At 65.7% G+C, this 228,030-nt stretch carries 210 protein-coding genes, 7 tRNA genes and 5 pseudogenes (2 of these 222 only partly in view); 72 read left to right on the top strand and 150 right to left on the bottom strand.

The window, feature by feature from the left end; all coding sequences use genetic code 11:
- The 4 genes from alaS to aspS all read right to left on the bottom strand — a co-directional run.
- A protein-coding gene (alaS, locus tag RIU96_RS08855) for an alanine--tRNA ligase (RefSeq protein WP_144318204.1) crosses the window boundary here: on the bottom strand, positions 1–391 show its start. Its footprint begins 2,276 nt before the window's first position; only the first 391 of its 2,667 coding nucleotides appear in the window; its start codon is at positions 389–391; the stop codon falls past the left edge of the window.
- 95 nt (positions 392–486) lie between these two features.
- Positions 487–1,836: a replication-associated recombination protein A gene (locus tag RIU96_RS08860; protein WP_144318203.1), complete on the bottom strand. Its 1,350-nt coding sequence runs from the start codon at positions 1,834–1,836 to the stop codon at positions 487–489.
- 10 nt (positions 1,837–1,846) lie between these two features.
- Entirely contained in the window at positions 1,847–3,079 is a 1,233-nt protein-coding gene (locus RIU96_RS08865) for a phosphotransferase (protein WP_136651187.1), read from the bottom strand.
- Positions 3,080–3,090: 11 nt separating this feature from the next.
- Positions 3,091–4,899 carry an aspartate--tRNA ligase gene (gene aspS / locus RIU96_RS08870; RefSeq protein ID WP_259809739.1) on the bottom strand — a complete coding sequence of 603 codons (1,809 nt, stop codon included), beginning with the start codon at positions 4,897–4,899 and terminating at the stop codon, positions 3,091–3,093.
- 255 nt (positions 4,900–5,154) lie between these two features.
- Here aspS and RIU96_RS08875 point away from each other — a divergent pair.
- The 5 genes and pseudogenes from RIU96_RS08875 to RIU96_RS08895 all read left to right on the top strand — a co-directional run.
- Positions 5,155–6,024 (top strand): annotated as a pseudogene (locus RIU96_RS08875) (neutral zinc metallopeptidase); the annotation flags it as partial.
- A gap of 3 nt (positions 6,025–6,027) precedes the next feature.
- Positions 6,028–6,741 carry a CBS domain-containing protein gene (locus RIU96_RS08880; RefSeq protein ID WP_259792505.1) on the top strand — a complete coding sequence of 238 codons (714 nt, stop codon included), beginning with the start codon at positions 6,028–6,030 and terminating at the stop codon, positions 6,739–6,741.
- Between the two features lie 81 nt (positions 6,742–6,822).
- Positions 6,823–7,956, top strand: coding sequence for a CE1758 family FMN-dependent luciferase-like monooxygenase (locus tag RIU96_RS08885; RefSeq protein ID WP_259792503.1), 1,134 nt, complete (start codon positions 6,823–6,825; stop codon positions 7,954–7,956).
- Positions 7,956–8,633, top strand: a complete 678-nt coding sequence (locus tag RIU96_RS08890) for an FMN reductase (protein ID WP_259792501.1) — start codon at positions 7,956–7,958, stop codon at positions 8,631–8,633. Before RIU96_RS08885 ends, RIU96_RS08890 begins: the two co-directional genes overlap by 1 nt.
- A gap of 23 nt (positions 8,634–8,656) precedes the next feature.
- The gene (locus RIU96_RS08895) at positions 8,657–10,051 is read left to right on the top strand and encodes an L-serine ammonia-lyase (RefSeq protein ID WP_136651182.1); all 1,395 of its coding nucleotides are present in this window, start codon (positions 8,657–8,659) and stop codon (positions 10,049–10,051) included.
- On the opposite strand, the gene hisS is transcribed toward RIU96_RS08895, so the two are convergent.
- The 3 genes from hisS to tpx are packed head-to-tail and all read right to left on the bottom strand — an operon-like array spanning position 10,038 to position 12,492.
- The gene (hisS, locus tag RIU96_RS08900; protein ID WP_136651181.1) at positions 10,038–11,321 is read right to left on the bottom strand and encodes a histidine--tRNA ligase; all 1,284 of its coding nucleotides are present in this window, start codon (positions 11,319–11,321) and stop codon (positions 10,038–10,040) included. The two genes, RIU96_RS08895 and hisS, sit on opposite strands and share 14 nt — an antisense overlap.
- Before the next feature lie 15 nt (positions 11,322–11,336).
- Positions 11,337–11,975: an MBL fold metallo-hydrolase gene (locus tag RIU96_RS08905; protein ID WP_136651180.1), complete on the bottom strand. Its 639-nt coding sequence runs from the start codon at positions 11,973–11,975 to the stop codon at positions 11,337–11,339.
- 7 nt (positions 11,976–11,982) lie between these two features.
- On the bottom strand, positions 11,983–12,492 hold the full coding sequence (gene tpx, locus RIU96_RS08910; protein ID WP_136651179.1) for a thiol peroxidase: 510 nt from the start codon (positions 12,490–12,492) through the stop codon (positions 11,983–11,985).
- 85 nt (positions 12,493–12,577) lie between these two features.
- Between tpx and RIU96_RS08915 the strand changes: the two genes are divergently transcribed.
- Both RIU96_RS08915 and RIU96_RS08920 read left to right on the top strand, forming a co-directional pair.
- Positions 12,578–13,552 (top strand): peptidylprolyl isomerase, encoded by a 975-nt coding sequence (locus RIU96_RS08915; protein ID WP_136651178.1) that lies wholly within the window; start codon positions 12,578–12,580, stop codon positions 13,550–13,552.
- 165 nt (positions 13,553–13,717) lie between these two features.
- Positions 13,718–14,035: a hypothetical protein gene (locus RIU96_RS08920; RefSeq protein ID WP_136651177.1), complete on the top strand. Its 318-nt coding sequence runs from the start codon at positions 13,718–13,720 to the stop codon at positions 14,033–14,035.
- Between the two features lie 63 nt (positions 14,036–14,098).
- Here RIU96_RS08920 and RIU96_RS08925 read toward each other — a convergent pair whose 3' ends face one another.
- From RIU96_RS08925 to RIU96_RS09020, 20 genes and pseudogenes are all read right to left on the bottom strand, one after another.
- Entirely contained in the window at positions 14,099–16,375 is a 2,277-nt protein-coding gene (locus tag RIU96_RS08925; RefSeq protein WP_311204884.1) for a RelA/SpoT family protein, read from the bottom strand.
- A 40-nt stretch (positions 16,376–16,415) separates the two neighbouring features.
- Complete coding sequence (locus RIU96_RS08930) at positions 16,416–17,021, bottom strand: adenine phosphoribosyltransferase (protein WP_181729395.1); 606 nt, start codon at positions 17,019–17,021, stop codon at positions 16,416–16,418.
- Entirely contained in the window at positions 16,999–18,651 is a 1,653-nt protein-coding gene (locus RIU96_RS08935) for an ABC transporter substrate-binding protein (RefSeq protein ID WP_246062671.1), read from the bottom strand. Before RIU96_RS08935 ends, RIU96_RS08930 begins: the two co-directional genes overlap by 23 nt.
- A 30-nt stretch (positions 18,652–18,681) precedes the next feature.
- Positions 18,682–19,866 (bottom strand): protein translocase subunit SecF, encoded by a 1,185-nt coding sequence (gene secF / locus RIU96_RS08940; RefSeq protein ID WP_136651175.1) that lies wholly within the window; start codon positions 19,864–19,866, stop codon positions 18,682–18,684.
- A gap of 3 nt (positions 19,867–19,869) precedes the next feature.
- On the bottom strand, positions 19,870–21,669 hold the full coding sequence (gene secD / locus RIU96_RS08945; protein ID WP_170228661.1) for a protein translocase subunit SecD: 1,800 nt from the start codon (positions 21,667–21,669) through the stop codon (positions 19,870–19,872).
- A gap of 190 nt (positions 21,670–21,859) precedes the next feature.
- The gene (gene yajC, locus RIU96_RS08950) at positions 21,860–22,165 is read right to left on the bottom strand and encodes a preprotein translocase subunit YajC (protein WP_246062670.1); all 306 of its coding nucleotides are present in this window, start codon (positions 22,163–22,165) and stop codon (positions 21,860–21,862) included.
- Between the two features lie 44 nt (positions 22,166–22,209).
- Entirely contained in the window at positions 22,210–23,286 is a 1,077-nt protein-coding gene (gene ruvB, locus RIU96_RS08955) for a Holliday junction branch migration DNA helicase RuvB (RefSeq protein ID WP_136651173.1), read from the bottom strand.
- 21 nt (positions 23,287–23,307) lie between these two features.
- Positions 23,308–23,928: a Holliday junction branch migration protein RuvA gene (gene ruvA / locus RIU96_RS08960; protein ID WP_136651172.1), complete on the bottom strand. Its 621-nt coding sequence runs from the start codon at positions 23,926–23,928 to the stop codon at positions 23,308–23,310.
- Between the two features lie 36 nt (positions 23,929–23,964).
- Positions 23,965–24,462, bottom strand: a complete 498-nt coding sequence (ruvC, locus tag RIU96_RS08965; RefSeq protein WP_136651171.1) for a crossover junction endodeoxyribonuclease RuvC — start codon at positions 24,460–24,462, stop codon at positions 23,965–23,967.
- A 541-nt stretch (positions 24,463–25,003) separates the two neighbouring features.
- The gene (locus tag RIU96_RS08970; protein ID WP_006840192.1) at positions 25,004–25,756 is read right to left on the bottom strand and encodes a YebC/PmpR family DNA-binding transcriptional regulator; all 753 of its coding nucleotides are present in this window, start codon (positions 25,754–25,756) and stop codon (positions 25,004–25,006) included.
- A gap of 109 nt (positions 25,757–25,865) precedes the next feature.
- Entirely contained in the window at positions 25,866–26,738 is an 873-nt protein-coding gene (locus RIU96_RS08975) for an acyl-CoA thioesterase (RefSeq protein WP_136651170.1), read from the bottom strand.
- Between the two features lie 44 nt (positions 26,739–26,782).
- Complete coding sequence (locus RIU96_RS08980) at positions 26,783–27,244, bottom strand: hypothetical protein (RefSeq protein ID WP_136651261.1); 462 nt, start codon at positions 27,242–27,244, stop codon at positions 26,783–26,785.
- An 8-nt stretch (positions 27,245–27,252) separates the two neighbouring features.
- Positions 27,253–28,359, bottom strand: coding sequence for a glycosyltransferase family 4 protein (locus RIU96_RS08985; protein WP_136651169.1), 1,107 nt, complete (start codon positions 28,357–28,359; stop codon positions 27,253–27,255).
- 9 nt (positions 28,360–28,368) lie between these two features.
- The gene (locus RIU96_RS08990; RefSeq protein WP_006840187.1) at positions 28,369–29,295 is read right to left on the bottom strand and encodes a phosphatidylinositol mannoside acyltransferase; all 927 of its coding nucleotides are present in this window, start codon (positions 29,293–29,295) and stop codon (positions 28,369–28,371) included.
- Complete coding sequence (pgsA, locus tag RIU96_RS08995) at positions 29,296–29,934, bottom strand: phosphatidylinositol phosphate synthase (protein ID WP_136651260.1); 639 nt, start codon at positions 29,932–29,934, stop codon at positions 29,296–29,298.
- Positions 29,927–30,493 carry an ATP adenylyltransferase gene (locus tag RIU96_RS09000; RefSeq protein WP_281281346.1) on the bottom strand — a complete coding sequence of 189 codons (567 nt, stop codon included), beginning with the start codon at positions 30,491–30,493 and terminating at the stop codon, positions 29,927–29,929. Before RIU96_RS09000 ends, pgsA (RIU96_RS08995) begins: the two co-directional genes overlap by 8 nt.
- A 39-nt stretch (positions 30,494–30,532) precedes the next feature.
- A pseudogene (gene thrS / locus RIU96_RS09005) lies at positions 30,533–32,581 on the bottom strand (threonine--tRNA ligase); the annotation flags it as partial.
- Positions 32,582–32,679: 98 nt separating this feature from the next.
- Positions 32,680–33,909 (bottom strand): Dyp-type peroxidase, encoded by a 1,230-nt coding sequence (locus tag RIU96_RS09010; protein WP_136651168.1) that lies wholly within the window; start codon positions 33,907–33,909, stop codon positions 32,680–32,682.
- Between the two features lie 9 nt (positions 33,910–33,918).
- Complete coding sequence (locus RIU96_RS09015) at positions 33,919–34,542, bottom strand: copper chaperone PCu(A)C (protein WP_136651167.1); 624 nt, start codon at positions 34,540–34,542, stop codon at positions 33,919–33,921.
- A 26-nt stretch (positions 34,543–34,568) separates the two neighbouring features.
- A complete protein-coding gene (locus RIU96_RS09020; protein WP_136651166.1) occupies positions 34,569–35,198 on the bottom strand; it encodes a copper resistance CopC family protein in 630 nt (209 codons plus the stop codon).
- 222 nt (positions 35,199–35,420) lie between these two features.
- On the opposite strand from RIU96_RS09020, the gene RIU96_RS09025 reads away from it, so the two are divergent.
- Positions 35,421–35,924, top strand: a complete 504-nt coding sequence (locus RIU96_RS09025) for a hypothetical protein (protein ID WP_136651165.1) — start codon at positions 35,421–35,423, stop codon at positions 35,922–35,924.
- A 54-nt stretch (positions 35,925–35,978) separates the two neighbouring features.
- Here the strand turns inward: RIU96_RS09025 and RIU96_RS09030 are convergent.
- Positions 35,979–36,050 (bottom strand) — tRNA-Val (locus RIU96_RS09030).
- Between the two features lie 241 nt (positions 36,051–36,291).
- Here RIU96_RS09030 and RIU96_RS09035 point away from each other — a divergent pair.
- The 9 genes from RIU96_RS09035 (at position 36,292) to msrB (ending at position 39,230) form a co-directional block, all read left to right on the top strand.
- Positions 36,292–36,364: transfer RNA gene (locus tag RIU96_RS09035), tRNA-Gly, on the top strand.
- Between the two features lie 30 nt (positions 36,365–36,394).
- Positions 36,395–36,469 (top strand) — tRNA-Val (locus RIU96_RS09040).
- Between the two features lie 19 nt (positions 36,470–36,488).
- Positions 36,489–36,564 (top strand) — tRNA-Gly (locus RIU96_RS09045).
- 33 nt (positions 36,565–36,597) lie between these two features.
- Positions 36,598–36,668 (top strand) — tRNA-Cys (locus tag RIU96_RS09050).
- Positions 36,669–36,692: 24 nt separating this feature from the next.
- A tRNA-Val gene (locus RIU96_RS09055) sits at positions 36,693–36,767 on the top strand.
- Between the two features lie 20 nt (positions 36,768–36,787).
- Positions 36,788–36,863, top strand: a tRNA-Gly gene (locus RIU96_RS09060).
- 52 nt (positions 36,864–36,915) lie between these two features.
- Positions 36,916–37,578, top strand: a complete 663-nt coding sequence (locus RIU96_RS09065) for a dihydrofolate reductase family protein (protein WP_144689451.1) — start codon at positions 36,916–36,918, stop codon at positions 37,576–37,578.
- Positions 37,579–37,609: 31 nt separating this feature from the next.
- Entirely contained in the window at positions 37,610–38,866 is a 1,257-nt protein-coding gene (locus tag RIU96_RS09070; protein WP_259792493.1) for a glycosyltransferase family 87 protein, read from the top strand.
- Complete coding sequence (gene msrB / locus RIU96_RS09075; RefSeq protein WP_006840179.1) at positions 38,811–39,230, top strand: peptide-methionine (R)-S-oxide reductase MsrB; 420 nt, start codon at positions 38,811–38,813, stop codon at positions 39,228–39,230. Before RIU96_RS09070 ends, msrB begins: the two co-directional genes overlap by 56 nt.
- A 16-nt stretch (positions 39,231–39,246) precedes the next feature.
- Here msrB and hemQ read toward each other — a convergent pair whose 3' ends face one another.
- Positions 39,247–39,960 (bottom strand): hydrogen peroxide-dependent heme synthase, encoded by a 714-nt coding sequence (gene hemQ, locus RIU96_RS09080; RefSeq protein WP_040422565.1) that lies wholly within the window; start codon positions 39,958–39,960, stop codon positions 39,247–39,249.
- A gap of 133 nt (positions 39,961–40,093) precedes the next feature.
- Here hemQ and RIU96_RS09085 point away from each other — a divergent pair, with 133 nt between their 5' ends.
- Together RIU96_RS09085 and RIU96_RS09090 are read left to right on the top strand one after the other, a co-directional pair.
- Positions 40,094–40,729: a DUF3000 domain-containing protein gene (locus RIU96_RS09085; RefSeq protein WP_311204885.1), complete on the top strand. Its 636-nt coding sequence runs from the start codon at positions 40,094–40,096 to the stop codon at positions 40,727–40,729.
- Positions 40,726–41,895 (top strand): HRDC domain-containing protein, encoded by a 1,170-nt coding sequence (locus tag RIU96_RS09090; RefSeq protein ID WP_144689459.1) that lies wholly within the window; start codon positions 40,726–40,728, stop codon positions 41,893–41,895. Before RIU96_RS09085 ends, RIU96_RS09090 begins: the two co-directional genes overlap by 4 nt.
- On the opposite strand, the gene dxs is transcribed toward RIU96_RS09090, so the two are convergent.
- The 4 genes from dxs to dut all read right to left on the bottom strand — a co-directional run bounded on the left by dxs (position 41,892) and on the right by dut (position 46,560).
- A complete protein-coding gene (dxs, locus tag RIU96_RS09095; RefSeq protein ID WP_144689461.1) occupies positions 41,892–43,808 on the bottom strand; it encodes a 1-deoxy-D-xylulose-5-phosphate synthase in 1,917 nt (638 codons plus the stop codon). The two genes, RIU96_RS09090 and dxs, sit on opposite strands and share 4 nt — an antisense overlap.
- A gap of 94 nt (positions 43,809–43,902) precedes the next feature.
- A complete protein-coding gene (locus RIU96_RS09100; RefSeq protein WP_220184584.1) occupies positions 43,903–45,081 on the bottom strand; it encodes a class I SAM-dependent RNA methyltransferase in 1,179 nt (392 codons plus the stop codon).
- 31 nt (positions 45,082–45,112) lie between these two features.
- Positions 45,113–46,048 (bottom strand): DUF3710 domain-containing protein, encoded by a 936-nt coding sequence (locus RIU96_RS09105; protein WP_144318188.1) that lies wholly within the window; start codon positions 46,046–46,048, stop codon positions 45,113–45,115.
- Positions 46,049–46,095: 47 nt separating this feature from the next.
- The gene (dut, locus tag RIU96_RS09110) at positions 46,096–46,560 is read right to left on the bottom strand and encodes a dUTP diphosphatase (protein WP_136651155.1); all 465 of its coding nucleotides are present in this window, start codon (positions 46,558–46,560) and stop codon (positions 46,096–46,098) included.
- A gap of 61 nt (positions 46,561–46,621) precedes the next feature.
- Between dut and RIU96_RS09115 the strand changes: the two genes are divergently transcribed.
- Positions 46,622–47,131 (top strand): DUF3093 domain-containing protein, encoded by a 510-nt coding sequence (locus RIU96_RS09115; RefSeq protein ID WP_136651154.1) that lies wholly within the window; start codon positions 46,622–46,624, stop codon positions 47,129–47,131.
- A gap of 6 nt (positions 47,132–47,137) precedes the next feature.
- On the opposite strand, the gene RIU96_RS09120 is transcribed toward RIU96_RS09115, so the two are convergent.
- Both RIU96_RS09120 and RIU96_RS09125 read right to left on the bottom strand, forming a co-directional pair.
- Positions 47,138–47,428, bottom strand: coding sequence for a DUF4193 domain-containing protein (locus tag RIU96_RS09120; RefSeq protein WP_136651153.1), 291 nt, complete (start codon positions 47,426–47,428; stop codon positions 47,138–47,140).
- A 94-nt stretch (positions 47,429–47,522) separates the two neighbouring features.
- Positions 47,523–48,365 (bottom strand): inositol monophosphatase family protein, encoded by an 843-nt coding sequence (locus tag RIU96_RS09125; RefSeq protein WP_246062667.1) that lies wholly within the window; start codon positions 48,363–48,365, stop codon positions 47,523–47,525.
- Between the two features lie 56 nt (positions 48,366–48,421).
- Here RIU96_RS09125 and ppgK point away from each other — a divergent pair, with 56 nt between their 5' ends.
- Both ppgK and RIU96_RS09135 read left to right on the top strand, forming a co-directional pair.
- Positions 48,422–49,186 (top strand): polyphosphate--glucose phosphotransferase, encoded by a 765-nt coding sequence (ppgK, locus tag RIU96_RS09130; RefSeq protein ID WP_136651151.1) that lies wholly within the window; start codon positions 48,422–48,424, stop codon positions 49,184–49,186.
- Between the two features lie 164 nt (positions 49,187–49,350).
- Complete coding sequence (locus RIU96_RS09135) at positions 49,351–50,874, top strand: RNA polymerase sigma factor (RefSeq protein ID WP_181729403.1); 1,524 nt, start codon at positions 49,351–49,353, stop codon at positions 50,872–50,874.
- Between the two features lie 71 nt (positions 50,875–50,945).
- On the opposite strand, the gene RIU96_RS09140 is transcribed toward RIU96_RS09135, so the two are convergent.
- Genes RIU96_RS09140 through RIU96_RS09150 form a run of 3 tightly spaced genes read right to left on the bottom strand, consistent with a single transcriptional unit; the run spans position 50,946 to position 53,595 of the window.
- A complete protein-coding gene (locus tag RIU96_RS09140) occupies positions 50,946–51,575 on the bottom strand; it encodes a DUF4190 domain-containing protein (protein WP_136651149.1) in 630 nt (209 codons plus the stop codon).
- Between the two features lie 20 nt (positions 51,576–51,595).
- The gene (locus RIU96_RS09145; protein ID WP_375545392.1) at positions 51,596–53,281 is read right to left on the bottom strand and encodes a DEAD/DEAH box helicase; all 1,686 of its coding nucleotides are present in this window, start codon (positions 53,279–53,281) and stop codon (positions 51,596–51,598) included.
- A gap of 59 nt (positions 53,282–53,340) precedes the next feature.
- Positions 53,341–53,595: a DUF3039 domain-containing protein gene (locus RIU96_RS09150; RefSeq protein WP_040422731.1), complete on the bottom strand. Its 255-nt coding sequence runs from the start codon at positions 53,593–53,595 to the stop codon at positions 53,341–53,343.
- 72 nt (positions 53,596–53,667) lie between these two features.
- Here RIU96_RS09150 and RIU96_RS09155 point away from each other — a divergent pair, with 72 nt between their 5' ends.
- From RIU96_RS09155 to galE, 6 genes are all read left to right on the top strand, one after another.
- A complete protein-coding gene (locus RIU96_RS09155; protein ID WP_259810129.1) occupies positions 53,668–54,147 on the top strand; it encodes a DUF3099 domain-containing protein in 480 nt (159 codons plus the stop codon).
- Complete coding sequence (locus RIU96_RS09160; protein ID WP_259810128.1) at positions 54,131–55,687, top strand: DUF7782 domain-containing protein; 1,557 nt, start codon at positions 54,131–54,133, stop codon at positions 55,685–55,687. Before RIU96_RS09155 ends, RIU96_RS09160 begins: the two co-directional genes overlap by 17 nt.
- Positions 55,688–56,122 (top strand): D-aminoacyl-tRNA deacylase, encoded by a 435-nt coding sequence (gene dtd, locus RIU96_RS09165; protein WP_259790808.1) that lies wholly within the window; start codon positions 55,688–55,690, stop codon positions 56,120–56,122.
- A 125-nt stretch (positions 56,123–56,247) separates the two neighbouring features.
- On the top strand, positions 56,248–57,243 hold the full coding sequence (locus tag RIU96_RS09170; RefSeq protein WP_136651144.1) for a sigma-70 family RNA polymerase sigma factor: 996 nt from the start codon (positions 56,248–56,250) through the stop codon (positions 57,241–57,243).
- A gap of 144 nt (positions 57,244–57,387) precedes the next feature.
- A complete protein-coding gene (locus tag RIU96_RS09175) occupies positions 57,388–58,077 on the top strand; it encodes a metal-dependent transcriptional regulator (RefSeq protein ID WP_144318183.1) in 690 nt (229 codons plus the stop codon).
- 31 nt (positions 58,078–58,108) lie between these two features.
- Positions 58,109–59,095, top strand: coding sequence for a UDP-glucose 4-epimerase GalE (gene galE / locus RIU96_RS09180; protein ID WP_144318182.1), 987 nt, complete (start codon positions 58,109–58,111; stop codon positions 59,093–59,095).
- Between the two features lie 3 nt (positions 59,096–59,098).
- Here the strand turns inward: galE and RIU96_RS09185 are convergent, their stop codons facing one another.
- On the bottom strand, positions 59,099–60,217 hold the full coding sequence (locus RIU96_RS09185) for a DUF4192 domain-containing protein (RefSeq protein ID WP_144690746.1): 1,119 nt from the start codon (positions 60,215–60,217) through the stop codon (positions 59,099–59,101).
- Positions 60,218–60,447: 230 nt separating this feature from the next.
- Between RIU96_RS09185 and RIU96_RS09190 the strand changes: the two genes are divergently transcribed.
- The 4 genes from RIU96_RS09190 to hrpA are packed head-to-tail and all read left to right on the top strand — an operon-like array spanning position 60,448 to position 69,058.
- Positions 60,448–61,527, top strand: a complete 1,080-nt coding sequence (locus tag RIU96_RS09190; protein WP_144690748.1) for a PAC2 family protein — start codon at positions 60,448–60,450, stop codon at positions 61,525–61,527.
- A 59-nt stretch (positions 61,528–61,586) separates the two neighbouring features.
- Complete coding sequence (locus tag RIU96_RS09195) at positions 61,587–64,151, top strand: DEAD/DEAH box helicase (RefSeq protein WP_144690760.1); 2,565 nt, start codon at positions 61,587–61,589, stop codon at positions 64,149–64,151.
- Positions 64,152–64,186: 35 nt separating this feature from the next.
- Positions 64,187–65,143, top strand: coding sequence for a hydrogen peroxide-inducible genes activator (locus RIU96_RS09200; RefSeq protein ID WP_144741968.1), 957 nt, complete (start codon positions 64,187–64,189; stop codon positions 65,141–65,143).
- A gap of 15 nt (positions 65,144–65,158) precedes the next feature.
- Positions 65,159–69,058 carry an ATP-dependent RNA helicase HrpA gene (hrpA, locus tag RIU96_RS09205; protein WP_259810127.1) on the top strand — a complete coding sequence of 1,300 codons (3,900 nt, stop codon included), beginning with the start codon at positions 65,159–65,161 and terminating at the stop codon, positions 69,056–69,058.
- 149 nt (positions 69,059–69,207) lie between these two features.
- Here hrpA and nrdR read toward each other — a convergent pair whose 3' ends face one another.
- Both nrdR and RIU96_RS09215 read right to left on the bottom strand, forming a co-directional pair.
- On the bottom strand, positions 69,208–69,666 hold the full coding sequence (gene nrdR / locus RIU96_RS09210; RefSeq protein ID WP_136651137.1) for a transcriptional regulator NrdR: 459 nt from the start codon (positions 69,664–69,666) through the stop codon (positions 69,208–69,210).
- Between the two features lie 55 nt (positions 69,667–69,721).
- Positions 69,722–70,090, bottom strand: a complete 369-nt coding sequence (locus RIU96_RS09215) for a hypothetical protein (RefSeq protein WP_144779590.1) — start codon at positions 70,088–70,090, stop codon at positions 69,722–69,724.
- Positions 70,091–70,313: 223 nt separating this feature from the next.
- On the opposite strand from RIU96_RS09215, the gene lexA reads away from it, so the two are divergent.
- The 5 genes from lexA (at position 70,314) to RIU96_RS09240 (ending at position 75,167) form a co-directional block, all read left to right on the top strand.
- Positions 70,314–71,003: a transcriptional repressor LexA gene (gene lexA, locus RIU96_RS09220; RefSeq protein ID WP_136651135.1), complete on the top strand. Its 690-nt coding sequence runs from the start codon at positions 70,314–70,316 to the stop codon at positions 71,001–71,003.
- Positions 71,004–71,137: 134 nt separating this feature from the next.
- Positions 71,138–71,923, top strand: a complete 786-nt coding sequence (locus RIU96_RS09225) for a transcriptional regulator SugR (protein WP_136651134.1) — start codon at positions 71,138–71,140, stop codon at positions 71,921–71,923.
- Positions 71,924–72,009: 86 nt separating this feature from the next.
- Positions 72,010–72,990: a 1-phosphofructokinase family hexose kinase gene (locus RIU96_RS09230; RefSeq protein ID WP_144779588.1), complete on the top strand. Its 981-nt coding sequence runs from the start codon at positions 72,010–72,012 to the stop codon at positions 72,988–72,990.
- A 3-nt stretch (positions 72,991–72,993) separates the two neighbouring features.
- Positions 72,994–74,865, top strand: coding sequence for a PTS fructose transporter subunit IIABC (locus RIU96_RS09235; RefSeq protein WP_144779586.1), 1,872 nt, complete (start codon positions 72,994–72,996; stop codon positions 74,863–74,865).
- Between the two features lie 32 nt (positions 74,866–74,897).
- Entirely contained in the window at positions 74,898–75,167 is a 270-nt protein-coding gene (locus RIU96_RS09240; protein WP_136651131.1) for an HPr family phosphocarrier protein, read from the top strand.
- Positions 75,168–75,190: 23 nt separating this feature from the next.
- On the opposite strand, the gene RIU96_RS09245 is transcribed toward RIU96_RS09240, so the two are convergent.
- Positions 75,191–76,471 (bottom strand): uracil-xanthine permease family protein, encoded by a 1,281-nt coding sequence (locus RIU96_RS09245; protein ID WP_144741974.1) that lies wholly within the window; start codon positions 76,469–76,471, stop codon positions 75,191–75,193.
- A gap of 24 nt (positions 76,472–76,495) precedes the next feature.
- Positions 76,496–77,986: a GTPase HflX gene (hflX, locus tag RIU96_RS09250; protein WP_259790842.1), complete on the bottom strand. Its 1,491-nt coding sequence runs from the start codon at positions 77,984–77,986 to the stop codon at positions 76,496–76,498.
- Between the two features lie 173 nt (positions 77,987–78,159).
- Here hflX and RIU96_RS09255 point away from each other — a divergent pair, with 173 nt between their 5' ends.
- Complete coding sequence (locus RIU96_RS09255) at positions 78,160–78,912, top strand: hypothetical protein (protein ID WP_144779584.1); 753 nt, start codon at positions 78,160–78,162, stop codon at positions 78,910–78,912.
- Between the two features lie 21 nt (positions 78,913–78,933).
- Complete coding sequence (locus RIU96_RS09260) at positions 78,934–79,449, top strand: hypothetical protein (RefSeq protein WP_144779582.1); 516 nt, start codon at positions 78,934–78,936, stop codon at positions 79,447–79,449.
- 2 nt (positions 79,450–79,451) lie between these two features.
- On the opposite strand, the gene dapF is transcribed toward RIU96_RS09260, so the two are convergent.
- The 6 genes from dapF to RIU96_RS09290 form a co-directional block, all read right to left on the bottom strand.
- Positions 79,452–80,252 carry a diaminopimelate epimerase gene (gene dapF, locus RIU96_RS09265; protein ID WP_259792483.1) on the bottom strand — a complete coding sequence of 267 codons (801 nt, stop codon included), beginning with the start codon at positions 80,250–80,252 and terminating at the stop codon, positions 79,452–79,454.
- Complete coding sequence (gene miaA, locus RIU96_RS09270) at positions 80,249–81,148, bottom strand: tRNA (adenosine(37)-N6)-dimethylallyltransferase MiaA (RefSeq protein WP_259792541.1); 900 nt, start codon at positions 81,146–81,148, stop codon at positions 80,249–80,251. The genes dapF and miaA overlap by 4 nt, the downstream gene beginning before the upstream one ends.
- A 22-nt stretch (positions 81,149–81,170) precedes the next feature.
- Positions 81,171–81,941 (bottom strand): hypothetical protein, encoded by a 771-nt coding sequence (locus RIU96_RS09275; RefSeq protein WP_259792480.1) that lies wholly within the window; start codon positions 81,939–81,941, stop codon positions 81,171–81,173.
- 282 nt (positions 81,942–82,223) lie between these two features.
- Positions 82,224–82,796 carry a hypothetical protein gene (locus RIU96_RS09280; protein WP_259810126.1) on the bottom strand — a complete coding sequence of 191 codons (573 nt, stop codon included), beginning with the start codon at positions 82,794–82,796 and terminating at the stop codon, positions 82,224–82,226.
- 92 nt (positions 82,797–82,888) lie between these two features.
- Complete coding sequence (locus RIU96_RS09285; protein ID WP_311204886.1) at positions 82,889–83,467, bottom strand: VapC50 family PIN domain-containing toxin; 579 nt, start codon at positions 83,465–83,467, stop codon at positions 82,889–82,891.
- Between the two features lie 2 nt (positions 83,468–83,469).
- Entirely contained in the window at positions 83,470–84,009 is a 540-nt protein-coding gene (locus tag RIU96_RS09290; protein ID WP_311204887.1) for a helix-turn-helix domain-containing protein, read from the bottom strand.
- 257 nt (positions 84,010–84,266) lie between these two features.
- Here RIU96_RS09290 and RIU96_RS09295 point away from each other — a divergent pair, with 257 nt between their 5' ends.
- The 4 genes from RIU96_RS09295 to RIU96_RS09310 all read left to right on the top strand — a co-directional run bounded on the left by RIU96_RS09295 (position 84,267) and on the right by RIU96_RS09310 (position 92,779).
- Positions 84,267–85,595 (top strand): DUF349 domain-containing protein, encoded by a 1,329-nt coding sequence (locus RIU96_RS09295; RefSeq protein WP_311204888.1) that lies wholly within the window; start codon positions 84,267–84,269, stop codon positions 85,593–85,595.
- A complete protein-coding gene (locus RIU96_RS09300) occupies positions 85,595–86,641 on the top strand; it encodes a GNAT family N-acetyltransferase (RefSeq protein ID WP_311204889.1) in 1,047 nt (348 codons plus the stop codon). Before RIU96_RS09295 ends, RIU96_RS09300 begins: the two co-directional genes overlap by 1 nt.
- A gap of 158 nt (positions 86,642–86,799) precedes the next feature.
- On the top strand, positions 86,800–87,741 hold the full coding sequence (locus RIU96_RS09305) for an Abi family protein (RefSeq protein WP_311205182.1): 942 nt from the start codon (positions 86,800–86,802) through the stop codon (positions 87,739–87,741).
- A gap of 112 nt (positions 87,742–87,853) precedes the next feature.
- Entirely contained in the window at positions 87,854–92,779 is a 4,926-nt protein-coding gene (locus tag RIU96_RS09310) for a DEAD/DEAH box helicase (RefSeq protein WP_311204890.1), read from the top strand.
- Positions 92,780–92,940: 161 nt separating this feature from the next.
- On the opposite strand, the pseudogene RIU96_RS09315 reads toward RIU96_RS09310, so the two are convergent.
- The 9 genes and pseudogenes from RIU96_RS09315 to RIU96_RS09360 form a co-directional block, all read right to left on the bottom strand.
- A pseudogene (locus tag RIU96_RS09315) lies at positions 92,941–93,875 on the bottom strand (LLM class flavin-dependent oxidoreductase).
- Between the two features lie 57 nt (positions 93,876–93,932).
- Positions 93,933–94,535 (bottom strand): annotated as a pseudogene (locus RIU96_RS09325) (type II toxin-antitoxin system HipA family toxin).
- Positions 94,532–94,951, bottom strand: coding sequence for a HipA N-terminal domain-containing protein (locus tag RIU96_RS09330; RefSeq protein ID WP_311204892.1), 420 nt, complete (start codon positions 94,949–94,951; stop codon positions 94,532–94,534). The pseudogene RIU96_RS09325 and the gene RIU96_RS09330 overlap by 4 nt, the downstream one beginning before the upstream one ends.
- 149 nt (positions 94,952–95,100) lie before the next feature.
- Positions 95,101–95,316, bottom strand: a complete 216-nt coding sequence (locus RIU96_RS09335) for a type II toxin-antitoxin system RelB family anti-toxin (RefSeq protein WP_311204893.1) — start codon at positions 95,314–95,316, stop codon at positions 95,101–95,103.
- Between the two features lie 102 nt (positions 95,317–95,418).
- A complete protein-coding gene (locus RIU96_RS09340) occupies positions 95,419–96,051 on the bottom strand; it encodes an Rv2732c family membrane protein (protein WP_311204894.1) in 633 nt (210 codons plus the stop codon).
- 31 nt (positions 96,052–96,082) lie between these two features.
- Positions 96,083–97,636 carry a tRNA (N6-isopentenyl adenosine(37)-C2)-methylthiotransferase MiaB gene (gene miaB / locus RIU96_RS09345; protein WP_396136757.1) on the bottom strand — a complete coding sequence of 518 codons (1,554 nt, stop codon included), beginning with the start codon at positions 97,634–97,636 and terminating at the stop codon, positions 96,083–96,085.
- Positions 97,637–97,818: 182 nt separating this feature from the next.
- A complete protein-coding gene (gene recX / locus RIU96_RS09350) occupies positions 97,819–98,400 on the bottom strand; it encodes a recombination regulator RecX (protein WP_311204896.1) in 582 nt (193 codons plus the stop codon).
- A gap of 5 nt (positions 98,401–98,405) precedes the next feature.
- The gene (gene recA, locus RIU96_RS09355) at positions 98,406–99,557 is read right to left on the bottom strand and encodes a recombinase RecA (protein WP_136651646.1); all 1,152 of its coding nucleotides are present in this window, start codon (positions 99,555–99,557) and stop codon (positions 98,406–98,408) included.
- Positions 99,558–99,764: 207 nt separating this feature from the next.
- The gene (locus RIU96_RS09360) at positions 99,765–99,980 is read right to left on the bottom strand and encodes a DUF3046 domain-containing protein (protein ID WP_006840118.1); all 216 of its coding nucleotides are present in this window, start codon (positions 99,978–99,980) and stop codon (positions 99,765–99,767) included.
- Positions 99,981–100,057: 77 nt separating this feature from the next.
- On the opposite strand from RIU96_RS09360, the gene RIU96_RS09365 reads away from it, so the two are divergent.
- From RIU96_RS09365 to RIU96_RS09375, 3 genes are read left to right on the top strand one after another with little or no spacing between them, the layout of a single operon-like run.
- Positions 100,058–100,675, top strand: a complete 618-nt coding sequence (locus RIU96_RS09365) for a biotin transporter BioY (protein ID WP_136651645.1) — start codon at positions 100,058–100,060, stop codon at positions 100,673–100,675.
- 3 nt (positions 100,676–100,678) lie between these two features.
- Positions 100,679–101,362: an energy-coupling factor ABC transporter ATP-binding protein gene (locus RIU96_RS09370; protein ID WP_311204897.1), complete on the top strand. Its 684-nt coding sequence runs from the start codon at positions 100,679–100,681 to the stop codon at positions 101,360–101,362.
- Between the two features lie 3 nt (positions 101,363–101,365).
- Positions 101,366–101,980, top strand: a complete 615-nt coding sequence (locus RIU96_RS09375) for an energy-coupling factor transporter transmembrane component T family protein (protein ID WP_259821993.1) — start codon at positions 101,366–101,368, stop codon at positions 101,978–101,980.
- Between the two features lie 9 nt (positions 101,981–101,989).
- Here the strand turns inward: RIU96_RS09375 and RIU96_RS09380 are convergent, their stop codons facing one another.
- The 11 genes from RIU96_RS09380 to dapB form a co-directional block, all read right to left on the bottom strand.
- The gene (locus RIU96_RS09380) at positions 101,990–102,838 is read right to left on the bottom strand and encodes a PspA/IM30 family protein (protein WP_136651642.1); all 849 of its coding nucleotides are present in this window, start codon (positions 102,836–102,838) and stop codon (positions 101,990–101,992) included.
- Positions 102,839–102,942: 104 nt separating this feature from the next.
- Positions 102,943–103,314: a helix-turn-helix domain-containing protein gene (locus tag RIU96_RS09385; protein ID WP_136651641.1), complete on the bottom strand. Its 372-nt coding sequence runs from the start codon at positions 103,312–103,314 to the stop codon at positions 102,943–102,945.
- A gap of 23 nt (positions 103,315–103,337) precedes the next feature.
- Complete coding sequence (locus tag RIU96_RS09390; protein WP_311204898.1) at positions 103,338–103,889, bottom strand: CinA family protein; 552 nt, start codon at positions 103,887–103,889, stop codon at positions 103,338–103,340.
- Entirely contained in the window at positions 103,882–104,424 is a 543-nt protein-coding gene (gene pgsA / locus RIU96_RS09395) for a CDP-diacylglycerol--glycerol-3-phosphate 3-phosphatidyltransferase (RefSeq protein WP_311204899.1), read from the bottom strand. Before pgsA (RIU96_RS09395) ends, RIU96_RS09390 begins: the two co-directional genes overlap by 8 nt.
- A gap of 14 nt (positions 104,425–104,438) precedes the next feature.
- Positions 104,439–105,611 (bottom strand): TerC family protein, encoded by a 1,173-nt coding sequence (locus RIU96_RS09400; RefSeq protein ID WP_136651678.1) that lies wholly within the window; start codon positions 105,609–105,611, stop codon positions 104,439–104,441.
- Positions 105,612–105,795: 184 nt separating this feature from the next.
- On the bottom strand, positions 105,796–108,792 hold the full coding sequence (locus RIU96_RS09405; RefSeq protein ID WP_311204900.1) for a DNA translocase FtsK: 2,997 nt from the start codon (positions 108,790–108,792) through the stop codon (positions 105,796–105,798).
- An 87-nt stretch (positions 108,793–108,879) separates the two neighbouring features.
- Positions 108,880–109,506, bottom strand: a complete 627-nt coding sequence (locus tag RIU96_RS09410) for a TIGR03085 family metal-binding protein (RefSeq protein WP_246062664.1) — start codon at positions 109,504–109,506, stop codon at positions 108,880–108,882.
- A gap of 67 nt (positions 109,507–109,573) precedes the next feature.
- Entirely contained in the window at positions 109,574–111,718 is a 2,145-nt protein-coding gene (locus RIU96_RS09415) for a ribonuclease J (RefSeq protein WP_311204901.1), read from the bottom strand.
- 2 nt (positions 111,719–111,720) lie between these two features.
- Positions 111,721–112,629 carry a 4-hydroxy-tetrahydrodipicolinate synthase gene (gene dapA, locus RIU96_RS09420; protein ID WP_220184831.1) on the bottom strand — a complete coding sequence of 303 codons (909 nt, stop codon included), beginning with the start codon at positions 112,627–112,629 and terminating at the stop codon, positions 111,721–111,723.
- A gap of 86 nt (positions 112,630–112,715) precedes the next feature.
- Positions 112,716–113,468, bottom strand: coding sequence for an FAD-dependent thymidylate synthase (gene thyX, locus RIU96_RS09425; RefSeq protein WP_136651635.1), 753 nt, complete (start codon positions 113,466–113,468; stop codon positions 112,716–112,718).
- Between the two features lie 4 nt (positions 113,469–113,472).
- The gene (gene dapB, locus RIU96_RS09430; RefSeq protein WP_311204902.1) at positions 113,473–114,219 is read right to left on the bottom strand and encodes a 4-hydroxy-tetrahydrodipicolinate reductase; all 747 of its coding nucleotides are present in this window, start codon (positions 114,217–114,219) and stop codon (positions 113,473–113,475) included.
- A 172-nt stretch (positions 114,220–114,391) separates the two neighbouring features.
- Here dapB and RIU96_RS09435 point away from each other — a divergent pair, with 172 nt between their 5' ends.
- A complete protein-coding gene (locus tag RIU96_RS09435) occupies positions 114,392–115,057 on the top strand; it encodes an AMIN-like domain-containing (lipo)protein (protein ID WP_144689088.1) in 666 nt (221 codons plus the stop codon).
- Positions 115,058–115,147: 90 nt separating this feature from the next.
- Here RIU96_RS09435 and RIU96_RS09440 read toward each other — a convergent pair whose 3' ends face one another.
- From RIU96_RS09440 to RIU96_RS09455, 4 genes are all read right to left on the bottom strand, one after another.
- Complete coding sequence (locus RIU96_RS09440; protein ID WP_311204903.1) at positions 115,148–117,406, bottom strand: polyribonucleotide nucleotidyltransferase; 2,259 nt, start codon at positions 117,404–117,406, stop codon at positions 115,148–115,150.
- 219 nt (positions 117,407–117,625) lie between these two features.
- Positions 117,626–117,895, bottom strand: a complete 270-nt coding sequence (rpsO, locus tag RIU96_RS09445; RefSeq protein WP_136651631.1) for a 30S ribosomal protein S15 — start codon at positions 117,893–117,895, stop codon at positions 117,626–117,628.
- A 174-nt stretch (positions 117,896–118,069) separates the two neighbouring features.
- Positions 118,070–119,038: a nucleoside hydrolase gene (locus RIU96_RS09450; RefSeq protein ID WP_259787332.1), complete on the bottom strand. Its 969-nt coding sequence runs from the start codon at positions 119,036–119,038 to the stop codon at positions 118,070–118,072.
- A gap of 9 nt (positions 119,039–119,047) precedes the next feature.
- Positions 119,048–120,040 carry a bifunctional riboflavin kinase/FAD synthetase gene (locus tag RIU96_RS09455; RefSeq protein WP_311204904.1) on the bottom strand — a complete coding sequence of 331 codons (993 nt, stop codon included), beginning with the start codon at positions 120,038–120,040 and terminating at the stop codon, positions 119,048–119,050.
- Between the two features lie 30 nt (positions 120,041–120,070).
- On the opposite strand from RIU96_RS09455, the gene truB reads away from it, so the two are divergent.
- Complete coding sequence (gene truB / locus RIU96_RS09460) at positions 120,071–120,973, top strand: tRNA pseudouridine(55) synthase TruB (protein ID WP_311204905.1); 903 nt, start codon at positions 120,071–120,073, stop codon at positions 120,971–120,973.
- Positions 120,974–120,976: 3 nt separating this feature from the next.
- On the opposite strand, the gene RIU96_RS09465 is transcribed toward truB, so the two are convergent.
- Genes RIU96_RS09465 through rbfA form a run of 5 tightly spaced genes read right to left on the bottom strand, consistent with a single transcriptional unit; the run spans position 120,977 to position 125,183 of the window.
- Positions 120,977–121,633 (bottom strand): 4'-phosphopantetheinyl transferase family protein, encoded by a 657-nt coding sequence (locus RIU96_RS09465; RefSeq protein WP_136651627.1) that lies wholly within the window; start codon positions 121,631–121,633, stop codon positions 120,977–120,979.
- Entirely contained in the window at positions 121,633–122,451 is an 819-nt protein-coding gene (locus RIU96_RS09470; RefSeq protein ID WP_136651626.1) for a metallophosphoesterase family protein, read from the bottom strand. The genes RIU96_RS09465 and RIU96_RS09470 overlap by 1 nt, the downstream gene beginning before the upstream one ends.
- 14 nt (positions 122,452–122,465) lie before the next feature.
- Complete coding sequence (locus tag RIU96_RS09475) at positions 122,466–123,779, bottom strand: MATE family efflux transporter (RefSeq protein ID WP_136651625.1); 1,314 nt, start codon at positions 123,777–123,779, stop codon at positions 122,466–122,468.
- Complete coding sequence (locus tag RIU96_RS09480) at positions 123,776–124,744, bottom strand: DHH family phosphoesterase (protein WP_136651624.1); 969 nt, start codon at positions 124,742–124,744, stop codon at positions 123,776–123,778. The genes RIU96_RS09475 and RIU96_RS09480 overlap by 4 nt, the downstream gene beginning before the upstream one ends.
- 4 nt (positions 124,745–124,748) lie before the next feature.
- Positions 124,749–125,183 (bottom strand): 30S ribosome-binding factor RbfA, encoded by a 435-nt coding sequence (gene rbfA, locus RIU96_RS09485; RefSeq protein ID WP_136651623.1) that lies wholly within the window; start codon positions 125,181–125,183, stop codon positions 124,749–124,751.
- Positions 125,184–125,322: 139 nt separating this feature from the next.
- Between rbfA and RIU96_RS09490 the strand changes: the two genes are divergently transcribed.
- A protein-coding gene (locus RIU96_RS09490; protein WP_246062663.1) for an IS3 family transposase occupies positions 125,323–126,665 on the top strand; the annotation gives its coding sequence in 2 pieces (ribosomal slippage) (positions 125,323–125,764 and positions 125,764–126,665; 1,344 coding nt in all).
- Between the two features lie 106 nt (positions 126,666–126,771).
- On the opposite strand, the gene infB is transcribed toward RIU96_RS09490, so the two are convergent.
- From infB to rimP, 4 genes are all read right to left on the bottom strand, one after another.
- Positions 126,772–129,561: a translation initiation factor IF-2 gene (infB, locus tag RIU96_RS09495; protein WP_136651622.1), complete on the bottom strand. Its 2,790-nt coding sequence runs from the start codon at positions 129,559–129,561 to the stop codon at positions 126,772–126,774.
- Between the two features lie 120 nt (positions 129,562–129,681).
- The gene (locus tag RIU96_RS09500; RefSeq protein WP_170228659.1) at positions 129,682–130,005 is read right to left on the bottom strand and encodes a YlxR family protein; all 324 of its coding nucleotides are present in this window, start codon (positions 130,003–130,005) and stop codon (positions 129,682–129,684) included.
- A 128-nt stretch (positions 130,006–130,133) separates the two neighbouring features.
- On the bottom strand, positions 130,134–131,147 hold the full coding sequence (gene nusA / locus RIU96_RS09505; protein ID WP_136651621.1) for a transcription termination factor NusA: 1,014 nt from the start codon (positions 131,145–131,147) through the stop codon (positions 130,134–130,136).
- A 10-nt stretch (positions 131,148–131,157) separates the two neighbouring features.
- Positions 131,158–131,694 carry a ribosome maturation factor RimP gene (gene rimP / locus RIU96_RS09510; RefSeq protein ID WP_136651620.1) on the bottom strand — a complete coding sequence of 179 codons (537 nt, stop codon included), beginning with the start codon at positions 131,692–131,694 and terminating at the stop codon, positions 131,158–131,160.
- A gap of 31 nt (positions 131,695–131,725) precedes the next feature.
- On the opposite strand from rimP, the gene RIU96_RS09515 reads away from it, so the two are divergent.
- A complete protein-coding gene (locus tag RIU96_RS09515; RefSeq protein ID WP_246062662.1) occupies positions 131,726–132,535 on the top strand; it encodes a DUF4439 domain-containing protein in 810 nt (269 codons plus the stop codon).
- Positions 132,536–132,590: 55 nt separating this feature from the next.
- Entirely contained in the window at positions 132,591–134,489 is a 1,899-nt protein-coding gene (locus tag RIU96_RS09520) for an MMPL family transporter (RefSeq protein ID WP_136651619.1), read from the top strand.
- On the opposite strand, the gene RIU96_RS09525 is transcribed toward RIU96_RS09520, so the two are convergent.
- Entirely contained in the window at positions 134,486–136,267 is a 1,782-nt protein-coding gene (locus tag RIU96_RS09525) for a proline--tRNA ligase (protein ID WP_136651618.1), read from the bottom strand. The genes RIU96_RS09520 and RIU96_RS09525 overlap by 4 nt on opposite strands.
- Positions 136,268–136,298: 31 nt before the next feature.
- On the opposite strand from RIU96_RS09525, the gene RIU96_RS09530 reads away from it, so the two are divergent.
- The gene (locus tag RIU96_RS09530) at positions 136,299–137,012 is read left to right on the top strand and encodes a YaaA family protein (protein WP_136651617.1); all 714 of its coding nucleotides are present in this window, start codon (positions 136,299–136,301) and stop codon (positions 137,010–137,012) included.
- Here RIU96_RS09530 and RIU96_RS09535 read toward each other — a convergent pair.
- Positions 136,978–137,907: a putative endonuclease domain-containing protein gene (locus RIU96_RS09535; protein ID WP_136651616.1), complete on the bottom strand. Its 930-nt coding sequence runs from the start codon at positions 137,905–137,907 to the stop codon at positions 136,978–136,980. The genes RIU96_RS09530 and RIU96_RS09535 overlap by 35 nt on opposite strands.
- A 451-nt stretch (positions 137,908–138,358) precedes the next feature.
- Between RIU96_RS09535 and RIU96_RS09540 the strand changes: the two genes are divergently transcribed.
- Together RIU96_RS09540 and RIU96_RS09545 are read left to right on the top strand one after the other, a co-directional pair.
- Positions 138,359–139,477, top strand: a complete 1,119-nt coding sequence (locus RIU96_RS09540) for an ATP-binding protein (RefSeq protein ID WP_136651615.1) — start codon at positions 138,359–138,361, stop codon at positions 139,475–139,477.
- A gap of 110 nt (positions 139,478–139,587) precedes the next feature.
- Positions 139,588–140,232 carry a DedA family protein gene (locus RIU96_RS09545; protein ID WP_136651614.1) on the top strand — a complete coding sequence of 215 codons (645 nt, stop codon included), beginning with the start codon at positions 139,588–139,590 and terminating at the stop codon, positions 140,230–140,232.
- Here the strand turns inward: RIU96_RS09545 and RIU96_RS09550 are convergent.
- Entirely contained in the window at positions 140,229–141,185 is a 957-nt protein-coding gene (locus RIU96_RS09550) for a class I SAM-dependent methyltransferase (RefSeq protein WP_136651613.1), read from the bottom strand. The two genes, RIU96_RS09545 and RIU96_RS09550, sit on opposite strands and share 4 nt — an antisense overlap.
- Positions 141,172–141,909 (bottom strand): uroporphyrinogen-III C-methyltransferase, encoded by a 738-nt coding sequence (cobA, locus tag RIU96_RS09555; RefSeq protein ID WP_144318147.1) that lies wholly within the window; start codon positions 141,907–141,909, stop codon positions 141,172–141,174. Before cobA ends, RIU96_RS09550 begins: the two co-directional genes overlap by 14 nt.
- A gap of 24 nt (positions 141,910–141,933) precedes the next feature.
- Between cobA and RIU96_RS09560 the strand changes: the two genes are divergently transcribed.
- A complete protein-coding gene (locus RIU96_RS09560) occupies positions 141,934–143,139 on the top strand; it encodes a protein adenylyltransferase SelO family protein (protein WP_144689094.1) in 1,206 nt (401 codons plus the stop codon).
- On the opposite strand, the gene mqo is transcribed toward RIU96_RS09560, so the two are convergent.
- Entirely contained in the window at positions 143,136–144,644 is a 1,509-nt protein-coding gene (gene mqo, locus RIU96_RS09565; protein WP_144689095.1) for a malate dehydrogenase (quinone), read from the bottom strand. The genes RIU96_RS09560 and mqo overlap by 4 nt on opposite strands.
- A gap of 252 nt (positions 144,645–144,896) precedes the next feature.
- On the opposite strand from mqo, the gene RIU96_RS09570 reads away from it, so the two are divergent.
- Positions 144,897–145,922, top strand: a complete 1,026-nt coding sequence (locus RIU96_RS09570) for an alpha/beta hydrolase (RefSeq protein ID WP_259812461.1) — start codon at positions 144,897–144,899, stop codon at positions 145,920–145,922.
- Positions 145,922–147,322 carry a mycothione reductase gene (mtr, locus tag RIU96_RS09575; protein ID WP_144779386.1) on the top strand — a complete coding sequence of 467 codons (1,401 nt, stop codon included), beginning with the start codon at positions 145,922–145,924 and terminating at the stop codon, positions 147,320–147,322. The genes RIU96_RS09570 and mtr overlap by 1 nt, the downstream gene beginning before the upstream one ends.
- 8 nt (positions 147,323–147,330) lie before the next feature.
- Here mtr and map read toward each other — a convergent pair whose 3' ends face one another.
- The 5 genes from map to dxr all read right to left on the bottom strand — a co-directional run bounded on the left by map (position 147,331) and on the right by dxr (position 153,701).
- The gene (map, locus tag RIU96_RS09580; RefSeq protein ID WP_040422537.1) at positions 147,331–148,203 is read right to left on the bottom strand and encodes a type I methionyl aminopeptidase; all 873 of its coding nucleotides are present in this window, start codon (positions 148,201–148,203) and stop codon (positions 147,331–147,333) included.
- A 25-nt stretch (positions 148,204–148,228) separates the two neighbouring features.
- The gene (locus tag RIU96_RS09585) at positions 148,229–150,061 is read right to left on the bottom strand and encodes a penicillin-binding transpeptidase domain-containing protein (RefSeq protein WP_311204906.1); all 1,833 of its coding nucleotides are present in this window, start codon (positions 150,059–150,061) and stop codon (positions 148,229–148,231) included.
- A gap of 63 nt (positions 150,062–150,124) precedes the next feature.
- Entirely contained in the window at positions 150,125–151,288 is a 1,164-nt protein-coding gene (gene ispG / locus RIU96_RS09590) for a flavodoxin-dependent (E)-4-hydroxy-3-methylbut-2-enyl-diphosphate synthase (protein WP_186366479.1), read from the bottom strand.
- Between the two features lie 20 nt (positions 151,289–151,308).
- On the bottom strand, positions 151,309–152,517 hold the full coding sequence (locus tag RIU96_RS09595; protein ID WP_136651606.1) for a M50 family metallopeptidase: 1,209 nt from the start codon (positions 152,515–152,517) through the stop codon (positions 151,309–151,311).
- Positions 152,517–153,701 (bottom strand): 1-deoxy-D-xylulose-5-phosphate reductoisomerase, encoded by a 1,185-nt coding sequence (dxr, locus tag RIU96_RS09600; protein ID WP_144779390.1) that lies wholly within the window; start codon positions 153,699–153,701, stop codon positions 152,517–152,519. The genes RIU96_RS09595 and dxr overlap by 1 nt, the downstream gene beginning before the upstream one ends.
- 109 nt (positions 153,702–153,810) lie before the next feature.
- Between dxr and RIU96_RS09605 the strand changes: the two genes are divergently transcribed.
- Positions 153,811–154,302, top strand: a complete 492-nt coding sequence (locus tag RIU96_RS09605; RefSeq protein ID WP_311204907.1) for a DUF2631 domain-containing protein — start codon at positions 153,811–153,813, stop codon at positions 154,300–154,302.
- Between the two features lie 64 nt (positions 154,303–154,366).
- Here RIU96_RS09605 and rlmN read toward each other — a convergent pair whose 3' ends face one another.
- The 6 genes from rlmN to rpsB all read right to left on the bottom strand — a co-directional run bounded on the left by rlmN (position 154,367) and on the right by rpsB (position 160,034).
- A complete protein-coding gene (gene rlmN, locus RIU96_RS09610) occupies positions 154,367–155,470 on the bottom strand; it encodes a dual-specificity RNA methyltransferase RlmN (RefSeq protein WP_136651604.1) in 1,104 nt (367 codons plus the stop codon).
- Between the two features lie 50 nt (positions 155,471–155,520).
- A complete protein-coding gene (locus RIU96_RS09615; RefSeq protein ID WP_006840061.1) occupies positions 155,521–156,435 on the bottom strand; it encodes a phosphatidate cytidylyltransferase in 915 nt (304 codons plus the stop codon).
- A gap of 45 nt (positions 156,436–156,480) precedes the next feature.
- Positions 156,481–157,038 (bottom strand): ribosome recycling factor, encoded by a 558-nt coding sequence (gene frr / locus RIU96_RS09620; protein ID WP_311204908.1) that lies wholly within the window; start codon positions 157,036–157,038, stop codon positions 156,481–156,483.
- Between the two features lie 81 nt (positions 157,039–157,119).
- The gene (gene pyrH / locus RIU96_RS09625) at positions 157,120–157,803 is read right to left on the bottom strand and encodes a UMP kinase (protein WP_311205184.1); all 684 of its coding nucleotides are present in this window, start codon (positions 157,801–157,803) and stop codon (positions 157,120–157,122) included.
- Between the two features lie 224 nt (positions 157,804–158,027).
- On the bottom strand, positions 158,028–158,846 hold the full coding sequence (gene tsf / locus RIU96_RS09630) for a translation elongation factor Ts (protein ID WP_288725049.1): 819 nt from the start codon (positions 158,844–158,846) through the stop codon (positions 158,028–158,030).
- 234 nt (positions 158,847–159,080) lie between these two features.
- On the bottom strand, positions 159,081–160,034 hold the full coding sequence (gene rpsB, locus RIU96_RS09635) for a 30S ribosomal protein S2 (RefSeq protein WP_136651599.1): 954 nt from the start codon (positions 160,032–160,034) through the stop codon (positions 159,081–159,083).
- A gap of 880 nt (positions 160,035–160,914) precedes the next feature.
- On the opposite strand from rpsB, the gene RIU96_RS09640 reads away from it, so the two are divergent.
- The gene (locus RIU96_RS09640) at positions 160,915–161,412 is read left to right on the top strand and encodes a M23 family metallopeptidase (protein ID WP_144318136.1); all 498 of its coding nucleotides are present in this window, start codon (positions 160,915–160,917) and stop codon (positions 161,410–161,412) included.
- On the opposite strand, the gene RIU96_RS09645 is transcribed toward RIU96_RS09640, so the two are convergent.
- From RIU96_RS09645 to rpsP, 12 genes are all read right to left on the bottom strand, one after another.
- Positions 161,375–162,271, bottom strand: a complete 897-nt coding sequence (locus tag RIU96_RS09645) for a tyrosine recombinase XerC (RefSeq protein WP_144318135.1) — start codon at positions 162,269–162,271, stop codon at positions 161,375–161,377. The two genes, RIU96_RS09640 and RIU96_RS09645, sit on opposite strands and share 38 nt — an antisense overlap.
- A gap of 11 nt (positions 162,272–162,282) precedes the next feature.
- Positions 162,283–163,458, bottom strand: a complete 1,176-nt coding sequence (locus RIU96_RS09650) for a DNA-processing protein DprA (RefSeq protein ID WP_136651596.1) — start codon at positions 163,456–163,458, stop codon at positions 162,283–162,285.
- Complete coding sequence (locus tag RIU96_RS09655) at positions 163,455–164,957, bottom strand: YifB family Mg chelatase-like AAA ATPase (protein ID WP_136651595.1); 1,503 nt, start codon at positions 164,955–164,957, stop codon at positions 163,455–163,457. The genes RIU96_RS09650 and RIU96_RS09655 overlap by 4 nt, the downstream gene beginning before the upstream one ends.
- Positions 164,944–165,318 carry a YraN family protein gene (locus RIU96_RS09660; RefSeq protein WP_259810696.1) on the bottom strand — a complete coding sequence of 125 codons (375 nt, stop codon included), beginning with the start codon at positions 165,316–165,318 and terminating at the stop codon, positions 164,944–164,946. Before RIU96_RS09660 ends, RIU96_RS09655 begins: the two co-directional genes overlap by 14 nt.
- A 102-nt stretch (positions 165,319–165,420) precedes the next feature.
- Positions 165,421–165,729: a DUF2469 domain-containing protein gene (locus tag RIU96_RS09665; protein ID WP_136651593.1), complete on the bottom strand. Its 309-nt coding sequence runs from the start codon at positions 165,727–165,729 to the stop codon at positions 165,421–165,423.
- A complete protein-coding gene (locus RIU96_RS09670; RefSeq protein WP_144689104.1) occupies positions 165,726–166,367 on the bottom strand; it encodes a ribonuclease HII in 642 nt (213 codons plus the stop codon). The genes RIU96_RS09665 and RIU96_RS09670 overlap by 4 nt, the downstream gene beginning before the upstream one ends.
- Complete coding sequence (gene lepB, locus RIU96_RS09675) at positions 166,368–167,057, bottom strand: signal peptidase I (protein WP_246062919.1); 690 nt, start codon at positions 167,055–167,057, stop codon at positions 166,368–166,370. It abuts the gene before it with no gap.
- Between the two features lie 732 nt (positions 167,058–167,789).
- Positions 167,790–168,137, bottom strand: a complete 348-nt coding sequence (gene rplS / locus RIU96_RS09680; protein WP_144318131.1) for a 50S ribosomal protein L19 — start codon at positions 168,135–168,137, stop codon at positions 167,790–167,792.
- A 107-nt stretch (positions 168,138–168,244) separates the two neighbouring features.
- Positions 168,245–170,512 carry a Tex family protein gene (locus RIU96_RS09685; RefSeq protein ID WP_144689106.1) on the bottom strand — a complete coding sequence of 756 codons (2,268 nt, stop codon included), beginning with the start codon at positions 170,510–170,512 and terminating at the stop codon, positions 168,245–168,247.
- Between the two features lie 26 nt (positions 170,513–170,538).
- A complete protein-coding gene (gene trmD / locus RIU96_RS09690; protein WP_396136758.1) occupies positions 170,539–171,570 on the bottom strand; it encodes a tRNA (guanosine(37)-N1)-methyltransferase TrmD in 1,032 nt (343 codons plus the stop codon).
- Positions 171,563–172,063, bottom strand: coding sequence for a ribosome maturation factor RimM (gene rimM, locus RIU96_RS09695; protein WP_040422525.1), 501 nt, complete (start codon positions 172,061–172,063; stop codon positions 171,563–171,565). Before rimM ends, trmD begins: the two co-directional genes overlap by 8 nt.
- Before the next feature lie 110 nt (positions 172,064–172,173).
- Entirely contained in the window at positions 172,174–172,695 is a 522-nt protein-coding gene (gene rpsP, locus RIU96_RS09700) for a 30S ribosomal protein S16 (RefSeq protein WP_006840043.1), read from the bottom strand.
- 243 nt (positions 172,696–172,938) lie between these two features.
- Between rpsP and RIU96_RS09705 the strand changes: the two genes are divergently transcribed.
- Positions 172,939–175,038, top strand: a complete 2,100-nt coding sequence (locus RIU96_RS09705; RefSeq protein WP_136651587.1) for an acyltransferase family protein — start codon at positions 172,939–172,941, stop codon at positions 175,036–175,038.
- Between the two features lie 28 nt (positions 175,039–175,066).
- Here the strand turns inward: RIU96_RS09705 and ffh are convergent, their stop codons facing one another.
- The 4 genes from ffh to ftsY form a co-directional block, all read right to left on the bottom strand.
- Complete coding sequence (gene ffh, locus RIU96_RS09710) at positions 175,067–176,698, bottom strand: signal recognition particle protein (protein WP_136651586.1); 1,632 nt, start codon at positions 176,696–176,698, stop codon at positions 175,067–175,069.
- 93 nt (positions 176,699–176,791) lie between these two features.
- A complete protein-coding gene (locus RIU96_RS09715) occupies positions 176,792–177,130 on the bottom strand; it encodes a P-II family nitrogen regulator (protein ID WP_006840040.1) in 339 nt (112 codons plus the stop codon).
- A gap of 9 nt (positions 177,131–177,139) precedes the next feature.
- Positions 177,140–178,576 carry an ammonium transporter gene (locus tag RIU96_RS09720; protein ID WP_006840039.1) on the bottom strand — a complete coding sequence of 479 codons (1,437 nt, stop codon included), beginning with the start codon at positions 178,574–178,576 and terminating at the stop codon, positions 177,140–177,142.
- Between the two features lie 173 nt (positions 178,577–178,749).
- Entirely contained in the window at positions 178,750–180,315 is a 1,566-nt protein-coding gene (gene ftsY / locus RIU96_RS09725) for a signal recognition particle-docking protein FtsY (protein WP_144740730.1), read from the bottom strand.
- A gap of 66 nt (positions 180,316–180,381) precedes the next feature.
- Here ftsY and RIU96_RS09730 point away from each other — a divergent pair, with 66 nt between their 5' ends.
- Positions 180,382–180,906, top strand: coding sequence for an META domain-containing protein (locus RIU96_RS09730; protein ID WP_311204909.1), 525 nt, complete (start codon positions 180,382–180,384; stop codon positions 180,904–180,906).
- Here the strand turns inward: RIU96_RS09730 and smc are convergent.
- From smc to gdhA, 10 genes are all read right to left on the bottom strand, one after another.
- A complete protein-coding gene (smc, locus tag RIU96_RS09735) occupies positions 180,903–184,343 on the bottom strand; it encodes a chromosome segregation protein SMC (protein ID WP_311204910.1) in 3,441 nt (1,146 codons plus the stop codon). The two genes, RIU96_RS09730 and smc, sit on opposite strands and share 4 nt — an antisense overlap.
- 122 nt (positions 184,344–184,465) lie before the next feature.
- Complete coding sequence (locus RIU96_RS09740; protein WP_144689110.1) at positions 184,466–185,209, bottom strand: hypothetical protein; 744 nt, start codon at positions 185,207–185,209, stop codon at positions 184,466–184,468.
- Entirely contained in the window at positions 185,206–185,526 is a 321-nt protein-coding gene (locus tag RIU96_RS09745; protein ID WP_144689111.1) for a PadR family transcriptional regulator, read from the bottom strand. Before RIU96_RS09745 ends, RIU96_RS09740 begins: the two co-directional genes overlap by 4 nt.
- Positions 185,527–185,626: 100 nt before the next feature.
- Positions 185,627–185,911, bottom strand: a complete 285-nt coding sequence (locus tag RIU96_RS09750) for an acylphosphatase (RefSeq protein WP_144689112.1) — start codon at positions 185,909–185,911, stop codon at positions 185,627–185,629.
- Positions 185,904–187,403, bottom strand: coding sequence for an alanine/glycine:cation symporter family protein (locus tag RIU96_RS09755; RefSeq protein ID WP_144689113.1), 1,500 nt, complete (start codon positions 187,401–187,403; stop codon positions 185,904–185,906). The genes RIU96_RS09750 and RIU96_RS09755 overlap by 8 nt, the downstream gene beginning before the upstream one ends.
- A 53-nt stretch (positions 187,404–187,456) precedes the next feature.
- Positions 187,457–188,281 (bottom strand): bifunctional DNA-formamidopyrimidine glycosylase/DNA-(apurinic or apyrimidinic site) lyase, encoded by an 825-nt coding sequence (gene mutM / locus RIU96_RS09760; protein ID WP_311204911.1) that lies wholly within the window; start codon positions 188,279–188,281, stop codon positions 187,457–187,459.
- Positions 188,281–189,045 carry a ribonuclease III gene (gene rnc / locus RIU96_RS09765; protein ID WP_311204912.1) on the bottom strand — a complete coding sequence of 255 codons (765 nt, stop codon included), beginning with the start codon at positions 189,043–189,045 and terminating at the stop codon, positions 188,281–188,283. Before rnc ends, mutM begins: the two co-directional genes overlap by 1 nt.
- Entirely contained in the window at positions 189,042–189,572 is a 531-nt protein-coding gene (locus RIU96_RS09770) for a YceD family protein (RefSeq protein WP_311204913.1), read from the bottom strand. The genes rnc and RIU96_RS09770 overlap by 4 nt, the downstream gene beginning before the upstream one ends.
- Before the next feature lie 32 nt (positions 189,573–189,604).
- Positions 189,605–190,411 carry a F0F1 ATP synthase subunit B family protein gene (locus RIU96_RS09775; RefSeq protein WP_144689117.1) on the bottom strand — a complete coding sequence of 269 codons (807 nt, stop codon included), beginning with the start codon at positions 190,409–190,411 and terminating at the stop codon, positions 189,605–189,607.
- 816 nt (positions 190,412–191,227) lie between these two features.
- A complete protein-coding gene (gene gdhA / locus RIU96_RS09780; RefSeq protein ID WP_144689118.1) occupies positions 191,228–192,574 on the bottom strand; it encodes an NADP-specific glutamate dehydrogenase in 1,347 nt (448 codons plus the stop codon).
- A 253-nt stretch (positions 192,575–192,827) separates the two neighbouring features.
- Between gdhA and RIU96_RS09785 the strand changes: the two genes are divergently transcribed.
- Positions 192,828–193,958 carry a glycerate kinase gene (locus RIU96_RS09785; RefSeq protein WP_311204914.1) on the top strand — a complete coding sequence of 377 codons (1,131 nt, stop codon included), beginning with the start codon at positions 192,828–192,830 and terminating at the stop codon, positions 193,956–193,958.
- On the opposite strand, the gene RIU96_RS09790 is transcribed toward RIU96_RS09785, so the two are convergent.
- Positions 193,928–194,326: a hypothetical protein gene (locus RIU96_RS09790; protein ID WP_181730218.1), complete on the bottom strand. Its 399-nt coding sequence runs from the start codon at positions 194,324–194,326 to the stop codon at positions 193,928–193,930. The two genes, RIU96_RS09785 and RIU96_RS09790, sit on opposite strands and share 31 nt — an antisense overlap.
- 31 nt (positions 194,327–194,357) lie before the next feature.
- Between RIU96_RS09790 and RIU96_RS09795 the strand changes: the two genes are divergently transcribed.
- From RIU96_RS09795 to RIU96_RS09810, 4 genes are read left to right on the top strand one after another with little or no spacing between them, the layout of a single operon-like run.
- Positions 194,358–195,683 (top strand): DUF4921 family protein, encoded by a 1,326-nt coding sequence (locus tag RIU96_RS09795; protein ID WP_311204915.1) that lies wholly within the window; start codon positions 194,358–194,360, stop codon positions 195,681–195,683.
- Positions 195,684–195,727: 44 nt separating this feature from the next.
- On the top strand, positions 195,728–196,981 hold the full coding sequence (locus RIU96_RS09800; protein WP_181730216.1) for an amidohydrolase: 1,254 nt from the start codon (positions 195,728–195,730) through the stop codon (positions 196,979–196,981).
- Positions 196,982–197,041: 60 nt separating this feature from the next.
- Positions 197,042–199,432 (top strand): glycogen/starch/alpha-glucan phosphorylase, encoded by a 2,391-nt coding sequence (locus RIU96_RS09805; RefSeq protein WP_311204916.1) that lies wholly within the window; start codon positions 197,042–197,044, stop codon positions 199,430–199,432.
- A complete protein-coding gene (locus RIU96_RS09810) occupies positions 199,432–199,884 on the top strand; it encodes a nucleoside deaminase (RefSeq protein WP_311204917.1) in 453 nt (150 codons plus the stop codon). The genes RIU96_RS09805 and RIU96_RS09810 overlap by 1 nt, the downstream gene beginning before the upstream one ends.
- On the opposite strand, the gene RIU96_RS09815 is transcribed toward RIU96_RS09810, so the two are convergent.
- Genes RIU96_RS09815 through RIU96_RS09825 form a run of 3 tightly spaced genes read right to left on the bottom strand, consistent with a single transcriptional unit; the run spans position 199,881 to position 202,605 of the window.
- Positions 199,881–200,825: an ABC transporter substrate-binding protein gene (locus RIU96_RS09815; RefSeq protein WP_311204918.1), complete on the bottom strand. Its 945-nt coding sequence runs from the start codon at positions 200,823–200,825 to the stop codon at positions 199,881–199,883. The genes RIU96_RS09810 and RIU96_RS09815 overlap by 4 nt on opposite strands.
- Positions 200,822–201,550, bottom strand: a complete 729-nt coding sequence (locus RIU96_RS09820) for an ABC transporter ATP-binding protein (RefSeq protein ID WP_311204919.1) — start codon at positions 201,548–201,550, stop codon at positions 200,822–200,824. Before RIU96_RS09820 ends, RIU96_RS09815 begins: the two co-directional genes overlap by 4 nt.
- Complete coding sequence (locus RIU96_RS09825; protein ID WP_311204920.1) at positions 201,547–202,605, bottom strand: FecCD family ABC transporter permease; 1,059 nt, start codon at positions 202,603–202,605, stop codon at positions 201,547–201,549. Before RIU96_RS09825 ends, RIU96_RS09820 begins: the two co-directional genes overlap by 4 nt.
- Before the next feature lie 99 nt (positions 202,606–202,704).
- Here RIU96_RS09825 and RIU96_RS09830 point away from each other — a divergent pair, with 99 nt between their 5' ends.
- Positions 202,705–203,013, top strand: coding sequence for an ArsR/SmtB family transcription factor (locus RIU96_RS09830; RefSeq protein ID WP_144822537.1), 309 nt, complete (start codon positions 202,705–202,707; stop codon positions 203,011–203,013).
- A gap of 378 nt (positions 203,014–203,391) precedes the next feature.
- On the opposite strand, the pseudogene RIU96_RS09835 reads toward RIU96_RS09830, so the two are convergent.
- The 8 genes and pseudogenes from RIU96_RS09835 to RIU96_RS09875 all read right to left on the bottom strand — a co-directional run bounded on the left by RIU96_RS09835 (position 203,392) and on the right by RIU96_RS09875 (position 209,462).
- Positions 203,392–204,319 (bottom strand): annotated as a pseudogene (locus tag RIU96_RS09835) (urea transporter).
- 45 nt (positions 204,320–204,364) lie between these two features.
- Entirely contained in the window at positions 204,365–205,210 is an 846-nt protein-coding gene (locus tag RIU96_RS09845; RefSeq protein ID WP_136651565.1) for an urease accessory protein UreD, read from the bottom strand.
- Positions 205,207–205,821, bottom strand: coding sequence for an urease accessory protein UreG (gene ureG / locus RIU96_RS09850; protein ID WP_144318114.1), 615 nt, complete (start codon positions 205,819–205,821; stop codon positions 205,207–205,209). Before ureG ends, RIU96_RS09845 begins: the two co-directional genes overlap by 4 nt.
- 11 nt (positions 205,822–205,832) lie before the next feature.
- Complete coding sequence (locus RIU96_RS09855; protein WP_144689130.1) at positions 205,833–206,516, bottom strand: urease accessory protein UreF; 684 nt, start codon at positions 206,514–206,516, stop codon at positions 205,833–205,835.
- Complete coding sequence (gene ureE, locus RIU96_RS09860; RefSeq protein WP_259789471.1) at positions 206,516–207,007, bottom strand: urease accessory protein UreE; 492 nt, start codon at positions 207,005–207,007, stop codon at positions 206,516–206,518. The genes RIU96_RS09855 and ureE overlap by 1 nt, the downstream gene beginning before the upstream one ends.
- 11 nt (positions 207,008–207,018) lie before the next feature.
- Entirely contained in the window at positions 207,019–208,734 is a 1,716-nt protein-coding gene (gene ureC, locus RIU96_RS09865) for an urease subunit alpha (protein ID WP_311204921.1), read from the bottom strand.
- Between the two features lie 5 nt (positions 208,735–208,739).
- Positions 208,740–209,150, bottom strand: coding sequence for an urease subunit beta (locus RIU96_RS09870; protein WP_311204922.1), 411 nt, complete (start codon positions 209,148–209,150; stop codon positions 208,740–208,742).
- A 9-nt stretch (positions 209,151–209,159) separates the two neighbouring features.
- The gene (locus RIU96_RS09875; RefSeq protein ID WP_006840009.1) at positions 209,160–209,462 is read right to left on the bottom strand and encodes an urease subunit gamma; all 303 of its coding nucleotides are present in this window, start codon (positions 209,460–209,462) and stop codon (positions 209,160–209,162) included.
- A 218-nt stretch (positions 209,463–209,680) separates the two neighbouring features.
- On the opposite strand from RIU96_RS09875, the gene pabB reads away from it, so the two are divergent.
- From pabB to RIU96_RS09890, 3 genes are all read left to right on the top strand, one after another.
- Complete coding sequence (gene pabB, locus RIU96_RS09880) at positions 209,681–211,594, top strand: aminodeoxychorismate synthase component I (RefSeq protein WP_311204923.1); 1,914 nt, start codon at positions 209,681–209,683, stop codon at positions 211,592–211,594.
- The gene (locus RIU96_RS09885) at positions 211,591–212,298 is read left to right on the top strand and encodes an aminotransferase class IV (RefSeq protein ID WP_259810739.1); all 708 of its coding nucleotides are present in this window, start codon (positions 211,591–211,593) and stop codon (positions 212,296–212,298) included. Before pabB ends, RIU96_RS09885 begins: the two co-directional genes overlap by 4 nt.
- Before the next feature lie 195 nt (positions 212,299–212,493).
- Positions 212,494–213,675 carry a zinc-dependent alcohol dehydrogenase gene (locus RIU96_RS09890; RefSeq protein ID WP_144779068.1) on the top strand — a complete coding sequence of 394 codons (1,182 nt, stop codon included), beginning with the start codon at positions 212,494–212,496 and terminating at the stop codon, positions 213,673–213,675.
- A gap of 76 nt (positions 213,676–213,751) precedes the next feature.
- Here RIU96_RS09890 and pyk read toward each other — a convergent pair whose 3' ends face one another.
- From pyk to RIU96_RS09910, 4 genes are all read right to left on the bottom strand, one after another.
- Complete coding sequence (gene pyk / locus RIU96_RS09895; RefSeq protein ID WP_144740586.1) at positions 213,752–215,173, bottom strand: pyruvate kinase; 1,422 nt, start codon at positions 215,171–215,173, stop codon at positions 213,752–213,754.
- Positions 215,174–215,198: 25 nt separating this feature from the next.
- Positions 215,199–216,164 (bottom strand): prolipoprotein diacylglyceryl transferase, encoded by a 966-nt coding sequence (gene lgt, locus RIU96_RS09900; protein ID WP_259810741.1) that lies wholly within the window; start codon positions 216,162–216,164, stop codon positions 215,199–215,201.
- 49 nt (positions 216,165–216,213) lie between these two features.
- The gene (locus RIU96_RS09905) at positions 216,214–217,041 is read right to left on the bottom strand and encodes an indole-3-glycerol phosphate synthase TrpC (RefSeq protein ID WP_311204924.1); all 828 of its coding nucleotides are present in this window, start codon (positions 217,039–217,041) and stop codon (positions 216,214–216,216) included.
- Between the two features lie 67 nt (positions 217,042–217,108).
- The gene (locus RIU96_RS09910) at positions 217,109–217,789 is read right to left on the bottom strand and encodes a TIGR02234 family membrane protein (protein ID WP_144779071.1); all 681 of its coding nucleotides are present in this window, start codon (positions 217,787–217,789) and stop codon (positions 217,109–217,111) included.
- A gap of 139 nt (positions 217,790–217,928) precedes the next feature.
- Here RIU96_RS09910 and RIU96_RS09915 point away from each other — a divergent pair, with 139 nt between their 5' ends.
- Entirely contained in the window at positions 217,929–218,150 is a 222-nt protein-coding gene (locus RIU96_RS09915; protein WP_144318105.1) for a hypothetical protein, read from the top strand.
- A 295-nt stretch (positions 218,151–218,445) separates the two neighbouring features.
- Here the strand turns inward: RIU96_RS09915 and hisI are convergent, their stop codons facing one another.
- From hisI to hisD, 10 genes are read right to left on the bottom strand one after another with little or no spacing between them, the layout of a single operon-like run.
- Positions 218,446–218,799 carry a phosphoribosyl-AMP cyclohydrolase gene (gene hisI, locus RIU96_RS09920; protein WP_136651550.1) on the bottom strand — a complete coding sequence of 118 codons (354 nt, stop codon included), beginning with the start codon at positions 218,797–218,799 and terminating at the stop codon, positions 218,446–218,448.
- Positions 218,796–219,569, bottom strand: coding sequence for an imidazole glycerol phosphate synthase subunit HisF (gene hisF, locus RIU96_RS09925; RefSeq protein WP_311205185.1), 774 nt, complete (start codon positions 219,567–219,569; stop codon positions 218,796–218,798). The genes hisI and hisF overlap by 4 nt, the downstream gene beginning before the upstream one ends.
- 16 nt (positions 219,570–219,585) lie before the next feature.
- Entirely contained in the window at positions 219,586–220,377 is a 792-nt protein-coding gene (locus tag RIU96_RS09930) for an inositol monophosphatase family protein (protein ID WP_144318104.1), read from the bottom strand.
- Between the two features lie 44 nt (positions 220,378–220,421).
- Complete coding sequence (gene priA / locus RIU96_RS09935; RefSeq protein WP_144740583.1) at positions 220,422–221,165, bottom strand: bifunctional 1-(5-phosphoribosyl)-5-((5-phosphoribosylamino)methylideneamino)imidazole-4-carboxamide isomerase/phosphoribosylanthranilate isomerase PriA; 744 nt, start codon at positions 221,163–221,165, stop codon at positions 220,422–220,424.
- A gap of 11 nt (positions 221,166–221,176) precedes the next feature.
- Complete coding sequence (gene hisH, locus RIU96_RS09940) at positions 221,177–221,827, bottom strand: imidazole glycerol phosphate synthase subunit HisH (RefSeq protein WP_144318102.1); 651 nt, start codon at positions 221,825–221,827, stop codon at positions 221,177–221,179.
- A gap of 11 nt (positions 221,828–221,838) precedes the next feature.
- Entirely contained in the window at positions 221,839–223,152 is a 1,314-nt protein-coding gene (locus tag RIU96_RS09945; RefSeq protein ID WP_144689142.1) for an MFS transporter, read from the bottom strand.
- Between the two features lie 3 nt (positions 223,153–223,155).
- A complete protein-coding gene (locus tag RIU96_RS09950) occupies positions 223,156–223,344 on the bottom strand; it encodes a CG2302 family histidine operon protein (RefSeq protein ID WP_136651545.1) in 189 nt (62 codons plus the stop codon).
- A 2-nt stretch (positions 223,345–223,346) separates the two neighbouring features.
- Positions 223,347–223,949 carry an imidazoleglycerol-phosphate dehydratase HisB gene (hisB, locus tag RIU96_RS09955; protein WP_311204925.1) on the bottom strand — a complete coding sequence of 201 codons (603 nt, stop codon included), beginning with the start codon at positions 223,947–223,949 and terminating at the stop codon, positions 223,347–223,349.
- Complete coding sequence (locus tag RIU96_RS09960) at positions 223,930–225,039, bottom strand: histidinol-phosphate transaminase (protein WP_396136767.1); 1,110 nt, start codon at positions 225,037–225,039, stop codon at positions 223,930–223,932. The genes hisB and RIU96_RS09960 overlap by 20 nt, the downstream gene beginning before the upstream one ends.
- Before the next feature lie 35 nt (positions 225,040–225,074).
- Positions 225,075–226,379: a histidinol dehydrogenase gene (gene hisD / locus RIU96_RS09965; RefSeq protein WP_311204927.1), complete on the bottom strand. Its 1,305-nt coding sequence runs from the start codon at positions 226,377–226,379 to the stop codon at positions 225,075–225,077.
- Positions 226,380–227,613: 1,234 nt separating this feature from the next.
- Here hisD and RIU96_RS09970 point away from each other — a divergent pair.
- Positions 227,614–228,030, top strand: the start of a protein-coding gene (locus RIU96_RS09970) for a YbjN domain-containing protein (RefSeq protein ID WP_311204928.1). The gene runs 651 nt beyond the window's last position; the window shows 417 of its 1,068 coding nt (coding positions 1–417); the start codon lies at positions 227,614–227,616; its stop codon lies off the right edge, out of view.

Below are 228,030 nucleotides of genomic sequence, written 5' to 3' on the forward strand. Positions count from 1 at the left end.
AGACGGTGACCCACAACCGCTGCGGGTCAAGCCCGTAGCCGCCCTCGGAGACCGGGTTGGTCAGAAGCGCCCAGGCGTGCTTGATCGCGCCTTCCTTGAAGTACTGGCCGAAGGAGAAGTTGCCCGCCATCTGGAAGAACGTATTGTGGCGGGTGGTGATGCCGACTTCTTCGATGTCGAGGGTGCGCACGCACTTCTGAATGGATGTCGCAGTGCCCGAGGCAAACGGCGGGGTCTGCTGGCCCAGGAAGTAGGGCTTAAACGGCACCATGCCCGCGTTGACGAACAGCAGCGTCGGGTCATCCAAGATCAGCGAGGCACTCGGCACCGGCTCGTGTCCGGCGTCGACGAAGTGCTGGGTGAAACGCTCTCGGATCTCATGGGTCTGCACGGGCGATATCCTTTAACAAGTGGAAGGGGAGTAAAACCGCAAACCACTTTACCCGCGCGGGTGCCCTCGCCGGCGATCGACCGCGTGGCGGGGCGCTAGCTGCCGCGCACCATCCGCCGCAGCCGGCCCAAGTATTCCCTGATCCGCTTCTCCGCGCCATGGCCAGCCGGGTCGTAGTAGACGGCGTCGTCGAGACCCTCCGGAATGTAGCGCTGCTGAACCACCCCACGCTCATCGTCGTGCGGGTAGACGTAGCCCACGGCGTTTCCCATCGCCTCCGCATTCTTGTAGTGCCCGTCACGCAGGTGCGCGGGGACCGGGCCAGCTTTGCCCTTAGCGACGTCCGCCTGAGCGCGGTTGATCGCTTCGTAGACGGCATTGCTCTTCGGCGCCGTGGCGAGGTGGATCGTCGCCTGGGCGAGGGCGAGCCGCCCTTCCGGCATCCCGATGAACTGCACGGCCTGGGCCGCGGCCGACGCCGTCTGCAGCGCGGTCGGATCCGCCATCCCGATGTCCTCCGAGGCGTGGATGACCAGGCGGCGCGCGATGAACCGGGGGTCCTCCCCCGCCTCGATCATGCGCGCCAGGTAGTGCAGAGCCGCATCGACGTCCGAGCCGCGGATCGACTTGATAAACGCGGAGATGACGTCGTAGTGCTGGTCCCCGTCGCGGTCGTAACGCACGATCGCGCGGTTGACGTTGTCGTGCACCACCTCGACGGTGATCGCGCCGCCATCGTCGATCGCTTCGGCGGCGGCTTCGAGGTAGGTCAGGGCGCGGCGCGCGTCACCGCCGGCGAGCAACACGAGCTGCTCGCGGGCGGCCGGCTCGAGCGTCTTGTCCCCGCCCACGCCGCGTTCGTCTTCCATCGCGCGGTCGAGCACGCGGCCGATGTCATCGGGCTCAAGCGAGCGCAGCTGCAGCAGCAGCGAGCGCGACAGCAGCGGCGCCACGACACTAAACGACGGGTTCTCCGTCGTCGCCGCGACCAGCAGCACGGTGCGGTTCTCCACCGCGGCGAGGAGTGCATCCTGCTGTGTTTTGGAAAACCGGTGCACCTCGTCGATAAACAACACAGTTTTCTCGCCGCGCGCTATGTCGCGGCGGGCCTGCGCGATGACCTCGCGGACCTCTTTGACCCCGGACGACAGCGCCGACAGACCCACGAAGTTCTGCCCCATCGTTGACGCGATCAGCGAGGCGATGGTGGTCTTTCCCGTCCCGGGCGGGCCGTAGAGGATCACGGACGCCGCGCCGGAGCCCTCGACGAGCCGGCGCAGCGGCTTGCCCTCGCCCAGCACGTGGTCCTGGCCGACGACATCGCTTAGGCTCTGCGGGCGCATCCGCGCGGCGAGCGGGGCGGACTCCCCTACGGCGAACAGGCTGGAGCCGCGGTTGCCCGCCGCGCGGGCGGCCAGATCGTTGCCGAACAGTCCCTCCTCCATGGCCGGCCGCCTAACTCAGCCTGCGCGCCACCGCGTGCGCGAACTCGGAGATTTCCTTGTACGCGGGGTCGTCACCAGCGCCGGAGTAGCGCGCGAGTGCTTCGAACGTCTCGTACAGATCGCGGCGCACGAGCTTCTCGTCGGCTGTAAACGGCCCCTGGTGCGAGGGCCGCAACAAATCGCCGCTGACCTCGAACTCTTCCAGATGCACGCCCGCACCGACATCGACTCCCGCAGCCTGGAAATCAGCGGTGATTGTCTCGTCCTGCTCCCACACCTCGCTGTGGGCGTTGACGTTGAGCACGGAAACGCTGGACAGCGCCCAGGCGATAAGCGCGGCGGTGATCCGTGCATGCAGGGTCTCCGGTCGCTCCACTTCCGGCCACAGCCCGCTGACCTCGCGCACCCAGGCCTCGGTGAACACGTGGGCTTCCTCGTCGGTAATCGGGTCGGTGGAGATGTAGTTGGGAAAGCCCGCGATCACCGATGCGAGGTCGAAGGTGACGTCGCGAAATCCCGCCCACTCGTAGTCGAGGAATTGGATCGTCCCGGCGTAGATCACGTTGTCGGGCGCGAGGTCGAAGGGTGTGAACGCGCGGTTTCCGCCCTTGAGCAGGCGGTAGCTACCGTGTTCGGCGACGGTTTTGACCTCGTCGGGCACCTCGATGCCGGCCTGCTCCATCATTTCCAGCCCGAGCCGGATGCGGTGGAACAGCAGCCGGTCGCGAAGGTTCTGCACGCCCTCGGCACCGCTGTGGGCGCGGGTCAGGCGGCTAAAGAGCACATTGAACGCGTCTTCCTTGTCGGCTGTGCCGGCGTGCATCCTGCCCAGTGCCGAGCCGAAGGAACGCAGCACGTTGACCCGCTCTTCAGCGGTGGACTCCGCGAGCAGGCTGTCCAGGGTGTCGCCGTCGCCTGAGTCGGTGATGATAATGATGCGCTTGTCAACGTCGTAGCCCAGAAGCACGGGGCCCGGCCGCACCTCTTCGCTTAACGACGTCGTGAACTGGTACGCCACGACCTCCCGCAAGTAGGCGGCGTCCTCGAGGGGGTCACCGACTAGCGGAGAGTACTTCACTACCACGGAGCGGTGCTGCAGGAAGGGGTTCGTGGCCACCTTCGCGCGGTAGACGCCGGCGAGGCCCGAGCCGGGCAGGCGGGTGGCGTCGACAAGCTCCTGCGCCCCGCCAAAGCGGCGGGTCAGGATGCCCTCAGCAGCGGCGATGACGTCGCTTTGCTCCATGCGTCGGCTCCTTAGTTGGGGGCGCCCGAATCAGCCGGGGCGTCAACCTTCTTCGGTTTGAAATCGACACCGGTTTCCTTGCGCTGTGCCGTCGGAATCGGCGCGGGCGCGTCGGTCAGCGGGTCGACGCCGCCGCCGGACTTGGGGAAGGCGATGACGTCGCGAATGGAATCAAACCCGCCGAGCAGCGAGACGATGCGGTCCCAGCCAAACGCGATGCCGCCGTGCGGCGGGGCGCCGAAGGCGAAAGCCTCAAGCAGGAAGCCGAACTTCTCCTGGGCCTCTTCCCCGGTAATGCCCATGACCTTGAACACGCGCTCCTGGACGTCGCGCTGGTGGATACGGATCGAGCCGCCGCCGATCTCGTTGCCGTTGCAGACGATGTCGTAGGCGTACGCCAACGCCTCGCCGGGCTCGGAGTCAAAGGACTCCAGGTACTCCGGCTTGGGGGAGGTAAATGCGTGGTGCACGGCGGTCCACTTGGAGTGGCCCAGCGCGACGTCGCCCGACGCGGTGGCGTCTGCGGAGGACTCGAACATCGGCGCGTCGACGACCCAGGTAAACGCCCAGTCGCCTTCCTTGATCAGGTCGAGCTTACGCGCGATCTCACCGCGGGCGGCGCCGAGCAGAGCGCGGGAGCTCTTGGTGTCGCCGGCGGCGAAAAAGATGCAGTCGCCCGGCTTCGCGCCGACGTGCTGCGCAATCGACGCCTTCTCCGCGTCGGTGATGTTCTTGGCCACCGGTCCGGACAGCTCGCCGTCCTCCTGGACCAGGATGTATGCCAGGCCCTTTGCACCGCGCTGCTTTGCCCACTCCTGCCAGGCGTCGAGCTGGCGGCGTGGCTGAGACGCCCCGCCTTCCATGACCACGGCGCCGACGTACTCGTTTTGGAACACGCGGAAGGGGGTGTCCTTGAAGAACTCGGTGCAGTCCACCAGCTCGATACCGAAGCGCAGGTCGGGTTTGTCTGAGCCGTACTTCTCCATGGCCTCGGCGTACGTCATGCGCGGGATCGGGGTGGAGATGTCCACGCCGATGAGCTTCCACAGCTCGACGAGGATTTCCTCGGCCAGCTCGATGATGTCGTCCTGGTCGACAAAGCTCGCCTCGATGTCGAGCTGGGTGAATTCCGGCTGGCGGTCGGCGCGGAAGTCCTCGTCGCGGTAGCATCGCGCGATCTGGAAGTAGCGCTCCATGCCGGCGACCATGAGCAGCTGCTTGAACAGCTGCGGCGACTGCGGCAGCGCGTACCAGGAGCCGGGGCGCAGGCGCGCCGGCACGAGGAAGTCGCGCGCGCCCTCGGGCGTGGAGCGGGTCAGCGTCGGGGTTTCAATCTCGGTGAAGTCGTGGCGGGCAAGCACCTCGCGGGCGGCGCGGTTGGCGTCGGAACGCAGGCGCAGCGCGGCGGCCTGGCGCTCGCGGCGCAGGTCAAGGTAGCGGTACTTCAGGCGGGTTTCCTCGCCGACCTCGTTGGAGGAGAAGTCATCAACCTGGAACGGCAGCGCTGCGGACTTGTTCAGCACCTCGAGCTCGACCGCGTTGACCTCGATCTCGCCCGAGGCAAGGTTCGGGTTTGCCGAACCCTCCGGGCGCGGCTCGACCACGCCGGTGACCTTGATGCAGTACTCGCTGCGCAGGTCGTGCGCCGCCTCGGCGACCTCGGACTCGCGGAACACCACCTGCGCGAGACCGGAGCGGTCGCGCAGGTCGATGAAGATAACGCCTCCGTGGTCGCGGCGGCGCGAGACCCACCCGGTGAGCGTTACGGTCTGGCCATCGAGTTCTTTGCGGAGGTCTCCGGCGAGGTGGGTGCGCAGCACTGTCGTTTCCACGTCCTTCTAGTCACGGGGGTGTTGCCATATTTTTTCAAAGTGGGCCTGATGTGCCGGCCCTGTACGCGGCAACGCTTAGCGGGCTTCTACTCTACTCCTTCCCCGCGCGCGGCACCGGCGTTGGCCCTCCGAGCCACGTGACTGGCTGCCACACGCGCGAGTTGGGCCGGTAGATGTGCGCGTTCGCTGTCAGGGTTTGGCAAAATTGCTGCCATGACTTTCAAAGACAGCTAACGTCGCTCCGGAAACCGCGCGACCACAGCCTCCGGCGGCAGCCGTGGCGCCGCACCCATGGTGATCGGCGGTGGCGGCCTGGGCACCCTGCTGCTCATTGGCCTGTTCCTGCTCCTCGGCGGCGGAGGCGGTGGAGGCGGCGGTCAGATTCCGCTCCCGCTGGCCGAGCCGAACCAGGTCACCGATGGCGGGGGCTACAACCTCGACCACTGCAACGCCGCAGGTGCAGCGAACGAGTACGCCGATTGCCGCCTGGAGGCGACGGCCGTGTCCGTCGACAACGTGTGGCAGGACATCCTTCCCGCCGAAGCCGGCATCGAGTACACCCAGCCGGGCCTGACCTTGTTCCAAAACACCGTCAACTCCGGCTGCGGCATGGCCTCGGCGCAGACAGGCCCGTTCTACTGCCCCGCGGACACCACCGCGTACTTCGACGTGAGTTTCTTCAACCAGCTTGAGCAGCTCGGCGGCTCGGACGCGCCTCTCGCCCAGATGTACGTTGTCGCTCACGAGTTCGGCCACCACATCCAGCAGCTTGAGGGCACCCTGGGCATGAGCAACTACAACCAGCCCGGCGAGGATTCGGCGGCCGTGGCCATTGAGCTACAGGCTGATTGCTACGCGGGCCTGTGGGCGTCGCACGCCGACAAGGGCGAGGATGCCCTGCTGGAGCCGTTTACCCGGGAGCAGATCACCGCGGCAATCCAAACCGCCCGCGCCGTGGGCGACGACAACATCCAGAAGCGTTCCGGCGGCGAGGTCAACCCCGACGAGTGGACTCACGGCTCCTTGCAGCAGCGCGAGGAGGCGTTCCTGCGCGGCTACCAGGACGGCCACATGCGCGCCTGCGACTACCTGGACCGCGGCGTATATTCCTAAGCCATGACTGAAAACCGTGCGACGTCTTTTCTCGCCGCGTTCAACGACATCGAAGCGTTTTTGCGTGATACGTTGAACGCGAAGAAATCGGACGGTTTTTCCTGGATGGCCAACCTTGCGGCCAAGAAGGGTTTGATCTCTCGCGAGTACGCCGCGGACTTAAAAGAGTTCGCGGAGCTGCGAAACGCGATCAGCCACGGCGAGTACCGGGATTTCAAGCCGATTGCGGAGCCGCTGCCGGAGACGATCGCGACTATTGAGCGCATCCGCGACGTACTTCTTCGCCCCGCGCTGGCGCTGAGTGTCCTCGGCGCGCAGCAGGTGGTCACCTTCGCGCCTGACGACGACATCCACTCGCCACTGACAACCCTGCGCGAGAGCAAGATCTCGCAGTTCCCCATCTACGACGGCACTAAGTACGTCGGCCTGCTCACCTCCAACGCCATCGCGCGGTGGGTGGCCGCGGATGTGGGGGCCGACGGCAGGTTGGACGCGAAGACCGTCGCCGAGGCGCTGCGCTATTCCGAAAGCCAGGATCAGGCGGTCTTTCTGCCGCGCACCGCGACCGCAGTCGCTGTGCTCAACGCTTTGACCACTCCGCTTGCCGACGGCACCCTGCCCCGCGCCGCGATCATCACCGAGGCGGGCAACGACACCCAGAAACCCCTGGCCGTCGCCACGGCTTCGGATATCCCGAGCCTGTTCAAGGCCGTCTAGCCCCCCGATGGAATCGGTGATACGTCACCATTGTTGCGTTAGGATAGAAGCAACAACACTTTCCAAGAAAGAGGCTCACCCTTGCAGTTCGGAATTTTCACCATCGGCGACGTCACCACCGACCCCACCACGGGAACAACCCCCACGGAAAAGGAGCGCATCGACTCAATGACGGCCATTGCCGTTAGAGCCGACGAGCTCGGGCTCGATGTCTTCGCCACCGGCCAGCACCACAACCCGCCGTTCGTCCCCTCTGCGCCGACTACCCACCTCGCCCACATCGGCGCGAAGACGAAGAACATCCAGCTGTCAACCGCGACCACGCTCATCACCACCACGGACCCGGTGCGTATCGCCGAGGATTACTCCTTCCTGCAGAACCTCGTCGACGGACGCATGGACCTGATGATGGGCCGCGGCAACACCGGCCCCGTCTACCCCTGGTTCGGCAAAGACATCCGCCAGGGCATCCCGCTCGCCGTGGAGAACTACCACCTGCTGCGCCGGCTGTGGCGCGAACCTGTGGTGAACTGGCAGGGCCAGTTCCGCACTCCCCTGCAAGGCTTCACCGCCACCCCGGCTCCGCTTGAGGGCGTAGCGCCGTTCGTCTGGCACGGTTCGATCCGCTCCCCGCAGATCGCCGAGCAGGCCGCCTACTACGGCGACGGCTTCTTCCACAACAACATTTTCTGGAACAAGGAGCACACCGCCTCCATGGTTGACCTGTACCGCCGCCGCTACGAGGCGCACGGCCACGGCAGCGCGGACCAGGCGATCGTCGGCCTCGGCGGGCAGGTCTACATCGCCGACTCCGAGGAACAGGCGAAAAAGGAGTTCCGCCCCTACTTCGACAACGCCCCCGTCTACGGCCACGGCCCCTCGCTGGAGGAGTTCACCGAGCTGACCCCGCTGACGGTGGGCACGCCGGAGATGATTATTGAGCGCACAATGCAGTTCGCGGACTGGGTGGGCGACTACCAGCGCCAGCTCTTCCTCATCGACCACGCCGGTTTACCGCTGGAGGTCGTGTTGAGCCAGCTCGAGCGCCTTGCCACCGAGGTTGTGCCCGAGCTGCGCCGCCGCATGGAGGCGCGCCGCCCAGACCATGTGCCGTCAGACCCGCCGACGTTTGACACCCTGCTGGCCGCGAAGCGCGAGGGCCTCTCCCTGCCGCACTTTAAGGTCAACCCCGGCAACGACGGGGAGGCGAATTAATGAAGCGCCTGATTGTTCTTTCCGCTGGCTTATCGACGCCCTCCACAACGCGCCAGGTGGCCGACACGATCGCTAATGCGGTGTCCTCGGCCGTCGGCGGGCGGGGCGAGAAGCTCGAGGTGACCACCATCGAGCTGCGCGAGCTTACGGGGGATCTGGCCCAGCACACCTCGACGGGCATGTCCACCCCGCGCCTCGACGAGGTCAAGACACAGCTCAGCGAGGCCGACGCCCTGGTTGCCGTCACCCCGGTGTTCAAGGCGAGCTACACGGGACTGTTCAAGATGTTCTTCGACGTGCTGGACACCGACGCCCTCAACGGAATGCCGACGATTATCGCCGCGACCGCGGGCACGGCGCGCCACTCGCTGGTGACTGAGTACGCGATGCGCCCGCTGTTGACCTACATGCGCGCCGTCGTGGTTCCCACCTCGCTGTTCGCCGCCACTGATGATTTCGGCGGGCCGGAGGGCGCGGACTTTAACAAGCGCGTCGCCCGCGCCGCCGCCGAGCTGGCCCGGCTCATCGTCGCCACCGAGGGCTCCGTTGGCGGGCTCGCCGGCGCGGTGACGGACTCGAGCGCGGACGTCCCACCGCGCAAACGCAAGGCGGGTGTGGATGTGACCGATGATTTCATACCTTTTTCCGAGCTGCTGCGGGGCCACCGTGGCGAATAGTTCAGTGAGGTAGCATCTGTTTTATGTCGCAAAATACTGTCAGCGTCGTTGACCTGTTCAGCATCGGCATTGGGCCGTCGTCAAGCCATACCGTTGGCCCGATGCGCGCGGCGATGGCCTTCGTCGACAACCTCGGCGAGCTGCCCCCGCGCGTGGCCGTCGAGCTGCGCGGTTCGCTGGCCGCCACGGGTGTGGGGCACGGGACCGACCGCGCGGTCCTGCTCGGCCTTGTCGGCTACACCCCGACGACCACCACCCCCGACATCGACCCGGTGCCCGGAGTGGCAATCCCCGAGTCCGGCACCATCTCCGGGCCGGCGGGCAGCGTCGACTACGAGGTGACGTTTAACCCCAAGCCGGTCGCACAGCACCCCAACTGCCTGATTTTCGACGCCTGGGACGCCGAGGGCAACCGCATCACCACGCGCAAGGAGTACTACTCCGTCGGTGGCGGGTTCATCCTCGACCGCGCGGGCATGGAGGCGCACCGAAACCGCGCCGGGGTGTCCATAGAGCAGCCCGACGACACAATCCCCTTCGAGTTCCACTCTGGTGAGGAGCTTTTGAACCACTGCCGCGACAACGGATTAAGCATCGCCGAGGTGATGCGCGCAAACGAGGAGGCCCTGCACGGCTGGGACACGGTCAGCGCACACCTCGATGCCGTGTGGAACGTGATGCAGGAATGCGTCGCCAACGGGCTCAAAGCCGAGGGGGTTTTGCCCGGCGGGCTCAACGTCACCCGCCGCGCCCCGCGTCTGTACCGCCTGCTCACCGCCGAGTACGAGGAATCCACGGCCCGCGGCCTCGACGCGATGGAGTGGGTCAACCTCTTCGCGCTCGCCGTCAACGAGGAAAACGCCGCCCACGGCCAGGTGGTCACGGCGCCGACTAACGGAGCGGCGGGCATCATCCCCGCCGTGATGCACTACTGCCGTGATTTCACCGAGGACTTCACCGACGAGCGGGCCCGAGAGTTCCTGCTCACCGCCGGCGCGATCGGGGCGATCATCAAAACGAACGCCTCGATCTCGGGCGCCGAGGTCGGCTGCCAGGGCGAGGTCGGCTCCGCCTCCGCGATGGCCGCGGCGGGCATGTGCGCCATTTTGGGCGGCACCGCCGAACAGGTCGAAAACGCCGCTGAGATCGCGCTTGAGCACAACCTGGGGCTGACCTGCGACCCAGTCGGCGGGCTCGTGCAGGTGCCCTGCATCGAGCGCAACGCCATCGGCGGGGTCAAGGCGATCAACGCCGCGCGCCTGGCCAAGCTTGGCGACGGCACGAACATCGTCACCCTCGACGACGTCGTGGAAACCATGGCCGCCACCGGCCGCGACATGATGACCAAATACAAGGAAACCTCGATGGGCGGGCTAGCCGTTCAACTCGGGCTTCCCGTCAACATCACCGAGTGCTAGCCACCGCCGCGATCACGGCCTGGGCGTCAAGCGCCACCGAGGTCTGGCTGTGCTCCGCGAGGTTCTTCACCGCGACCTCGCTCGCCTCCAGCTCGTTGTCGCCGAGCACGAGCGCGAACTTCGCGCCCGCCCGGTCGGCGCCCTTCATCGCGCCCTTGAGCCCGCGCCCGCCGTAGGACATGTCGGCGGAAATTCCGGCGGCGCGGAGGTCGTCGATAAGCAAGCTCATGCGTTTGCTCGCCTCCTCGCCCATCGCCACCCCGAACACGTCGACGCGGCGCTCAACCCCATCGAGGGTGACGCCTTCCGCCTCGAGAGCGAGCACGGTGCGGTCGACACCGAGGCCGAAGCCGATGCCGGAGAGGTCCTGGCCGCCGATTTGGGCCATGAGGCCGTCGTAACGCCCGCCGCCGCCGATGCCGGACTGCGCGCCGAGGCCGTCGTGGACGAACTCGAAGGTGGTCTTTGTGTAGTAGTCCAGGCCGCGCACCATGCGCGGATTGATCACGTAGTCCACGCCCATCGCGTCGAGGGTGGCGGTCACCGTGTCAAAGTGCGCGCGCGCTTCGTCTGAGAGGTGGTCGATCATCAGCGGGGCATCCGCGGTCATCTCTTGGACCTCGGGGCGCTTGTCGTCGAGCACGCGTAGTGGGTTGATCTCCGCGCGGCGGCGGGTTTCCTCATCCAGGTCGAGGGAGAACAGGAACTGCTGCAGCTTCTCGCGGTAGGCGGGCCGGCACGTGTTGTCGCCCAGGCTTGTCAGCTCGAGGCGGAAGCCCGTCAGGCCGACGGCGCGGTAGCAGCGGTCGGCCAGGGCGATGATTTCGGCGTCGAGAAGCGGGTCGTCGACGCCGATGGCCTCCACGCCCACCTGCTGCAGCTGGCGGTAGCGGCCCGCCTGGGGGCGCTCGTAGCGGAAAAACGGGCCATAGTAATTGAGCTTGACCGGCAGGTAGCCGCGGTCGAGGTTGTGCTCGACCACCGCGCGCATCACCCCTGCCGTTCCCTCCGGGCGTAGCGTGACGCTGCGGTCGCCGCGGTCGGCGAAGGTGTACATCTCCTTTGAGACCACATCGGTCGATTCCCCCACGCCGCGGGCGAACAGCGTGGTGTCCTCGAACACCGGCAGCTCGATGTGCTGGTAGCCGGCAAGCCGCGCTTGGCGCGCGAACTCGTCACGCACCGCGATAAACGTCGCCGAGGCCGGCGGGACGTAGTCGGGCACGCCCTTTGGGGCCGACAGGGCCTGAAATGTGCTGTTTTCGCTCACGGGTGAGAAGTCTAGTCAGCGCCCCTGGTTCGCCGCCCGCAGGTAGGGGTTGGTGGCGCGTTCGTGCGCCATTGTGGTCGTCGGGCCGTGGCCGGGAAGAAGTGGCAGGCGGTCCTCGATCTCCCACACGGGCCCGCGCAGGCTAGCCTGCATCGCCTCCTCGTCCGAGTACGGCAGGTCGGTGCGCCCGATCGAGCCCTGGAAGATCACGTCGCCGGCGAGCACGAAGTCGTCGTGGATCCACAGCGCGCTGCCCGGCGAGTGGCCCGGGGCGTGCCGGACGGTGAAGTCCATGCCGGCGAGGGTGACTTGTTGGCCGCCGGTGACCTCGGTGAGGTTGGCAATCGGCTCCATGTTGTCGATGTCGAAGGGCACGCGCAGCCACTCGGTGGCCGCCGCCCCGTCGAGCATGAAGACGTCGTCGGCGTGGATGAACGTCTCCACCCCGAACTTGCCCGCGTCGCGGATGTGGTCGATGTGGCCGTGGGTCAAGATGATTGCGACCACGGTGAGGTTTTCTGCCGCGCAGAACTTCTCCACGCGCGCGTGCGCCCCGTAGCTCGGGTCGACGACCACTGCCTCACCCGTGTCCTCGTTGGAGACGATGTAGCAGTTGGTCTGCAGCGGACCGGCCGCGAATCCGGTGATCTGCATGTGTTTACTACCCGTTGCTTCCGCTCAAGGCGGCCTCGGCGGCGTCGTAGTCCGGCTCGTTGGTGATCTCGCTGACAAGCTCGGTGTAGACGACGTTGTGCTCGGCGTCGGTGACGATCACCGCGCGGGCGAGCAGCCCCTCAAGCGGGGAGCCCTGCAGGCGCAGGCCGAAGTCCTCGCCGAAGGGTGAGCGAAACGCCGATGCAGCGGTGACCTTGTCAATGCCCTCTGCGGCGCAGAAGCGCTGCTGGGCGAAGGGGAGGTCCCGGGAGATGCACAGCACCTCGGTGTTGTCGAAGTCCGCGGCCAGCTTGTTGAAGGCGCGAACGGATGCCGCGCACACGCCGGTATCGAGTGAGGGGAAGATGTTGAGCACAAGGCGCTTGCCCGCGAAGTCGGATGCGGTCACGGGGTTCAAATCGCCGCCGACGAGCTCGAAGTTCGGCAGGGCGTCGCCCACTGCGGGCAGCTCGCCGGAGGTGGTGGTCTGGTCATTTTTAAAGGTTACGGTAGCCATATCCACCACCGTAGTGGTCTGTGGTGGGTACTGCCACGGCGCTGCTAGGCTGAAACACCGCACATCTTAGAAGGCAAGCGAGTCAATGGAGGAAGCCATCGTGTCCCAGGCGCCCAATAATGAACAGCGTGGCAAGGAAGCGTTGCGCGACCTTGAAAAGGAGTTGGGGGCCCGCGACCGCAAGGAAAAGACCAAGCCGTGGGCTGTTGCCGCGGCCTCGCTGGCTGTCCTCGCCGCCATCGGCGGAGGCATCTACTTCCTGGCCAACCAGGGCTCGGACGAGAGCGTGACCGCCTCCGGTGAGCAGACTACCGCCGCTGATTCCACCGCCGAGACGACCGAGCCGGAGCCGATCCAGGCCGAGCCGCTGTCGCTGACGCGCTCTACCCCGCTGCCCGCCACCGTGAGCTGCTCGTACGAGGAGCAGGAGGGACAGAAGGACAACTTCGTCGGCGTGCCCCCGAGCGACAGCGTCTCCACTGAGGGCACCGTCACCGTGACCCTGGAGACCTCTGCCGGCCCGATCGGCATGGAGCTGGACCGCTCCGTCTCCCCCTGCACGGTCAACGCCGTCGAGTACTTGGCCGGCGAGGGTTACTACGACGACACCGTGTGCCACCGCCTGACCACAGGCGAGGGCCTCAAGGTCCTACAGTGCGGCGACCCGACGGGCACCGGCTCGGGCGGGCCCGGCTTCCAGTTCCCCAACGAGTACCCCACCGACGAGGCGTTAGAGACGATCGACACCTCCCAGATCCCGGAGGGCGTGCCGGCGGAGCAGGCCGAGCAGTACAAGGGAATGCTCTTGCAGCAGCAGCAACCAGTTAAGTACGAGCGCGGCACCATCGCGATGGCGAACGCAGGCCTGGACACCAACGGCTCACAGTTCTTCCTCAACTACGGCGATTCCTCGCTTCCGCCGGCCTACACCTACTTCGGCCGCATTGACGACGCCGGCCTGGCCACCCTCGACGAGGTTGCCGCCCGCGGCACCGCCGACGGCCAGCCCGACGGCGCGCCGAAGGACGAGGTCCGCATCACCTCCGCCACGGTGAGCTAGGCGCTTGTCGACGCCCCACCCAACGCCCCCGGCCACCCGCCAATTGACGCCACGATAGACCAGAGGTGAACTTTCGGAGAACACGGTTCGGGGGCCTTGCGCACCCTGATTGGTGCGACTAGGTTCATACCCTGTACATGTCATGTCTGGTAGATAGGAAAAACCATGAAGCTCCGTAACAGCCTCCTCGCAGTCGCTACCGCAACCGCACTCGTCTCCGGCGGCGTTGCCGCACCGGCTTTCGCTAAGGAGACTGGTAACACCCTGCCCGCAACGGAAACCGGCTCTTCCATCGTCGAGCGCTTCCAGGGCTCTTCCAATAGCGAATCCGAGAAGGAGGACACCGACAGTGGCTCCTCCGACTCCGACCTCACCAAGGCCAAGAACTGGATCGGCGTGGTCACCGCCATCATCGGCCTGCTCGGCGCCGTCATCACCTTCGCCTCCAAGAACCTCGGCGTTACCCTGCCAAAGCTCGGCTAAGAGCTGACATGTAACCGCCCGCGCCCCAAAGTTCGGAGGCCGGGCGGTTTTTGCGTGCTGGCTCTACGCAGTCACGCGGTAGATGTCGAACACGCCCTCGATGTTGCGCACGTGCTTCATGATCGAGCCGAGCTGCTTGGTGTCCGAGACGGCCATGGTAAAGCGCACGGTGGCGACGTTGTCGCTACCCAGCTGCGAGGTCAGCATCATAATCGGAAGCTTCTGCTCCGAGAGCACCCCCGTGATCTCGGCGAGCAGACCCTGCCGATCCAGAGCCTCGACCTGCAGCGTCGCCTGAGACGCAGCGCCCGGGGCGGAGGATGCGGCCCACGAGACGTCGATAAGCCGCTCCGGCTCTTCCTGCAACTTGGCCGCGTTCGTGCAGTCCGCGCGGTGCACGGACACGCCCGCGCCGCGGGTGACAAAGCCGAAAATCTGATCACCCGGCACCGGCTGGCAGCACTTCGCCAACTTGGCCAGCATGTCCGGGCTGCCCTCGACGAGCACGCCCGCGCCGTTGGCCACCGCCTTGGAGCGCACCAGCTCCGACATCGGGGTGCGCGCGGCCAGTGTGTCCACGGCGTCTTCCTCGTCGCCGAACACGTCGGTGAGCATGCGCGTAACGTGCTGGGCGGACACCGTGCCCGCGCCGATCGCGGTATAGAGGGCACCCACGTCCTGGTAGTGCAACCTTTGGGAAATCTGTCGCATCGTGTCGGCGGTGAACAGCCGGTGCATGGGAAGCCCGCCGCGCTGCACCTCTGCAGCCAGGGCGTCACGGCCGGCCTCCAGGTGCTCCTCGCGGCGCTCCTTGGCAAACCACTGCCTGATCTTCGTCCTCGCCCGCGGCGAGACCACGAACTCCTGCCAGTCGCGCGACGGCCCGGCGTTTTCGTCCTTGGAGGTGAAAATTTCCACCCTGTCGCCGGACACGAGCTCCGATTCAAGCGCGACAAGCTTGCCGTTAACCTTCGCACCGATGCAGCGGTGCCCCACCTCCGTGTGCACCGCGTAGGCGAAGTCCACCGGCGTCGATCCGGCGGGCAGGTTAACCACGTCGCCCTTGGGGGTGAACGCGAAGATCTGCTGGGCGGTGAGGTCGTAGCGCAATGAGTCGAGAAACTCGTTTGGGTCAGCGGCTTCCTTCTGCCAGTCCAGCAGCTGGCGCATCCACGCCATCTGGTCCACCTCGGCCTGGTCGCCCTTATGCGAGCCCTTCGTCTCCTTGTAGCGCCAGTGCGCCGCCACGCCGAACTCGGCGTTGTAGTGCATTTCGTGGGTGCGCACCTGCACCTCCAGCGGGCGGCCGCTGTCCGTCATCACCGTGGTGTGCAGCGACTGGTACACCCCGAAGCGCGGGTTGGAGATGTAGTCCTTGAACCGGCCCGGCATCACGGAGTACAGCGAGTGCACCACGCCGATCGCCGCGTAGCAGTCGTGGACGTTGTCCACCAGCACGCGGATGCCTACCAGGTCGAAGATCTCGTCGAACTCGTGCCCGCGCACCACCATCTTCTGGTAAATCGACCAGTAGTGCTTCGGCCGGCCCATCACCTCGGCACTGATGCTGCTCGCCTTGAGCTCCGCCTCGAGCTGCGCCTTGATCTCGCCCAGCGCCCGGTCGCGCGAGGGAGCGCGATCGGCGACGAGCCTGACAATCTCCTCGTACTTCTTCGGGTACAAAATCGCGAACGCGAGGTCCTCGAGCTCCCACTTCACCGTGGCCATGCCCAGGCGGTGCGCCAGCGGCGCGATGACGTCGAGGGTTTCCTTGGCCTTCTTCGCCTGCTTCTCCGGCGGCAAAAAGCGCATCGTGCGCATGTTGTGCAGCCGGTCTGCAACCTTGATCACCAACACGCGCGGGTCCTCGGCCATGGCGACGATCATCTTGCGGATCGTTTCGGCCTCCGCGGCCGCTCCGAGGGCAACCTTGTCCAGCTTGGTCACACCGTCGACAAGCTTGGCCACCTCGGGGCCGAAGTCGGCGGAGAGATCGGCCAGCGAGTACTCCGTGTCCTCCACCGTGTCGTGCAGCAGCGCGGCGACCAGGGTGGTGGTGTCCATGCCGATTTCGCCACAGATCGTCGCCACCGCCAGAGGGTGCGTGATGTAGGGGTCACCGGACTTGCGCGTGACCCCCTCGTGCAAGCGCTCGGCCACATCGTAGGCGCGGTTGAGCACCTCGGCGCTGGCCTTCGGGTGGTAGCGGCGGTGGATGGACATCAGCGGGTCAAGCACCGGGTTAACCCGGGCCCGGCCGCCGGTCAAGGAGCGCGCCAGACGCGCCGAGACGCTGCGCACGCTCGAGCCCGAACGCTTCTGCGTTTTCTCCGTCGCCATCACGGGCCCCTCTCTTGCGGTCTACCGCCTGATGGAATCTCTAGTTGTTGTGCTCGAGCACAACCAGGGGGGCGTCGCCAAGCCTGTCGCGCCCGCCTAAGCCGTCAACTTCAAGCACTACTGCGTATCCTACGACGCTACCACCGGCGCGTTCGATCAGCTCAGTCGCCGCGACCAGCGTGCCGCCGGTGGCGAGGACGTCGTCGACAAGCACCACTTTCATGCCCGCGAAGTCAATCCCCTCAGCCGGGACCTCCAGTGCCGCGGAGCTGTACTCCGTGGTGTACTCCTCGGTGATCACCGGCGGCGGCAACTTGCCCTTCTTGCGGATGGCCAGGATGCCGATGCCGAGCTCGTAGGCCACGGCCGAACCGATGAGGAAGCCGCGCGCGTCGAGCCCGCCGATCATGTCCGCGCCGAACTCGCGGCTGGCCTGCGCGAGCTCCCGGATGACGACGTTGAGCGCGGCGCCGTCGGCAAGCACGGGAGTCAAATCCTCGAACAGTACTCCGGGCTCGGGAAAGTCCGGCACCTTGCGGATGCGGTGCGCGAGCGCCTCGCGCGCGCTGCTGTACGGGGTTATCGTGGAGTCAGTGTGCACGGTTGGTCCTCGCTTCGTCTGCTTAGGTGGCCTGCGGGGCCGCATCGCCGACGGATGCCGGGCGCAGCTGCCACCGATCCATGTTCCAACCGATACCGGTTGGGCCTGTGTACACAATAACGTTAGACAGCTTCCGGTCCACGGCAAACGAACGCGGCTGCGCCGCCAGGGGCAGGCTGGGCAGCTCATCCCACAGCTCGCTCTCGCGCTCGCGCATCGCCTCGACATCTGTCGAGCGCGTGCTGGGAATCGTGTATTCGGTCTGCGGGTTGACGGGCCGCAGCATCGCATCAATGGTGCCCTCGACCACGACGTCTTCTCCCCACTCGCCGACATCGACGCGGCCAAGGTCGCGCAGGGTCGCGCCCGCGCCTGTCGACGCCGTGACATCGATCACGCTAATGCCGGCCGGTTCGCAGGTGGCGCGGATGGAGTCGACCATCGCCGCCATGCGTGGCGACGCGTGCGTGTACCCGACGCGCAGCTCCAACCCGCCCGCCGCGCTCGCAGCTGCGATGTCCACGCCGGCGTGGGGGGCGGCGATGTCGTCGAAACGCGGCGCCAGCGGGTCATTGTTTGGAACGACGTGGGTGAGCACCGCCGGGACCTCCACGCCAGCCGCCCCGCTCGAGGCGGCGGCCACCGCGTTCGGGTCGGCGCACTTGGCCAATGCCTGCCGGTTGGCAGGAAACGACCAAGGCCCAGCCGTTTCGAACGTCAGCGACTCGGTGAGAGTGCCCACCAGGGACGTCACATCGAGCTCGTTGCCCTCGGCATTGACGTCCAGCCACTCTGGGTTCGGCTCAGCCAGGTCAGCCACGCGCAGGTTGCCCGTGCCGTTGAGCTGCGCCGAGGCGGCCGTGCCCGGCCAGACCACGATCTCGTCCGTCAACGGGGCGTCACCGTAGTAGCGCTCGTTGGCCACCAGGGAGACCTGCCCCGCCTCGCCGACGCTGTCAACGGTGTAGGGCCCGAAGGAGACGTGCATCGCCGGATCAAAATTGGCCAGATCGAAGCCGCTTCGCCACACCTCGGCAACGGGGCGCAGCGTGGCGGCGTCCCCCGCGTCCAGCTGGGCACTAAACCCCGCCACGTCGGTGCCGAGCTTCGCCGCCACCGCGTGCGCGGGCACGACCGTGCCGGGGCCGAACAGCTCTCGCCACTGCGCACCGTGGCCGGGCGCGAACACCACGTCGAAGGTTTTTGCTCCGGGTTCGCAGTCGAGGCGCTCTACCTCCTCGAACAGTGGCATGTGGGAGCCGAACAGGGCGGGGTTTTTCCCCGCGGTAAACGCAAGCAGGTAGTCGGTGCAGGTCACCGGCTCCCCGTCGGAGAACACCGCTTCATCCGAAAGTGTGTATTCCACGATGCGCTGCGCACCGGGCAACGCCTGGGTGCGTACTAGGTCGGTGTTGGGTATCATCTGCCCGCTCGGGCCCACGACAAACACACCCGGGTAGAGGCGGGCGGAGAGCATTTGCGCGAACTCGGATGCCCCGACATCGGTGCCGGCGTTAGTTGTCGACAGGTTCACGGGCACCTGGTAGGAGAACTCAGACGTTGTCGATTCGTCGCTCGCTCCCGGTGCACCGCTGGAGCACGACGCGACAAGGCCGGCGCCGAGCACGGCGGATGCACACAGGCTCAGCGCCCGTGAGAAAGTGGGGCGATCCACGAACAAAAATCCTTCCCTATTTTAAAGGCTCTAGCGTGCATTGGGGCGCCAGGTAGAGCTAGTCGCAGGGGCGTGCGGCTCGGTAGGTTGCGGCGCGACGACGGTGCGCTTGCGCGTCGCCGCCTCTTCACGGGGTGCCTCCGGCTGCAGACCCTCGGCATCGGCGTCGCCGTTGCGGAACGCCTCGACCGCCGCGGCATGCTCCTTGTGCTTGTCCTGCCGGTTGACCAGAGAGACCAGAATCGGGGTGGCGAGGAACAGCGAGGAAAAGATACCCTCGATAACGCCAATCAGCTGGATCAACGCGAGGTCGCGCAGAGTACCGATGCCCATCATCCACACCGCGACCACCATGAGCGAAATAATCGGAAGTGCCGAGATCACCGAGGTCGAAATCGAGCGCATCACCGTCTGATTCACTGCCAGGTTTGCCTCTTCCGCGTACGTGGATCGGCGCGAATCGAGCACCCCGGCGGTATTCTCTCGGACCTTGTCAAAGACGATGACGGTGTCGTAGATGGAGAAGGTCAGCACGGTGAGCAGGCCGATGATCATCGCGGGGGTGATCTCGAGGCCGAACAGAGCGTAGGTGCCCAGGATGAGCACGCCGTCGACAAGCAGGGCCGCCATCGCCGCGACCGCCATCTCGCGCTTGAGCCGCAGCGCGACGTACGCCGCGGCGGCGAGCAGGAACACACCCATCGCCAGCAGCATCCGGTTGGTAATGGTCGATCCCCACGACTCGGAGACTGTGGAGTCGCCGATCGCATCGGGGCTGGCGTTGCCCTCGGCGTCGAGAGGCTGGTGCTGCTCGAAAATCGCCTGGCGGGCCTGGTCGATCTGCTGCTGCGTCAAGTGTTCGGAGTTGATCTCCAGGGTGCGCGCGTCGCCCGCGCCGACGATCTGCGTTAGCTCCGGGGTCACCCCGGTGGCGTCGATGAATGTGGTTTCGACCTCCTCGGCGACGAGGTCGCCGGCGGGCATCGACAGCTTAGTGCCGCCCTCGAAGTCGATGCCGAGATTGAACCCGCGCACAAGCATCGCCGCGAGCGCGACAACGACGAGCGCGAGCGTGATGCCGTACCACAGTTTCGAGCGGCCGATGAAGTCGATTGCGCCCTCGCCCGTGTACAGCCTGTCGTAGCGGCTGCGCGTGACACCTGCGGCCGCGGAGTTTTCCGCCGGGGACTGGAACGTGAGTTTCGAGCTACCCATGACTTACTTCTCCTCGGTTTCAGTGCTAGGTGCGGTGCCCGTGGCGCCGGCAGCGGTGCGCTCCCGCTCCACGAGGCTGTAAATCTTGCCCATGCCGTTGACCGCCGGACGCGACCAGAAGCGCGAGCGCGACGCCAGGATCATCAGCGGTGCCGTGACCAGGAAGGTCACCAGCAGGTCCACCACCGTTGTCAGGCCCATGGTAAAGGCGAAGCCCTTCACGTCGCCGACGGCGAGGAAGTAGATCACCACGGCGCCGATCAGGGTGACGATGTTGCCTGTCACGATCGTCTCCTTCGCGCGGTCCCAGCCCGTCGCCGTCGCCGAGCGGAAGGTGCGGCCCTTGCGCAGCTCGTCCTTGACGCGCTCGTAGATGACCACGAAGGAGTCGGCGGTGGTGCCGATACCGATGATCAGACCGGCCACGCCCGACAGGTCAAGCGAGTAACCGATCCAGCGTCCGAGCAGTACCAGCAGGCCGTAGACCACGGCACCCGCGAGCACGAGGGTGGCCAGGGAGATCAGGCCGAAGAGGCGGTAGTAAGCGAAGACGAACACGGCCACGAGAAGCAGGCCGACGATTCCGGCAATCAGGCCCGCCTTCAGCGAGGCCGCGCCTAACGACGGCGGCACCGTCGTCGCCGTACCACCCGGCTCACCGTCTTCGCCCACGAACGACAGCGGCAACGCGCCGTAGCGCAGGTTGTTCGCCAGCGATGTCGCCTCCTCCTGGGTGAACGACCCGGTGATCGAGGTCGCGGAACCCACCGGCGTCGCGCCCTGGATAACGGGGGCGGAAATGACCTGCGAGTCCAGGGTGATAGCGACCTGCTGGCCGATCATGTCCGAGGTCAGCTGCGCCCACGCCTGGGAACCGTTGGGGTTGCCGTCCTGGCTGAACGCGAAGCTGATCTCCATCTGGCTCGTCTGCGGGTTGAATCCGCCGGTGATCGGGCGGGAGGTATCAATCTCGTTGCCCGTTAACCGCGGCCCGTTCGGGTCACCCTGCCCCAGCAGGGGTGCCTCACCCAAAAGCAGCGGTTGCATGCTCGTGGCATCGCAGGCCACCAGCGGCTGCGCGAGATCGTCGGAGCCTGTCAACGGGTCGGTTTGCTGCGTGGTGCACACCGTGCTCATCAAAGCGAGGGAAGCGAACTGCTGCGTCGGGTCCGCAGACTGGCGGGTGCTGCGCAGCATCTCGGCCGTTTCTGTGCGACGCTCGGCGGACTCGATCGGGCCGGACGGATCTTCGAGCGGCTCCGAGGTCACCTCGAGCGAGCCCTCCTCGGTGCCGAGCTGCGTGGCGACGGAGTCCAGGGTGGTCTGGGCATCCTCCTTCGGCACAATCCCGTAGGCGACCCAGTCGTCGGCGGTCTGCACCAGCACATCACTGACCGCGGCCAGGTCCGGCACCGGGTTCTGGATCACGGGGCGAAACGCCAATTGCGAGGTTTGTCCGAGGTTGCGCACCGCCGAGGTGTCATCCCCGGCGGCGGTGATCACCAGCGTGTTGCCGTCGACGACCACGCTGGCGCCGCTGACACCCATGCCGTTGACGCGCTGCTCGATGATGTTGCGGGCATCGGCAAGCTGCTCCGGCGTGGGGTCCTCGCCCTGGGGCACGAGAGTCACGCGCGTGCCACCCTGCAGGTCAATGCCGAGCTTCGGTGTCGCCGACCTGTCGCCGGTGAAGAAAACAAGCGCGTAGATCGCGACGATGATCAGCAGAAATAGGGCGAGTGCCTGTGCGGGCCACGTCCTTTTCGCTCGCACGTCCGCGGAACGCCGGTTGTGTGAGGACACGTGTCGTATCTCCTCTGCTTCGGATAATGTCGTTGGCTTTCCGCACCAGCACCGGAGGCGAAAGCGCGTGGCCGGAAAGCGCCCACCGCATCATGCTACGTTATCGTTCCCCGTACAAAAGGCCCGCCCCCGCATGTCGCGGGAGCGGGTCTTTGGGCTCGGAGTGTTGCGGCACGTGGCTTACGCCTGTCTACTGCTCGTCGGTCAGCTGTTGGGGGTGGTCGTCGGCAAGCGGGGCGGCGGGCTCGACGCGTCGCATCACGCCCGCGCGCTCCATCGTGACCACAGTGCCGGGAGCGAGCTCGACCTCGAGGGTGTCCTCACCGGTGGAGACAACCGTGCCGTGGAAACCGGAGACGTTGACCACCCGGTCGCCGGGGACGATCGACGCCTGGAGTTGCTCGACCTGCGCCTGACGCTTACGCTGGCCGCGCATCATCAGAAACGTCGGCAGCATGAACAACGCGAGGACCAGCAGAAGAAAGATAAGTTCCATGGGCCCCATTGTGTCATAACCCCATCCGGGGGCTGTGGCGGGCTCTAGAGCAAGTTGAGCTGCCCCGGCGCCTCCGGCGGCGGGGTCAGTCCCACGTGGTGCCAGGCCGCGGCGGTGGCGACGCGGCCGCGGCCGGTGCGCGACATCAAGCCGGCGCGCACCAGGTAGGGCTCACAGACTTCCTCCACCGTGCCGGGCTCCTCCCCCACGGCAATCGCCAGCGTGCTCACGCCAACCGGTCCGCCGCCGTGTCCGCGAATGAGGGAGTTGAGCACCGCGCGGTCGAGCCTGTCCAGGCCGAGCTCGTCGACGTCGAACACCTCCAGCGCGGCGCGGGCCGCGGCGACGTCGACACGCCCGTCGCCGTGCACGTCCGCCCAGTCGCGCACGCGGCGCAGCAGGCGGTTGGCGATACGCGGGGTGCCGCGCGAGCGCGAGGCGATCTCGACGGCTGCGTCGGCGGTGATGTCCACGTCGAGGATCGTCGCGGCGCGGGTGATCACGCTGGTGAGATCGTCAACGTCGTAGAACTCCATCTGGGCTGTAAAACCGAAGCGGTCGCGCAAAGGCCCGGTCAGCATGCCGGCGCGGGTGGTGGCGCCAACCAGGGTAAACGGTGGGATCTCCAGCGGAATCGACGTCGCGCCCGGGCCCTTGCCCACAATGACGTCGATGCGGAAATCCTCCATCGCCATGTAGAGCATCTCTTCCGCCGGCCGCGCGATGCGGTGGATCTCGTCGATGAAGAGCACGTCGCCCTCCATGAGGTTCGACAGCATCGCGGCGAGGTCACCCGCGCGCTCCAGCGCCGGGCCCGAAGTCATGCGTAGCGACGTCCCCAGCTCCTGCGCGATGATCATCGCCATCGTCGTCTTACCCAGCCCGGGCGGGCCGGAAAGCAGGATGTGATCCGGCGTCAGCGAGCGCCGTCGCGCCCCGGTGAGCACGAGGTTAAGCTGCTCGCGCACCTTGGGCTGGCCGATGAACTCGCCCAGGGATTTCGGGCGCAGCGACTTTTCCACGTCGCGGTCGTCGGCAAGCTCAGTGGCGTTGACGACGGAGCTCGGCGGCCGGCCCACCGCATCCGGCAGGGCGAACTCGGTCTTCTCCACGTCTGACATGATTCGTAGCCTACTTCCCCGCTACTTCGATCCCAGTTGCGTCAGCGCCGCGCGAAGCAGTTCGGAGGAGGAGTCCCCCGGGCGTTCCTGGATGAGCGTGTCGACGACCCCGCGCGCGACCTTGTCCGCAAACCCGAGACCGATCAGCGCCTCGACAACCTGCTCGGCGGCGAGCGAGGTCCCCGCCGTCACGGGCGCGCTCGGTGCCGCTCCCGGCTCGGAGGTGGCGTAGAGACCGTCAATCTTGTCCTTGAGCTCGAGCGCCATGCGCTCGGCCATCTTCTTACCTACGCCCGGGATCGTTTGGATCCGCTTGATCGCCGCGGCGTCACCGGCGCTAATCAGCCCGGCAAGCTCTGCAGGTTCGAACACCGACAGGCAGGCCAGCGCCAGCTTCGGGCCGAGACCGCTGACAGTTTGCAGCCGGTGGAACATCGTGCGCGCACCGTCGTCGGCGAAGCCGTAAAGCGTCACCCCGTCGTCCTTGACCACCATGGAGGTCAGAACCCGGGTGGTCTCGCCGCGGGTCAGTCGCGCCAGCGTCGGCGGCCCGGCAAGGAAGCGGTAGCCGACGCCGGCGCACTCGATGACCGCGTGGTCCAAGCCAATGGAGAGCACCTCTCCGTGTAGCGAATCGATCATGGCGAAACCGTCCTGTCGTGTGAAATGTGTCGGGGTTTATGGGCTGGTGGCGGCGAGGCCGCGGGCGATCAGCGGGGCGCGCCAGCAGTGGCACACGGCGATCGCCAAGGCGTCGGCGGCATCGGCGGGCTTCGGGGGCTCAGCCAAACCCAGGATGCGGGTGATCATGGTGGTCATCTGTTTCTTGTCCGCCCTACCGTTGCCCGAAATCGCCTTTTTCACCTCGGACGGCGTGTACATGTGCACCGGCAGGCCGCGCTCGGCGGCGGCGAGGATGAGTACGCCGACAGCGTGGGCGGTGTGCATGACGGTAGAAACGTTGCCGCGCTCGAAAATGCGCTCCATGGCGATAACATCGGGCTGGTAGTCATCCAACCACTCGCGCACCGCAGCGGACAGGCGTACAAGCCGCTGCGGCAACTCGGAGGCCGCGGGCGTGCGCACGACACCGACCGCGATGGGGATCACCTGGCGACCGCGGCCGGCCTGGACAACCGATAGCCCACAGCGGGTCAGGCCCGGGTCAATGCCCATCACACGCAGACCCTCGAGGTTTACACCATTAGTCACACACTTGTTCTACCACACGTGTCAGGGTCGCGGGGATTCAGACAGCCTTTCACCGGGTAGCTATTCGCGTTTGGCGGTGTGGACGTTGCGGTAAGACCGCGTGGCCGCAAGTCATGCGTTTTGTTGACCCGTGGTCAGCACCAGCGGGTTTGGCTTGACCGTGACATCTGGGGCGGTGAAATGTCACAGTCAACCGGCGGCGGGAACGAAAACCCCAGGTCACTACTGGACCTTCTTGCTTGTCCGTGACATCTCGGGCGGTGAAATGTCACAGTCAACCAGCACACCGCACCAAAACCCCAGGTGGCCAACACCCAGATCAACTTGACCGTGACATCTCAGCCAGTGAAATGTCACCCTCAACCAGTGGCGGGAACGAAAACCCCAGGTGACCACCACCCAGATCAGCCTGACCGTGACATCTCAGCCAGCGAAGTGTCACGGTCAGCCAGCACACCAAACCAAAACCCCAAGTCACCTCCGCACGGTGACGTGCAGGGCCGCTCTAGTCCTCCAACTGCGCAGCGACCTCGTCGCTGAGGCTCATGTTGGTGTAGACGTTCTGCACGTCGTCGGAGTCCTCGAGGGCGTCGATGAGCCGGAGCATCTTCTTCGCCGAATCGAGATCCAGCTCCACCTCGACGGAGGCGCGGAAGTCCTGCTCCGCGTCGTCGACCTCGATGCCCTCGGATTCCAGCGCGGAGCGCACGGCGCGCAGGTCGGTCGGTGCACAGATGACCTCGAAGACGTCGTCTAGGTCGCGGACCTCCTCGGCACCGGCGTCGAGCACTGCCATGAGCAGGTCGTCCTCGGTGTGCTCGCCGCGCGGCACGGTGACCACGCCGGTGCGAGTGAACATGTAGCCCACCGAACCGGTTTCTCCGAGGTTGCCGCCGTTTTTGGTCATCGCGGTACGCACCTCGGTGGCGGCGCGGTTGCGGTTGTCGGTGAGGCACTCGATCATCACGGCGACGCCGTTCGGGCCGTAGCCCTCGTACATCACGGCCTCCCAGTTGGAGCCGCCGGCTTCCTCGCCGGAGCCGCGCTTGCGAGCGCGCTCGATGTTGTCCTTGGGCACCGAGGCCTTGGTCGCCTTTCGGATCATGTCGTCCAAGGTCGGATTCGCCGACGGGTCTCCGCCGCCGGTGCGGGCCGCCACTTCGATGTCTTTGATCATCTTCGCCCACTGCTTCGAACGCTTGGCGTCGTTGGCGGCTTTCTTATGCTTGGTGGTCGCCCACTTTGAGTGGCCTGCCATGACCAGCTCCCCTTTCCGCGTTTGCCTCGCCCCGTGGATAAAGCAGCCGGGGCCTAAAGAACTCGCTTCAGTATACGCACGGCGCTTGTTCGCACCCGTGCCCGGGTTTTTAGGAATCGTCCTCGCCAGGCAGGGACTGTCCGCCGTTGCGCAGCGTTCGGGTCAGGCCTTCCTGCATGGTCACGGCGACGAGGTTTCCGTCGAGGTCGAAGATTTGGCCCTGGGTCAGGGCGCGACCCGCGTGGGCGGACGGGGAGTTTTGATCGTAGAGCAGCCACTCGTCGGCGCGGAAGGGGCGGAGGAACCACATGGCGTGGTCGAGGGAGGCCATCTGGACCTTGTGCCCGGTGTGCGGCACCATCGAGGAAAACAGCAGCGTCATGTCTGACATGTAAGCCAGGGTGCAGATGTGGAAGGTGTCGTCGTCAGGCAGGGGTCTCTTGGAGCGGAACCAGATGACTTGCTGGCTTGAGGCGCGTCCGTCGTGCGCGTAACTGTTGGAAGGCACGACTCGGAAGTCCCAGTCGGACCACTCGGTAATCAGCCCCCGGAGGCTTTCCGGCAACTCTTCGGTGTTGGAGTCGAGCTCATCCGGCCGGGGCACCTCGCGCATGGCGTCGCGGTGCTCGGGACCCTCGTCGCCGATGCGGTGGAAGCTGGCCTGCATGGAGAAGATGACTTCGCCGTTTTGCATCGCCTCGATCTTGCGGGTGGCGAAGCTGCGGCCCTCGCGCACCCGGGAGACCAAGTAGACGGTTTCGGCGTCGGCTTTGCCGGCGCGCAGGAAGTACCCGTGCAGGGAGTGGACGCGCTTGTCTTCGCCGACGGTGTGCGTGGCGGCCACCAGCGCCTGGCCGGCGACGTGCCCGCCGAATGTACGAACGAACACTTTCGAGTCCATCGCGCGGCCCCGGAAGATGTCTTTATCGATTCGTTCGAGGTCCAATATCGCCTGAATGCCCTCGTAACTAGGTTCGTTCATAGTCAGACAGATTACATCACTACGAAACCAACGCTACGTTACTGTTATGCTACCGCGCGCGTGGCACTGAGGTGCGCATACTCCGGCAGCGTGGCGCTGCCGCCGAGACGCAAAACGCGCACAGGAACCCGCAACCTAACCGCGCGCGTATCGCTGACCGCCTCGTTGTAAAACCGCAGAGCGAGCGCGACGCGGGTGTCTGCCTCGGCGAGGTCGCGCCCGTTGGCGTGCGCCGGGCCCTGCTTGTCGACGTCGCCACGCAGCGCATCCTCCACCTCGCAGCGCGTGGCCACGTCCCGCGGCGTCAGGCGCACCCTTTCTGCGGCGCGGGCTCGCTCGGCGACCTCGGGAATCGTCGCCGCGATCACCGCGCAGCGCCTATCCAGCGCGGCCTGCAGCGCGTCGCGGCTGCGGTCGACGCGGATGTGCAACCGGTCGAGTCGTTGCGCCGTGAGGTAGGCCCAGAAAAGGACCACAACGACAACCGCCGCCATCACGGCCAACATCACGGATGTCACCGGCTCACCCGCACCTTCTCGCCGGGCGTCGACGCAACCGTGTCGTAGACCGCCATGATGCGCGCGGCGACGCTGCCCCAGTCGTAGTCTGCGGCGCGCAAAGTGCCGGCGTCGATGAGCGCGTCGCGGGTGAAGGGGGCGTCGATAAGCGAGCGCAGCGTGCGCGCCAGCGCTGCGGAGTCGCCGACGGGAAACAACGCCCCGGCGGGTCGCCCGGTGTCTGCGGCGCACACTGCCGCGAACGCCTCGATGTCGCTGGCGACGACCGCGCACCCGGCGGCCATTGCCTCGACCAACACGATGCCGAAGGATTCTCCGCCCGTGTTCGGTGCGACGTAGATGTCCGCGCGGCCCAAAATCCGCGCCTTCTCGGCGTCGCTGACGCGGCCGAGGAAGTCGACACCGGCCGCCTGGCGCGGCGCGCCCCCGCCCACCACGGTCACCCGCGCGGGCCTGTCCAGCTCAGCGATCGCGCGCTGGAATATGTCGAGGCCCTTGCGCGGCTCGTCCAGCCTGCCCAGAAACACGATCTCGGGAACGTCGTCTGGCGCGCCCGTTGCCTGCTCCCGCGCCCGGCGAAACAGCGAGGTGTCCACCCCGTTGGGGATGAGCACGGGGTCCGTGCCGATCTGCTCCACCTGCCAGCGCCGGGCCATCTCGCTAACGGCGATGCCACCGCGGATCTTCTCCAGCCGCGAGCGCAGCACGGGCAAGGCCACACGCAGCGGCCACGACGACGTCGCCGAGGCGTGGTATGTGGCAACGATCGGGCCCTCGGCGACGCGCAGCGCCGCCATGGAGTAGCTCGGCGAGTTCGGTTCGTGGATGTGCAGCACGTCGAAGTCGCCCTCGGCGATGAACCTGCGCGCCACGCGGCGCACCTGCGGGCCGATCGCGAGTCGCGCCACCGATCCGTTGTAGCGGATGGGGACCGACCCGCCGCCGCGGGTGACGTAGTCGGGCACGTCCGCGGCGCGTGTTGCCGGCCCGAGCACGCGCACGTCGTGGCCGTCGCCGCGCAGCACGCCGGCGAGGTCAAGGATGTGGGCCTGAACGCCGCCCGGTTCGTCGAAAGAATAGGGGCACACCATGCCGATCCTCATCGCCGCCCCCTAGCGCGCGCGCCGCCGGCGCGGCTTTTTCGGCCGGTCGGCGGGCCACATCGGCTGCAGCATGTGCCAGTCCTGGGGGTGCGCCGCGATATTGGCCGCGAAGCAGTCGGCCAGGCGTTGGGTGGTCTCCTCGACCGTGGTGACCTCAACCGGGGCGCCGGATTTTAGCCCCCACGCGGGCGCGCTGTCGGTGCCCTCGAACCAGGCGTGGACAGGCAGCAGCGCAGCGCCTGTGTCGATCGCCAGCTTCGCGGGCCCGGCCGGAAAGGTCGTCGTCTCCCCGAAAAAGTCCACTTCCACCCCGCGCGAGGTCAGGTCGCGCTCGCCGAGCAGGCACACGATGCCGTTTCCGCCGAGCACCTCCCTCAGCCGCGGGTACGGAGGCGCCTCGCCGCCGGTGTGCGGCAGCACCTCGAAGCCGAGCCCGCGTCGAAACTCCACGAAAGCATCGAACAGGGACTCCGGCTTGAGCCGTTCGGCAACCGTGGTGAACTGCCCGTAATTGTGCACCAGCCACATGCCGGCCATGTCCCAGTTGCCCGAGTGCGGCAGCGCCAGGATCGCTCCCCTGCCCGCCTCGAGGGCCTCATCAAGATACTCGCGCCCGCGCACGGCGTTGCTTATCGACGCCACCACCTGCGCATCCCCCGCCATCACCGGCAGGCGGAATGCCTCTTTCCAGTACCGCGCGTAGCTGCGCATGGAGTCGCGCACGAGCTGCTGGTCGACGTTTTCGACCCCGACGACGCGGATCAAGTTGCGCCGCAGCATCTCCATGCCGCGGCCGTTGTCGCTCGCGGCATCGGCGCCGGCGTTGAACAGGCGTGTCGCGAGAGCGGCGGGAAGCGCGCCCACGACTTTCCACCCGGCGATGTAGGCGCCTGCGGTCAGCGCGTCGCCAAGCGAGTGCGGTTGGGGCGCGGCCACCTACGCCACCCCCGTGGGAGGGGCGATGCGGTCGTGGGCACGCTCGTCGCGCGCGGCCAGCAAGAAGCGCTGCACGACCGTGATCAGGGAGCCCGCGAGCAGCAACCACATCGCCGCGGCCAGGGAGTGGCCAACGCCGACTCCCTCCAGCGCCAGGCCGATGAAGGCAACGATGAGGCGCTCGGGGCGCTCGATCAGCCCACCGTTGATGGTCAGCCCCCCGGCCTCGCCGCGGGCCTTGATATAGCTGATGACCTGCGAGAGCACCAAGACGGCGAGCGTGACCGCCACCGTGATCGGCGAAGCGCCGTCGACGTAGACGAACCAGACGGCGATCGCGCCGAACAGTGCGCCGTCGGTAATGCGATCGCAGCTCGCGTCGAGGGTTGCGCCGAACGCCGTTCCGCCGCCGCTGAGCCGCGCCATCGTCCCGTCGACCATGTCGAAAGCGGCGAAAAACGCCGAGAGCACGGCGGCGAGGACGAGGAAGTCCATGGGGATGAGCACCACGGAGACCAAGATGGTCGCAGCCGTGCCCACGAGCGTGGTGACGTTCGGCGTCATCCCGGCCTTGAGCAGGCCGCGCGCGACCGGGTTGACGATGACTGCCGCGGATTCGCGGCCGTGGACGCTAAGCATCGCCGCCCCCATCTGCGCCACTGCCGACTGGGCCATTGCCATCTGGGTCGTCAGCGTCGTCCGGCCAAGCCTGCGCAAGCAGGGCGCGCGTGTCCTTGAGCAGCTGGGGCAGGACCTTCGTCTCGCCGATCACTGTCATGAAGTTCGCATCCCCCGCCCAGCGCGGCACGACGTGAAGGTGCACGTGGTCCCCAACGGACCCACCGGAGGCCTTGCCCAGGTTCAGCCCCACGTTTATCGCCTCCGGGCGAGAGACTGCCTTGAGCGCGCGGACCGCCTTTTGGGCGAACTCCATCAATTCGGCGGACTCGCGCGCGGTGAGCTCTTCTAACTCGGCGACTTTGCGGTAGGGCACCACCATCAGATGGCCCGAGTTGTACGGGTAGAGGTTCAGCAGCGCGTAGACGGTCTCGCCGCGCGCGACGATGAGCCCGTCTTCGTCACTAAGCTGCGGCGCCTCGAGGAACGGGTCCTTGGACCGCCCACCCGAGGGCTGCGACGTGATGTACGTCGACCGGTAGGGTGCCCACAACCGCTCAAGGTGATCCGGGGTGCCCACGCCGGTGTCGACGTAGTCGCTGCCGGTTTTTCCGCGCCGCGCTGCAACGGTTTCCTCGCTCGGCTGCTCGTTGATCCGCTCGCTCACCCACGCGTCGATGATGTCCACCGCCTCGGCGACGGGCACCCCGTTTACCTGCGTGCCGTCGAGGAAGCGGAAGCTCACCGCGTCCGCCTCGACGTCGCGCGCACCCGCGAGCAGCATGAACGGCACCTTCGAAGTGGTGTGGTTGCGGATCTTCTTCTGCATCCTGTCATCCGAGTGGTCGACCTCGGCGCGGATCCCGCGCTCGCGCAGCTTCTGGGTCACCGAGTCGAGGTGGCCGGCGAAGTCGTCGGCGACGGGGATGCCGACGACCTGGTGCGGTGCGAGCCAGGCTGGGAACGCACCGGCGTAGTGCTCGAGCAGCACGCCGAAGAAGCGCTCGATCGAGCCGAACAGGGCGCGGTGGATCATCACCGGTCGCTTCTTTGTGCCATCAGGTGCGGTGTAGGTCAGGTCGAAACGCTCCGGCAGGTTGAAGTCGAGCTGGACCGTGGACATCTGCCACGTGCGCCCGATCGCGTCTCGTGCCTGCACGGAAATCTTCGGGCCGTAGAACGCCGCGCCCGCCGGGTCCGGCACGAGCTCCAAGCCGGATTTCTCCGCCACCGACTGCAGGATGTCGGTCGAGCGTTGCCAAATCTCGTCGTCGCCGATGTACTTCTGCGGGTCCTTGGTGGAAAGCTCCAGGTAGAAGTCGTTCAGGCCGTAGTCCTTGAGCAGCAAGATGATGAACTCTAACACGCTGGTCAGCTCGGCCTCGAGCTGGTCTTCTGTGCAGTAGATGTGGGCGTCGTCCTGCGTGAAGCCGCGGGCTCGGGTCAGGCCGTGGATCACACCCGACTTCTCGTAGCGGTACACGGTGCCGAACTCGAACAGGCGCAGCGGCAGTTCGCGGTAGGAGCGCCCGCGGGAGTCGAAGATGAGGTTGTGCATCGGGCAGTTCATCGGCTTGACGTAGTAGTCCTGCGGCTGCTTGACCACGTTGCGGTCATCGTCGATCTCGCCGTCGAGCTTCATCGGCGGGAACATGCCGTCCGCGTACCAGTCCAGGTGGCCGGACTTGGAAAACAGCGATCCCTTGGTCACGTGCGGGGTGTTGACGAAGGAGTAACCGGCCTCGATGTGGCGCCGGCGCGAGTGGTCCTCCATCGCGAGCCGGATGATGCCGCCGTCCGGGTGGAAGACCGGCAGGCCGGAGCCGAGCTCGTCGGGGAAGGAAAACAGGTCCATCTCGTTGCCCAAGCGGCGGTGGTCGCGCTTCTCGGCTTCGCGCAGCATGTGCAGGTGCTCGTCGAGGCGTTCCTTCGACTCCCAGGCGGTGCCGTAGATGCGCTGCAGACCGGCGTTGTTTTGGTCGCCGCGCCAGTAGGCCGCCGAGGAGCGCGTCAGCGCGAACGCCGGGATGTACTTGGTGGTGGGCACGTGCGGGCCGCGGCACAGGTCGTGCCACTCAACCTCGCCGGTGCGCGGGTTGACGTTGTCGTAGTGCGTCAGGTCCCCCGCGCCGACCTCGGTGGCCTCGTCGGAATCCGGGTCGACGTTGCCCTTGTCCTGAATCAACTCCAGTTTGTAGGGCTCATCTTTGAGGTCCTCGGCAGCCTCCTCGACAGACTGGTAGACGCCGCGGACGAACTTCTGTCCCTGTTTGATGATTTTCTTCATCCGCTTTTCCAGCGTGACCAGGTCGTCCGGGGTAAAGGGCTCGGCGACGTCGAAGTCGTAGTAGAAGCCGTCGTCGATCGCGGGGCCGATGCCCAGCTTCGTGCCGGGGAACTCTGCCTGCACGGCCTGCGCGAGCACGTGCGCCGCGGAGTGGCGAATCACGGAACGCCCCAGCTCGGTGTTGGCTGCCACCGGCATGAAGGTCGCATCCGCGTCGGGGATGTGCGAGAGGTCTTTGAGCTCGCCGTTGGCGTCCTGGACGCACACGACGGCATCGTCGCCCTTGTTCGGGTAGTTCAACTCCCGCATCGCCGCGCCGACGGCTGTTCCCGCCGGGACGTTGAAGGGCTCGAGCTCAACAGCCGTGGATTCGCTGGACATTGTCAGGTGCGCTCCTTTTGCGCTCACGGGGGTGCGACATACCTGGCCGCACCCACCTTTTCTCAAACTGTCTTCAGACCTCCAAGATCCTACCTGGGTCAGGCGCCAAGAACCGACTGGCCCCAGTACTCGTCGCCCGCTCCGCTTTGCGACGTCCCCGGCGGCACCCAGTACACGGCGGAGCCGATGTGGGTGATCCACGTGTTGAGCCGGTCAACCTCGTCGAGTCGGGATTGCACAGGCGTGAACTGCACGTCCGGGTCCTTCTGGAAGCAGATGAACACCAGCCCAGCGTTGCTCAGCTCCGCGCTGCCCGGCTCGGGCGGAAGGTTGTAGTTGTAGGGGCGGCGCCTGAAGCGCTGCTCGGGATGCTCTGCCGGCGGCATCGCGCGGGCCATGTGCGAGTTCCTGTCAATCACGGGCAACCCGAATTGATCCGTCGCCTCCAAGTCCGGGGCGGAAAATTCACCGCCGCCGGTCAGGGGGGAGCCGTCGGCAAGCGTGCGCCCCAACGCCTCCTCGCGCGAGGCCCGGTCGAGCAGCTCCCACTCGTCGAGGTGCATGGCGATGCGCCGCACGATCAGCGACGTGCTGCCGGCGAAGCCCTCCGGGCCCTCGATCCAGACCTGCTCGTCGTACTCCTGCGCGCTGTGTGGGTTGACGGTGCCATCTACCTGGCCGAACAGGTTGCGCGGTGTTTGGCCCTTCGGGATCGCCCCGTAGGCATTCATGAAGCCTTGCTGCACCCACGCGGTGGTGGCGTAGTCCATGCCGGCGCGGGTCATGTGCCGCATCGCCCACGCGCACATCACCGGATCATCCGAGCAGATCTGCAGCACCAGATCCGTCTGGCCCCACTTCGGGTCGAGCTGGTCGCGCGTAAAGGCGGGCAGGTCGCGCAGCCACGCCGGTTTGCTCGACGGCGCCGCGATGTCGAAGATTTTCTCGCCGAAACCGCAGGTGATGGTGAGGTTGGCGGGCCACTCGTTCATCTCCGGCTCGAGGCTGCCCAGCGGCGTTTCGCCGGCGCACAGGGCGCGAGCGTCCGCAGTCCACAGCCGCATCAACCGCGCGACACCGCGGACGTCGACTCCCTCGCGCAGATTGAACCCGACCAAGTTGAGCGAGGCCTGCGTCGGCGTCTCGATTCCCGCCTGGTGGGCGCCGTCGAACTCCACCACCGCCTCTTTCAGGGGCTGCGACGTGTCCTGCGAGTTGCTGGGCAGCTCGCTTGTCGACGCCCCACACGCGGCCACGGACCCCGCGGTCACGGCGGTCGCCGTGGCGGCGGCGGATCTGGAAAGGAAAACGCGACGAGATAGCGACATTGGTTTTACCTAGTGGCTGTGGTCGCCATGGGATTCGTGACCCTCGTCCATGGTGTGGCCCTCGTCCATGGTGTGGCCGACCATCTCACCGTCTTCGCCGTAGTTCTCCTCGCCCGGGATCAGGGTGCGCACCTCAACCCCGCGGACCTCGATGTCGCCGGTGCTGGTCTCAAGCGTCAGGTCGACGCTGTCTCCGGCGGCGATCTCGTCGGTGTAGTCGAGCACCATCAGGTGGTAGCCGCCGGGGGCGAGCTCCACGGACTCCCCTGCCGGGATGGTCAGACCGTTGTCGACCGGGCTCATCGTGCCGTTTTCGGTCTTGTGCACCTCGTAGCGGGCGTCGCCAAGCGAGGAGCTAAAGCCGGTGACGGTGATGTCCTCGTCGGTGGTGTTGCGCAGGGTGCCGAAGATCGCGGTCATGGTGTTGGCGTCACCGGCTTCCTTGGCGCGGATCACACCGTTGTCAAACACGAGCGCGGCGTCCTCGGCCGCCGCCGTCGCGCTGGTCGCACTGGTGGCAGTGGCCACTGCGGCGGTCTCGGGCTGCGCCGGCTGCTCGCTCGGGCTACATCCTGCCAGCAGCAAGCTGGCGGAGGCGAACGCAGCGGTGGCGGTGAGTGCGCGGTTGTACATGGTGTGGTGCTCCTTAGAGATCTGTGTTAGTTGGTGGTGTCCTGCGCGGGGGTTTCCGGCGCAGGCTGCGGTGCGCGGCTGCGGGTGATCGCGACCGCGATGATGGCGAGCACTGCGAGGATTCCCAGTCCCACCCACAGCAGCGTCATGTTGTTGGAGGCCGGCTCGGCGGTCTCCTGGGTTGCGGTGTCGGCGGGCTCCCCTGCCTGGGCGGCGGGCGCGGTGCTTGTCGCAGCCCCGGCCGCTGGCGCGTAGGTGAAGGTCGTCATTCCCTTCGTGGCGTGGCCGTCGGAGGAAATGATCTGGTAACCAATCTGGTACTGCTCCGGCTCGGCGGCGAAATCTGCGGGCAGGTCGACAGACACAGCACGACCGTCAATGGTCGGCTCGCCGGTGAACACGACCTCCCCGGTGTCAGTGCGGGAGAGCGCGAACGTGTTGAACCCGTCCTGCACCGCAGCGGAGAAGTCCAGCGTGAGAGTGTCCGGGAACTCGCTGACGACCTCGCCGTTTGCGGGAGAGCCGCCAACAACGGCGTCGTGGGCGATTGCCGGCGGGGTAAGCCCGGTGGGCATCACGGGTGCCGCAGCGATGGTCAGTGCGGCGCCGGCGGCGAGGATGCCACGGCGCAGTGAGCGCTCGCTCCACGTCGTCATTGAGGGAAACTCCTTCGTATCGGTTGAGCGGGATCAGGTAAATAGTCGGTTAACTATCCAGGATAGTTCCGTGCGTGACCAGCCCCACAATTTCCGACACGGCGTTCAACAGTGGGTGAATGCAAGAGCCTGTTGCTGACGCAGGAATTTCGGGATAAACCAGTACCCACTTGTGAGCGTTCTGTCAGCTAGTTGTGGGCGGCAATACCCTAGTTTGCGTACATGCCGATTACTCCCTCGGGCCTTCCCGCTCATCCCCGAGTGATTCACCTCGCGGCCGTTGCCGCCCCCATCGCTGCCATCTTCTGTCTCGTCTGGGTGATCCGCCCGAGACCTCTCACCCATTCGTGGTGCTTTGCCGGCCTGGCCACCTCCGCCGTCGCCGCCGCATCGATGCTCCTCGAGCGATCCACCGGCGAGTCACTTTTGCCCGCCATGGGCCTGCCGGAGGAAAACCCCGGTATCGTCGCCCGGCACACCGAGCTTGCCGACATTGCCACCGTCGCCACGTTCGGCCTTTTTGGACTTGCTGCCGTGCTCTACCCTGTGACCTCGACACGCCTCGTGCCCGCATCCCCTTCATGGGCGCTGCCCACCACCCGAATCCTGCTCGGAATCGCGGCGGTGCCCTCCGTAATCAGCACCATCGCCGTCGGCCACGCCGGCGCAATATCGGAATCAGGCCCTTCAACCCCTAACCGCCTAGAATTAAACCAGTCCAACTAACGGGGGCTAGTTCACACTTTCATGGCTCCGGGGTTATCTTCTAAAAAAACTACGTGGTCCTAGCTGGGATCGAACCAGCGACCTTTCCGGTGTGAACGGAACGCTCTTCCACTGAGCCATAGGACCGAATCTGCAAAAGTACTTTACACTGCGCCCTATCCGTGCCCTAATCAGCAGGTGAGGCGCGATTTTGCCCGCCCACAGCAACGCAGAGCAAGACAACACGGGTGTAATTTGGCGCGCTTTGGGCGTCGCTAAGCACGCGCGGGACAAATCAGGCCCTGACATGCGCGATTTGTGAAACGCAAATGCAAGCGGTTAATGTTCTAAGTCGCACAACACGGCCACCACGGCTCGTGGGACGCATGCGGATGTAGCGCAGTTGGTAGCGCATCACCTTGCCAAGGTGAGGGTCGCGAGTTCGAGTCTCGTCATCCGCTCTCGGCTGGAAACGGCCGAATACTTGCAAAGCGCGTTTAGCTCAGCGGGAGAGCGCTTCCCTGACACGGAAGAGGTCACTGGTTCAATCCCAGTATCGCGCACCAGGGTCTTTGATGGCCCTTTGCGGATGTAGCGCAGTTGGTAGCGCATCACCTTGCCAAGGTGAGGGTCGCGAGTTCGAGTCTCGTCATCCGCTCCAAGTACATAAAGCGTACTTTGGAGGTAACTCCACGGTGGATTGGTCGAGTGGTTAGGCAACGGTCTGCAAAACCGTGTACACGGGTTCGATTCCCGTATCCACCTCCGAGCCGCTTCAATGGCTTACACGCGCGATTAGCTCAGCGGGAGAGCGCTTCCCTGACACGGAAGAGGTCACTGGTTCAATCCCAGTATCGCGCACCAGGGTTTTTTAAAGCCCTTTTGCGGATGTAGCGCAGTTGGTAGCGCATCACCTTGCCAAGGTGAGGGTCGCGAGTTCGAGTCTCGTCATCCGCTCCACTGCACCAGCCGGTGAGGTTCTCAACGAACCCGCCGGCTGTATTCTTTTGCCATGACCCCCGCCGACCTCATCGGTCCCACCCTGCCCGCAGGCGCCCGCGAGACCCGCGCCGTCGCCGCCACTGCGCTCTTCGGCGCGTTCTCCCGGGCCGGCACCTCCGGGAGCTTAGGCAACGAGCTGGATTCGCAGCTCCTGCTGGCGCTGCGTGACTGGTCCGACTGCGTCCTTGTCGGCGCGGGCACCGTCCGCGCCGAGGACTACGGCCCGGCCACACTCCCCTTCGCCGTGGTGTCGCGCTCCCTCTCGCTCGACCCCGACAGCCGCTTCTTCCGCGGGACCCCGCCGCTCATTCTCACCCCGCGAGCATCGCTTGGCGACGCCTCCCTGACGCCCTGCCGAAAGCGGCTCACACAGGCGGGTGCCACGCTCATCGACACCGGCACCGGCTCCCCCGCCGAAATCATCGCCGCCCTGCACGCCCGGGGCTTTTCCCGGATCAGCTGCGAAGGCGGCCCCAGCCTGTACGCGGCCATGCTCGCCGCAGACCTCATCGACGTCATGCACCTAACCGTGGACCCGTCGGTAAGCGGCGGCGATGCCCACCACCTGCCTCTAGAAAACAGCGACTGCGGCACCCGCCGCTTCACGCTGGAGGCAACGCACGTCAGCCCCGACTCTGTTTTGTTCTGCCGCTACCGGAGGTCGCGCGCCTAAACCACCGCACGGCACCGGTACGGTGATGGGCATGAAGCTAGCCCCCCTCGAGTCCGTCTGGACCCAAGACGCGCCCCGGCACAGCGCGGCACCGCCACGGACGATCGCCAACTACCTCGCCTGGCCTATCGCCCTGCTCATCGTGATCCACCGGGTTTTCGTCTCGGCGTGGACCGGTGCGCTAACCGACGACTTCACCACCGTGTGGTCCGCCGCGAAACGCTTCATCGACCGCGTGCCCGTCTACAACGAGACTTACCACCACGTCGACCCGCACTACCTCTACAACCCCGGCGCAACGCTGCTGCTGTCGCCGCTTGGTCTCGCTCCGAGCATCGACGTGGCGCGGCCGCTGTTCATCCTCGCCAACGCCGCCGCGATCATCATTGCGCTGGCATGGTTGACGCGGCGCAGCGGCTTCGCGCTCGCGCACCCCGTGTTCCCCTTCCTCATCGCCGCGGCGTTTCTCACCGAATCTGTAACCAACACGCTGGTGTTTTCCAACATCAACGGCGTGCTCCTGCTGGCGCTCGTGGCGTTTCTCGACTGGTTCGTGCGCGGGCACTCCTGGGCGGCCGGTCTCGTGCTCGGCTTCGCCATCGTGATCAAGCCGATGTTCGCCCCGCTGCTCGTCCTGCCGCTGATGCGCCTGGATTTCAAGGCGCCGCTGGCCGCGGTCGCCGTGCCCGTCGTACTCAACCTCATCGCCTGGCCGCTGACCCCCGGCGCCAGCGACTACGTGGACAAGGTGATGCCCTACCTCGGTATTACCCGCGACTACGCCAACGCCTCGCTGGCCGGGTTCGCCGCCTACTACGGCATGCCGAACTGTCTGCACGCCCTGCTGTTTCTGCTCATCGCGGCCGCCGTGGCCGTCGCCATCATCGGGCTGGCGCGATTTCGTTACAGCGATGCCTGGATGTGGGCGGCGACGAGCTCCGGCGTACTGATCAGCGGAGTCTGTCTGCTGTCCTCGCTGGGCCAAGCCTACTACTCCATAATGCTGCTCCCAGCGATTTTGACCGTGCTGCGGCCGTTGAGCCCGATGCACGTCGCGCCCGTGTGGGTGGGAATAGTTATTTTCTACTCCCCGTTGCAGTGGGCGGAATCGAACTTTCCCGACCTCGGCGCGAACCTTGACATCGTGCTGGTCACCATCGCGTGGTCCATCTTTATCGTCTCGATCGCCGCATGGGTAGTGTCGGTATCAACAACAGCGAAGGAGAAAGCAAATGAGCCAGAACAACTACCTCGACTGGACCGAGGAGCAATGGCGCGCCAAGCTTAGCCCCGAGGAGTACGCCGTCTTGCGTGAAGCCGGCACCGAGCGCCCCGGGATCGGCGAATACACCAACACCACCACCGAGGGTGTCTACAGCTGCCGCGCCTGCGGCGCCGAGCTGTTCCGCTCCACCGAAAAGTTCGACTCGCACTGCGGGTGGCCATCATTTTTCAGCCCGCTCGCGGGTGACAGCATCATCGAGCGCGAGGACCGCAGCCTGGGCATGGTGCGCACCGAGGTGCTCTGCGCCACCTGCCACTCGCACCTCGGGCACGTTTTCGCCGGCGAGGGCTACAACACCCCGACCGACCTGCGCTACTGCATCAACTCGATCTCGCTGACCCTCGAGGAAAAGCCAATCGAGGGCTAAGCCCCCTCCCCGCGACCTACGGCAGGGTGCGCACAATCTCGCCGATGTCGGCGACGCGGCGGCCGGTCTGGAAGGGAACCTCCTCGCGCACGTGCAGGCGCGCCTCGGTGTAGCGCATCTTGTGCATCAGGTCCGCGATGCGGGCCAAGTCGTCGGACTCGAAGGCGAGCATCCACTCGTAGTCGCCCAGCGTGAAAGCCGCCACCGTGTTGGCTCGAACGTCGGCGTAATCCGCAGCGGCGCGCCCGTGCTCCGCGAGAATCCGGCGGCGCTTTTCCGGCTCCAGGAGGTACCAGTCGTAGGAGCGAACGAACGGGTACACGGAGATCCAGTCACGCGGCTGCTCCCCCATAATGAAAGCCGGCAGGTGCGAGCGGTTGAACTCGGCCGGGCGGTGCAGGCCGTTGCCGATCCAGCCGAGCTCGAGCACCTGGCCCAGCGTGGTCGTGCGGCGGAAGTCAGCCAGCGCCTTTTGAATCTGCTCGAACTGCTCCGCGTGCCACCAGATCATCAGGTCAGCCTCGGGGCGGGTCCCGGAGACGTCGTAAATGCCGCGCACCGTGACCTCGCCGGCGCGCTCGAGCTCGGCGAAGAACTCCTGCGCCTGAGCGATGACGTCGTCACGCTCGCTGCCCAAAGCGCCGGGAGTGGCGCGGAAAGTCACCCACTGACTGTAGCGCTGAACCTTGTTGAGTTCCTCGAGGTTAGGCTGCTGTGCGTGATCGGACATGGCGATCCTTTCCCGCCCCATGAGTGAGGGCGAATCAAACTAAAGTCGTATACGTGCGAGTCTACCCGGGGTGAGGTGGCAAACGGCGCGCCTCCCCCCGAATTTGCCGCCATCTAGATAGCGTGAACGCGTGATGAATTCCGAGACCCCTTCTCATATCCCCGCGCCCCACGCCGGCGCCGGTGACAACCCGCCGTCGCCTGCGGAATTCACGGCAGCGGTCGAGTCCATGCACGCCGCGTCGCTGCGGCCGGAAATCACCCTCGGCACGATCCGCCCGCCGCAACGCCCGGCCCCCTACAGCCACGCCATCGGTCTCGAAATCACCCGCGGCGACTCCGGCAACCCCGCCACTGTGCCTATCGACGCCGAGGGCGACGCCTTCGGCCGCCTCATCCTGCTGCACTCCCCTGAGGCCGAGGAGGCGTGGGAGGGTTCGATGCGCCTCGTCGCCTACATCCAAGCCGACATGGACGACGCGGTCGCCTCCGACCCGCTGCTTCCCGACGTCGCCTGGCAGTGGCTCACCGAGTCGCTCGCCGACGCCGACGCTGGGTTCACCAGCCTCGGCGGCACCGTGACCTCGACGGCATCGGTACGCTTCGGCGAGATCGGCGGCCCGCCGCGCGCCTACCAACTGGAAATGCGCGCCTCGTGGACCGCCGAGGGCATCGAGCTCTCCAGCCACGTCGAGGCCTTCGCCAAGGTGTTAGCACACGTCGCGGGCCTGCCGCCTGCGGGCGTGGCCCAACTCGGCCCGCGCCAGTGAGCTTTGAGCTTATCGACGCCCCCGCGGCGTTTCACCGCGCCGCCGCGCAGCTTGCGGACGGCCGCGGCCCGTACGCGATAGACACCGAGCGCGCGTCGTCGTTTCGCTACGACGACCGCGCTTTCCTCGTCCAAATCCACCGCCGAGGCGCGGGAACCTTCCTCTTCGCCCCGGAGGGCCACCGCGACGCGCTGCATGAAGCCCTCGCGCCCGTCATCGGCGGGGCGGACTGGATCCTGCACGCCGCGGGTGAAGACCTGCCGAGCCTTGCCGAGCTGGGCCTTCACCCAGGCGCGCTGTTTGATACGGAGCTGGCCTCCCGGCTCGCCGGGTTCGAACGTCCCAACCTCGCGGCCATGGTGTACGAGTTCACAGGCGTGGCGCTGGAGAAGGGCCACGGTCGCGAGGACTGGTCCGCCACCCCGCTGCCCTACGAGTGGCAGGCGTACGCCGCGGACGACGTGGTCTACCTCAACGCTCTTGTGGAAGCCCTCGCGGAGGTTTTAGACGCCGCGGGCAAACTCGAGGCCGCGGAGCAGGAGTTCGAGCACGTCAGGAACACCCCGGCGCCTACACCGAAGACCTGGCGCGACATCAAGGGCATCTCTGCGCTGCCGACAGGGCTGAGCCTGCACCTCGCCCGGACGCTGTGGGACTACCGCGATGCCCGCGGGCGCGCGACCGACACCTCCCCGCACGCGCTGCTGGGCTCGAAGGTGATCCTGAACATCGCTAAGAATCCGCCGCGCACGCCCAACGAGCTCGGCCGGGTGCGGGGTTTCCCGGCACGTCGTCGTGGCGCGATCGAGGAGTGGTACGCGGTGGTAGAGTGCGCCTGCGCCGACTCGCCGACGCTGTGGCCGGAACCTGACCGGGACAACGAGGACCCGCCCAGCAAATCACGCTGGCAGCGCCACCACCCGGAGTCCTGGGCGCGCCTCGTTGCCGCCCGCGACGCGGTGGCCCAGCTCGCCCGCGACATCGAGGTTGCCCCGGAACTGCTCGTGCAGCCAGCGATGCTGCGCTCGGTGGTGTGGGCGGGTGTGCCCGCTGACACCGACTGCGTCGCCCGCGCGCTACTCGCTTCTGGGGCGCGGCCCTGGCAGGTCGACGCGGCGTCGGCGGCCATCGCGCGCGGACTGCACACCACGGACGCGCAGGCCTAATCGCGCATCGCGCTCGCCCAGTCACGCAGCTGCTGCGCGGCCGAGGCGGGGTCGAGGCCGTAGTCGCGCAGGATCTCCGAGCGCGAGGCGTGCATCGGGAAAATGTCTGGGAAGGCGAGCTGGCGCAGCGGGGTGTCCACTTCGGCGGAGGAGAGGGCCTCGGCAAGCGCGGAGCCCACGCCGCCGCGGATCACGCCGTCTTCGTAGACCACAACCATGTCGGCCTGGGCGGCCATCTCGATCAGCTGCGGGTCAATCGGGATGACCCAGCGCGGGTCCACGACCGTGACGCGCAGCCCGTCGGCGCCGACCTCCTCCGCCATCGTGACGGCGTTCTCGGCGAAGCTGCCCACGGCAACGAGCAGCACGTCGAGTTCGTCGTCCTCGGCCTCGCCCGCCGGGCGGAACAGGATGTCCGCGCCGCTCGAGAGCCGCTCAACGGCATCGATATCGATGCCGATGTCGCCCTTGGGGAAGCGCACCACCGTCGGTCCGGCGCTGTAGTCGATCGCCTCGCGGAACTCCTCGCGCAGGCGCGCGGGGTCGCGCGGGGCGCAAATTCGAATGCCGGGGACGATCGAGCCGATCGCGAGATCCCACACGCCGTTGTGGCTCGCGCCGTCGGAACCTGTCACACCCGAGCGGTCCAGCACGAGGGTGACCGGCTGGCTAAGCAGCCCGACGTCCATGAGCAACTGGTCAAAGGCGCGGTTGAGGAAGGTAGAGTAAATCGCCACAACGGGGTGAAGCCCGCCGAGCGCCATGCCGGCCGCCGAAGTCACCGCGTGCTGCTCGGCGATGCCGACGTCGAAAAAGCGCTCCGGGAATTGCTCCGCGAAGGGCGCAAGCCCGGTCGGGCCCGCCATCGCCGCCGTGAGCGCCACGATGTCGGGGCGCTCGTGGGCTGCCTTGATGAGCTCTTCGGAGAACACCGAGGTCCAACCGGGTGCCGCGGCGTTAAGCTCCTCGCCCGTGACCGGGTCGATGACGCCGGTGGAGTGCATCTGGTCGGCGATGTGGTTGACCGCCGGGGCGAAACCGTGGCCCTTCTCGGTGGCGACGTGGACGATGATCGGCCCGGCGTGGGAGCGCGCGTAGGAAAACGCCTGCAGGAGGGACTTAATGTCGTGGCCCTCGACCGGGCCGATGTACTTCATGCCCAGCTCGGGGAACATTTCCGAGGGCACCACTTGGTACTTCACGCCCTCTTTGATCGCGCGCAGCGCCTCGAAGGTGCGCTCGCCTACCCAGCCCATGGATTTGAGCGTCTTCTTGCCGGTCTCCATGACCTCGTCGTAGGTCGGCTGCATCCGGATCTGGGCGAGCTGGTCGCGCAGGCGCGTTAGGTTGCGGGCGAAGCCGCCGATCGTCGGCGAGTAGGAGCGGCCGTTGTCATTGACCACGATCACCACGTTGCGCTCCCCGGCGGCGATGTTGTTCAGCGCCTCCCAGCACATTCCGCCGGTCAGTGCGCCGTCACCGACGACGGCGACGACGCGGTCCTCGCCCTCGCCCGACAGCTCTTTAGCCTTCGACAGCCCGTCGGCGTACGACAACGCCGCCGAGGCGTGCGAGGACTCCGTCCAGTCGTGCTCGGATTCGCTGCGCGAGGTGTAGCCGGACAGGCCACCCTTCTTGCGCAGGGTGTCGAACTGCCCGGCCCGGCCGGTGAGGATCTTGTGCACGTACGACTGGTGCGAGGTGTCAAAGATCAACGGCTCGCTCGGCGAGTCGAAGATGTAGTGCAGGGCCAGCGTCAGTTCCACTACGCCCAAGTTGGGACCGAGGTGGCCGCCGGTCGCGGAGACCTTGTCAATCAGGAGCTGGCGGATCTCGCCCGCAAGTGTGCCGAGCTGGTCCAGCGTCAGGCGCTTGACGTCTCGAGGCGACGTAATCGCGTCCAGAAGGTTCACGGTAAACTATCGCTCCTTTTGACTAGATTGCGCGGTTGACGCGCCTCCATTCCCTGAAAGTTTACACTTTGACAACGGATAAAAATATTTGCGTTTATCTGTCCAACGGCACGCTGGGTTCGAGCAGCGCGATGATTTCAAAGTGGTGCGTGTTGGGGAAGGCGTCGATAAGCACCATGCGCCGCGCGCTGAAACCTTGGGCGGCCCAGTAGCCTAGGTCGCGCGCGAAGGTCGCGGGGTCGCAGCCGACGTGGATGACGCGCTCGGGCTCCGCCGCCGCGACCTGACGTACGACCTGCTCGCCGGCGCCGGAGCGCGGCGGGTCGAGCACGACGAGCCCGGGCGGGGTCAAGTCGCTGGCCTTTTCCACCGGGCTGTTGTGCACGCGAAGCGGCAGTCCCGCGAGCGTGTCCTGCGCTGCGCGGGTCGCGGACGCGGAGTAATCCACCGAGTCGATGTGAGAGGCCCCGCCCAGCGCCGCATCGATCGCGGGCACGAACGCGCCGACCCCGCCGTAGAGGTCCCAGCCGGTCGCGCGCACGTAGTCGCCGCTGCCCCACTGACGGATGATCGCGGAGTACGCCTCCGGCGCCGCCACGTGGGCCTGCCAGAAAGCGGTCGCAGGAAAACGGAACGCATGCTTATCGACGCTCTGCTCAACCACCCCGGAGCCCTCCACCACGCGGTCAACCTTCTCAACACGCCGGCCGCGCTGCGCGCGCGTCGACTCCACCACATGGCGCTGGCCCGCCGAATCCAGCACGGTGATCACCTCCGCGCCCGGGGTGAACATGCGTGCCCCCGGCCCGACGATGCCGTCGAGCAGCCCGGGCGCCACCTGGGTGCACGCGACGTCGGTAACCAAGTCCGTTGAGCGCGCCTTGCGCACACCGGCGCGTCCTGAGGCATCCACGCCGAGACGCACGCGGGTGCGCCACCCCGTTGTGGGTTCGAGGACGATCGTGTCTTCCAGCGTGTCGGCGCTGTGAGAGAACGCACCGAGCTGGCCGATGAGCACGTTTCGTTTGATGCCCGGTTGCGCAGTGAGCGCGATGTGCGAGTAGTCGCAGCACCCGCCGCCGCGCGCCGCCACCGGGCAGGTTGGGTCGACGCGTTCGCGCGAGGCGCTGACAACCCTGGTGAGCTGGGCGCGGGCCCAGCGCTTCTTCGCCTTCGTCAGCTCGGCGCGAACCGTATCGCCCGGGATCGCACCGTCGACGAAGACGACGCGGCCATCGGCATCGCGCGCGATGCCCTCGCCGCCGTGCGCCATGGCGGTGACGTCAAGCTCGAGCGCGGTGGTGTCAGCTATTGCGCTCACCCTTGTTGGGTTCCGAATTAGACGCCGAGTTAGCGTCCATCACCTGCTTCATCGCCTCGGCCAGCGCGCTGGGCGTCGCTCCGGGGGCCAGCTGGCCGGGCTGGCCGGGCTGGCCCTGCTGCATCGCACGCGCCTGAACGGCCTGCTGCACCTGCTGCGCAAGCTGGGCGGGCAGCACCACGGGCAGGGAGTTGCCCGCCAGGATGGGGTCGGGTCCGCGGTAGACAAAGCTGCGCGCAATCAGGTCGCGGCCGAGGGTAGCCATGTCGTCTTCCATGCCGTTCGGTGCGGCCAATGTGACGCGGTAGAGCCAGCGTGGGCCCTCAACACCGATGATGCGGATCACACCGTTGGTGCCGGTACCCACGATCTCGCGGCCCCACGGGCCGGTTTCGAAGGACACGGGCATTCCCTCGGAGCGCATGCCCTCGGCGATTTCCTCGGAGGACTGCGCCCACAGCCCGCCGGTGCGTGTCGACGCGAACGCCACGGGGGTGGCGCGGCCGTGGCGGGTGACAATGTGGACCATCTTCGGCCCCGCCTCGCCCATCTCCACCTGGACCTGGGATTCCGCGGGCAGCGGGATCTTCATCGAGCCGAGGTTTAGCGTGGCGTTGGAGAAATCGGTGAAGTCGAACTCGTCGATGTTGACGGAGTCGCCGTCGAAGGGGCCGGTGCTGCCGCCGACGGCGTCGTGCGGGATGCTCACCGGGCCGGCAGATTCCTCGACCGGGTCTGCCACCTCGGCAGTGCCCGCCGCGACCGGCGCGGCGGCGTCTTCTACGGCGACGGTGGCGTCGGCGTCGGCACGCAGCGCGGCCTCGTCGCGACCGTCAGCCGCCGAGGGCTCGTAGCTCGGCGCACTGGCCGGCTCGGCTGGTCCTTGGGAGTTCTTCTTACCAAAAGGCCACAGGGCCATAATGTTCACCTTCCTCGTTGTTCGGCACCGACTCTAGCGCGTTGCGCCTAGTGGGTGCCGGTGGAGCCGTAACCGCCCGCGCCGCGCTCGGTGTCATCGAGATCGTCCACCTCGCTGAAAGTGACCAGCTCGACCTTCTGCACCACGAGCTGCGCGATGCGCATCCCGCGCGTGATCTCGATCGGCGTGGTCGGATCGGTGTTAAGCAGGCACACTTTGATCTCGCCGCGGTAGTCCGCGTCGATCGTGCCCGGAGTATTGACAATGCTCAGGCCGTGCTTCGCCGCCAGGCCCGAGCGCGGGTGGATCAACCCGACCGTACCCGGGGGCAGCGCAATCGCAATACCCGTGCCCACCAGGGCGCGCTGCCCCGGGGCCAAGGTGAGGTCCTCGGTAGAGGTCAGGTCCGCGCCCGCGTCCGTTGCGTGGGCGCGCGCAGGCAGGGCGACGTTCGGGTCGAGGCGCTTGACTCTTACTATCTCCAGGCTGGTTTCATTCTCCGGGGTGTTCACAGCCGCTAGCCTACGGCAGCGCAATGCCAGGGCAACAAGCTCCTAAACTAAAGTTGCATGCGTGACTACTTCTCCGGATGACCTCGCTCCCGCTGTCGTGTACCGCGAGCGCCAGTGGGCCCCCTGGTACATGTGGCTCGCTGGCGCGGTGTTGACGCTTCTTATCGCCGCGCAGTTCGCGCTCAACCGCAACGTCTTCTGGTTCGTCGTCCCCCTGATCGCCGGGGGCGCGCTCATCGGGTGGTTCTTGATGTGGATGTCGCGCACCGTCATCACGGTCGAGCGCGACGCGGACGGTACGCGCTGGCTCAGCGTTGACGACGCCAACCTGCCGCACACCGTGGTCAGCAGGTCTCTGATTGTTCCGAAGTCGGCGCGTCGTAACGCGCTGGGCCGGCAGCTCGACCCTGCGGCGTATTTGGTCTCGCGCAGTTGGGTCGACGAGCACGTGCTGCTGGTTCTTGACGACCCGGACGACCCGACCCCCTACTGGCTAGTCGCCTCGAAAAATCCCGCCGAGCTGCTGCGCGCGTTCGTGCCCGAGCAGGCGGAAAAACTAGCGCGCAACTAGCGGAGGCTACTCGCAGTCGAGACAGATTGCGGTATTGCCCTCTTGGTAAGCCAGGCGGTTCTTCTTCTGTACGAGGAAGCAGGAGCTGCAGGTGAATTCGTCTTCCTGGCGAGGGATAACGGTGACGTTGAGCTCCTCGCCGGAGAGGTCCTGGGCGGGAAGCTCGAAGGAGTCGACGATCTCGCCCTCGTCGTCCATGCTGCTGCCGGCGACCTCCGCGGCCTTGAGACCCTCGAGCGAGTCGGCTTCAATTTCGTCGTCCATGCGACGGCGCGGTGCGTCGTAGTCAGTAGCCATCGGCGGCACTCCTTAAACGGGCAGATCCTGTTGACTTTGTGCGGAATACTAGGGCACGAAACCTACCCTGTCATCTTTGCAGGTCACAGCCGCGTTATGGGGATGTTAGCGGAGAGGATGCGCCGATGTTATTCAGAAGCTCGCATACCTGCTCCCACACGCCCGGACCTGCGGCGACGGTGAGCGCCCCGTTGTGGCCGCTGGCGTTAAGCCCCGGGTGGTTGACCCGCGCCCCCGCCTCGGTGGCAATGATCGCCCCGGCCGCGTAGTCCCACGGGTGCGTGCCGTGCTCGTAGTAGGCGTCGACACGCCCTGCGGCGACGTTGCACAGGTCCAGCGCCGCGGATCCGCTGCGGCGGATGTCGCGCACCGCGGGCAGCACGGACGCCAGTATCCGCGCCTGCTGTTCGCGCCACGCCGCGGAGTAGGAAAACCCGGTCGCCACAAGGCTGAGCGCAAGTGTTGTCTCGTGCGAGGCGCGAAGCTCGGAGCTTTCCCCGTCGCGCTCTACGGTCGCGCCCTGGCCGGCTGCTGCGCTGAACAGCTCACCCGATTGCGGGTTGAACACCGCGCCCGCGGCCAGCTCGCCGTTGACGGCAACACCGATGGAGACCGCGTAGTTGTCAAGGCCGTAGAGGAAGTTGACGGTTCCGTCGATCGGGTCGATGATCCACTCCACGCCCGTTTCTGATTCCGTGGAGCTGCCCTCCTCGCCGACAATCCCGTCGCCCGGCCGCAGGCGCGCCAGTTCCCCCGCGATGAAGCGCTCACAGGCCTTATCGACGACCGTTACAGGGTCGACCTCGGAGCTTTTCGTCTCCGCGGGCCGCAGCGCCCCGTCGGCGTCGAGGCGCGCACGCCCGGTCGCTACCAGCTCTCCCCCTTGACGTGCCAATTGCTCGCAGATTGCTCTTAGCTCGGTTACGTCACCACTCATGCGCCCCATCTTGCATCGGCGCGCCGTTGTCCGCGACCTTTTGTACACTTGCGCGCATGACTAACCCCGCCCAAGGACGCGCACTCGGCGTCGATGTCGGAGGCTCCGCAATCAAAGGTGCGGTGGTTGACCTCACCACCGGCGAGTTCGTCGGCCAGCAGATCACCATCACCACCCCGCGGCCCGCGACCCCGGACGCTGTGGCACAGGCCATCGCGCAACTCGCCGACCGCGCGCAGTGGGACGGCCCCGTCGGCGTCGCCCTGCCGAGCGTGATCAAGAGCCAGGTCGCACTGACTGCGGCGAACGTCGATCCGGCCTGGGTGGGCACCAACGCGCACGAGCTGCTTTCGCGCCACCTGAGCACGACGGAGATCTCTGTGCTTAACGACGCCGACGCCGCGGGCCTTGCGGAAGTCGCGTTCGGTGCGGCGTCGATACGCGAAGGCGCTGTTGTTTTCCTCACATTCGGAACCGGCATCGGCTCCGCCTTCTTCATCGAGGGCACCCTGTTTCCCAACACCGAGCTCGGGCACATGATGGTCGGCGGCGCGGAGGCCGAACACCTCGCCTCCTCCGCCGTCAAAGACCGCGAGGGCCTAAGCTTCCGGGCCTGGGCCGAGCGTGTCGACGCCGTGTTACAAGAGTTCGAGCGCCTGTTCAACCCCACCGCGTTCGTGGTGGGCGGCGGAATTTCCGAGGTGGCCGACCGCTGGGTGCCGCACCTGCGTACGACCGCACCGGTGGTGGTGGCCAAGCTGCGCAACCGCGCCGGCATTGTCGGGGCGGCCATGGCCGCCGCGGAACACGTCAACCCCTAAAAGGTCTAGTTGCGCGCCAGCGCGTGGCGCGACCCGGTTGCGCTCGACGCGCGGGTAGCCTGGGCCATAAAACAGGCGGGCTAGTAGTCGTTGTTAGACTTGCCGTTCCTGAAATAGCAGCCCAATTTGCGTACTGTGGGTTGTCTAAGAAAGCGGAACCCACTATGAATTTAAGTGAAAGGGCGTACGTGGCAGCCAGGGAAAATTCCGGAAACGAGAGCGTGAGCAGCGTGGATAACGTCACCGGGAGCACTTCGGGCGAGGCAGCAGCCGACGCCTCTACTACGCCTGCCAGCACGCCCGCGAAGCGCACGGCCAAGAAAACGGCTAAGAAGACCGCGAAAAAGGCAGTGAAGAAAACGGCTAAGAAAACTGCCAAGAAGGCGGTAAAGAAGACGGTCAAGAAGACCGCCGCGAAGAAGGCCACCGCCGCCCACGCTGCTGCCCCCCACGCAGCCGAGGACGACGAGCTCGCGGTCACTACCGATGACGCCGCGATCGACGAGGTAATAGACGTCCCCGCCGATGTCGACGAGGACTTCGACCAGTTGCTCGGCGATGAGGACGAGGAGTTCGCCGACGAGGTTGATGACGTTGATGACGTGGACGATGTCGACGACGTGGAAGACGACAAAGACGACCCCGAGGCCGCGGAGGAAGACGGCGAGGAAGCGGTTGATTCCTCCTCCGTGTGGGACATCGAGGAATCCGCCGCCCTGCGTCAGGCACGCAAGGACGCGCAGCTTACGGCGTCCGCCGACTCGGTACGCGCTTACCTCAAGCAGATCGGCAAGGTTGCACTGCTCGACGCGGAACTTGAGGTCTCGCTAGCGAAGCGCATCGAGGCTGGCCTCTACGCACAGCATCGGCTCGACGAGATGGAGCGCGCCGCCGCCGAGGGCGACAAGGAAGCCAAGCTCACCCCCGCCGTCAAGCGCGATCTGCGCGCCGTGGCGCGCGACGGCCGCAAGGCGAAGAACCACCTGCTCGAGGCCAACCTACGCCTCGTTGTCTCCCTGGCCAAGCGCTACACCGGCCGCGGTATGGCATTCCTCGACCTGATCCAGGAGGGCAACCTCGGCCTGATCCGCGCCGTGGAGAAGTTCGACTACTCCAAGGGCTACAAGTTCTCCACCTACGCCACGTGGTGGATCCGCCAGGCGATCACGCGCGCCATGGCGGACCAGGCGCGCACCATCCGTATCCCGGTCCACATGGTCGAGGTGATCAACAAGCTCGGGCGCATCCAGCGCGAGCTGCTGCAGGATCTCGGCCGCGAGCCTACCCCGCAAGAACTGGCCAAGGAAATGGACATCACCGAGGAGAAGGTCCTCGAGATCCAGCAGTACGCGCGCGAGCCGATCTCCCTGGATCAGACCATCGGCGACGAGGGCGATAGCCAGCTCGGCGACTTCATCGAGGACTCCGAGGCTGTCGTCGCGGTCGACGCGGTTTCGTTCACCCTCCTGCAGGACCAGCTACAGGACGTTCTGCACACGCTGTCCGAGCGCGAAGCCGGCGTGGTGCGCCTGCGCTTCGGGCTTACCGACGGCATGCCCCGCACACTCGACGAGATCGGCCAGGTTTACGGCGTGACGCGCGAGCGCATCCGCCAGATCGAATCGAAGACGATGTCCAAGCTGCGCCACCCGTCGCGCTCGCAGGTGCTGCGCGACTACCTGGACTAGCTCCCCTCGGATACGCGAACAAAGCGGCCACCCCCAACACTATCGGGGGCGGCCGCTTTTGCGCAGGGCTTTTAGGAGGAACCCTGGGTGTTCAGCGGGGAATTCGGATCGTTTTTAAGGAAGTCCGTCACGCACTGCTGGTAAGCGGTTGCGTCGCCCTCCAGCTGCTGGCACTGCTCGGCCACGCCACTGTTCATCAGGCGAGAGAACCCAACGCCCACGAACACGAGCATGGCGATGGAGAGAAGCAGCGCGACGGCACCCATGACGATGCCCGCAATCGACATGCCGCGGCGCTGCGCGCCCGGCTCCAGCGTCTTCGCTTTGCGCAGGCCCAGGGCGCCAAGGACGATCGCGATGATGCCGCCCAGGAATGCGATGGGCAGGAACAGGATGCCGAGCAGCGAGATGATGCCGACGATGAGCGCGGCGATCGCCATACCGTTTTGCTGCGGTGCCACGGTGCCGTTGCCGTAAGCCGGGTTGCCCGCCGCGCCCATGGATGCGTAATCGTTGCTAAACACGCTGTCCGGGTTGGACGTGCCGAAGCCATTGCCCAGCGGGCTCTCTGGGCCAGGCCCGTAGGTGCCGCCAGCGTTGGGGTTAGGGGTCTCGCCGCTGTTCGGGTTGTAGGCGGAGTACCCCTCGGGGTGGTTGAAGCCGCTCGGATCGGAGTTATTCGGGTTGTATGGGGTGCTCATGGGCACCCACGCTACCAGCGCTACCAGTCGCGCAGGTAGGCAATGCGGTCTCGAAGTTGCTGCGCGTTGCACAACGCGGTCGGCGGCCCGCCGCAGGCCTTGCGCACCTCGTTGTGGATCGAGCCGTGCGGCCGCCCAGTGCGCCCGGCGACGACGGACACGCGCGCGTTGAGTTCGCGGCGCAGCTGGGGGATTTCGTCGGCGGCCAAGCCCGATCCGCTAGAACCGCCCGGTGGGGGCGGGGTGTCGCCATGGAGCTGGGCGCGCTCGGCGGCGGCGCGCTCGGCCTCTTTGCGGGCGCGTTCGGCTGCTTCGCGTGCGTCGAGCTGCTCGCTTTGGCGCTTTTGCAGCAGGGTGCGTACCTGCTCGGCGTCGAGAAGCCCAGGCAGGCCGAGGAAGTCTTGCTCCTCGGCGGAGCCCGCGGCCGTTGTTGTGCCGTAGGTGGAGCCGTCGAAAATCAGCGAATCCAGCTCCGCGGACGCCCCGATGGACTCGTAGCTTCCGGCCTCATCGGGCTCGCTCTCAGTGCGGTTGGCGCGCTCTAAAAGCTCGTCAGCCCACCCCTGGTCGCGGTGCGGCTTGCCCAGCACGTGGTCGCGCGAAACCTCCATTTCCTCGGCAAGGCGCAACAGCACCGGCACCGAGGGCAAGAACACCGAGGCGGACTCCCCCGGCATGCGCGAGCGCACGAAACGGCCAATCGCCTGGGCGAAAAACAGCGGGGTGGACGCGGAGGTGGCGTAGACGCCGACGGCTAAGCGCGGCACGTCGACGCCCTCGGAGACCATGCGCACGGCCACCATCCACTCGTCGCTCGACGCCGAGAACTCGTCGATGCGTTTCGACGAGCCCGGCTCGTCGGACAACACGACGGTGACCGGCGTGGAGCTGATCTCGCGGAGCAGCTTGGCGTAGGCGCGCGCCGTGGTGGTGTCCGTGGCGATGACCAGGCCGCCAGCATCCGGCATGTTGGCGCGGATTTTTGCCAAGCGGGTGTGGGCGGCGCGCAGCACCGCGGCGATCCACTCCCCCTTCGGGTCCAGCGCCGTCTTCCAGGCGCGCGCGGTCTGCTCGGGGCTCAGCGGCTCGCCGAGGCGCGCGGTGTACTCCTCGCCGGCAGAGTCCTTCCACTGCGCTTCGCCCGAGTAGGCGAGGAAGACAACGGGGCGCACGACGCCGTCGGCAAGCGCGTGCGCGTAGCCGTAGGTGTAGTCGGCCTGGCTGACAAGGTGGCCCTCGCCGTCCTCGGCGTAGGTGACAAAGGGGATGGCGGAGTCGTCCGAGCGAAACGGCGTGCCGGTCAGCGCCAAGCGGTGCTCCACCATGTTGTAGGCCTCGCGCACACCGTCGCCCCAGCTCTTCGCGTCGCCGGCGTGGTGGATCTCGTCCAGGATGACCAGGCTGCGTCGCGCCGACGCTAGCGCGTGGTGCTTAAACGGGTGCATCCCCACTTGGGCGTAGGTGACCACGATGCCGTCGTAGGCGGAGTTGAACCCGGAGCTGTTGGTGAAGTTCGGGTCCAACGACAAGCCGAACCGCTTCGCCGCCCCGGACCACTGGTGCTTGAGGTGCTCGGTGGGAACGACCACGATGATGCGCTCAACGTCGCGCCCGTTTCGCAGCGCGGCGGCGAGGGTCAACGCGAAGGTGGTCTTGCCGGCGCCCGGCGTTGCCACGGCGAGGAAATCGCGCGGCTTGGTGGCCATGAACGAATCAAAGGCCTCCTGCTGCCACGCGCGCAGCCGGGGCCCAGAAGCCAGGAGGGTCACTTCCTGCGCAACCCCTTGTAAATGCGCTCGCAGTCAGCACACACCGGCGAACCCGGCTTGGCCTGCTTCTTTACCGGGAAGGTCGCGCCGCAGAGCGCGACGACCATCTGCCCGGAGATCGCGGAATTTACAATCTGGTCCTTTTTTACGTAGTGGAAGAACTTAGGGGTTCCGTCGTCAGTGGTTGACGAGGTGTCTTCCCGCAAATCCGGCCGCTCGAGAGTCTTCGTCGTCGTAGTCACAGCACCCATCATGCCCCACATCGGGTGAAAAATTAAGCCGCGCCTACGCCCACGGGCGCCCACGGGCTAGGCTGGGCGCTCATGACACCGGCGGAGGAATTCGACGAATTCAGCGACCCCTACACGGTCGACGTGGAGCCGGAGGCCCCCGCCCGCACATCTCGGCGCCTGCGCCTGCGGCGCCCGCGCGGGGAGCTGATCACCGATGCCCGCCGCACACACGAGCAGAACATTCGCTCCCGCGAGCGCAACTACATGGTCCTCCAGGGGCTGCGCATCCCGTTTATCGTGCTGTCCATGCTCGCCGCGTGGACCTGGGAGAACTGGTGGCTGGCCGGGGTGTTGTTTGTCGTGTCCATCCCGCTGCCGTGGATTGCGGTGATGGTGGGAAACGGTCAGGGTGACAAACGCGACCCGCGGCAGAAGAACGTGTACAAGCCCGCCGCCGCGCGCGCCGCCGCGCACGAGTTCGAGCTTGAGCAGCAGCGACGCCGTGAGCTCGGCGCCGCGGGCAACCAGTCGGGTCGGGTTATCATCGACCACGATGACAAGGATGAGTAACAACCCCGCACCCAGCCTTCCCGAGACCGCCGCCGCGCTCGCCGAGGCGCTTGAGCGCGCGTCGTTTAGCGCCGACGGCGTTGCCGCCCACCTCGGCCCGGAGGCCACCGAGGCGCTGTACCGCGGCGAGCCCGGTGTGGTCCGCCACGCGTGCCGCGACTCGTCGACGATGTCTGGCCTGATCCGCTTTTTCCTGCTGCGCGAGCCGATGGGCGTCGATACGCTCGCTGAGCTGCTCTCCCCCGCGCTCGCTTTATCGCTTATCGACGCCCACCTCGCGCGCCTCACCCCCGCCGGCGAGGCGCAGGTTGCGCTCGACGTGCGCCCGCACGTGATCGCGGGCCACAACCGGCTGATCATCTCCGACCTTGACGCGTCGGTCACCGAACACGTGCCAGGGCACGACCACGTGCTCGGAGTGGGCTCGGCGTCGCTGTCGCTGCTGTCGGCGACCCCGTGCTCGCCGGTTCAGCGGGTGCTCGACCTTGGCACGGGCTCGGGCGTGCAGGCGATTGCCCAGTCCTCGTGCGCGGTCGAGGTGGTGGCCACTGATGTTCACCCTCGCGCTCTCGAGTTGGCGGAGGCGACCCTGGCGGCGAACGCGGTGCGCAACGTCGAGCTGCGCGAAGGCTCGTGGTTTGAGCCGGTCGCCGGCGAGCGCTTCGACCGGATTGTCGCCAACCCGCCGTTTGTCGTCGGCTTGCCCGAGGTCGGCCACGTGTACCGCGATTCGGGCCTGTGGCTGGATGAGGCCAGCAAGCTCGTGGTCGGCACTGCCCCGGCATACCTCGCGCCCTCCGGCAGCGCCCACATCCTCGCCTCCTGGGTCCACCTCGTCGACGGGTCGTGGGAAAGCCGCGTCGCCTCCTGGCTGCCGCCGACGGGTGTCTCGGCGTGGGTTGTGCAGCGCGACGTGGTCGACCCCGGCTTCTACGTCTCCACGTGGCTGCGCGACGAGTCGATTGACCCCCGCTCGCGCGAGGGCGTCGAGCGCACCGCCGCCTGGCTTGACCACTTTGCCGCCGAAAGTGTGCGCGCGGTCGGTTTCGGCTGGGTGTTCCTGCGCGACATTGGCGACGCCCCTTCCGAGGTCACTGCCGAAACCCTGTCGCACGAGTTCACGGACGCGCTCGGCCCGGAGGTCGAGGAGTACTTCACCCGCATGGACTGGCTGCGCGGCCGCAGCCACGACGAGGTGCTCGACGCCCGCTACCTGGTGCGCCCCGGCCTCGCGCTCGAGCAGGTCAGCGTCGCCGACACAGAAACGGGCATGGGCTTTGCCCACCACGTCACCCGCGTCACCCGCACCGACGGGCCGCGGTTTAGCCACGACATCGACGCGGCGCTGCGCTCCGTGCTCGCGGGCCTCAACCCGCGCGGGCTGAGCCTGGGAGACGTCGTGGGGCTCTTCGCCGCGTCGCGCGGGCTTGACGACGCCGCCACCGACGAGCTGGCGCACTCCGCGGCCGCGGCGGCGGTCGACCTGATCCGCCACGGGCTGATCATTCCCGCCGAGATCGCCGACCTGGCGGTGCTGTAAATGAGAGCCGTACTCACCCGCGTCTCTCAGGCCAGCGTCACCGTCGACGGTGACGTCGTCGGCGCGATCAACTGTCCTGACACCGGCGGGATCCTCGCCCTGGTGGGCGTGGGCCGCGACGACGCCGAGGACGCGTGGCGCACGGTGGCGCGCAAGATCGCGGAACTGCGCATCCTCGACGGCGAACGCAGCGCCGAAGACGCAGGCGCCCCGGTCTTGCTGGTGAGCCAGTTCACGCTGCTCGGCCGCACCGCGAAAGGCCGGCGGCCTTCATGGGCAGACGCGGCGCCCGGAAACATCGCCGAGCCGGTGATCGAGAGCATCGCCGGGGAGCTGCGCCGCCGGGGCATCCACGTCGAGCAGGGGCGCTTCGGGGCGATGATGAAGGTCGCCAGTGTTAACGAGGGCCCGTTTACTGTCCTGGTTGAGGCCTGAACCATGCACACGGCCCAAAGCGCCCGCTGAGCTGCGCGGATGATCATTGTTAGCAAGCCGGGAACAAACTGTGAGCCTCGTGCGTTAAGGCATTAGACCCGAACCGTTCTAGGAGGCTAACAAACATGACTCAACCGGATCATGCTCCCGCCGCTGATCAGGAAGAAACCGTCGATCGCGGCAGTCGCCGGAACCAGACGAATGACAATCCGTCGGCAGACTTGGTCCGCGTGTACCTCAACGGCATCGGCAAGACCGCGCTACTCGACGCCGCCGAGGAGGTGGAGCTGGCCCAGCGCATCGAGGTCGGGCTCTACGCACAGTTCCTTTTAGACGACCCCGACACCAAGCTCACCCGCGCGAAGAAGCGCGACCTGAAGATCTTGGCCAAGCAGGGCCGCCGCGCGCGCTCGCACCTGCTCGAGGCGAACCTGCGCCTCGTTGTCTCCCTGGCAAAGCGCTACACGGGCCGCGGTATGCCGCTGCTTGACCTGATCCAGGAGGGCAACCTCGGCCTGATCCGCGCGATGGAGAAGTTCGACTACGCCAAGGGGTTCAAGTTCTCCACCTACGCCACCTGGTGGATCCGCCAGGCAATCACCCGCGGCATGGCCGACCAGTCGCGCACCATCCGCCTACCAGTCCACCTCGTGGAGCAGGTGAACAAGCTCTCGCGCATCCGCCGCGAGATGTACCAGTCCCTGGGCCGCGAACCCACGAACGAGGAGCTGTCGGAAGAGTCCGGCATCGAGGAGTCCAAGATCGAGATGCTGCTGCGCCAGTCGCGCGACCCGGTCTCCCTCGACATGCCCGTCGGCGCGGACGAGGAGGCTCCCCTGGGTGACTTCATCGAGGACGCCGAGGCAACCGACGCCGAGGACGCCGTGGTTTCCAGCCTGCGCCACGACGACATCCAGGACATCATCGGCGGCCTGGAGCAGCGCGAGCAGGACGTGATCCGCCTGCGCTACGGCCTTGACGACGGTGTGCCCCGCACCCTCGACCAGATCGGCCGCCAGTTCGGCCTGTCCCGCGAGCGCGTGCGCCAGATCGAGCGCGAGGTCATGGCGAAGCTGCGCGTCGGCGAGCGCGCCGACCGGCTGCGCGATTACGCGATGTAGCAACACCGGGCGCGCCCGGGCGGATTGACGGTTCACCGCCCGGGCGCGTTTTTGCGTTTGTTAGGATGTGTCCAAGAATCGCTAGGCACGCGGCGGCGGGTGCGCTGCTGGCGGCCGGCATGAGCGTGAGAGGGATTGGCAAGCGTGCGTGACCTAGTAGATACGACCGAAATGTACTTAAGAACGGTCTACGAGCTGGAAGAAGAGGGCATCATTCCGATGCGCGCGCGTATCGTTGAGCGCCTCGACCAGTCCGGGCCGACCGTTTCCCAAACCGTCGCTCGCATGGAGCGCGACGGCCTGATCGTCGTCGAGCCGGACCGCTCACTGTCGCTGACGCAGGTCGGGCGCGAGCGCGCCACCGCGGTGATGCGCAAGCACCGCCTCGCCGAGCGCCTGCTTACCGACGTCCTCCAGCTCGACCTCTCCCGTGTCCACGAGGAGGCGTGCCGCTGGGAGCACGTGATGAGCGAGGAGGTGGAGAAGCGGGTCGTCGCGGTGCTGCACAACCCCTACCGCTCCCCCTTCGGCAACCCGATCCCCGCCCTCGCGGAGCTCGGCGTGGACGAGGACGCCTCCCTCGAGCACGGCACCCGGGCGATTGATCTGGATCTCAGCTCGCCGGTTGAGGCCCGCGTGGTGCAGATCAGCGAGATTCTGCAGCTCAACCTGCCCGTCTTCCGTGAGCTCGCGGCGGCGAAGATCGGCATCGACAGCACCGTCACCCTGAGCCGCGGCGACGACGGCGACATCCTCGTCGCCTCGGGGTTAGGCTCGACCGTGACGCTGAGTGACGACATCGCCCACGCGTTCCGCGTCAGCCCCACCGCCTAGACGCGGCCCACCCCAGAAGGAAAGGCCAGCCATGAAACTCGTTGTCACAGGCGGCGCCGGATACGTCGGAAGCGTCTGCGCCAAGGTGCTTGTCGACGCCGGCCACGACGTCACCGTCATCGATGACTTCTCCACCGGCAACCCCGAGGCCGTGCCCGCGGGCGCCACCCTGGTCGAGGGCCGCATCGGCGACTTCATCGACGCCACGCTGGCCAGCGGCGACATCGACGGCGTCCTGCACTTCGCGGCGCGCTCGCTCGTCGGCGAGTCCATGGAGGTGCCCCACGAGTACTGGCGCGACAACTTGGTCACTTCGCTATCGCTTCTCGACGCCATGCGCACGCACCAGGTTCCCAAGCTCGTGTTCTCCTCCACCGCCGCGACCTACGGCGAGCCGGAGACGGTGCCGATCACCGAAGACACCCCGACGAGGCCAACGAACCCCTACGGGGCGACGAAGCTGGCCATCGACTACGCCATTACTTCCTACTGCCAGGCCTACGGCCTGGGAGCGACGAGCCTGCGCTACTTCAACGTCGCCGGCGCGCACGGCGCGATCGGCGAGAACCACAAGACCGAAACGCACCTCATTCCGCTGGTCCTGCAGGTCGCGCTGGGCTACCGAGACAAGATCATGATCTTCGGCGACGACTGGCCCACCAAAGACGGCACCTGCGTGCGCGACTACATCCACATCCGCGACCTCGCCGACGCCCACGTGCTCGCCTTGGAATCCAGCACGCCGGGCGAGCACCGCATTTACAACCTGGGCTCGGGCGACGGCTACTCCGTGCGCGAAGTCATCGAGGTGTGCCGCGAGGTCACCGGGCACCCGATCCCCGCCGAGGTCGCTCCCCGGCGCGCCGGCGACCCGGCTGTGCTCATCGCCTCTTCGGAGAAGATCCAGCGCGAGCTTGGCTGGGATCCGACGCGCACGCAGCTGCGCCGCATCGTTGAGGATGCGTGGGAGTTCACCCGCGAGCTCGGCGATCGCTCCCACGCAGCCCCCAAGCGCTAGAACTCACTCCCCTCCTAGGGTGGCGCGCGCGGTATCGAACACCGCCCACGCCATCGCGCAGCCCGACTCGGCTGTCTCGACAAGGTTTTCCTGCAGGCCGTTGTGCAGCATGGTCAGCAGCAGCTCCGACAGGCTATGGCCGGGGACTTCCTCCTGGGCGCAGGACAGCGCCACCACGGCCCACGAGCTGAGGTGGCGGGAGGTGGCGACGGTAGCCCACAGGGTCAACGCATTGGCGCGGATTTCACCGCGGTAAGCCTTGGCCACCCACAGCAGGGCTGCTGCCGCGCTTTGCGGGGACTTCAGCGCGTCAATCACCAGCAGGTCGCGCGACCAGCGCATCGCGAGCATCGCGGCGAGGTCTACCCCGTCGCCCGGGTGGGCGAAGATGCTGGCCCTCCCCGGGCGCGCCACCTCGTGGATCATCGGGCGCGGGCGCAGCTCGTGCAGCATCGCGCAGGCGTTATCAATCTCGGCTGCGAGCGTGGCTGTGTCCGTGTCGCGCAGCAGCGCGAGTTCGGTGGCGCGGCGTGCGGCGGCGGCAGGGTCGCAGTCCGGGTGGGTTGGGTCGATATCGTCCCACGCCTCGAAGAAGCGGAACGTGTCCGCGCGGTCGAGTTCCGGCAGTGCCCCATTGTGCAACAGCGGCTTCATTGAGGGCGAGGAGACGACGCACGGCACCGTGCCGGAGATCCACTCCTCACCGCGGTCAACGTGCGCGAGATGCGCTGGGTTAGGGCCGAAGACGATGGTGTACGGGGTGCCGTGGGCAATTTCGGAGACGTGCCAGCAGGCGTCAATAAGGGAGGTGCCCTCGGCGGACGAGAAGTTGAACAACAGCTCCTTGGTCTCTTCCACCAGCGTGGAATTGGGGATGCGGCTGATGATGACCGCGTAGAAGGCGATGCATTCGCCACCGGGGGTGTCGATGAGTGCGGGTAACATGTGGTGGGTGTGGGCAAGGTCAGCGCGCATGACAGGACCCAGGCGGGTCGTGCCGTCGCTGTCCGCGGGGTAGATCCCGACGATGACGGTAGATTCTTGGGGGTAGAAGCCGAAGATTCCCGGCAAGGCGGCGATGATGTCTTGTGGTCCGTTCAGTGTCCCTGGAGTCAGATCCATATTTACTAAGACTGCTCGCCCGTAGCACAGGTTCCATCGGGTGGATGTGCGCCTGTGGATAAGTCAGTGTTATCTACAGTTATCCACAGGACCCCGCCCCGACGTGGCGCTAGGGCGCCGCATCCGGCACAATGGAATGCTCGATATGGGAATGTTTTCGCCCGCCCCATCGTTGTTCCAAGCAACGAATAGATGGGCGAGAGTCGGCCCAGGGATGCAAAGGAGCACAGATGACGGACCAAGAACGTCACATGTATGAGCTGGAGTACCCCGCCCCCGCAGTTGGGGAAGGGCCAGCCGGACCAACCCTCATTATTGCCATGCAGGGCTACGCTGACGCGGGTCACGCCGTCGAGGGCGCTGCCGACCACCTCAAGGCTGCGTTCGAGTCGCGCACGGTGGCGACGTTTAACAACGACGAGCTGATTGATTACCGCTCGCGGCGGCCCATTGTCACCATGGCGCACAGCGAAATCACCAGCATGGAGGACCTCCAGCTGGACATGCGCGTGCTGCGCGACACCGAGGGCCAGTCATTCCTGCTGCTCTCCGGCCCGGAACCCGACCTGCGCTGGGAGGCGTTTAGTGAGGCCGTGGCGGACCTGGCGGATCGCTTCAACGTGGACAAGACCATCTGCCTCTACGCCGCGCCGATGGGCGCGCCGCACACCCGCCCCCTAGTCGTGTCCGCGCACGGCAACGACCGGGAGCTCGTGGGCACGATGTTCACCTTCGACGGCATGGTCACCGTGCCGGGCTCGGCCGCGATTATGATTGAGCGCGTGCTGCACGGCCGCGGCCGCAAGGTGGCGGGCTACACGGCGCACGTTCCGCACTACGTCTCGGCCTCTCCCTACCCCAGTGCGACGTACCAGCTGCTGCAGTCGGTCTCTGATGCCAGCAACCTGCAGTTCCCGCTGCGCTCGCTGGAGCACGACATGCAGCGCGTCTCGCGCCAGCTCGCCGAGCAGACGGCGTCGTCGCAGGAGATCTCCCAGGTGGTCGCTGCCCTGGAGCAGCACTACGATTCGGAGATGCAGGAGTACCGCGACCGCCACCCGAACGCGATGATGCCGGGTGAGTCGCAGATGCCCAGCGGCGAGGAGATCGGCGAGGCGTTCGAGAACTTCCTCTCAACCATCGATGACCGCGACTACGACAGCTTCGGTGAGCGCGCCCTACCCTTCGGCGAGGACGTGGACAGCCGGTTGGCGGACCACTACACCACCGACCTGAGCGAGCCGGACAGCGCCGAGCGTGACGACGATGACGACACCGGCGCGCAGGGCGCTCTGGACGACGACCAGTAGGAGGCCGCGTCGTCGTGTCGGGGCCCTCGGCTACGGTTGAGGGCGTGACTTTAGCCGACATGCTCCCCGACCTCGCCGACGTCCCGGAATCCCTCTTCGATGAGGTGGTGTGGGACGTGTTCAACTCCTGGACCCGCGAGCGTGGAATCACGCTATACCCCGCGCAGGAGGAGGCGTCGCTTGCCCTGCTGACCGGCGAGAACGTTATTCTGGCGACCCCGACCGGGTCGGGCAAGTCGATGGTGGCAAACGCGGCGCACTTCATCGCGCTCGCGCGCGGGCAGCGCTCGTTCTACACCGCACCGATCAAGGCACTGGTCAGCGAGAAGTTCTTCGCGTTGTGCGAGATCTTCGGACCTGAGAATGTCGGGATGATGACGGGCGACGCCACCGTGAACGCGCACGCCCCGATCATCGCCGCGACCGCGGAGATCGTCGCCAACATCGCGCTGCGCGAAGGCGAGCGGGCCGCGATCGACCAGGTGGTCATGGACGAGTTCCACTACTACTCCGAGCCGGATCGCGGATGGGCGTGGCAGGTGCCCCTGCTTGAGCTGCCGAAGGCCCAGTTCCTGCTCATGTCGGCGACCCTCGGCAACACCGCGTGGCTCGAGGAGGACCTGACCAAGCGCACGGGCCGCCCCACCACCTATGTCGGTGGTTCGCAGCGGCCCGTGCCGCTGGACTTCCACTACGTGTTCACCCCGGTCCACGAGACGCTCGAAGAGCTTCTCGACGCCGGCAAGGCCCCCATCTACGTCGTCCATTTCTCCCAACGCGAGGCCACCGAGCGCGCCCAGGCGCTGACCAGCATGAGCATCGTCACCGCGGAGGAGAAAAGGCGCATCGCGGACGAGATCGGCGATTTCCGTTTCACCACCACCTTCGGCAAGACGCTGTCATCGCTGTTGCGCCGGGGCATCGGCGTGCACCACGCGGGGATGTTGCCGAAGTACCGCAGGCTCGTCGAGAAGCTGTCCCAAACGGGCCTGTTGAAGATCATCTGCGGCACGGACACCCTCGGTGTGGGCATTAACGTGCCGATTCGCACCGTGCTGATGACGGGCCTGGCCAAGTACGACGGCACCCGCCAGCGGGTCTTAAAGTCGCGCGAGTTCCACCAGATCGCGGGCCGGGCGGGGCGCGCGGGTTTTGATACGGAGGGCACGGTCGTCGTTGAGGCACCGGAGCACGAGATCGAAAACGTCAAGCTGCGGCGCAAGGCGGGCGACGACCCGAAGAAGCTGAAGAAACTTCGCAAAAAGTCCGCCCGCGACGGTGAAGTGTCGTGGTCGGAGAAAACGTTCGAGCGCCTCACCACCGCCGAACCGGAGGAGCTGACGAGCCAGTTCCGGGTGTCCAACTCGATGCTGCTGAACGTCGTGGCTCGCCCCGGCGACGGGTACGCGCACATGATGCGCCTGTTGCGCGACAACCACGACACGCGGGCCAAGCAAAACCGTGACATCCTCACCGCCGTCGAACTGTTCCGCGGGCTCGTCAACGCGCAGGTGGTCGAGCGCACCCCGGATTCGCCCGCGATGCGCCCGTACACGCTCACCCGGGAGTTGGACCGCGATTTCGCGCTCAACCAGCCGCTGTCGCCCTTCGCGCTGGCGTTTTTGACCGTCCTCGACCCGGAGTCGGAGACTTACGCCCTGGATGTCATCTCCACGTTCGAGGCGATCCTGGATGATCCACGCCAGCTTCTCCAGGCGCAGCAATCCGCGGCGCGCGGCGAGGAGATTGCCGCGCTGAAAGCCGATGGCGTGGACTACACCGAGCGCATGGCGCTGATCGAGGACGTGACCTACCCCAAGCCGCTCGAAGAGGAGCTGGAAGCGGCCTACGAGACGTTCACGCAGGGCAACCCTTGGGCCAAGGAGTTCCAGCTCTCGCCCAAGTCGGTCGTGCGCGACATGATCGAGCACGCGATGACGTTTTCGGACCTCATCGCCACCTACGGCCTCGCGCGCTCGGAGGGTGTGATCCTGCGCTACCTCACCGACGCCTGGCGCACCCTATCGCACTCCATCCCCGAGGCCTTCCTCAACGACGAGCTGGGCGACATCATCGCCTGGCTCGGCGAGCTCGTCCGCCAGGTCGACTCCTCGCTCATCGACGAGTGGGCGCACATGGCCGATGAGGATTCGCCGATCTCGCAAGAAGCGCTCGAGCGTGAGCTCGCGTTCGGCGTCGAGGACCCCTCGGCCCTGACGGCCAACCGCCGCGCGTTCCGCGTAATGGTGCGCAACTACTTCTTCCGTCTCGTCGAGCTCTTCGCCTTCGAAAAGGAAGACCAGCTCGCCGAGATGCTCGCCTACCTCGACGACCCTGACAGCGACGCTGAGGCCGCCGGCCCCGCCGCGCCCGACTGGCCCGCGGAGATGGACGACTACTTCGACGAGTACGACGATGTCGTGCTCGACGCCGACGCGCGCGGGCCGGAGTACTTCCGCATCGAGAGCGAGAGCGGCCGGCAGTGGCCGGTTGTGCAGGTGCTCAAGGACCCGGCGGGCGAAAAGTCCTTCCAGCTCCACGGCGTGGTGGACCTGGATGCCTCGGACCAGGCAGGGGAAGTGCGCCTGAGTCAGCTGGTGATGAAAAAAATTTTAACTAACTAAGCAAACGGGAACTTTCGTACCGTAAACTCATAGGCATGAGCAATAAAGAGTACCGCCCGACCCTCGCTCAGCTGCGGACCTTCGTCACCATCGCCGAGAACAAGCACTTCGGCGCTGCTGCTGCCAAGCTCAACATCTCCCAGCCGTCGCTGTCGCAAGCCCTCGTCGCGTTGGAAACCGGACTGGGTATCCAGCTCATCGAGCGCTCCACGCGGAAGGTGATTGTCTCCCCGGTCGGTGAGGAACTGCTCCCCCTTGCTCGCGCCACCCTCGAGGCGGCGGATGCCTTTGTCACCCGTTCGCGCGGCGCACTCGGTGTGCTCTCGGGCCCGCTCACGCTCGGGATTATCCCGACGCTGACCCCGTATATCCTCCCCGACTTTCTCAAGGAATCGAGCAAGCACTACGCGGACCTGAAACCCCAGATCGTCGAGGAGCAAACTCCCGCGCTTCTTGATCAGCTCCGCGACGGCTCCGTCGACGTCGCCATCTTGGCCGTGCCGGCGGGCCACCCCGGAATGCGCGAGTCCGTGCTGTTCCGCGAGCGCTTCGTCGTTGTCACACCCGAGGGCCACCCGCTCGCGGGCCGCCGCGACCTCACCCTCGACGACCTGCGCGAGCTCGAGTTGCTGCTGCTTGACGACGGCCACTGCCTACGAGACCAGATCATCGACCTATGCCGGATCGCCCAGATGAGCAACCCGGGCAACGGGGAGTACTCCACGCGCGCCTCCTCGCTGACCACCATCATGCAGCTCGTCGTGGCGGGGCTGGGCTGCACGCTGGTTCCGGAATCCGCGGTGGCGACCGAGTGCACGCGGCCGGGTTTGGGGCTCGCCGCTTTCGCCCCGTCGGTTGCGGCGGAGCGCACGATCGGTCTGGTCAGCAGGCCGTCGTCGGCACGCGCGGTCGAGCACCAAGCGCTCGGCGAGCTGATCACGCGGGCCCACGCCAAGGTGATCCAACGAAGCAGGAGCATCATCGACGGCTAGAATCGTTCGGCAGATATGAACGATTCCTCCCACCCCTCCCGCGGCGAGCTCCTCTCCCGCCTCGATAGCCTGCCGCTTGCCGAGGTGCGGCGGTTTCGCCGTCGCCTGGACAAGGCCCGCGCGCCGCAGGCGCTTCGCGCCATCGCCGACGACCTCGACGCCGCAGCCGCCACCGTTGCGGCGCGCGATGCCGCGGTGCCCGACATCACCTACCCCGAGCAGTTGCCCGTCTCTGCGCGGCGCGACGACATCATGGAGCTCATGCGCAACCACCAGGTGGTGGTCATCGCGGGTGAGACGGGTTCGGGCAAGACCACCCAGATCCCGAAGATGCTGCTCGAGCTGGGGCGCGGCCGCCGGGGTTTGATCGGCCACACCCAGCCGCGCCGGCTCGCGGCACGCACCGTCGCGGAGCGCATCGCGGACGAGCTCGGCCAGAGCGTCGGCGAGACCGTGGGCTACGCCATCCGCTTCGACGACCGCGTCTCCCCCACCACGGCGGTCAAACTGATGACCGACGGCATCCTGCTCGCCGAAATGCAGCGCGACCGCTTCCTCAACGCCTACGACACGATCATCATCGACGAGGCCCACGAGCGCTCGCTTAACATCGACTTCCTCCTCGGCTATCTCAAGCAGCTCCTGCCCCGGCGCCCTGACCTGAAGGTGATCATCACCTCTGCGACGATCGATCCGCAGCGCTTCGCCGAGCACTTCTGCGAATCCGACGGCACCCCGGCCCCGATCATCGAGGTCTCCGGGCGCACCTACCCCGTCGAGATCCGCTATCGCCCTCTGGTGGAAACCGTTGGCGGCAAAGAGACCGACGTGGACATGATCGACGGCGTCGTCGCGGCCATCGAGGAGCTGATGCGCGAGGGCGAAGGCGACATCTTGTGCTTCTTCGCCTCCGAGCGCGACATCCGAGACTGCATGGAGGCCCTGGAAAAGAAGCACTGGCGCTCCGTGGAGGTCACCCCGCTGTTCGGGCGGCTGTCCAACGCCGAGCAGCACCGCGTGTTCTCCCCGCACTCCGGCCGGCGCATTGTGCTGTCGACCAATATCGCCGAGACGTCGCTGACGGTCCCGGGGATTCACTACGTGGTGGATACCGGCCTGGCGCGCATCTCGCGCTACTCCACACGCACGAAGGTGCAGCGACTGCCCATCGAGGAGATTTCCCAGGCCTCGGCCAACCAGCGCTCCGGGCGCTCGGGCCGCGTTGCCGACGGCATTGCCATCAGGCTCTACTCCGAAGAAAACTTCAACGCCCGGGCCGAGTTCACTGACCCGGAAATCCTGCGCACCAACCTTGCCAGCGTGATTCTGCAGATGATCTCGTTGCGTCTCGGCGACATCAGCGAGTTCCCCTTTCTGCAGCCCCCGGACCCGAAGTCGGTGCGCGATGGTCTGGCCGTGCTCCACGAGCTCGGCGCCACCAGCGACAAGGAGCGTAACGGCGCGCCCGTGCTCACCGCGATCGGCCGCGACATCGCCCGCATCCCGGTCGACCCGAAGATGGCCCGCATGCTCGTCGAGGCCAACCGCCTCGGCGTGCTTGACGACGTCACCGTCATCGTCGCCTACATGACCATCCAGGACGTGCGCGAGCGCCCGCTCGAGTTTCAGGCCCAGGCGGATCAGGCGCACGCGCGCTTCAAAGACAAGACCTCCGACTTTCTCTCCGCGCTCAAGCTGTGGGACTACATCGGCGAATCGCGCGACGAGCTGTCCGGCAACGCGTTTCGCAAGCGGATGAAGCGCGAATTTCTGCACTACATGCGCATCCGCGAGTGGTATGACCTGGTGCGCCAGCTGCGCGACGTCGAAAAGCAGCTGGGCTTCTCGCGCGCTGAGAACGTTGCCAACGAGCGCGACTCGGACGCGATCCATAAGTCGCTGCTCACGGGGTTGCTGTCCAACATCGGGGCGCGCGAGGGCAATTCGAAGGAGTTCCAGGGCACCCGTGGCACGAAGTTCATGGTCTTTCCGGGATCGGTGCTGGCGAAGAAGCCGCCGGAGTTTCTCATGGCGGCCGAGCTGGTTGAGACCTCGCGGCTGTGGGCGCGCGACGCCGCGCGAATCCAGCCCGAATGGGTGGAAACGGCCGCGGGTGGGCTGCTGAAGCACAGCTATTCGGAGCCGGTGTGGTCGCGCAAGCGCTCGGCCGCGATGGTGCACCAAACGTCGCTGTTGTACGGCCTGCCGATCGTGCGCGACCGGCTCGTGCCCTACCACCGCGTTGACGCCGAGGGCGCGCGCACGATGTTTATCCGCCACGCGCTGATCGGCGGCGATTGGAACCGACACCACACATTCATCGACCACAACGAAGCGATGCTTGCCGACGCCGCAGCGGTCGAGGACAAGGTCCGCCGCCGCGGCATCGTGGTCGACGAGGACGCTTTGTACGACTTCTACGACTCGCGCCTGCCCGCCGACGTGACCACCGCGCGCCACTTCGACTCGTGGTGGAAGAAGAAGCGCCACGAGGACGCCAGCTACCTCAACTTCGACCCGAACGACCTGGTCAACGACGATGTCGATGCCTCCGACTCCGACTTCCCCACCGTGTGGCGCCAGGGGTCGATCGACTACGCGCTGCGCTACACCTTTGAGCCCGGCGACCCGCTTGACGGTGTGACGGTGGAGGTCCCCGTGCCGCTGTTGGCCGGCTTCGCGGCCACCGGCTTCGATTGGCTCGTCCCAGGTCTGCGTGCGGAGCTGGTTACCGAGCTGATCCGCACACTGCCCAAAGCTCTACGACGTTCCGTCGTCCCCGCCCCGGACTTCGCAGCCATGGCGCTGCCGAAGCTCACGCCGCGGGAGCAGCCGCTGACCGACGACCTCGCCGAAGTCCTGCGCTCTATCGGCGGCGCGGGGATCAACGGCAGCGATTTCCGGCCCGCCGCCCTGCCGCCGCACTTGAAGATCACGTTCGCGGCGATTGACAAGCGCGGGGAAATCATCGACCACGACAAGGACCTCACGGCGCTTAAAAGCCGCCAATCAGGCAAGATCCGCTCCTCGGTGTCCAAGGCGAGCCGCACCGCCGAGACGGCCAGCGCACCCAAGTGGACTGCCCACACGCTTGGCGAGGTCCCCGAGACCGTCACCACCACGATCGACGGCAACCAGGTCGACGCCTACCCTGCGCTGGAGGCAACGGCCAACGGCGTCAAGGTCACGGTTCACCCGACGAAGGCGGCCGCCGACGCGTCCATGCTCACGGCGACGCTGACGCTTCTGCTGCGCGAGATCAACGTCAACGTCTCCCAGATGACCAAGGGGCTGCCGCTGCGCCAGAAGGTTGCGATAGACAACTACCCGCACGGTGGTGCGGCGGGGCTTGTCGACGACGCCCGCGTCGCCACGCTGCGCGACCTGATGGTCGCCGCCGGTGGCCCGGTCCGCTCCCCGGAGGAGTTCGACGCGCTGGTGCGTGAAATCAAGCCGAAGGTCAGCGCCGAGGTGCGGCAGAAGGTGGTTGCGCTCGCGCCCGTGCTTGTGGAGTACTCCGCGATCTCGCAGGAGCTGGAGAAGTGGACCGGCCCGGCGATCGACGACATGCGCGGGCAGCTCGCATTCTTCCTCCCCGCCCACGCGATCACCGTCCACGGGATGGCGTACCTTCGGCACGTCCCGCGCTACATCGACGCGATGCGGATTCGCTTGGAGGACATGGCGATAGACCCCGACCGCGACGCTGACCGCCAGGACGTTGTCGCGGCAACCCACGCCTACCTCAAGGCGAAGCTGCGCACGCTGCCCGCCGGGCGGGAGAAGACGAAGGACGTCAAGGACATTCTGTGGCGGATCCAGGAGCTGCGGGTGAGCTTGTTTGCCCAGCGCCTGGGCACCCCGAAGCCGGTTAGCCAGCGTCGCATCGAAAAGCTTATCGACGCCGTCCGCTAGCGCCCGGGGTGGGTAATCCGAGCAGCCGGGGACATACACAAGCATATTTTCCTGAGAGGCGATGCAATCTGCGGAAACGCGATGATGCGGTGTTCTATCAGTCGATCTGCGGACACGGCGAACACCCGACATCCCCCGGTGCGAGACCTCTAGAAGTCCTCGCGGTCGCGGCGGCGCATCAGGCGGATTTCGGATTCGAAGTCGTCGGCGGATTCGAAGGACTTGTATACGGAAGCGAAGCGCAGGTATGCGACCTCGTCGAGGGCGCGCAGTGGCTCGAGCACCGCGAGGCCGACGTCGTTGGCGTCGACCTGGGAGCTGCCGTGGCTGCGCACGGTCTCCTCTACTTGTTGGGCGAGTCGCTTGAGAGCGTCGTCGGACACGTCACGGCCCTGGCACGCGCGCCGCACGCCGCTGATCAGCTTGTCGCGGTCAAAGGGCTCGCTGACGCCGTTGCGCTTGACCACCATGAGGATGGCCTTTTCCACGGTGGTGAAGCGCCCTGCGCAGTCCGAGCACTCTCGGCGGCGGCGAATTGCAGATCCGCCGTCGATCACGCGGGAGTCAAGCACCCTGGACTGTTCGTGGTGGCAAAACGGGCAGTGCATGCGCTCGATTCTACCGCGCGCGTCCTCCCCCGCCGCGGCCACTGCAGCGCGGGATCTAGCGCACGGATGCTGCGGTGACCCCCGAGGTCGCGTCTGCAACCTGATCCGAAGAATCGCCGGCGAAGGCACCGCCCGCCGCAGACCCGAGAATCAGGGCAAGACCGAGGGCCGCACCCATGAGCAGGCTAACCCGATTTTCGTGGCGAGTTTCGAACATGTCGGAATTTTGCGCACCTGCGCGAACAGTGCCGGCGTTCACGCGTTCAGAGTTTCGATGCACCGGGCTAAGCGTTCGAACATGGCGCGCGCCCCTCGAGATGATTTCCGCCTCGGGGAGATCCCACACCGCGGCGGGAAGCGTCGGCGCGGTAGCGGAATTGAACGAAGTATGTGCAGCGTGAGGGCGGTCGATTTGAATGGTCATGGTGTTCTCCTTTGTTGTCTGACTGCAGTGTAATTTCAAGCCGGACATCATCGAACATTTAACCCGCTCGTATGTTCGAGTACGTCTATGTGTTCGATTTATAGCACGGGGGTCCGACTTTGTCCACACCATGGCCTAAAATGTCGAACAAATTTGCCACTTCTGGTACTTTTGCAAGCAGACCACGTTTTTCGCCGACCCACACGAACTCTCAGGAGCAGCCATGCCACGCAAGAAGGACGACCCGAACAACCTCGACATGAGCGTTCTGTCTGATCGCCAACGTCGCATTCTCGAAGTAATCCAGGACGCCGTTGTTCTACGCGGTTACCCGCCAAGCATCCGCGAGATCGGCGACGCCGCCGGCCTGCAATCCACCTCTTCTGTCGCCTACCAGCTCAAAGAGCTGGAGAAGAAGGGCTTTTTGCGCCGCGACCCGAACAAGCCGCGCGCCGTGGACCTGCGCCACCTCCCCGACTCGCAGAAGAATTCGCGCAAGGCCAAGCCGAAGGCCGCCCCGACCCCCGAGGACGCGTCCGCGCCCCGCTACATCCCAGTCGTTGGACAGATCGCCGCTGGCTCCCCGATTCTCGCCGAGGAGAACGTGGACAACTACTTCCCGCTTCCCCAGGAGCTGCTCGGCGACGGCGAGCTCTACATGCTCCGCGTCGTCGGCGAGTCCATGCGTGACGCCGGCATTCTCGACGGCGACTGGGTCGTGGTGCGCTCCCAGCCCGTGGCGGAGGAAGGCGAGTTCGTCGCAGCGCTTCTCGACGGCGAAGCGACCGTGAAGGAGTTCCACAAGGACGCCACCGGCGTCTGGCTCCTCCCCCACAACGACGCGTTCTCCCCGATCAAGGGCGACGAGGCGGAAATCATGGGGCGTGTCGTGTCCGTTTTCCGCACCCTCTAACGCGCGTCTGCGCCCGACTGCTACCCCCACTTGAGGGCTTTCGGGCGCAATCCCACTTAAGCGGGCAGCCTTCTTTTGCAACAATGGCGTGCGTCACTTGTTCACCGCACATCCAACCTGAGGATTGTCCGCCCATGTACGCAGAGGAACGCAGACGACAGATCGCGTCGTTGACCGCCATTGAGGGCCGCGTCAACGTCACCGAGCTGGCAGACAAGTTTGACGTTACTGCCGAAACAATCCGGCGCGACCTAGCCGTCCTCAACCGTGAGGGCCTGATCCACCGCGTTCACGGGGGCGCGGTCGCCAGCCAGACGTTTTCCACCACCGAGTTCTCACTCGACGCGCGCTCGCGGTCGGCATCGACCGCGAAATCCGCCATCGCCCGCAATGCACTGCAGTACTTGCCGGAGCAATCCGAGGGCGGGATCTTCCTCGACTCGGGGACGTCGATTAGCGCCTTTTCCACCCTGCTGGCCTCGGACCCGCGCGCGGCGTCCTGGCCGATTGTGACCAACTCGCTGCCCATCGCGCTCGAGTTGTCCACCGCGGGCCTGCCGCACGTGCAGTTGCTCGGCGGCTCGGTTCGCGCGATTACGCAGGCTGTCGTCGGCGCGATGGCGCTGCGCTCGCTCGCCCTGATGCGCGCCGACGTCGCCTTCATCGGCACCAACGCGCTCAGCGTCGACCACGGACTGTCCACGGCCGATGCCCAGGAGGCCGCGATTAAGACGGCGATGGTCACCAACGCCCGCACCGTTGTTGTGCTGTGCGATTCGACCAAGCTCGGCAACGACTACCTGGTCAGCTTCGCCTCGCTGGACGAGATCGACGTCCTCATCACCGATTCCGGCGCACCGGAGTCGATCGTCAGCGAGCTGTCACAGCACGGCATTGAGGTAGTCCTCGCCGAGGCGTAGCGTCCGTCACAGCCGCCGCGCCCGCATTGACCGTTCGGGTACGCCCGGACATACTTGGAAGTTAAAACTGGGAGGAGCCCGCAGAAGTGATCATCACATTCACGCCCAACCCAAGTATCGATGCCACTCTCGAGCTCGACTCCCTCGAACGCGGCGGCGTCAACCGCACCATCACCGCGCATAGAGAAGCCGGCGGCAAGGGAATCAACGTCTCCCACGCCTGCACCAACGCGGGCCGCGACACCCTCGCCATCGCCCCCTGCGGGCCGAGCGACCCGTTCACTCTCATTTGCCGCAACGCTGGCATCCCGCTGAAAGGCATCCCGATTTCCGGCGCGATCCGCACGAACACCACGCTCACCGAGCGCGACGGCTCCACCACCAAGGTCAACGAAACGGGCCCGCTTTTGCGTGACGACGACGTCACCCGCATCACTGACATCCTCATCTCCACCGTCGCCGAAACCCGCGCCGACGCCGTCGTCATGGCCGGCTCCCTGCCCCCGGGCGCGCCGCCCTCGTGGTACGCCACGCTCGCCCAGGCCGTGCGCATGGCCTGCCCGGGCGCCGTTGTCGCCATCGACACCTCCGACGCGCCGCTGGCGGAGCTCGGGAAGAATCTGGCAGACGCCAAACCGGATGTGATCAAACCCAACGCGTTCGAACTCGCCCAGCTCACCGGCGCCGACGGTGACGCCTTGGAGCGCCAGGCCGCGTCGGGCGACTACCGCAGCATCGTCGTCCACGCTCGCAAGCTGATCAGCGACGGCGTGAAAGAGGTGCTGGTCACCCTCGGCTCGGCCGGGGCGTGCCTGGTCACGGCCACGGGCGCGTGGGCGGCCACCGCTCCCCCGATGACGACCCGCTCGACGGTTGGCGCGGGCGATAGTGCGCTGGCCGGCTACATCATGGCCCGCGTCGAGGGCGCCGACCCCTGCGAGTGCCTGCGCCGGGGCGTGGCCTACGGCTCGGCCGCGGCCGCGAAACCGGGCACCGGCATCCCCTCTCCCGACGAGGTGGACACGGTCAATACCCACGTGGTTGCACTTGAGACGGAGCCGAGGTAGCCGGTGGACAGTCCGGACCTCATCAGGCTCGAGCTCGTCGCCCTCGACGTCGACGCCGGCGGGCACCCCCGCGAGGTCATCGCGCACCTCGCGGGCCTGGTCGAATCCGCCGGCCGCACCAACGACTCCGCGCAGCTCATCGCCGACGTCACCGCGCGCGAAGGTAAGGCCCCGACGGGCGTGGCGGGGCGCATCGCCATCCCGCACGCCCGCTCGTCCGCCGTGAGCGTGCCCACGCTCGCCTTCGCGCGGCTTCGCCACCCGGTCGACTTCTCCGGCCCCGACGGCCCCGCCGACCTCGTGTTCCTCATCGCCGCCCCCGCGGACGGTAGCAAGGCGCACCTGTCAATCCTGTCGACGCTCGCCCGGGCGCTGGTGCGTGAGCAGTTCGTCGAGAAGCTGCGCGCGGCCACTGACCCGCAGGCCGCTGTCGAGGCCATTGCCGCGCAGCTCAACCACAAGAAGAAGCGCCGACGCATCGCGGTTGTCACGGCGTGCCCCACCGGTGTGGCGCACACGTACATGGCCGCTGACGCGCTCACCCGCGCCGCCGCATCGCGTGACGACGTCGAGCTGCGCGTCGAGGCCCAGGGCGCCACCGGCACCCAACCGCTCGACCCCGACTTCATACGCGGCGCCGACGCCGTGATCCTCGCCCACGACGTCGCGGTACGCGGCGCCGAGCGATTCGAGGGCAAGCCGCTCGTCGACGTGCCCGTGCGCCGCGCAATCAACGAGCCCGCGCAGCTTATCGACGCCGCCCTCAACGCCACCGAAACCTCCACCGAGCCCAGCACACCCGCGCGCATCTACCGCGCCGTGATGACAGGGGTTTCCTTCATGGTGCCCTTCCTCGCCGCCAGCGGGCTCCTGCTCGCGCTGGGCACGCTGATCGACGGCACGGACGTCTGGGCCGAGGTCGCCCGCGGCTTCTCCCTCGCTGACCCGCACGGGGGTCTCGATCGCTCCGGCTGGCTGCCCTACCTCGCGGCGGTGCTAATAGTCACCGGGCAAGCAGGAATAAACCTGGCCGTATCCGCCCTTTCCGGCTACATCGGATTCGCGCTCGCCGGCCGCGCGGGCATCGCGCCTGGGTTCATCGGCGGCGCGGTCTCGGTCATGCTCGGCGCGGGTTCTCTCGGCGCGGTGGTCACCGGCATCGTCGCGGGCGGGGTCGCGCTGTGGATCCGCGGGATCAACGCGCGTGCCCTGGAGTCGTTGAAAACCACTGTGGTCAGCCCGCTGGTGGCAACGCTCGCGGTGCTATTCCTGATGGTCGGCGTTATCGGCCGCCCGCTCGCCGCCCTCTCGGCGGCGGTTCAGGGCTGGCTCGGCGAGATGGGAAGCACCTCGGCGATCCTGCTCGGGGTGGTCGTCGGCGCGATGATGTGTGTCGACCTTGGCGGGCCGGTGAACAAGGTCGCTTACGCCTTCGGGGCGGCGGGGCTGACCGCGGGCACCCAGGCCAGCTACGTCATCATGGCCGCGGTCATGGTCTCCGGGATGGTGCCGCCGCTGGCCCTGTCGCTGGCGACGCTGCTGCGCGCCAGCGCGTTTACCCCGGCGGAGCGCGCCGCCGGGCGAACCATCTGGCTGCCCGGCCTGGCGTTTGTCACCGAGGGCGCCATCCCGTTTGCGGCCGCCGATCCCGCGCGCGTCATCACACCACTAATGCTCGGCGGGGCAACCGCGGGAGCGGTGTCCATGGCGCTTGGCACGGGGGTGAGCGCGCCGCACGGCGGGATCTTCGTCATCTTTGCTTTTAGCCCGTGGTGGGGCGTGTGCGTGGCATTAGCTTCGGGCGTTGCGGTGGGTGCGTTGGCTGTGGTCGTCGCTAAGCAGGCAGCTCTCGGGCGCCGGAAAGTTTCCACGTAGAATTGAGACCAACTCAACGAAAGGATTTTCACATGGCTTCCAAGACAGTAAAGGTCGGCTCCACCGTGGGCCTGCACGCACGCCCGGCAACCGTCATCGCGGATGCCGCTGGCGAGTACGACGACGAAATCGTGCTCACCCTGGCGGGCGGCGACGAGGACGACGAGACGGATGCCGCATCCTCTCTCATGATCATGGCCATGGGTGCGGAATTCGGCGACGAGGTGACCGTGACTTCCGACAACGCCGAGGCCGTGGACAAGATCGCGGCCCTTATCCAGCAGAATCTCGACGAAGCTTAGGCGGGGAATAGACGGGCGGCAGCCTAGGTGTTGTACGTGCCTTCGCCCAGCGTGGCGAAGGCCTTTTTCATGATCGGGTAGGCAACGATGATCCCGACTGAGCCCAGTGCAATGCCCTTGAGCTCCACCGGGCCGAGCGTGAGCGAAAGATCGCCGATGCCGACGATGAGGGCCACCGCGGCGGTCATCAGGTTGACTGGGTTGTTAAAGTCCACCCGGTTGTCCTGCCAGATGCGCACGCCGAGCATGCCGATCAACCCGTAGAGCACGAGGGTGGCACCGCCCAGCACCCCGACCGGGAGTGTGCCGACGATCGCGCCGAACTTCGGGATGAACGCCAGCGCAATCGCGACCACCGCAGCCACCCAGTACGCGGCCGTGGAGTACACCTTGGTCGCGGCCATCACCCCGATGTTCTCGGCGTAGGTTGTCGTGCCCGAGCCGCCGAAACCTCCGGCGAGGGTCGTCGATAAGCCGTCGCCGATGAGAGCGCGGCCCTGGTAGGCGTCCAGGTCGCGGCCGGTCATCTCGCCGACTGCTTTGACGTGGCCGACGTTTTCGGCGATGAGGACCACCAGCACCGGCAAGGTCACCAGGACAGCAGAGAGGTGAAACTCAGGCGAGTGGAAACGCGGCACGCCCACCCAATCGGCGGCGGCGACCGCGCCCAGCGCCTCGGGGCTAACCCCCTTGCTCACCCAGGCCGTGAACCACCCCACGATGACGCCGATCAGGATCGACAGGCGCGAGGCCATGCCGCGGGTGGCGACGGCCACAACCAGGATCGTTGCCAGCGTAACCGCGCCGACCAGCGGCTGCTCCTGGAAGTTGCCCACCGCTACCGGAGCCAGGTTGAATCCGATCAGCGCAACGATGGCGCCGGTGACCACGGGCGGCATGACGGCGTCGATAAGCCTCGTTCCCGCCGCCTGCACGAGCGCGCCCACCGCAATCAGCGCGAGGCCCGTGACCACCACACCGCCGAGCTGCGCGCCGACACCGTACTGCTGCGAGGCCGCCAGCGGCGCGATGAAGGCAAACGACGATCCGAGGTAGCTCGGCAGCTTGTTGCGGGTAATCAGCAGGAAGATGATCGTGCCGAGTCCCGAGAACAGCAACGTCGTATTCACGGGAAAACCCGTGAGGGTTGGGACCAGCAGGGTCGCGCCGAACATGGCGACGACGTGCTGCGCGCCGATGGCCGCGGTGCGCGGCCAAGTCAGCCTCTCATCAGGGGCGACGACCTCGCCGGGTTGAATGTGGCGACCGTCGCCGTGAAGGGTCCATCCGAATGTAGAAGTCACGAATGGATATTGTTGTCGCTCGAGCTAGCTCACAACAAACTCCGAGTACTGCTCGGCGATGACGTGGGGCAGGCGGACGTCGATAAGCGTGCCGCCCTCCTCGTAGGACTCGCTGCGCACGGTGCCCTGCTCGTGGACGCGGCTGACCACGTCGCCGCGGGTGAACGGCACGAGCATCTGCACGTGCGCCTCCACGCTGTTGAGGTGCATCTCAATCTTGCCCTCGAGCTCCGCGATGCCCTCGCCCGTGTGCGCGGAGACGAACACCACGTCGTGGCCGGAGTTGTCGAACGCGTGGCGCAGCTCCGCCAACACCACCGGATCGGCCTGGTCAATCTTGTTCACCACCACGATCTCCGGCGGGATCGACTCGCCGGACTCGCGCGTGACGTCAGAGAGCACCTTGTTCACCGCCTCGATCTGCTTCAGCGGAAACGCGTCCGAGCCGTCGACGACGTGCAGCATCAGGTCCGCGCCCGTGACCTCCTCCAGCGTCGACTTGAACGCCTCGACGAGCTGGGTCGGCAGGTGGCGCACGAAACCGACGGTGTCCGTGAGCACGACGTTACGCCCGTCCGCCAGCTGCGCCTTGCGTGTCGACGGATCCAGGGTCGCGAACAGAGCATCCTCCACCAGCACGCCGGCGTTGGTCATCGCGTTGATCAACGAGGACTTGCCGGCGTTGGTGTAACCGGCGATCGCGATCTTCGGAATCGTCGAACGCTGCCGTCGGGCGCGCTTGACCTCGCGCGCGGTCTTCATCCCGCGCAGCTCGTGGCGCAGCTTCGCCATGTCCGTGCGCAGGCGGCGGCGATCCGCCTCAATCCGCGTTTCACCGGGACCGCGCAGGCCCACGCCGCCGTTGGAGCCGGCGCGACCGCCGGCCTGACGCGACAGGTTGCCACCCCAACCACGGGTGCGCGTGTAGAGGTACTCCATCTGCGCCAGGCTGACCTGCGCCTTACCTTCCTTGCTCTTCGCGTGCTGGGCGAAAATGTCGAGGATGAGCATGGTTCGGTCGATCACCTTGATCTTCAGCGCTTCCTCGAGCGCGACCATCTGGCCCGGGGAGAGCTCGCCGTCGAACACGACGGTGTCGGCGCCGGTGGACACGACGATGTCGCGCAGCTCCTTGACCTTGCCCGAGCCGATGTAGGTGCCCGGGTCCGGCTTGTCGCGCTTTTGGTACAAAAGCTCCACGACATCCGCGCCGGCGGTCTCCGCGAGCGCGGCAAGCTCGAGCATGTTGGCTTCCATCTCGGCGGTGGTCCCCTCGATCCACGCACCGACGAGGATGACCTGTTCGAGGCGCAGCTTGCGGTACTCGACCTCGAAGCCTTCGGCCTGATCTTCGGAGTGCAGCTCCGTCTCGACCGTCACTCGGCGAAACGCGTTTCGTTCTTCCAGGTCCAGCGAACCGACTGTGGGCTCCCCGTTAGCGGTGGGTTGCGGCGCGTTGTGGCGAAACGCGCGGGCGAGAAGTTCATCGTGGTTGAGCTCTAGCGGCTCGGTCATCGTTGGTTTTGTCATTGAGTCCTTAGTTTAACGGGTTCTGCTTGTCAGGTGTGCATTATCTAACGCCGCGCGCCCCGGATTTCTTCCCAGCGCCGGGCCTGTGGTGCTGTCAGCGCACCCCGGTGAGCCCACCGCACAAACCGGAATGAACCCGCGGGGTAGTATGTGCCACTATGAGCGATACGAAGACCCGGGATTTGTCCAGCATCGGCTTGGGATTTGCCCAGTGGCAGGATGCCGTGGAGGCCGCGATCGCATCCGGCCGTTTACAGGTCACGGGCGAGGTCCGGGGTGGTCAGTTGATCCAATACTCCGACGCATCGGGCGCGCAGCTGAACATCCTCGCCGTCGAGCCGTTCGCCACGTTCGCCGGGTTCGCCGCCGACACCCGCACCTTCGCGCACGTGACCATGCTCAACGATGTCGTCGCGCTCGCCGACATCGTCGACCCGCACGGCAGCAACATCGCCTCGGTCACTGTCAACTTGGCCCAGGGGCCGCTGCTTGTCGACGCCCCCACCCTGACCTGGCAGGAGCTCGCCGTCACCGCACTGGGGCTCGATTTTGAGGTCTTTGCGGACGTGGACGCCTTCCACGCCGCCAATCCTGGTGACATCGTGGGCGAGATCCTCTCCCCCGGCGCCGAGGCCGTCGCCTCGACAGCCGCGTCCGCCCCGGATGCCGCGGCGCGCCTGGCGGCCCGCGTCCTCGAGGCCGAGTACCGCGTCAGCGAGCTCACCGGTGAGCGCTTCATCCACGTTTCAGTCGACGGCGCCTTCCCGTTTGAGGTGTGCCTGCCCGACGGTGAGCTGCCCCAGCGCAACAACATCATCGCGGGCACCGCGGTGTTGGTGGGCACCATCCCGACCCCGGCCGGCGGAGGCTGCGGCGGGTGCGGCGACTCCTGCGGCTGCGGCGGGCATTAGAGGTTTATCGGGGGGCAACCCATGTCATCAGCGCGACGGGATTTCTGGCAGGCGATCGGGATGGGTCTGCTCATCGCCGCCTTCGCGCTGCTGGTGCTGTGGCTCAAGGTGGCCGGGCTGCTGCTCGCGCTCACAATCCTCGGGGCACTCATCGTGCTCATGCAGCGCTACGACACCACTCCCGAGGTGGCGTCGCTGCGCGCCTCGCTGGCAATCGCGCGCGACGACATCGCGGAGACGCTCGCGCTATACGACGACCTCCTCACCGGCATGTCCGCCGAGGCGATCGCCGATCGCACCCTGCATGTCCCCGCGCTAGCAGATCGGGGTACGACCAACCCCGTGATCCAGGATTTCCACCTGCGCGCGGACGCGGCACGCCGCTTCCTGCAGCGTGTCGACGGTCTTTTGGCAAGCACCGACCTCGACCGGCCGCAGCTGGAACGGCTCATCGCCGTGGCCGACGAGCGCGCGGAAAACCTCGCCGCCTCCTGGCAGGACGCGCGCCGCGCCGCCCGCGAGATCGGGCCTGGGTAGCGTTACAGAAGCACCGTCCCGCGCGCGACAATCTTCGACGGGCCCGTCATCAGCGCTTCGCCGTCGCTCAGTTCCACTTCGATGGCGCCGCCGGGAACGTTGACGGTGACAGTGCCGTTTTCCACCCCGGCGTCGGCAAGTGCGGCGCGGGCGGCGGCAACGGTTCCTGTGCCGCACGAGCGGGTCTCGCCCACTCCGCGCTCCCACACGCGCATATGGACGTGCCCGTCGTTTAGCTCGGTGAGCACCTCGACATTGACCCCCTCAGGGAAGAAGGAGTGGTCGAAGGCGGGTTGTGCAAACTGCATCGCGTCCAGCTCCGCGGCGGTGAGGCCGGGGATCACCGCCGCGAGGTGCGGGTTGCCAACATCGACGCCGAGGCCGGCGAAGTCGAAGTCTCCCATGCGGGCAGTTGAGACGCCGGTAACCTCCACGCGGCCCATGCCCACCGTGACCGTCGCGTCCGTCGAGTCTGCCTGCAGCACCTCGATGTGCTTGACACCGGCGCGGGTGTCCACGTCGAATTCGCGCTCGGTGACCAACCCCTCGGCGACGAGCACGTGGGCGAAGACGCGGACCCCGTTGCCGCACATCTCGGCAATGGAGCCGTCCGCGTTGCGGTAGTCCATGAACCAGCGCTCGCCGCGATTGACCACACGTAGCAAACCGTCGCCGCCGATGCCGGCGCGGCGGTCACACAGCGCGGCGACGTCCGCTTCACTCAACGTCAGGGCGTCTGCCGGGTCCGGAATGACCACGAAGTCGTTCTCAGTGCCGTGTCCTTTGAGAAACTCGATATTCACCCCAGCGAGTCTAGCGCCGCTTCAACCACAGCCTCGTCAGCCGCGTCCAGCCACGTGATGCGGGGGTCACGGTTGAACCAGGAGCGCTGCCGTCGCACGTAGCGCCGCGTCCCGGTGATCGTCTTCTCCAGCGCCTGCGCCTCGTCCATCTCCCCGGCCAGCAGGCCCAGCACCTGCGCATACCCGATGGCGCGGCCCGCGGTGGAGTCTGCGACCAGACCGTCACCGACCAGCCCGCGTACCTCGTCGACAAAGCCGTTGTCGAACATCAGCTGCGCGCGCAGTGCGATGCGGGGATTGAGCCAGTCCGGATCTGTGCGCAGCCCCAGGATGCGGGTGCCCCAGCGCGGCGGGGCGTCCTTCGGCGGCTGGGAGGCGGCGAAGGGTTTGCCCGTGAGCTCGATGACCTCGAGTGCGCGCACGGTGCGCCGCGGGTCCTTGTCCTCGATGGTCGCTGCCGCCGCCGGATCCACCTGGGCAAGCTCTGTGTGCAGTGCGTCGACTCCGATCTCGGCAAGCCGGGCCTCGTACTTCGTGCGGACGGCGGGGTCGGTCGGGGGGAACGCCCAGGCGTCGATAAGCGACTGCACGTAGAGCATCGAGCCGCCGACGAGCACGGGGACCTTGCCGCGCGCCATGATGTCTTGAACCGTGGCGACCGCGAGGGACTGGTACTCGGCGACGGAGGCCGTCTTGGTCACCGGCCAGATATCGAGCAGGTGGTGCGGGATGCCTCCGCGCTCAGCGGGTGGGAGCTTCGCCGTGCCGATGTCCATTCCCCGGTAGAGCTGCATGGAGTCGACGTTGACCACTTCCCCGCCGAGTTCTCGTGCGAGGCTAATGCCGAGGGCGGACTTGCCCGAGGCGGTCGGGCCGACGACGGCGATGGGACGGATCACGGATAGTAGCCTAGCGGGGCTAACTTCTTGTCAGCTTTGCCACGTCCGTTTCTGGGCACGCCCACCCTGCCGGGGCGGGCATACCGTACTCCTGCACAAGCACCTTCAGTGCCACCTCCGGACAGTCGCGCACAACCGCAGCGGTTTGAATCCTGCGCCAATCTTCCCTCGCCCGCTTGAGTTGCTTTGCCCAAGCACCGTTTTTGACATTCAGGTCAAATTCGACTCGAAGCACCTCAAGGATGTCTTCCATGCACGGCCGAAACCTATGGCCCCCGGTGGGAAAGTGGAACGAGGACAGCTTTTTACCTTTTTTAAAGTAGTCTTCAAGCTTGCCCTGTTTCTCCACGTCCACCTTTGCGGCGAAGCTCATGAGATGGGTAAATTCATCCCGGTGCGCATGTACGTGAAAATGCGAGCTGGGTCGATATTTATTTGAGCCCCTTACGTACTCGACACGGAACAGGGGCTCCTTCGTCACTTCATCGTAAGGATAAACTGCAAATGAGGACTTCTCTACGGCGAGGAACCGACTAGCGGAATCCCACGTACAGCCGATTGTCACCGCCAAGCTCAATACGCCCTGCCCGCGGGATTTCAGCAACAACGCGCCCGGCGCTTCCTCGCTTTGATCGAACCGGATGTTGACTAACTCGCGAGTCTGGGACGAATTCACCACAGTTGTTTTAAATGGCGGGCACTCCCCCGCAAAGGCATTCAGCGACCTAGTGAGATCGCCGACGAACTTATCAACGAGTTCTTCCAGACTCGCTTCGCCGTGCTCACTCACGACCGAGAAGCCATCTCAACTCGCTGATTCGCTCCCACACCCCTCGTTCACGAGGGGAGAGCTCATAGCGGTACGCGCGCTGCTCAAATCTTTGAATCCCACCGTCGACCGACGCCTCAAGTTGGGCCAGCTCACGCTCCGCCTGCTCGGGGGTCAACCGTTGCATCGCCGGTACAGTCATATTTTCCTCCTTCACCACTACGTCTTACCTTGCCACACATTATGCATTGGCGAAGGACATCCCCGACCAATTTATAGAACAGGTGTTCTCTTGCTTACTACTCACAACGACCACTCCGCCACATACGCCCCCACGCCCAGCGAATCATCGCTATCCACCAGGCGCTTTTCAGCCTCCAGCGCCGCGAGCTCACGCCACAGCTGCTTCTCGACGACCCCGTCCAACGACCCCGGAAACTCCCCGCCGTCGACGAACCTCTCGAGCGCCTCGTGCGCCTCGCGCGCTCCCTCCACCAGTGCGAGCGGGGCGCGCTCGGTCAAACCCGCTGGCCCGTCAACGACAACGACCGTCAGCGCATCGGTGTCAATGGGCTGCAGGTGTTCGCGTGAGCCGGCGACGTCCGGATCCTCGAGCGCGTAGCGGGCGACGAGCTCCGGCAGGTGGTTGCCACCCTTGAGCGTGACCTGCGGGGCTCCCCACGCGGCGAAGGATCCGGTGTGCGCGGTGTACCAGCGCTCGTCCCGGCTGCCGACGATGTGGATTGGGCGCGGCGGGTAGCCCGCAACCGTGCGCCGGATGGTTTCCGCAAGGCGGCGCGAAGGGCCGTGCGCTGGGGAAAGCTCGCGCACGAGCGCCGGGGATCCGGGGATGATCAGGAGGTTGGGCGCTGTCACAGGCTCCACCTTAGCCACTGCCCCTCCGCCTAAAGTCACACACCTGAAACCGCTCCGATTAGCCTCTAGAACCCCCGCAACTCTCACCGTTTTTAGGGGGAGGCGCGCCAAATCTGCCGGCGCGCATACGTCGCGAAATTTTCCGCTCCCGCCTTCTCCAGACTGGAGATGATGTCTTCCACGGTACGTGGCGGGTTAATCATGTCCTCCGCCTGCCCTCGAAGGACGTCCATGACTAGGCTCGCATTCAGGTCCAGCTGATTGAGAAGGAACTCGTCAGGGGTCTGTACCGAGAGTTGAAAACGCTTTAGTTCCCTCTCGGGGAAATCTTTCGCGTTCGCAGTAACGATGATGTCAGCACGTCCGAGAATCGCTGCGGCGACAACATGGCGGTCATTTTCATCCGGAAGATCAATGGCTTGAACCAGAGGTTCCCAGCCGCGAACACAGGCATCCACAAATACCTCGTTCATCACGTTCACCCGCCGGCGAGCCGCGCCAGTCTCTTTCATATCCGGGTGGACTCTCTCCAAAGCTCTCCTGGTTTCTTCGAGAATGAGGGAATTCCAGATCAGCCGGTAGAGACCGGATTCCGCTAAGCGCAAGAGAGTGTCGGCCTGAGAAATGGGAACCATCGCGCACGCATCAAGCACCGCACTGAAGCGCGCCACCGCTATAGCTCCTCGTTGACTTTTTTGCGGACCTCCGCGAGAGCATCGCGGTAGGAATCCGCAGTCTCGTCGTATAAGCCCAGGGCCGCTGCCTCGGCGGTAAGGGCTCGCAGCGAGTTTCTACGCTGCACTTGTGTGCGCTCCTGATAGGTGAGCACGTCTGCGAGACGCACTTTGCGGTGTCTGCCTCCTGATGTCCTCTCATAGGGAATCTGTCCGTCTTCGAGAAGCTTGACCAGCGTAGGGCGGCTGATCCCCAGAAAGTTTGCGGCTTCTTGAGTGGTGAGGAGTTGATCAACCGGTGCCACGGTAATGGCTTTACCCGCTTGCATAGCATCAACCACCTCGCTCAGGATGTTAAAAACCTCCTCAGGCAGGGGCACTGTTTGCCCATCCGGTCCGAGCAGTGCTGCATCCTCTCTGATTATCGAGAGAAACTTTCTAAGATCGAGAAGCTCATCGAGCTGCGCAGGGGGCATCACTGTATGCGACCCTCGCCTGCGCGCCGAGCTGGCCATGAGATGGTCTTGTGCTGTAGCCATACACCCACCCTAGCGCGGGAAAACGAAAAATTCGCAAACTCCTCCGGGGAACATTCACCCCGCCCCCTTCCGCCTAAAACCGGACGGCTAACGTTGCACTGACCCAACCCCTGAAACACAGCACTTTTCGGCATCCGGTTTTAGGCGGAAACAACGGTACAACCCGCACACCACCCTTCCGATACCAGTAGACTCATCGGCAGCATCACAGGCAGCCGTGCCGCGCGGCGACACACGAGGCGAAAGGACCTTCCACGATGACGCAGAACTCCACCCCGGCACCGGGCCCCGGCATCCCCACCCCGGGCGTTCTCGCTCGCAAGAAAGTCAACCCCGCCCCGGCAACGCCCACCCCGACACCGACGAAGGCTGATCCGTCGAAATTCGGCCGCGTGGCTGACGACGGCACCGTCTACCTCACACGCGGCGGCACAGAGCGCGCCATCGCCAACTGGCAGGCCGGCACCCCCGAGGAGGGCCTCGCCCACTACGGCCAGCGCTTCGACGACCTGGTCACCGAGGTCGCGCTGCTGGAAACCCGCCTGTCGACCCACCCGGAGGACGCCGACTCCCTGAAAACGCAGGCCCAGAGCATCAAGGACACCCTCGACGAGCAGGCCGTGATCGGCGACCTGGATGCCGTGGACAAGCGACTCGACGCCATCATCGACAACTCCACCAAGGCCCGCGAGGCCGCCAACGAGGCGAAGCAGCAGCGCCGCGCCGAGGCGATTGCCCGCAAGGAGGCGCTCGCCGCGGAAGCCGAGGACCTTGCGGAGAACTCCACGGAATGGAAGGCCGCGGGCGATCGCATCCGCGCGATTCTCGATGAGTGGCGCACCATCCGCGGCATCGACCGCAAGACCGACGATGAGCTGTGGAAGCGCTACTCGCGTGCCCGGGACGGGTTCAACCGTCGCCGGGGCGCGCACTTCGCCGAGCTGGACCGCGGCAGGGCTGCAGCGAAGAAGGCAAAGGAGGACCTCGTCGCCCGCGCGGAGGCGTTGAAGGACTCCACCGAGTGGAACGAGACCGCGCGGGCCTACCGCGATTTGATGGACGAGTGGAAGGCGGCCGGCCGCGCCCCGCGCGACGTGGACGACAAGCTGTGGGCACAGTTCCGCGCCGCCCAGGACCACTTCTTCGGCGCCCGCGACGCCGTCAACGCCGAGCGCGACCGCGAGTTCGAGGCCAACGCCGCGGCGAAGGACGCGCTGATTGCGGAGTACGATTCCCAGATTGATCCGGCCAAGGGGCTCGGCGCGGCGAAGTCGAAGCTGCGCGAGCTGCAGGATAAGTGGGAGGAAATCGGTTACGTTCCGCGCGGCAAGGTCCGCGAGTACGAGGACAAGATCGCCGCGATTGAGAAGCGCGTGGCCGATGCCGAGGAGTCGCGCTGGCGCGCCTCCGATCCTGCCGCCCAGGACAAGGTCAACCAGTTCCAGGTCAAGGCGGACGACCTGACCAAGCAGGCGGAGGAGGCCTCGGCGAAAGGCAACGCGAAAAAGGCTGAGGAGCTGCGCGCCCAGGCGAAGCAGTGGCAGGAGTTCGCGGACGTTGCCGCGAAGGCGGTCAGCAGCCAATAGTGCCTACCGCGCTCATCGTCGACTCCGGTGACACCGAGGCCATCAACGCCTACGTGTTCTCCTCCACCCTGGCCGCCCAGGACATCACGGGGTTGTCCACGTCGGGCGTTTCAGCGGCGCACGTGGCCAAACGCCTCGAGGGCTCGGCGGAGTCGCTGTCGTACCTTTTCGCACTGACCACCCGCGAGGCCCCGCGCCCGCTTGGAGATCTCGGCTACCCCGCCCTTAGCCCCGACGATCTTCTCGACGTCGAGGCCTGGGTCTTCGCCTCCCTCCCCCTGTTGGAAGACACCCGCGTCCTCGAGGCCCACATCACCCTCGACGCCGCCATCGCGCCCCTGCCCGGCGAGGAGATCCCCGCTGCTCCCTGGGCCCACGCGCTTTCGCTTATCGACGCCCTCTCCAACGCCCTCCACCGCCCCATCCGCCACGTGTGGGTGACGCACTCCCTAGGCGCCAATGAGCCTCCCGCCCTGCGCGAGCACGGTTACACCCCGGCGTTTTCGGAGGTACAGGCAACGCTGTCCCTGGAGGCAGTGCCCGCACCCGTGCACGCGGTGGATGTCGTCGCCGACATGGATTTCGCACCTGAGGACATCGACTCGTTCCTGCGCCTGCTCGCCTCCGCATCGGCGAATTTCCCGCGCGGCGAGCTCATCCTCGACACCGTGGACTGGACCCGCCAACGGCTCACCGACGCCGGCGCACGGCTGCGTGACCGCGGCGGTACCCAACTCACCGCCCTCGCACGCAACGACTCGGGTGAAGTTGTCGGCCTTGCTGAGGCCGTCACCTTCGACCACGACGTCGAATCCGTCTGTGAGCTCGGCCTGGTCTACGTTCTGCCCGAGTACCGTGGTCGGGGTCTCGGGTGCGATCTGGTAGCGGCGGTGCTGTGTGTTGCACGCGAGCGGTGGGAGGACGCGGAGACGGCGTTCGCTTCCTGCCCTGCGGGTGAGGTTGTGGCCGAGGCATTGGTCGAGCGGTTCTCTGTTGATATGGTATCGGCGACCACGGTGTGGCAGCGTCAGGGTAAGCGCGATTAGCGGTGGCCACCCTGGTCCGTCAAGGAATTCCCCTCTGACAATTGCCATGAGGGGATGCGGATGCTATATTCGAATTAACCGTTCAGCCCGCCTCGACATTCGTCGGGAGTGGGCTGGATCTCTATTTCCGCAAGGGCAGGGGGAGCTCGGTGGCAAACATGCTTAAATCCGCAACTTCTATCGCCGATCAGATCCAATTGCTCCGTTCTCGCGGTCTATCCGTCGATGAGTCTCTTGCACGACAGTGGCTGTCAAACGTCTCCTACTACAGGCTCTCGGCCTATTGGTACCCCGCGAGACAACAGGGTTCTGGAGGTCAACGGCTCGACACGTTTGTACCAGGCAAATCCTTCGATGATGTCGTCGCCTTATACGAAGCCGACCGCAAGCTTCGCACGCTTGTCCATGACGGCATGGAACGGGTCGAGATCACGATGCGCACGAGGATCGGTGAGATCGTCTGTCATCCTGATCCCCTAGCCTATGAAGATCCACGCCTATTCCGGCCGACATTCAATCATTCTCAATGGATGAGCACCGCACGAAAACGAATTGCTCGTGCGAGCCGGCACAACGATGCAATTAAGCATTACACGGCTCATTACAATGGGCGGTACCCGTTCTGGGTACTTGCGGAGGTCTTAGACTTCTCGGACATTTCCAGGTTGTTCGAGGGTCTCTTCGCAAACCAGCAGAGAGAAATAAGCGCGGACCTCGGTTTCATTTTTAGTTTGGAGGCTCTCTCCACGAGCCAACAACGCAAGGTTAAAACGAAACCTCCGCTTGCACGCTGGCTCGAGCAGCTAACGGTCATCCGTAACACCTGCGCACACCACGGAAGGCTGTGGAATAAATCCTTCACTCCCGCGCCTACCGCGGCGCTGCGGACTTTGCCGCAATTCAACGAGCTCCCGGAATCCCAAAGCGAACGACTCTATGGCGCTTTATTGGTCATGGCGCACATTCTTCGAATCGCATCCCCGGGTACGAGCTGGCCCGGAAAAATTGCCGGCCTTATCAACCACGACTTCCTCACCAACTCTCTTGTTGAACCTTTTTCGCTCGGACTTGCTCAAGGAAACACTTCGACCCTCGGGTAAATGCGAGAATTAGTCGGCATAGTTGCAGTTCCATCGACTTAAGACCCCAGCTGTAGAAACCCATCGCTCTGAATGGATGCACCAGCCCCATCTGTAGGACATAATTCCCAGTATGTCTTCGTTCGCTCAGGTCATGGATCAGCTCCGGGAGAACCAACCCGCGGGCAAGTACGGTTCCGCATTCGAGAAGCTCATGGTGAACTTCTTCCGATCGGATCCGGTCCTGGCCAACGAGTACGAAGATGTCTGCCGCTGGGTGGACTGGCGCTACAACGGAAGCAACGCGGACACCGGAATCGATCTGGTAGCCCGCCGGCGTGAGGACGGTCGCTGGACAGCCATCCAGTGCAAGTTCTACAAGGAATCCACTTACCTGCAAAAGGGCCACCTGGACTCCTTCTTTGAGGCTTCCGGGCACAGTTTCTCCACTGAGAATGGTCCGGAATCCTTCGCCAACCGCATCGTCATCTCCACCACCGACAAGTGGTCCGCCAACGCCGAGAAGGCTTTAGAGAATCAGGTCATCCCGACTAGCCGCATCGGTTTGGCCGACATCGCCCAGTCCCCCATCGACTGGGACGTCGCCTTTCCCGGCTCAGAAATTCAGGTCAACCTCTCCCGCAAGGAGACCTTTTCGCCGCGCCCTCACCAGCAGACGGCGATTGATAAAGCCATCGAGGGGTTTGAAACCTCAGACCGCGGCAAGCTGATCATGGCGTGCGGCACCGGCAAGACCTTCACCGCTTTGCGCCTGGCTGAGCAAATCGCCTACCACAACGGCGGGAAGGCAAGGGTTCTGTTCCTAGTCCCGTCCATTTCCCTGCTCTCGCAGACGCTGAAGGAATGGACGGCGCAGGCGTGCGTGGATCTGAGATCGATCGCAGTTTGTTCCGACACCAAAGTGTCAAAGAAGGCCGAGGACATCGCCTCGTACGACCTTGAAGTCCCCGTCTCCACCAACGGGGCCGAGATTGCATCCCGCATGAGCTCCGGCAAGCGCAGCAGCGGTTTGCACGTCATTTTCTCCACCTATCAGTCGCTGCCCGCGATTCATGACGCCCAGGCAAGCGGCCTCGACGAATTCGACATAGTCATCTGCGATGAAGCACACCGCACCACCGGTGTGACTCTCGCCGGTGAAGAGGCCTCGAACTTCACGAAGGTGCACGACGCCGACTACATCAGGGCCGCCAAGCGGCTGTACATGACCGCCACTCCGCGGCTTTTCGACGACGCCGTCAAGGGCAAGGCCGCCGAGCACTCCGCCGAGGTCGCATCCATGGACGACGAGGCAATCTTCGGGCCAGAGTTCCATCGCCTTGGCTTCGGCGAGGCGGTGGAAGCGGGTCTTCTCACCGACTACAAGGTCCTGGTGATGACGGTCGACGAGGACATCGCGGCGGATACCCTAGCCCGGGGCGATCAAGAGATTAACCTTTCGCTCGCTTCAGCCATGATCGGCGCGTGGAACGGCCTTGCCAAACGTTCTGGCAAGGAGCAGGGAACGAAGTCGGGCTTCGAACACGGTGCTGAACCCATGCGCCGTACGGTAGCCTTTGCCAAGGACATCAAGACCTCAAAACAGATCGCCGAGACCTACCCGGCGCTGATTGCGAACTACCAGCAGTCGTTGCGCGAGGCATCGGCGATGAGCGATATCTCGGAGCTCAACCTGGAGCTTGATGTGGAAGCGCAGCATGTCGACGGCTCCATGAACGCCCTGGCCCGTAACAACCGCATTTCCTGGTTGGAGTCCTCCTTCACCGGTACCGAAACCCGCGTGCTCACCAACGCCCGCTGCCTCTCAGAAGGTGTGGACGTCCCCGCGCTCGACTCCGTCATTTTCTTCAACCCCCGCAATTCCATGGTCGATGTCGTCCAGTCCGTGGGCCGCGTGATGCGCAAGTCGGAAGGCAAGGACTACGGCTACATCATCCTGCCGGTGGCCGTGCCCCCAGGGAAGTCCCCGTCGGAGGCGCTCAACGACAACACACGGTTCAAGGTAGTCTGGCAGATCCTCAACGCGCTGCGCGCCCACGACGACCGCTTCAACGCCGTGGTTAATGCAGTTTCGCTCAACGATGGCAAGCCTGACGCCCTACCCATCGATGTCGTACACATCGACGACCCCGCGAAGAAACTTGACGAAAACTCCGGCGACCGCACCGACCCGCCGACAGAGAGGGAAAATGAACTTTCCTCACAAACCCTCGCCCTGTTCTCCCTGGAGCAGTGGCAGGAAGCAATGTACGTCAAGATTGTCGACAAGGTGGGCACACGAACCTACTGGGAAGACTGGGCCGACGACGTCGCCGAGATCGCCCAAGCACAGATCACGCGAATCAAAGCGATCTTGGCTAACGCCAATCCGAAACTGCGCCGGGAATTCGACTCTTTTGTCGAGGGCCTTCGTAACAACCTCAACGACTCAATCACTCCCGAATCGGCCGTGGAGATGCTCTCCCAGCACCTGATCACCGCCCCAGTGTTCAACGCGCTGTTTGCGGAATACGACTTCGCCGCCCATAACCCTGTCTCGAAAGTCATGCAACGCATGATCGACGCGATGGCGAACAACCACCTCGACGCAGAGACGGAAAAGCTGGACAAGTTCTACGAGTCGGTGCGACTGCGCGCCGCCGCGGTGACTTCGGCCTCCGGCAAGCAACAGGTGATCAAGGAACTCTACGAGCGCTTCTTCCGTAAGGCCTTCAGGAAGCAAGCCGAGGCACTTGGCATTGTCTACACCCCCGTGGAGATCGTGGACTTCATCCTGCGCGCGGCGAATGACGCGTCCCTTGAGCACTTTGGCCGCGGGCTAACAGACGAAGGGGTGACCATCCTCGACCCCTTCGCTGGAACCTCGACGTTCATGGTCCGATTGCTCCAATCGGGCCTCATCAAGCCAGAGGACATGGCGCGGAAGTACGCAGGAGAGCTCTTCGCCACCGAGATCATGCTGCTGGCCTACTACGTCTCCGCGGTCAACATCGAGACCACCTACAACGCGTTGCAAGCCGAGGAAGCGTTGCGACGAGGCGAGCCGGAGCCCGACTACGTGCCGTTTAACGGCATCGCACTGGCGGATACCTTCCAGATCCACGAGGACGGCGACATCCCTGACCTGAACATCTTCCGCGAAAACAACGCCTCGATCGAACGGCAGAAGAAGGCTCCGATCAACGTGATCATCGGCAACCCGCCGTACTCTGCGGGGCAGACCAGCGCCAACGATCTCAACGCCAACCTGAAGTACCCCAGCCTGGACAAGCGCATCGCCGAGACGTATGTGGCCTTGTCAACCGCGACGAACAAGAATTCGCTCTACGACTCTTACCTTCGCGCCTTCCGCTGGGCCACCGACCGTATCGGCGACCAGGGAATTGTCGCGTTCGTCTCCAACGGCGGCTGGATTGACGGCAACACAGGGGACGGCGTGCGCCTGTCAATGGAGCGAGACTTCACCGACATGTACGTGTTCAACCTGCGGGGCAACCAACGCACCGCCGGTGAGCAGTCTCGCAAAGAAGGCGGCAAAGTGTTTGGTTCTGGTTCACGCAGCACCATTGCCATCACCGTCGGTATCAAGGACCCGCAGCGAACCGGATTCGCCCTCCACTACCGCGATATCGGCGACTACCTCAGCGCCGAGGAAAAGCTGGGCATTGTCAACCGAAGCAGCCTAGGGAACGTCGAGTGGCAGACTATTCAGCCGAACGATTCCGGCGATTGGTTAAATCAACGAAGTGAAGACTTCGGAACATGGCCGGTGCTCGGTGATAGAAAAACCACCGTGACGAGGTACTTTGATAATATTTCCATGGGTCTAGGAACAAGCCGGGACAGTTGGGTTTACAATTTTTCGCCTACTAACCTCCGAGAGAACGTTTCACGTCATATTGAAACATTCAACCAAGCCGTCAGCAGTTTTAATTTACAGCAGAATGCGACAGATTTTTTAAAGTCGAATCCTCGCTTTTCCAGTGCTACTGAGATCAAATGGTCGTCGAGTCTCACAAGTAGGCTAGCGCAAGGCAGAAAAATTCGTCCGTTTTCTAGTGAAATGATTGTGGAAGTGTCCTACCGACCTTTCCACAAGCAACTGGCTTATTTTGAGCGTCCACTAATTCATCGCGTCTCCCAGCTTTTAACGTCATTTCCTACAAAGAAACATGAGAATATAGGGATCATTGCAACCGCAGCTGCGGACCGGACTAAGTTTGCTGTAATAGCTGCAGACAGAATCGTTGATCTTAATTTCTGGGGTGTACCTGCCCAACTCTTCCCGCGCTTCACCTGGGCACCGGTCGACGCTGATGGCGTCCTGTTCGGTGAAGGGAGCGTCGTCACGCAAGCTCTCGAGCCGAGCGAGTACGGCGAGATCGGCGAGGTTGTCGACGGGTACGTGCGTGTGGACAACGTCACCGACGAGATCAAGGCGATCTACCGTGGAGCCCTGGGATCCGACATCACCGGCGATGACATCTTCCACTTTGTCTACGGCAAGCTCCACGACCCCGCCTACCGCGAGACGTACGCGGCAGACCTGAAGAAGATGCTCCCGCACATCGAGACGCCCGCCTCGCGCGAGGAGTTCGATAAGTTCGCCACCGCAGGGCGGGAACTCATGAAGCTGCACGTGGGGTACGAGGATGTCGAGCCGTGGCCCGTCACGGTCACTGTCAAGGGAGATGCAACGGACCGCGAGACGTGGCGAGTAACCAAAATGGCGTGGGCGAAAACCGTCGACCCGGAAACGGGTAAGAACATCAACGACGTGACCACACTGAAGTACAACTCTCGCGTCACCATCTCTGACATCCCTGTCGAGGCCGATGAGTACATGCTCGGTTCGCGCAGCGCGCTCGGGTGGATTGTGGACCGTTACCAGGTGAAGAAGGACAAGGCTTCCGGCATCGTGAACGACCCAAACGACTGGGCAGACGAAGTCGGGAACCCGCGCTACATCGTGGACTTGATCGCGAAGGTGACGCGGGTGGCGGTGGAGACGGTGCGTATCGTTGAGCGGCTCAACTAAGGGCTCGCTTCAGGCAACTGGCGTTGTGCAAACGAGCGCCAGGGGTCAGCTCACGGTTAAGCGTGAAGCCCAGGCTTGCTCGCCGAGAAGTCGCGCCACAGTTTCACGAGCCCCACGATCACCAAGCGCATCATGCTGAAAAGCACCACGAGGTCCGACCTCTACCCCTCCTCCAGCAACTCCCGCACCCGCGGGATGACCTGCTCGCCCATCAACTGGATCGATTCGAGTGAGTACTCGTGCGGCAGGGTCCCGTTAGAGTACTTGAACACCAGGCGATCCAGGCCGAGCTCACGTATTGTGTGCGCCGTCTTTTGCACCACCGTCTCGGGTGAGCCGAGGTGCAGCGCGCCGTGGCGGATCTCGTTGTAAAACTGCTCCCGCGTCGGCTCCGACCAACCGCGGTCGCGCCCGCCCAGCGTACGGGATCGGTGCCAATGCGGGTAGATCCGCTCAGCTGCCTCCTCATCGGTTGCGGCCACGAAGCCGTGCACGTGGGTACCGCCGCAGTCGCGCGGTTCGCCGAATTCCTTGTTCACCCGGTGGTAGAGATCCACGAGGGGTTTGAAGCGCACGGGCGCGCCACCAATGATCGCCAGCATCAACTTCACCCGCTGACGTGCCGCGCGCACGACGGACTCGGGGGATCCGCCCACCGCAACCCAGTCCGGCAGGGGTATATCGGTGCGCGGGCAGACCGCGGCGCGCTCAAGCGGCACCCGGGTGGAGCCCGCCCAGGAGAACGGCGTGGCCGTGCGGTTGGCGTCGAGAAGCGGGCGCACAAGGTCGAGCTTTTCCTCGAAGATCGCCTCGTAATCTCTCAGGTCGTAGCCGAACAGCGGGAAGGACTCGGTAAACGAGCCGCGACCGAGCTGCATCTCGGCGCGACCATCCGAGAGTGCCAGCAGCGTGGAAAACGCTCGGAGACGCGCACCGGGTCGTCCGAGGACAACACGATGACCGAGGTGGTCAGGTGGATGTTGTTCGTGCGCGAGGCAATGGCGGCAAGCGGCATGTCGGGGGCGGACGCGGCGTAGCCCTCCCGGTGGTGCTCGCTGATGCCGAAGGCATCGATCCCCGCGGCGTCGACAAGCATGGCCTCCTTGATGACACTGCGGATGCTCTGGGCGTGGGTCAGCAGGTAGCCGTCTGCCTATCCCTCGATCTTGAAACGACGGTTGCGCAATTCTCGCTCTGCCCCGGTGAGCGGGGACCCCGAAAACGGCAAGGTGCCCAGATCAACCGCGGAGGCGATTCGCAAGGCCTGCTCGATCGCACTGTCAGCAACTGCCTGAGGCAAACCGATGGAGTCAGCGAATTCTAACCAATGGCGTCGGGACAACCCCTTAACCTTCCCGGCAACAGGCAGCGCCATCGTCATGTCGCGGTAAAGCGCCATGCACGGGATATCGTAAATCAGTGCGATGTTCCACCTGCCCTGCAGATCACGCAGAATCGAAATATTCTTCGCATGCAGGTCACCGTTGCCGGACAACCACGCGAAGAGGAATCACAGGTAGAGGTTTCGCGCTGCCACTAACGGTGATCAACAGCGCTGGGCGAGTGCATTGACCGCTGTCTCTGCTTCCACATTGTATTTTCGCGCAAGCAACACCCCCAGCACTTGCGCGCTGTCCTCCATGGCAAGCCTGACCGAGGAATCCCCGGTGCCCACCCTGTCGAACCTGGTCACCCACAGCCCCAGAACCCCGTGTTTATCAGTTACCGTGCGAGCCTGAGCGACGGGAATCTTCAACGCCTGTGTGTGTGTCTGAGGTGCAGTTCCTCGTTTTCCACCAGGTGCGGATGCCCTGGCGGATCAATCTTGAGGATTGCCTGCTCGCTACTGCTCGACACCGGCATGTTCACCATCGAAGCGGACGCTTTACGCTGCACTCCCGGAATAGCATGCGAATCGACAGCTCCGGTAACCTCCCGGAAGTCCACGTCCTCCACGGCAGATGTGATTAATGCCTCCGGATCTCGAGGTGCGTCACCGTGCGGTACCACCTGAACATCACCGGGAACATCCTGGCCAACGGCGAGTAGCAGGGTCAATTCGTCATCAAGCGAGGTCTTAGCCCTGTGCTGCAAGACGGTCAAGCGGTGCCCTTCCGGAAGTAGCCCAGCGAAGAAGGCGGGCAACCCAGCGCCTCGAAGCGACGCACCCAATGGAAGGGTGAAGGCAATTGGCTCCCCCTAATACGACGGGAGGTAATTGAATCGAACTTCACCCGTTTCCATACGCTCGAGCTTTCCCGCGAGCGTGCCCGACTTGTAAATGTCAGCCTGTTTAACAAATCTGAGCTGGTCAAGGGGCTTCATCGCCTCACCTCTAAATCCAGGCCAAGCGTGCCCAGCACTCTCACGACGGTGCCAATGCTGGGACTTGCGCTGCCTGCCTCGATGTCGCGTAAGGTGCGGTCCGAGATACCGGCCAGCTCCGCCAGCTGCTGCTGCGTCAGCATGTACTCTTTGCGCATAGCGCGAATCTCTCTGCCGATGCGGGAAGGGACGTCGGAATCGGGCGCTGTCATTTCGGCAAAATCCTTCCGATTAAGGCGAATGTGAGGGCAATTCTACCCCATATACGCGAAATCGGCAATATGCTTCCGATTCCCTGAGTGGGGCGACGCTTCTTAGCCTTCCCGGTTCTTCTTGTGGCGCTCGGCTGCGCGGGCGCGGCGGTCGTCGACAAGCAAGGGGTTCTCGCGCGACGCGGTCTCGCGGGTGGCGGCCCGCTGCGCCAGGGCGACCTCGTCTCGGCCCTCCAGCGCACCGCGGCGCTCGGCGATCTCGGACTGGGTTTCGCTGCGCCGCAGCACGACCGGGATGTAGGCGAACACGGCGATCCCGACGGCAACAATCGCCAGGTAGATCCCCGGACCGTGGTAGAAGCCCTGGTCGAACGCGGAACTGGTCCGGCGCAGCCAGATCGCGAGGATGGAGATGAGAAACGACACTGTGGTAAACATCCACCCCGCGGCGGCGAGGGGGAATCGCCTGGTGGCAAGCACCAGCGACGTCAGCACCACGAGGCCGATAAACGACAGAACCGTAAACGCGTATTCCGTCAGCTTCGCCTGCACCGCGTCCGCCGCGTCGGTGAAGGTGAGGATCTGCCAGCCGGCCACGTTGCCGGCGAACGGCAGGAATAGTGCGATGACGTAGAGCACCACCGCCGCGATGAGCGCCCAACGCGTCGCGACGAGGTCCACGCGGGACGCGGCGGCGCGCTCCTCGCGCGCGAGCTGGTCTGACGGATCCTGCACGTGCCCTCCTCAATCGAACTTTCGATTGACTTTAGCAGCAGCCGCTGTTTGCCGGGGCCGCACCGGGCTTGCCAATCGAAGGCAACCCCAGCCCGACCCCGATCGGTGCGGTCGTGGGAACATCGCCCACCGCGGAATTGTCCCCGGCCTTCGTGCGACGATGCTTGACGACGCCCGAATCAGCAATCAGGTAGTGCGGCTTCGCATCCGTCACGGCGACGTGCACAACATCACCCGGGCGCACCTCCTGGTCAATCTCACCCCGCGGGGTGAAGTGCACCAGGCGCCCGTCCCGCGCCCGGCCCGACATGCGCTGGGTGGAGTCGTTCTTCTTGCCTCCGCCCGCCTGGACCAGCAGCTCCACCTCGGTGCCGATGAGCTTGGCGTTCTCCTCCGCGCTGATGCGCTCCTGCAGCGCCACGAGGCGCTCGAATCGCTCTTGGACAACGCCCTTCGGCAGCTGGTCGGCCATCTCCGCCGCAGGCGTTCCTGGCCGAGGGGAGTATTGGAAGGTAAACGCCGAAGTAAACCGGGCCTTCTCCACCACGTCGAGCGTGTCCTGGAAGTCCTCTTCGGTCTCGCCGGGGAAGCCGACGATGATGTCGGTGGTGATCGCCGCGTGGGGCAGCTTGTCGCGCACCTCATCCAAGATGGCGAGGAACTTCTTCGAACGGTAGGACCGGCGCATATCCTTGAGCACCTTGTCCGAGCCGGACTGCAATGGCATGTGCAGTTGCGGGCACACGTTGGGAGTCTCCGCCATTGCATCAATCACGTCTGAGGTGAACTCCGCCGGATGCGGCGAGGTAAAACGCACTCTTTCGAGCCCCTCGATGTCCCCGCAGGCACGCAGCAGCTTGGAAAACGCGGAACGATCCCGCTCAAGGGATGCGTCGACGAAGTTGACCCCGTAGGCGTTAACGTTCTGGCCGAGCAGGGTCACCTCGGAGACCCCCTGATCCACGAGGGCCTTGACCTCGGCGAGGATGTCTCCGGGGCGACGGTCGAGCTCCTTGCCGCGCAGCGAGGGAACGATACAAAACGTGCAGGTGTTGTTGCAGCCCACCGAGATGGAAACCCAGCCCGCGTAAGAGCTTTCCCGCTTCGCCGGCAGCACCGAGGGGAAGACCTCGAGTGCTTCCACCACCTCGACCTGGGCTTCCTCGCTGACGCGCGCGCGGTCGAGCAGCGCTGGGAGCGCCGACATGTTGTGGGTGCCGAAGACGGCGTCCACCCACGGCGCCTTCTCTATCACCGTGTCGCGGTCTTTCTGCGCCAGGCACCCGCCGACGGCGATCTGCATCCCCGGGTGGTTGTCCTTGGTCTTCTTCAGCTGACCGAGCGAGCCGTAGAGGCGCTGGTCCGCGTTGTCACGCACGGCGCAGGTGTTGAAAACCACCAGGTCGGGCTCGGCCCCCTCGTCGGCCGCGGTGTATCCCGCGTCCTCGAGCATCCCGGAGATGCGCTCGGAGTCGTGCACGTTCATCTGGCAGCCGAAGGTGCGCACCTCGTAGGTGCGTGCGGCATCGGGGTTCAGCGAAGTTGTCACGGCTAGCGAGTCTATCGCCGCTGAACGGACAGACATAACCGCCGAGGATCTCAGCGGGTTTAATGAGCGACATTCTCGCCATCCGCGCGCTCAGGTCGTCCCTCACTCCCGCGACACCGGCGGTCTTTTGGTGGATGGCACCATGCCCCCGATTGACTGTGGCCAGTCACCCTCAGCCGTTAGAGGTGCAGTGCCATTGGCTGGCCTGCGCAGCTGGGTCACTCGCACTCGGCAATCCGTGCGTCGAGCACGTCGCGGCCCAGCCGCAGGCTCAGCGCGGAGCTGTAGCCGCGACGCGCCATCACCCCAACAATCCGGCGCAGGTGCTTGTCGTACTCCGCGCGATCGGATGGCGCTGCCTTGACTTCGCGGGCCTTCTTCTCCGCGACAGCTCGGGCGGCGGCTTCCTCGTCCTCGGCGGTGATCTGGGACAGCGCCTCCTGGCGTACCGGCTCAGCAACCCCCTTGTCCAGCAGCTCCATGTCGAGCGCACGAACCGACTTTCCCCTTCGCTGGGAGCGCTGGCGGACCCACTCGCGGGCAAAAACCGCGTCATTGATCAGCCCCGAGTTCTCCAGTGAGTCGAGAACCCGCTCGACGAGCTCTGGGTCGAACTCCGCGGAGATGAGGCGCGAACGCAGCTCGGATTTTGACCGGGCGCGCTGGTCGAGCAAACGCAAAGCTCGCGTGCGCACAGGCGCCAGAGCCTGCTCCTCTTCGCGGTCGAACAGCGTGCCCGGCTGGAAGTGTTCGAGGGCGGCCTTGAGCTGGGCAACCTTGTGCGGATCAGGGTCGGCCATTGTGCTTAACCCTCGTTAGGCACCAGGTTGCTATCGGAGGCGCCCAGCGGCTCGTTGGCATCGTCGTCGTCGAAGTCGATGTTGGGGACCATGTCCACCGGGTCATCGGTCAACGCGTCAGCGTCAACCCCCGCGTAGGCGCCGACGCCGAGCTTCTGGAAGATCTTGTCCTCGATCTCGTTCGCCAAATCGACGTTGTCCTTGAGGAACAAACGGGCCTTCTCCTTGCCCTGGCCCAGCTGGTCGCCCTCGTAAGTGAACCAGGAACCGGACTTTTTCACGATGCCGTTGTCGACGCCCATGTCGATGATGGAGGATTCGCGCGAAATGCCCTCGCCGTACATGATGTCGAATTCGGCGATCTTGAACGGCGGCGACACCTTGTTCTTGACCACTTTGAGCCTGGTGCGGTTGCCGATGGAATCCTGGCCGTCTTTGAGGGTCTGGATGCGACGGACGTCGCAACGCACGGAGGCGTAGAACTTCAGGGCCTTGCCGCCGGTGGTGGTCTCGGGTGAGCCGAACATCACGCCGATCTTCTCGCGCAGCTGGTTAATAAAGATCGCGGTGGTTCCGGAGTTGTAGAGCGCTCCGGTCATCTTGCGCAGCGCCTGAGACATCAGACGGGCCTGGAGGCCGACGTGGGAGTCGCCCATTTCGCCTTCGATTTCGGCCTTCGGCGTCAGCGCGGCGACCGAGTCAATGACGATGATGTCGATAGCGCCCGACCGCACCAGCATGTCAGCGATTTCCAGCGCCTGCTCGCCCGTGTCGGGCTGGGAGACTAAGAGGTTGTCGGTATCCACGCCGAGTTTGCGGGCGTAGTCGGGGTCCAGGGCGTGCTCGGCGTCAATAAACGCGGCAATTCCGCCGGCGCGCTGGGCGGAGGCAATCGCGTGCAGCGCAACGGTGGTCTTACCGGAGGACTCGGGCCCGTAAATCTCCACGACTCGCCCCCGCGGGAACCCGCCGATGCCGAGCGCAACGTCGATCGCGGTGTTGCCGGAGGAAATGACCTGGATCGGGGGGCGATTTTCATCCCCGAGGCGCATGACCGCGCCCTTGCCGAAGTCCTTCTCAATCATCGCCAGCGCGGCGTCGAGCGCGTTTTGGCGATCCCCGCCCGCTGCCGCGGTCGTCTTCTTTTTCGCTGCCATGTCAGTCACTCCCTTTAACCAAGAATTTTTTTAAGTAATCCACGCCGCGTGAGTACGGGTGGTGTCATCCTCTTAGACTCCCGCAGGCGGCCATCTGGTTCCCTTCGGTCCCAGATGAGACTGGCCCTAACGTAGCGCAGTGCCTCGACACGTCGAAGCCTACACGCAAGCATGTTCGAACGCGAGCGACGCGCCGCGAAACGCGTGTCAGAATCCCGGGCGGTCTCTTCCCAGTTGCCGGTCTTCCGGCACGTCGTAGGCGCGGCACAACCCCTCCCACGCTAAACGGGGGTCGATTCCGCTTTCGATCATCTCGTTCGCGGTCTGGTTGTACGGCGACAGGACTTGTGAGTCCATCACCCACCCCGCGTTCGCGGGGCCGAACTCGTCTTCCACCAGCTGCTGGAATTCGGTCAAGCGCATGGGTCCAATCTACACTCCGGCGCTTTTCGGACCCCGAAACGCACCGCACTGAACGGTGTTCAAGTAAGGTTTCTGCCATGTCGAAAACATCACCAACTCCCCCGGCTTCAGCCGAGGCCACACAGGCATCGAACACCACCGCCGACGTAGCCTTCGTCGCGGTGTTCACCGCGCTCGTGATCGTGCTGGGGTTCGTCGCCATCCCCGCTGGCGCCCTGGGGGTGCCCATCGTGATCCAGAACACCGCGCTCGTTCTCGCGGCGCTGGTCCTCGGGGCCAGGCGCGGGTTTTTCGTCGCCGGTTTGTTCCTCCTGATCGGTTTTCTCCTGCCGGTTCTCGCCGGTGGGCGCACCACCTACTATGCCCTGAGTTCAGCCACGGTTGGCTACGTCATCAGCTACCTCATCGCGGTCCCCGTCGCCGGCGCCATCGCAGAGCGCGTCATCGGCCGCTCCCGACCCGTCAAGGTGGCGCTGTTTATCCTCGCCGGCTACCTCGGTCTGGGCCTTCAGTACCTGTTCGGCTCCATCGGCATGGTGGTGCGCGCGGGGCTCGACTTCCCCGCCGCACTGGCAGCGCAGCTGCCTTTCATCCCCACCGACGTGCTTGAGATGGCCGTCATGGTCGCCATCGCCATCGGCGTGCACACCGCGTTTCCTCAGCTTTTGCGCGGTAGCGCGAGCCCAGCGCGTTAACCCATGCCTGTTATCCGCTTTGAAGGCGCCAGCGTGAGCTACGAGGGCACCGTCGTCCTTCATCCGACCACCCTCGAGCTCACCGAACACCGCATCGGCATCATCGGCTCCAACGGCTCGGGCAAGTCCACCCTCGTGCGGCTGATCAATGGCCTGATTACCCCCTCCACCGGCACCGTGTATGTCGACGCCCTCAACCCCGTCACCGATGGCAAGCTCGTGCGCCGCCGGGTCGGATTCGTCTTCTCGGACGCCGAGTCGCAGATCGTCATGCCGCGCGTCGCCGAAGACGTCGCGTTTTCCGTGCGCCGCTTCAAGCTCCCGCGCGACGAGGTGTCGCGCCGCGTCGATCAGGCGCTCATACGCTTTGGTCTCGGCGAAAAGCGCGACAATTCACCGCACACCCTCTCCGGGGGCGAAAAGCAGCTGCTCGCGCTGACCGCCGTGCTGGTGATCGAGCCGGAGCTCGTCATCGCCGACGAGCCAACCACCCTGCTTGACGCGCGCAACCGCCGCCGCATTATCGGTGAGATAGCGGCGCTGGAGCAGCAGGTCATCGTGGTCACCCACGATCTTGACATGCTCGCGGGCTTCGATCGCGTCCTCTGCCTCGACGAGGGGCGCGTGCTTTTCGACGGCCCCCCGCACGACGCCGTCGCTTTTTACAACGAGCTTCTCGGGGAGTAAGCGATGCTCACGTACGTCCCGTTGAGCGTCTACATCAGCGGAAATTCGCTTCTCCACCGCACCCCACCAACGGCCAAACTGGTAGCCCTGCTCATCTTCGTGGTGTCAATCACGGCGCTGCCGAGCCAGCCGTGGCACACCGTCGCCGTCCTGGCCGGCATCACCGCGCTGTACGTTATCGCACGGATCCCCTTTGGCACGGCGATGCGGCAGCTAGCCCCCGTCGTGCCGCTGATTGCCCTGCTCGGGTTGTACCTGTGGTGGCAAAACGGCCCCGCCCAGGCGCTCACGACGGCGTTCGGGCTCGTCGCCACGCTCGCGGCCGCGAACCTGCTCACCCTCACAACAACGCTCGAAGAGCTCATGAACGGGCTCGAGCGCAGCCTCGCGCCCCTGCGTCGTTTCGGTGTGCCGGTGGACACCATAAGCCTTGCCGTCTCCGTCACGATCCGGCTGATCCCGCTGATGGCCAACACGGTCAATGAGGTCTTGGACGCGCGAAAGGCCCGCGGAGCGGGCCTTTCGTTGACGGCGTTTGGTACACCGGTGGTGATTCGCAGCATCCGCCGCGCTCAAAGCATCGGCGAGGCGCTCATGGCGCGCGGTGCTGGGGATTAACCGAACGCTTTAGTGCTCGCCGCGCAGCTCACGCATGCGGGCCTGCACGGCGTCGTTGGACACGTCGCTGCCTGCATCTGCTGCCTGCGGTGCGGAGTTCACTTCGCTAGACTCGATCGCCGGCTTCTGGCTGTTGGTCAGTTCACCGGCCATTTGCGCGCGGATCTGCTCGAGGCGGCCGTGGCCGGCCATCTGGATGCCGGCCTGCTCGACCTCGGCCATGCGGCCCTGGATGGAGTTCTGCGCCAACTCGGCCTGGCCCAGGGCGTTGGCGTAGCGACGTTCAATCTTGTCGCGCACCTGATCCAAGTTCGGGGTGCCGGTGGTGATCGCGTTCATCGAGGACATGGTCTCGGCGACCTTCTCCTGCATCTTCGCCTGCTCGAGCTGGGACAGAAGCTTGGAGCGCTCTGCGACCTGCTGCTGCAGCTGCGCGGAGTTGCGCTCAACGGCCTGCTTCGCCTGCGCCGCCTGCTGCAGGGCCTGGTCGTGGAGCTGCTTGGTGTCTTCGATGCTCTGCTCGGCCGTGACCAGCTGGGCGGCGAACGCCTCGGCGGCGTTTTCGTATTCCTGCGCCTTCTGCGCGTCGCCTTCGCCACGGGCCTTGTCCGCCAGCTGGAGTGCCTGGCGGGTGTTGGCCTGGAGCTTCTCCACCTCTTCGAGGCGGCGGTTGAGCTGCATCTCCAGCTGGCGCTGGTTGCCGATGACGGCTGCGGCCTGCTGAGACAGGGCCTGGTGCTGGCGCTGCGCCTGGCTAATTGCTTGCTCGATCTGGATCTTCGGGTCTGCGTTCTCCTCGATCTTGTTGTCGAACAGAGCCATCAGGTAGTTCCAGAACTTGGAAAACGGGTTAGCCATCGCGGCGCCTTACCTTTCGTTGATGTTTAAAAGTGTCTTTGTTCTGCAGTGCTGCGTAACCGTTGAACCATCGTAGTCGCAAACGCAGCCACGCGAAGGCTCAACTAGATTTCAGCGGCCGCGGGCGCGCTCGCCTCAAGCTCGTCGGTAATCGACTTCAGCGACAGGTTCGCCACCGCCTCGAGCAGCACCTCGGCCACCGTCGTATCGAGGGCCTCGCATATCGACGCCAGGAGCTCCGACGACACCTCCTTGCGGCCGCGCTCAAGCTCGGAAATGTAGCCCGACGACACGCGTGCCTTTGCGGCGAGTGTGCGCAGCGAGACGTTCTTGTCCGCGCGGAAGGCGCGCAGGGACATGCCCAGTGCCTCGCGTAACAGGGGCTCGCGCACCGCTTCGCGCTCAACGGGTCGCTCGAGGGGGCGCTTGAGCTGCGCGACCTCGAAGTTATCGAGAAGAAGAGTTGTCGTTGCCATCGAATGTACTAACGGTTAACCAATCAGTTTTGTTCCCGCACGCCCGCAAGGGCTCCGCTAAGCGCCGCCTGCACCGCGGCTTGGCGGATTTCCTCGCGCCCGCCCGCCAGCACCCGCACCGGCTCCGTCGCTGACGGCAGCAGCGCGTAGCGCCCGGCCGCGGAGTCGACGAGCTGCGCCGCGGGCGAGGACGCCGTCCACCGAGGGCCAGACAGCCCGACCCACACCTCGCCGACGGGGTGGCCGTCTTGAGTATCGGGCCCGGCTACGCCGGTGACCGCAACGGCCCAGTCGGACTGGCACACCCGCCGCGTTCCGCGGGCCATCTCACGGGCGGTAACGGGTGAGACCGCGCCGTGGGTGGAAAGGACCTCCTCGGGCACGCCGGCGAGCGAGCGCTTCAGGTCGGTGGCGTAGACGACGAGTCCGCCGCGCAGCACGTCGGAGGCGCCTGGAACGGTCGCGAGCGTTGCGGCGACCAGGCCTGCGGTCAGGGACTCGCAGAAGCTGATGGTCTGGTTGCGGGTGCGCAGAGCGTCGATAAGCTCGCGCGCGATAGTTGTGGAGTTATCCACTGTTTACCTTCCTCGAATCCACGATGTACTGGATGCCCGTGATCACGGTGACGGCCGTGGCGACCAGCATGACGATGAACGTCGGGACGTCCATCCAGCTCGGCAGCGGGCACAGGTACAGCGCCACACCGAGGGTCTGAAGAACGGTCTTGAGCTTGCCGCCTTTCGACGCCGGGACGACGTTGCCACGGCGCAGCATGAACATCCGCCACACCGTGATGCCGAGCTCACGGACCACGATGAGCACCGTGATCCACACCGGCAAGGTGGATGCGATGTTGAGTGTGACCAGCGCGGTGATCATCAGCGCCTTGTCGGCAATCGGGTCGGCGATCTTGCCGAAGTCGGTGACAAGGCCGCGGGCACGCGCGATGTCACCGTCGAGCTTGTCCGTGGCCATTAGCACCACGAACAAGCCGAACGCCCACCACCAGCGCTCCGAGAGAACGAGCCACGCGAACACGGGCACAAACACGATGCGTGCCGACGTCAACACGTTGGGCAGGTTCCAATTGGATTGCTGTGGCCGGGTCACGACAACCGCCCTTTCTATTTCTCGCCCCCGCGCGAGACGTCGAGGTGATCCGTCTCGCGCGAACCGGTTGCTGTGTGATCGCCGCGGCCAGAGGTGGCGGGATCGTCAATCCACTCGAGGTGGTTGCCATGGTTGTCCACCTTGCGGCGGTTGCCGTGGTCGTCGTAGTCAATGTGCCACTTCGGCCCGTCCGGGTCAACGCGGCCAGCGGCAATGTCCATGCGGTTCTTCACCAGGGACGCCACGACGGTCACAGTAAGCACGCCGATGATCACGGACAGGGAGGTAAAGGTCCCGATCTCCGGCACCATCACGTTCTCGCCGCCGTTGACAAACGGCAGGTTGTTCTCGTGCAAGGCGTGCAGCAGCAGCTTGACACCGATAAAACCAAGGATGATGGCCAGGCCGTACGACAGGTAGACAAGGCGGTCCAGAAGACCGTCGAGCAGGAAGTACATCTGACGCAGGCCAAGCAATGCGAACGCGTTGGTCGTGAACACGATGAACGGCTCAGAGGTGATGCCGTAGATCGCGGGGATGGAGTCAAGCGCGAACATGATGTCGACGAAACCAATCGCCAGAAGCGCCACGAACAGCGGCGTCAGTGCCTTCTTGCCTGCCTGGGTGACGGAGACAAGCTTGTCGCCGTGGTACGACTTGGTCACCGGGAAAACGCGGCGCAGCGTCTTCACAATGAACATGTCGTTCGGGTCGGTTTCTTCCTGGTCGGTCGCCTCGTCGTACGCCAGCTTGATCGCGGTCCAGATGAGGAAGATCGCAAACAGGTAGAACACGTCCGACCACGCGGCAATCACGGCCGCGCCAAGCAGGATGAAGATCAGGCGCATGACCAGCGCGATCGCGATGCCCAGCAGCAACACCTTCTGCTGGTACTTGCGCGGGATTTTGAACGCGCCCATGATCAGCGCGAAGACGAACAGGTTGTCAACGCTCAACGCCTTTTCCGTGACGTAGCCGGTGTAGTACTGCGCGGCGTGCTCGCCGTCCCACAGCCACCAGATCACGCCGCCGAAAAGCAGAGCGATGGTGACGTAGAACGCGGTCCAGAATCCCGATTCTTTCAGTGACGGTTCGTGCGCATCTTTGACGTGTCCAAAAAAGTCAAAAATGAAGAAGCCCACGATGACGGCCGAGGTGATCAGCCATACTGATGTGGGCACACCCATGTGTTCCATAAATACCTCCGGTCAGAAAATCCTTACAAAAGTGACCGGAGGTCTCCCCCACCCACGGTGGGCCGCCCCGACCGGGGCCTTCCTGAAGAAGCAAGGCGCCGTGTTGACGATCGAAAGCGATTGCGGGGTACTCCCCTCCAATGCCCCTATGAGCTTACACCAAGCAATAAAACGGCTAGAACGCTCCGCCCGTTGGGTTGTAGGTGGCGTTGACCACACGGGGCTCGCCGGGGGTGGTGGCATCGGAGGGGGCGTCGTCAAGCGAAGGCTCGTCGGTGGGCGCCTCCGCAGGATCGGCCCCCTTGATCATCCACAGGATCGTCTCCAGCTCCTCCGGCTTGACCAGCACCTCGCGGGCCTTCGAGCCTTCCGACGGGCCGACCACGCCGCGCGTTTCCATCAGATCCATGAGGCGCCCGGCCTTGGCGAAGCCAATGCGCAGCTTGCGCTGCAGCATCGAGGTCGAGCCGAGCTGGGAGGTGACCACGAGCTCGACGGCCTCGAGCAGGTCGTCGAGGTCCTTGCCGATGTCGTCGTCGATCACCTTCGCCTCGGCCTGCTTATCCTCGGTCACGCCCTCGACGTACGACGGTGAGTCCTGCGACTTCGCGGCCTCGACGACGGCCTGGATCTCCTCGTCGGTGACGTAGGCGCCCTGCAGGCGCTGCGGCTTGCCCGCGCCCTGCGGGATGAACAGCCCGTCGCCCATGCCGATGAGCTTCTCAGCGCCGGCCTGGTCGAGGATGACGCGCGAGTCGGTCAACGAGGAGGTGGCGAACGCGAGGCGCGAGGGCACGTTGGTCTTGATCAGGCCAGTGACCACGTCCACGGACGGGCGCTGGGTGGCCAGCACGAGGTGGATGCCCGCCGCGCGCGCCTTCTGTGTGATGCGCACGATCGACTCCTCGATCTCCTTCGGCGCGGTCATCATCAAGTCGGCGAGCTCGTCGACCACGCAGATGATGAACGGGTACGGGCGCATCTCGCGCTCCGAACCGGGAGGAGCGGTCAGCTCGCCCGAGCGCACCTTCCGGTTGAAGTCCTTGATGTGGCGCACGCGCGAGGACTTCATGTCCATGTAGCGCTGCTCCATCTCCTCCACCAGCCACTGCAGCGCGGCGGCCGCCTTCTTCGGCTGGGTGATAATCGGCGTGATCAGGTGCGGGATGCCCTCGTACGGGGTCAGCTCCACCATCTTCGGGTCCACCAGGATTAACCGCACCTCCTCCGGGGTGGCGCGGGTGAGCAGCGAGATCAACAGGGAGTTCACGAACGCCGACTTACCCGAGCCGGTGGAACCGGCGACGAGCAGGTGCGGCATCTTCTGCACGCTGGAGGCGATGAAATCGCCTTCGATGTCCTTGCCCAGGCCGATGAGCATGGGGTCGCGATCCGCCGTGACCTTCGGCGCGTCGAGCACGTCGCGCAGCCTGACCATCTCGCGGTCGAGGTTGGGCACCTCGATGCCGACGAGCGACTTGCCGGGGATCGGGGTGAGCAGGCGCACGTTGTCCGTTGCCGCGGCGTAGGCGAGGTTGGACTGCAGGTTGGTGATCTTGGACACCTTCACGCCGGGGCCGAGCTCGACCTCGTAGCGCGTCACTGTCGGCCCGCGGGAGAACCCCGTGACCTGCGCGTCAACGCGGAACTCCTCGAAGACATCCGTGATCGCTTCGATCATCCGGTCGTTGGCTTCCGTGCGCGTCTTCGGCGCCGTGCCCGCGATCAGCAGGTCCGTCGAGGGCAGCACGTAGTCCGACTCGTCGAAAGGCACGCGCGGAGTCGGCGCCGGCGCGGCCGGCGCTTCGGCCTTCTCCACCTCGGACTTCGGCGTCGAGGCTGGCACGGCGGCGGCGTCAATGCCGGAGCGCGCAACGATCGCAGCGCGCATCGCCTCGCGGGACTGCGAGATCGCATCCGCTGCGCTGTCGTCCTCGGGCTCCGGCTCAGGCTGGGTGCGCGGCAGCACGCGGGTGGAGGTCGACCCGGCTTCATCCGCCGGCTCCGGCGCGGGTGCGATGTCCTCGGCGTCGGCGCTCGGCTCAATCGGCTCGCTCGGCTCGTCGAAGAGGTTCTCGTCCAACCGGACGCGGCGCGGCATGACTCGCGTGGACTCGTCCGCCGGGTAGTTATCCAGCGGGGTGCGACGACGCGGCCGCTTCACCACGTCGGTGGGTGTGGCTGCGCGGGCGCGCCTGCGCTCGCGGCCCTCGGCGATGTCCTCGAGGTCCTCATCAACGTGGCTGTAGGGGTCCTTGTCGTCAGCGCCATCGTTGTCACCGGACGAGGAGAGCCCGCCCTTCGCCGAGGAAATGGTCTCCTTCAGCAGGTCAACCGCCTGGCGCACGGTCACGCCGGTGGTCTTGAGCGCGCCGTAAACGATCACCAGGATCAGCAGGGGCACGGCGACGAAGGAAGAAAACCCCGCCGAGAGCGTCCCGCCGAGGAGCGCGCCCACTGCCCCGCCGGCGACGCGGCGGCCCTCCCAATCCTGTGGGTTGCCGGCAAAGACGTGCACGAGGCCGAGCATGGCCAGCGTGATGATGCCGATGCCGAGACCGACCCGAGCGCGAACCGCCGAGTCGGAGCGCGTGTCCAGCATCAGCGCGACCGCGACGGCTACCAGCGCCACGGGCAGGATCAGCGCGCCCGCGCCGATTACCCAGTGCACACCCTGGGCGATGAGGCGCCCGACCGGGCCCGCGATGTCGAACCACACCGAAGCACCAATGACGGCGGACAGCCCGATGAGCACGAGCCCCCACGCGTCGGCGTGGTTGCCGCCCCGTGTGTTCTGCACCGTGTCGTGCTCGCCTTTCTCCTCGTCGCGTTCGGTTTTCTTCGCTTTACGACGCCGTGTCACCGGCTCGTCAGCCGCCTCCTCGTCGAAAAAAGGATCGGTCGAATCGTCGTTATCCTCGCTGCGGCGCAGGCCCGTCGTCAGCTTCCCAAACACCGAACCAACACCACGCGCCGCCGCCCCCAGCGAGCTGCCGACAACCTTGTACGCAGAGCCGACCCGCTCGTCGGTGGTTTCCGCCGCGAGCATCGTCGAGGTCGAGGGGTGGGTCAGCGACGCGGCATAGCTTGTCGACGTCCGCGTGCTGCGCTCCCGTCCCCGAGGGCCGGTCTGCGAGCGCGCGGAGGTGCGAGGCGAGTTCGTCACAGACATGTAAGTAACAGTAGTACCGTTTGTCACTCTTTCCACATTTGCCACACCGGCCGCGGCCGAGAAAAATGCGCCAGAGGAGGTAAAGTTTTAGGACTTTACTTGCAGCGCGGCGATCTTCTCCTCATCGCCCTCGAAGTCGATCTCGACCACGTCGCGCCCCATGATCCACAGCAGCAATTCACCCGGTTCGCCCTTGGCGCGGATCACATCGTCACCACGCTCGGCGACCTTGCGCCCGCCTCCGACGGTCACCGGCGGCAGCGTCGGGGGCGTCAAGATGATCGGGGTATCCGACGAGCGCATCGTCAGCTTCGCGAACCGCTGCGCCAGCCCCATCAGCGTGCGGTCGACCCCCGCACTAAAGTCGCGCGGCCGAGCCACCCCGTCGCCGCGGCGCACGTCCTCGTGGTGGACGAAGTTCTCCGCAGTGTTCATCATCCCATCGATCGGGGCGAGCAACTTTGGCGGGCCCGCAGCCCAGTCGCGCACAACGTCCTCGTAGGGACGCTGTTCCTGCTGCTTGGTCTCCTTCTCCAAGACCGGCTTCAGCGCTCCGATGAAGTTGCCACCGGCCTTATGCAGCTTGTTCTCTCGGATGTAGAGGTGGATGGCGAGGTCGCGGGTGTTCCAGCCCTCGCACAGCGTGGGGGCATCGGGGCCGAGGTCGAGGAAAAGGTTCGCGAGACGGTCGCGTTCTTGCTTCGCAAATGACATAGGCCCCAGCATAGCGCTGGGACCTACCTTGTGTTTTGCGCCTGTGGCGGCGCGCTAGCGTTTCGCCTTAAAGCGACTCGCGCGCGGCGTCGACATCGGCGTCGTCAAAGGGGACGTTGTCGGCCGCCATCGGCACCACCGTCGGCAGGATGACAGGCTCGCGCTTGTACTTCTGCTCGATCGCCTTCGACACGTGGCGACGCAGCTGCTGCACCATGCGGTACGGGTCATTCTCACCCTGCGCAGCCAGGTCGTTCATGACCGTTTCGACGCCCTCGGCGACCTTCTTGTTGAAGTCGCGGTCATCGTCGGAGAAGCCGGTCGTCGACACGCGAGGCGTCTCCAAGAGACGGCCCGTGCGGTCGTCGATGACGCAGGTGATCGACACAACGCCGCCGGAGGCGAGGCTGGTGCGATCGGCCAGCACGTCCGGGTCCACATCGCCCATGGTCTCGCCGTCGACGTAGAGCTGGCCGACCTGGTACTGTCCGACGACGTTGATCTTGCCGCCGACCATGTCCACCACGACACCGTTCTGTGCAAGGGCCGTGTTCTCCGGCTTCACGCCGGTGGAGATTGCCAGCTCCTTGTTGGCGCGCATGTGGCGCCACTCGCCGTGCACCGGCATCGCACCCTTCGGGCGCGCCGCATTGTACAGGAACAAAAGCTCGCCGGCATAGCCGTGGCCCGAGGCGTGGACGTGCGCGTCGTCGTTGGTGATCACCGTCGCGCCGATCTGCGCGAGGTTGTTGATCACCGCAAAGACGGCTTCCTCGTTGCCCGGGATGAGCGAGGACGACAGGATGATCAGGTCGCCGTCGCGCACCGTGATCTGGCGGTGCTCGCGTCGCGACATACGCGACAGCGCCGCCATGGGCTCGCCCTGGGTACCGGTGGTGATGAGCACGACCTTGTGCGGGGCCATCTTTGCGGCCTCCTCGATCGGGATGATCGTGCCGCGCGGGGCGCGCAGCAGGCTCATCTTCTCCGCGATCTCCATGTTGCGAATCATCGAGCGGCCGTTGAAGGCCACCTTGCGGCCGTTCGCGACCGCGGCGTTGACCGCCATCTGCACGCGCGCCACATTGGAGGCGAACGAGGAGATGATCACGCGCTGCTTCGCGCCCTGAACCAGGCGGGTGAGGTTTTCCTCAATGCCCTTCTCCGAGGAGGAAATTCCCGGCACCGTGGCGTTGGTGGAATCGCACATAAACAGGTCGATGCCCTCGTCGCCAAAGCGCGACAGCGCGGGCAGGTCGGTGGGCTGACCGTCGTACGGGGTCTGATCGAGCTTGATGTCGCCCGTCATCACCACGTGGCCCGCGCCCGTCTTGATGGACACGCCCAGGCACTCCGGAATGGAGTGGCCGACGTGCCAGAAGCGGATGCGGAACGGGCCAAGGTTGAGCTCGGAATCCTTGGTCACCTCGTTGAGCTTCGGACGCTGGCGGTGCTCCTTCGTCTTCGCCGCGATCAGCGCGTTGGTGAAGCGCGAGGAGTAGATCGGAATGTCGGGGCGCAGCTTGAGCAGCCACGGGATCGCACCGATGTGGTCTTCGTGACCGTGGGTGACAATCAGTGCCTCGATCTTGTCCAGCTTATTCTCGATGGGACCGAAGTCCGGCAGGACCAGGTCGACGCCCGGTTCACCGGAGTTCGGGAACAGCACGCCGCAGTCGACGACGAGCAGGCGGCCGTTGTACTCGAACACGGTCATGTTGCGCCCGATCTCGGAGATGCCACCGAGAGCGTAGATGCGCAGACCGTTGTTCGGTGCCTGCGGCGGGGTGGGAAGGCGTTTAGTCAGATCCGCGCCCTGCATGCCCTTCATCGGGTTGCGACGGTTTTGGCCACCCTCATTTCCGCCGTTGCCACCGCGGTTGTTGCCGCCGTTGGAACCACGTCCACGGCCGCGGCGGCGGTTGCGGCCGCCATTGTTGTTGCCGTTGTTGCCGTTGTTGCCGTTGTCACCGTGGTTGTTGTTGCCGCCACGGTTGTTGTTACCGTTGCCGCCGCGGTTGTTGCCGTTGTTGTTATTGCCGTCGCCGGAATCCTTCGAGCGGTCACGGTTGTCGTTGCCGTCCTGCTGTGCGGAAGCCTCGGGTGCTGCAGGGGCCTGCTCCGGCGCCTGGAACACCGGCTTCTGATCGGCCGGCTCTGGGGGCCCAGCCTTGCGGGTCACCTTGCGGGCGCGATTGCGGGGTTCGTTCATACTTAGAGGACTCCAGCCTTTTCCATATCTTCGCGGAGAGCCTCCATCTGCGCCTCGGTCGCTGCGACCACGGGCAGACGGGGTTCCCCGACGTTAATGCCCTGAAGTTGCAGGGCTGCCTTTGCAAATGTCACACCACCGAGAATTGCCTGCTGGCGAGCCAGCACGTCGATGGTATTGGCGTTGATTTCCCGCGTACGGGCGAGGTCGCCTTCCTCGAAGCTTGTAATTAGTTCGCGCAACAACTGCGGAGCGGCATGTCCCACCACCGAGATAACGCCAGTGGCTCCAACGGACAGCCAGGGCACGTTGAGCGGATCGTCGCCAGAATACCAGGCTAGGCCGGTCTCCTGAATTAACGGGGCCGCCTGGAAGAAATCGCCCTTCGCGTCCTTGAGGCCCTTAATCGTCGGCAGCTTGGCCAACTCGCGGATCGTCTCCCCCTCGATCGGGATGCCGGAGCGGCCCGGGATGTCGTACAGGCAGATCGGCAGGTCGGTCGCCTCGGCGACAGCGGTGAAGTGCGCGATCAGTCCAGCCTGAGACGGCTTGGAGTAGTACGGCGTGACCACCAGCAGCGCATCCGCACCGGCCTGCGCCGAGAGCGTCGCCAGCTGAATGGACTTGCGCGTGTTGTAGGAACCCGCGCCGGCGATCAGCCGGGCGCGGTCGCCGACCTCCTCCTTCACTGCCTTGAGCAGCGCGATCTTCTCCTCCGGGGTGGTCGTCGGCGACTCCCCCGTCGTTCCTGCGAGTACTAGTGAATCGATTCCATTGTCTACGAGGTGGGCAGCCAACTTTCGTCCCGCGTCCAAGTCGAGCTCACCGCTGGAATCAAACGGCGTGACCATGGCGACGCTGACGGTGCCGAAAATGTCCGCACCGGTATTAGCTTTGTTTGTAATGCCCATGGCAATACAGGTTACCCGTTGAGCTCGCGCACTGTGTTAACAGCACGCGTCAACAGCACGCGTCAACATAACCGCGGCGCCGGACCCTAGGACACGTACGGGCTAGTGGCCATCTTCGTCCCATCGGTCAGTTCGCTGACCATGAAGTCGTCGAAGAGCGTGGGCGCATGCTCGCGCAGAATCTCCAGGCAGGTCACGGCGAGCATCCTGATCTCGCCGTCGGCGTGTTCGGAGGCGCGCGCCGCGATGAACTGGCGCCACGCCCGGTAGTTGCCGGTGACCACGAAGCGGGTCTCCGTCGCGTTCGGCAAAATCGCGCGGGCGGCCTGGCGCGCCTTCTTGCGTCGCAGCAGCGAGTTCGGCTCCCCCTCCAGGTTCTCCTCGAGCGATTTCAGCAGCTCGTCGTAAATAAAGCGCGTCTCGTCGGCCGCGCGGACGAACATCCGGTGCAACTCTTCGTCCTGCGCGATCAGGGCGGGAACGACGACCTCGCTTTCGTCCTCATGCACGAAACGCTGGCTGAGCTGCGAGAAGGAGAAGTTGCGGTGGCGCAACAGCTCGTTGCCCGCCGCGCGTGAGAGCCCGCGGATGTACATCGTCGCGGTGGCGTGCTCGAGCAGCGCGTCGTGGCCCACGTCGATGATGTGGTGCAGGTATGCACTGTTGGTCGCGGTGTGGGGGTTGGGGCGGTCGAAGGTTTCGTAACAGGCGCGGCCCGCGAACTCCACGATCGCCTCGGCGTCGCTTACACCCTCATCGGGAACCCAGTCCACCCCATCGGGCACGGCGAAGCGGCTCGCGGCGATGAGCTGGACGTCCAGATCTTTCTCTAACGCCATGGGGTTACAACCCCAGGTACTTGTCTAGCCCCACGGTCAGACCCGGGTGCTCGGCGACCTGGCGCACGCCCGTGAGCACGCCCGGGACGAAGGAGTCGCGGCCGTAGGAGTCCTGCCGGATGACCAGCGACTGGTCCTGGGTGCCGAAGATGACCTCCTCATGCGCAACCATGCCGGTCATGCGCACGGCGTGGACCTTCACGCCGTCGACGCCGGCCCCGCGTGCGCCGTCGAGGCTCTGTTCGGTGGCGTCCGGCACGGGGTCCATGCCTGCTTCTCGACGAGCCTGGGCAATGCCTTGGGCCGTCTTAATCGCGGTGCCGGAAGGGGCGTCCAGCTTGTGCGGGTGGTGGTACTCCACCACCTCGGCCGACTCGAAGAACGGCGCTGCCTGGCGGGCGAACGCCATGGTCAGCACAGCCGAGATAGCGAAGTTGGGGGCGATGAGAACGCCCACGTTCTCGTTTGCTTGCAGCCATTGGCGCACCTGCTCGTAGCGCTCGTCGTCAAAGCCCGTGGTGCCGACGACGCAGTGGATGCCGTGCTTGATGCAGAACTCCAGGTTGCTCATGACCGTGGACGGGGTGGTGAAATCGACGATGACCTCCGCACCCTTCTCCGTCAGCAGCGACAGGCTGTCGTCCTGATCAATCTCCGCGACGAGCTCAATGTCCTCGGTGGCCTTGACACCCGCGATGACCGCCGAGCCGACGCGCCCCTTCGCTCCAAGAACTCCAACTTTGATGGCCATGTGCGACTCCTTATATCTCTTTACAACTCAGTTCTGCGTTTGGGTGCCACTTTATCCCCACGGCGTGGAGCGCGGTGAGAGGTGGTTGCGATCCGGGCGCTCAGGGTCACGATTCGTTCACGATCCCGCCCAGATGTCTCACCAGCTCCTGTGAACAGGTTATGTTTGAGTTATGAAACTCACGTCGCGCTACTTTGTTCCTGTCACTCTCGTAACAGCTTTAGCGCTCGGGTCCTGCACAGGGGCACCTGAGAACAACGCCGCCGACCAGGCCCCGAGCGCCACGACAACGGCGGCGACGACAGCCACCACAACGATGACCTCAGTCTCCCCCACCACGACCACCAGCACGGTCATCCCCACCGCCCAGGCACTGTCGGCCGTGGAGGAGACCACGTCGATGGGCCCGTTCGGCACCGACCGCGTCCAGGCCTACCCCGCCCCCGGGACCGAGCTAGTCATCTCCGACGTCCGCGTCGGCTCCCACGACGACTTCGACCGCGTCGTCTTCGAGTTCTCCGGCACCGGCACCCCGGGCTACGTTGCCGGGTACACGCCCGAGCCTCTGCAGCAGGCCTCCGGCTACCCCATCGAGGTCAACGGCCAGGCCTACCTTGAGGTGATGATCCAGGGAACCCCGATGGCGATGCTGAGCCCCAACGACGCCCTGATCGAGACCGGGCCGATGGATCTGGCCGCCGGCAACATCCAGGGTGTCACCCACGGCGGCGTTTTCGAGGCCGACACCCAGTACATCGTGGGCCTGGACAAGCAGCGCCCCTTCAACCTCTACGTGCTGGAGAACCCGGCACGCGTGGTCGTCGACTTCCAGAAGTAAAAACACATCCGCCCCGGCCTTTTGTAAGTGCCGGGGCGGATCTGTGTTTAGAAGGTGACGACGCGCTGGAGGTGGGCGTCGTCAAGCGTGCTAGTCGTCTTCACCGACGGGGACCAGCGAGATCTTGCCGCGGTTGTCGATGTCGGCGATCTCCACCTCGATCTTCTCGCCGACGTTGACCACGTCCTCGACCTTCTCGATGCGTTGCGAGCCGCCGAGCTTAGAGATGTGCACCAGCCCGTCGGTGCCCGGCAGGATGGAGACGAACGCGCCGAACGCGACCGTCTTGACCACGGTGCCTAGGTAACGCTCGCCGACCTTCGGCATCTGCGGGTTGGCGATGCCGTTGATCTTGTCAATCGCCGCGTCCGCCGATTCGCCGGTCGCCGCGGAGACGTAGATGGTGCCGTCGTCCTCGATCGAAATCTCCGCGCCGGTTTCCTCGGTGATCGAGTTGATCATCTTGCCCTTGGGTCCGATGACCTCGCCGATCTTGGACACGGGCACGCTGATCGCCGTGATTTTCGGCGCGAGCGGGTTCATCTCGTCGGGGCCGTCAATGACCTCCCCCATGGTGTCCAGGATTGCCTCGCGCGCGTCGCGGGCCTGCTCCAGAGCGGACACCAGCACCTCAGAGGGGATGCCGTCGAGCTTGGTGTCGAGCTGCAGCGCGGTGATGAAGTCGGGGGTTCCCGCGACCTTGAAGTCCATGTCGCCGAACGCGTCCTCCGCGCCCAGGATGTCGGTCAGGGCGACGTACTTGGTAGCGCCGTTGACCTCACCGGAGACGAGACCCATCGCGATACCGGCAACCGGGGCCGCCAGCGGCACGCCCGCGTTGTACAGCGACAACGTGGAGGCGCACACGGAGCCCATCGAGGTCGAGCCGTTGGAGCCGAGGGCCTCGGAGACCTGGCGGATGGTGTACGGGAACTCCTCGCGAGTCGGGATCACCGGCACGAGCGCGCGCTCGGCAAGGGCCCCGTGGCCGATCTCGCGGCGCTTCGGCGAACCGACGCGGCCCGTCTCGCCGGTGGAGTACGGCGGGAAGTTGTAGTGGTGGATGTAGCGCTTCGCGGTCTCCGGGTGCAGCGAATCCAGCGTCTGTTCCATCTTGAGCATGTCGAGGGTGGTCACGCCGAGAATCTGGGTCTCGCCGCGCTCGAACAGGGCGGAGCCGTGGGCGCGCGGGATGAGCTCGACCTCGACCTCGAGGTCGCGGATGTCGCTGACCCCGCGGCCGTCGATACGGAAGCCCTCGGTGAGGATCTTCTCGCGCACGATCTTCCTCATCAATGCGTTATAGGCCGCGCGGATTTCCTTGACTGCCTGTGTGTACTCGTCCTCATCGTCGATGTCGAACTGGTCCAGCAGCGCCTCCTCGATCTCTTCCATGTAGGCGTTGGTCGCGTCGTCGCGGTCCTTCTTGCCCTTGATGGCGAGCAGGGTGGCCAACTTCTTCGTGGCCTTCTTCTCCACCGCGGAGTAGACCTTGTCGGAGTATGCAGGAAACAGCGGGAACTCCTGGGTTTCCTTCGCCGTCTCCTCGGCGAGAGCAGCCTGGGCCTCGCACAGCGTCTTAATAAACGGCTTCGCGGCCTCCAGGCCCTCGGCGACGGTGGCCTCGGTCGGCGCGGGAGCACCGTCAGCAACAAGCTTGACGACGCTCGCCCCAGCGCCAGCCTCCACCATCATGATCGCGACGTCACCGTCGACCACGCGACCGGCGACGACCATCTCGAACACGGAGTGGTCGTGCTGCTCGTGGTTGGGAAACGCCACCCACTGTCCCTCGGGGTGCTTGTCGTCGGCGATGAGCGCCATCCGCACCCCGCCGACCGCGCCGGAGACGGGCAGGCCCGAAAGCTGGGTCGCGGCGGACGCGCCGTTAATCGCGACGACGTCGTAGTACTCCTCGGGGTTCATGCTGAGCACGGTGATGACAACCTGGACCTCGTTGCGCAGCCCCTTGACAAAGGTCGGGCGCAGCGGGCGATCGATGAGACGGCAGGCCAGGATCGCCTCGGTGGAAGGGCGGCCCTCGCGGCGGAAGAACGAGCCCGGGATCTTGCCCGCGGCGTACATGCGCTCCTCAACGTCAACGGTCAGCGGGAAGAAGTCGATGTTGTCGCGCGGGTTCTTCGACGCGGTGGTCGTGGCCAGCAGCATCGTGTCCTCGTCGAGGTAGGTCGTGACAGACCCGCCCGCCTGGCGCGCGAGCTGCCCCGTTTCAAAACGGATGGTGCGCGAACCAAAGTCGCCGTTGTCGAGTACCGCGACAGCCTCGGTGATGCCGAAGTCCTCGTCGACGTGGATGTCGAAGCTGTTATTGGGGGTATGCGTGCTCAAAAGATCCCTTTCCTTGGGTGTCTTACGGCGATCGTCGGTGCCGCCGTCCTGCTGGTTTTTCTGCAACCTTTTCTGCAACGCTGCCCGATTCTACCAGGTGGCGCGACATTTACCACCTCTGCGGCGAGCCTGCCCGGGACGCGCCCGCGGGATCAAAAAAATCGCCCTCCCCCGCGTTCAACAGCGGGAGGGGCGATTGGCGTTAAAAGCCGGTGGGCTTTAGCGGCGCAGGCCGAGGCGAGCGATGAGCTCGCGGTAGCGCTCGACGTTGTTCTCGCGCAGGTACTTCAGCAGGCCACGACGACGGCCGACGAGCAGCAGCAGGCCGCGGCGGGAGTGGTGGTCGTGCTTGTGAAACTTCAAGTGCTCCGTCAGGGAGTTGATGCGCTCGGTCAGCAGCGCGACCTGAGCCTCGGGGGAGCCGGTGTCGGTCTCGTGAACACCGTAGTTTTTCAGAATTTCGCTCTTCTTCTCGGCAGTCAATGCCATGGGTGTACTCCTTTGAGAGTAGATAGATGGTTGTTTCAGTCCGCACGAGCTCGACTACATCGAGCGCTTCAAGCCGATTGCTGGTGCACATGACTGCCGCGGACCGCAGTCGCCCACCGTGCTCAAAGCTTTGACGAGTCTATCCGAGCCGAAGCTGCGAGCCCAAATCACGCTCTAGCTGGAGCTCGGCTCGGTTGCCGCAGCGAGCTTGGTCAGCCGCGACATGAACTGCTCCAGGAAGCGGGCGGTATCGACCCCGACTGCGACGTGCGCCGTCTTCACGGGGTCGTTCAGGCGGGTCTCGTCTCCGATGGTGCGGCCGCGCGTCGGGCCCTCGGTGTCGGTCTTCATGTTGATGTCCACGAGCTGAACCAGCGAGGGGTCGACCGCGACGCCCACCGCCAGCGGGTCGTGCAGCCCGCAACCGCCCAGGTGAGGAGCGGTGGTGTCGTAGGCCTTGATGTAGTAGTCCGTCGCCTCGGCGAGGAAGTCGCCGCCGCGGGTGCCCAGCTCGCGCCACTTCTTCGTCTCCGCGTAGGTCAGCAGCGTCTGCAAGGTGACGTCGAGGCCGATCATGGTCACGTCCTGGGCGCGGCGGAACAGAAGGTCCGTCGCCTCCGGGTCCTGGTTCACGTTCGCCTCGGCCCACGGCGAGACGTTGCCCGGGACGGTCAGCGCCCCACCCATCATGACGATGTGCGCGCGTTTCGCGAAGCTTTCCGACGCCTCAATCGCCGCAGCGATGGTGGTCGACGGTCCCGTGGGCACAATGACCAGGTCGTCGCCGTAGCGCTCGACGGACTCCACGAGGAAATCGACGGCGCTTTTCTCCTGCACCGTCGCGACAGGCTCCGGCAGCACCGCGCCACCGACGCCGTTGTCGCCGTGGATGAACGCGGAGATCTCCAGCACCTCAAACGAATCGCGGGCGCGCGCGTGATCCGGGCCGGCGAACACGGGGATGTCCGCGCGGCCGAACAGCTCCAGGATGGCCGCCGAGTTGCGCACCCCGGTCTCTACCAGCACGTTGCCGTAGGTTCCTGTCACGCCGATGAGCTCGAGCTCCGGCGAGCCCAGTGCGTAGGCAAGAGCGAGTGCGTCGTCGATGCCGGTGTCGAGGTCGAGGATGATCTTTCGTGCCATGTGGGTTTCTTACCTTTCGGGGTTTTTCGGATCCGCCGCGAGAATCTGGCGGGTTGTCTCTACGTCGCGGGCCATACTGTCCAGCAGGTCATAGACAGAGTCGAACTTGACCATGTCGCGGACCTTGCCCACGAACTCGACGCGCGCGAGCCGGCCGTACAGGTCGGCTTCGCGGTCGAGGATGAAGGATTCAACACTGCGGCGGGCATCGCCGAACGTGGGGTTCGTGCCCACCGAGATCGCCGCCGGGTAGCGCAAGCCCGGCTCCATGTCGCCCTCGATCGGGCCCTTCTCTTCGCCGTCGACGACGGTGAGCCAGCCTGCGTAGACGCCGTCGGCGGGCAGGGCGGAGATATCGGCGACGTACTGGTTCGCCGTGGGGTAGCCCAGCTCGCGGCCACCGCGGCCCGCGCCGCGCTCAATCACCCCGGTGACCGCGAAATCGCGGCCCAAGAAATCCGCCGCGACGCGCACGTCGCCGCGATCCAGTTCCTCGCGCACGGCCGTGGAGCAGACGCGCACGCCGGCGTCGTTAAGCAACGCGACGGTGACCACCTCGATGCCGAACGCTTTGCCCAGCTCGCGCATGGTTTCGGCCGTGCCGGCGGCGTCTTTGCCGAAGGTGAAGTTCTCCCCCACCACCACCATGCGCGCGCCGAGCGTGCCGGCGAGGACGTCGCGGACGTAGACCTCCGGGCTATCGCCGGCGAGCTCCTCGCGGAAATCGATGACCACGAGGTGGTCGACCCCGAGCTTCTCGATCAGCCGGGCGCGCTCGCTAAACGGAATCAGGGCCTTCGGCGCGCGCTCAGGGGCGAAGATCGCGACCGGGTGCGGCTCGAACGTCATCACCACGCACGGCAGGCCGAGCTCGCGGGCGCGTACCACGGCCTCGCTGATGAGTAGCTGGTGACCGCGGTGGACCCCGTCAAAGACTCCGATGGTGACAACCGTCGCGCCGAGAGCTTCCGGCACCTGCCGCAGACCGCGCAAAATATCCACGGGGGATAGACTACGGCATACTGTTTCACTATGAGTTTTGCCCCTGACCCGCTTGCCAGCTCCGGAATCGTTGTGGTGGACAAGCCCGCCGGGATGACAAGCCACGACGTCGTCGCCCGCCTGCGCCGCTTCTTCCACACCCGCAAGGTGGGCCACGCGGGCACCCTCGACCCGATGGCGACCGGCGTGCTTGTCGCCGGCATCGAGCGCGGCACCAAACTGCTCGCCCACCTAGTCGCCGAGGACAAGGTCTACACCGCAACGATCCGGCTCGGGGCCGCGACCACCACCGACGACGCTGAGGGCGAGGTCACCTCCACCGCCGACGCGTCCCACATCACGGACGCAGACATCGCGGCCGGGATCGGCGAGCTCACCGGCGACATCATGCAGGTGCCGTCGAGCGTCTCGGCGATCAAGATCGGGGGCCGGCGCGCCCACGAGCTGGTGCGCTCGGGCGAAACCGTCGACATTCCGCCACGGGCGGTCACCGTGTTTAGCTTCGACGTGTTGGGGGTGCGTCGTGAAGTAAGCGTTGTCGACGTCGACGTGCGCGTGCACTGCTCGAAGGGCACCTACATCCGCTCGCTGGCCCGCGACCTCGGAGCCGCACTCGGCGTGGGCGGGCACCTCACCGCGCTGCGCCGCGAAACCGTCGGCGCGTTCACGCTCGCCGATTCCCGCAGCCTCACCGAGCTCGAGAACGCCCCCACCCTGTCGCTGAGCCTGGACGAGGCGCTGACCCGCGCCTGGCCGGTGATCGACGTCACGGCCGCGGAGTACGAGGCCCTGGCCATGGGCAAGTGGCTGGAGCCGCGGGGCACGCGCGGTGTACACGCCGCCGTCGGCCCCCACGGGCGCGCCGTCGCGCTAGTCAAGGAGCAGGGCAAGCGCCTCTCGACGGTGTTCGTCGCCCGGCCGTCCACCCTGTAGCGTTTAGGCCTCCACGAAGGCCGAGGCGATGACGAAGTTGCCGCGCACCGCCCAGCGCCCCTCAAAAAACGGCACCGGGGTGGGCCTGACCAGGATATAAGCGATGAACGTTCCGTCGGAGCGGATGTCGATCTCGGCGTCCTCGAACCCGAGCCAGCGCCGCGTCATCGGGAACCAGCACTTGTACGTCGCCTCCTTCGCGCAGAACAGCAGCCTGCCCGCCCACTCTTGGCCGTCCGACTTCATCAGGTCGAAGCGGTGGCGCTCCGGCGCGCGCGCGATCTGGTCAATGACGCCCTCCGGCAGCGGCTCCGCGGGCTCGACGTCGAGGCCCATCGACCGCACGTGCGTGCGCGGCGCCGCCACAGCCGCGCGCAGGCCCTCGGTGTGCGTCAGCGAGCCCGTGTACCCGCGCGGCCACAGCGGCATCCCGCTGTCACCCTTCAAAATCGCCTCGCCGGGAGGGACCCCCAGCTCCCGCAGCACCTGGTGCGCGCACCAGCGGGCGTCGCCAAACTCGCCCTTTCGCTTGTCGACGGCCTGACTGACCAACCCCTGTTCCTCCGGGTGTAGCTCCAGGTAGTTGGTCAGGTTGTCGGCCTCGTCGGTGCGCAGGTACACGTAGCGTGCTGCCGAGGGGAACAGTTCGAGATCTTGCATCACTGCCTCAGCTCCATCACCGGGTAGGGCCAGGTGGTGTCCCCGCTGCGCTCGGGCGTGCCCTGCCACTCTCTGGGGTAGCCGAGGGAGACCTCTATGTGGTCTACCCCGTCGACACGCGTGATGCCCGGCATGTGGAGGTGGCCGTAGACCACCGCGCGAGCGTTGTAGCGCTTCGCCCAGGAGCGGGTGTGGCGGGTGCCGCACCACAGCGCGATCTCGGGAAAGTGCAGCCGCGCCACCGGTTCCTGCACCAAGGGCCAGTGGTTGACCAGGATGGTGGGGCCGTCGATACGCGATAGGCGCCTCGTGGTGTAGGCGAGCCGGTCCCAGCACCAGGCGCGGATGTCGACGAAGGGGGCGATCGCGAACTCGTCGGTGAGCACTATGCTCTTTTCCTGCGCGGCGGCCAGCGCTTGCTCCACGGTGAGATTGGGCCCGCGGAAGGAGTAGTCGTAGAGCGTAAACAGCGGCGCGATGGTGACCCCGCCGAACGTTGGGTAGACGTCTTCCGGGGTGATCACCCCGATGTCCCGCAGGGCGTGGACTAAAGCCGCGTACTTCTCCCGACCGCGGTAGCGGTCCGCCGAGCGGGAGAACAGCTCGTGGTTGCCGGGGGCCCATATCACCGTGTCGAAGCGGTTGGCGAGCTTTTCCAGCACCATCACCACCAGGTCGAGGCGCTCTGCGACGTCGCCGGCCACGATCAGCCAGTCCGACGGGTGGGTCGGCCGGATCCGATCAATGTGCGGCCCGTTCGCTTTCACTGCGGCGTGCAGGTCGGACACCGCCCACAGGGTTGTCGTGGTGGTCGCCATGTCAACTTGTTCTATCACACGGCCTCACCCGCGATGGCCCATTTCATCGAACGGAACCGAACGACAACACCCGCAAGCCGGATGACCACGGACGCCAGCAGCCCGGCCCACACACCGGGCAGGCCCCACCCGAAGGCGAGGGCGGCGAGTGTGACGGGGAAGAAGACGCCGAGCACGGAGGCGATAGTAAGCGTGCGCAGGAACGCCACGTCACCCGCCCCGAGCAGCGCGCCGTCGAGTGCGAAGACCACGCCGCCGACGACGATCATGACCACGAGCATCCACCACGGCACGACGAGCTGGTTCACAACGTCCGGGTCCCGGGTAAACAGCGCCCAGATACCGCGACCTGCCAGGGCGAAGACGAGCGCGAGGACGGACGCGAAGACCATGGAATAACGCGTCGCGAACTCACCGACGCGGCGCGCTTGCGTGACCTCGCCGCGGCCCAGCGCCGAGCCCGTGAGTGTCTGCGCCGCGATCGCGAGCGAATCCAGCACGAGGGTAAGGAAGTTCCACAGCTGCAGCAGGATCTGGTGCGCCGCCAGCGCGGCGACGCCGAAACGACCCGCCACCGCCGCGGCGGCAAGCATGGAGATCTGAAACGACATCGACCGCAGGATTAGGTCGCGCCCCATGACGAGCTGGCTGCGGATCACGCCCCAGCGCGGCGCCCACGACCCCTGGTGCGCGGCGTACTCGCGCACCAGGGTGGCCAGGAACAGCGCCGAGGTTATCCCGATGCCCAAGACGTTCGCCCAGGCGGAGCCGACGAGGCCGAAGCGGTCGACGAAAAATGGCAACAGGGCTGCCCCGGGGACGATCCCGCACAGCGTGAGGATGAAGGGCAGCCGCGTGTTTTGCACCCCGCGCAGCCAGCCGTTTCCGGCCATGATGATCAGCGTCAGCGGGATGGCGAGGGCAGCGACGTGCATCCAGCTTGCTGAGGCCGCGGCGGTGGCAGGGTCGTTGGTGAGAAACAGCGCGATGGGCTGGGCGAAGCCCCAGATCAACGTGGCGAGCGCCATGCCGACTGCGACGGCGACCCAGGTGGCTTGCACCCCTTCCGCCACCGCGTCGGCGCGGCGGCCAGCGCCGAAGAGCCGCGACGCTCGCGCGGTGGTGCCGTAGGACAGGAAGGTCAGCTGCACCGTCACGGTGGACTGCACGGCGGTGCCGGCGGCTAGAGCGGCGAGCTCCGCCGTACCCAGCCGGCCCACCACGGCGGTGTCGAGCAGCAGGTAGAGCGGGTTCGCGGCCAGGACACCGAGCGCGGGAAGTGCGAGGCCCAGCACTCTCCGCGGGGTGACCGTCACATCCGCTGTCATGGCAACGCGCCAAGCAGGCTTTCGATCACCTGATCCCGCGTGCCGCGGGCAGAGTACCCGGCCGCGGGCCGGTGGCCTCCCCCGCCGAGCAACCCGGCGACCCGGGCGACGTCGATAGTGACCGAGCGCAGTGAGACGTTCCAATACTGCACGCCCTGCTGTTTGAGCACCACGCCGACGTCGCTGCCCTGGACGCTACGCGCGTAGTCGATGATGCACTCCACCGCCGTCTGGCTCATCAGGTCGATCGCCGCGGCGTCGATCGTGAACACCGACACGGTGTGTCCCCGCACCTCGTAGGCCTCGAGCGAGGCCAGCACCGCGCCGACGTGGCGCATGTCCGCGGGCGTGAGCGCATCCATGAGGTCCATCGCAATCTTGCGGGTGTTAAGACCAAAGTCCATCAGCTCCGCGGCGAGGTGGTGCATCCGCGGCGTCCCCCAGCGGAAGTTGCCCGTATCCGTGACCAACCCCGCGTACAGGCAGTACGCGATGTCGGCGTCGAGTGCCACGTTCATGTGGTAGAACAGCTCCCGCACGATCGCGGTGGTCGACTCCGCGGCCACCACGAGGTTGCGCGCACCGAACAGCGGGTTCGACGCGTGGTGGTCGACCACCAGCACCCGCGCAGGGTCGGCCTCGACCGCCGCACAAAACGCGCCAGTGCGGTCGGCCGAGGCGCAGTCGACGGTGACGATGAGGTCCTCGGTCGGCGGCTCGCAGGTGTAGGTAATCTCGTCGACGAACGGCACCGTCGCCAGGTTGCCCGGGTGTGGGGCGCGCTGGCCGATGTACGCGTTCGCCGTGATCCCGAGTTGGCGCAGCCCCGCCATCAGCGCGCAGGCCGAGCCCACCGCGTCGGCGTCGGGCTTGATGTGCGTGACGACGGCGACCGAGGGGGCGTCGACAAGCACGCGCGCGGCGGCGGCGAACTCGGACTCGAGGCCGGGGAACATCTGCGCCATGAACCTACTCTTCGACGTTTCTGTAGGGGTTGCCCTCACCCGCCGGCTTCGCACCCTCGCGCAGGCGCGCGAGCTCGGCGTCGCGGGCGCGTGCGCGGTTGAGCAGCTCCTCCATCCGCGCGGAGGCCTCCGGCACCGTGTCCATCTCAAACGAGATCGTCGGCGTGAAGCGCACGTTGAGCTGGTCGCCCACGATCTTGCGGATCTGCCCGCGGGCGCGGTGCAGCGCCTCGGCGGCTTGGTCGTAGTCCGGCTCGTCGTTGATGTTGCGCCCGCGGACGGTGTAGTACACCGTCGCGTCGTGCAGGTCGCCTGTGACCCGAGCGTCAGTGACCGTGACCAGCTCCAAGCGCGGATCCTTCACCTCGCGCTCGATGGAGGACGCAACGATTGTCTGAATCTGCTTCGCCAAACGCTGCGCGCGTGAGTTGTCAGCCATGTCATCTCCTTAAGTCTTACTCGGGTCCGATAACGTACCCACTCATTCTAACCATGTGGAAAAACCCCACCCCCTAGTGAACTGCTCCCCATTAGTTGGACTGAGAAATCAGTTACCAACTAGTGAGGAGCAGTTTCCATTGAGAGCACGAAGTTCGCTGAGCGAACATCAGCGTGAGCAGCTGGTGGAGTGTTTCGAGCAAGGCATGAGCTACGGAACCGCTGCCAAGACTCTTGGTGTCTCCAAATACGCCGTCCGTACGCTGCGTCGTCGGTTTCAGCTGCATGGCAGGCTATGTCTTGTGGAGAAACCGACAAAGCAGCAGCACTCGTTCGACATCAAGAAGGAAGTTGTCCAACGCCACCTTGCCGGCGAGACAAAGATGGATCTTGCACGCGAGTTTGGCCTGTCGTCAGACCAACTCGTCAAAGATTGGTCCCGGAAATGGCGTAAAGGTGGCGATGACGCGTTAAAACCGAAGCCGAAGGGCAGGCCCAAAGGCTCGTCCGCGCCGAAGAGGCTCACGGAAGAGGAGAAGCTGCGCCGCCAGATCGAGCGGTTGGAAGCGGAAAACGCCTACCTAAAAAAATTGCGGGACTTGAGGAACCAGGGACACGTCTGAAAGTCCAGGCGATCGTCATCCTCAAGTCGCACCACCGCCTGGAGTACCTGCTAGAGGCAGCAGGTATCCCGCGGTCGACGTTCTTCTACCACCAGAAACGACGCGGTGAGCCGGATAGGCATGCTGTGCTCAAAGACGCGATCCGGGAGAGCTTCGAACGCAACAAGCATCGCTACGGCTACCGGCGAGTACTACTGGACCTGCGTAATCAGGGGTGGGTGGTCAACCACAAACTCGTCTACAAACTCATGCATGAGATGGGTCTTCGAGCCAAGGTCCGCCAGCACAGGCCTTACATCTCCTACTCCGGAACCGTCAGCCGCATCGCTGACAACAAGCTCGAGCGCAAATTCACCCCGGATAAGCCAAACACCGTCTTTGTCAGCGATGTCACCGAGTTCAGAATCGCAGGCCGCAAGGTGTATTTGTCGCCGGTGATGGACTTGTTCGACCGCTCAATCGTCGCTCACACCGTGGCTACATCGCCGTCGACAGCATTTACCACCGATTCTTTATCCAAGGCGATCGCAGCGTGTGCACCTGAAACCGGGTGGATGATGCACACCGATCAAGGTTTCCAGTACCAGCACTCGACTTGGCGCAAACTCATTGACGAACACGGTGGTGTTCAGTCGATGTCGCGTAAAGCCAACTGTTACGACAACGCGGTCATGGAGAACTTCTTTGGACACTTGAAAACCGAGATGTACCACGGTGAAGTTTTCGACACGGTCGCAGAGTTCAACCAAGCGATCGACGAGTACATCGGGTGGTACAACACCGAACGCGTCCAACAACGACTAAAGGGTCTGACTCCGATGCAATATCGGAATCAGACCCTTCAACCCCTAACCGCCTAGAATTAAACCAGTCCAACTTTCGGGGGCTAGTTCACTAGCGAAGGAGATGGGGCTTTTGCTTATCGGCGCCGCGTTGCCACGTGCGTCGATAAGCGTGGCGCGGCTCTTAGTCGCGCGGAACCTCAACCATCTCGTAGACCTGGACCACGTCGTCGACCTGGATGTCCGGGTAGGACAGGACCATGCCGCACTCGTAACCCTTGTCCACCTCCGTGACGTCATCCTTCTCGCGGCGCAGCGACTGGATCGTCGCGTCCGTGGTGATTACGTTGCCGTCGCGCACCAGGCGGCACTTCGCGTTGCGACGCACCTTGCCCTCGGTGACCATGCAACCAGCGATGAGGCCGACTGCGGAGGCCTTGAAGATCTGGCGGATCTCCGCCGCGCCGATCTCGCGCTCCTCGTAGACAGGCTTGAGCATGCCCTTGAGAGCGGCCTCGACATCGTCGATGGCCTGGTAGATCACCGAGTAGTAGCGGATCTCCACGCCCTCGTTGCCGGCTTCCTCGGTCGCCTTACCCTCAGCGCGAACGTTGAAGGCGACGATCACCGCGTCGGAAGCGGCAGCCAGGACCACGTTGGTCTGGGTGACCGCACCGACGCCGCGGTCGATGATGTTGACCTCGACCTCGTCGTCGATCTCGATCTTGAGCAGCGCCTCCTCCAGGGCTTCCACCGAACCAGCGTTGTCGCCCTTAAGGATGAGGTTGAGCTGGCTGGTCTCCTTGAGAGCCGCATCCAGGTTCTCCAGGGAGACGCGCTTCCTGCGGCGCGCCTGCATCGCGGAACGCTTGCGGGCGTCACGCTGCGCGGCGATCTGGCGAGCGATGCGGTCGTCCTCGACCACGAGCAGGTTGTCGCCCGGGCCGGGAACGCCGTTGAGGCCCTGGACCTGGACGGGGCGGGACGGGCCCGCCTCCTCGACGTCGTTGCCCCACTCGTCGACCATGCGCCGCACGCGGCCGAAGTTGCCACCGACGACGATGGAATCGCCGACGCGCAGGGTACCGCGCTGCACGATCACCGTGGACACCGGGCCGCGGCCGCGGTCCAGGTAGGACTCGATGGCCAGACCCTGGGCGTCCATGTCCTCATTCGCGCGCAGATCCAGCGCCGCGTCCGCGGTCAAAAGGACGGCCTCGAGCAGCTCGTCGATACCGGTGTTGTTGCGCGCCGAGATGTCAACGAACATCGTGTCGCCGCCGTACTCCTCCGGCACGAGGCCGTACTCGGTGAGCTGGCCGCGGATCTTGTCCGGCTGCGCCTCGGGCTTATCAATCTTGTTCACAGCAACCACGATCGGCAGATCCGCTGCCTTGGCGTGGTTGATCGCCTCAACGGTCTGGGGCATCACGCCGTCGTCGGCGGCGACGACGAGGATGGCCAGGTCCGTCGACTGCGCACCACGGGCACGCATTGCGGTAAACGCCTCGTGGCCCGGGGTATCCAGGAACGTGATGGTGCGCGGCTCATCCTCCAGGGTGACGGTGGTCTGGTACGCACCGATGCCCTGGGTGATGCCGCCGGCCTCGCCGGAGCCGACGTTTGCCTTGCGGATCGTGTCCAGCAGGCGGGTCTTACCGTGGTCGACGTGGCCCATGACGGACACCACCGGCGGGCGTTGCGCCAGGTCTTCCTCGTCGCCCTCGTCCTCACCGAACTGCAGGTCGAAGGACTCGAGCAGCTCGCGGTCCTCGTCCTCCGGCGAAACAACCTCAACCTCGTAGTTGATCTCGGCGCCGAGCAGCTGCAGGGTTTCCTGTGGCACGGACTGGGTAGCCGTCACCATCTCACCGAGGTTGAACAGGGCCTGAACCAGGTTTGATGCCTCGGTGCCGATCTTCTCCGCGAAGTCAGCCAGCGACGCGCCCTGGCGCAGGCGGACGGTCTTGCCGCCGCCGTCGGGCAGGCGAACGCCACCGATGACGTTCGGTGCGTGCATCTCCTCGTACTCGCTGCGCTTCTGACGCTTCGACTTGCGACCACGCCCAGGGGCGCCGCCGGGACGGCCGAACGCGCCAGCGGTACCGCCGCGGCGACCGCCGCGACCGCGGAAACCGCCGCCTGCGGGACCACCGGGGCCACCCTGGCCACCGCGGCCACGGCCGCCACCAGGTCCACCCTGGCCACCACGACCACGGCCGCCGGCAGCGGACTTCGTCGGCATCTGGGTCGGCGACGGGTGTGCCGCCATATCGGCCGGCGACGGGCGCTTGCCGCCCGGGCGCGGGCCGGGACGGCCTTGACCCTGGCCAGCGCGCTCTTGGCCCTGGCCACCACGGCCACGACCTGCTGCCCCACCGGGGCCACCGGCCGCACCGCGGCCACCGCCTGGGCGAGGTGCCGGGCGCGGGCCACCCTGGTTCGAAGAGAACGGGTTGTTGGCCACGCGCGGGCGCCCGCCCGGCTTAGGCATGGGACGAGGCATCGCGCCCGGGGTCGGCCCACCCTCGCCGGAGCCCGGTTTGGGCGCTGCCGGCGACTGTGGCTTCGGTGCGCCCGGCCTCGGGGCAGACGCGGCCGACTTGGCGGGCTGCGCAGGAGTCGGTGCGCTGGGCTTTGCGGCAGCCGGCTTCGGTGCGCCGGGCTTAGCTGCAGCCGGCTTCGCGGCGGCAGGCTTGGGCGCCCCAGGCTTTGCAGCCCCGGGCTTCGCGGCGCCAGCGGCGCCAGGCTTCGGCGCAGCAGGCTTATCACCGCCCGGCTTGGGCGCGCCCGACTTCTGGCCCTTGTCGGCGTCCGCTCCGTAGAACGCCTTCATCTTCTTCACCACCGGCGGTTCGATGGTCGACGATGCGGTTTTCACAAACTCGCCCTGGTCTTTCAGGGTTGCGAGCAGTTCTTTACTTGTTACGCCGAGCTGTTTCGCCAGTTCGTGTACACGTAGCTTTCCGGACACTTGTCTCCTCTGTGTTATTTCTAGGAGCCAGTGCCGGTGCGCCATCGAAATGGCGGCTACTGACCCCTAGAGGTTGTCATCGACTTTCATCGCTGATGCTGCTTCATGGTTGCGTACTCATCAGTGTTCGGTCTTCCTATCCTTATGTGGGTCGTTCGCGCGATCCGCGAGGTACGTCCTTACATGACCTAAATCCACGGGTGTGGACACGCGCAGGGCTCGGGCGAATGCCTTTCGCCTCTCCGCGAGCTCGAATGCATCCAGTGTTGGGGTGATCCACGCTCCCCTTCCGGGGAGCGTCGCGGTCGGATCCGCCAGGATCCGGCCGGACCCGTTCGGGTCGGCCACCACGCGGAGCAGTTCGGTGCGGGGACGTGCCCCGCGCGTTGCGATGCAGGTGCGGATGGGCGTCGTGCGCTGCTTCTCGCGTGCGCCTTGCATCATCCTCGCCTTGTCCTCACTTCCGGTGTGCCCGCAACTGGTGTGCGGTTTTAAGCCGTAGTCAACTTTACGCCACAGCGGGCGAAAATAGTACTTACACCCGCTACGCAGGTTTTCGCGCGTGAAGCGAACTAGGCCTGCGAGGCGTCGGCCGCGTCGGAGTGGATGTCGATCTTCCACCCGGTCAGGCGCGCGGCCAGGCGCGCGTTTTGGCCTTCCTTGCCGATCGCCAGCGAGAGCTGGTAGTCCGGCACCGTCACCCGCGCGGCCTGGCCCTCGAGGTCGAGCACCTCGACGCGCACGACCTTCGACGGCGCGAGAGAGTTGCCGACGTATTTCGCCGGGTCCGCGGAGTAGTCGATGATGTCGATCTTCTCCCCGCCGAGCTGCTGCATGATGTTGGTCACGCGCGCGCCGCGCGGCCCGATGCAGGCGCCCTTGGCGTTAACGCCCTTGACCTTGGCCTGGACGGCCACCTTGGAGCGGTGCCCCGCCTCGCGGGCAATCGCGACGATCTCGACGGTGCCATCGGCGACCTCAGGAACCTCGAGCGCGAATAGGCCGCGCACGAGTTCCGGGTGGGTCCGAGACAGGTTGACCTGGACCTTCTGCTCACCCTTGTTCACACCCACGACGAACGCCTTGATGCGGTCGCCGTGCTTGAGCTTCTCGCCCGGAATCTGCTCCGCCGGCAGCAGGATGCCGTCCTGCGGGTCGGCCTCCGTGCCGAGCTCGACGACGATCAGGCCGCGCGCCTCAGCGTTCGCATCGCGCTGGACGACGCCCGAGACAACCTGTCCCTCAAACTCGGAGTACTCGGTGAAGGCGCGGCCCGCCTCCGCCTCGCGCACGCGCTTTTTAATGGCGTCGAGCACCGTGGGCGCGCCGATGCGCGAGAAGTTCACGGGGGTGTCGTCGTACTCGGAGATCACCGCGCCTTCATCGTCTACCTCGCTGACCAGCACGGAGACGTCACCGGTGTCGGCGTCGATCTCGACTCGGGCCTTCTGCCCCTCGGCCGGCGGGGTCTCGCGGTAGTCGCGGTACGCCCATAGCAGGGCCCTGGCGATGGTTTCGAGCAAGTCGTCACGGTCGATGCCGTGCTCGACGGAAATTACCTTCAGGGCGTTGAGGTCAATATTCACTTGTTACCTTTCAGTTGGCCGCGCGTTCAGCGGCCTGGTCGAACGAGAGCTCCGCCAGCTCGTTCTGCGCGGCGGGCGGTGTGTTGAATTCAATTTCTACCACCGCAGGTGCCAATCCCGAAACCGGGCGCACCTCGGGCCGCGGCTGTTTCTGCGCGGTGGGAATGAGCACGACGTTCTCTTCCGCCGCGTCGAGCGCACCGATTCGGAACTTCTCCTCGCCGACGGCGACGAGGCGGCCGCGGTTGCGGCGCCAGTGGCGCGGCTCGGTCAGCGGCAGGTCGACACCGGGGGTGGTCACCTCGAGGGTGTAGCCAGCGCCGAAGTTGATCTCCCCTGCGTTCTCGCGGGCGTCGAAAAGCTCGCTGAGCTCGTTGCTGACTACCTCAAGCTCGTCGAGGGTGGGGTGCGCGTCCGAGTCAAGCGCGATAACAACCTGTGACTTCTTCCCGGCGGCGACTGTGCGCACCTTCTCCACGTCCATCCCGTACGCCGCGGCGATGGGCTCAATCATCCTGGTCAGTTCGTCGACTCCTGGAAATGCCATGCGCTCTAGCCTATCGTGTAGCGTTTTCGGGGTGAAAAGACTGCTCGTGATACTGCCGGCCGCCGTGCTGCTGACGTCGTGCACCGTCATGGACATCGTCGGACCGCGCGCGAACGGCGAGATCATGACGCTGGCACGGCAGGCGAGCGCGGATCAGTTTTCGCTCGACGACGCCGCCGCGGCCGAACTGCGCGCAACCCAGTCTTCCCAGCTAGTCGCCGAAGCGCAGCGGCTGTGCGGCACCGATGACGCTGGCAACCCGCCGTCGTCCTGCGACGTGAGCTTCGGGGACACCGATCTTCCCGCCGGCGCCGCGGACGTCGAAGCGATGATTGATCAGGTCCGCGCCGCAACCGTGACGGCGGCGGGAAAGGTCCCGGAGGATTCGGTTGACCTGGTTGTTTCCCAGGCCATCGACACCGTCGCCATCGCGCCCGTCGAGCTCGAGGGCATCGCGCTTGACGACGCCCCAGCGGCCGACCTCGACTCCGCCCGCGACATGCTGCGCCGTGAGTACGCGCTCGAGTACGGCATTGGGCTCGCCACCGCCTGGGCCGACGACGCGCTCCTCGCGCGTATCGACGCTCTGCGCAGCGCCTCCGACGCCCGCCGCGAAGCCCTGACCGCCGCCCTGGAGCCCACCGGCGACGTGCCGCAGCCGCTCGCGGGCTACGAATTCGCCGAAGGCGGCACCCCCACCGACCCCGCATCCGCTGCTGAGCTGGTGCAACGCCTTAACGCGGACTTGGTCACGCAGTGGCACCACGCGGCGGCGGGAGCGGACGACGCACAGTGGCGCGACGCCGCGATCAGGCTCGCGGCGCACGCCCAGCGCGCCTGAGGTGTCGTGACGATGTCGTAAAATACCGCAGGTGACACTACAACGTATAAAACACTTGCGATGGGTATCTCTCGCGATCATCGCCGTCGCGGCCTTCCTGATCAGCCTCGGGCCGATCGATTCGCCCAACTCGCCCACGGCCATGCTGCCGGACGGCTTCGACTCCACCGAGGTTGCCGCGCAACGCGCCGCAACTGAGGGCGAGGGCTCGGCGGCGGTCGTGCTGTTCACGGGCTTGAGCCCGGAGACTCTCCCGCAGCTTCAGGGCAAGGCTGAGGAAATCGGCGGGCCGTTAATCCCGAACGAATCCGTCGACGCGGCGATCGTCCCCGTCGAGGTCACCTCGGAGTCGCTCACCGACAACGTCGACGTGGTCGAATCCTTGCGGGCCACGGCCGCCGACGGCCTGCCCGAGGGCGTGGAGTCGCAGGTCACCGGCCCCGCTGCAATCGAGGCGGACCTGTCCGGTGTGTTCTCCGGCGCCAACGTCACCCTGCTCGCGGTTACCGCGATCATCGTCGCGGTGCTGCTGGTGTTTACCTACCGCTCCCCCATCTTGTGGATCATCCCGTTGCTCGTCATCGGCATCGCCGACCGCCTTGTCGCCACGACCTACCCCCGCGTCCTGGACGCCGTGGGCATGCAGTGGAACGAATCCACCGGCGGCATCCTCTCGGTGCTCGTCTTCGGCGCCGGAACCAACTACGCGCTGCTGCTGATCTCGCGCTACCGCGACGAGCTCACCCGCACCGAGAACCGGTTTGAGGCGATGTTCCGCGCCTGGAAGCCGACGGTAAGCACGATCGTCGCCTCGGCGGCCACAGTGGCCCTCGGCGTGCTGTGCCTGCTCCTTTCGCACACCCCCACCAACCGCGCGCTCGGCCTCTCCGCAGCGTTCGGCGTGGGCGTTGCGCTGTTCTTCGGGGCGTTCGTCCTACCCGGCATCCTCATCCTGTTCGGCAGGTGGATCTTCTGGCCGAAGACGCCGAAGGTCGGTGACACCACCGAGCACCGCGTGTTCGATGCGGTGGGGCGCCTCGTCTCGGCCCGGCCCGCCGCCGTGCTCGGGTCTTCGCTGGTCATCCTGGGCATCATGTGCGCTGGCGCGCTGCAGATCAGTACCGGGCTAACGCAGTCCGACCAGTTCATCGACACCCCCGAATCGATCACCGCGGCCGACGACCTCAGCGAGGCCTTCCCGAACATGTCGGCCACTCCCGCCATCGCGCTCACGTCTGAACCGGAGGCCGCGACGGCATCGCTCGAAGGCGCGGGTCTTAGCGTGATGGACTCGGGCAACGGGTCGCTGCAGGTCTCGGGCGGCGACACCGCGGAGATCCGCGATGCTCTCGCCGGCACCGACGCCAAGGTGGGCGGGCTCGACGCCGAACTCTACGATACCGAGCAGGCCGCTGCCGAGGACCGGATGATCATCTTCCCAGTCGTGTTGCTGCTGATCTTCGTCTCACTCATCTTTCTACTGCGCTCGGTCGTCGCCCCCGTGGTCATGACCGCCTCAGTACTGCTGACCAACGTCGCAGCCCTGGGCATCGGCTGGTGGGTTTCCCACTACATCTTCGGATTCGAGCGCTTCGATTCCACGACCCCGCTCTACGCGTTCGTGTTCCTCGTGGCCCTCGGCATCGACTACACCATCTTCCTGGTGACCCGAGCGCGCGAGGACTCCGCCGAGCTGGGCACGCGCCGCGGCATCCTCACCGCGCTGTCTACCACGGGCGGCGTGATCACCTCGGCCGGTATCTTGCTCGCGGCAGTCTTCGCCGCCCTCGGCGTGCTCCCCCTGGTCGCGCTCGCGCAGATCGGCATCGTGATCTGCCTGGGCGTGCTGCTCGATACCCTGATCGTGCGCAGCCTAATCGTGCCTTCGGTCGTCGAGCTGCTTGGCGACAAGTTCTGGTGGCCCGCGAAACCCGGGGCGCTCGCCGAGCGCTAGCCCGCGGCGACGAGCTCGCGGACCTTGGCCACGATGTCCGCGCTCGCCACCTCGAGGGTTTCGCCGCCGCGGATACGCAGCTCCACGATCCCGTCCGCAAACGAGCGCCCGAGGATGACGATGAACGGCATTCCGAGCAGCTCAGCGTCTTTGAACTTGACTCCCGGTGACATCTTGGGACGGTCGTCGAAAAGCACCTCGAGCCCAGCGGAATCGAGCTCGGCGGCGATGTCCTCGCCGGCCTGAAGGGCTGCGGCATCCTTGTTCGCCACCACCACGTGCACCTGGTACGGCGCGATGGCGACCGGCCAGACGAGGCCCTTGTCGTCGTGGCGCTGCTCGGCCACGACCGCCATCATGCGGGAAACGCCGATGCCGTAGGAGCCCATGGTGGGCACGGCGCGCTTACCGCCCTCGTCGAGGATCTGCACGTCCATCGCCTTGGTGTACTTGCGCCCGAGCTGGAAGATGTGCCCCAGCTCGATACCGCGCGCGAGCTTGACGGTGCCGTTGCCGGAGGGGGAAGGATCGCCCTCGCGCACCTCGGCGGCCTCCACGAAGCCGTCGACGACGAAGTCGCGGCCGGCAACCAGGCCGACGACGTGGCGCTCGTGCGCATCCGCACCGGCGATCCACGACGTGCCGTCGACCACGCGCGGGTCGGCGTAGACGGTGACCCCGTTGGCCGCCAGCGCGCGCGGGCCGACGTAGCCCTTGACCAGAAAGTCCGTGCGGGCGAAGTCTTCCTCGCTCGCCAGCTCGAAGGTCGCCGGGGCCAGGGAGGCCTCGAGGCGCTTCTCGTCAAGTTCGCGGTCTCCGGGGATCAGGATGCCGGTCAGGCGCGGGCCGACGGGGGCGCCATCGTCGTCAGTGAGGCGCGGGTCGTCGACCTTGAGCACCATGCACTTGAGCGTGTCGGCGGCGCTGACCTGCCTGCCCTCAACGGTCACGCCCTGGGCGTTGGCCCACGCGACGAGCGCGTCGATCGTTTCGGCCCGCGGGGTGTCGTGCTCGACCGCGTCCGGCAGCCCCTCGACCGGCTGCGGCTCGGGCGCGACGGTCACCACGGCTTCGACGTTCGCGGCGTAGTCGCCGGCCGACGAGATGACGAACGTGTCCTCACCGTTGTCGGAGTACGCCAGGAACTCCTCGGAGGCGGAGCCGCCCATCGCGCCGGAGGTCGCCTTGCAGATCTCGTAGCGGATCCCGACGCGGTCGAAGACGCGCTGGTAGGTGGCGCGGTGCTTGGCGTAGGACTCTTCAAGCCCCGCGTCGGCCATGTCGAAGGAGTAGGAGTCCTTCATCACGAACTCGCGTCCACGCAGGATGCCGGCGCGCGGGCGTGCCTCGTCGCGGTACTTCGTCTGGATTTGGTACAGCGTGACCGGGAAGTCCTTGTAGGAGGAGAACATGGATTTCACCGCGGAGGTGAACATCTCTTCGTGCGTCGGGCCGAGCAGCATGTCCGCGCCTTTGCGGTCTTTGAGGCGGAACAGGTCGTCGCCGTATTCGGTCCAGCGGTTGGTCAGCTCGTAGGGCTCGCGCGGCAAAAGCGCGGGAAATAGCAGCTCCTGGGCGCCCATTGCGTCCATTTCCTCGCGCACGACGGTCTCAATCTTGCGCAGCGTGCGCAACCCCAGCGGCAGCCAGGAGTACACGCCTGGCGCGGCTCGGCGGACGTAACCGGCGCGCACCAGCAGCTTGTGGCTGGGCACCTCGGCATCGGCCGGGTCTTCGCGCAGGGTGCGCAGGAAAAGCGAGCTTAGGCGTGTGATCATGCGCAACATCTTATCCCCTAGTCTGTTGTGCATGCTGATCGTGTTGCCCCCTTCCGAAACCAAGGCCCCCGGCGGCTCCCCATCACCCATGAGCCTGTCGTTCCCCGCCCTCGATCCCGTGCGCAGCTCGCTTCTCGACGACCTTTCCACGCTGCCCCTGCCAGCAATGATGTCGGCCCTGAAACTGCCCGAGTCCAAAGCCGACGAGGCCGCGGACAACCAGCGGTTGCGCACCGCGCCCGTCATGCCCGCGCTGCTGCGCTACACGGGCGTGCTTTACGACGCCCTCGACCCCGCCACCCTGCCTAAAGAGGCGTGGTCGCGCCTCGCTATCGCCTCCGCCCTGTTCGGCCTGGTGCGCGCCGACGACCTGATCCCGCGCTACCGCCTCTCGGGAGGCTCCAAACTGCCGGCTGCCGACGGCACCGTGCCGACGATGAAGGCGCGCTGGGGGGCGTCGATAAGCGACGTGCTCTCGGGGCTGGGCTTCATCGTGGACATGCGCTCCGGGGCGTACCTGTCGCTCGGGCCCGTGCCCTTTGCGGTGACGGTGCGTGTGGAAACGGAGGTCGACGGGCAGCGCAAGGTGGTCAGCCACTTCAACAAGCGTTACAAGGGCGAGCTGGCGCGCGTGCTTGCGCTGGGGCCGGACGTCTCCTCCGCCGATGGGGTTGCGGAGGTGGCGCGTGACGCGGGGTGGACCGTGGAGGTCAACGGTGAGCAAGTGACGCTGGTGGTTGACTGAGCCCGCAGGCCAGCTTGACCTCGGCCACGAACTGGTCGCCGTAACGGATGAGGGCCGTGGGGCTGTAGCGGCGCATGTGGTAGCCGCTGTTGAGCAGATCCTTATCGCGCGCCCGCTCCTTTCTCAGCATGTCATCCGTGCGACCGTACGTTGTCCCGTCGTACTTGACCTCGCCGTCGATCTCCACGACGACCCTTTGCCCGATGAGCAGGTCGACCTCGTAGTGGCCGAGCTTCACGTTGACGCGGATCGGCCCGATCCCCGCATCGATGAGCAGCGCGCGGGCGTAGCTTTCGTACGGTGAGCGCACGTTGTCGATTGCGTGGGCAAACGCGCGCCGCACCACGCCGATCCCCTTGCGCCTGCCGAGCTTGCGGATCTCGAACGCAATATTGGCCCGCGGATGCCTGCCCAGCAGCCAATCCATGGCCACGAGGCCCTCGCGGAACCCGTGGCGCAGCGCGATATCGATACCCGTGCGGATCTCCGACGTCACCCGCACCCCGTCGACCTGCGTGAGCTCGTCGCCCCGGTACGCCCCGCTAAGGTAGGTGCACCCGCGCGGCCAGTTGCTATTCGACGGCCGCCTCCCCGTCGCCGGCACCAACTCGATCGCCTCGGGCGTCGTCGCGATCACGGGCATCCCGTGGATACGCGCTGCGGACCGCCCACCCAGTGCCGCCTTTCTCACCGTCTTGCCGACGGCCCACGCACGCAGCCACTCCTTCTCGTACCGTTTCAGCTCGCCGAGGATGGAACGGTGGCACACGAACCGCGCCGAGACCGGGACCAGCTCCTCTGCAGCGAGGGCTCGGAGGAACTCGTGGTCGTTATTCTTGGCGCCGCAGGTGTCGACGAGGCATTTCACCAGGCGGAGCTTGCGCTGTATGTCCATGCGGGCAGCATTACCCAGATTTCTGGCCCCCGCTTTGGGGTGTTGTTTGGCTGTGGATAACCCGGGACTTCTCCACAGATTCGCGGCGTTGTCGGGGTCTGGGGGAACCTTGCCGTTAGTTGGGCTCGGTTGGTCTAGTGCACTGCTTGGTTTGGACTGCGCGTTTTTGGCGTCTGGGGGGCGACGGCAGGCTTGCGGGGGCTGCTGCGCAGTTTGGACTACGCGTTTTGGGGCTGTGGCCGACTTGCGACCTGGGCTTTTGTTCTCGGGTTCTGCCAAACTGCGCAGTCCCGGTAGCGGGCCGCCGGGAGGCTTGCCGGGGCTACCGCACAATTTGGACTGCGCAATATAGCGCCCCAGCCAACCAGCAACCACCCCAACCACCCCCCGAATTTATCAATTTATCAACAACGGCCAATTATCAATTTATCAATCATGTAGGATTGCACCCATGCCAAACCCCTTCCGCCCCACATTCGGCGCGAGCCCGCGCGTCTGGGCTGGTCGCGAAGCCGTGATCGACGAGTTCGGCCGCGCGCTAAAGAACGGCCCCGGCGACCCGCACCGCAGTGTCATCATCTCCGGTTCCAGGGGAATCGGCAAGACGGTGCTGCTCACGGAGCTCGAGGACATCGCGAAGGAGCAAGGCTGGATCGTCGTGCGCGCCTCGGGCCGCGAGGGCATGGCGGAAACGCTGACCAATTCCGCGATCCCGGAGACCATTGAGCAGCTCGAGCCCCAGGGCGACCGCAAGCTCACCGGGTTCAACATCGCCGGCGTCGGCGGTGTGCGCAGCGAACTGTTGGAGAACGACACCACCCCGCGCCTTGTCACCCGTCTGCACGAGCTGCTTAGCAAGCTGCGCGGAACAGGTGTGCTAATCACCATCGACGAAGTCCAGGACGCCAACCCGGCGGAACTGACCCAGATCGCGGTTGCTTACCAGGACCTCGTGCGCGACGACGCGGAGATCGCCCTCGCCATGGCCGGGCTCACCCAGGGCGTCAACCGGCTACTCGACCTGCCCGGCGCGACATTCCTTCGCCGCGCGCGCCACTACGAGCTCGGCCCGCTCACGCTTGACGACGCCACCACCACCCTCCTCGACACCGCCCGCCACGCCGGGCGCGAGTTCAACATCGACGCCGCCCACACCGCAAGCCGGATCACGCAGGGCTACCCCTACCTCGTTCAGCTCGTCGGCTACCTCGCGTGGGAGGCACAACCGACCGGGCCGATCAGCCTGGACGCCGTCGAGGCGGTGCGCGAGGAGGCCATCGGCCGGCTTGGCACGCAGGTGCACCAGCCGTCGCTTCGCGACGTCCCCCCGCGGCAGCGTGAGTACCTCGACGCCATGGCGCACATTGAAGCCCAGACAGGCCGGTCGGAGATTTCTGCGAAGGATTTGGCGGTGGCGTTGGACAAGCCGTCGACAAGCTTGTCCGATACTCGCGGGAAGCTCATCGAGCGAGACCTGATTCTGCCCGCGGGGTGGGGCGAGGTGACATTCGCGCAGCCGTATTTGGGCGACTACCTGCGCAACCAGAACAAGCCACGGCGGATCAGCTAACGGGAGACTCCGCGCGACGCACCGCAGGCAGGTCAACTAACCCGAAATTGCTATGGAACCTCAACGCTTGGACCGCATTTCGATGAAGTTGGGCGATTGATGTTCCGGAAATGCTGACGCTTTCGCTCTTGGGCACGCTGTTTGGGACGAACACGGTCCTCAATGGCTACGGGCCATATGTGCTCGTGGGACTCGGTCTCGTGGTTTTCATCGAGTCCGGAGTGCTCTTTCCATTCCTCCCCTGCGACTCACTGCTGGTTGCGGTCGCAGCTCTCAAAGACAGCTTGGGGCTGTACGCGTGGGAGATTATCGCGACGGCAATCGTCGCGGCGATCCTCGGCGACCAAGTGGGGTTCTATCTGGGCAGGCGGTTCGGCAGGAAGTTGTTCTCTGACAACGCGCGCATCCTGCGCACCGACCGCCTCCAAGCTGCGGAAGACTTCTTCCGTCGACGAGGCCCCTTCGCTTTGGTCCTGGGCCGCTTTGTTCCTATCGTTCGTACTTTCGTGCCGTTCGCGGCGGGCACTGCTCGCCTGTCGTATCCGCGGTTTGTGGGCTGGAACGTCGCGGGAGCCGTCTTCTGGGTTGTTCTCATGGTGTCCGTGGGCGTTTTCTTCGGCGACATTTCCGGGCTCGCGCACTCCATCGACTTCGTGATTATCGCCGTATCGGCCATCTCCATCCTGCCCGTACTCGTTGGAGTGGCCAAGAAATGGCGCCGGGAAAAGGCTTATCAGCCTTCGCGCGTGAGCTAGGCCCCCGCCCGCAGCACCGTGTACCGCGCGTCCCGAGCCACCTGCTCGACGAAACCGAAGCGCCGCTCCACCTCGCCGCGGTAGCGCAGGTGGGAGTTATGCACGAGGTAGAGCGACCCGCCGGGTGCGAGAAGCCGTACAGAGGCGTCGAGCAGGTGGTTGACCAGCGTGGCATCCACGGTGGTGCCGTCGTGAAACGGCGGGTTGAGCGCGATGGTGTCGAAGCTGGCGTCGTCAAACCCCGAGCCTGCATCGTCCCACGTGGCGTTGAGCCCGTTCGCGCGGGCGGACAGCACGGCGTCGGCGTCCGAATCGGTGCCCATCACCGCGCCGGACAGGCCCCGCGAAACGGACCCGTTGCCGCAGCCGAGGTCGAGGTATCGGCCCAGGTCCGCCGGCAGCGACGACCGCAGCAGCTCACCGCCGGGGTCGGGTTTCGCCCCAGAGAAGACGCCGCCAATGGCGACTAGGCCGTCGCCACGCACGGGCTCGTAGCCCACCGGCTTCGGTCCCGAGGCGACAAGGCAGCGGAACTTCCCGCGCCCGCGGGAGGCGGCGACGTCGTCGAAGGACTCGGCCAGCACGCTGTTCATCGAGCGCGCCAAGTGCTTGTTGTTGGCCCCGAGCACCATCTGAACTTGAGAGAACTCCGCGCCGGCGATGGAGCGCGCGAGATAGTCGAGCCGCCCGAGGGATTTGGGCATCTCACCGACAGCCACAGCGCTGCCGGTAGACCCCGCGAGGTAGGAATCGAGGCGCTGCTCCCCCGCCACATCCGCCCCGGCGTCGGCGGCCGCGCGGCACCGCGAAAAGTCCGAGTCCACAAACACCACGCGCTTGCCGGTGCCCACGGCTGCCGCGAGCAGGTCACCGGTGGGGTCGTTGCAGATCAGGATCGTGTCCGCGTCGCCGACCGTCGCGAGCGACCAGATCAGGCTATCAAGGCTGCGCAAGGCCCGCGACCTCCCCGATGATGTAGACGGCCGGCGCCGCCACCGCGTTGGAGGCCATCACGCTGGCCAGCTCGGAGAGCTCGCAGTAGAACGCGCGCTGGGAGGCGGTTTCGCCCTCCTGGATTACGGCGGCGGGCGTGGTGGGCGCAAGGCCCGCGTCTACCAGAGCCGAGCAGATCTCCGGCGCGTGGCGCACCCCCATGATGACCACGATCGTGCCGCCGACGCGCGCCAGCGCCTCCCAGTCCACCAGCGACTTCGGGTTCGAGGGCGCGAGGTGGCCGGACACGACGGTAAACGCGTGGGTCATTCCCCGCTGCGTCACGGGGATCCCCGCGGCCGCGGGCACGGAGATTGCACTCGTGACCCCCGGCACGACCGTGCAGCTCACGCCCGCCGCAGCGCAGGCTGCGAGCTCCTCGAAGCCGCGGCCGAAGACGTAGGGGTCGCCGCCTTTGAGGCGGACCACACGGCGCCCCGCCAGCGCGTGGTGGACGATCAGTTCGTTGATGCGCTCTTGGGCGACTTGTTTGCCGTAGGGCAGCTTGGAGACGTCGATAAGCTCCTTGCTCGAAATGTTCAGAAAATCGCCGAGCTGGGAGGCGGGGCCGAGATGATCGGTGAGGATGACGTCGGCCGCTTCCAGCGCGCGCAGCCCGCGCACCGTCAGCAGGTCCCAGTCGCCCGGCCCCCCGCCGACGAGGGTGACTTCTCCGTAACTCATGGCCTCCAAGTCTAGGGTGGGGTCATGTCCGCTCCCACTCTCGCCCACACCTTCGCCGAATCTTTGCCCGAGATGGCGGTGCCCGCCCGCGCCGCCGACTTCCCCGATCCGCAGGTGGTGGTGCTCAACGACCCGCTCGCCCGCGAGCTTGGGCTCGACCCCGAGTGGCTGCGCGCGCCGGAAGGCACCGCCTGGCTCGCGGGATCCGCCGGCGGCCACGCGACCGCGTACGCGGGCCACCAGTTCGGCCAGTTCGTGGGCCTGCTTGGCGACGGCCGCGCCCTGCTACTCGGCGACATCGATCGCCGCGAGATCCAGCTCAAGGGCTCCGGCCTCACCCCGTTTAGCCGACCGGGCTCCGACGGCGTCGGCGCGATTGGGCCCATGCTGCGCGAGTACGCGGTCAGTGAGTTCATGCACGCGGTCGGGGTGCCGTCGACACGCTCGCTCGCAGTTCTAAGCACCGGCGAGCGCGTGCTGCGCCAGCAGGGCTACGTCCCGGGCGGCATCGTCGTGCGCGTCGCCAACTCGCACTTGCGGGTCGGTTCCGTGCAGTACGCAGCCACCCAGTCCGAGGAGCTCACCGCGAAAGTCGTCGCAGCCGCGGGCTTTTCGACGCCCACCCAACTGCTCCGGGAGGTCATGGACCGCCAGCTCGAGCTGGTAGTGAAATGGATGCGCCTCGGCTTCGTGCACGGGGTGATGAACACCGACAACACCGCCCTGTCCGGCGAAACGATCGACTACGGCCCGTGCGCATTCACCGAGCGCTTCGACGCGTCCGCCAAGTTTTCCTCTATTGATGCAACCGGCCGCTACGCCTTTGGTAACCAGCCGAACATCATCGCCTGGAACCTCACCCGGCTCGCGGAAGCGCTATTGCCACTGATGGGCGAGGACGCCGCCCGCGAGATTTTGGGCAGCATCCAGCAGCGCTGGGACCACTTCTGGCAGCTCCACTTCGCGGGCGCCGAGGAAGGGATTGCCGCGGCGGAGGACATTACGCAGTTCAACCTCGAGCACGGGCTCGCGCACGGTCGCGCGCCGATTTTCATCCCGCGCAACCTGATGCTGCAGCGCGCCATCACCAGCGCCGAGCGCGACGGCGACTGTGGAGCGTATTTCGAGCTCCTGCGCGCAGTAACAGACCCCTTCAACCCTGCGGCTGGGCCGGAGTGGATGAAGGGGCCGGAAGGCGAGGAGCCTTTTGTGACCTACTGCGGGACTTAAACCGTCTGAGACTCGTCCAGCTTGAGGGCCTTCTGCGTCATCTCCCACTGGGAGGCGTAGGCCTGCTCGTCGCGCTTCAGCGAGGTGCCGTAGGTCGGGAACATCTCGTGCAGCTGATCCGACCAGTCGATCATGCGCTCGCCGAAGCAGCGCTCAAGCAGCTCGAGCATTGCCGCCGGGGTGATCGACGCGCCCGGGGAGGCGCCGAGGATGCCGGCGATGGTGCCATCCTGGTCGTTGACCAGTGCGGTACCGAACTCCAGCGAGCCGAAGCTCGGGGCTGGGGCGGGCTTGATCACCTGCACGCGCTGGCCAGCGACCACGGTGTCCCAGTCCTTGCCGTCGGCGGCCGGGACGTACTCGCGCAGCACCTCGATCCGGCCGTCGAAGTCCTTGAACACCTCCTCAACCAGGTATTTAACCAGGCCGAAGTTGGTAGCCGCGACACCCAGGTAGGACGGGATGTTGTCGGCACGGATCGACTTGAACAGGTCGAAGTAGGTGCCTTCCTTCAAGAACTTCGGGCTCCAGCCGCCGTAGGGGCCGAAGAGCAGGGACTGCTCGCCGTCGATCACGCGCAGGTCCAGGTGGGGCACGGACATCGGCGGGGCGCCGACCTTAGCCTGGCCGTACACCTTGGCCTGGTGCTGCGCAACGAGCTCGGGGTTGGTGGTGCGCAGCCACATGCCGGAGATGGGGAAGCCCGCGTAGCCCCGAACCTCGGGCACGCCAGCCTTACGCAGCAGGTCAAGCGCGTAGCCACCCGCGCCGACGAAGACGAAGCGTGCGCGCACGACCTGCTTGTCGCCGGTGTGCACGTTGCGCACGGAAACTTCCCAGAACTTGTCGACGCGCTTGAGGTTGAGCACCTCGTGGCCATAGCGGATCGCGGTGCCCTGCTTCTCAGCGTCGTCGAGGAACTGCTTGGTCAGCGCACCATAATTGATGTCGGTGCCAGCGTCGGTCCAGGAGATGGCGACGGGCTCGGCGTCGAAGTCACGGCCCTGAGCCATCAGCGGAAGTTTCTCGGCGAACTTTGCAGCGTCATCGGTGAACTGCATCTCCGGGAACATGTGGTTCGCCGACAAAATTTCGTAGCGGCGGCGCAGGTAGTCAACCTGGCTCTCACCCTGGCCGAAGGACACATGCGGCACCGGGTTGATGAAGTCGCTCGGGTCGGTCAACACACCCTCGCCGAGCTGGTGGGACCAGAACTGGCGCGAGAGCTGGAACTTCTCGTTGATCGCCATCGCCTTGGAGACGTCAATCTTGCCCTTTTTCTCGGGCGTGTAGTTCAACTCGCACAGGGCCGAGTGGCCGGTGCCAGCGTTGTTCAGCGCGTACGAGGACTCCTGCGCGGGCCCGTCGAGACGCTCGTAGACAACCTGGGACCAGCTCGGCTCGAGTTGGCGGAGCAGGGCTCCAAGGGTCGCACTCATAATTCCAGCACCGATGAGCAGGACATCAGTCTCATCGCTAAACCTTTTGTTGCCTTGTTCAGACATCCGTTCATCCTCTTCGATTGTGTCAGTGGGGCAGACTCGACGCGCTCTCACAATAATGTCCCGGAATTTCGGCAGCGCCCCGCGCCCAAGTAAACGAAATTCCGGCTTAAACCACTACCTTACGCTTATCGACACTTCGACCGGTAATGTGGCTCACCCCTTAATCCAACTCTCCCACATCGTGAGACACCAATGGCCCAAGCGCTGCAGCTCGCCCGAAAAACTGCGGCGAATATGCCTAGTATGAGTGACATGCACGACAACCCCGGGAAGTTTGACCAACTGGAGTGGCACGACGATGTCCTCGGCGACGGCTACGAATCAACCACCCTCAACGTAGGCAAGAACCCCGGTGACACGGGGGAGGAAGCAGCGGTGCTTGTGCGCGCGCTTCCCGACGCCCCCACCGGCAAACCCGCCCTGCTGTGGGTGCACGGCATGTCCGATTACTTCTTCCAACAGCACGTGGCCAAGCACTACGTCGCCCAAGGTTATCCCTTCTACGCGCTCGACCTGCGCGGCTGTGGCCGCGCCCACCCGGGCAACGGCCGCTGGCATTACATCACCGACCTGCGCTTGTACTTCCCGGAACTCACGCTCGCCGCGGAGCTGATCACTTCCCGCCACGGTGAGATCATCCCCTTCGCGCACTCCACCGGCGGGCTGATCGTGCCGCTGTGGGCGGACGATGTCCGCCGCAACGATCCCCGCGTCCACGAGACGATCCGCGGGATCATCCTCAACAGCCCCTGGCTGGATATGCAGTTCTCGCGCCCGACTGTGGCGATCATGCGCCCCGTTGTCAACGCACTGGGCAAACGCTTTCCGTCGCTACCTCTGCCGAACACCGGTGTGGGCACCTACGGCCAATCCATCTCGGCCACGGCACACGGCGAGTGGACCTTTGACACCACGTTCAAACCGGTCGAGGGCCACCGCAAGTACCTCGGCTGGCTGCGCGCGGTTTTCCAGGGCCAGAAGCTCATTCACGACGGAATCGACACCGGGGTGCCCACGCTGACCCTGTGCTCGTCGCACTCGTACCTGGGCAAACCGTACTCCCCCGCCGCTGACACGGCCGACACCGTGCTCGACGTCGCCCAGATTCAGAAGTGGGCGCCCACACTCAGCGACACAAGCGAAACACAGGTGATCGAGGGCGCCCGCCACGACGTCTTCCTCTCTGAACGCCACGCGAGAGAGGCCGCCTTCGCAGCTACCGACGCCTGGCTCGACGCCCTGACCGATTCACACCCCGACATGGAGATGAACGTTTAATGAACCACACCGCAGGCATCGATGCCCACTACGACCTGATCATCATCGGCGCCGGCTCCGGTAACTCCATTCCCACGCCGGACTTCGACGACTGGTCGATCGCCATCATCGAGGAGAACAAATTCGGAGGCACCTGCATGAACGCGGGCTGCATCCCGACGAAGATGTTCGTCCTCGCCGCGGACACGGCTTTCGACGCCGTCCACGCGTCCCGCCTCGGGATCGACGCATCCTTCAACAGCGCCGACTGGAAGGCCATCACCGAGCGCATCTTCACCAACCGCATCGACCTTATCGCCGTCGGCGGGGAGGAATTCCGTCGCAGCGAGGCGAGCGCCAACGTTGATGTCTACGACCGGAGGGCGTCGTTTAGCGGGCCGAAAACCCTGGTCACGGGCCAGGGAGACGAGGAAAAGGTTATCAGCGGCGACACCATCATCATCGCTGCCGGCGCGCGCCCCTTCGTCCCCGACTGGGCGACCGGTGTTGCCTTCCACACCAGCGACGACATCATGCGCCTTGAACGCCAGCCGGAAAGCCTCACCATTGTCGGCGGCGGTTTCATCGCGATGGAGTTCGCTCACATCTTCCAGTCCCTGGGCACCCACGTGCGCATTGTGAACCGCTCCCCCTTCCTGCGCAGCCTCGACAGCGACATCACCGAAGCGTTCAACGACATCGCGGATGCGACCTACGAGGTGCACAAGGGCCGCACGGTGGTCAGCGCCGCAGGCGATGAACACGAAGCCACGCTCACGCTTGACGACGGCTCCACCGTGACGTCCGAGAAACTCCTCATCGCGATGGGCCGCGTGCCCAACGGCGACCGCCTCAACCTCGAGGCCGGGGGAATTGCCGCCAACGGAACCCAGGTTGCCGTCGACGAGTTCGGCCGCACCTCTGTTGAGGGCGTGTGGGCACTCGGCGACATCTCCTCACCGTTCCAGCTCAAGCACGTTGCGAACGCGGAAACGCGGGCGGTGCGCCACAACATTCTCAACCCCGACAACATGGTGCCCATGCCGCACGACCACGTGCCCTTCGCCGTGTTCACCCACCCGCAGATCGCCACAGTCGGGATGACCGAGCGCGAGGCCGTCGAAGCCGGTTTCGACGTGACCGTCAAGCTGCAAAACTACGGCGACGTGGCCTACGGGTGGGCGCTCGAAGACACGACGGGCGTGGTCAAGCTCGTCGCCGACCGGGCGAGCGGAAAGCTCCTCGGTGCCCACTACATGGGCCCGCAGGCGTCGACGCTGATCCAGCAGATGATAACGATTATCGCCTACGGCATTGACCTGCGCACCGTGCCCCGCGGCCAGTACTGGATCCACCCGGCACTGTCCGAGGTCACGGAGAACGCGATTTTGGGTCTGGATCTGGACTTTCCCGAGGTCTGAACCGCTGGCTAGCTGGCCGTGCTGGGCAGCGTCAGAATCTCGTTGCCGTCTTGCGTGACCAAGATGGTGTGCTCGAACTGGGCAGTGTACTTGCCGTCGTTGTTTTGCACGGTCCACCCATCGTCCCAGATGGTGTAGGCGAGGTCCCCGAGGTTGATCATCGGCTCGATGGTCAACGTCATTCCCGGCTGCAGGACATCGCGGTGGGCATCGGAGTCGTAGTGCAGCACGACGAGCCCGTTGTGGAAGGTCGTACCGATTCCGTGGCCGGTGAAGTCCGTGACCACGTTGTAGCCGAAGCGCCTGGCGTAGGACTCGATGACTCGCCCGATGACGTTGATTTCGCGGCCCGGTTTCGCCGCCTTGATCCCGCGCATCATGGCTTCCTCGGTGCGCTCGACCAAAAGGCGGTGCTCCTCGGAGACCTCACCCGCCAAAAAAGTTGCGTTGGTGTCGCCGTGGACACCGTTTTTATAGGCGGTGACATCGATGTTGACGATGTCACCGTCCTGGATCACCGTGGTATCGGGGATGCCGTGGCAGACAATTTCGTTGAGCGACACGCAGCAGGATTTGGTGTACCCGCGGTACCCCAGCGTGGACGGGTAGGCACCGTGATCGAGCATGTACTCGTGCGCGACCCGGTCAATGTGGTCGGTGGTCACTCCCGGCGCGACGGCGGCGCCCGCTGCCTGAAGAGCGTCGGCGGCGATGGTGCTCGCCTCGCGCATTTTCTCGATGGTCTCAGCGCTCTGGACGTACGGCTCGCCCACGTTTTCCTGGACCGAGTCGCGCCACGCGTACTCCGGGCGCTCGATTGAATCGGGCACCGTGCGAATCGGGGTGGGTTTTCCTGGCTGGATCATTGCGCGTTGACTCATGTGAGCAATGGTAGTCCCCACTGTTTTAGACCTGGCCTCCGCCAGCCCTAGCCTGATCGATGTTGACAAGCATGCGGTCAGTTGCGGCCACGGCCGCTTGCGAACCACCGCCAAGCACGATGAGCGTGGCAAAGGCAATGTCATCGTCGGCCCGGTAGCCGGTGAACCACGCGTGCGAGCCCTGGTTAATCTCGGCCTCTCCCGTCTTGCCGCGGATGTCCCCGGCCGCGCTCATCCCCGCCGCGGTGCCGCCCGGCGAGGTCACGGCCGACATCATCTGCTGCAGCTGGGCTATCGTTTCAGGCGCCGGCGCCTCGGTGGGCGTAGCCTGCGTGGTTTCCCCGTCGACGAGGTAGGGCACGGGCATCGAACCGCGCGCCGCCGTCGCCGCGACAAGCGCCATCCCAAAGGGGCTGGCAAGGTCGCGGCCCTGCCCGTAGCCGGCCTCGGTGCGGTCGAGCGGTTCCTCGCCAACCGGGATCGAGCCGGTGATGGTGTCGAGCCCGGGGATCTCCATATCCAGCCCCAGGCCGAATTGCTTGCCGACTTCCGCGAGTCGGCCCGGTTCCAGCTTGGTGGAGATATCCGCGAACGTGGTGTTGCACGAGCGCGCGAACGCCTGCTCCAGGGGCGCATTGCCGAGCGAGAAGCCCGCGTAGTTGGTCACTACCCTGCCGTAGATATTCATCGTTCCCGGACACGGGACCGTTGAAGCGGGGGTGAGCCCCTGGTTTTCGAGCCCTGCGGCGGCGGTGATGATCTTGAACGTCGATCCCGGCGGGTACTGGCCCATCGTGGCTATGTTTCCGTCGCGGTCGGCGGCCGGGGTCTGCGCCACGGCGAGCACACCGCCTGTCGAGGGTCGAATCGCAACGATCATCGCCTGCTGCCCCGCCAAGGGTTCGAGTGCTTTTTCCGCGGCGCGTTGCACGGTGTGATCCAGGCTCACCTCAACCGCCGGGGCGGGCTCGGGTTCCTGGCCGGCAATCTCTTCCAGCGCCGCGCCGTGCTGATTGACGATACTGATGTTCCAGCCCGCTGTGCCTTCGAGGTCGTCGCGCACGAGTTCCCCGACGCGCGCCATGATGTCGGGCGCAAAGGTCGGGTCCGCGTTGACCATCGCCGCCTCTTCGTTGAGGCGCACCCCGGCCACGTCGCCGAGTGCCCCCGCCACGATGGGTTGCGCAGCTTTCGGCACAACCGCGGCCGAGTACGTGCCTGATGCCGCGCTCAGTTCGCTTTCCAGCTGTGCGACGTCGCGCGTCGGCACGGTCTCGTCCGCCTCGTGCGCCTGGGCCAGCGCCGCCGAGATGCGGCTCGCCGCCTCGCGTGACGACGCCATCGCCGACGTATCCACCAGCACGCGGTACGCCACGCCGGGAGAAAGCAGCTGCGCGTCATCGGAGGAGACCACACTCGCCTGCTGCGCGGGCACCGCGCGCAGCTCGAGGTGCTGGAGCGCCCCAAGGCGCGGGTGCAGCGCGGAGGGCTGCCAGCGCACGGTCCACTGCCCGCCCGTCTGGGTCAGGGTCATCTGCGCGTCGTAGGTGAACCTGCGCTCCCTCGGCAGGGCCCAGTCGACCGTGTACGTGGCCGTCGCGAGGTTGTCCTGCTGGGTGACTTCCCGCAGGGTGATGTCGGCCCCTTCGGCCTGAAGGCCCTGCCACGTGGAGCTGATGGAGTCGGACGCGGTGGTGGGGTCGTCGACAAGCTCGCTGAGCGTCTCGTAATCCTGCTCGGCGATCGCCTCAACGAACGAGGCGGCGGTGGGCTCGGCGTCGTTGGGCCGCGGGGTGCACGCCGCGAGCGCGCCGCAGCACAGTGACACCGTGGCGAGCAGCGAGGCGAGGCGTTTCATGGTTGAAAAAGCTACAGCGCCGGACATCTCGTCCGGCGCTGCCACGCGTGAGGCACTGCGGGTCTAGCGGGTAACCTTGACCTCCGCCTTCGCGCCCGCGATCTCCTCGAGGCCCTCCTCCTCGGCGATACGCATGGCGTGGGCGATGAGTGTCTCCACGATCTTGGACTCCGGGACGGTCTCGACGACCTCGCCCTTGACAAAGATCTGGCCCTTGCCGTTGCCCGAGGCGACGCCCAAGTCCGCGTCGCGCGCCTCGCCGGGACCGTTGACAACGCAGCCCATCACGGCAACGCGCAGCGGGAACTCCATGCCCTCCAGGCCCGCGGTGACCTCCTCGGCAAGCGTGTACACATCGACCTGGGCGCGGCCGCACGAAGGGCAGGAAACGATCTCGAGCTTGCGCGGGCGCAGGTTCAGCGACTGCAGGATCTGGTCGCCGACTTTGATCTCCTCCACCGGATCCGCCGACAGGGATACGCGAATCGTGTCGCCGATGCCCTGCGACAGCAAAGCGCCGAAAGCAACGGACGACTTGATCGTGCCCATCATCAGCGGGCCCGCCTCGGTCACGCCGAGGTGCAGCGGGTAGTCAGTGGCCTCCGCGAGCTGGCGGTACGCCTCAACCATGAGCACCGGGTCGGAGTGCTTTACCGAGATCGCGATGTCGCCGTAGCCATACTCCTCGAACAATCCGGCCTCGTAGATGGCCGATTCCACCAGCGCCTCCGGGGTGGCCTTGCCGTACTTCTCCAAGAGGCGCTTGTCCAGGGAGCCGCCGTTGACGCCGATGCGGATCGGAATGCCCGCATCCCCCGCCGCCTTGGCCACCTCCTTGACACGGCCGTCGAACTCTTTGATGTTGCCCGGGTTGACGCGCACGGCGGCGCAGCCCGCGTCGATGGCGGCGAAGATGTACTTCGGCTGGAAGTGAATGTCCGCAATAACCGGAATCGGGGACTTGGCCGCGATCGCCGGCAACGCCTCAGCGTCCACTGTCTTCGGGCAGGCCACACGGACGATGTCGCATCCCGAGGTGGCCAGCTGCGCGATCTGCTGCAGGGTGGCGTTGATGTCATGGGTCTTGGTGGTGGTCATCGACTGCACCGTGATCGGGTAATCGGAGCCCACCCCGACCTTGCCCACCATCAGCTGGCGTGTTTTGCGACGCGGCGCGAGGGTGGGGGGCGGACCTTCAGGGAGACCAAGACCGATAGGCATGTTCATGTTCGCCTACTCTAGCACCGCTACCCGAATAGCCGGACTGGGTTGACCACGTCCGCAACCATGACGAACACACCCACGACAAGCAGCAGGCTGGCCATGAAGTACGTCACCGGCATCAGCTTGTCGTAGTTCACCGGGCCGCCCGGCCCGAGGCCGCGCACGCGGCGGACAAGGTCGCGGAGTTTCTCCCAAAAAATCACCGCGATGTGCCCGCCGTCGAGAGGCGGCAGCGGAATCAAGTTAAACAGGGCAAGAAAAAGGTTCAGGGAGGCGAGCATCATCCAGAAGACCTCCCACATGCTGCGCTCGACCAGCTCGCCGCCGGCCCGCGACGCTCCGATCACGCTGACGGGGCCGGTGACGTCGCGCTCGGCACCGAAGATGGAGGCCACCACGACCGGGATCTTGGCCGGGAAAGCGAGAATGCCCTCGACGGTGGCGCGCATCATCTGGCCGGTAAACGTCAGCGTCGCCGGCACTGCCTCGAGCGGGCCGAAGGAGGCCATGGGGTTTTCCACCGGGGCGTTGGCCAGCCCGATCGCACCCGCGGCAAACGACTCACCGGTCGTCGGGCTGAGCCGCTGCACGGCGTCGAGCTCGACCGGAACGGATAGCCGCTCGTCGCCGCGGCGCAGTTCGAGGGTGACGGTCTCGCCCGGCCGCTGGATCACGTAATCACGCAGCTCGGCGAACGTATCCACCCGGCGACCGTCGACGCCGACGAGTTGGTCGCCGACGCGCACCCCGGCGCGCGCCGCTGGCCCCTCTCCCGTGCATTGCGCAAGCGTTTGGGCGTCGATCTGGTCGGCGGTGCACGTCAGTTCGCCGACGCGCGGGGTGCGGTCCGCGTACGGGTTGGGAATCGCCGCGAAGACGGCGACGAAATAGGTGATCACCACCGCGATGAGAATGTTGGCTATCACCCCGCCCGACATCACGGCCACTCGCTGCCACCAGGGCTTGGCGTACATGGCCAAGGGACGCTCCTCGCGGGTGAGCGGCTCGGCGGCCGTCATCCCGGCAATGTCGCAGAACCCGCCGAAGGGCAGGGCGGCGATGCCGTACTCGGTGTGCCCGCGCTTGACCGACCACAGCGTCGGGCCGAAGCCGATGAAGTAGCGTCGCACGCGCATCCCGAAGGCGCGGGCCGTGAACATGTGGCCCGCCTCGTGCAGCGCGATGGACACCGCGATGCCGATGGCAAAAATGATGATGCCGATGATGCCCACTAGCGTCGGCTTCCCTCGCTCAGCGCAGCGACCCGGGTGGTTGCGCGGCGGCGCGCCTCGGACTCGATGGCGATCACATCATCGAAGGTCGCCTCCCGGTCCGACGGGTAGTTGGCAAACTCAGTAGCGCCATCGAGCACGTCGGCGATGACATCGACAATCTGTGGGAAGCGGATGCGCCCCTCTAAAAACGCCGCCGCGGCCTCCTCGTTGGCCGCGTTGTACACCGCGGGATATCCCTGGCCCTCCTCTGCGACCTGACGCGCGAGGCGAACGGCCGGAAACACCGTGTCGTCGAGGGGTTCGAACGTCCACTCCATCGCATCGGCGAAGTCGAGCGCGGCCTGCGCCCCCTCGACGCGCTCCGGCCATGCCAGCGCGTGGGAGATCGGCAGCTTCATCGACGGCGGCGAGGCCTGGGCGATCGTCGCCCCGTCGGCGAAGGTGATCATGGAGTGGATAATGGACTGCGGGTGCACGGTGACGTCAATAAGCGAAGGCGCGATGTCGAACAGCAAGGAGGCCTCAATGAGCTCGAGACCCTTGTTCACCAGCGTCGCGGAGTTCAGCGTGTTCATCTGCCCCATCGACCACGTCGGGTGCGCCGCCGCCTGCTCCGGCGTGACGTCCCACATCTGCTCGCGGGTGCGGCCGCGAAACGGCCCGCCCGAGGCGGTGAGCACGAAGCGCGCGACCTCGCCACGGTCCCCGGAGCGCAGGCACTGGGCCATGGCGGAATGCTCCGAGTCCACGGGCACGATCTGTCCGGGCTCTGCGCGGCGGGTGACGATTCCCCCGCCCGCAACCAGCGATTCTTTGTTCGCCAGCGCCAACCGCGCCCCCGTCTCCAGCACAGCGAGCGTCGACGCGAGCCCGCGCGATCCGACGAGCGCGTTGAGCACGGTTTCCGCGGGCTGCGAGCGCACGAGCTCCTCGGCGTCCGCCACCACCTCGCCGCCCAAAGCCGCAGAGACTTCGCGCGCGGCCTCAGGCTTTGCGACGGCCACCTGCGACGGTGTCAGCCCCAGCTCGCGCGCCTGCTTGACGACGGCCTCCGGATCGCTACCTCCCGCCGCAATGCCAACGACCCGGAACTTGTCGGGGTTGTCCGCGATCACCTCGAGGGCTTGCGTGCCAATGGAGCCGGTCGAGCCCAAGATGACGACCTGTTTTATCGAACCCATAATGAGACATTGTGGCAAACAACGCACGATTTAGGGGTATTCAATCGCCAACTCCAACCTCCTTATGACATGATTAGGAGCAATACCAGCAACGTGTAAGGAGAAAGCTGTGGCCACCCACGCGAAGGAAAAGGAACCCCAGGTCTACAACGGCGTATCCGAGGCAGACGTGCCTTCCGCCAAGTTCGGTTGGAGCGAGCTCTCCTCCGGTGCTATCCAGATCGCCGGTTGGATTTCCGTCGCCTTCCTCATCGGCTTCAACTTCGGCAACCACCAGGGCCACGTCGAGACCATCTGGCTGGTCTCCCTCGCCGTGCTCATCGCCATCGGGCTGATCCTGTTCGCGGTACGCCCGCGCCTGGCCCAGGTCCGCACGGTCACCGCCCGCAACAAGCCGATCGGCTACCAGGAGCGCGACTGGGCCTACGACCAGCGCACCCTCTCCGGCGCCTACGCCGACCTGGAGGACAACGACCTGCGCGCGCTCAACATCGATCCCTCCCGCGTGAGCCACCTGCGCACCCTGGATATGCCGAAGGCGGAAGCCTCGGAGCAGAAGGTTGTGGAGCAGCGCATCGTGACGAAGGACACCACCCGCTAAGCCACGCTCTCACACGAAGTAAGCGCCACCGGTTTACGGTGGCGCTTATTTTTTTGTCTGGGTGTTAGCCCGTCTTCTCTTCCGCGGCGAGCTGCCCGCAGGCCGCCGCGATCTCCTGGCCCTTGGTGTCGCGCACCGTGCAGGTGACGCCCTGGGCGATGACGCGGCGGACGAACTCATCCTGGCGCGCCCGCGGGGAAGCGTCCCACTTCGACCCCGGCGTGGGGTTGAGCGGGATTAAGTTGACATGGACTTTGGAGCCGAGGGCGTCGTGAAGCTTCTTGCCCAGCATGTCCGCGCGGAAGTCGTGGTCGTTGATGTCGCGGATCAGCGCGTACTCGATGGACACGCGGCGGCCCGACTGCTCCGCGTAGTAGCTCGCGGCGTCGAGCACGTCGGCGACCGAGAAGCGGTTGTTCATGGGCACCAGCTCGTCGCGGAGCTCGTCGTCAGGCGTGTGCAGCGATACAGCGAGCGTGCAGGATAGGCCCTCGTCGGCAAGCTTGCGGATCTGCGGGGCGAGGCCCACCGTGGACACGGTGACGTTGCGCTGCGAAATGCCGAAGCCGTCGGGCGCTGCCTGCGTGATCTGGCGCACCGCGGAGACGACGCGGTTGTAGTTCGCCAGCGGCTCCCCCATCCCCATGAAGACAATGTTGGACAGCCGCGAGCCCTCTGCCTGCATCCGGGCCGCCGCCGCGCGCACCTGGTCGACAATCTCGGCGGTGGACAGGTTACGGTCAAGACCGCCCTGGCCGGTAGCGCAGAACGGGCACGCCATGCCGCAACCCGCCTGCGAGGAGATGCACAGGGTAGCGCGGTCGGGGTAGCGCATCAGCACCGATTCCAGCAGAATCCCGTCGTGCAGCCGCCACAGGGTTTTCGTGGTGTCGCCGTCGTCGGTTTCGAGCGTGCGGATCTCCGTCAGCAGCGTCGGAAACAGCGCGTCCTTGACCAGCTGTCGCTGGCTTTCGGGCAGATCCGTCATGGTCAGCGGGTCGGCCTCGAACTTGCCGTAGTAATGGCGCGCGATTTGGTCTGCGCGGAACTTGGGCAGGCCGAGCTCCTTGAGGGCGTCGATACGCTCGTCCTTGCTTAAGTCGGCAAAGTGCTTCGGCGGCATCCCCCGCTTGGGTGCCAGCAACTGAATCTTCGGGAAATCGCTCATAACGGCCACCAGTGTCCCACGTTGAAGCGGACTTTACGAATTGTTTGCCTCTAGGCCGCGCTGAGGAACGCCGCCGCGTTGAGCAAGATGTAGGTCGCCGACGCCGCGGGAAGCATCCCGTCTAGCCGATCCATGATGCCTCCGTGGCCGGGAAGCAGGGTGGACATGTCTTTGATGCCCAGCTCGCGCTTGAACTGGCTTTCCACCAAATCGCCCATCGTCGCGCAGACGACCAGAGCGGCGCCGAGCGCGATGCCGACCCACCACGGGCCGTGAATCAAGAACTCAACCGCGAGCACGCCCGTAATCACGCCGAAGGTCAGCGACCCGGCGAAGCCCTCCCAGGACTTGCTGGGGCTGACCGCCGGCGCCATGGGATGCTTACCGAACATCACGCCCGCAACGTATCCGCCGACGTCCGACGCCACCACGCAGAGCATGAAGGTGAGGATGAACATGCGGCCCGGCAGCCCGCTCTCATCGATGATCGAGATCATCGCGGCGAACGAGCCGAACAGCGGGATCCACACGAGAACGAAAATGCCTACCGCGGTATCGCGCAGGTAGTTCGTCGGTTTCAGGTTCGGACCCCGGTGGAAGAGCCTGTGATACATAAGCACGAGGACCGCGAAAGCAAAGCCACCTAGCGCGCCACCGGAGGCGAACGGGTACGACGCCCACAAAATCACCTGCCCGAGGATGACGAGCAGGGTGCGCGGCTGCGCAAACCCGGCCTCACGCAGCCGCGTAAGCACCTCCCACATCGCAAATCCCACCGCGATTGCGACGAGCGGGTACCACCCGAGCGGGCCGATAATCAGCGCGACAATGACGAGCACGCCGAGCACCAACCCGGTCAAAATCGCGTCGCTGAGGTCGCGCCCGGCACTGTTTCTGGGCTTCGGTGCCCTGAATCTGCGGGTCGACCCGTCCTTGCGAGGGCTCTGACCAAATGAGGAGGTCACGGCGGCGGCTTTCTGTTCGGCGGGTAAGGGAAGGCGGGTGAGGCTCTAGACCTCGAGCAGTTCCGCCTCCTTCTTGGAGACGATCTCATCGACCTGGGCGACGTAGCGCGCCGTCGTCTTATCCAGAGCCTGTTCAGCGGTCTTGACCTCGTCCTCGCCCGCGTCGCCGTCCTTCTGGATCTTCTTCAGAGCCTCCATGCCCTGGCGGCGCACGTTGCGGATGGCGACCTTGCCCTCCTCGCCCTTCTGCTTGGCCTGCTTGACCAGCTCACGGCGGCGTTCCTCGGTCAGCTGCGGGACCGTGACGCGGATGACTTGGCCGTCGTCGGTGGGGTTGACACCCAGGTCCGAGTTGCGGATCGCGTTGAGGATCTCGTTGAGCGTGGACATGTCGAACGGCTTGATCAGCAGCATGCGCGGCTCCGGAACGGAGATTGTTGCCATCTGGTTGATCGGTGTCGGCGCTCCGTAGAAGTCGGCGATGACGCCGTTGAACATCGCCGGGTTGGCGCGGCCGGTGCGGATGGACACGAGCTCTTCACGCGTGTGCTCCACAGCCTTGGACATGCGATCTTCCGCGTCAAGCAATACGTCATCAATCATTTTGTTCATCCTTGAGTTCGTCGTCGTTAAAAAGGGGCGTTGCCCCACTAACCTACCAGCGCGTACGGGCCCGCTCGGCCACTACTTCACCAGCGTGCCGATGCGCTCGCCGGCGACCGCACGAGCGATGTTGCCCTCCTTGAGGAGGTTGAAGACCAAAATCGGCATGTCGTTGTCCATGCACAGGGAAAATGCCGTGGCGTCGGCGACCTTGAGGCCCTTCTCAATGACCTCGCGGGGAGTGACTTCGCTGTAGAGGGTGGCCGCGGGGTTGGTGCGCGGGTCGTCGTCATACACTCCGTCAACACCCTTCGCCATGAGCAGCACGTCACAACCGATTTCGAGCGCGCGCTGAGCTGCGGTGGTGTCCGTTGAGAAGTACGGCATCCCCATGCCGGCGCCGAAGATGACCACGCGGCCCTTCTCCAGGTGCCGGGCGGCGCGCAGCGGCAGGTAGGGCTCCGCGATCTGCGCCATGTTGATTGCCGTCTGCACGCGGCAATCAACGCCCTTTTGTTGCAGGAAGTCCTGCAGCGCCAGGCAGTTCATCACCGTGCCGAGCATGCCCATGTAGTCGGAGCGCGCGCGGTCCATGCCGCGCTGCTGCAGCTGGGCGCCGCGGAAGAAGTTTCCACCGCCAATCACCACCGCCACTTGGGTGCCGGAGCGGGCCACTTCCGCAATTTGCGTAGCGACGCTCTCCACCACGTCCGGGTCGATCCCGACGTTACCTCCACCGAACATCTCACCGCCCAGCTTGAGCATCACGCGCTTGTAACCGCCGGAGTTTGCGTTGGTTGGGTTTGCGTCAGTCACCGTCGAGGCTCCTTAAAAACGTGGTTGGTTACCAAGGAATAGGCCACCGCCGATCATAGTCGGCCCCGCTTTCCTCGGCGCCCACCGGTGCGCACATGCGAAAACCCCGCCGTAGCGGGGTTTGTCACGTGGGGTAAATCCGGCGCCTTGGGGAAGGCGTCGATAAGCAGGCGTTAAGCCTGGCCGACCTCGAAGCGAACGAAGTCGGTGATCTCGATGCCGGCCTCGTCAGCGAACTGCTTGACGGGCTTCTTGGAGTCGGACAGCGACGGCTGGTCGAGCAGGACGACGTCCTTGAAGAAGCCGCCCATGCGGCCCTCGACGATCTTCGCGATCGCGGCCTCCGGCTTGCCCTCGTTCCGGGTGATCTCCTCCTGGACCGCGCGCTCCTTCTCGATGACGTCGGCCGGCACGTCCTCCTGCTTGAGGAAGCGAGCCTTCATCGCAGCGATCTGGAGAGCGACCTGGTGAGCTGCCTCAGCGTTGTCACCGGTGTAAGCGACGAGCACGCCGACGGCCGGCGGCAGGTCAGCGGAGCGCTGGTGCAGGTAAACCTCGACGTTGTCACCCTCGAGGGTGCGAGCGCGGCGCAGCTCGAGCTTCTCGCCGATCTTCGCGGAGAGGCGCTCGAGGACGTCGTGTGCGGTCTCGCCGGAGACGTCAGCGTTGGCGAGCTCCTCCTGGGAGTTAGCCTTCGACGCGGATGCAGCCTTCGCAATCTCCTGAGCGACGTCCTTGAACTCAGCGTTCTTAGCGACGAAGTCGGTCTCGGAGTTGATCTCCACGATGGTGTTCTCGTGAACAGCGACGAGGCCCTCGAGAGCGTTGCGCTCGGCGCGCTTGCCGACGTCCTTCGCACCCTTAATGCGCAGCACCTCGACTGCCTTTTCGTAGTCGCCGTTGGACTCCTCAAGAGCCTTCTTGCAGTCAAGCATGCCGGAGCCGGTGGCTTCGCGGAGCCTCTTGACATCTGCAGCGGTGTAGTTCGCCATAGCGGGGCGATCCTCCTCGTAGTGGAACGATTGTTGTACCAGCACCCTAACGCGCGCAGGTACGTGATGAACGGTTTTACAGACTAGCCGACTTGCGTGTGCACGGCATGTCGGCTTCGCGGTGCGCTGGTGACAAAACCCCGCGCCCGTAACGCGCCCGAGATGGGCGCTGGCGTGGGCTGCGGGGTTTTACGTCATGGAAGTCGCGTCTGCGACGGCACCGCCGGGGCCGTGTTACGCCTGGGTGGCGCCTTCGGTGCCGGAGATCTGGGAGGGCTGCTCCGCGTCGGCCTGCTCGGCGGCGCGCACTGCGTGCGGCTGCTCGACCGGAGCAACGACCTGCTCCTTGGAAGCCTCGGCTGCGGCAGCTGCGGCGGCAGCGTCGGCTGCGGAAACGTCGTCGCTGGAAGCGGCGGTGGCTGCTGCCTCAGCGGCCTCTGCCTGGCGCTTCGCGTCGGTGTCGCCTGCTGCCTCACGAGCGGCTGCGAGCTGGCGCTCCTCGCGCTGCTGCTTGCCCTGCACCACTGCCTCGCCCACGATGTGGGTGAGCAGCTTGACAGCGCGGATGGCGTCGTCGTTGCCCGGGATCGGGAAGTTGACAACGTCCGGGTCGCAGTTGGTGTCCAGCACGGCGACGACCGGGATGCGCAGCTTCTGCGCCTCGGAGATCGCGATGTGCTCCTTGTTGGTGTCCACGATCCAGAGTGCGGAGGGAGCCTTGGTCATATCGGCAATGCCACCGAGAACACGCTCGAGCTTGATGCGCTCGCGGTTAAGCATGAGGACTTCCTTCTTGCCGCGGCCTGCGTAGCCCTCTTCAGCAGCGTCCATAGCCTGGAGCTCCTTCATGCGGGCGATACGCTTGGACACGGTCTGGAAGTTGGTGAGCATGCCACCGAGCCAGCGGTGGGTGACATACGGCATGCCGACGCGCTCGGCCTCTTCCTGGATGGGCTCCTGAGCCTGCTTCTTCGTACCGACGAACAGGATCGTGCCGCCGTGAGCGACGGTCTCCTTGACAAACTCGAACGCCTCGTCGATGTAAGTCAGGGTCTGCTGAAGATCGATGATGTAGATGCCGTTGCGGTCGGTGAAGATGAAGCGACGCATCTTCGGGTTCCAGCGACGCGTCTGGTGGCCAAAGTGCACACCCGCGTCGAGGAGTTCGCGCATGGTTACAACTGCCATGGGAAGTTCTCCTTCGGAGAGAAATAGTTCGGTTACTGGTCGTACTGCGCGGGTTTTTATCCCGCGCCCTGGCACCGTGCCCGCCCGGCACCCTCGTACTGTGGGACCGTTGCTGAGCTGGCATTATCCGGCGCGCGAAGTCAATCTGCTGCAGGCTTGGTCAGACTGCGACAAACTGCGTCGACAAATATACGGCAATTGTCAGTAAAATCATAATTGAGCTGCGGGTCTGGTGCTGTAGGGTTTTGTGTTTTTTGCTGGGGTCTGTTGCTGGGGTCTTCGGTGCGAAGATGTCAACGTTGCAGACGTGCTTCAGTGCGCGCAGAAGATCGCTGAGCTCTTCTCCCCGAAGATGTCAGCGTTCAAAATGCGCACTTGAACGCCCCCGAAACTCGCTGAGATCTTAACTGCTAAGATGTCAGCGTTGAAGATGCGCACCTGGCCGCCAGAAAACTCGCCGAGATCTTCACTGCGAAGATGTCAGCGCTGAAAACGTGCACTTGAATGCGCTAAAACACACTGAGCTCTTCATACCGAAGATGTCAGCGTCAAAATCGCTCACCCAGACGCCCCGAAGCACGCCGAGATCATCACCACGAAGATATCAGCGTAGAAAATGCGCTTCAGGGCGCTCTGAACTTCTCTGAGATCTTCACTATGAAGATGTCAGCGTCAAAAGCGCACCCACAGACACGCAGAAACACCCTGAGCTCTTCGCCCCGAAGACCTCAGCACCAACAACGCACACCAGAGCACCCAAAATAGCGCTGAGCTCTTCACCCAGCCCCAGCCGGCACGAACGTTATCCCCAACAGACAAGTTATCCACAGCATTTCGCTGAGCTGAAACACGACGATCCGCGAGAGTGCTAGATAAAAGCATGCGCCGTCTTCTGCTCTTGGTACTCACTGCTGTACTTCTGACCACGCCCGCACCCGCCCACGCTTACGTTGACCCCACAACCGGAAAGCCCTACGCCACGCGTATCACCCGGTCCGCTGATATCCCGGAGAAGAACTGGCTCCCGGGCCACCGCGGTGTTGACCTCGCGCTCAACGTCGGAGACAACGTTCTCGCATCCGGTGGCGGCACCGTCGCGTTTGAGGGCGTCGTCGCTGGCACACCAGTCGTCTCGATCGACCACCCGGATGGGATCCGCACCACCTATCAACCCGTGTACGCCCAGGTCAAAGCCGGCGAGCGGGTCGCGGAGGGAGACGTGATCGGCCGCCTCGCCCCAGCACCACGAGCCGAGCACGACGGGTTGCACTGGGGCGCGCGCACAGGCGAGGACACCTACCTCAATCCGCTGACGCTTCTCGAAGCCCCGGCGATCAGGCTCAAGCCCGTGGATGGGCCTGGTTATAGACGTTCTTGAGTCGTTGCGCGGAAACGTGGGTATAAATTTGCGTCGTCTGCAGGCTGGAGTGCCCGAGCAACTCCTGCACGACGCGCAGGTCAGCCCCGCCTTCGATCATGTGGGTCGCCGCGCTATGGCGCAGCGAGTGCGGGCTGACCTCCCCCGCCCCGGTGCGCACGGCAGCGCGCTCAACGATACGGCGCACCTGGCGCTGGTCAATGCGCTTGCCACGCGAGCCGACAAACAGCGCACCAGTGTCGCCTGCCAACTCACCGCGTCCGGCAGTAAGCCAGCGCTGAACAGCATGCGACGCAGCATCACCGAAGGGCACGATCCTCTGCTTATTGCCCTTGCCAGTGACCTTAACTGCTCCCCTCCCCAGATCAATGTCACCGACGTCAAGTGTGCTCAGCTCGGCGACGCGCATGCCTGTGGCGTAGAGCAGCTCGAGCATCGCGCGGTCGCGCAACGCCTCGGCGTGGTGGTCATCGTCGTTAATTTCTGCCTCGACCAACGCCCCCGCCGCTTTAGCTTCGACGACGGTCGGCAGGTGCCGGTTGACCTTCGGCGACATCAGGCGCGCCGCACAGTCGGTGTCCAGGTAGCCCTGGTTGTGTGCCCACGAGGAAAACGCCCGCACTGCCGCCGTGCGCCGCGCGAGCGTGGAGCGCGCAAGGCCTCGGGACACGGCGTCGGCAAGCCAAGCCCTCAGGGTGGGCAGGGTGAACTCGCCAAATGAGCTGGCGAAGGGCAACATTGTGGCCAGGTCGGAGCGGTACGCCTTGACCGTCGCCGGGGAGCGGCCGAGGACGAGCTCGGCGTGCTCGGCGAAGTCTTCGATCGCCTCGCTGAGCTGCCCACTGCCGCCGTTACCCATGTGGCATAAGTTTACTCCTGTGGCGCCGGGGGCGCGTCGCCACGCCGCCAGTGCCGTCCCGCGCGGACAACGAGCCCGCGGGCTTCGAGCTCCACTAGGATGTGCACGCTCAAGGCGACGGTGAGCCCGGCGCGCGACGCGATGTCCTCGGCCGCGGCTCCGCGTGAGGTCAGAGGCACGGCGTCGTAAATCCGCAGCTCGTTGCGGCTGAGGCGCTGAACATCATCCGCCGCGAAAGCGAGCTCAAGCTGCGCGTCGGGGTCGATCTCGCCGATGCTGCTGAACAGCGCGTGGATCTGCTCCGCGCTGAGCACCATGTCCGCGCGCCCCTCCTGGATAGCCAAGTTGGTCCCCAACGAGCCGGGCCCGAGGATCGGCCCGGGCACCGCCATCACCCTGCGGTTGAAGTAGTGCGCCCACGTCAAGGTATTCAGCGCCCCGGAGCGAAACGCCGCCTCGACGATGACGCTGCCTTGGCTCAAGCCCGCGACCAGCCGGTTGCGGGTGAGGAAGCGGTGTCGGTCCGGGGTGACCGCAGGCGGGTACTCCGTGATCACCGAAGTGACACGATCAAACAGCTCAGTGTTACGACGCGGATACGTCACCCCAGGCCCGCACGCAGCGACGACGACGGTAGGAGCCCCGGCCGACAGCGCCGACTCGTGCGCCACCGTGTCAATCCCCAGCGCCCCGCCGGAAACGACGGTGTAGCCGAATCCCGCCAGGCCCGTGACCAAATCCGCGGTGGCGTGGTGCCCATACGCTGTCGATGCCCGCGTGCCGACGATCGCCACCGACCGCGCGAACAACTGGTCCAGGTTGGTCTCCCCCTTCACCCACAGCGCGTGGGGTGCCACGCCGTCTGGTTTCGCCTCGGCGAGGTTCGCCTGGCTGATGGCGACTCCGGTGACAAACGCCTCGGTGATTACCTCTCCCGGCCAGCCCTCGGTGTCGGGTGTGACAAGGCTAAACCCCGCAACATGCGCCGCCTCGAGGTCGCGCTGCGGCTGGTCCCAGGTGTGGCGCGACTCCGTCTCCCTTGCTAAGCCGCCGAGCCAGCTGGCCCGGGCTCGAACCCCGGCGGCGACTTCATCAGCGTCGCGCCCCGCAGCCAGCAGCGCCTGCAGGTGTCGTGAGGGCCCTTCGATGACGCGGCTGAGGTAGGCCCACGATTCCGGCGAGCTCACGCGACCACCTCGAAGGCACTGGGCGCACGCAGCTGCGTGGCCGCCGCGACATGGCCAAGATCGGGGCGCGCGGCGTTCTCCAGGTCGGCGAGCGTCCAAGCGAGCTTGAGCACCCGGTCGACGCCACGCTGCGTCAGCTCGCCGCGCGCCAGATAGGCGGCTAGCAGTGCCATGGCGGAATCCTCCGCTGGGTACTCCCGGCGAATCACAGTGGCGTTAACCCGCGCATTCAAACTCTCCCCCACCGCCGCCCAGCGGTGGGCGGAGCGCAGCCGTGCCTCACCGACGCGTTCGGCAATCGCGGCAGAAGGCTCCGCGTCCCCGCGCCCAATCACGGCCCCGCGTGTGGTCGTGGCCAGGGAAATGTCGATCCGATCCCGCAGCGGCCCGGAGACGTTGCGTAGGTGGTGCGCCCGCTGCGTTGTGGTGCACCGGCAGTCCGTGGTGTGCTCCGCGCCGCACGGGCAGGGGTTGGCGGCGAGGATGAGCTGGAAGTTCGCCGGGTACACGACTTCACGCCGCGCCCGTGTAAGCCTGACCTGCCCCTTTTCCAAGGGGGTGCGCAGCGCGTCCAAGGTGGCCGCGGGGATCTCGCTGGCCTCGTCGAGGAAGAGCACGCCGTGGTGCGCATGGCTCACCGCCCCAGGGCGCGGGTGCCCCGAACCGCCGCCAATGAGAGCTGATTTGCTTAACGACGCATGCGGGGCGACAAACGGGCGCTGCTCAACGACCGCCCCCGACGGCAGCCCGGAAACCGAGTGGATCGCGGTGGCCTCGATCTTCTCGTCCAACGTCAGCTCCGGCAGGATCGACGCCACGCGCTCGGCCAACATGGATTTTCCGGACCCGGGCGGGCCAACCATGAACACGTGGTGCCCGCCGGCGGCCGCGACCTCGAGCGCGAACTTCGCATCGGCCTGGCCGGCGACGTCGCGAAAGTCTGGGCGCGGCGGTGGCTCCGCGGGCGCGGCGGCAGCGGCCACGTCGAGGGTGTTCCTCCCGAGCGCCCAGTGGTAGACGTCGAGGAGCGAATCAGCGACGAGGATGTGCCCGCGGTTGACCAAAGCGGCCTCGGCGCTGTTGGCGCGCGGGACGATGATGGTGTCAAAGTGTGCGGCGGTGAGCATCGGCACGATCCCCTCGACGCGGCGCAGCGTCCCGCCCAGGCCGAGCTCGCCGAGGACGAGCACGTCGGCGAGCTTGTCGCGCAGCAGCGGATCCAGGCTGGCGAGCACGGCCAGCGCTATCGGTAGGTCGAAGTGAGAGCCGGATTTCGGCAGGTGCGCCGGCGAGAGCGACACCATGATCTTCGTGCGCGGCCACGGCAGGATCGAGTTGGCCACCGCGGTGCGGATGCGCTCGCGCGATTCTTTGACGGCGGCGTCGCCTAGGCCCACCACGTACATCCCCGGCAGGCCGGGCCCGACGTTGGCTTCGACCTTGACCACGTGCGCCGCGACGCCCTCGACGGTGGCCGCGCAGGTGCTAGCAAGCGCCATGGTCCACGTCCTCGAAAAGGCGGATGACCATACTCTCGTCGGTGGCGATGACCTCGGCGACGTCGAAACGCACGGGCGAGTAGGGCTTGTCCTCCAGCCATTCCGCAGCGCAGCGACGCATGGTGCGCAGCTTCTTCGCGGTAACCGCCTCTGCCGCCCCGAAGCCGCGCCCGCGGCGGGTTTTCACCTCCACGAACACGACGTTGCCCGTCGCATCGCGCACAATCAGGTCGATCTCGCCGACCTTGGTGCGCACCCGGGCAGCGATGATGGAGTATCCCATGTCGGCGTAAACGGACGCGGCGAGTTCCTCGCCCGCCAGCGCCAGCGCGTAGTTTTCGGCGTAGTTTGGTTGCGCCATTGTTGTGTTGTCCCCCCAAGAGATGCAGCGAATGTCGTTGCACTCATTGGACTGGAAAAACCCCCGCGTGGTTCCCGCCGGGGGTCAAAAAGGGTTAAAACGCTAGCGCTCCGGGAAGGTCAGATCGGGCTTGTCCAGCTCTTCGATGTTGACGTCCTTGAAGGTGATCACGCGCACGTAGCGCACGAATCGCACTGCCCGGTACATGTCCCACACCCAGCAGTCCGACATGCGCACCTCGTAGTACACGTCGCTGCCCTCGGTGTGCGGGATCAGCTCGACGGCGTTGGCCAGGTAGAAGCGGCGATCCGTTTCCACCACGTAGGAGAACTGGCTGACCACGTCGCGGTACTCGCGGTACAGGGAGAGTTCGACCTCTGCCTCGTAGTTGTCCAGTTCTTCTGCGCTCATTGTGACCTCATAAAGTACTCGTGGGCTTGTCTCACGTTGGCATAACTATAACGATGCTCCGGGCTCGCACCGTGGCGACGCACCGCAGCCATGTGCGCTTGCGTGCCGTAGCCCTTGTGCCCGGCGATACCGTAGTCGGCGTAGCGCTGCGCCATCTCGGTGACCAGCCTGTCGCGCGAGACTTTCGCCAGCACGCTCGCCGCGGCGATACAGCGCGCGGTGTAGTCGCCGCCGATGATCGGCAGCTGCGGGGCGGTGAGCCCGGGCACGCGCAGGGCGTCGACAAGCACGTAGCCAGGGCGCGCATCAAGCTTTGCGACGGCCCGACGAGCGCCATCCACATTCGCCACCTGTATGCCCCGCCTGTCGATCTCGGCGGCGGAGATGTGCACCACCGCGAAGCTTTCGGCGACGTCGCAGATGGCGTCGTAAAGCGAGGCGCGCGTGGAGGGGGCTAGCTGCTTGGAGTCCGTCAAGCGATCGAGCTGGGCGATCGGGCGCGGCGGCAGCACGCAGGCGGCGATGGTGACGGGGCCGAAGCAGGCGCCGCGGCCGGCCTCGTCGACACCCGCGACCGGGCCGAGGCCGGCCTTGTCCAGCGCGACCTCGTAGGTCCGCAGCTGTTTCAGCCGGCGCACTTAGCCCTGGATGTCGGGCGACGCGACGCCGCCGAAGCGGTTCAGCGGGAACACCACGGCGGCGACCTTGCCGCGCAGGTTCTCGCGCGGGATCGTGCCCTGGAGTTCATCGACCATGTGCGCGCGGGAGTCGAGCGAGTTGGTGCGGTTGTCGCCCATCATGAAGTAGTGCCCCTCCGGCACGGTGACCGGGCCAAAGTAATCACCGCCGCACTCCCGCGAGCCGGTCGCCGGGTTGATCGGGTTCTCCGGCGGCTGCAGAATGTACGACTGGTCGATCGGGGCGCCATCGACCATCACGGCGGGGTCGCCCGCCTGGCACGACACGGTCTGCCCGCCCTCGGCGATGATGCGCTTGACCAGGTTGTTCTCGTCCGGGGGCACGAGACCAACCCAGGAACCGACGGTCTGCAGACCCGCCACGAGCGGGTTGTCCGAGCGGGTGGAAACGTAGCTGGAGTTCCACGCGTCCGTGCCCTCGAACACGACGACGTCGCCCGGTGCCGGGTCGCGGAAGTAGTAGCTGACTTTCTCCACCGCCACGCGGTCGCCAGTGCCGTTGAAGCCGTGCAGCGTGGGCTCCATCGAGGCCGAGGGGATGACGTACATGCGGCCGATGAACGTCTGGATGATGAAGATGAACGCCAAGGTCAGCGCGATGACCACCGGGATCTCGATGTACCACGGCATCTGCTTTTCGGCCTCGGGCTGATTCCTGTTATTCACCCGCAACACCTTAGCAGCGCGACCTTGGGCGGCGGTGGGAGGCAGCGCGGTTTGGACTGCGTAATTTGGCGCGGGTTGTTGGAAAAATCCCAGGTCGCGTAATAGCGGTATACGTAAATTGCGCAGTCCACAGTGCGCGGAGTGTCCCGGCCCTCTGCGTGTGGGCGGCATCGGGCGCCGGCAGCGGTCTGCGTGGTTTGGACTGCGCAATTTGGCGCGGGTTGTTGGAAAAATCCCAGGTCGCGTAATGGCGGTATACGTAAATTGCGCAGTCCACAGTGCGCGGGGAATCCCGGCCACGGGCTTGGACACCGGCAAAGGTCTGCGTGGTTTGGACTGCGCAATTTGCCGCGCCCTGTCGGCAAAACCCCAGGTCGCGTTCTGGCGGGACGCGTAAATTACGCAGTCCATAGTGCGCGAGAGAGTCTTGGCCACGCGCTTGGATGCCGGCCGCGGTCTGCGCAGTTTAGACTGCGCAATTAGCCACGAACCGTAAGCAAAACCCCAGGTCGCGAAACGGCGAACCACTTAAATTGCGCAGTCCAAACCGCGCACAAACCCACCCGCACGGACAGGATCAGCAGCGAACCCCGCAACAGCAGCGGAAACCCCCACACACGCGCAGACAGGACCACCGCCTACACACAAAAACCCCGCCCACAAACGTGGACGGGGTCAGGCGCGAGCCAGTGAAAACTAGCGGCGCTCCTTGATGCGGGCTGCCTTGCCGCGCAGATCGCGCATGTAGTACAGCTTCGCGCGGCGCACGTCACCCTTGCGCAGCACCTCGATCTTCTCGATGTTCGGGGAGTGCACCGGGAAGGTACGCTCAACGCCGATGCCGAAGGAGATCTTGCGCACCGTGAAGGTCTCGCGGATGCCGCCGCCCTGGCGGCGCACAACGAAGCCCTCGAAGAGCTGGGTACGGGTCACGGAACCCTCGATAACCTTGACGTGCACGCCGAGGGTGTCGCCCGGGCGGAAGTTCGGGATATCCTCGCGCAGCTGACCTGCGTCGACGAGGTCAATAATGCCATTGCTCATGGAAGCAATCCTTTTCGTTTACGGACAGAGGACCCTAGCGGCGCCCAAATTACGAGCGCTCGACCGGTTCGTGTCGCCTACAACAACCTGAGTGAGTTTACAGAGCCTCAGCGGCCTTTACCAAATCCCGCCTGCTTAAGGGCCTCGGCCATCGACCCCGACGCGGGCTTCGCTTGTCGACGCCCACCCGAACGCCGCCCCGCCTTCGCGGGCGGGGTTGCGTTGCCGGGGTCGTCGTCAAGCCGGAGCGTAAGGCCGATGCGCTGGCGCTCAACGTCGACGTCGAGCACCTTGACCTTGACCACCTGGCCGGAGCGCACCACCTCGTGCGGGTCGGAGACGAACTTGCGGCTCATCGCCGAGACGTGGACGAGGCCGTCTTGGTGCACGCCGATGTCGACGAACGCCCCGAACGCGGCGACGTTGGTCACGGTGCCCTCCAGGATCATCCCGGGCGCGAGGTCGGAGACCTTGTTCACGCCTTCCTTGAACGTGGCGGTGGTGAACTCCGGGCGCGGGTCGCGGCCGGGTTTGTCCAGCTCAGCGATGATGTCGGTAACCGTGGGCACACCGAAGATGTCGTCGGCGAAGTCCGCCGGGCGCAGCCGCGACAGCACCGCGGTGTTGCCGATCAGCGCCTCGGTATCAAGGCCCGTCGCGGCGGCGATGCGCTCGACCACCGGGTACGCCTCCGGGTGCACAGCCGAGGCGTCGAGCGGGTTCGCACCGCCCTGGATGCGCATGAACCCGGCCGCCTGCTCGAAGGCCTTCGGCCCGAGGCGGGGCACCTGGGTCAGCTCCTTGCGCGTGGCAAAGGCGCCGTGCTCGTCGCGGTAATCGACAATGTTGCGCGCCAGCGTGGCGCTGACGCCGGCGACGCGCTCGAGCAGCGGCACCGAGGCCGTGTTGACGTCCACGCCCACGGCATTCACGGCGTCCTCCACCACCGCGTCGAGCGCCCGGGCAAGCTCGACCTGGTTGACGTCGTGCTGGTACTGCCCCACCCCGATCGACTTCGGATCGACCTTGACCAGTTCCGCCAAAGGGTCCTGTAAGCGCCGCGCGATGGAGACTGCAGAGCGCAACGAGACGTCCATGTCCGGGAACTCGGCCGCAGCGATCTCGGAGGCGGAGTAGACCGACGCGCCCGACTCGGACACCATCACCGGCGTCGGCCGCGTACCGCCGGCGCGGGCGATGAGATCCGCCACCTCGCCGGCGAGCTTTTCCGATTCGCGGCTCGCGGTGCCGTTGCCCACCGCGATGAGCTCCGCGCGGTGGGCCGCCGCCATGGTGGACAGCTTCTCGACGGCCTCCGCCCAGCGGTTCTGGGGCTGGTGCGGGTAGACAATGGCCGTCTCGAGCACCTTTCCGGTGCCGTCGACCACGGCGCACTTGACCCCGTTGCGGTAACCGGGATCGAGCGCGAGTGTGACGCGCTGGCCCGCTGGGGCGGCGAGCAACACATCGCGCAGGTTTGTGGAGAACACTTCCAGCGCGCCGAGCTCGGCCTTTTCCTTCAGGCGCATCCGCGCGTCCACCGTGGCGGAAACCTGCAGCTTGGTGCGCCACGCCCACCCGACGCTCTTGGCCAGCCACGACGACTCTTTTACCGCGAGGTCCGCGTGGCGGGCAATCATGCCGGTAAAGACCTCCTCCTCGCCCGGATCGAGCAACAGGGTGAGCACCCCCTCATTTTCGGCGCGGAACAGGGCGAGGATGCGGTGGCTGGGCAGGGTGTCGAGAGGCTCGGCGAAGTCGAAGTAGTCCTTGAACTTCGCCCCGTCGCTCTGCTTGCCCGCGATGACGCTGGCGCGCATCGTCGCGGTGTTGAAGAAGCGCTCGCGCAGCGCCCCCACCAGGTCGGCGTCGAGCGCGAGACGCTCCGCGAGGATCACGCGGGCGCCGTCGAGCGCGCTTTTCGCGTCCGGGAAGCCCTCGGTGACAAAGCCCGCGGCCGTGGCCTCCGGGTCGGACGAGGGGGCGTCGATAAGTATGCTCAGCAGGTTGTCCAGGCCCGCCTCGCGCGCGATGTCCGCCTTCGTGGCGCGGCGCTTCTTGTACGGCAGGTAGAGGTCCTCCAGGCGCGCTTTAGTGTCGGCGGCGAGGACCTGGGCGCGTAGCTCGTCGGTGAGTTTGCCCTGCTCCTCGATAGCGGCGAGCACGGTGGCGCGGCGATCCTCCAGCTCGGCGAGGTAGGCGTGGCGTTGTTCGATGTGGCGCAGTTGGGCGTCGTCAAGCCCGCCGGTGGCTTCCTTGCGGTAGCGGGAAATGAACGGCACGGTGTTGCCCTCGGCCAAAAGGGCCAGGGCGGTGTCTACCTGCGCCTGCGTGGCGCCGAGTTCTGTCGCGATGGTGGCTGCGATGGTGGTCATTCGTGTGAGTGTATCGCAGCCGCCTTTTACAGCACTCGCCGCGCCTTATCGACGACCTTTTTCACGTTCCCCTCGCTCAACGCCGTGCGCCCCCGCACGATCACGCGCGCGCCGGCCACCTCGACCGAGTCGACCTCGACGCCCGATCGGCGCAGCGCCTTGCGCACAGCGCGCTCTGCATCCGCGATCTCGGCGTCGATAACGAGCTCCACCTCGCGGGCGTGAAGCGTAAACTCATCCGCCGCGTCAAGCTCGGCATGCTCCAGCAGCTCGGGGCGCACCCGCTGGGTGCGCAGCAGGGCCTGGTCGCGGCGCCACCTGCGCACCTTGGCGTGATCGCCGGAGAGCAGCACCTCCGGGGCGTCGATGCCGCGCCACTGCCTGGGCTTGGTGTACGCGGGGCCTTCGAGCAGGCCGTCGGAAAAGGAGTCCTCCTCGTGGCTCTCCGTGTTTCCCAGCACGCCCGGGATCAACCGGGTGACGGCCTCGGCGATCACGAGCGCGGCCACCTCGCCGCCGATGAGCACGTAGTCGCCGATGGAGACCTCGCGCACCCGATAGCGCTTCCGCGCGTCCTCGAACACGCGCTGGTCGATGCCCTCGTAGCGGCCGCACGCGATCACAATATGCTCCTCGCGCGAGAACGCCTGCGCGTCCGCCTGTGTGAACGGAGTGCCGGCCGGAGTGGGCACGAGCAGCAGGGGCAGGGAGCGGTCGTCGTCTTCGACTGCGTAAGGGCGAGGCGAGATGCCGGCAACGTCGTCGTGGCGCGCCTTGTCGTTGCGGTGCTCGGCCGCCGATTCAATCTCGGTTCCCGTGCGACCGGCGGCGACCGCGTCGAGGGCCGGCCCCCAGACCTCGGGCTTCATCACCATCCCGGGCCCACCACCCAACGGCGGCGCGTCGACGGACTTGTGCCGGCCCGTCGCCCAATCGCGCAGGTTGTGGATGCCGACGGTGAGGATCCCCTGCTCAATCGCCTTGCCCAGCAGAGCGTGGCGCAGCGGCTCGAGGTACTCGGGGAAGATGGTGATGATGTCCAGGCGCAGCTTAGACATCCAAAAGCCCCTCCGGCGGGGTGATCGTCAGCGTCTGCTCGCCCAGATCAATCTCCGGAACGAAGTCGATCACGAACGGGACTAACACCTCGCGTCCGTCGTAGTCGATCTCTAGGATCTTCCGGTTCGGCGTGTCCATCACGCCGGTGACCTCACCGACTTCGCGGCCCTCGTGGATCACCTTGAGCCCGATGAGCTCGTGGTCGTAGAACTCCTCCGAATCGTCTTCGCGCTCGAGCGGCGGGGCGAAAAACTGCATCCCGCGCAGCGAGTCCGCCTGTGTGCGATCGGGAACCTCTTCAAAGCTCATGAGCAGACGGTTCTGGTGGGGGCGCAGCGTCTTGATCGTCAGCTCGCGCTCCTTGCCCGGCTGCCGGCCAGTCAGCACCTCCCCGACGGCGAAGCGCTGGTCCGGGTCGTCGGTAAGCACCTCGACGGCGACCTCTCCCTTGATGCCGTGGGACTTGACGACCTTGCCGATGAGCAGCTCCATGAGCGCGTAGTGTAGCAGGGCCTTTTTGCTTATCGACGCCCCACCCACACCCCGAAAACAAAAGAAGACTGCAACGCACAGTGTGCGTTGCAGTCACCTAGTGACGGATACTAGTTCTCCTCAGCGGCATCTTCCTCAGCCGGAGCTTCCTCGGAAGACTCTGCTGCGGACTCTGCGGCAGCCTCTGCCTCGGCCTTGGCGGCAGCCTCTGCTTCAGCCGCAGCCTTAGCCTCGGCCTCCTCCTTGGCCTTCTTGCGCTTCTCGGTGATGGCCTCCGCGCTCGGGCCGTTGTTTGCCTCTTCGAGGGCCTGGTTGAACAGCTCAAGCTTAGACGGCTTCTCCGGGGCAACCTTCAGCGTGCCCTCGGCACCGTCGAGGCCCTTGTGCTTCTGCCAATCGCCGGTCACCTTGAGCAGCGCGAGAACCGGCTCGGTCGGCTGGGCGCCGACGCCGAGCCAGTACTGTGCACGCTCGGAATTGATGCGGATCAGCGACGGCTCCTCCTTCGGGTGGTAGATGCCGATGTTCTCGATCACCTTGCCGTCGCGGCGGGCACGTGCGTCGGCGATGACGACGCGGTACTGGGCGTTGCGGATCTTGCCGAGACGCTGCAGCTTAATCTTGACAGCCATGAAAAGTCCTTCGTGGTCACTGGGCAGTTCAGACACCCGCAGCTTGTCTGCGGGCCGGTTCAACCCTTTGGATTTACTTGCGTGTGACGGGCCGGTCGAGCGTACTCGGGTCCAGCGCTAACGCAGGGTGTGCGCACGCAGAGCGCTGCGCAACCTGCATTACCTTACAACCGGTCGGTTTCAGAGTCCAAACGGGCCGGAGTAGACTACCCGTTGCTTACCTAGGCGGGAAGGAGGACGGCGATGGACAGTGGGAGGGCAGCCAGTAGCACCCCCCAATTCCGCAACGACCTCGAAGGTTTGCGCGGCATCGCCATCGCCCTCGTCGTGGTGTTCCACATTTTCGTGGGGCGCGTATCCGGCGGTGTGGAAGTGTTCCTTTTCCTCTCGGGGTTCTTCTTCGTCGGGTCACAGGTGCGCTACGCGCTACGCGAGAACCCCCGCGTAAATCCGTGGTGGCCCATGTGGCGCACCGCCCGCCGTCTCATACCCTCGCTGGTGGTGGTACTGGCGGCTACCGTCATCCTCGTGTTCGCGCTCGTTCCGGGACTGGTGAGCGGAGAACTCCTGCGGCAGTTCACCGCCGCCATCTTCTTCGCCCAGAACCGCGAGCTCGCCGCCCAGGGCTCTGATTACGCCGCTGTGAGCCCGGAAGCATCGCCGCTGCAGCACTTGTGGTCCATCAGCGTTCAGGGGCAGTTCTATCTCGCCGCCATCCTGCTCGGAACGGTCATCGCAGTGCTTGTCACTCGGACGGGCATATCCCGAACCTGGGTGCGACGCGGGACCATCGCGTTGCTCGTGGTGGTGACCGTGGCATCGTTCAGCTGGGCATCGCGCTTCGGCCTTTTCGGCACGGAATCGAACTATTACTCCTTCTTTTCCCGCGCCTGGGAGCTGACGCTGGGAGGATTGCTCGCCCTGGCCGCACAGGTGCAGATTCCGAGGCGGTTCAGCGCCCTCACCGCCGGCAGCGGTCTCACACTGATAGCGTTGACCGGTGTTGTCATTCCCACAACCCTGGCATATCCCGGACCGCTCACCCTGATGCCGATTGGCGGGGCTGCACTGATTGTGCTGAGCAACCCGGCCAATCCCGTGTCATCGATTCTTTCGTCGCGGCCGATTACCTGGCTCGGTTCCGTCGCCTATCCCCTCTATCTATGGCACTGGCCACTGTTGATCATCGCCGTCACCATAGGCTCGCATACCATTCCACCCCTGTCCGTCGGCCTGGGAGTTATCGCGCTTTCCATTGTCCTTGCCCAGGCAACGCACACGGCGGTCGAGGAGCCCTTGCGCATGCACGGCAAGCGCCCGACGAAACAAGACGCACCCGTCACGGCAGCGCTGGGTTCTCTGCAGCGGCCCGCGGGTGCCGCGCGGGCGGCGGGCGGTGTCCTCATCGCCACCAGCACGGCAGCGATCCTGTCGCTGTCACCGATGTGGGAGCGAAACGTCACCATCGCCGATTCCCCCTTCAGTGCGGAGCAGCATCCGGGGGCAATGGCTCTGCGCGGCGCCCCAGTTCCGGATGTGCCTGCTCAGCCGGCACCCATGCTGGCCTCCAGCATCACCACCCACATCTTCCGCGACGGCTGCGTGATTTTCCAGGATGAGCCGGGGGATGCCGCGCCGGAAGCAGATTGCGTCTACGGAGACCCCGAGGCCGAAACAACCGTGGCTTTGGTCGGCGGCTCCCACGCCGAAACATACGGTGTGGCACTCGACGAGCTGGGCAAGAAACACGGGTTTAAGGTCATCACTTTCATCCGCCAGACGTGCCCGATGGTGTTTACCCCCGGAGACCTGGTCAGCCACCGGTGCGCGAAGTGGTCGCTCAACACATTCAACGAGCTCGCATCCCTCGACCCGGCCGTGGTGGTCTCTACCTCGACACGCCCGGCCGGCTCAGCCGGAGAAGCGAGCCCATCCACGGATTCCGTTCCCCCGGAGTACGTGGAGGTGTGGGATGCCTTCGCCGAGGCCGAGATCCCGTTTCTCGGGCTCAGAGACAACCCGTGGATTTTCGATGCCGACGGGACCCCCTTGAACCCCAACGGCTGTGTAGTCAACGGCGGCTCGGTCGCCGAATGCAGCATGCCCGCCACGACGATGTACTCGCCCGAAGACCCGGCCGCCGACTACTCCGATGCGGACGCCATGCGCCACATGGTGGACACCTCCGGCTGGTACTGTCCCGACGGACTGTGCCCGCCCGTGATCGGAAACGTCACCGTCTACCGGGACCAGAACCACATCTCCAACGCTTACTCTCTCACTCTGGCACCGCTTATCTGGCACCACCTCGGCCCCCTCTTGGAGGAGACGGCCGGGAGTTGACGCGCTGACTTCCGGAGCGCGCGTAGACCTACTTCCCTTTCTTCCCCAGATTCTTCATCGCCTGGGAGAAGTCGAGGTTATTCAGGTCGAGGCCCTCCATGCCCGGCGGCATCTTCCCTGCTCCGGGCATACCGGGCATACCCCCGCCCAGCTGCTCCTGCATTTTTTGCAGGTCCGCCATGCTCGGCATGCCACCGGGCATTCCCGGCTTCGCGCCGCCACGGTTCTTCACCGGCTTGCGCTTGCCGTTCTTGCCCTTGCGTCCCTTCGGCTTCTTCTTCGTGGCGCTGCGCCCCCCGCCCATTCCAGGCATGCCGGGCAGGCCGAACTGGCTGGCCATCTGCCCCATCATCTTCTTCGCCTCGAAGAAGCGCTCCACGAGCTGGTTGACGTCGGAGACGGACACGCCGGAACCGTTGGCGATGCGCTTGCGGCGCGAGGCGTTGAGGATCTTCGGGTCCTCGCGCTCGGCGGGAGTCATGCCGCGGATGATGGCCTGGATGCGGTCGAGCTGCTTCTCGTCGACCATGTCGGCCATCTCGTTCATCTGCTTGCCACCGGGCATCATCTTCAGCAGGTTGCCGATCGGCCCCATGCGGCGGACCATGAGCAGCTGGTCGAGGAAGTCCTCCAAAGTGAGCTCGCCGGAGCCGAGGCGCGCGGCGGCCTTTTCGGCCTCCTGCTGGTCGAACATGGTCTCGGCCTGCTCGATGAGCGAGAGCACATCGCCCATGCCGAGGATGCGGCTGGACATGCGGTCGGGGTGGAAGATGTCGAAGTCGTCGAGCTTCTCACCCGTGGAGGCGAACAAGATCGGTTTGCCCGTGACCTCGCGGATCGACAGCGCTGCGCCGCCGCGGGCGTCGCCGTCAAGCTTGGTCAGCACCACACCGGTGAAGTCGACGCCGTCGGCGAACGCCTGCGCGGTGGCGACGGCGTCCTGGCCGATCATCGCGTCGATGACGAAGAGGACTTCATCGGGGTTGACGGCGTCGCGGATGTTGCGCGCCTGCGTCATCAGGGTTTCGTCGATGCCGAGGCGACCGGCGGTATCGATGATGACCACGTCGTTCTTGGCGCGAACGGCGTGCTCGATACCCGCCGTGGCCACGGCGACGGGGTCACCGTGGGAGGTGCCCATCTCGTGATCTAGCGAATCCAGCGACGTGCCGGGGTCCGGCGCGAACGTCGGGACGCCAGCGCGCTCGCCGACGATTTGCAGCTGCTGCACCGCCCCGGGGCGCTGCAGGTCGCAGGCCACCAGCATCGGGGTGTGGCCCTGCTTGGTCAGGTGGTTCGCCAGCTTGCCGGCGAGCGTAGTCTTACCGGCGCCCTGCAGCCCGGCGAGCATGATCACGGTCGGCGGGGTCTTCGCCAGGTTGAGCCGGCGGGTTTCGCCGCCGAGGATGTTGGTGAGCTCCTCGTCGACGATTTTGATGACTTGCTGCGCCGGGTTGAGCGCCTCGGAGACATCGGCGCCGAGGGAGCGCTCCTTGACTCGTTTAATAAAAGCGCGCACCACGGTGAGGGAAACATCGGCCTCGAGCAGCGCGAGGCGGATCTCACGGGCGGTGTTGTTGATGTCTGCCTCGGTCAGCTTGCCCTTACCGCGCAGGCCGCCGAGGGCAGTTTGTAGGCGGTCGGACAGCGACTCAAACACTGAGGTGCACGCTCCTTTAAAGGTGAGATACGGCGATTGGCTCGTTACAGCCTAGCGCGTATCCCCGCGATGCAGAATTCTCTGCCTCCCCTTCTAGATGGCTTGATCGTCCTTTTCGCCCGTGCGCACGCGCACGACGCTGTCAATCGAGCTCACCCACACCTTGCCGTCGCCGACCTCGCCGGTATAAGCGCTTTTCACGAGCGTGTCGACGGCCGAGTCCACCTGGTCGTCCGTCACGAGGACCTCGACCTTTGCTTTAGCCACGAACGGCGAGGAGTACTTCGCGCCGCGGTAGTACTCCACGTTGCCGCCCTGCCGACCGCGGCCCTGCGCATCGGTGACGGTGATACCGCACACGCCGATTTCTTCAAGCGCCTCCATGATGTAGACCACGGTGAACGGCTTGACCACTGCAGTGATGAGTTTCATGACTTCTCCTTATACCTTCGGCTCAATTTTGCGCGAAGCGGCCGCGTCAGCGTCGCCGCGGGGGTGCTGGGTGTTGTGGTGGTCTCCGCGGGCCTCGTTGAGGCCGAGTTCTGCCGCGGACTTGTTGCCGGCAGGCACACCACCCGGGCGCATGCCGGGGCCGCCGAAGTCGTATCCGGTCTCGCGGTGCACGGAGTAGTCGACGCCTTCGAACTCTTCCTCGCGGGTGACCCTCCAACCCATCGTGTACTTGATCGCCAGCGCGATCACCAGAGTGATCACGCCCGCGAAGACCATGGACACCAGCGCGATGATGATCTGGATACCGAGGAGCTTGAAGCCCTCGGTGACGTCACCGGTGAAGATGCCGCGATCGCCGGCGAAGAACGCCAGGCCAATGGTGCCCCACAGGCCGGCGACGAGGTGCACTCCGACCACGTCGAGGGAGTCGTCGTAGTTGAGCACGTATTTCAGGCCGACGCCGAAGCATGCGAGCACGCCGCCGATGAAACCGAGAATCAGCGAGGAGACGGGGGCGAGGTCGCCGGCCGCGGGGGTGATGGCAACCAGTCCGGCGACAATGCCGGAGGAAGCGCCGAGGGAGGTGGCGTAGCCGTCGCGAAGCTTCTCAATGAGCAACCAGCCCATCATGGCTGCGGCCGCTGCGGCGGTGGTGTTGATCCACGCCATGCCGGCGAGGCCGTCGGCCGCGAACGCGGAGCCGCCGTTGAAACCGAACCAGCCGAACCACAGCAGGGCCGCGCCGATCATGACGAGCGGGAGGTTGTGGGGGCGTGAGTTGGACGTCGGGAAGCCCTGGCGGCGCCCGATGACCAGCGCGAGCACGAGCGCTGCGGTGCCGGCGGAGATGTGAACGACGGTGCCGCCAGCGAAGTCGATCGGTGAGACTGCGGCTTCGCCGTCGACGACGCCGAACAGGCGCGCCGCGATGGAGCCTTCCGCATGGCCGAGCAGGCCGCCACCCCACACCATGTGAGCGAGCGGGAAGTAGACCAGGGTCGACCACAGGGCGGCGAAGACCACCCAGGAGCCGATCTTGACACGGCTTGCAACCGCGCCGGAGATGATCGCGGTGGAGATCACGGCGAAGGTGAGCTGGAAGCCAATGTCAATGACGTTGGCGTAACCGGTGGCACCTTCAATGTAGTTACCCTCGGCGTCGACGATGGCGTTGGCCAGGCCGAAGAACTCGAAGGGGTTGGCGAACACCCCGCCAATGGATTGCGTGCCGTACGACATGGACCAGCCCCACAGCACGTACACGATCGTGACAATGCCGAGGCTGGTGAAAGACATCATCATCATGTTGAGCACGCTGCGGCGCGAGGACATTCCGCCGTAGAACAGCGCCAGCGCGGGGGTCATCAGCAGAACAAGGGACGCCGATATCAGCATCCAGCTCGAATTGCCTGCAATGACTGCCATTTGGTCAGCTTCCACAGTTTTCACCTCTCAATAAATCTATCGGTCGACAGTTTGGACCGTGTTTACTGTAGAACGACAGATATAGGGAACGAAAGTGGAAAACCCAGAATGCGACAGACATCACAAAACCCGCCACCCGAGCTGGGAGGCGGGTTCGGTTTAGCTGGGAGGAGTTAACCGAGCAGCGCGTCGACGAAGCTTTCCACCTCGAACGGCGCGAGGTCGTCGGCGCCCTCTCCCAGTCCGACGAGCTTGACCGGCACGCCGAGCTCTTCCTGGACCTGGAAAACGATTCCGCCCTTGGCCGTCCCGTCGAGCTTGGTCAGCACCACGCCGGTGATGTTGACGACCTCGCGGAACACGCGCGCCTGGGTGATTCCGTTTTGCCCCACCGTGGCGTCGAGGACCAGCAGCACCTCGTCGACATGCGACTTCTTCTCCACCACGCGCCTGACCTTGCCCAGCTGATCCATCAGGCCGGTCGCCGTGTGCAGGCGCCCTGCGGTATCGACCAGAACCACGTCAGCACCCTGGTCCACACCCGTAGCCACCGCATCGAAGGCGACCGATGCCGGGTCCGCGCCCTCCTTGCCGCGCACGGTGGAGGCACCCACGCGGCGCCCCCACGTTTCCAGCTGATCCGCCGCCGCGGCGCGGAATGTATCGGCCGCCCCGAGCACCACCGAGTGGCCCATGGACACCAGCACGCGGGCGAGCTTGCCGGTGGTGGTCGTCTTGCCCGTGCCGTTGACCCCCACGACCAGGATCACGGCGGGCTTTCCCTCGTTGGGCATCGCCTTGATCGAACGATCCATCTCGGGGTGAGCGGCCTCGATCAGCGCTTCGCGCAGCATGGCGCGGGCCTCGGCTTCGCTGCTCACACCCCGCTCGGCGATCTTGGCGCGCAGCGACTCGGTCACCTTCAGCGTGAGCTGGGTGCCCAGATCGGCCATGATCAGCGTGTCTTCGATCTCCTCCCAGGCGTCCTCGTCGAGGTCGCCCGCGGTCAGGATGCCCAGCAGGCCCTGGCCGATGGCGTTCTGCGAGCGCGACAGGCGCCCGCGCAGCTTGCCAATGCGGCCCGCGGCCGGGGCGATCTCGTCGATCGGCTCGCTCGCCGCGGGCGTATCGACGATCGCCTCCTCCGAAACTTCAGCCCCCTCCTGGCGCGCGGCGTCAGCCACCTCGGCGGTGACCGCAGCGATGTTGGCGGCCTCCTCCGCCTCCGAGTCCTTCCCCGGGTCCTCATCAAGGGGCTGCTCAGCTTCGAACGCCTCCTCCACGAGGTCGCGGCCGTCCTCCGACAGGCCGTCGACAGCAGGCTTCTCGACGCCCTCCTCGACCACGTCGTCGTTGAGCTCTTCCACTGCGTCGGCCGCATCATCGCTCAGTTCAATCTCAGGCTCCGGAGCGGCGACTGGTTCTTGAGCGAGCTGCTCGTTGAGCTGCGACATCGCGGTCGAGCCGCCCGGCGCGGGTTCGGCGGGCTCAACGGGATTGTCCACGCGCACCGGCTCGGGGACCACCGCCGGTGCGAAGGCGAATCCGCCCTTGGCCTGGTAGTTTCCTGATTTCTCCTGCTGCGTCAGTTCTTTCGGGGCCTGATCTGCGGGTTTGTCGAAGGAGATGGTCTTCGACTTCTTGCGGCTGTTACCGATCACCACGATTCCGACGATGATCAGGGCGATCACCACAATGGCGATCAGGATCCAAATGAGAGTCGTGTTCATGCCCTCCATAGTGCCAGCCAATTGGATACTTTTGTGTATAGCGCTCGCACGGCCGGCGGTGGTTGCGTAAAAGGCATGACCAATCGACACAACGTGTTCAAGCTCATCGGCGCCGGCTCTGTCGCGTTCCTCGCGGCCTGCGCTCCCCTGACCAACGCGTCCGCATACTCGTCCACCCCGACTACACCCGACACATACGTGACTACCGACTATTCTGCTGTCCCCGAGATCGTTGACCTGCCCGCCGACGCCACCCCGGCCACCGGTGAGACGCTGCTCCACGTCATGAACAGCACCTGGGTCCCCCAGCCTGCCGTCGACGGCATCCGCGTCAGCTTCGTCCCGCAGGGCAGCATGGAGGGCTTCCGCGTTGAGGGCGGCCCCTGCAACGGCTACGGCACCGCCATCCACCCGAACGTGGACACCGGCGCCTACACCACCACGAGCCTCCCGGTCACTCGCATGGCCTGCGACACCATGGCCTACGAGGGCGCGGTCACCGAGGCGTTTCGCAACGGCACCGGCTTCTACACCGTCGGCGAGGACACCCTCTACGTCGCCGGTGCACAGGGCGCACTGAAGCTGGTCCGCGACAACTAGGAACTGGCGGGGCTCATCCGCTGCGAGATCACGCGGGTGACCCCGTCGCCGCGCATCGTGACGCCATAGAGCACGTTGGCCACGTCCATCGTGGGCTTCTGGTGCGTGATCACGATCAGCTGCGAGTCGCGGCGAAGTTCTTCGAGTAGCGCGATGAGCCGGCGCAGGTTGACGTCGTCAAGCGCCGCCTCGACCTCGTCGAGCACGTAGAAGGGGCTGGGGCGGGCGCGGAAGATGGCCACGAGAAACGCCAGCGCAGTCAGAGACTTCTCCCCGCCCGAGAGCAGAGAGAGCCGCTTGACTCGCTTGCCGGGCGGGCGCGCTTCGATCTCGATGCCGGTGGCGAGCATGTCGCCGGGCTCGGTGAGGATCAGCCGCGCCTCCCCGCCCGGAAACAGCGTGCCAAACACCGCGGGGAATTGCTTTTCGACGTCCGCCCACGCATCCGTAAACAGCTTCAGGATCTGATCGTCGACGTCATTGATCACGCCGAGCAGGTCCCTGCGCGCCTGGTTGACGTCGTCAAGCTGGGTACTCAAAAACGAGTAGCGCTCCTCGAGTGCCTTGTACTCCTCCAGCGCCAGCGGGTTGACCTTGCCGAGCGCGCGCAGGTCCTTTTCCGCCTGCGCGAGGCGCGCCCGCTCGGCGGCGCGGTCGAAGCCCTCGCCGGGGCTGTGCTGGGCGAGAAGGTCGGCGATCGCGATGCCGAGGGATTCGGTGGCCTTCGCCTCGGCCTCATCGATGCGCACCTGCGCCTGCTCGCGGGCGATGTCGGCGGCGTGCGCGCTGTCCGTCAGCCGGCTCAGCTGCTGCCGCGTCGCGCTGACCTGCTGTTTCGCCTGCTGCGCGCGGCCTCGAAGTTGCGCGACCTCGGCAGAGAGCTCGTCGCGGCGCGCCGCGGCCCGCGCCACCGCATCGCCAACGCGCCCAGCGAGAACCCGCGCGTGCTCGGCGACCGTCGCGGCTAGCTCGGCCTGCGCCTTCTGCTTGGCGACGCCCGCCAGAAAGCGCGCCTTCGCCGCCCGCTCGTGCTCCGCCTGACGACGCAGCGCGTCGCCCTTGCCCGCCGCTGTCTCCGCCGTCTGCTGCGCGGTGCGCGCCGACAGCGTGGCCTCCATCTCTAGTGCCGTGACCTCGGTCAGCGCGGCCTGGGCCCGATCGCGCTCGGCGCTTGAAGGCTCGTCTGCCTCGGTGGAGTCCGAGTCGATGCGCGACAGGCGATCGCGGGTCTCGGCAAGCTCCTCCTGGCGGCTGCGTAGACGCGCCTCGGCATCGGTGGCGCGCTGCGCTGCGCGCTCGTGCTCGGCGCGCTGGGCGTCGCGGTGTTGCGCCGCGCGCTGCGCCTCGCGGCGGGTCGCCTCCAGAGTCGCATCGTGCTCGCGCAGCGCCGCCTTCGCGCTCGCCGCGGCCACCCGCGCCTCCTCGGCCGACAGCTTGGCGCCTTCGAGCGTTCCGGAGAGCTCGCGCAGCCCGGCGCGCGCGGTCTCCAGCTCCGCCGCGGCGCGCTCGATGCGCGCGGAGACCTCGACGGTCGACACCTGCCCGGTGCCGGCGGCGATCCAGCCCTCGCCGGCAAGCACCCCGGTGCGCGTGACCGCCCGCAGGCGTGGGTCGTCCGCGACGATGCACCTAGCTTCCTCGACTGTGTCGGCGAGGGCGACGTCGACAAGCACGCGCGTGAGCGGCCCCGCGATCGACGGGTCGAGGCGGACGTGGTCGAGCAGCCAGTCGACGGGCGCGTCGGTGTCCATCCGCCAGGTGCTGCCGCCAACCGGATCCACCACGATGGCACGCTCGGCCTGAGCCAACGCATCCGCCACGTCCCCCGCCCCGACGAGCGCTTCCGCGAACGGGCCCAGAGCCGCGGCAAGCGCCTTAGCGACGCCCTGATCAGCGCTGATCAGCCCCGCCAACACGCCGATATCGCCGCCGAGCGCGTCCGCGGCAGCCTGCTTCGGAGCCTGCTCGGACAGGGTGGCGATGCGCGACTCCAACGTAAACACCGTGCGCTCGCGCTCCCGCTGTGCCGCGCGCAGCTGCTCGAGGCGCTTATCGGCCGCGTCCGACTCCGCGGCCGCGCGCACGTGGGCCTGGTAAAGCTCATCACGCTGCTCGCCGTCACCGGTAATGGCGCGGGCCAGCTCCTCGGCCTCCCTCGCGGCGACGTGCGCGCGCTGGCGGGTCTCGCCCAGTGCTTCCTCGATCCGGGAAATCTCCTCTTCGGCGGCGGCGACGGCGGCAAGCTGGCTTTCCTCCTGCGCCAGCAGGCGCACCACGCCCTCGCGGCGGTCCGCGATCGCGCGCACCTGCGCGAGGTGCTCGCGCTCCGCGGCGTCGAAGACCTCACGGCGCTCGGCGATCTCCTCCCGGATCGATTCGAGCTTCTCCGCCGCCTCCTCGGCGCGCTCCAGCGCCTCGGCGTACTGCTCGTCGGCCACGCTTGCCCGCGCCAACAGGTCGTCCGGGTCTTGGCCGTGGTAGGTGGTCTGCCCGACCGAGTTCGCGGCGCGCTCCGAAGCAATGCGCACCGTGGCGCTCACGCGCTCGGCCAGCGTAGACAGCGTAAACCACAGCTGCTGCGCCTCCTCGGCCGCCGGCTCAACCTCCCGCTGGCGGGCCTCAACGGCCTCCTGCTGCGCCTCAGCTTCTTCCAGTTCTGCGGCGACGGCTTCAACCTTGGCGGTGACAAGCGCGGCGTTGGAGGAGGCGTCGTCACGCTTCGCGCGAAGAGTGAGCACCTCATCGGCCGCGAGGATAAGGCGGGCCTCGCGCACCGTCGCCTGCACGCTCGCCGCGCGCTGGGCCGTTTCCGCCTGCCGGGCCAAGGGGGCGAGCTGCTTGCCCAGCTCCTCGGTAAGATCGGTGAGGCGATCGAGGTTCGCCTGCATCCCGGTGAGCTTGCGCTGCGCCTTCTCTTTGCGGCGGCGGTGCTTGAGCACGCCGGCGGCTTCCTCGATGAAGGCGCGGCGCTCCTCCGGGCGTGATTCCAGGATCTCCGCGAGCTTGCCTTGGCCAACGATGATGTGCATCTCACGGCCAATGCCCGAATCCGACAGCAACTCCTGGATATCCATCAGGCGGGCCTTCGACCCATTGACCTCGTACTCGGACGCGCCGTCGCGGAACATCCGCCGCGTAATCGCCACATCCGTGTAGTCAATAGGTAGCCGCTTATCCGTATTGTCAAAGGTCAGCGTCACCTCCGCGCGGCCCAAAGGCTTACGCTCCCCCGCGCCCGCGAAAATGACGTCCTCCATCTTCCCGCCACGCAGGTTTTTCACCCCCTGCTCGCCCATCACCCACGCCAACGCGTCGACGACGTTCGACTTGCCCGAACCGTTAGGCCCCACAACAGCACAAATACCCGGCTCGAACTTCATCGTCGTCGCCGACGCGAAGGACTTAAACCCCTTAAGCGTGAGCGATTTCAGGTGCATTGTTCGGATTCTAGGACACGGGTGGGTTCACACACCCCTTCAACCTAAACTCGGAGACCTAAGAACGCGCCCAAAACGGCCGTTTTTGCGTGACATTTACCCGTCCGGGTTTAGGGGGGAAGCTAACCCCGCGCCGCCCCCACGAGGGGCACCACAACCACCGCCCCGGAAAGCGCAAACCCAGCCGCAAACACCGCGGCCGCCTGTAAGCGTCCTCCTGCACGAGGGGTCTCCGATACCGCGCGGGCGAGACCAGCGGCGCTGAGCAGGGTGGCCAGCGAGATCCCGGCGAGCTCGTCGCGGACGTCTCTATGCTTCAGCGATGCAATCGGCAGCGCCATGCTCGCGGCGAGCGCCAGCGCGGGCCCGACGCCGGACGCCCCGGCCCTGCGCGCCACCGTGACGGCGCCCGCCGTCAGCGCAACCGGCGTCAGCCACGCCGCGACCCGGGCAGCCGCGGGCGTGTTGGCCAGGGTCGTGGCGTCGAGGTCATCGGGGCGCAGCCACCCGGCCTTGACGGCGACGGCACCCCAGTTGATGGACCAACCCAGGCCCATCAGGTGCGGTTGGAGAATCTTCTCGTCCTCGGGGTCGAAAATCCTCCGGCGCGAGGAAGCGAACAGCGCGCCGAACGGGGTGGTGCGCCGGCCGTGGTCGTCGTATCCCACGCCCTCGTACTCCCGCGCCACGCTCGCGGCGTAGTCGCGTGGGGTCCCGAGCTCATCGCTAAGCGATGCTCCGTCCGACGCAAGCTCTTCCAGCAGGTCCCGCTGCTCCCCCACGATCGCGTTAATGCGGGCGCGGCCAAGCCGCGTGGTGGCCAGCGCGCGCTCGATGGCGGCGGTGTATGTATCAATTGTGCTCATTGCTTGTCCTCTCCGATCAGTGCTGCGACGTCCCGGGTCAGGGTGTGGAAGTCTCCTTGTAGGTGGCGCAGGGCGTCGGTGCCGGCGTCGCTTAGCGAGTAGTATTTGCGCGGCGGCCCCTTCGGCGACTCCTCCCAGCGCGTTTGCACGATGTTGTTGCTGGTCAGCCGGCTCAGAAGCGGGTACACGGTGCCGGCCGGCGCAGCGAGGCTCGGGTAGTTTCCGAGCCGCTCAACAAGCGCCGCGCCGTAGAGCTCCTCGCGCTCGAGCAGCGACAGGATCGCCAGTTCGAGCGCACCCTTGCGTAGCTGGGTCATTGGGGGTCTTTTCGGTGTCAATAACCTCCTCCTTACTTTGCAATGCCAGGTACATTCTATACCTAAGTACTTTGCAGTGCAAGGTATAAGCCCGAAGGCCCTAGCGCTCCTCGAAGCCGCGCGCACCCTTCGGCTCCGAGCACCGCTCCACCACCGTGTCCACCCGACCCGGCCGCCCGGCCGTCGACGGCTGCTCCCTCAAGAGCCGCAGGAACTTATCGACGCCCTCACGTGCGCCTTCAGCAACCACCTCGACGCGGCCGTCGTCAAGGTTCTTCGCGTAACCCGCCAACCCGAGCTCGAGCGCGCGCGAGCGGGTCCACCAGCGAAAACCCACCCCCTGAACGTGACCGTGCACGTGGGCGGTGAGGCGGACGCTACTCATTGTCCGCCAGCGTGATGCGGTCCTCGATGCTGCGCCGCGTCACGGGGTCGGAGCCGTCCCAGAACTCGACGTTCTTCAGCTCGGGCAGCATGTCGCGGTGGAAGACCGGGTCGACGCCCTGGCGGCGCTGCTCGTTGAAGTTCTTCAGCAGCTTGATCGCAACACCGCCCAGCGGGACGATCGCGATGATGTTGATAATGGCCAGGCTGCCGGCCATGGTGTCGCCGAGCGCCCACACCAGCGGCAGCGAGCCGAACGCGCCAATGAAAACAAACCCGATCACGAGCACGCGGAACCCGGTCATCACGGCCTTCGACTTGGTCAGATACTCAATGTTGGCCTGCGCGAGGTAGTAGTTGCCGATCACAGAGGAGAACGCGAGGAAGAACAGGATGAAGGTGATCGCGTGCGCGCCCCAGGCGCCGACCGAATCAGCCAGCGCCGCCTGCGTCAGCGCGGCACCCTGGATGTTTTCCTTGCCGTAGGTCACCTGTGGGCCGAGCAGGACGATGAACGCGGTGATCGAACAGACCAACAGGGTATCGAAGTACACGCCGAGGGTCTGAACAAGACCCTGCTTCACCGGGTGCGACACGGTCGCCGTCGCGGCAGCATTCGGTGCCGAGCCCATACCCGCCTCGTTGGAGAAGAGCCCGCGGCGCATGCCGTGCATGAACGCCATCGCCAGCGTGGCGCCAGCGACCTCACGCAGTCCAAGCGCGCTGCCGACGATGGTGGCGATCATGTTCGGGACCTCGCCGATGTTCACAATCACCACGATCAGACCGATGATGACATAGGCGCCGGCCATGAACGGAACGATCACCTGCGTCGCGGACGCAATGCGGGTCACGCCACCGAAGATGATCGCCGCGGTCAGCGCGGCGATGACAACCGCGACGATGCCCTTGAGAGTGTTGCTGTTGTTGCCCAGGGAGCCTCCCACCGCTTCCACGATGGAGTTGGTCTGAATCGCGTTGTAGACGAAGCCGTAGGTGAAGGCTAGGAAGATGGAAAAGACGATCGCCACGGGCCTCCAGCCGAGCCCGCGTGTCATGTAGTACGCCGGGCCGCCGTGGTAGTTACCCTCGGGGTCTTTGGTCTTCCACAGCTGCGCCAGGGTGGATTCGACGAACGAGGTCGCTCCACCGATCAGGGCGATCATCCACATCCAGAACACCGCGCCCGGGCCGCCGATCGAGATCGCGAGCGCGACGCCCGCGATGTTTCCCGTGCCCACGCGCGAAGCGGCCGAAATGGTGAACGCCTTGAACGCCGAGATGCCGCCGTAGTCCGCATCCAGGTCGCGGCCCTCGCGGTCCTTGCCTTTCGGGGTCTCGGCGACCGCGCGGAGCATCGACGGCAGCAAGCGGACCTGCACGAACAGCGTCCGGAGCCCGAAGTAGATGCCCGCCAGCACGAGGAACCAGGGGACGATGTTCCAGATGAACCCGTTAATCGTCCCGTCGACGATCTCGTATGCTTTTTCCATGCGCCAAATCTTAACGGGTGGGTGCCAGGCTATGTGTAACTAATCACAATAACTCACAGTGTCTGGCACCCCTGGCAGAAACAGCTCGAGCGCCCATTGACCACAACCTTGCGCATCTCGGTGCCGCAGCGCAGGCACGGCTGGCCCGCCCTGCCATAGGCGTTGAGCGAGCGTGAGAAGTACCCGCTCGCGCCGTTGACGTTGACGTAGAGGGAATCGAAGCTGGTCCCGCCCTGTTTCAACGCCTTGGCCATGACGTCGCGGGAATGCTCAAGCACCCGTACCGCGTCCGACTGGCGCAGCGACCTGGCCCGCCGCGTGGGCTTTACGCCCGCCGCCCACAGCGCCTCGTCGGCGTAGATGGAGCCAATTCCGCTGACGATCGCCTGGTTGAGCAGCACCGTCTTAATCGCGGAGCTGCGCGTGCGCACGAGCCGGGCGCGCTCGACGATGTCGAAGTCTGCCTCGAACGGGTCCGGCGCAATGTGGCCAATCGACTCCGGGACGCCATCTTCGCCCAGCGAGACGTACTGCCAGGAGCCGAAGGTCCGCTGGTCCACGAACGCCAGCTCGACGTCGTCAAGCAATGCTCGAATCCGCAGGTGAGGGCTCGCCGCGGTGCCGGGAGAGCCGACGAGCATTTGGCCGCTCATGCGGAGGTGAACCATGAGCGCGGCGCCGTCGTCAAGCGCCAGCCACATGAACTTGCCGCGCCGCCCCGTGCCGGTGACCCGCCGGCCCGGCAGCAATTCGCGGAGGTCGACGGAGTTGCCGCGCACCGCCCGCGGGTGCAGCACCTCCACGGTGCTGAAAGTCCGTCCGACAAGATGGGTGTCGAGGCCGCGGCGCACCACCTCAACCTCAGGCAGCTCCGGCACTACCCCTGCCTCGCCACGGCCTCGGGGTGATCGCGCAAGAACGCCACCGCGACACGCGCCGCCTCCTGCTCCGCGAGCTTCTTGTTCGGCCCAACGCCGCGCCCGCGCGACTGCTCGCCGACGAACACGTCGGCGGTGAACGTCTGGTCGTGATCGGGGCCGACCGAGGTCGCGCGGTACTCCGCCGCCGGGGCCTTGAGCTCCGCGAGGCGCTCCTGCAGCACCGTCTTCCAGTCCTGGTGGCGGCCCGTGGCCGTCGCGCTCTCCAGCTTCGATTCAAACAGCCGCAGCACGACGTCGCGCGCGGGCTCGAAACCGTGCTGGCGGTAGATCGCGCCGAACAGGGCCTCGGTGGTATCCGCCAGGATCGAGTCCTTGTCACGGCCACCCGTGACCTCCTCGCCCTTGCCCAGCAGCACATGCGCCCCGAGGCCAATCTCGCGCGCCACATCCGCCAGGCCATAGCGCGAAACTATCGACGCCCGCATCTTCGAAATGTCCGACTCAGGACGCGAAGGAAAACGCTCGTAGAGGCTGTTCGCCACGGACAGGCCGAGCACGGCATCACCGAGGAACTCGAGGCGCTCGTTGTTGGGCAGCGGACCGTGCTCGTTGGCAAACGAGCGGTGCGTCAGCGCCAGACGCAGGATCTCGGGCTCAACCTCGACGCCGAGGGCGGCGAGCAGCGGGGCGTGGTCGACGCGCCCGAATGCCTCGTTCCACGCGTCCTCGCCGGTTATTTTGGTGCGGCGGGAGCGACTCACAAGAACTTCTCCAATCCGGCCCAGCGCGGATCAACCCGCTCCTCCTCGCCCGAGATCCCGTCCGGGCTGGGCACCTCACCCGCGTTGACGCACTCGGGCTCGCAGACCGGGTTGAACGGCAGGGTCATGCCCATCTCGTCGATAAACGCCTGTTCAAGGTCGACCGTATCGTCGACGACGGCCATGATCTCGTCGCCGGAGCCCTTGTCCTGGTCGTCATCGTCTGCGCCGACGATGAAGTCGTCGGAGGCGGAAAAGACCTGGTTCACCGTCGCGGAAAAATCCGGGGTCAGCCTGGCCAGGCAGCGCACGCACTCGCCCTCGAGGGTGCCGGTGGCGGTGGCATCGACGAGCACGCCCGAGCCGAGCGGGGTGATCGTCGCTTCGACCGTGACTTCGGCGCCCTCGGGCAGGGCAATCATTTCCGGGCCGATGCGTGACGGCGAGGGCCCCGTCTGCGTTGTGGTGACCGGAAGACCATCTCCGTGAACTGCTTCGGCGACGTTAAAGACAAAAGGATTAGCCATAACAGCCACCACCCTACAACGATGAACGGGAACTAGTAATCGAGCTCCGAGCCGGAGCCGTCGTTACGCGGGCGGCGCACCCGCTCGCGGCGCTCGACGCGCTCAATCCGCTCACCCGAGCGCGGGCGATCGTAGCGCTCGCCAGCCGCTCCAGAAGCCCCGGCGCCGCGACGGAGCGCGGAGCGGTCAGAGGAGACCGTGCGCAACACAGAAGAAAGTGATTCCTCGAAATCGGCGAGCTTCGAATCAACGTAGCTATCGCACTCGGCGCGCAAGCGCGAGGATTCCGAGTGCGCCTGCTCAACCAGGCGGTGCGCCTCTTCGTCGGCGCGACGCATGACCTCTGATTCCGAGATCAGACGCTCCTGCTCCGCCAGGCCCTGTTCAACCGAGCGCTGGTACTCCTGGTTGCCGTTCTGGATCAGGCGCTCCGCCTCGCGCTGCGCGCCGGCGATGGTCGAGTCCGCCTCCTCGCGCGCGCGAGTGACGGTCAGCTCCGCGTCCTCCTCGGCGTTGGCGACGAGCAGGGTCGCGCGCGACTGGGCGTCGGAAAGCATGTCCTCAGTGCGGGTTTGGACGTCGGACATAATCTCGCGCGCCTCGGCCTCGGCGCCGCCGACGATCGCGTCGGCGCGCTCCTGGGCCCCGCGCAGGATCTCGTCCTGGTTGTCCAGCACGTCCTGGGCGTCGTCGATCTCGACGGGGTAAGCGTTGCGGATGTCGTCAAGAAGTGCGAGCACCTCGTTGCGCGGCACCATGCAGTTGGAAGTCATCGGCACGCCGTAGGCCTGCTCCACGGTCTGGACAAGTTCATCGAGAGCTTCGAATACGCGGTACATAGTGCTTTAGAGTACTGCGCCAGCGCTCCTGCCTCGGGTTCGGCGCGCGGGGGTTTGTTGGCGCGGCTGGTTGGGTCTGAGCGGGTGTGGTTCGTGTTGACCGGGTGGATCTGCGCGTGTGCGCGGTTTGGACTGCGCGATTTAGGGAATCTGTACTAGCAAAGTCCCTGTTCGTGGGTAGGCCGCTCAGGTAAATTGCGCAATGCCCATTGCGCAGTCGGCTCCGCCGCGCACGCGGCAAGGAACACGAGTCTCGATCGCCCCACAAGCAGCAACGGTGCGCTTGCCGTAGGTCTCAGGTTGCCCCAACACGTCCGCGCAGTTTGGACTGCGCAATATAGCGAATCTGCACCAGCAAAGTCCCTGGTCGCAACAGGCCCGCTCAGCTAAATTGCGCAGTCCACATTGCGCAGTCGGCCCCGCCCATCCATGACCAGGAACACAGCCCTCACCCGCCCCACAAACAACACCGGCGCGCTTGCCGTAGGTCTCGGGCGGCCAGCAACGCGTCCGCGCAGTTTGGACTGCGCAATTTAGTAAATTTGCGTCAGCAAAGTCCCTGGTCGCAACAGGCCCGCTCAGCTAAATTGCGCAGTCCACATTGCGCAGTCGGCCCCGCCCATCCACGACTAGGAACCCAAGCGCGCGCCCGACCCAAAAACCGCCCCACCCCACGCATCCGCGCAGTTTAAACCGCGCAATCCACCCACCAGACACAGCAAAGCCCCTGGTCGCAAACAGCCCGCGGGGCCAAACTGCGCATTACACAGCAGGCCCCGCCGCTCAAGCGACCAGGGACACACCCCAGCAAAGAGGCTAGATAACGCCCTGAGCAAGCATCGCGTCGGCGACCTTCTTGAAGCCGGCGATGTTCGAGCCGACGATGTAGTCGCCCTCGCGGCCGTACTCCTTGGAGGTCTCGTCGGCGACCTTGAAGATGTTCGACATGATCTTATGAAGGCGGTCGTCCGTGTAATCGAAGGTCCAGGAATCGCGCGAGGCGTTCTGCTGCATCTCCAGCGCGGAGGTTGCCACGCCACCAGCGTTGGCGGCCTTGCCCGGCCCGAAGCTGACCCTGTTCTCCCGGAAGACCTCGACGGCCTCCGGGGTCGAGGGCATGTTCGCGCCCTCGGCGACGTAGCGCACGCCGTTGGCGACCAGGTTCTTCGCGTGCTCGCCGTTGAGCTCGTTCTGGGTCGCGCACGGCAGTGCGACGTCGGCGCTGAGGTCCCAGATGCTGCCGTCGGAGTGGAAGGTCGCGCCCTCGGCGTCGTCGACGTAGGTGCCAACGCGCTCGCGCCGGACCTCCTTGACGTCTTTAAGCAGCTCGATGTCCACGCCGTTCGGGGTCTCCACCCAGCCGGAGGAGTCGGAGAAGCCGATCACGGTCGCGCCGAGCTCCTGGGCCTTTTCGATGGCGTAGATCGCCACGTTGCCGGAGCCGGACACGATGACCTTGGCACCGTCGAGGGACTCGCCGCGGGCCTTCATCATCTCGTCGGTGAAGTAGACGCAGCCGTAGCCGGTGGCCTCGGTGCGCACGAGGGATCCGCCCCAGCTCAGGCCCTTGCCGGTGAGAACGCCGGACTCGTGCTGGTTGGCCAGGCGGCGGTACTGTCCGAACAGGTAGCCGATCTCGCGGCCGCCGACGCCGATGTCGCCGGCCGGGACGTCGCGGTACTCACCGATGTGGCGCCACAGCTCCGTCATGAAGGACTGGCAGAAGCGCATGATCTCGTGCTCGGACTTGCCCTTCGGGTCGAAGTCGGAGCCGCCCTTGCCGCCGCCGATGGGCAGGCCGGTCAGCGAGTTCTTGAAGATTTGCTCGAAGCCCAGGAACTTGATGATGCCCAGGTTCACCGATGGGTGGAAGCGCAGGCCGCCCTTGTAGGGGCCGAGCGCCGAGTTGAACTGCACACGGAAGCCGCGGTTGACGCGGACCTGGCCGTTGTCGTCGACCCACGGCACGCGGAAGATTATCTGGCGCTCGGGCTCGCACAGACGCTCAATCAGGCCGTAGTCGGCGTAGTAACTGTCCTTCTCCAGCACGATCTTGAGCGAGTCGAGCACCTCGGCGACCGCCTGGTGGAACTCCGGCTCGCCGGCGTTGCGCTTGAGAAGTTTGTCGTAGTAGCTGGCCACTTCTTGATCGATATTGGTCATGCGAATCCCTTTCCGTGGATGATCTCCAGCGGCCCGCGTCGAGCAGGGCCCTGGTTCATCCTCGCGTTGAACAAATATACCTAGCGTACAGCAGGTTTTAACCCTCCCCACACTACAAGGCGCATCGGCGTCCGCAAGGCCGGGCGCCGACTCCGTTAAGACCGGGCACCTTGGTCGGCCGCTGAACCGCGGCGCTAAAGTGGGCCCCAGCAGCACATTTACCACGCTTGAACCACTACTTCCAAGGAGCACTATGACGCGTATCACGCAAGGATCCCCCACTGTCGTCATCGCGCCCGACGCGTTCAAGGGAACGGCGAGCGCTCAGCAGGCCGCGAGCTGGCTTGCCGACGGCATCACCAGCGTGATCCAAGACGCGAACATCATCGCCGTCCCCATGGCCGACGGCGGAGAAGGAACGTCAAGCCTGTTTGAGGGCGAGCGCATCACGCTGCCCACCACCGACGCGGCGGGCCGGCTCACCGAGGCGACCTACACCTTTGATGCCGAAACCGAAACCGCCTACATCGACGTCGCCGCGGCGACCGGGATGCCCGCGGTCAAGGACAACCCCGTCGCGATGACAGGCGACACGTACGGCACGGGCGTGCTCATCGCCGACGCCGAGACCCGCGGCGCGCGCCGCATCGTGCTCGGCCTCGGCGGATCGGCCACCGTCGACGGCGGCACCGGCATCCTCGTCGCGCTCGGGGTCAATCCGCTCAACGCCGCGGGCTACAACCTCCCGCCCGGCGGCGGCGCCCTAGTCGACCTCGCCGACTTCGACACGGCGAAGATGAACATCCCCGCCGCCTCCATGGAGTGGATCCTGCTTGCCGACGCCCTCGTCCCCGCCACCGGCGAGCGCGGCGCGGCGCGCATCTTCGGGCCACAAAAGGGCGCGAGCGAGGAGGACGTGGAAAAGCTCGACCGCGCGCTGGCCCAGTTGTGCGAAGTTACCGGCGTCGACGGATCCCGCCCCGGCTACGGCGCTGCGGGCGGGATCGCAGTGGGCCTGAGCTGGGTGTCGAAGCTCCTGCACGGCACGGAGGAGCACGTGCGCGTGCTGCCGGGAGCCCAGGTCATGGCCCAGGCGAACGATCTCGCCGACAAAGTCGCGACGGCTTCGCTCGTTGTCACCGGCGAGGGGCGCTTCGACTCGCAAACCGCCGAGGGCAAGGTGGTGAAAACGGTCCTCGATCTCGTTTCCCACACGGACGCCGTGGCCGCGGTGGTGGCCGGCTCCTTCGAGGCCGAGGTCGACTCCGCCAACCCGGCCGTGACCGTCACGCTCGAGGAGCTGGACGACGTGCAGGAGCAACTCACCCGCGCCGGCGCGGAGGTCGCTGCATGCTACCGCAGGATCTCCACGACCCAGGGGTAGATCGACGGTTGCTCAAAGCGCTGCTCCTGCTCCAGGGCAGCCGGGTCGCGCGGCAGCTGCGCCTTGGGTGTGAGGATGCGCGAGAGCCCCATCGCGAGCTGGTTGTAGCTCGACGCGCCGGCAGCCGAAATGGAGAAACGGTGCGGCTGCGCCCCGGCCTCATCCGGGTCTTCACCGCGGTCGGCCTCGTAGACTCCCTTGAGCTGGGCGTGGGTGTGGGCGTCGAGAAGCGGGTGCGACTCGTGGCTGACCGAGGCCGAGTCGAGCATGCCGCGGGAGACCAGGATGTCGAGGGCGCGGGCGAAGGCGCCTTCAACCTCGCCGGCGGCGGCGTCGGGCACGAGAACGTCGAATTGGATGACGGGCATGACGCTAGGTTAGCTAATACGCTTTAACGTCATGACCTTCCCCGCGCACCCCTACCGCAATGCCCTTACCACCATGGCGGACGGGACGATCAAGCAGATCAACCCCTTTTCGGGCACCGAAGTGTGGACGGTGCCGGGTCGCGGCAACCGCCCATTGTCCACCGCTACCAAGGACCCGACGGAGCTGACGCCGCACGACTTCACCCACAGCTGCAACTTCTGCGAGGCCCACGCGCTGTCCACACCGCCGGAGAAGGCGCGCATCGTCCGCGACGACGCCGGCTGGCGCATCTTGAAAAACCTCCTGCCCCACGAGCTGGCCGCCACCCGCGCCGAGTTCCGCCGCGTACCCAACCTGTTTGAGATCGTCTCGTACGACTACTGGAACAAGAACTACGGCTACGTCATGCCCGACGAGCAGCAGCGACACATGGAGCGCTACCTGGGCGACCCCGCCGGGCGCGAGCACGTCTTCGACACCGTGCGCACCCGCCTGCGCGCCAGCGGCAAAAGCGCCGACGTCAGCGAGGAGGAACTGCTCGCGCTCGCCCCAGCCTACTTCGGCGGTGGGCACGACGTGATCATCGCGCGGCGCCACTTCGTCGACGACGCCACCGATTCCTCCCAGCTCGCCTCCTCCGGCACCCTGTCGGTGGACGAGCACTACGCGTTTATCTCCTTCACCATTGCCTCCATGCACGAGCTCTACGACCGCAACCGCTACGCGCCCTACGTGGTGGTCTTCCAAAACTGGCTCGCCCCGGCGGGCGCTTCCTTCGACCACCTGCACAAACAGCTCGTGGCTATCGACGAGCGCGGCGTGCAGGGCGAGATGGAGCTGGCCAAGCTGCGGCAGAACCTCAACATGTACAACGAGTGGGGAGTCAACTACGCGTTTTACAACAACCTCGTCATCGCGGAAAACGACGAGGCAATCCTGATCGCAGGCATCGGGCACCGCTACCCCACCATGAGCATCTACTCCAAGTCCGCCGCGACGCACCCGTGGGACATGAGCGATACGGAAGTCCGCGGTTTTTCCGACCTGTTGCACGCCGCGCACGCGGCGACGGGGCCCGACGTCGCGTGCAACGAGGAGTGGCACCACAAGCCTGTCGACGTGGACGTGCCCATGCCGCTGCGCGTGAACCTGAAGTGGCGCGTGTCCACCCTCGCCGGTTTCGAGGGCGGGACAAAAATTTACGTCAACACGCTGTCGCCGACCGACATTCGGGATCGGATGGTGACGCGTTTGTATGGGCGTCGAGAAGCGGGCGCGATTGCTGCCGACATCAGGATCGCCACCGAGTGCCACCCGGCGCGCAACGTCTTGCGCTACAACCCGCGGCTGACCTAGCTAGGGTGGCGGGTACACAAGCGGAGGAAGTGAAAAGGAACACAGTGAACGACATCAGCGCCATACTGGACAGCTACGAAGTGGACCCCGTGTGGCAGCGCCGGCTCTACGAGCTGCTGCACGCCAACCCCGAGCTGTCCATGCAGGAGGAGGAGACGCACCGCCGGATCCTCCACGAGCTCAAACGCTTTGACTGCGAGGTCATTAGCCCCATCGGCACCTACGGGGTGGTGGCGGTGTTCCGCAACGGCGAGGGGCCGACGGTGCTCTTCCGCGCCGACTTCGATGGCCTGCCCGTCACCGAGGACACCAACGTATCCTACGCCTCCCACAAGATGATGACCGGGCGCGACGGGAAAACCGTGGGCACCATGCACGCCTGCGGCCACGACATCCACACCACCGCGCTGTTGAGCCTGTGCGATTTCCTCGACCACACCCGTGACAGCTGGTCGGGCACGTTCGTGGCGCTGTTCCAGCCCGGGGAAGAAACCTCGGAAGGCGCGATGTCCATGGTCGATGACGACCTGACCAGCCGCGTGCCGCGCCCCGCAGTGTGCTTCGGCCAGCACGTCATGCCGGGCCGCGCCGGCCAGGTGATGTCCAAGGCAGGGCCCCAGTTTGCGGCCTGCGACTCGATCCGCATCGTTATCCCCGGGCGCAGCGCGCACGGCTCGATGCCGCACAACGCTATCGACCCGACGTACACCGCGGCGATGATCATCACCCGGATGCAGGCGATTGTGGGCCGCGAAGTGGACCCGAACGACTTCGCTGTGATCTCCGTGGGCACCATGCGTGCCGGCTCGGTGACCAACATCATCCCGGCCAGCGCGGAGTTGACGCTGAACTGCCGCTTCTACTCCGACAAGACGAAGGAGAAAGTGTGCGCCTCCATCGAGCGCGTCGTCCACGCCGAGGTGCTCGCGTCCGGCATGACAGAAAAGCCCACCATCGAGTACTTCGCCCACGGCGAGCTCTTGACCAACGACGCCACCGTTTACAGCAAGGTTCGCCCCACTTTCGACGCGGTGTTCGGCAAGGACTCGGTCAACGCCCCGCGCAAGACGGTGTCGGAGGACTTCCCGTTCATTCCCATGGCGTTCGGCGTGCCCTACTTCTTCTGGCTGATCGGCTGCACCCCGCGCGAGCAGTGGGACGTGGCTGTTGCCGCCGACAGGGTGGCGGAGGACGTGCCGGTCAACCACATGGCCAACTTCCTGCCGGAGTACGAGCCGACGATCAACGCCGCGACCCGCGCGGCCGCGGCCGCGGTGCTGACTTATCTGGCGGGATAACGCTATCCCGGTAGGCTCGGTAGCTGACTACACCAGCACACGACACCGAAGGTGGCGACAATGTCCGAATCCGCCCAGCCAACATTCGTCGAATCCATCCCCGGCCACGTCCGGGGGTTTTCCGGGGCGACACCGAAGAATTCAACCGTTAAGAAGTACTGGACCGGTTTGTCCGCGGCCGTTATCGACCAAATCGCTGATGATTGGGACGCGACGCGCAAGGCCTACGCGGCGACGCGTCGTCAAGCGTACTTCTCCGCCGAGTTCCTCCAGGGCCGCGCGCTGCTGAACAACCTCACCAACCTCGGGCTTGTCGACGAGGCCAAGCAGGTAGCAAACGAGCACGGCTTCAACCTCACCGACGTGCTCGACGCCGAGCACGACGCCGCGCTGGGCAACGGTGGCCTGGGCCGCCTCGCCGCCTGCTTCCTCGACTCCGCCGTAACCCTGGAGTACCCGCTGACCGGTTACGGCCTGCTGTACCGCTACGGCCTCTTCCGCCAGGAGTTTGTCAACGGCTTCCAAAAGGAGCACCCGGACGCCTGGAAGGAATCCTTTTACCCGTTCATCGTGCGCCGCGGCACGCAGCAGCGTGTGGTCACCTTCGACGACATGAGCGTGCGCGCGGTGCCCTACGACATGCCGATCACCGGCTACGGCACCAAGAACGTCGGCACGCTGCGGCTGTGGGACGCCAAGCCGATGCATGAGTTCGACTACGACGCGTTCAACTCGCAGCGCTTCTCCGACGCCATCCTGGAGCGCGAGGCGGTTCACGATCTGACGCGTGTGCTCTACCCGAACGACACCACCTTCGCGGGCAAGGTGCTGCGCGTGCGCCAGCAGTACTTCTTCGTCTCCGCCTCGCTGCAGGAGATGATTGACAACTACATCGTCCATCACGGCGAGGACCTTCGCGACTTCCACAAGTACAACTCCGTGCAGCTCAACGACACCCACCCGGTGCTGGGCATCCCCGAGCTGATGCGCCTGCTCATGGACTCCCACGGCATGGGTTGGGAGGATGCGTGGGAGGTGACCACGAAGACCTTCGCCTACACCAACCACACAGTGCTGGAGGAGGCGCTGGAGCGCTGGGACGTGGCGATTTTCAAGCAGCTCTTCTGGCGCATCTGGGAGATCGTGGTGGAGATCGACCGCCGATACCGCATCGACATGGAGTCGCGCGGCATCGCCCCGGAGGCGGCGCACCACTTCTCGCCCGTGCACGACGGGCAGGTCCACATGGCGTGGATCGCCTGCTACGGCTCCTACTCCGTCAACGGCGTGGCGGCGATGCACACCGAGATTCTCAAGCGCGAGACGCTGAACTACTGGTACGAGATGTACCCGGAGCGCTTCAACAACAAGACCAACGGCGTGACCCCGCGCCGCTGGCTGCGCATGTGCAACCCGCGACTGTCCGCCCTGCTCGACCGTCTGCTGGGATCGGATGCCTGGGTCACGGACCTGCCCAAGCTCAAGGAGCTGCGCCACTTCGCCGACGATGCAGAGGTGATGCGCGAGCTGCGCGAGATCAAGGACGCGAATAAGCGCGACTTCGCCGCGTGGATCTACGAGCACCAGGGCATCGAGATCGACCCTGACTCCATCTTTGACACCCAGATCAAGCGCCTGCACGAGTACAAGCGCCAGCTGATGAACGCCCTGTACATCCTCGATCTGTACTTCCGCATCAAGGACGACGGGGAACGTGACGTGCCGAAGCGCACGTTCATTTTCGGTGCGAAGGCCGCTCCCGGCTACACGCGCGCCAAGGGAATTATCAAGCTGATCAACTCCATCGCAGAGCTGGTCAACAACGACCCCGAGGTGTCGAAGTACCTGACGGTGGTGTTCGTGGAGAACTACAACGTCTCCCCCGCTGAGCAGATCATCCCGGCCACCGACATCTCCGAGCAGATCTCCACCGCCGGCAAGGAGGCATCGGGCACGTCCAACATGAAGTTCATGATGAACGGTGCGCTGACCCTGGGCACGATGGACGGCGCGAACGTCGAGATCGTCGAAGCGGTCGGCGAAGACAACGCCTACGTCTTCGGTGCGCGCGAGGAGGAGCTGCCCGAGCTCAAGCGCGGCTACAACCCGCACGCCCTCTACGAGTCCGTCCCGGGTCTCAAGCGCGTGCTCGACGCGCTCGTCGATGGCACGCTTGACGACGCCTCCACCGGCGTCTTCCACGACATCCGCGGCTCGCTTCTCGACGGCCAGGGCGCCGAGCCCGACGTGTATTACGTGCTGGGGGACTTCGCCGACTACCGCGCCACCCGCGACCGCATGAGCGAGGAGTTTTACGCCGATCCGGACCACTGGGCGCGGATGTGCTGGATCAACATCTGCTCATCCGGCCGCTTCTCCTCCGACCGCACGATCAACGACTACGCCACCGAGGTGTGGAAGCTCGAGCGCACGCCGATTGAGGGCCGGTAATGGATCACCTCGCGCGCGCGGTCGAGATTGCCGTGGAGTCGGCGCGAACGGGCGGTGGCCCGTTCGGGTGCGTGGTGGTTACGGAACGCGGCGTCTACGAGGGGCACAACGAGGTAGTTTCGCGCTGTGACCCCTCGGCGCACGCCGAGATTCAGGCGATCCGCGCCGCCGCGCGGGCGCAACGCACCCACCAGTTATCGGGGGCCGTGCTGTACGCCTCGGGCCAGCCGTGCCCGATGTGTTTCGCGGCGATTCGCTGGGCCCGCATCGATGAGGTCTACTACGCCGCGACATACACTCAGGCCGCCGACGCGGGTTTCGACGATTCCTTCATCTCCGACGTCATGGTCGGGCGTGTCCCGGATCCCTCACCCTTCCGCCACGTGCCGCTGGATCAGTCCAACGCGCCCTTCGAGGCGTGGGCGGCCAACTCCGATCGGGTGGAGTACTAGCTCTTTAGCTCGAGCACCCGCTGCAACTCCTCGGCTCCTGCCACGCTCAGCGGTGAGGCCGGTTCGACAAATGACAGGTACATCGGAATTACCGCTCCCGAGCGCACCGCCGCGATCGAGTCCGCCCCGGGCAGGGAGGTCACGGCGCCTGCGGCGTTGTCCTCGCCTGAGTTGAGCACGACGATGACGTCGGGGTTCGCCGCAACGAGCTGCTCGGCGCTGATCTCGAAGACGCGCTCGCTGACATCCGCGAAGACGTTGCGCAGGCCCAGCGACTCGGACACCGGCGCCGCCATCGAAGCCGCGCCGTAGCCGTAGGTCGTCCCGCCCTCGACTCCGGGGTAGACGAACGCGACGCTTCTGCCCGAGCCCACGGAGGCATCGAGCTGGGCTACGCGCGTATCGACGCCCTCCTTCACCGCCCCGGCGCGTTCCGGCACGCCCATCGCGCGGGCGTAGAGGTCGATGTGGGCGTCGACATCCGCCCAGCTCGCGGAGGTGATCTCACCGCAAAACCCCGGCTCGGAGAGAATCGGGACTTCCCCGGCGGTCTGCGGGTTGACGGTGTCGCTGTAGCCGATGATGAGGTCGGGGTTTTCGGCCATGACGGCCTCTTTGGTGATCTGGATGTGCCCGGTGTTGTTGAGGCGGTCTGACAGCGACGCAATGGCGTCGAGCTGGGCGTTGACGGCATCGGTGAAGTACTCGGGCGGGAAGAAGCCCGACTTGGCCACGACCTTGTCAAGCACGCCGAGGCCATCCAGCGTGGCCACCGCTGTGGAGTCCTGCAGCACGACGCGCTCGGGGGCGTGGGTAAACGCCACCTCGCGCCCGCAGTTGGCCACGGTGTAGGCGGCCTCGAAGTGCGGGGCCGGCGCGCAGGAGCACAGCAGCGTTGCGGCCGCAAGAGTCATCCCGGTTAAGGCGAAGGTGGGTTTCACGGTTGTTCCTCTCGTGTGAATGTCACATGGTTGCCCGCGCGGTGGACGCGGACGTTGTAGATCGGCTCGAGCACCTCGGGGACGAGCACTTCGCGCGGGGCTCCCGCGGCGGCGACGCGACCGTCAGCCAGGACGTAGACCACATCGCAGTAGGCCAGCGCCTGGTTGAGGTCGTGGAGGACCACCACGGCGCCGCCGTCGAACTCGCGCAGAATGTGGAAGAGGTCGAGCTGGTGGTGGATGTCGAGGTGGTTGCCGGGTTCGTCGAGAAGCAGGTAGCGCGGGCGCTGCGCGAGCGCGCGGGCGATCATCGCGCGCTGCCGCTCCCCGCCGGACAGCCGCGCGATCTGCCGGTGCGCCAGCTCCAGCAAGCCCAACTGCTCCAGCGCGGTGGCGACCTCTTCTTCCCCGCGGCCGCGCCGGTCCCGGTGCGGCAGGCGCCCGAGCGAGACGAGCTCGGCCACGCTCAACCGGTCGTTGAATGATGGCTCCTGGCTCACCACCGCGACCCTTCGGGCGAGGTCGCGCGGGGAGAGTGTGGTGAGGTCCGCGGCGTCGATACGCACCCTGCCCGCCGTCGGTGTGAGCGCGCCGAACAAGCACTTCAGCAGGGTTGTCTTGCCCGCCCCGTTCGGCCCGACGATGCCGGTGACTCCCCGGTCCGCAAACTGCGCGTCTACCCCGCGCAGGATGGAGCGGTACTCGATGCCGCATGCCTCGATCACTGCCTCTCCCCCGATCGTGCCACCAGAACGACCAGAAGCGGGGCGCCCACCAGCGCGGTGAGCACGCCAATCGGGATCTCCTGGGGTGCCAAGAGCGTGCGCGAGGCCACGTCGGCGGCCACGGTAAGGCCCGCACCGAGCGCGGCCGCGACGGGGAGGACGCGACGGTGCAGACCGCCGACGAGGCGGCGGGCGATGTGGGGGACGACGAGGCCGACGAACCCGATCGAGCCGGCCACCGACACCACGGCACCGACCATGATGCAGCACACCACGACGAAGATAAGCCGGGTGCGATCCGGGTTCACCCCGAGGGTGCGCGCGGCGTCGTCGCCGAGCGTGAGGGCGTCGATACGCGTGCCCAGAACCCAAAAAGCCAGGCAGCAGGCACAAACCACCGCGATGGTGGCCCAGAGGACCGGACCGAAGGCGGCCATGGACAGCGAGCCCAGCAACCAAAACATCACCGAACGCGCGCCCTGCGCGTTATCGGAGGCGAAGACGAGCAGGGAGGTCACGGCCGTGAGCGCGTAGCCGACAGCCACCCCGCCCATGAGCAAGCGTGCCGACGACAACCCGCCCCCGCCCCGCGCCAGAGCAAGCATGAGCACGGATGCGGCGGCGGCACCGAAAAAAGCCATCGCCTGCAGCGCGAGCGCGCCGAAGATCCCGGTGCCGACCCCGAAGAGGATCGCGGCCGCCGCGCCCGTCGACGCTCCGGCGTTGATCCCGAGGATGTAGGGATCAGCCAACACGTTGGCCACCAGCGCTTGAAGCACGACGCCGGCCACCGCCAACCCCGCACCCACCGTCGCCCCGAGCAGGACCCGCGGCAGGCGGATGTCCCAGACAACGCTGCTGTACGTGCCCAGTTCCTCGGGGATCGCAGCGCCCGCGAGGTGGCGGCCGATGACGTCGGCGGCGACTCCCGGGGGTACGACCGTGGGGCCGGCGGCCACGGCGATCACGCAGACGGCGACCGTTGCGGACAATACCGCGGCCGACCACCCCAGCGCGCGGGTGCGTGCGCGCTGCAGCCCCAGCGTGTCGCCCATGGGAACCTCCCAAATCGGTCATTCAATTGATCATTAGACTATTGCGCACAAGCACACACTACTCCCCCCGGTGGATAATCGATCCTGTGAGGAGCCGGAATGTCTGATCTCGAACACACCATCGCCATCGCCGACGAGTGGGCGCCGACGTTTCGCCTGCTTGGCGACGCCACACGCCTCAAACTCCTCTGCGCGATCCACTTCTCCGGGCAGCACGCGCTGACCGTCGGCGAACTCGCCGAGGCCACTGGGATCAGACTGGCGACCGCATCGGCTGCGCTGCGGGCCCTTCAGGCCGCGGGCACGGTCACCGCTCGGCGCGAGGGCCGATCGGTTTTCTACGGGATGCACGACGACCGCGTCCACGAGCTGCTGCACTTCTTCGGCGCCGGGCACGCGGGAAGCTAGAAGGCTCATCAGCGTGATGTTCCGTTCGGGTCCTGCGGTACGGCTCGCTCGGTGGTGCGGGTTTTTTAGGTTCGTCGTGGGCGGCTGACGGGCTTGCTCAGCAGGGACTCGCAATTCGCCGCACATAAGGCGCCAGTCCGTGAAGCGTGGCACAACACTTCTCTTAAGCGGCCACCGCAGCCATCACCGCATGAACGTTGACTGTGGCTGCCGCCTCGGGGGGTGGGCCAGGTTTGGCGACGCCACCACACCTGAACATGTGTCCGCCAGGAACGTCCGCTTCCAGGTCTTGCAACGTGACGCCTCTACCTGCTGGCACGGAGTTGGCGCTAACGGCACCCACAATGGACTCACCGGCAAATGTTTGTTCAACGCCTCCTAGCGCGCGCCTGAACCATCCCGGCGCCGGCATCTACCCACCGCAGCAGCGGCCAGGACAACCCACGTTGAGAAGAGGAACGGCCACGTGAACGTTGGCAGGGAATCGCTACGTAGCGCGGCGGTCAGCGCCACGCTCACCAGCACCCCGGCCGCGGCCCAACCGACGCGCGACTTCAGCGACGATGCGACCGGGACAACCGCCCCCAGCGCCATGGCTGTGAGCACACCGGAGTACGTCATCAGCCCAGTCGATGCGGGCTCGATACCGACAACCACGTCGGCCGCGGCGGTGGCAATGACCGCCCCGAGCAGACCGAACCCCGCCACCGCGGGCGCCCCCAGGGCCACACCGGCGAGGATGAGTGCGCCGGTAAGGGGGCCGTCGGCAAGCACGACCTCCGCGAAGCCATTGAGCACTCCCAGGCCGAACCCCTCGATCACACCACCGTCCGAGGTCGGGCCCGCCCCCGCGGACTGAGTCGGGATGAGCAGGAAAATCGCGGAAGCAAGCAGACAAAACGGCGCCGTGGACACAGGCAGGCCGATGCGTGCCAAGGCGGGAGCGCTGAAGGCCCGCTCAACAAGCCCGAAGACAACGACGGTGGCGAAGCCGCCGCATACCGCGAGCAACACCCCCGGCGCGATAGCCGGTGCCACAAGCCACGAGACAACACCGACGAGGGGCCCCGTTGAAGCCCGCGATGCCCTCGCTCCGTGTTTGCCGGTCCTGCCCCATCGCCCACGCGCCAACCTCCTGCGCGGCGGCGCCGAGCAGCATGAAAAGGGCCGCCACCGGGTTGTACGCCGCCACCCCGGCGGTGACGAGCAGGCCCGTACGCCAGTCGGCGATAAAGAAAATCTGGGATACACCGCGCAGCACCGGCGCGACGGCGCCCGCCGGGGTGCGCATATTCAGCGCGCTCATGGTGCGATTGCCTCCTTGCACTTAGGAAAACGTCTCAAACTTGCACTAATATTTGCGCAGCCGCAGCGGCCCGCGGCCGTCCGCCTCGCGGCACATCTCGACCACCGCGGCGTTAAGCGCGGCGATGTCGGCGGTATTCGATGCGAGCGAACGGATCGAAAAAGCAGCGGGCGCTCCCGGCCACGGCGCGCCGATGCGGCTGATCGCGCAGTGCAAGTTCGGCGAGCGCGCGGTGTCGACGGCGTCGGCGAGGGCGTCGGCACGCGAGGCGAGATGCGGGCCGGCGACGATGAGCTGCCCGCTGTGGCTGTATCCCTCCATCACTCCCATACCGAGGTCGCCGGCCGCCGGGATGAGCCGCAGGTTGTCCACCGCGAACGGCCTCTCCCCGCCAGGTGCCGCGAGCCGCAGCTCGGTGCGCATGCGCAGCTCGTCGAAGGAAAACGCCGTTCCTTCCGGTGACCACCCCGGTGTGACGATCTCCCCCATCACCAGCCGCGATGACGGTTCGATCACCACCACGGACTCCTGGCGGTAGGTGCCCTCGCGGTAGACGATGAGCTGGTCGGGCAGGTACTCGAACGTCGCATCGCGCCCCACGTTCACCCGCATCCGCTGGACGGCCGGGCCTTGCGGGGTGCGGTAGACTTTCGTGGCCGACTGGGTGGTCACCAAAAGCGAGGCGGCGTCTTCGACGTCGAAGTCCAACGAGTAGGAATCCGCGCCGAAGTACGCCCCGCCAGGGTTGATCACCGTGTAGGTGACCTGGCCGGAGTCGTCGAGGTAGTGCGGGCGGATCACCCGCAGCGCGCCGGAGAACTCCTGCTGCGCCGCAAAGCTCCTGCCGGACGCGTCGCGGGCGACGCGCAGGCGCAGGCGGCCTCCCCTCACTGGTTGAGGTCCAGCATGAGGGCGTCGTGACGCAGCCAGTCCAGCACCCGGTCGAGGCCCTCGTCGGTCTTCAAGTTGGTAAACGCGAACGGCTTGTCTTTGCGGAACACCTGCGAGTCGCGCTCCATCACCGCCAGGTCGGCGCCGACGTAGGGCGCGAGGTCGGTCTTGTTGATGATGAACAGGTCGGACTTGATCATCCCCTGGCCCGCCTTGCGCGGGATCTTCTCGCCCTGGGCGACGTCGATGATGTAGATGGAAAAGTCCACCAGCTCCGGCGAGAACGTCGCCGAGAGGTTGTCTCCGCCGGATTCGACGAAGATGACGTCAAGGTCCGGGAAGCGGGACTTCAGCTCCTCGATGGCCGCCTCGTTCATGGAGGTGTCCTCGCGGATCGCGGTGTGGGGGCAGCCGCCTGTCTCCAGGCCGACGATGTGGGCGTCGTCAAGCACGGAGTTGCGCGCCAGGATGTGCGCATCCTCGATGGTGTAAATGTCGTTGGTGATCGCCGCCATGTGCAACTCACCCTCGACCGCGCGCGAAATGCGCTCGAGCAGCTGCGTCTTTCCCGCCCCGACGGGGCCGCCGACGCCGATAATGACCGGATCCATGTGATTTCTCCTTAACTCATAAACAAGCGCGAAAGCTGGCGCTCGTGGTTCATCTGCGCGATCTCCAAGCCCGGCGCGATCGCACCGAGGTCTTCTTCGCGCAAGCTTTGCGACGCCTCCACCGCGCCCACCACCCACGGCTGCGCCTGCCGGATGAGGCGCTGCCCGGCGTTTTGCCCGAGCGGGATGGCGCGCACGGCGTTTTGCACCAGCGAGATGACGCAGGCGTAGACGTGCTGGGCCACCGCGGTATCGGAGTCGATGCCCGCATCCCGCGCCACGAGCGCCCACACGATCGCCGGGTGGCCGAACGCGCGGCCCGCCTTGAGAGCCTCGGCGTAGGCGGAAAGGGCATCGCTGGGGTAGTTCGCCGCCGAGATGGTGAGCATGCGCTTGCCCATCGTCATCCCGGCCTCGCGCACCTGGGCGGGCAGGGCCTGGGCGGTGACCAGCTGATCAAGGCGCTCGACCTCGTGCGCTTCCCGCGCGGCGATCACCACACGGACCGCCAGCGCGTCGGTAAACGTCAGCTGCTGGCCGATAAAGGACTCCAGCCAGCGCGCAAAGCCCTCGGCGCTATCGATCGCTCCGGTTTCGAGGTAGCTCTCGAAACCGAAGGAGTGCGCGAACGCCCCGGTCGGCAGCGCTGAATCTGCCAACTGCATGCCGGTGAGCAGGCGGGCCACATCCGCCATCAGTGGGTGTGCTCCGCGTGGCGGAAGGGCACTTCCATGACGCGCTCGCGGCGCTCGAACGCGACGCCGTGGTGGGCGAGGAAGTCCTCCACAGTGTGGTCGTAGAGCACCACCATGACCTCGGCGCCGAACTCGCTCTCAGCGCCGAAGAACTGGGCTTGCAGGTGGCGGTTTCCCAGCGAGTGCGCGACAAACCCCATCTGGCGGATGGAGTCGGGGCGGATGACGATGACGTCGCTCGGAAGCGTCGCCACCACCACCGCGTTGAGCCCGCCCTCGTTTTGCTCGAGAAGCAACACGTCGCCGTCTTTCAGGTCGGGCGCGCCCGGCACCAGCCGGATGCCGAGCTCGCGCCCGTGGTCCGTACTCACCCGCTGGATGCGCTTGACCAGGTCCTCGCTCGGCAGCGAGACCTTTTCCACGTGCGCCCCCTCGAGGCGACGCGCCATCTCGGGATCGTCGATGGTGCCTGCAATCTCGGTGATGATCATGAGACTTCCTCCTAGAACAGCATGTAGCGCTGGGCCAGCGGGACCGTCGCCGCCGGCTCGCAGGTGATCCGCTCGCCGTCGACCGTGACCTCGTAGGTCTCCGGGTCCACCGCGATCGTGGGAGTGGCGTCGTTGAGCTTCAAATCCGCCTTGGTCAAGTTCCTGATCCCGTGGACGGGGCGCACCTTTTTGCGCAGCTGCAGGATCTCCGGTACGCCGCGCTCGATGGCGGCCTGGGACATGAACGTGATCGACGAGCGGTAAAGCGCAAGCCCGTGGGCGCCGAAGGATTCGCGGTACATGTTCGGTTGGGGCGTCGGGATCGAGGCGTTGGGGTCGCCGAGTGCGGTGTAGACGACCTGGCCGCCCTTGATCACGGACTCGGGGCGTACGCCGAACATCTGCGGCTCCCACAGCACGAGGTCGGCGAATTTGCCCACCTCGACCGAACCGACCCAGTCATCGATGCCTTGCGCGATGGCCGGGTTAATCGTGTACTTGGCAATGTAGCGGCGGATGCGGAAGTTGTCGCCGTAGATTCCCTCGTCCTCGGCGAGCTTGCCGCGCTGCTTCTTCATCGAATCAGCGACCTGCCAGGTGCGGATGATGACCTCGCCGACGCGCCCCATCGCCTGGGAGTCGGAGGAGGTAATCGAGAAAATCCCCATGTCGTGCAGCACGTCCTCCGCAGCGATCGTCTCGGGACGGATGCGCGAATCAGCAAACGCAACATCCTCCGGCAGGTTGGGGTTGAGGTGGTGGCACACCATGAGCATGTCGAGGTGCTCGTCGACGGTGTTGACGGTGTATGGAAGCGTCGGGTTGGTCGATGCCGGCAAGATGTTGGATTCCCCAGCGAGTTTGATGATGTCCGGCGCATGCCCACCGCCGGCGCCCTCGGTGTGGAAGGTGTGGATGACGCGGCCCCCGATGGCGTTTCGGGTGTTTTCCACGAAGCCAGCCTCGTTGAGGGTATCGGTGTGCAAGGCGACCTGGATGTCGAACTCGTCGGCGACCTTGAGCGCGGTATCGATCGACGCCGGTGTCGCACCCCAGTCCTCATGAACTTTCAGGCCCGCAGCACCTGCGCGCACCTGCTCTGCGAGCGGGGCGACGGATGAACCGTGCCCTTTGCCGAGGATGCCGAAGTTCATCGGGTAGTGCTCGAAGGAGCGCAGCATGTTGAAGATGTTCCACTCGCCCGGGGTGATCGTTGTGGCGCGGGTGGATTCGCTCGGGCCGGTGCCTCCGCCGAACATGGTGGTGATCCCCGATGCGAGTGCGGTGGGGATCTGGTCCGGGCTGATGAAGTGGATGTGGGTGTCGATTCCGCCCGCGGTGAGGATTTTGCCCTCGCCGGAGATGATGTCGGTGGCCACGCCGATGGTGATGTCGACACCGTCCATCACGTCCATGTTGCCGGCCTTGCCGATCTGCGAGATGTAGCCGTCGCGCACCGCGACGTCGGCCTTGTACACGCCGGTGTAGTCGATGACCAGCACGTTAGTGATTACCAGGTCGGGCACGTTGTCACCGCGCACGTGGCGGGAGTTTTGCCCCATTCCGTCGCGGATGACCTTACCGCCGCCGAAGGTGGCCTCCTCGCCGTACGTGGTGTAATCGTGCTCGACGGTGGCGAACAGGTCGGTATCCGCTAAACGGACGGAGTCCCCGGTCGTCGGGCCGTAGAGTCCCGCGTAGTTGTCGCGGTCCATTGTGAAACTCATGGGCTCTAAGCCTCCTTATCGACGATCTTCGGATCCGAGAGGTCGGCCCCGTACTCGGCAAAACCGTATCCGGCTTCTCCCATCACGTTGACGCGCGCGGGCTTGCGCACGTCAAGCGGCCCGTTGACCAGGTTGTGGAAGCCGTAGACCTTGCGCTTGCCGCCGAGGGCAATGAGCCGAACCGTCCTGGAGTCGCCCGGCTCGAGGCGCACGGCGGTGCCCGCCGGAATGTCGAGCCGGTGTCCGAGCGCGCGATCCCGGTCGAAAACCACGCATGGATTGATTTCGGCGAAGTGGTAATGGGACCCGACTTGCACGGGACGATCTCCGGTGTTGGTGACTTTTAGTTCGATCGCCTCCCGGCCAGCGTTGCACTCAATGGGCTCGCTGGCGAGGACGTATTCTCCTGGGCTCATCGTGACTCCTTAGCGGATCGGGTTGTGGACGGTGACCAGTTTCGTTCCGTCGGGGAAGGTCGCCTCCACCTGCACGGATTCAATCATTTCGGGCACCCCTTCCATGACGTCGTCGCGGGTGAGGATCGTTGTTCCCCAGTTCATCAGCTCGGCGACGCTGCGCCCGTCCCGCGCGCCTTCGAGAAGCTCGTAGGTGATGATCGCCGTCGCCTCCGGGTAGTTCAGTTTCAGCCCGCGCGCTTGTCGACGCCTGGCCAGATCTGCCGCGACAACAATCAGCAGCTTCTCCTTATCCCGTGGCACCAAGTACATCCAGCGTCACACTCCTTTTCACGTGATTCTTCGGAACTTCAGCGGCGCGTTTGTTCATGCGGTGCGCGGAGCAAAAGCGTCGTGCGAATGCGTTAGAAAAAACCCTACTCCTCCCCGCCCGCCCTAAGGCGCCTGTGCTGCTGTCTCGCTGGGCAACTGGGCTACACTTTCCACCCAACCACGGACGGCGCACGGCGAGCTGCGCTGCCGCGACGTCAATGAAAGGCGCGTGCCCGCATTTGATCCTGCTTATCGACAACCGCGACTCCTACACCTTCAACCTCGCCCACCTCATCGCCAAAGTCTCCGGGAGCGAGCCGGTGGTCGTGCGCGCGGACGATGTCACGGTCCTCGACCTCCCCCGCCGCATAAAGGCGGGTGAGTTCTCCCACATCGTCATCTCCCCCGGTCCGGGGACCCCATCGTGCGAAGCCGACTTCGCGGGCTCGCGCGCCGTGATCGAGGCGGCGGGCGGGATTCCCGTCCTCGGGGTCTGCCTGGGTCATCAGGGCCTCGCCCACCTCGCCGGGGCCGAGGTCGGGCGCACCGACCCCAGGCACGGATACACCAGCACGATCACCCACTCCGGCGAGGGCATCTTCGCCGGGCTGCCGCAAAGTTTCACGGCCGTGCGCTACCACTCGCTGCACATCGACAACGTCCCGGACGGGGTGGTTGTCCACGCCCGCAGCGAGGACGGTGTGGTCCAGGGCCTCGAGGTGGCAGGCCAGCCTCACTGGGGTGTGCAGTTCCACCCCGAGTCGGTGCTGACCGAGTACGGCGCGGAACTGCTCCGCAACTTCCTCGCCCTCGGCGCGTGGAGAGTGCACCACGAATGCGTCGCTGAAGCAATCGACACAGAGGCTACCGCGCGAGCGCTTATGGGCTCGAGCGGAGACGCCTTCTGGCTGGACTCCGCAACCGGCGACGGATTCAGCATCATCGGCTCGACGGCTGGGTCGCTGTCGAAAACGCTGAGCTACCGCCTGACGGATCCCGGACCCGACGTGTTGAGCCTGCTTGCCGACGAGCTCTCCGCCGGCGTGGCTGCCAGTACGCTCCCCGACCTGCCGTTTCGCGGCGGCTGGGTCGGCTTCATCGGCTATGAATGCGCCGCGCTGACCCTGCCGGGGCTTTCCCCGACCCACGCCAGAGCGCACCCGGACGCGTACTTTATCCGGCCGCAGTCCTTCATCGTCTACGACCATGTCCAAGAACGCGCTCACCTCATGGTCTGTGCCCGGGGAGACGAGAAGACGGCTGAGGTGAAACACCTGATGGCCGCTCTGCGCAACGCGGTGACAACCCGGTCCGCGCACCGCGGGCGGGCGTCGATAAGCGAAGGCTCGTGGCGGCTCGCGGGCGGCGAGTACGAAGCGCGCTTCGGTGAGGTAAAGCGGGCGCTGGAGCGCGGCGACTCCTACGAGGTGTGCCTCACCGACACCTACGAGGCCCGCGTTGCAGGCGAGGGAATCGATCTGTATTCGCGGCTGCGCAGAACCAACCCCGCGCCCTTCGGGGCGTACCTGCGCCTCGGCGGTATCGAGGTGCTCTCCAGCTCGCCCGAGCGCTTCCTCCGCGTGCGCGGCGACCGGGTGGAAACGAAACCGATCAAAGGCACTCTGCCGCGCGAGCGCCGAGCCCAAGAACTGCAGGAAGACGCCAAGACGCGGGCGGAAAACCTCATGATCGTCGACCTGCTGCGCAACGACCTCGCGCGCGTGTGCGTCCCCGGCACTGTGGACGTTGCGCAGCTCATGACCGTGGAAACGTATGCCACGGTACATCAGCTCGTCTCCACGATTACCGGGCGGTTGCGTCCCGACCGCGGGCTGATCGACCTGGTGCGCGCGACCTTCCCACCGGGTTCGATGACGGGGGCACCGAAGGAGCGCACGTGCGCGCTTATCGACGCCCTCGAGCCCGGCCCGCGCGGGGTGTACTCGGGCGCGATCGGTTATTTCGGTTTCGACGGCAACGCGGAGCTCAGCGTCGTCATCCGCACCGCGGTCAAGCAGGGTGAGCGGCTCACAGTGGGCGCCGGGGGCGCGATCGTGTGGGATTCTCGCGCCGATGCGGAATACGCCGAGCTGCAGCTCAAGGCCAACGCTGTGATCGCGGGGCTGACGTGACGTCCTACGTGTGGCAGGGCCGCTGGGTTCCCACGCGTGATACGCCGCAGGGTTTCGACTGCGCGGACTCGTGGCGCCACGAATATGGCCGCGCCCGCGGGCTCGAGCTGCACCGGATGCGCTTCGCCGCAGGGGCTGGCCCGCTTCCGGCCGGGATGTGGGAAAACGCGCTCGCGCTTCTCGACGCCTCCGCCGATCTGTTCCCCCGCATCTCGGTGTACAAGGAAAGATTCCGCCTCGACATCCGCCCAGCGCCGCCGGTGCGAGAATCGACCGACCTGACTCTGGTGTCCGCACCGGATCCCAGAACGATGCCGCTGCTCAAGGGCCCCGATCTGATGCGGCTCGCCGAGCACCGGCGCACGCACGCCATCGCGGGGACGGACGACGTCATTCTCGGAGACTTCGCGGAAACCACCACCGGCACGCTTGTCGGCTGGAATGGCCGGACCCTCGTGCTACCCGAAGCCACGCGCCTGCCCAGCACGACCGAGGCGCTCGTCGTCGAGCGAGCCAAAAAGCTCGGCTGCGATGTCGCGCACGGTGTCCTCGATCCGGCCAAGCCGATGTGGTTTCTCAACGCCCTGCACGGGATCAGCCCGGTGCGCCGGATCGTCTCGCATACCGCTGTGGTGCTTCTACCTCGCAGCCCCGGCGAGTCGGAGTGGCGCAGCTGGTGGCGGTATAAACAATTAGATTTTTAGCATGTACCGACGCTTAGACAACATTTCTTGTAACTTTTAAGGGACCGCTGAAATGCGGAAATACCTCAGCCAGTGCGTTTAGTCCCCCTAATTGAAAATGATTACTGACACGTCACGCACATTAGGCGTAGCGTGATTCACGTACCCAGTGAGCGCGCCGACCTCGTGCTCCGCAAACGACGAGAGGATTAACACATGAAAGCACTGACGTGGCAAGGGGCCGGTAAGGTCTCAGTTGAAACAGTCGACGACCCCACGATTGAGAAACCCACTGACGCGATTATTGAGGTCACCTCGAGCGGCGTATGCGGCTCCGACCTCCACCTCATCTCCGTTTTGGCCCCGTACATGAACGAGGGCGACATCATGGGCCACGAGCCGATGGGCCGCGTCGTCGAGGCCGGCTCCGAGTCCGGCCTGAAAGTCGGCGACCGCATCGTCGTGCCGTTTAACATCTCCTGCGGTCACTGCTGGATGTGTGACCACAGCTTGTACTCCCAGTGCGAAACCACCCAGGTCACCGAGAAGGGCTCCGGCGCCTCCCTGCTCGGCTTCTCCGAGCTTTACGGTTCCGTCCCCGGCGGCCAGGCCCAATACCTGCGCGTGCCGCACGCCGACTTCGGCGCCATCAAGGTGGGCAACGAACTTGAGGATCACCGCTACGTGTTCCTCAGCGATGTGCTGCCGACCGCGTGGCAGGGCGTTAAGTACGCCGACGTGGGCGAGGGCGACACCATCGCCGTGTACGGCCTTGGCCCGATCGGCCAGATGGCAGCCCGCATGGCACGCCACATGGGTGCGCGCGTGTTCGGAATTGACCCCGTCGCGGAGCGCCGCGAGATGGCCGCACGCCACGGCATCGAGGTATTCGCCGGCGGTGATGAGACTGTCGCCGAGCTGCGAGACATGACCGACGGCCGCGGCCCCGATGCGGTGCTTGATGCCGTGGGGATGGAGGCACACGGATCACCCGTCGGCGGTGCCATTCAGACCGCCGCCGGTTTCCTTCCTGACGCCGCGGCGCAGAAGGTCATGGAGACCGCAGGAGTCGATCGCCTCAGCGCTTTGCACGAGGCCATCGACCTCGTCCGCCGCGGTGGCACGATTTCCATCAGCGGAGTCTACGGCGGCGCGGCCAGCCCGATGCCACTGCTGACCCTTTTTGATAAGCAGATTCAGATGCGCATGGGCCAGTGCAACGTGAAGAAGTGGATCTCCGACCTGATGCCGCTGGTCGAGGATCCTTCCGATCCGCTCGGTGTCGATGACCTGGTAACCCACCGCGTGCCGCTGTCCGAAGCTCCAGAGGCGTACAAGAAGTTCCGCGACAAGGAGGACAACTGCATCAAGGTCGTCCTCGACCCCGTCGCTGGATAACGCCCTTCATCCGACGTGAATAGTTCCCGGCCCCTGATGGGTGCCGGGAACTTTGTTTATGGTGCGCAATCGCCCGCTACGGGTTGCGCGTGTCCTCGCCCAGTTGGTGGACGTGGATCGTGTTCGTCGTGCCACTGACTCCGGGCGGGGTGCCGGCGACGATCACCATCGTGTCGCCCTTGCTGTAGGTTCCGATGCTGAGCAGGTACTCGTCGACCAACCGGACCATCTCATCAGTGCCGTTGGTCTGCGGGCACAAGAAGGTCTCCGCGCCCCACGTCAGCGCCAACTGCGAGCGCACCTGCTGCACCGGGGTGAATACCAGCAACGGGTGGTCCGGGTGCAGGCGAGCGACGCGGCGCGCGGTGTCGCCGGACTTGGTAAACGTCACGATCGCGCGCGCGTTCAGGCGCGTTGCGATGTCGTGCGCGGAGTACGCGATCACGCCGCGCTTGGTGCGCGGGATGTGGTTGAGCGGTGGGACGGTGCCCATCGACTCCGCTACCCGCACGATGCGGCTCATCGTGCGCACGACGTTGTGCGGGTCAACACCGACGGAGGTCTCGCCGGACAGCATCACCGCATCTGCCCCATCGAGCACGGCGTTCGCCACGTCGGAGGCCTCCGCGCGAGTCGGGCGGGAATTCTCAATCATCGAGTCGAGCATCTGCGTAGCGACGATCACCGGCTTCGCGTTCTCGCGCGCGATCTGGATTACGCGCTTTTGCACGAGCGGCACCTGCTCGAGCGGGATCTCCACGCCCAAGTCGCCGCGCGCCACCATCACCGCGTCAAACGCCAGAATGATGGACTCGAGCGCGTCGACAGCCTCGGGCTTTTCCAGTTTCGCAATCACCGGCACGCGACGACCCACCTCGTCCATCACCTCGTGCACCAGATCCACATCCGACGGCGAGCGCACGAACGACAGCGCGATGAAATCGACGCCCAAGTTGAGCGCGAACTTGAGGTCCTCGATGTCTTTCTCGCTCAGCGCCGGGACGGAGATGTTCATCCCCGGCAGGGACACGCCCTTGTTGTTGGACACCGGCCCGCCCTCGGTGACGCGGGCGACGACGTCGTTGCCATCGACCTCGGTGACCACGAGTGCGACCTTGCCGTCGTCGACAAGCAGGCGATCGCCCGGCTTCGCGTCCTCCGCGAGCTGCTTGTACGTGGTGGAGACGCGGTCGTGTGTGCCCACGACGTCCTCAACGGTGATGCGGACCTCTTCTCCGGTGTCCCACTGCGTGGAGCCCTCCTCGAAGCGGCCGAGGCGGATCTTCGGGCCCTGTAAATCGGCGAGGATCCCGACCGCGTGGCCGGTTTCGTCGGTGGCCTCGCGCACCCACCGGTAGTTGCGTTCGTGGTCCGCGTGGTCGCCGTGGGAGAAGTTGAGGCGAGCGACGTTCATTCCATCACGGACAAGACCGACGATAGCTTCCTTGCTGGCCACGGCTGGGCCAAGCGTACAAACAATTTTGGTTCTTCTATCCACTTCGTGCACCAGCTTCGCTCGAGGTTCAATAAGTGCGCGGCTTAGAGCCGTCGTGCGCTTCCCCACCGTACCGCGTCGCGGGCAGGTTCGCTGAGTCGGAATCGGCGCTGGCCGGTTCTCCCTCCCGGTCGTTGCGGGGGTCAACCTCGTCGGGCGTTTCCTGCCCCCGCGGCAGCCGCAGGAAGATAATCAGCGCGACGACGAAGAGGATTCCGGACACCCACGTGTTCACGCGTAGCCCCAGGATGAGGTTGGCCTCGTCGGCACGCATGAGCTCGACGAAAAAGCGCCCCAGGGCGTAGCCGGCCAGGTAGAGGGCGAACACGCGGCCGTGGCCGAGGCGCCAGGCCCGCTCGGCCCAGAGCAGGAAGGCGAACACGGCGAGGTTCCACACCAGCTCGTAGAGGAACGTGGGGTGCACGCTGGCCACGATCTCGCCGGTGGAGCGGCCGGTCAGCGGGGCGTAGTTACCGGCCTCGTCCACGCGGTAGTAAATGTCCAGCGCCCACGGCACGTCCGTCGGCCGGCCGTAAAGCTCCTGGTTGAACCAGTTGCCGAGCCTGCCAATGGCCTGCGCGAGAATGATCGTCGGCGCGACCGCGTCGGCAAACGGCGCGAGCGGGACCTTCTTGTAGCGAAACAGCGCCCACACAGCGAGCGTGCCCAACGCCACCGCACCGAGGATGCCCAAACCTCCGCCGGCCACGTTGAACGCCTGCCACGGATCGCGCCCCGGGCCGAAGTACTTGTCGTAGTCCGTGATCACGTGGTACAGGCGCCCGCCGATAATCCCGGCAGGAATCGCGACGATCGCCGCGTCCCACACCACGTCCGGGTCCCCGCCCTTCGCCTTGTAGCGCTTGAGCGTCAGCCACAGGGCGATGATGATGCCGGTGATGATGCACAACGAATAGGCGCGGATGGGCACCGGTCCAATGTGCCAGACGCCCTGCGGCGGCGAAGGAATGTTGGCCAGGATCATGGTTTCCACGCCCATTAGTATGCCCGATGAGGCCGCCAAAGGGGAAACGGAAACGCGGTTAGCTGCGTGAAGGGCAGGCCGGGTGTTGGCCCGCCGCCGCGAGTCGGCGCGTGGCCGCCGTGACATCTTCCGAGCTCATCACGGCCTCGGCGGCTAAGACGGCGTCGGCGCCGGAGGAGGCGGCGTCGATGAGGTCGCGCGCGGTACGCACCCCGCCGAGGCTGATCTTGATCACAGCAGACGGCAACCCCGGTGCGATCTCAGCGAAAGCAGCGGGGTTGAGGGAGTTGGTATCGAAAGTCCAGGAGTTGACGGCGATGACGGTGGCACCGGCGCCCAGCGCCCGGTCGGCCTCCTCGCCGGTGCGCACTTCCGCCATCACCACCATGCCTAAGGACTCAGCGCGGTCTATCAGCGCCTCGAGCCGGTTTTGGTCGAGGATGCCTACCTGTAAGGGGATCATGTCCGCACCGAAACAACGCGCCTCGTGGATTTGGTACGGGTCGACAATCACATCGCGGCACACCATGGGAAGCTCCACGGCATCGCGGGCTTTCGCCATGTCCGTCAGGGAGCCGTCGAAACGCAGCCGCTCCGTCTGGCAAGCGATGAGGTGAGCGCCACCAGACTCGATCGCGCGGGCCACATCCTCGACAGGGGTTTCGCTCTGGGCGAACGGGGCCGTGGGGCCGAAGACGGGCGAGTTGCGCTTGATCTCGACGATCACCCCGCAACCGTGGCGCAACAGCGCGGCACGCACATCACGGGTCGGCTCCATCTCCCGCGAGCGCGCCTTGATGTCTTGAAAAGGGACGACGGCTTCACGCTTTTCGACGTCACGCAACACGGCGGCGACAACGCCGTTCGCGACTTTTGCCGTATGCATAACCGTCTCCCTTCCGCTGCGCATAAGGGTAACCGCCCAAGCGCGCCGACAAAAAATCGGGCGCACGCTAGCGCCGCTTATCGACGCCCTCCCCAACACCACCGGCCGGATCCGTCGGGTCGATGTCCGCGTCCAACGCATCCCACAACACCCTGCCCGAATCCGGGTTCTCCTCGAGATCGGAACCGATCTTCTGCCGGCGCACCGCCTCGGTTTCGTACTTGTTCAGCTTCGCGGAATCCACACCGGGGCGCGCCGCCACCACCGCCCCGCCCGCCACGGCGAGCAGAAAACCGAGCAGCGTCAACACCAGGTAGGCGGGGTTGACCTGGATGGAGGTTATCTCCGCCATGGCAGAGATCGTGCCCTCGCGCGCCTGCGCCTCCTCGGCGCCGGCGGTAAGCAGGGCGCGCACCCGCTCGGGGTCCGCGCCGGAAACAAGGAGGTTCAGCGGAGATAGTGCCGCGCCCACGGCCGCGACGGCCGCGATTGCGCCGATGATGCGCCGGGGGAGGCGTCGTAAAGCAAGCGCGGCGACTGCAGCGGCCAGCAGAAGAAGCGCAACCGCCGAGGCTTCGGTGGACCACTGCGCCCCCGACAGCGCGCGGACCCCGCCGCCGACGCGGTCATCGAAGTAGCTGACCTGCATCCACGGCGCGCGGCTAAACGCCGCCACGATGATCCCGCCCACGCCGATGCCGGCTGCGCCAATGCGCGAGGCGCCCCTATCCGCTGTTTGCTGTGCCATGTGCTTGATCCTAGAGCAGGGGCCGGGAGGTGATGTGTGCGGGTTTGTTGGGATTACGAGGTTGAGCGCGCTTTGATAGCGTGCGAGTAAGGCCCGCCGGTTGAGTGGCGGGGCCGTTGGAAGGGAGTTTCTGATTCAAATGACAGAGGTAGACAGGTCCACTCCATCGACGTGGGCAGTGGTCGGAGCAATTCTTGCAGTGGGGATGTTCCTTCTGCTGCTGCTGTATCTGGGGCTGAGCCGCTACTTCAACGCGCAGGAGCTCAAGACTTTGGTGGATGGCGCGGAAGCCGCAGGGCAGAGCTACTCCGTAATTATTTACAACGGCTTGACGGGTCGGTACTCGTTTAAGGCGGGTTAGGTTTTGTTGCTGAGGTATAGGAGCTAGACCTCAGCACCTGGCGCTGCGGAAATGCGCAGGTCACCTGTTACGCATGTGGCACCTACACCGTTTGGGTATGGCCACTAGACCTCAACGCACCGCTCCACACAAAACACCAGCACACCTGTGACGCGTGTGGCATCCACACCGCTGAAGTATAGCTACTAGACCTCAGCGCACCGCCCCACACAAAAGCCCAGGTCACCTGTTACGCATATGACACGAAAACCGCTGAGGTATAGCAGCTAGACCTCAACGAGACCCACAACGCACCTCACAACAACGCGTCGGCGTCAAAACAAGTCCGGTCCCCCGTGTGGCACGCCCCGCCGACCTGCTTGACGGTGACAAGCAGGGTGTCCCCGTCGCAGTCGAGGCGCACCCCGGTTACTTCCTGCGTATTTCCCGAGGTCAGACCCTTGATCCAGTATTCGTCTCGCGACCGCGAATAGTACGTGCCCTGGCGCGTAGCCAGGGTGTGGGCCAGCGCGTGATCATCCATCCAGGCCATCATGAGCACCTCCCCGGTGCCGTGAGCCTGAACGATCGCGGGCACAAGACCTGCACTGTTGCGCTTTAGCCGCGCCGCAATCGCGGGGTCGAGAGTGTACTCGGCGGGGTTCGTCACCGGACCTCCCGCCCAGCAGCGCGCAACGAATCCTTCACCGACGAAATGGAAACCTCGCCAAAGTGGAAAATCGACGCCGCCAGCACCGCGTCAGCACCAGCCGAAACAGCGGGCGGGAAGTGCGCCGCCTCGCCGGCACCTCCGGAAGCGATCACGGGAACGGTCACCGCCGCACGCACCTTCTCAATGAGCCCGATGTCAAAGCCCGCCTTGGTGCCGTCGCCGTCCATCGAGTTGAGCAGGATCTCACCCGCTCCGAGCTCCTCGCCCCGGCGCGCCCACTCGATCGCGTCGATGCCCGCCGAGCGGGTGCCACCGTGCGTCGTCACTTCAAAACCGGAGGGCTGGGGCGTCTCACCCTCCGGCACGCGCCGCGCGTCGACGGACAGCACAACGCACTGGGCGCCGAAGCGCTCGGCAAGCTCGCGGATCAGGCCGGGGTTGGCGATCGCCGCGGTGTTGACGCTGACCTTGTCGGCGCCGGCGCGCAGCAGCTCCCGGACGTCGTCAACCGAGCGCACTCCCCCACCCACGGTGAGCGGGATGAAGACCTGCTCCGCGGTGCGCCGCACGACGTCGAGCATGGTCCCGCGGCCAGCTGTCGACGCGGTGACATCGAGGAACGTCAGCTCGTCCGCGCCCTCCTCGCCGTAGCGCTTGGCCAGCTCGACGGGGTCGCCCGCGTCACGCAGGTTCTCAAAGTTGACCCCCTTGACCACGCGGCCGTTATCCACATCGAGGCAGGGAATAACCCGTATCGCGACACCCATCTTTGACATTGCCCTTTCACTTAGAGGAAACGGATCGCATCGTGCTCAGCGCAATCTTGTGCGCCCTGCGCGTGCCAGCGATCACTCCGACGGCGTCCATCGTCCACGGCTCCCCGTCCGGGCCGGTCACCACAGCACCCGCGCAGCGCGACAGCAAAATGCCCGCGGAATTGTCCCACAGGTGCGGCGAGAAACTCACCGCCGCCTGATAAATGCCCTGGGCAACGAACGCGAAGTCCACGCCCACCGACCCGGAGATACGTGGCCGCAAGTCGGTGTCGGCCAGCGTCGCGATCATGTTCAGGCGCACGTCCGCTGGAAAGCGCTCGGAGTCGGGCGAGCGCACCGAGCCCACCCCGACCTGCGACGCGGCAGTCGTGTCCGTGCCAATCGGCGGCAGCTCCTGGCCGTTGAGGTACACCGGCGAGCCATCCACCCCGGTCAGCCGCATGTTCATCAGCGGAATATCGGTCACGGCAACCACCGGCTGCCCGTTCAGAATCAGCGAGACCAGAATCGAACAGTTCGGGTTGCCGGATGAGTAGTTCGAGGTGCCGTCGATGGGGTCGACCACCCAGCACGCCGACGAGTTGAGGTCGCCGCCCTGTTCCTCGCCGTAGACGGGGATCCCGGTCTCCCGGGTCAGCCGGGACCGCATGAGCTTTTCAATCGCGAGATCCGCCTCCGTCGCGAAGTCCCCGGACGCCTTGAAAAGCGCTGGCGCCGCGCCGAGGTGGGAGATGAATAGCTCGCGCGCCTCGTCCACGACCGACTCCGCGATCTCGAGGTAGTGCTCGTTGCTATCCATATCGCTACTTTACTCGAAAATCCTTATAAGAAAACGCCGCGGTATCAGCTCTCGCTGCGTCCCAGCGCATCCAGCGCCTCGCGCAGGGTGAATTTGTGCTCGTAGAGCGCCTTACCGATGATGACCGAGTCGATCCCCTCCTGCGCGAACTGCGCAATCTCGAGCACATCGCTTATCGACGACACCCCGCCACTCGCCGTAACAAAAGCGTCAGTTGCCGCCGACACATCCCGCAGCAGATCCACGTTCGGCCCGGTCAGCGTGCCGTCTCGGCTGACGTCGGTGACCACGAAGCGCGCGCACCCGGCGGCGTCGAAAAACTCGACGACCTCCCACAGGTCCCCGCCGTCGGAAGTCCACCCGTGGCCCTTGGTGCGCCACTGGCCGTCTTCCTCGCGTACCGCGATGTCGATGGCAATAGCGTCGCCGTGGCGCTTGATCACGTCTGCCGTCCACTGCGGGTTGTTCAGCGCTGCGGTCCCGATGTTGACCCTCTTCGCACCGGTGGCGAGGGCGCGTTCGAGGGAGGCGTCGTCACGAATGCCCCCCGTCAGCTCCACGGCGATGCCGAGGTTTCGGGTGATCTCAGCCATCAGCTCGTGGTTGGAGCCGCGACCGAAGGCGGCGTCGAGGTCCACGAAATGCAGCCACTGCGCTCCCTCGTCGCGCCACCGCTCGGCGGCCTCGAGAGGAGAGCCGTAGCTCTTTTCGGTTCCGGCCTCGCCCTGGTCGAGGCGCACCGCTTGGCCGTTGACGACGTCAACGGCGGGGAGAAGTGTGAAACTCATAGCGACCAAGTCTAACGCAGGGTGCGGACCCAGTTTCGCAGCAGCGCCAAGCCCGCCTCCCCGGACTTCTCCGGATGGAACTGGGTCGCCCACAGCGGCCCGTTTTCCACGGCGGCGACGAAGCGGTCCCCGCCGTGCTCGGACCACGACACAGCTGGCGCGGCGATGAACTCGTCCGGCTGCATCTCCCACGACCGTACGCCGTAGGAGTGCACGAAGTAGAACCGCGTCTCCGGGTCCAACCCGGCGAAAAGCTCCGAACCCGGCGCAATGTCCACGGTGTTCCACCCCATGTGCGGCAGCACTTTCGCCTGCAGCTTATCGACGACCCCGGGCCACTCCCCGATCCCCGAAGCGTCCACCCCGTGCTCGACGCCGCGCTCAAAAAGCACCTGGAAACCGACGCAGATCCCGAGCACGGGGCGAGAGCCCGCGAGGCGCTGGCCGATCACGCGCGGGGCGTTGACAGCGCGCAGCCCCTCCATGCACGACGCGAACGCGCCGACGCCGGGGACGACGAGCCCATCGGCGTCGACGGCCAGCTTCGGGTCGTCGGTGACGGTGACGCTCGCCCCGACGTGCTCGAGCGCGCGCTGGGCGGAGCGGATGTTTCCGGCTCCGTAGTCGAGCAGGACGACGGATGGCGATGTCGGTTGCGTCATGTCGAATTAGTTTAGCGGCCCGGGCGCTTGTACCCGCGGTCCCTCCCGGGCGCGCGCACGGACTTCAGCCTCACGGCCAAGTTGTTGACCTCCGCGACGCGGTTGCGCCCGAGCACGAGGTCCGCCACGGTCACCGCGATGCCGACCGCGACGACCACGCCGGCAACGCCAAACATGGGCGCCATCGTCATCGACGTGAGCATCATGCCGTAGACGGTCGAGCCGAGGCCGGTTCCGCTGTCGAAGGCGACGTTCCACATTGCGGAGGCCTCGGAGGCCTTCGACTTGGGAAGCCGGTAAAACAGCATGGTCAGCGATTCGTTTTGTACGGCGCCGAAGCCCGCGCCGTACAACAGCGCGGCGAGCAGCAGCCACCACACGCTGGCCTCGGCCCAGATAACGGCCGCGATGATAAAGATGCCTGCCGCGGCGGAGACCTGGAACGGAATGAGCACCGTGCCCGGCACCCCGCGCCTATCAAGGACCACACCAGCGTAGTAACGCGAGAACATCGCCGCGAAGTTCATCACCGCCAGCAGCACACCGCCGAAGGCGGCGCCGGCCGTGGGGTCGAGTTCGCGCACGCTGATTGGCAGGAAGTTCGTCGCCGCCCCGTAGGCGGTGGTGACCAGCGCCAGCGCGATCATGGGCACCGCCACAAGCCGCCACAGCGGCACCCGCACGGAGCTCAAGTCCGCTGTGGTGGGGTCCGCCGCGGGGATGGTCGGGATGCGCACGCACACAACCAGGCCGATCAGGCCGATGGCGGCGGCGAGGACGTAGACCGGCTCGTAGCCCACCCGATCCGCCAAGGCCAGGCCAGACGGCAGAGCGACCATCTGTGAAAACCCCACGCTCAGGCCGAAAATGCCCGCGGTGCGCCCGAGCAGGCGAAGCGGCACGAGCTCGGTGATAATCGCGGCTTCGGCGACCGACAGCGCGCCAAAGCCGATGCCGCGGATCACGCTCACCGTGATCACGATGACCGGATCCATCCCGAGCGCGTAGCCGAGGGCGGGCAGGCCGAGCAGTAGCGAGGCCACGGCGATGACCGCGCGGTAGCCGAAGCGGCGCAGCAGTTTCGGTACAAAGATCTGGGTGATCACGGTCGCGGCCATAAACGCGCCTGTTGAGCCGCCGGCGAGTGTTTCCGACCCGCCGGCATCCAGCACGGCGGTAGGCACGACCGGCAGCAGCAGCGACCACGCGCCGAAGGCCGCGGCAACGGCGATCAGGGTCGGAACCAGCCCACGTGCCTTCCACGGCGAGGTGATCGCGTTGACTTCCTCGGTGGTGAGCACCTGAGACCAGCGCGCTCGGATCATCGTCTACCCCACTGCGCCCAGCATGGACAGTACAGCGACACACAGCGCCACCGCGGCGGCGATGGCGAGCACGACCGTGGCCACCTTCGACCCGCTCTGATAGGCCGACCACACCCCGCCGAGAAGCAACCCGGCGATAAGGAAGCTGATCAGCACCCACATTCCGCTGGCCACGCTGAACTCCTGCGGCATGTCTAGAGCGCTCCCTTCGTCGACGGCACACCGGTGATGCGGCCATCGCGCTCGGTGGCTTGGCGTAGCGCGCGGGCAACGGCCTTGTACTCGGCCTCGGTGATGTGGTGCGGGTCGCGCCCGTAACGCACGTTAACGTGCAGCGTCACGCGCGCGTTGTACGCGAGCGTTTCAAAGAAGTGGCGGTTGATCACCGTGGCGTAGTGCCCGCCGATGATCTGCCACTGCAGGTGGCCGGGCTCGCCGTTCATCACGAAGTAGGGCCGGCCGGAGAAGTCGACGACGGATTCCACCAGGGTCTCGTCCATGGGCAGCAGGGCGGAGCCGAAGCGGCGGATGCCCTGCTTGTCGCCGACGGCGTCGGCAAGCGCCCAGCCGAGCGTGATCGCGGTGTCTTCGACGGTGTGGTGCGCATCAATGTGGGTATCGCCCTCAGCTTTTACCGCGAGGTCGAAGGCGCCGTGCGTGCCGAACGCGGTGAGCATGTGGTCGAAGAACGGCAGGCCGGTGGAAATATCCGTCTTGCCCGACCCGTCCAGGTTGATCTCGACCGTGATGTTGGACTCGCTGGTGGTCCGAGAGGCGCTACCGAGCCGCTGACTCATTGATGATCTCCTTCGCTGCCGCGAGAAACTGGTTGTTTTCCTCATCCAATCCGATGGTCACCCGCAGGTGGCCTGCGACACCGACGTCGCGGATGAGAACACCGTAGCCGAGGAACTTTTCCCACGCCTCATGCGCGTCATCGAAATTCCCGAAGAACAGGAAGTTCGACTCGCTGGGCACGACGGAATACCCCATCTCCAAAAGTGCCGCCTGCACCCGCTCACGCTCGCGCGCAAGCTTATCGACGCCCGCCAGTGTCTCCGCACCATGGCGCAGCGCCACCCGCGCCGCAGCCTGGGTGAGCACGGACAGGTGGTAGGGCAGGCGCACGAGCATGACCGCCTCGATAAATGCCGGGGCCGCCACGAAGTAGCCCAGGCGCGCGCCCGCGAAGTCGAACGCCTTGGACATGGTGCGGCTGACCACCAGCTTCGTCGGGTAGCGCTCCACCAAGCTGACCGCCGATGGCGAGGGGGAAAACTCGGCGTAGGCCTCGTCGACGATGACGATGCCCGGCGCGGCGTCGATGATGCGCTCGATGGCGGCGAGCGAGGTGACATCTCCGGTGGGGTTGTTCGGGGTGGTCACGAACACGATGTCCGGCTGGTGCTCGGCGATGGCTTGAAGCGCCGTGTCCATGTCGATGCGGAAGTCCGGGCCGCGCTCCACCCCGATGAACTCGGTTTGGGTCCCGCTGGACAGGATGGGGTGCATGGAGTAGCTCGGGGTAAAGCCCATCGCTGTGCGCCCCGGCCCGCCGAAGGCTTGCAGCAACTGCTGGAGCACCTCGTTGGAGCCGTTGGCCGCCCACAGGTTGTCGCGGGTGACGGTCACGCCCGTTTGGCGGGTGACGTAGGCCGCGAGGTCGGTGCGCAGCTCGACGGCGTCGCGCTCCGGGTAGCGGTTCAGCGTGGGGCCGAACTTGGTGATTTCGGCCACGAGGTCATCGATAAGCTCCTGCGATGGCGGGTAGGGGTTTTCATTGGTGTTCAGCGCTACGGCGACGTCGAGCTGGGGTGCGCCGTAGGCCTGTTTGCCGCGCAGCTCCCCGCGCAGGGGAAGCGCGTCGATGGCCGTGTCCGCAGCGATGGTGTTGTCGAGGAAGTCCACTTGTGAGTTTCTCCTTAGATTCCGCGGGCCTTGATGGCCTCGCCGTGGGCGGGAAGCTGCTCGTCGGCGGCGAGGACGACGATGTGGGAGCCGATCTCCTTGAGCGCCGCCTCGTCGTATTCGATGAGGTTGACCGGTTTGAGGAAGGTGTGCGTGGACAAGCCCGCCGCGAAACGCGCCGTGCCCGAGGTCGGCAGCACGTGGTTCGAGCCCGCGGCGTAGTCACCAAGTGGCACCGGCGAGTAGGGTCCGACGAAGATCGCCCCGGCGTTGGTCAGCCGCTCCGCCACCGCGCGGGGGTTTTCGGTGTGGACTTCGGTGTGCTCGGAGGCATAGGCGTCGGTGACGGCGATGGCGGTTTCGAGGTCATCGACAAGCACGATGCCCGACTGCTTGCCGCCGAGCGCCGAGGCGGCCCGCTGCGCATTGAGGGTTTGTCCGGCGAGACGCTCGACCTCCGCGCGCACGGCGTTGGCGAGCTCCTCGGACGGGGTGATGAGCACGCTCGCGGCGTTTTCGTCGTGCTCGGCCTGGGAGATGAGGTCGTAGGCGACGAAGGTGGCGTTGGCGGTGTCGTCGGCAAGCACCGCAATCTCGCTCGGACCGGCCTCGGAATCGATGCCGACGACGCCGTTGACCAGGCGCTTTGCCGCGGCGACGAAGACGTTGCCGGGGCCGGTGACCATGTCGACCGGCTCGAGGCCGAACTCGTCGTCGCCGTAGGCCAGAAGTGCGATCGCCTGGGCCCCGCCGACGGCCCACACCTCGGTCACGCCGAGCAGCGAGCAGGCGGCCAGGGTGGTCGGGTGCGGCCAGCCGCCGAACTCCTCCTGCGGCGGGGTACACACCACCATCGCCGTCGCGCCCGCCTCCTGGGCCGGAATGACGTTCATGAGCACGCTCGACGGGTAGACGGCCTTGCCGCCGGGCACGTAGAGCCCCACCCGCGCAATCGGGATGAACTTCTCCGTCACCGTCGCCCCCGGGGCCAGCTCGATCGTGCTTGTCGACGGCTTCTGCGCAGCGTGGACTGTCCGAATCCGGCCAATCGCCACCTCGAGCGCCTCGCGCACCGCGGGGTCGAGGTTGGCCAGGGCGGCGTCGATACGCTCAGCGGGCACCCGCACCGACTCGGGGCGGATCCGGTCGAACTTCTCGCCGTACTCCAGCGCCGCTGTTGCGCCCCGCTTTTTGATGTCTTCGACGATGGGCGCAACTGTGGGCAGTACTGCGGTGACGTCGACGCCTCCGCGAGGCAGGGCGCGGCGCAGCTCGGAGGTGGAGGGGGTGCGCCCTCGCAGGTCAGTCACGTGCAACATCGTCGGCTCCTCGCAGCAGGGAAAAATCGGCTTCTCGGCCCCTCATTGTATTCCCCTGTCCGACACCGCCGGTTCTTTGCCCGCTTCGCGACGCCGCGTTGGCTTGCTTGGGGTCTTGTTGTTTGGTTTTGTGGGATGTCACGGTCGGGCAGCTGGCGGGGATAGCGACCTGGGGTTTTGCGGCGCGCTGTCGGTTGACCGTGACATCTCGGTCGGTGGGATGTCACGGTCGGGCGCCTGGGCGGGTTGCCGAACTGGGGTTTTACGGCGCGCTTCGGCTTGACCGTGACATCTGGCGGTGTGGAGTATCACGGTCGGGCAGCTGGCGGGGATAGCGACCTGGGGTTTTGCGGCGCGCTGTCGGTTGACCGTGACATCTCGGTCGGTGGGATGTCACGGTCGGGCGCCTGGGCGGATTGCCGACCTGGGGTTTTACGGCGCGCTTCGGCTTGACCGTGACATCTGGCGGTGTGGGATGTCACGGTCAGACCCCTGGGCGGATTGCCGACCTGGGGTTTTGCGGCCGCTGCGAGCTTCACCGTGACATCTGGCGCTGTGGGATGTCACGGTCAGACCCCTGGGCGGATTGCCGACCTGGGGTTTTGCGGCCGCTGCGAGCTTCACCGTGACATCTGACGCCGTGAGATGTCACGGTCAAGCCCCCACCAACAAACCCGACCTGGGGTTTTGCACCCAGCGACCCGTTCACCGTGACATCTGACACCGTGGAACGTCACGGTCAAGCCCGTAGGCAGATTTTTGACCTGGGATTTTGCCACCGCTGCCCGGTTCACCGTGACATCTGACACCGTGAAATGTCACAGTCAAGCCCGTAAGCGGATCACCGACCTGCAGTTTTACACCCCGAAGGACCCTTCACCGTGACATCTGGCGCTGTGGGATGTCACGGTCAGACCCCTGGGCGGATTGCCGACCTGGGGTTTTGCGGCCGCTGCGAGCTTCACCGTGACATCTGACGCCGTGAGATGTCACGGTTAAGCCCCTAAGCAGATCGCAGTCCTGCGGTTTTAAACCCCGGCACACCCTTCACCGTGACATCCCACCGAACCGGAGCCCACCAACCAAAAACCACAGAAACCCAGACACCCCGCCACAAGGCCGATTCACTCACCGCCGCTACGAGTCGCTTAAGCTCGCCTATACGCCGTGAGCGCCACCGGCAGGCGCAACAACGACGACGAGTACCGGTTTCAAGCACCACAGGGAGGTGGCCGTGGGAAAGCACAGCGCGCAGCCACCCTACCCCGACGAGTCCGCCTCCTCATCCGAGGTCACGCTCGAGCGCATCGTCGCTGCCCTCGACGGCCTCGGGCTGAGCCCGATGTACCACCCCGACCGCCCGGACCGCGCCGTCGTGCCTGCGTACGCGTTCGTGAGCACGGTGTGGATCTCCTACGACAAGCCGCTGATGCTGGTCGCCGACTTCGCCGAGCGCGTGCCCACCGAATTCGAGCGCTCCGCGGAGCTGGCCGACTTCATCAACGAATGGAACCGCGACAGAGTCGGGCCGACCGCCTCGTACCGGCTGATGGATTCCGGCGACCTCGCCGTCAGCCTGCGCGCTGGGGTGCGCACGCGCTGCGGGCTCACGGACGAGCAGCTCATGGCCGAGCTTGCCGACGCCTTCGAG

Origin of the sequence: Corynebacterium sp. Z-1, from assembly GCF_031844665.1 — a bacterium.
Classification (GTDB): Bacteria; Actinomycetota; Actinomycetes; order Mycobacteriales; family Mycobacteriaceae; genus Corynebacterium; species Corynebacterium sanguinis.

What these genes read in the sequence shown, in the direction of transcription:
- RIU96_RS08860 (WP_144318203.1), bottom strand. Translation starts at nt 1,836, where the DNA reads ATGGAGGAGGGACTGTTCGGCAACGATCTGGCCGCCCGCGCGGCGGGC.
- RIU96_RS08865 (WP_136651187.1), bottom strand. Translation starts at nt 3,079, where the DNA reads ATGGAGCAAAGCGACGTCATCGCCGCTGCTGAGGGCATCCTGACCCGC.
- RIU96_RS08880 (WP_259792505.1), top strand. Translation starts at nt 6,028, where the DNA reads ATGACTGAAAACCGTGCGACGTCTTTTCTCGCCGCGTTCAACGACATC.
- RIU96_RS08890 (WP_259792501.1), top strand. Translation starts at nt 7,956, where the DNA reads ATGAAGCGCCTGATTGTTCTTTCCGCTGGCTTATCGACGCCCTCCACA.
- RIU96_RS08895 (WP_136651182.1), top strand. Translation starts at nt 8,657, where the DNA reads ATGTCGCAAAATACTGTCAGCGTCGTTGACCTGTTCAGCATCGGCATT.
- RIU96_RS08905 (WP_136651180.1), bottom strand. Translation starts at nt 11,975, where the DNA reads ATGCAGATCACCGGATTCGCGGCCGGTCCGCTGCAGACCAACTGCTAC.
- tpx (WP_136651179.1), bottom strand. Translation starts at nt 12,492, where the DNA reads ATGGCTACCGTAACCTTTAAAAATGACCAGACCACCACCTCCGGCGAG.
- RIU96_RS08915 (WP_136651178.1), top strand. Translation starts at nt 12,578, where the DNA reads ATGGAGGAAGCCATCGTGTCCCAGGCGCCCAATAATGAACAGCGTGGC.
- RIU96_RS08920 (WP_136651177.1), top strand. Translation starts at nt 13,718, where the DNA reads ATGAAGCTCCGTAACAGCCTCCTCGCAGTCGCTACCGCAACCGCACTC.
- RIU96_RS08925 (WP_311204884.1), bottom strand. Translation starts at nt 16,375, where the DNA reads ATGGCGACGGAGAAAACGCAGAAGCGTTCGGGCTCGAGCGTGCGCAGC.
- RIU96_RS08930 (WP_181729395.1), bottom strand. Translation starts at nt 17,021, where the DNA reads ATGCGGCCCCGCAGGCCACCTAAGCAGACGAAGCGAGGACCAACCGTG.
- secF (WP_136651175.1), bottom strand. Translation starts at nt 19,866, where the DNA reads ATGGGTAGCTCGAAACTCACGTTCCAGTCCCCGGCGGAAAACTCCGCG.
- yajC (WP_246062670.1), bottom strand. Translation starts at nt 22,165, where the DNA reads ATGGAACTTATCTTTCTTCTGCTGGTCCTCGCGTTGTTCATGCTGCCG.
- ruvB (WP_136651173.1), bottom strand. Translation starts at nt 23,286, where the DNA reads ATGTCAGACGTGGAGAAGACCGAGTTCGCCCTGCCGGATGCGGTGGGC.
- ruvA (WP_136651172.1), bottom strand. Translation starts at nt 23,928, where the DNA reads ATGATCGATTCGCTACACGGAGAGGTGCTCTCCATTGGCTTGGACCAC.
- ruvC (WP_136651171.1), bottom strand. Translation starts at nt 24,462, where the DNA reads ATGGGCATTGACCCGGGCCTGACCCGCTGTGGGCTATCGGTTGTCCAG.
- RIU96_RS08970 (WP_006840192.1), bottom strand. Translation starts at nt 25,756, where the DNA reads ATGGCAGGCCACTCAAAGTGGGCGACCACCAAGCATAAGAAAGCCGCC.
- RIU96_RS08975 (WP_136651170.1), bottom strand. Translation starts at nt 26,738, where the DNA reads ATGAACGAACCTAGTTACGAGGGCATTCAGGCGATATTGGACCTCGAA.
- RIU96_RS08980 (WP_136651261.1), bottom strand. Translation starts at nt 27,244, where the DNA reads ATGTTGGCCGTGATGGCGGCGGTTGTCGTTGTGGTCCTTTTCTGGGCC.
- RIU96_RS08985 (WP_136651169.1), bottom strand. Translation starts at nt 28,359, where the DNA reads ATGAGGATCGGCATGGTGTGCCCCTATTCTTTCGACGAACCGGGCGGC.
- pgsA (WP_136651260.1), bottom strand. Translation starts at nt 29,934, where the DNA reads ATGCTTAGCGTCCACGGCCGCGAATCCGCGGCAGTCATCGTCAACCCG.
- RIU96_RS09010 (WP_136651168.1), bottom strand. Translation starts at nt 33,909, where the DNA reads ATGTCGCTATCTCGTCGCGTTTTCCTTTCCAGATCCGCCGCCGCCACG.
- RIU96_RS09015 (WP_136651167.1), bottom strand. Translation starts at nt 34,542, where the DNA reads ATGTACAACCGCGCACTCACCGCCACCGCTGCGTTCGCCTCCGCCAGC.
- RIU96_RS09020 (WP_136651166.1), bottom strand. Translation starts at nt 35,198, where the DNA reads ATGACGACGTGGAGCGAGCGCTCACTGCGCCGTGGCATCCTCGCCGCC.
- RIU96_RS09025 (WP_136651165.1), top strand. Translation starts at nt 35,421, where the DNA reads ATGCCGATTACTCCCTCGGGCCTTCCCGCTCATCCCCGAGTGATTCAC.
- RIU96_RS09065 (WP_144689451.1), top strand. Translation starts at nt 36,916, where the DNA reads ATGACCCCCGCCGACCTCATCGGTCCCACCCTGCCCGCAGGCGCCCGC.
- RIU96_RS09070 (WP_259792493.1), top strand. Translation starts at nt 37,610, where the DNA reads ATGAAGCTAGCCCCCCTCGAGTCCGTCTGGACCCAAGACGCGCCCCGG.
- msrB (WP_006840179.1), top strand. Translation starts at nt 38,811, where the DNA reads ATGAGCCAGAACAACTACCTCGACTGGACCGAGGAGCAATGGCGCGCC.
- hemQ (WP_040422565.1), bottom strand. Translation starts at nt 39,960, where the DNA reads ATGTCCGATCACGCACAGCAGCCTAACCTCGAGGAACTCAACAAGGTT.
- RIU96_RS09085 (WP_311204885.1), top strand. Translation starts at nt 40,094, where the DNA reads ATGAATTCCGAGACCCCTTCTCATATCCCCGCGCCCCACGCCGGCGCC.
- RIU96_RS09100 (WP_220184584.1), bottom strand. Translation starts at nt 45,081, where the DNA reads ATGGCGCACGGCGGCGAGGGCATCGCGCGCGATGCCGATGGCCGCGTC.
- RIU96_RS09105 (WP_144318188.1), bottom strand. Translation starts at nt 46,048, where the DNA reads ATGGCCCTGTGGCCTTTTGGTAAGAAGAACTCCCAAGGACCAGCCGAG.
- RIU96_RS09120 (WP_136651153.1), bottom strand. Translation starts at nt 47,428, where the DNA reads ATGGCTACTGACTACGACGCACCGCGCCGTCGCATGGACGACGAAATT.
- RIU96_RS09125 (WP_246062667.1), bottom strand. Translation starts at nt 48,365, where the DNA reads ATGAGTGGTGACGTAACCGAGCTAAGAGCAATCTGCGAGCAATTGGCA.
- ppgK (WP_136651151.1), top strand. Translation starts at nt 48,422, where the DNA reads ATGACTAACCCCGCCCAAGGACGCGCACTCGGCGTCGATGTCGGAGGC.
- RIU96_RS09135 (WP_181729403.1), top strand. Translation starts at nt 49,351, where the DNA reads ATGAATTTAAGTGAAAGGGCGTACGTGGCAGCCAGGGAAAATTCCGGA.
- RIU96_RS09140 (WP_136651149.1), bottom strand. Translation starts at nt 51,575, where the DNA reads ATGAGCACCCCATACAACCCGAATAACTCCGATCCGAGCGGCTTCAAC.
- RIU96_RS09145 (WP_375545392.1), bottom strand. Translation starts at nt 53,281, where the DNA reads ATGGCCACCAAGCCGCGCGATTTCCTCGCCGTGGCAACGCCGGGCGCC.
- RIU96_RS09150 (WP_040422731.1), bottom strand. Translation starts at nt 53,595, where the DNA reads ATGGGTGCTGTGACTACGACGACGAAGACTCTCGAGCGGCCGGATTTG.
- RIU96_RS09155 (WP_259810129.1), top strand. Translation starts at nt 53,668, where the DNA reads ATGACACCGGCGGAGGAATTCGACGAATTCAGCGACCCCTACACGGTC.
- RIU96_RS09160 (WP_259810128.1), top strand. Translation starts at nt 54,131, where the DNA reads ATGACAAGGATGAGTAACAACCCCGCACCCAGCCTTCCCGAGACCGCC.
- dtd (WP_259790808.1), top strand. Translation starts at nt 55,688, where the DNA reads ATGAGAGCCGTACTCACCCGCGTCTCTCAGGCCAGCGTCACCGTCGAC.
- RIU96_RS09170 (WP_136651144.1), top strand. Translation starts at nt 56,248, where the DNA reads ATGACTCAACCGGATCATGCTCCCGCCGCTGATCAGGAAGAAACCGTC.
- galE (WP_144318182.1), top strand. Translation starts at nt 58,109, where the DNA reads ATGAAACTCGTTGTCACAGGCGGCGCCGGATACGTCGGAAGCGTCTGC.
- RIU96_RS09185 (WP_144690746.1), bottom strand. Translation starts at nt 60,217, where the DNA reads ATGGATCTGACTCCAGGGACACTGAACGGACCACAAGACATCATCGCC.
- RIU96_RS09190 (WP_144690748.1), top strand. Translation starts at nt 60,448, where the DNA reads ATGACGGACCAAGAACGTCACATGTATGAGCTGGAGTACCCCGCCCCC.
- RIU96_RS09195 (WP_144690760.1), top strand. Translation starts at nt 61,587, where the DNA reads ATGCTCCCCGACCTCGCCGACGTCCCGGAATCCCTCTTCGATGAGGTG.
- RIU96_RS09200 (WP_144741968.1), top strand. Translation starts at nt 64,187, where the DNA reads ATGAGCAATAAAGAGTACCGCCCGACCCTCGCTCAGCTGCGGACCTTC.
- hrpA (WP_259810127.1), top strand. Translation starts at nt 65,159, where the DNA reads ATGAACGATTCCTCCCACCCCTCCCGCGGCGAGCTCCTCTCCCGCCTC.
- nrdR (WP_136651137.1), bottom strand. Translation starts at nt 69,666, where the DNA reads ATGCACTGCCCGTTTTGCCACCACGAACAGTCCAGGGTGCTTGACTCC.
- RIU96_RS09215 (WP_144779590.1), bottom strand. Translation starts at nt 70,090, where the DNA reads ATGACCATTCAAATCGACCGCCCTCACGCTGCACATACTTCGTTCAAT.
- lexA (WP_136651135.1), top strand. Translation starts at nt 70,314, where the DNA reads ATGCCACGCAAGAAGGACGACCCGAACAACCTCGACATGAGCGTTCTG.
- RIU96_RS09225 (WP_136651134.1), top strand. Translation starts at nt 71,138, where the DNA reads ATGTACGCAGAGGAACGCAGACGACAGATCGCGTCGTTGACCGCCATT.
- RIU96_RS09240 (WP_136651131.1), top strand. Translation starts at nt 74,898, where the DNA reads ATGGCTTCCAAGACAGTAAAGGTCGGCTCCACCGTGGGCCTGCACGCA.
- hflX (WP_259790842.1), bottom strand. Translation starts at nt 77,986, where the DNA reads ATGACCGAGCCGCTAGAGCTCAACCACGATGAACTTCTCGCCCGCGCG.
- RIU96_RS09255 (WP_144779584.1), top strand. Translation starts at nt 78,160, where the DNA reads ATGAGCGATACGAAGACCCGGGATTTGTCCAGCATCGGCTTGGGATTT.
- RIU96_RS09260 (WP_144779582.1), top strand. Translation starts at nt 78,934, where the DNA reads ATGTCATCAGCGCGACGGGATTTCTGGCAGGCGATCGGGATGGGTCTG.
- RIU96_RS09290 (WP_311204887.1), bottom strand. Translation starts at nt 84,009, where the DNA reads ATGGCTACAGCACAAGACCATCTCATGGCCAGCTCGGCGCGCAGGCGA.
- RIU96_RS09295 (WP_311204888.1), top strand. Translation starts at nt 84,267, where the DNA reads ATGACGCAGAACTCCACCCCGGCACCGGGCCCCGGCATCCCCACCCCG.
- RIU96_RS09305 (WP_311205182.1), top strand. Translation starts at nt 86,800, where the DNA reads ATGCTTAAATCCGCAACTTCTATCGCCGATCAGATCCAATTGCTCCGT.
- RIU96_RS09310 (WP_311204890.1), top strand. Translation starts at nt 87,854, where the DNA reads ATGTCTTCGTTCGCTCAGGTCATGGATCAGCTCCGGGAGAACCAACCC.
- RIU96_RS09335 (WP_311204893.1), bottom strand. Translation starts at nt 95,316, where the DNA reads ATGACAGCGCCCGATTCCGACGTCCCTTCCCGCATCGGCAGAGAGATT.
- miaB (WP_396136757.1), bottom strand. Translation starts at nt 97,636, where the DNA reads ATGTCTGTCCGTTCAGCGGCGATAGACTCGCTAGCCGTGACAACTTCG.
- recX (WP_311204896.1), bottom strand. Translation starts at nt 98,400, where the DNA reads ATGGCCGACCCTGATCCGCACAAGGTTGCCCAGCTCAAGGCCGCCCTC.
- recA (WP_136651646.1), bottom strand. Translation starts at nt 99,557, where the DNA reads ATGGCAGCGAAAAAGAAGACGACCGCGGCAGCGGGCGGGGATCGCCAA.
- RIU96_RS09360 (WP_006840118.1), bottom strand. Translation starts at nt 99,980, where the DNA reads ATGCGCTTGACCGAATTCCAGCAGCTGGTGGAAGACGAGTTCGGCCCC.
- RIU96_RS09365 (WP_136651645.1), top strand. Translation starts at nt 100,058, where the DNA reads ATGTCGAAAACATCACCAACTCCCCCGGCTTCAGCCGAGGCCACACAG.
- RIU96_RS09370 (WP_311204897.1), top strand. Translation starts at nt 100,679, where the DNA reads ATGCCTGTTATCCGCTTTGAAGGCGCCAGCGTGAGCTACGAGGGCACC.
- RIU96_RS09375 (WP_259821993.1), top strand. Translation starts at nt 101,366, where the DNA reads ATGCTCACGTACGTCCCGTTGAGCGTCTACATCAGCGGAAATTCGCTT.
- RIU96_RS09380 (WP_136651642.1), bottom strand. Translation starts at nt 102,838, where the DNA reads ATGGCTAACCCGTTTTCCAAGTTCTGGAACTACCTGATGGCTCTGTTC.
- RIU96_RS09385 (WP_136651641.1), bottom strand. Translation starts at nt 103,314, where the DNA reads ATGGCAACGACAACTCTTCTTCTCGATAACTTCGAGGTCGCGCAGCTC.
- RIU96_RS09400 (WP_136651678.1), bottom strand. Translation starts at nt 105,611, where the DNA reads ATGGGTGTGCCCACATCAGTATGGCTGATCACCTCGGCCGTCATCGTG.
- RIU96_RS09405 (WP_311204900.1), bottom strand. Translation starts at nt 108,792, where the DNA reads ATGTCTGTGACGAACTCGCCTCGCACCTCCGCGCGCTCGCAGACCGGC.
- RIU96_RS09410 (WP_246062664.1), bottom strand. Translation starts at nt 109,506, where the DNA reads ATGTCATTTGCGAAGCAAGAACGCGACCGTCTCGCGAACCTTTTCCTC.
- RIU96_RS09415 (WP_311204901.1), bottom strand. Translation starts at nt 111,718, where the DNA reads ATGAACGAACCCCGCAATCGCGCCCGCAAGGTGACCCGCAAGGCTGGG.
- dapA (WP_220184831.1), bottom strand. Translation starts at nt 112,629, where the DNA reads ATGGGCATTACAAACAAAGCTAATACCGGTGCGGACATTTTCGGCACC.
- thyX (WP_136651635.1), bottom strand. Translation starts at nt 113,468, where the DNA reads ATGGCGTTAGAGAAAGATCTGGACGTCCAGCTCATCGCCGCGAGCCGC.
- dapB (WP_311204902.1), bottom strand. Translation starts at nt 114,219, where the DNA reads ATGGCCATCAAAGTTGGAGTTCTTGGAGCGAAGGGGCGCGTCGGCTCG.
- RIU96_RS09435 (WP_144689088.1), top strand. Translation starts at nt 114,392, where the DNA reads ATGAAACTCACGTCGCGCTACTTTGTTCCTGTCACTCTCGTAACAGCT.
- rpsO (WP_136651631.1), bottom strand. Translation starts at nt 117,895, where the DNA reads ATGGCATTGACTGCCGAGAAGAAGAGCGAAATTCTGAAAAACTACGGT.
- RIU96_RS09450 (WP_259787332.1), bottom strand. Translation starts at nt 119,038, where the DNA reads ATGGCACGAAAGATCATCCTCGACCTCGACACCGGCATCGACGACGCA.
- truB (WP_311204905.1), top strand. Translation starts at nt 120,071, where the DNA reads ATGAGTTTTGCCCCTGACCCGCTTGCCAGCTCCGGAATCGTTGTGGTG.
- RIU96_RS09465 (WP_136651627.1), bottom strand. Translation starts at nt 121,633, where the DNA reads ATGCAAGATCTCGAACTGTTCCCCTCGGCAGCACGCTACGTGTACCTG.
- RIU96_RS09470 (WP_136651626.1), bottom strand. Translation starts at nt 122,451, where the DNA reads ATGGCGACCACCACGACAACCCTGTGGGCGGTGTCCGACCTGCACGCC.
- RIU96_RS09475 (WP_136651625.1), bottom strand. Translation starts at nt 123,779, where the DNA reads ATGACAGCGGATGTGACGGTCACCCCGCGGAGAGTGCTGGGCCTCGCA.
- RIU96_RS09480 (WP_136651624.1), bottom strand. Translation starts at nt 124,744, where the DNA reads ATGGCGCAGATGTTCCCCGGCCTCGAGTCCGAGTTCGCCGCCGCCGCG.
- rbfA (WP_136651623.1), bottom strand. Translation starts at nt 125,183, where the DNA reads ATGGCTGACAACTCACGCGCGCAGCGTTTGGCGAAGCAGATTCAGACA.
- RIU96_RS09500 (WP_170228659.1), bottom strand. Translation starts at nt 130,005, where the DNA reads ATGATGCAAGGCGCACGCGAGAAGCAGCGCACGACGCCCATCCGCACC.
- rimP (WP_136651620.1), bottom strand. Translation starts at nt 131,694, where the DNA reads ATGGCATTTCCAGGAGTCGACGAACTGACCAGGATGATTGAGCCCATC.
- RIU96_RS09525 (WP_136651618.1), bottom strand. Translation starts at nt 136,267, where the DNA reads ATGATCACACGCCTAAGCTCGCTTTTCCTGCGCACCCTGCGCGAAGAC.
- RIU96_RS09530 (WP_136651617.1), top strand. Translation starts at nt 136,299, where the DNA reads ATGCTGATCGTGTTGCCCCCTTCCGAAACCAAGGCCCCCGGCGGCTCC.
- RIU96_RS09535 (WP_136651616.1), bottom strand. Translation starts at nt 137,907, where the DNA reads ATGGACATACAGCGCAAGCTCCGCCTGGTGAAATGCCTCGTCGACACC.
- RIU96_RS09540 (WP_136651615.1), top strand. Translation starts at nt 138,359, where the DNA reads ATGCCAAACCCCTTCCGCCCCACATTCGGCGCGAGCCCGCGCGTCTGG.
- RIU96_RS09545 (WP_136651614.1), top strand. Translation starts at nt 139,588, where the DNA reads ATGCTGACGCTTTCGCTCTTGGGCACGCTGTTTGGGACGAACACGGTC.
- cobA (WP_144318147.1), bottom strand. Translation starts at nt 141,909, where the DNA reads ATGAGTTACGGAGAAGTCACCCTCGTCGGCGGGGGGCCGGGCGACTGG.
- RIU96_RS09560 (WP_144689094.1), top strand. Translation starts at nt 141,934, where the DNA reads ATGTCCGCTCCCACTCTCGCCCACACCTTCGCCGAATCTTTGCCCGAG.
- mqo (WP_144689095.1), bottom strand. Translation starts at nt 144,644, where the DNA reads ATGTCTGAACAAGGCAACAAAAGGTTTAGCGATGAGACTGATGTCCTG.
- RIU96_RS09570 (WP_259812461.1), top strand. Translation starts at nt 144,897, where the DNA reads ATGCACGACAACCCCGGGAAGTTTGACCAACTGGAGTGGCACGACGAT.
- mtr (WP_144779386.1), top strand. Translation starts at nt 145,922, where the DNA reads ATGAACCACACCGCAGGCATCGATGCCCACTACGACCTGATCATCATC.
- map (WP_040422537.1), bottom strand. Translation starts at nt 148,203, where the DNA reads ATGAGTCAACGCGCAATGATCCAGCCAGGAAAACCCACCCCGATTCGC.
- RIU96_RS09585 (WP_311204906.1), bottom strand. Translation starts at nt 150,061, where the DNA reads ATGAAACGCCTCGCCTCGCTGCTCGCCACGGTGTCACTGTGCTGCGGC.
- ispG (WP_186366479.1), bottom strand. Translation starts at nt 151,288, where the DNA reads ATGAACATGCCTATCGGTCTTGGTCTCCCTGAAGGTCCGCCCCCCACC.
- dxr (WP_144779390.1), bottom strand. Translation starts at nt 153,701, where the DNA reads ATGGGTTCGATAAAACAGGTCGTCATCTTGGGCTCGACCGGCTCCATT.
- rlmN (WP_136651604.1), bottom strand. Translation starts at nt 155,470, where the DNA reads ATGAGCGATTTCCCGAAGATTCAGTTGCTGGCACCCAAGCGGGGGATG.
- frr (WP_311204908.1), bottom strand. Translation starts at nt 157,038, where the DNA reads ATGATTGATGACGTATTGCTTGACGCGGAAGATCGCATGTCCAAGGCT.
- pyrH (WP_311205184.1), bottom strand. Translation starts at nt 157,803, where the DNA reads ATGCTCAAGCTGGGCGGTGAGATGTTCGGTGGAGGTAACGTCGGGATC.
- tsf (WP_288725049.1), bottom strand. Translation starts at nt 158,846, where the DNA reads ATGGCGAACTACACCGCTGCAGATGTCAAGAGGCTCCGCGAAGCCACC.
- rpsB (WP_136651599.1), bottom strand. Translation starts at nt 160,034, where the DNA reads ATGGCAGTTGTAACCATGCGCGAACTCCTCGACGCGGGTGTGCACTTT.
- RIU96_RS09640 (WP_144318136.1), top strand. Translation starts at nt 160,915, where the DNA reads ATGCGCCGTCTTCTGCTCTTGGTACTCACTGCTGTACTTCTGACCACG.
- RIU96_RS09645 (WP_144318135.1), bottom strand. Translation starts at nt 162,271, where the DNA reads ATGGGTAACGGCGGCAGTGGGCAGCTCAGCGAGGCGATCGAAGACTTC.
- RIU96_RS09655 (WP_136651595.1), bottom strand. Translation starts at nt 164,957, where the DNA reads ATGGCGCTTGCTAGCACCTGCGCGGCCACCGTCGAGGGCGTCGCGGCG.
- RIU96_RS09660 (WP_259810696.1), bottom strand. Translation starts at nt 165,318, where the DNA reads ATGGCGCAACCAAACTACGCCGAAAACTACGCGCTGGCGCTGGCGGGC.
- RIU96_RS09665 (WP_136651593.1), bottom strand. Translation starts at nt 165,729, where the DNA reads ATGAGCGCAGAAGAACTGGACAACTACGAGGCAGAGGTCGAACTCTCC.
- lepB (WP_246062919.1), bottom strand. Translation starts at nt 167,057, where the DNA reads ATGCCGTGGTACATCGAGATCCCGGTGGTCATCGCGCTGACCTTGGCG.
- rplS (WP_144318131.1), bottom strand. Translation starts at nt 168,137, where the DNA reads ATGAGCAATGGCATTATTGACCTCGTCGACGCAGGTCAGCTGCGCGAG.
- RIU96_RS09685 (WP_144689106.1), bottom strand. Translation starts at nt 170,512, where the DNA reads ATGACCACCATCGCAGCCACCATCGCGACAGAACTCGGCGCCACGCAG.
- trmD (WP_396136758.1), bottom strand. Translation starts at nt 171,570, where the DNA reads ATGTCTAAGCTGCGCCTGGACATCATCACCATCTTCCCCGAGTACCTC.
- rimM (WP_040422525.1), bottom strand. Translation starts at nt 172,063, where the DNA reads ATGGAGCTGCTCATCGGCAAGGTCGTCAAGTCCCACGGCATCAAGGGA.
- rpsP (WP_006840043.1), bottom strand. Translation starts at nt 172,695, where the DNA reads ATGGCTGTCAAGATTAAGCTGCAGCGTCTCGGCAAGATCCGCAACGCC.
- RIU96_RS09705 (WP_136651587.1), top strand. Translation starts at nt 172,939, where the DNA reads ATGGACAGTGGGAGGGCAGCCAGTAGCACCCCCCAATTCCGCAACGAC.
- RIU96_RS09715 (WP_006840040.1), bottom strand. Translation starts at nt 177,130, where the DNA reads ATGAAACTCATCACTGCAGTGGTCAAGCCGTTCACCGTGGTCTACATC.
- RIU96_RS09720 (WP_006840039.1), bottom strand. Translation starts at nt 178,576, where the DNA reads ATGGCAGTCATTGCAGGCAATTCGAGCTGGATGCTGATATCGGCGTCC.
- ftsY (WP_144740730.1), bottom strand. Translation starts at nt 180,315, where the DNA reads ATGGAGGGCATGAACACGACTCTCATTTGGATCCTGATCGCCATTGTG.
- RIU96_RS09730 (WP_311204909.1), top strand. Translation starts at nt 180,382, where the DNA reads ATGACCAATCGACACAACGTGTTCAAGCTCATCGGCGCCGGCTCTGTC.
- smc (WP_311204910.1), bottom strand. Translation starts at nt 184,343, where the DNA reads ATGCACCTGAAATCGCTCACGCTTAAGGGGTTTAAGTCCTTCGCGTCG.
- RIU96_RS09740 (WP_144689110.1), bottom strand. Translation starts at nt 185,209, where the DNA reads ATGAGCACAATTGATACATACACCGCCGCCATCGAGCGCGCGCTGGCC.
- RIU96_RS09745 (WP_144689111.1), bottom strand. Translation starts at nt 185,526, where the DNA reads ATGACCCAGCTACGCAAGGGTGCGCTCGAACTGGCGATCCTGTCGCTG.
- RIU96_RS09750 (WP_144689112.1), bottom strand. Translation starts at nt 185,911, where the DNA reads ATGAGTAGCGTCCGCCTCACCGCCCACGTGCACGGTCACGTTCAGGGG.
- RIU96_RS09755 (WP_144689113.1), bottom strand. Translation starts at nt 187,403, where the DNA reads ATGGAAAAAGCATACGAGATCGTCGACGGGACGATTAACGGGTTCATC.
- RIU96_RS09770 (WP_311204913.1), bottom strand. Translation starts at nt 189,572, where the DNA reads ATGGCTAATCCTTTTGTCTTTAACGTCGCCGAAGCAGTTCACGGAGAT.
- RIU96_RS09775 (WP_144689117.1), bottom strand. Translation starts at nt 190,411, where the DNA reads ATGTACCGCGTATTCGAAGCTCTCGATGAACTTGTCCAGACCGTGGAG.
- gdhA (WP_144689118.1), bottom strand. Translation starts at nt 192,574, where the DNA reads ATGACCAATATCGATCAAGAAGTGGCCAGCTACTACGACAAACTTCTC.
- RIU96_RS09785 (WP_311204914.1), top strand. Translation starts at nt 192,828, where the DNA reads ATGACGCGTATCACGCAAGGATCCCCCACTGTCGTCATCGCGCCCGAC.
- RIU96_RS09790 (WP_181730218.1), bottom strand. Translation starts at nt 194,326, where the DNA reads ATGCCCGTCATCCAATTCGACGTTCTCGTGCCCGACGCCGCCGCCGGC.
- RIU96_RS09795 (WP_311204915.1), top strand. Translation starts at nt 194,358, where the DNA reads ATGACCTTCCCCGCGCACCCCTACCGCAATGCCCTTACCACCATGGCG.
- RIU96_RS09805 (WP_311204916.1), top strand. Translation starts at nt 197,042, where the DNA reads ATGTCCGAATCCGCCCAGCCAACATTCGTCGAATCCATCCCCGGCCAC.
- RIU96_RS09810 (WP_311204917.1), top strand. Translation starts at nt 199,432, where the DNA reads ATGGATCACCTCGCGCGCGCGGTCGAGATTGCCGTGGAGTCGGCGCGA.
- RIU96_RS09825 (WP_311204920.1), bottom strand. Translation starts at nt 202,605, where the DNA reads ATGGGCGACACGCTGGGGCTGCAGCGCGCACGCACCCGCGCGCTGGGG.
- RIU96_RS09830 (WP_144822537.1), top strand. Translation starts at nt 202,705, where the DNA reads ATGTCTGATCTCGAACACACCATCGCCATCGCCGACGAGTGGGCGCCG.
- ureG (WP_144318114.1), bottom strand. Translation starts at nt 205,821, where the DNA reads ATGGATCCGGTCATTATCGGCGTCGGCGGCCCCGTCGGGGCGGGAAAG.
- RIU96_RS09855 (WP_144689130.1), bottom strand. Translation starts at nt 206,516, where the DNA reads ATGGCGGATGTGGCCCGCCTGCTCACCGGCATGCAGTTGGCAGATTCA.
- ureE (WP_259789471.1), bottom strand. Translation starts at nt 207,007, where the DNA reads ATGATCATCACCGAGATTGCAGGCACCATCGACGATCCCGAGATGGCG.
- ureC (WP_311204921.1), bottom strand. Translation starts at nt 208,734, where the DNA reads ATGAGTTTCACAATGGACCGCGACAACTACGCGGGACTCTACGGCCCG.
- RIU96_RS09870 (WP_311204922.1), bottom strand. Translation starts at nt 209,150, where the DNA reads ATGAGCCCAGGAGAATACGTCCTCGCCAGCGAGCCCATTGAGTGCAAC.
- RIU96_RS09875 (WP_006840009.1), bottom strand. Translation starts at nt 209,462, where the DNA reads ATGTACTTGGTGCCACGGGATAAGGAGAAGCTGCTGATTGTTGTCGCG.
- pabB (WP_311204923.1), top strand. Translation starts at nt 209,681, where the DNA reads ATGAAAGGCGCGTGCCCGCATTTGATCCTGCTTATCGACAACCGCGAC.
- RIU96_RS09890 (WP_144779068.1), top strand. Translation starts at nt 212,494, where the DNA reads ATGAAAGCACTGACGTGGCAAGGGGCCGGTAAGGTCTCAGTTGAAACA.
- RIU96_RS09905 (WP_311204924.1), bottom strand. Translation starts at nt 217,041, where the DNA reads ATGCATACGGCAAAAGTCGCGAACGGCGTTGTCGCCGCCGTGTTGCGT.
- RIU96_RS09910 (WP_144779071.1), bottom strand. Translation starts at nt 217,789, where the DNA reads ATGGCACAGCAAACAGCGGATAGGGGCGCCTCGCGCATTGGCGCAGCC.
- RIU96_RS09915 (WP_144318105.1), top strand. Translation starts at nt 217,929, where the DNA reads ATGACAGAGGTAGACAGGTCCACTCCATCGACGTGGGCAGTGGTCGGA.
- hisF (WP_311205185.1), bottom strand. Translation starts at nt 219,569, where the DNA reads ATGGGTGTCGCGATACGGGTTATTCCCTGCCTCGATGTGGATAACGGC.
- RIU96_RS09930 (WP_144318104.1), bottom strand. Translation starts at nt 220,377, where the DNA reads ATGGATAGCAACGAGCACTACCTCGAGATCGCGGAGTCGGTCGTGGAC.
- priA (WP_144740583.1), bottom strand. Translation starts at nt 221,165, where the DNA reads ATGAGTTTCACACTTCTCCCCGCCGTTGACGTCGTCAACGGCCAAGCG.
- hisH (WP_144318102.1), bottom strand. Translation starts at nt 221,827, where the DNA reads ATGACGCAACCGACATCGCCATCCGTCGTCCTGCTCGACTACGGAGCC.
- RIU96_RS09945 (WP_144689142.1), bottom strand. Translation starts at nt 223,152, where the DNA reads ATGATCCGAGCGCGCTGGTCTCAGGTGCTCACCACCGAGGAAGTCAAC.
- RIU96_RS09950 (WP_136651545.1), bottom strand. Translation starts at nt 223,344, where the DNA reads ATGCCGCAGGAGTTCAGCGTGGCCAGCGGAATGTGGGTGCTGATCAGC.
- hisB (WP_311204925.1), bottom strand. Translation starts at nt 223,949, where the DNA reads ATGAGTCAGCGGCTCGGTAGCGCCTCTCGGACCACCAGCGAGTCCAAC.
- hisD (WP_311204927.1), bottom strand. Translation starts at nt 226,379, where the DNA reads ATGTTGCACGTGACTGACCTGCGAGGGCGCACCCCCTCCACCTCCGAG.